The organism is Prevotella sp. tc2-28 (assembly GCF_900107705.1).
Taxonomy (GTDB): Bacteria; Bacteroidota; Bacteroidia; order Bacteroidales; family Bacteroidaceae; genus Prevotella.
Genome location: NZ_FNRE01000004.1, coordinates 57,672 through 265,415, shown reverse-complemented (window position 1 = coordinate 265,415; position 207,744 = coordinate 57,672). Strand labels below are relative to the sequence as shown.

Annotated in this window: 187 protein-coding genes, 4 tRNA genes, 4 pseudogenes and 1 riboswitch (1 of these 196 cut by a window edge); of the genes and pseudogenes, 69 read left to right on the top strand and 126 right to left on the bottom strand. The window is 48.9% G+C overall.

All coding sequences use genetic code 11. The annotated features are described in order from the left end of the window. From BLU47_RS15140 to BLU47_RS05505, 29 genes are all read right to left on the bottom strand, one after another. Positions 1-580 (bottom strand): TlpA family protein disulfide reductase (locus BLU47_RS15140; protein WP_369796967.1); only part of this gene is annotated, 580 nt, incomplete at its 3' end. 67 nt (positions 581-647) lie between these two features. Continuing rightward, positions 648-1,535 (bottom strand): aspartyl protease family protein, encoded by an 888-nt coding sequence (locus BLU47_RS05640; RefSeq protein WP_091959614.1) that lies wholly within the window; start codon positions 1,533-1,535, stop codon positions 648-650. A 274-nt stretch (positions 1,536-1,809) separates the two neighbouring features. Then, a complete protein-coding gene (locus BLU47_RS14730; protein ID WP_176780472.1) occupies positions 1,810-1,977 on the bottom strand; it encodes a hypothetical protein in 168 nt (55 codons plus the stop codon). A 181-nt stretch (positions 1,978-2,158) separates the two neighbouring features. Next, positions 2,159-3,736 (bottom strand): alpha-amylase family glycosyl hydrolase, encoded by a 1,578-nt coding sequence (locus BLU47_RS05635; protein ID WP_091959612.1) that lies wholly within the window; start codon positions 3,734-3,736, stop codon positions 2,159-2,161. Between the two features lie 92 nt (positions 3,737-3,828). Next, the gene (locus BLU47_RS05630) at positions 3,829-5,430 is read right to left on the bottom strand and encodes a SusE domain-containing protein (RefSeq protein WP_091959610.1); all 1,602 of its coding nucleotides are present in this window, start codon (positions 5,428-5,430) and stop codon (positions 3,829-3,831) included. A 27-nt stretch (positions 5,431-5,457) separates the two neighbouring features. After that, a complete protein-coding gene (locus BLU47_RS05625) occupies positions 5,458-7,077 on the bottom strand; it encodes a RagB/SusD family nutrient uptake outer membrane protein (RefSeq protein WP_091959607.1) in 1,620 nt (539 codons plus the stop codon). 13 nt (positions 7,078-7,090) lie between these two features. Next, positions 7,091-10,087 carry a SusC/RagA family TonB-linked outer membrane protein gene (locus tag BLU47_RS05620; protein WP_091959654.1) on the bottom strand — a complete coding sequence of 999 codons (2,997 nt, stop codon included), beginning with the start codon at positions 10,085-10,087 and terminating at the stop codon, positions 7,091-7,093. 356 nt (positions 10,088-10,443) lie between these two features. Further along, positions 10,444-13,035, bottom strand: coding sequence for an outer membrane beta-barrel family protein (locus BLU47_RS05610; protein WP_176780471.1), 2,592 nt, complete (start codon positions 13,033-13,035; stop codon positions 10,444-10,446). 2 nt (positions 13,036-13,037) lie between these two features. After that, positions 13,038-13,682, bottom strand: a complete 645-nt coding sequence (locus tag BLU47_RS05605) for a DUF4974 domain-containing protein (RefSeq protein WP_091959597.1) — start codon at positions 13,680-13,682, stop codon at positions 13,038-13,040. A gap of 5 nt (positions 13,683-13,687) precedes the next feature. Continuing rightward, positions 13,688-14,191: a sigma-70 family RNA polymerase sigma factor gene (locus tag BLU47_RS05600; protein ID WP_091959594.1), complete on the bottom strand. Its 504-nt coding sequence runs from the start codon at positions 14,189-14,191 to the stop codon at positions 13,688-13,690. Positions 14,192-14,308: 117 nt separating this feature from the next. Next, positions 14,309-14,587, bottom strand: a complete 279-nt coding sequence (locus tag BLU47_RS05595; protein ID WP_176780470.1) for a hypothetical protein — start codon at positions 14,585-14,587, stop codon at positions 14,309-14,311. 18 nt (positions 14,588-14,605) lie between these two features. Next, complete coding sequence (locus tag BLU47_RS15135) at positions 14,606-14,731, bottom strand: hypothetical protein (protein WP_255402101.1); 126 nt, start codon at positions 14,729-14,731, stop codon at positions 14,606-14,608. Positions 14,732-14,744: 13 nt separating this feature from the next. Next, the gene (locus BLU47_RS05590) at positions 14,745-18,503 is read right to left on the bottom strand and encodes a M26 family metallopeptidase (protein WP_143025482.1); all 3,759 of its coding nucleotides are present in this window, start codon (positions 18,501-18,503) and stop codon (positions 14,745-14,747) included. Positions 18,504-19,256: 753 nt separating this feature from the next. Continuing rightward, on the bottom strand, positions 19,257-19,682 hold the full coding sequence (locus BLU47_RS05580) for a GxxExxY protein (RefSeq protein WP_091959586.1): 426 nt from the start codon (positions 19,680-19,682) through the stop codon (positions 19,257-19,259). Positions 19,683-19,845: 163 nt separating this feature from the next. Beyond that, a complete protein-coding gene (locus BLU47_RS05575) occupies positions 19,846-20,616 on the bottom strand; it encodes a DUF6261 family protein (RefSeq protein ID WP_091959583.1) in 771 nt (256 codons plus the stop codon). A 62-nt stretch (positions 20,617-20,678) separates the two neighbouring features. Next, the gene (locus tag BLU47_RS05570; RefSeq protein ID WP_091959581.1) at positions 20,679-21,701 is read right to left on the bottom strand and encodes a TlpA disulfide reductase family protein; all 1,023 of its coding nucleotides are present in this window, start codon (positions 21,699-21,701) and stop codon (positions 20,679-20,681) included. A 6-nt stretch (positions 21,702-21,707) separates the two neighbouring features. Further along, on the bottom strand, positions 21,708-22,394 hold the full coding sequence (locus BLU47_RS05565) for a DUF5041 domain-containing protein (protein ID WP_091959578.1): 687 nt from the start codon (positions 22,392-22,394) through the stop codon (positions 21,708-21,710). Positions 22,395-22,406: 12 nt separating this feature from the next. Further along, the gene (locus BLU47_RS05560) at positions 22,407-23,585 is read right to left on the bottom strand and encodes a TlpA family protein disulfide reductase (RefSeq protein ID WP_091959575.1); all 1,179 of its coding nucleotides are present in this window, start codon (positions 23,583-23,585) and stop codon (positions 22,407-22,409) included. A gap of 7 nt (positions 23,586-23,592) precedes the next feature. Beyond that, a complete protein-coding gene (locus BLU47_RS05555) occupies positions 23,593-25,656 on the bottom strand; it encodes a TlpA family protein disulfide reductase (protein ID WP_176780469.1) in 2,064 nt (687 codons plus the stop codon). A 30-nt stretch (positions 25,657-25,686) separates the two neighbouring features. Beyond that, entirely contained in the window at positions 25,687-27,147 is a 1,461-nt protein-coding gene (locus BLU47_RS05550) for a TlpA family protein disulfide reductase (protein ID WP_176780468.1), read from the bottom strand. A gap of 60 nt (positions 27,148-27,207) precedes the next feature. Next, a complete protein-coding gene (locus BLU47_RS05545; protein WP_255402100.1) occupies positions 27,208-28,227 on the bottom strand; it encodes a clostripain-related cysteine peptidase in 1,020 nt (339 codons plus the stop codon). 270 nt (positions 28,228-28,497) lie between these two features. Further along, positions 28,498-29,094 (bottom strand): Crp/Fnr family transcriptional regulator, encoded by a 597-nt coding sequence (locus BLU47_RS05540; protein WP_091959563.1) that lies wholly within the window; start codon positions 29,092-29,094, stop codon positions 28,498-28,500. Positions 29,095-29,241: 147 nt separating this feature from the next. Then, positions 29,242-30,144: an Abi family protein gene (locus BLU47_RS05535; RefSeq protein ID WP_091959560.1), complete on the bottom strand. Its 903-nt coding sequence runs from the start codon at positions 30,142-30,144 to the stop codon at positions 29,242-29,244. Positions 30,145-30,610: 466 nt separating this feature from the next. Then, positions 30,611-31,213 (bottom strand): hypothetical protein, encoded by a 603-nt coding sequence (locus BLU47_RS05530; protein WP_091959557.1) that lies wholly within the window; start codon positions 31,211-31,213, stop codon positions 30,611-30,613. A gap of 3 nt (positions 31,214-31,216) precedes the next feature. Then, a complete protein-coding gene (locus BLU47_RS05525) occupies positions 31,217-33,274 on the bottom strand; it encodes a TonB-dependent receptor (protein ID WP_091959651.1) in 2,058 nt (685 codons plus the stop codon). A 148-nt stretch (positions 33,275-33,422) separates the two neighbouring features. After that, positions 33,423-34,361 carry a hypothetical protein gene (locus tag BLU47_RS05520; protein ID WP_091959554.1) on the bottom strand — a complete coding sequence of 313 codons (939 nt, stop codon included), beginning with the start codon at positions 34,359-34,361 and terminating at the stop codon, positions 33,423-33,425. Between the two features lie 5 nt (positions 34,362-34,366). Continuing rightward, complete coding sequence (locus tag BLU47_RS05515) at positions 34,367-35,317, bottom strand: peptidase associated/transthyretin-like domain-containing protein (protein ID WP_091959551.1); 951 nt, start codon at positions 35,315-35,317, stop codon at positions 34,367-34,369. A gap of 15 nt (positions 35,318-35,332) precedes the next feature. After that, positions 35,333-36,424 (bottom strand): TlpA family protein disulfide reductase, encoded by a 1,092-nt coding sequence (locus tag BLU47_RS05510; protein ID WP_218131534.1) that lies wholly within the window; start codon positions 36,422-36,424, stop codon positions 35,333-35,335. A gap of 22 nt (positions 36,425-36,446) precedes the next feature. Further along, positions 36,447-36,635, bottom strand: coding sequence for a hypothetical protein (locus BLU47_RS05505; protein ID WP_143025481.1), 189 nt, complete (start codon positions 36,633-36,635; stop codon positions 36,447-36,449). 184 nt (positions 36,636-36,819) lie between these two features. On the opposite strand from BLU47_RS05505, the gene BLU47_RS05500 reads away from it, so the two are divergent. Next, the gene (locus BLU47_RS05500) at positions 36,820-38,607 is read left to right on the top strand and encodes a tetratricopeptide repeat protein (protein ID WP_143025480.1); all 1,788 of its coding nucleotides are present in this window, start codon (positions 36,820-36,822) and stop codon (positions 38,605-38,607) included. Here the strand turns inward: BLU47_RS05500 and BLU47_RS05495 are convergent. Further along, positions 38,560-39,222: a Crp/Fnr family transcriptional regulator gene (locus BLU47_RS05495; protein WP_143025479.1), complete on the bottom strand. Its 663-nt coding sequence runs from the start codon at positions 39,220-39,222 to the stop codon at positions 38,560-38,562. The two genes, BLU47_RS05500 and BLU47_RS05495, sit on opposite strands and share 48 nt — an antisense overlap. Positions 39,223-39,292: 70 nt before the next feature. On the opposite strand from BLU47_RS05495, the gene BLU47_RS05490 reads away from it, so the two are divergent. The 6 genes from BLU47_RS05490 to BLU47_RS05460 all read left to right on the top strand — a co-directional run bounded on the left by BLU47_RS05490 (position 39,293) and on the right by BLU47_RS05460 (position 44,751). Further along, complete coding sequence (locus BLU47_RS05490) at positions 39,293-39,919, top strand: TetR/AcrR family transcriptional regulator (RefSeq protein ID WP_091959537.1); 627 nt, start codon at positions 39,293-39,295, stop codon at positions 39,917-39,919. Between the two features lie 127 nt (positions 39,920-40,046). Continuing rightward, a complete protein-coding gene (locus tag BLU47_RS05485; RefSeq protein ID WP_091959534.1) occupies positions 40,047-41,354 on the top strand; it encodes a fimbrillin family protein in 1,308 nt (435 codons plus the stop codon). 6 nt (positions 41,355-41,360) lie between these two features. After that, positions 41,361-42,245, top strand: a complete 885-nt coding sequence (locus tag BLU47_RS05480) for a FimB/Mfa2 family fimbrial subunit (protein ID WP_143025478.1) — start codon at positions 41,361-41,363, stop codon at positions 42,243-42,245. 441 nt (positions 42,246-42,686) lie between these two features. After that, complete coding sequence (locus tag BLU47_RS05475; RefSeq protein ID WP_091959528.1) at positions 42,687-43,172, top strand: hypothetical protein; 486 nt, start codon at positions 42,687-42,689, stop codon at positions 43,170-43,172. 5 nt (positions 43,173-43,177) lie between these two features. Continuing rightward, positions 43,178-43,534 (top strand): DUF2958 domain-containing protein, encoded by a 357-nt coding sequence (locus BLU47_RS05470; RefSeq protein WP_091959525.1) that lies wholly within the window; start codon positions 43,178-43,180, stop codon positions 43,532-43,534. A gap of 824 nt (positions 43,535-44,358) precedes the next feature. Next, positions 44,359-44,751 (top strand): single-stranded DNA-binding protein, encoded by a 393-nt coding sequence (locus BLU47_RS05460; RefSeq protein ID WP_091959519.1) that lies wholly within the window; start codon positions 44,359-44,361, stop codon positions 44,749-44,751. A 425-nt stretch (positions 44,752-45,176) separates the two neighbouring features. On the opposite strand, the gene BLU47_RS14725 is transcribed toward BLU47_RS05460, so the two are convergent. After that, positions 45,177-45,332 carry a hypothetical protein gene (locus tag BLU47_RS14725; protein ID WP_176780466.1) on the bottom strand — a complete coding sequence of 52 codons (156 nt, stop codon included), beginning with the start codon at positions 45,330-45,332 and terminating at the stop codon, positions 45,177-45,179. Positions 45,333-46,180: 848 nt separating this feature from the next. Here BLU47_RS14725 and BLU47_RS05455 point away from each other — a divergent pair. From BLU47_RS05455 to BLU47_RS05390, 14 genes are all read left to right on the top strand, one after another. Continuing rightward, entirely contained in the window at positions 46,181-46,417 is a 237-nt protein-coding gene (locus tag BLU47_RS05455; protein WP_091959516.1) for a hypothetical protein, read from the top strand. 88 nt (positions 46,418-46,505) lie between these two features. Beyond that, entirely contained in the window at positions 46,506-47,546 is a 1,041-nt protein-coding gene (locus BLU47_RS05450; RefSeq protein ID WP_143025477.1) for a hypothetical protein, read from the top strand. After that, a complete protein-coding gene (locus BLU47_RS05445; RefSeq protein WP_091959511.1) occupies positions 47,546-48,049 on the top strand; it encodes a hypothetical protein in 504 nt (167 codons plus the stop codon). The genes BLU47_RS05450 and BLU47_RS05445 overlap by 1 nt, the downstream gene beginning before the upstream one ends. Before the next feature lie 11 nt (positions 48,050-48,060). Beyond that, positions 48,061-48,633 (top strand): hypothetical protein, encoded by a 573-nt coding sequence (locus BLU47_RS05440; RefSeq protein ID WP_091959508.1) that lies wholly within the window; start codon positions 48,061-48,063, stop codon positions 48,631-48,633. Between the two features lie 161 nt (positions 48,634-48,794). Further along, on the top strand, positions 48,795-49,034 hold the full coding sequence (locus BLU47_RS05435; RefSeq protein ID WP_176780465.1) for a helix-turn-helix domain-containing protein: 240 nt from the start codon (positions 48,795-48,797) through the stop codon (positions 49,032-49,034). Positions 49,035-49,080: 46 nt separating this feature from the next. Next, the gene (locus BLU47_RS05430; protein WP_176780464.1) at positions 49,081-49,323 is read left to right on the top strand and encodes a hypothetical protein; all 243 of its coding nucleotides are present in this window, start codon (positions 49,081-49,083) and stop codon (positions 49,321-49,323) included. Further along, on the top strand, positions 49,304-50,770 hold the full coding sequence (gene mobV, locus BLU47_RS05425; RefSeq protein ID WP_091959499.1) for a MobV family relaxase: 1,467 nt from the start codon (positions 49,304-49,306) through the stop codon (positions 50,768-50,770). Before BLU47_RS05430 ends, mobV begins: the two co-directional genes overlap by 20 nt. A 100-nt stretch (positions 50,771-50,870) precedes the next feature. Further along, on the top strand, positions 50,871-52,208 hold the full coding sequence (locus BLU47_RS05420) for an OmpA family protein (protein ID WP_091959497.1): 1,338 nt from the start codon (positions 50,871-50,873) through the stop codon (positions 52,206-52,208). 71 nt (positions 52,209-52,279) lie between these two features. Next, on the top strand, positions 52,280-53,851 hold the full coding sequence (locus BLU47_RS05415; RefSeq protein ID WP_143025474.1) for a hypothetical protein: 1,572 nt from the start codon (positions 52,280-52,282) through the stop codon (positions 53,849-53,851). 3 nt (positions 53,852-53,854) lie between these two features. After that, a complete protein-coding gene (locus tag BLU47_RS05410; RefSeq protein ID WP_091959491.1) occupies positions 53,855-54,355 on the top strand; it encodes a PH domain-containing protein in 501 nt (166 codons plus the stop codon). Beyond that, positions 54,333-55,052 carry a hypothetical protein gene (locus tag BLU47_RS05405; protein WP_255402098.1) on the top strand — a complete coding sequence of 240 codons (720 nt, stop codon included), beginning with the start codon at positions 54,333-54,335 and terminating at the stop codon, positions 55,050-55,052. The genes BLU47_RS05410 and BLU47_RS05405 overlap by 23 nt, the downstream gene beginning before the upstream one ends. Positions 55,053-55,056: 4 nt before the next feature. Beyond that, positions 55,057-55,758, top strand: a complete 702-nt coding sequence (locus tag BLU47_RS05400; RefSeq protein WP_091959485.1) for a hypothetical protein — start codon at positions 55,057-55,059, stop codon at positions 55,756-55,758. Positions 55,759-55,765: 7 nt separating this feature from the next. After that, on the top strand, positions 55,766-57,952 hold the full coding sequence (locus BLU47_RS05395; protein ID WP_091959482.1) for a type IV secretory system conjugative DNA transfer family protein: 2,187 nt from the start codon (positions 55,766-55,768) through the stop codon (positions 57,950-57,952). Positions 57,953-58,059: 107 nt separating this feature from the next. Further along, the gene (locus tag BLU47_RS05390) at positions 58,060-58,728 is read left to right on the top strand and encodes a hypothetical protein (RefSeq protein WP_143025473.1); all 669 of its coding nucleotides are present in this window, start codon (positions 58,060-58,062) and stop codon (positions 58,726-58,728) included. Between the two features lie 65 nt (positions 58,729-58,793). On the opposite strand, the gene BLU47_RS05385 is transcribed toward BLU47_RS05390, so the two are convergent. Continuing rightward, positions 58,794-59,198 carry a hypothetical protein gene (locus BLU47_RS05385; protein WP_091959476.1) on the bottom strand — a complete coding sequence of 135 codons (405 nt, stop codon included), beginning with the start codon at positions 59,196-59,198 and terminating at the stop codon, positions 58,794-58,796. 27 nt (positions 59,199-59,225) lie between these two features. Next, on the bottom strand, positions 59,226-60,221 hold the full coding sequence (locus BLU47_RS05380; protein ID WP_091959473.1) for a glucosaminidase domain-containing protein: 996 nt from the start codon (positions 60,219-60,221) through the stop codon (positions 59,226-59,228). Positions 60,222-60,436: 215 nt separating this feature from the next. Between BLU47_RS05380 and BLU47_RS05375 the strand changes: the two genes are divergently transcribed. From BLU47_RS05375 to BLU47_RS05365, 3 genes are read left to right on the top strand one after another with little or no spacing between them, the layout of a single operon-like run. Next, on the top strand, positions 60,437-61,231 hold the full coding sequence (locus BLU47_RS05375) for a DUF4099 domain-containing protein (RefSeq protein ID WP_091959470.1): 795 nt from the start codon (positions 60,437-60,439) through the stop codon (positions 61,229-61,231). 54 nt (positions 61,232-61,285) lie between these two features. Further along, positions 61,286-61,510 (top strand): hypothetical protein, encoded by a 225-nt coding sequence (locus tag BLU47_RS05370; protein ID WP_091959467.1) that lies wholly within the window; start codon positions 61,286-61,288, stop codon positions 61,508-61,510. A 19-nt stretch (positions 61,511-61,529) separates the two neighbouring features. Further along, a complete protein-coding gene (locus BLU47_RS05365) occupies positions 61,530-62,165 on the top strand; it encodes a hypothetical protein (protein ID WP_091959464.1) in 636 nt (211 codons plus the stop codon). Between the two features lie 160 nt (positions 62,166-62,325). Here the strand turns inward: BLU47_RS05365 and BLU47_RS05360 are convergent, their stop codons facing one another. The 25 genes and pseudogenes from BLU47_RS05360 to BLU47_RS05245 form a co-directional block, all read right to left on the bottom strand. Beyond that, complete coding sequence (locus BLU47_RS05360) at positions 62,326-62,505, bottom strand: hypothetical protein (RefSeq protein WP_143025472.1); 180 nt, start codon at positions 62,503-62,505, stop codon at positions 62,326-62,328. 79 nt (positions 62,506-62,584) lie between these two features. Further along, a complete protein-coding gene (locus tag BLU47_RS05355; protein ID WP_091959459.1) occupies positions 62,585-63,850 on the bottom strand; it encodes a zincin-like metallopeptidase domain-containing protein in 1,266 nt (421 codons plus the stop codon). 2 nt (positions 63,851-63,852) lie between these two features. Further along, positions 63,853-64,476: a hypothetical protein gene (locus BLU47_RS05350; RefSeq protein ID WP_091959456.1), complete on the bottom strand. Its 624-nt coding sequence runs from the start codon at positions 64,474-64,476 to the stop codon at positions 63,853-63,855. A 24-nt stretch (positions 64,477-64,500) separates the two neighbouring features. Next, complete coding sequence (locus BLU47_RS05345) at positions 64,501-65,946, bottom strand: glucosaminidase domain-containing protein (protein WP_091959453.1); 1,446 nt, start codon at positions 65,944-65,946, stop codon at positions 64,501-64,503. Positions 65,947-66,018: 72 nt separating this feature from the next. Next, positions 66,019-69,591 (bottom strand): MutS N-terminal domain-containing protein, encoded by a 3,573-nt coding sequence (locus tag BLU47_RS05340; protein ID WP_176780463.1) that lies wholly within the window; start codon positions 69,589-69,591, stop codon positions 66,019-66,021. Positions 69,592-69,595: 4 nt separating this feature from the next. After that, positions 69,596-71,341, bottom strand: a complete 1,746-nt coding sequence (locus BLU47_RS05335; RefSeq protein ID WP_091959447.1) for a hypothetical protein — start codon at positions 71,339-71,341, stop codon at positions 69,596-69,598. A gap of 2 nt (positions 71,342-71,343) precedes the next feature. Continuing rightward, entirely contained in the window at positions 71,344-71,625 is a 282-nt protein-coding gene (locus BLU47_RS15130; protein ID WP_369796969.1) for a hypothetical protein, read from the bottom strand. Between the two features lie 450 nt (positions 71,626-72,075). Further along, positions 72,076-72,405: pseudogene (locus BLU47_RS15265) on the bottom strand (M23 family metallopeptidase); the annotation flags it as partial. Positions 72,406-72,452: 47 nt separating this feature from the next. Continuing rightward, on the bottom strand, positions 72,453-73,199 hold the full coding sequence (locus BLU47_RS05325; protein WP_091959441.1) for a hypothetical protein: 747 nt from the start codon (positions 73,197-73,199) through the stop codon (positions 72,453-72,455). A gap of 14 nt (positions 73,200-73,213) precedes the next feature. Then, positions 73,214-73,891: an Lcl C-terminal domain-containing protein gene (locus tag BLU47_RS05320; RefSeq protein ID WP_369796966.1), complete on the bottom strand. Its 678-nt coding sequence runs from the start codon at positions 73,889-73,891 to the stop codon at positions 73,214-73,216. A 38-nt stretch (positions 73,892-73,929) separates the two neighbouring features. Next, positions 73,930-74,439, bottom strand: coding sequence for a hypothetical protein (locus tag BLU47_RS05315; RefSeq protein WP_176780462.1), 510 nt, complete (start codon positions 74,437-74,439; stop codon positions 73,930-73,932). 12 nt (positions 74,440-74,451) lie between these two features. Beyond that, positions 74,452-75,291 carry a conjugative transposon protein TraN gene (gene traN / locus BLU47_RS05310; protein WP_091959439.1) on the bottom strand — a complete coding sequence of 280 codons (840 nt, stop codon included), beginning with the start codon at positions 75,289-75,291 and terminating at the stop codon, positions 74,452-74,454. Between the two features lie 14 nt (positions 75,292-75,305). Next, positions 75,306-76,514 carry a conjugative transposon protein TraM gene (traM, locus tag BLU47_RS05305; RefSeq protein ID WP_369796965.1) on the bottom strand — a complete coding sequence of 403 codons (1,209 nt, stop codon included), beginning with the start codon at positions 76,512-76,514 and terminating at the stop codon, positions 75,306-75,308. Continuing rightward, positions 76,498-76,872 (bottom strand): hypothetical protein, encoded by a 375-nt coding sequence (locus BLU47_RS05300; RefSeq protein WP_091959435.1) that lies wholly within the window; start codon positions 76,870-76,872, stop codon positions 76,498-76,500. Before BLU47_RS05300 ends, traM begins: the two co-directional genes overlap by 17 nt. 29 nt (positions 76,873-76,901) lie before the next feature. Further along, a complete protein-coding gene (gene traK / locus BLU47_RS05295) occupies positions 76,902-77,516 on the bottom strand; it encodes a conjugative transposon protein TraK (protein ID WP_091959432.1) in 615 nt (204 codons plus the stop codon). Between the two features lie 12 nt (positions 77,517-77,528). Continuing rightward, entirely contained in the window at positions 77,529-78,653 is a 1,125-nt protein-coding gene (locus tag BLU47_RS05290) for a hypothetical protein (RefSeq protein WP_091959429.1), read from the bottom strand. 56 nt (positions 78,654-78,709) lie between these two features. Next, positions 78,710-79,423, bottom strand: coding sequence for a DUF5045 domain-containing protein (locus tag BLU47_RS05285; RefSeq protein ID WP_176780461.1), 714 nt, complete (start codon positions 79,421-79,423; stop codon positions 78,710-78,712). Between the two features lie 38 nt (positions 79,424-79,461). Continuing rightward, entirely contained in the window at positions 79,462-80,220 is a 759-nt protein-coding gene (locus BLU47_RS05280; RefSeq protein WP_091959424.1) for a hypothetical protein, read from the bottom strand. Further along, complete coding sequence (locus BLU47_RS05275; protein ID WP_091959421.1) at positions 80,217-80,399, bottom strand: hypothetical protein; 183 nt, start codon at positions 80,397-80,399, stop codon at positions 80,217-80,219. The genes BLU47_RS05280 and BLU47_RS05275 overlap by 4 nt, the downstream gene beginning before the upstream one ends. Then, positions 80,386-82,941 (bottom strand): coiled-coil domain-containing protein, encoded by a 2,556-nt coding sequence (locus BLU47_RS05270; protein WP_091959418.1) that lies wholly within the window; start codon positions 82,939-82,941, stop codon positions 80,386-80,388. Before BLU47_RS05270 ends, BLU47_RS05275 begins: the two co-directional genes overlap by 14 nt. A gap of 12 nt (positions 82,942-82,953) precedes the next feature. Continuing rightward, the gene (locus BLU47_RS05265; protein WP_255402096.1) at positions 82,954-85,893 is read right to left on the bottom strand and encodes a TraG/VirB4 family ATPase; all 2,940 of its coding nucleotides are present in this window, start codon (positions 85,891-85,893) and stop codon (positions 82,954-82,956) included. Positions 85,894-85,962: 69 nt separating this feature from the next. Beyond that, positions 85,963-86,262, bottom strand: a complete 300-nt coding sequence (locus BLU47_RS05260) for a DUF4133 domain-containing protein (protein ID WP_091959412.1) — start codon at positions 86,260-86,262, stop codon at positions 85,963-85,965. Further along, positions 86,262-86,615, bottom strand: a complete 354-nt coding sequence (locus BLU47_RS05255) for a DUF4134 domain-containing protein (protein WP_091959644.1) — start codon at positions 86,613-86,615, stop codon at positions 86,262-86,264. The genes BLU47_RS05260 and BLU47_RS05255 overlap by 1 nt, the downstream gene beginning before the upstream one ends. A gap of 167 nt (positions 86,616-86,782) precedes the next feature. Further along, positions 86,783-87,154 (bottom strand): DUF4134 family protein, encoded by a 372-nt coding sequence (locus tag BLU47_RS05250; protein ID WP_091959410.1) that lies wholly within the window; start codon positions 87,152-87,154, stop codon positions 86,783-86,785. Between the two features lie 13 nt (positions 87,155-87,167). Then, a complete protein-coding gene (locus BLU47_RS05245) occupies positions 87,168-87,668 on the bottom strand; it encodes a hypothetical protein (RefSeq protein ID WP_143025471.1) in 501 nt (166 codons plus the stop codon). A gap of 568 nt (positions 87,669-88,236) precedes the next feature. On the opposite strand from BLU47_RS05245, the gene BLU47_RS05240 reads away from it, so the two are divergent. Next, positions 88,237-88,638: a hypothetical protein gene (locus tag BLU47_RS05240; RefSeq protein WP_091959404.1), complete on the top strand. Its 402-nt coding sequence runs from the start codon at positions 88,237-88,239 to the stop codon at positions 88,636-88,638. A 181-nt stretch (positions 88,639-88,819) separates the two neighbouring features. On the opposite strand, the gene BLU47_RS05235 is transcribed toward BLU47_RS05240, so the two are convergent. The 5 genes from BLU47_RS05235 to BLU47_RS05215 all read right to left on the bottom strand — a co-directional run bounded on the left by BLU47_RS05235 (position 88,820) and on the right by BLU47_RS05215 (position 92,643). Continuing rightward, positions 88,820-90,241 (bottom strand): AAA family ATPase, encoded by a 1,422-nt coding sequence (locus BLU47_RS05235; RefSeq protein WP_091959401.1) that lies wholly within the window; start codon positions 90,239-90,241, stop codon positions 88,820-88,822. A 142-nt stretch (positions 90,242-90,383) separates the two neighbouring features. Continuing rightward, on the bottom strand, positions 90,384-91,013 hold the full coding sequence (locus tag BLU47_RS05230) for a hypothetical protein (RefSeq protein ID WP_091959398.1): 630 nt from the start codon (positions 91,011-91,013) through the stop codon (positions 90,384-90,386). Continuing rightward, positions 91,010-92,080: a toprim domain-containing protein gene (locus tag BLU47_RS05225; protein ID WP_091959396.1), complete on the bottom strand. Its 1,071-nt coding sequence runs from the start codon at positions 92,078-92,080 to the stop codon at positions 91,010-91,012. Before BLU47_RS05225 ends, BLU47_RS05230 begins: the two co-directional genes overlap by 4 nt. A gap of 12 nt (positions 92,081-92,092) precedes the next feature. After that, a complete protein-coding gene (locus BLU47_RS05220) occupies positions 92,093-92,383 on the bottom strand; it encodes a hypothetical protein (protein WP_091959393.1) in 291 nt (96 codons plus the stop codon). 5 nt (positions 92,384-92,388) lie between these two features. Beyond that, positions 92,389-92,643: a hypothetical protein gene (locus BLU47_RS05215; protein WP_091959390.1), complete on the bottom strand. Its 255-nt coding sequence runs from the start codon at positions 92,641-92,643 to the stop codon at positions 92,389-92,391. A gap of 191 nt (positions 92,644-92,834) precedes the next feature. On the opposite strand from BLU47_RS05215, the gene BLU47_RS05210 reads away from it, so the two are divergent. The 3 genes from BLU47_RS05210 (at position 92,835) to BLU47_RS14720 (ending at position 95,163) form a co-directional block, all read left to right on the top strand. Beyond that, positions 92,835-93,389, top strand: coding sequence for a hypothetical protein (locus BLU47_RS05210; RefSeq protein WP_091959387.1), 555 nt, complete (start codon positions 92,835-92,837; stop codon positions 93,387-93,389). A gap of 1,057 nt (positions 93,390-94,446) precedes the next feature. Then, positions 94,447-94,998, top strand: a complete 552-nt coding sequence (locus BLU47_RS05200; protein ID WP_091959381.1) for an HU family DNA-binding protein — start codon at positions 94,447-94,449, stop codon at positions 94,996-94,998. A gap of 54 nt (positions 94,999-95,052) precedes the next feature. Beyond that, complete coding sequence (locus BLU47_RS14720) at positions 95,053-95,163, top strand: smalltalk protein (RefSeq protein WP_176780460.1); 111 nt, start codon at positions 95,053-95,055, stop codon at positions 95,161-95,163. A gap of 137 nt (positions 95,164-95,300) precedes the next feature. On the opposite strand, the gene BLU47_RS05195 is transcribed toward BLU47_RS14720, so the two are convergent. Further along, positions 95,301-97,982, bottom strand: coding sequence for a mechanosensitive ion channel family protein (locus tag BLU47_RS05195; protein WP_091959378.1), 2,682 nt, complete (start codon positions 97,980-97,982; stop codon positions 95,301-95,303). A 228-nt stretch (positions 97,983-98,210) separates the two neighbouring features. On the opposite strand from BLU47_RS05195, the gene BLU47_RS05190 reads away from it, so the two are divergent. Beyond that, positions 98,211-99,560 (top strand): S28 family serine protease, encoded by a 1,350-nt coding sequence (locus BLU47_RS05190; RefSeq protein WP_091959374.1) that lies wholly within the window; start codon positions 98,211-98,213, stop codon positions 99,558-99,560. After that, positions 99,503-99,853, top strand: coding sequence for a hypothetical protein (locus BLU47_RS14520; protein WP_143025470.1), 351 nt, complete (start codon positions 99,503-99,505; stop codon positions 99,851-99,853). Before BLU47_RS05190 ends, BLU47_RS14520 begins: the two co-directional genes overlap by 58 nt. An 84-nt stretch (positions 99,854-99,937) precedes the next feature. Here BLU47_RS14520 and rplI read toward each other — a convergent pair whose 3' ends face one another. Genes rplI through rpsF form a run of 3 tightly spaced genes read right to left on the bottom strand, consistent with a single transcriptional unit; the run spans position 99,938 to position 101,098 of the window. Beyond that, complete coding sequence (gene rplI, locus BLU47_RS05180) at positions 99,938-100,465, bottom strand: 50S ribosomal protein L9 (RefSeq protein WP_091959368.1); 528 nt, start codon at positions 100,463-100,465, stop codon at positions 99,938-99,940. A gap of 18 nt (positions 100,466-100,483) precedes the next feature. Then, positions 100,484-100,750, bottom strand: a complete 267-nt coding sequence (gene rpsR, locus BLU47_RS05175) for a 30S ribosomal protein S18 (protein WP_072289855.1) — start codon at positions 100,748-100,750, stop codon at positions 100,484-100,486. A 3-nt stretch (positions 100,751-100,753) separates the two neighbouring features. Then, positions 100,754-101,098 carry a 30S ribosomal protein S6 gene (gene rpsF, locus BLU47_RS05170; protein ID WP_091959365.1) on the bottom strand — a complete coding sequence of 115 codons (345 nt, stop codon included), beginning with the start codon at positions 101,096-101,098 and terminating at the stop codon, positions 100,754-100,756. Positions 101,099-101,410: 312 nt separating this feature from the next. On the opposite strand from rpsF, the gene BLU47_RS05160 reads away from it, so the two are divergent. Together BLU47_RS05160 and BLU47_RS05155 are read left to right on the top strand one after the other, a co-directional pair. Then, a complete protein-coding gene (locus tag BLU47_RS05160; protein ID WP_091959359.1) occupies positions 101,411-101,872 on the top strand; it encodes a GAF domain-containing protein in 462 nt (153 codons plus the stop codon). A gap of 20 nt (positions 101,873-101,892) precedes the next feature. Beyond that, positions 101,893-104,022, top strand: coding sequence for a Tex family protein (locus BLU47_RS05155; protein WP_091959641.1), 2,130 nt, complete (start codon positions 101,893-101,895; stop codon positions 104,020-104,022). Positions 104,023-104,072: 50 nt separating this feature from the next. Here the strand turns inward: BLU47_RS05155 and BLU47_RS05150 are convergent, their stop codons facing one another. The 4 genes from BLU47_RS05150 to BLU47_RS05135 form a co-directional block, all read right to left on the bottom strand. Beyond that, positions 104,073-106,214 carry a peptidylprolyl isomerase gene (locus tag BLU47_RS05150; protein ID WP_091959357.1) on the bottom strand — a complete coding sequence of 714 codons (2,142 nt, stop codon included), beginning with the start codon at positions 106,212-106,214 and terminating at the stop codon, positions 104,073-104,075. Between the two features lie 109 nt (positions 106,215-106,323). Further along, positions 106,324-107,595 (bottom strand): hemolysin family protein, encoded by a 1,272-nt coding sequence (locus tag BLU47_RS05145; protein WP_091959354.1) that lies wholly within the window; start codon positions 107,593-107,595, stop codon positions 106,324-106,326. Then, positions 107,592-108,287 (bottom strand): LPS export ABC transporter periplasmic protein LptC, encoded by a 696-nt coding sequence (lptC, locus tag BLU47_RS05140; RefSeq protein ID WP_091959351.1) that lies wholly within the window; start codon positions 108,285-108,287, stop codon positions 107,592-107,594. Before lptC ends, BLU47_RS05145 begins: the two co-directional genes overlap by 4 nt. Then, entirely contained in the window at positions 108,272-109,591 is a 1,320-nt protein-coding gene (locus BLU47_RS05135) for a hypothetical protein (RefSeq protein ID WP_091959349.1), read from the bottom strand. The genes lptC and BLU47_RS05135 overlap by 16 nt, the downstream gene beginning before the upstream one ends. 191 nt (positions 109,592-109,782) lie before the next feature. Between BLU47_RS05135 and BLU47_RS05130 the strand changes: the two genes are divergently transcribed. The 3 genes from BLU47_RS05130 (at position 109,783) to BLU47_RS05120 (ending at position 115,041) form a co-directional block, all read left to right on the top strand. Further along, positions 109,783-110,880: a lipoprotein N-acyltransferase Lnb domain-containing protein gene (locus BLU47_RS05130; protein WP_255402095.1), complete on the top strand. Its 1,098-nt coding sequence runs from the start codon at positions 109,783-109,785 to the stop codon at positions 110,878-110,880. A gap of 97 nt (positions 110,881-110,977) precedes the next feature. Then, positions 110,978-114,343 carry a preprotein translocase subunit SecA gene (gene secA / locus BLU47_RS05125; protein ID WP_091959343.1) on the top strand — a complete coding sequence of 1,122 codons (3,366 nt, stop codon included), beginning with the start codon at positions 110,978-110,980 and terminating at the stop codon, positions 114,341-114,343. After that, positions 114,340-115,041, top strand: a complete 702-nt coding sequence (locus BLU47_RS05120) for an ATP-binding cassette domain-containing protein (protein WP_091959341.1) — start codon at positions 114,340-114,342, stop codon at positions 115,039-115,041. The genes secA and BLU47_RS05120 overlap by 4 nt, the downstream gene beginning before the upstream one ends. 45 nt (positions 115,042-115,086) lie before the next feature. On the opposite strand, the gene BLU47_RS05115 is transcribed toward BLU47_RS05120, so the two are convergent. The 12 genes and pseudogenes from BLU47_RS05115 to BLU47_RS05065 all read right to left on the bottom strand — a co-directional run bounded on the left by BLU47_RS05115 (position 115,087) and on the right by BLU47_RS05065 (position 126,839). After that, positions 115,087-115,788 (bottom strand): DUF5715 family protein, encoded by a 702-nt coding sequence (locus BLU47_RS05115; RefSeq protein WP_091959338.1) that lies wholly within the window; start codon positions 115,786-115,788, stop codon positions 115,087-115,089. Beyond that, entirely contained in the window at positions 115,785-116,492 is a 708-nt protein-coding gene (locus BLU47_RS05110) for a tetratricopeptide repeat protein (protein ID WP_143025469.1), read from the bottom strand. Before BLU47_RS05110 ends, BLU47_RS05115 begins: the two co-directional genes overlap by 4 nt. Next, positions 116,462-117,523 carry a 3-isopropylmalate dehydrogenase gene (gene leuB, locus BLU47_RS05105; RefSeq protein ID WP_091959332.1) on the bottom strand — a complete coding sequence of 354 codons (1,062 nt, stop codon included), beginning with the start codon at positions 117,521-117,523 and terminating at the stop codon, positions 116,462-116,464. Before leuB ends, BLU47_RS05110 begins: the two co-directional genes overlap by 31 nt. A 24-nt stretch (positions 117,524-117,547) precedes the next feature. Then, positions 117,548-119,068: an alpha-isopropylmalate synthase regulatory domain-containing protein gene (locus tag BLU47_RS05100; RefSeq protein WP_176780474.1), complete on the bottom strand. Its 1,521-nt coding sequence runs from the start codon at positions 119,066-119,068 to the stop codon at positions 117,548-117,550. Positions 119,069-119,103: 35 nt separating this feature from the next. Next, positions 119,104-119,700: a 3-isopropylmalate dehydratase small subunit gene (gene leuD / locus BLU47_RS05095; RefSeq protein WP_091959327.1), complete on the bottom strand. Its 597-nt coding sequence runs from the start codon at positions 119,698-119,700 to the stop codon at positions 119,104-119,106. After that, on the bottom strand, positions 119,697-121,091 hold the full coding sequence (gene leuC, locus BLU47_RS05090) for a 3-isopropylmalate dehydratase large subunit (RefSeq protein ID WP_091959325.1): 1,395 nt from the start codon (positions 121,089-121,091) through the stop codon (positions 119,697-119,699). The genes leuD and leuC overlap by 4 nt, the downstream gene beginning before the upstream one ends. Positions 121,092-121,103: 12 nt before the next feature. Next, on the bottom strand, positions 121,104-122,600 hold the full coding sequence (locus tag BLU47_RS05085) for a 2-isopropylmalate synthase (RefSeq protein ID WP_091959323.1): 1,497 nt from the start codon (positions 122,598-122,600) through the stop codon (positions 121,104-121,106). Between the two features lie 441 nt (positions 122,601-123,041). After that, positions 123,042-123,935, bottom strand: a complete 894-nt coding sequence (locus tag BLU47_RS05080; RefSeq protein ID WP_091959322.1) for a helix-turn-helix transcriptional regulator — start codon at positions 123,933-123,935, stop codon at positions 123,042-123,044. A gap of 15 nt (positions 123,936-123,950) precedes the next feature. After that, entirely contained in the window at positions 123,951-124,568 is a 618-nt protein-coding gene (locus BLU47_RS05075) for a CatA-like O-acetyltransferase, family 2 (RefSeq protein ID WP_091959319.1), read from the bottom strand. 177 nt (positions 124,569-124,745) lie between these two features. Beyond that, positions 124,746-125,183, bottom strand: a complete 438-nt coding sequence (locus BLU47_RS15125; protein ID WP_369796968.1) for a pyridoxamine 5'-phosphate oxidase family protein — start codon at positions 125,181-125,183, stop codon at positions 124,746-124,748. 42 nt (positions 125,184-125,225) lie between these two features. Continuing rightward, a pseudogene (locus BLU47_RS15120) lies at positions 125,226-125,477 on the bottom strand (zinc ribbon domain-containing protein); the annotation flags it as partial. A gap of 138 nt (positions 125,478-125,615) precedes the next feature. Then, positions 125,616-126,839 carry a transglutaminase-like domain-containing protein gene (locus BLU47_RS05065; protein ID WP_091959314.1) on the bottom strand — a complete coding sequence of 408 codons (1,224 nt, stop codon included), beginning with the start codon at positions 126,837-126,839 and terminating at the stop codon, positions 125,616-125,618. 128 nt (positions 126,840-126,967) lie between these two features. Between BLU47_RS05065 and BLU47_RS05060 the strand changes: the two genes are divergently transcribed. From BLU47_RS05060 to BLU47_RS05050, 3 genes are all read left to right on the top strand, one after another. Continuing rightward, positions 126,968-127,825 (top strand): LytR/AlgR family response regulator transcription factor, encoded by an 858-nt coding sequence (locus BLU47_RS05060; RefSeq protein WP_091959311.1) that lies wholly within the window; start codon positions 126,968-126,970, stop codon positions 127,823-127,825. 134 nt (positions 127,826-127,959) lie between these two features. Continuing rightward, complete coding sequence (locus BLU47_RS05055) at positions 127,960-129,126, top strand: iron-containing alcohol dehydrogenase (protein ID WP_091959308.1); 1,167 nt, start codon at positions 127,960-127,962, stop codon at positions 129,124-129,126. A gap of 32 nt (positions 129,127-129,158) precedes the next feature. Then, positions 129,159-130,481, top strand: a complete 1,323-nt coding sequence (locus tag BLU47_RS05050; protein WP_255402094.1) for an amidohydrolase family protein — start codon at positions 129,159-129,161, stop codon at positions 130,479-130,481. Between the two features lie 65 nt (positions 130,482-130,546). Here the strand turns inward: BLU47_RS05050 and BLU47_RS05045 are convergent, their stop codons facing one another. The 6 genes and pseudogenes from BLU47_RS05045 to BLU47_RS05020 all read right to left on the bottom strand — a co-directional run bounded on the left by BLU47_RS05045 (position 130,547) and on the right by BLU47_RS05020 (position 136,789). Beyond that, positions 130,547-131,647 carry an ABC transporter permease gene (locus BLU47_RS05045; protein ID WP_091959305.1) on the bottom strand — a complete coding sequence of 367 codons (1,101 nt, stop codon included), beginning with the start codon at positions 131,645-131,647 and terminating at the stop codon, positions 130,547-130,549. 29 nt (positions 131,648-131,676) lie between these two features. Then, positions 131,677-132,777, bottom strand: a complete 1,101-nt coding sequence (locus tag BLU47_RS05040) for an ABC transporter permease (RefSeq protein WP_091959638.1) — start codon at positions 132,775-132,777, stop codon at positions 131,677-131,679. Positions 132,778-132,809: 32 nt separating this feature from the next. Further along, a complete protein-coding gene (locus BLU47_RS05035) occupies positions 132,810-134,309 on the bottom strand; it encodes an ATP-binding cassette domain-containing protein (RefSeq protein WP_091959302.1) in 1,500 nt (499 codons plus the stop codon). A 99-nt stretch (positions 134,310-134,408) separates the two neighbouring features. Beyond that, positions 134,409-134,616, bottom strand: a pseudogene (locus BLU47_RS05030) (ATP-binding cassette domain-containing protein); the annotation flags it as partial. A gap of 9 nt (positions 134,617-134,625) precedes the next feature. After that, positions 134,626-135,516, bottom strand: a complete 891-nt coding sequence (locus BLU47_RS05025) for an HlyD family secretion protein (protein WP_091959296.1) — start codon at positions 135,514-135,516, stop codon at positions 134,626-134,628. Positions 135,517-135,520: 4 nt separating this feature from the next. Continuing rightward, positions 135,521-136,789, bottom strand: coding sequence for a TolC family protein (locus BLU47_RS05020; RefSeq protein WP_176780459.1), 1,269 nt, complete (start codon positions 136,787-136,789; stop codon positions 135,521-135,523). Positions 136,790-136,949: 160 nt separating this feature from the next. On the opposite strand from BLU47_RS05020, the gene BLU47_RS05015 reads away from it, so the two are divergent. The 4 genes from BLU47_RS05015 to BLU47_RS05000 all read left to right on the top strand — a co-directional run bounded on the left by BLU47_RS05015 (position 136,950) and on the right by BLU47_RS05000 (position 141,225). After that, the gene (locus BLU47_RS05015; RefSeq protein WP_176780458.1) at positions 136,950-137,852 is read left to right on the top strand and encodes a helix-turn-helix domain-containing protein; all 903 of its coding nucleotides are present in this window, start codon (positions 136,950-136,952) and stop codon (positions 137,850-137,852) included. A 142-nt stretch (positions 137,853-137,994) separates the two neighbouring features. Beyond that, positions 137,995-139,068 (top strand): cyclophilin-like fold protein, encoded by a 1,074-nt coding sequence (locus BLU47_RS05010; RefSeq protein ID WP_091959632.1) that lies wholly within the window; start codon positions 137,995-137,997, stop codon positions 139,066-139,068. Further along, positions 139,065-140,186, top strand: coding sequence for an alpha/beta hydrolase (locus BLU47_RS05005; RefSeq protein ID WP_369796964.1), 1,122 nt, complete (start codon positions 139,065-139,067; stop codon positions 140,184-140,186). Before BLU47_RS05010 ends, BLU47_RS05005 begins: the two co-directional genes overlap by 4 nt. Position 140,187: 1 nt before the next feature. Further along, positions 140,188-141,225, top strand: a complete 1,038-nt coding sequence (locus BLU47_RS05000; protein WP_091959291.1) for a carboxymuconolactone decarboxylase family protein — start codon at positions 140,188-140,190, stop codon at positions 141,223-141,225. A 4-nt stretch (positions 141,226-141,229) separates the two neighbouring features. Here the strand turns inward: BLU47_RS05000 and BLU47_RS04995 are convergent, their stop codons facing one another. Then, positions 141,230-142,045, bottom strand: coding sequence for a helix-turn-helix domain-containing protein (locus BLU47_RS04995; protein ID WP_255402093.1), 816 nt, complete (start codon positions 142,043-142,045; stop codon positions 141,230-141,232). Positions 142,046-142,068: 23 nt separating this feature from the next. Further along, positions 142,069-143,211, bottom strand: coding sequence for a PDDEXK family nuclease (locus BLU47_RS04990; RefSeq protein WP_091959288.1), 1,143 nt, complete (start codon positions 143,209-143,211; stop codon positions 142,069-142,071). Between the two features lie 169 nt (positions 143,212-143,380). On the opposite strand from BLU47_RS04990, the gene BLU47_RS04985 reads away from it, so the two are divergent. The 6 genes from BLU47_RS04985 to BLU47_RS04960 all read left to right on the top strand — a co-directional run bounded on the left by BLU47_RS04985 (position 143,381) and on the right by BLU47_RS04960 (position 147,433). Further along, a complete protein-coding gene (locus BLU47_RS04985; protein WP_091959285.1) occupies positions 143,381-143,815 on the top strand; it encodes a nuclear transport factor 2 family protein in 435 nt (144 codons plus the stop codon). 24 nt (positions 143,816-143,839) lie between these two features. Further along, positions 143,840-144,403 (top strand): DapH/DapD/GlmU-related protein, encoded by a 564-nt coding sequence (locus BLU47_RS04980; protein WP_091959282.1) that lies wholly within the window; start codon positions 143,840-143,842, stop codon positions 144,401-144,403. Between the two features lie 85 nt (positions 144,404-144,488). After that, a complete protein-coding gene (locus BLU47_RS04975; RefSeq protein ID WP_255402092.1) occupies positions 144,489-145,040 on the top strand; it encodes a flavodoxin in 552 nt (183 codons plus the stop codon). Between the two features lie 54 nt (positions 145,041-145,094). Beyond that, entirely contained in the window at positions 145,095-145,940 is an 846-nt protein-coding gene (locus BLU47_RS04970; RefSeq protein WP_091959278.1) for an aldo/keto reductase, read from the top strand. 120 nt (positions 145,941-146,060) lie between these two features. Then, positions 146,061-147,053 (top strand): DUF362 domain-containing protein, encoded by a 993-nt coding sequence (locus tag BLU47_RS04965; protein WP_091959275.1) that lies wholly within the window; start codon positions 146,061-146,063, stop codon positions 147,051-147,053. A 128-nt stretch (positions 147,054-147,181) separates the two neighbouring features. Beyond that, positions 147,182-147,433 (top strand): hypothetical protein, encoded by a 252-nt coding sequence (locus BLU47_RS04960; protein WP_091959272.1) that lies wholly within the window; start codon positions 147,182-147,184, stop codon positions 147,431-147,433. A gap of 59 nt (positions 147,434-147,492) precedes the next feature. On the opposite strand, the gene BLU47_RS04955 is transcribed toward BLU47_RS04960, so the two are convergent. The 4 genes from BLU47_RS04955 to BLU47_RS04940 all read right to left on the bottom strand — a co-directional run bounded on the left by BLU47_RS04955 (position 147,493) and on the right by BLU47_RS04940 (position 148,045). Then, positions 147,493-147,564: transfer RNA gene (locus BLU47_RS04955), tRNA-Glu, on the bottom strand. A 38-nt stretch (positions 147,565-147,602) separates the two neighbouring features. After that, positions 147,603-147,689: transfer RNA gene (locus BLU47_RS04950), tRNA-Ser, on the bottom strand. Between the two features lie 131 nt (positions 147,690-147,820). Next, positions 147,821-147,893, bottom strand: a tRNA-Gly gene (locus tag BLU47_RS04945). 79 nt (positions 147,894-147,972) lie between these two features. Further along, positions 147,973-148,045 (bottom strand) — tRNA-Thr (locus BLU47_RS04940). Between the two features lie 434 nt (positions 148,046-148,479). Here BLU47_RS04940 and rplU point away from each other — a divergent pair. Both rplU and rpmA read left to right on the top strand, forming a co-directional pair. Continuing rightward, positions 148,480-148,797 carry a 50S ribosomal protein L21 gene (rplU, locus tag BLU47_RS04935; protein ID WP_091959270.1) on the top strand — a complete coding sequence of 106 codons (318 nt, stop codon included), beginning with the start codon at positions 148,480-148,482 and terminating at the stop codon, positions 148,795-148,797. Positions 148,798-148,815: 18 nt separating this feature from the next. Beyond that, entirely contained in the window at positions 148,816-149,079 is a 264-nt protein-coding gene (rpmA, locus tag BLU47_RS04930; protein WP_091959267.1) for a 50S ribosomal protein L27, read from the top strand. A 220-nt stretch (positions 149,080-149,299) separates the two neighbouring features. Here the strand turns inward: rpmA and BLU47_RS04925 are convergent, their stop codons facing one another. The 11 genes from BLU47_RS04925 to BLU47_RS04875 all read right to left on the bottom strand — a co-directional run bounded on the left by BLU47_RS04925 (position 149,300) and on the right by BLU47_RS04875 (position 162,137). Further along, positions 149,300-149,857 (bottom strand): DUF3256 family protein, encoded by a 558-nt coding sequence (locus tag BLU47_RS04925; RefSeq protein ID WP_091959264.1) that lies wholly within the window; start codon positions 149,855-149,857, stop codon positions 149,300-149,302. 16 nt (positions 149,858-149,873) lie between these two features. Beyond that, a complete protein-coding gene (locus tag BLU47_RS04920; protein WP_091959623.1) occupies positions 149,874-151,196 on the bottom strand; it encodes a phenylacetate--CoA ligase family protein in 1,323 nt (440 codons plus the stop codon). Between the two features lie 38 nt (positions 151,197-151,234). Continuing rightward, positions 151,235-151,954 (bottom strand): 16S rRNA (uracil(1498)-N(3))-methyltransferase, encoded by a 720-nt coding sequence (locus BLU47_RS04915; RefSeq protein WP_091959261.1) that lies wholly within the window; start codon positions 151,952-151,954, stop codon positions 151,235-151,237. An 8-nt stretch (positions 151,955-151,962) separates the two neighbouring features. Further along, positions 151,963-153,291, bottom strand: coding sequence for an MFS transporter (locus BLU47_RS04910; RefSeq protein WP_091959257.1), 1,329 nt, complete (start codon positions 153,289-153,291; stop codon positions 151,963-151,965). A 56-nt stretch (positions 153,292-153,347) separates the two neighbouring features. Next, complete coding sequence (locus tag BLU47_RS04905; RefSeq protein ID WP_091959254.1) at positions 153,348-154,316, bottom strand: DUF4296 domain-containing protein; 969 nt, start codon at positions 154,314-154,316, stop codon at positions 153,348-153,350. Beyond that, positions 154,306-154,956 (bottom strand): lipoprotein signal peptidase, encoded by a 651-nt coding sequence (locus BLU47_RS04900; protein WP_091959252.1) that lies wholly within the window; start codon positions 154,954-154,956, stop codon positions 154,306-154,308. Before BLU47_RS04900 ends, BLU47_RS04905 begins: the two co-directional genes overlap by 11 nt. Continuing rightward, positions 154,957-155,337, bottom strand: coding sequence for a TraR/DksA family transcriptional regulator (locus BLU47_RS04895; protein ID WP_091959249.1), 381 nt, complete (start codon positions 155,335-155,337; stop codon positions 154,957-154,959). It abuts the gene before it with no gap. Between the two features lie 6 nt (positions 155,338-155,343). Further along, complete coding sequence (gene ileS / locus BLU47_RS04890; protein WP_091959245.1) at positions 155,344-158,754, bottom strand: isoleucine--tRNA ligase; 3,411 nt, start codon at positions 158,752-158,754, stop codon at positions 155,344-155,346. A 273-nt stretch (positions 158,755-159,027) separates the two neighbouring features. Then, positions 159,028-160,350 carry a tRNA lysidine(34) synthetase TilS gene (tilS, locus tag BLU47_RS04885; protein ID WP_091959242.1) on the bottom strand — a complete coding sequence of 441 codons (1,323 nt, stop codon included), beginning with the start codon at positions 160,348-160,350 and terminating at the stop codon, positions 159,028-159,030. Beyond that, complete coding sequence (locus BLU47_RS04880) at positions 160,340-161,518, bottom strand: class I SAM-dependent rRNA methyltransferase (protein WP_091959239.1); 1,179 nt, start codon at positions 161,516-161,518, stop codon at positions 160,340-160,342. Before BLU47_RS04880 ends, tilS begins: the two co-directional genes overlap by 11 nt. Beyond that, positions 161,481-162,137, bottom strand: a complete 657-nt coding sequence (locus BLU47_RS04875; protein ID WP_091959236.1) for a 3'-5' exonuclease — start codon at positions 162,135-162,137, stop codon at positions 161,481-161,483. The genes BLU47_RS04880 and BLU47_RS04875 overlap by 38 nt, the downstream gene beginning before the upstream one ends. Before the next feature lie 99 nt (positions 162,138-162,236). On the opposite strand from BLU47_RS04875, the gene BLU47_RS04870 reads away from it, so the two are divergent. The 5 genes from BLU47_RS04870 to rlmH are packed head-to-tail and all read left to right on the top strand — an operon-like array spanning position 162,237 to position 167,632. Next, positions 162,237-164,696 carry an FtsK/SpoIIIE family DNA translocase gene (locus tag BLU47_RS04870; protein ID WP_091959233.1) on the top strand — a complete coding sequence of 820 codons (2,460 nt, stop codon included), beginning with the start codon at positions 162,237-162,239 and terminating at the stop codon, positions 164,694-164,696. Further along, positions 164,684-165,280 carry an outer membrane lipoprotein periplasmic chaperone LolA1 gene (locus tag BLU47_RS04865; RefSeq protein WP_091959230.1) on the top strand — a complete coding sequence of 199 codons (597 nt, stop codon included), beginning with the start codon at positions 164,684-164,686 and terminating at the stop codon, positions 165,278-165,280. The genes BLU47_RS04870 and BLU47_RS04865 overlap by 13 nt, the downstream gene beginning before the upstream one ends. Positions 165,281-165,283: 3 nt before the next feature. After that, the gene (locus BLU47_RS04860; RefSeq protein WP_091959227.1) at positions 165,284-166,777 is read left to right on the top strand and encodes a DUF5687 family protein; all 1,494 of its coding nucleotides are present in this window, start codon (positions 165,284-165,286) and stop codon (positions 166,775-166,777) included. Between the two features lie 26 nt (positions 166,778-166,803). Then, positions 166,804-167,190, top strand: coding sequence for a DUF4491 family protein (locus BLU47_RS04855; RefSeq protein ID WP_176780457.1), 387 nt, complete (start codon positions 166,804-166,806; stop codon positions 167,188-167,190). Beyond that, the gene (rlmH, locus tag BLU47_RS04850; RefSeq protein ID WP_091959224.1) at positions 167,162-167,632 is read left to right on the top strand and encodes a 23S rRNA (pseudouridine(1915)-N(3))-methyltransferase RlmH; all 471 of its coding nucleotides are present in this window, start codon (positions 167,162-167,164) and stop codon (positions 167,630-167,632) included. Before BLU47_RS04855 ends, rlmH begins: the two co-directional genes overlap by 29 nt. A gap of 72 nt (positions 167,633-167,704) precedes the next feature. Here the strand turns inward: rlmH and BLU47_RS04845 are convergent, their stop codons facing one another. The 7 genes and pseudogenes from BLU47_RS04845 to BLU47_RS15115 form a co-directional block, all read right to left on the bottom strand. Then, positions 167,705-168,286, bottom strand: coding sequence for a murein L,D-transpeptidase catalytic domain-containing protein (locus tag BLU47_RS04845; protein ID WP_176780456.1), 582 nt, complete (start codon positions 168,284-168,286; stop codon positions 167,705-167,707). A 105-nt stretch (positions 168,287-168,391) separates the two neighbouring features. Continuing rightward, positions 168,392-169,204 carry a hypothetical protein gene (locus BLU47_RS04840; protein ID WP_091959218.1) on the bottom strand — a complete coding sequence of 271 codons (813 nt, stop codon included), beginning with the start codon at positions 169,202-169,204 and terminating at the stop codon, positions 168,392-168,394. 4 nt (positions 169,205-169,208) lie between these two features. Next, positions 169,209-170,486, bottom strand: coding sequence for a penicillin-binding transpeptidase domain-containing protein (locus BLU47_RS04835; protein ID WP_091959215.1), 1,278 nt, complete (start codon positions 170,484-170,486; stop codon positions 169,209-169,211). After that, on the bottom strand, positions 170,483-170,866 hold the full coding sequence (locus tag BLU47_RS04830) for a LytTR family DNA-binding domain-containing protein (RefSeq protein ID WP_091959213.1): 384 nt from the start codon (positions 170,864-170,866) through the stop codon (positions 170,483-170,485). Before BLU47_RS04830 ends, BLU47_RS04835 begins: the two co-directional genes overlap by 4 nt. A gap of 322 nt (positions 170,867-171,188) precedes the next feature. Continuing rightward, positions 171,189-171,743: a DUF4230 domain-containing protein gene (locus tag BLU47_RS14515; RefSeq protein WP_143025468.1), complete on the bottom strand. Its 555-nt coding sequence runs from the start codon at positions 171,741-171,743 to the stop codon at positions 171,189-171,191. A 23-nt stretch (positions 171,744-171,766) separates the two neighbouring features. Beyond that, complete coding sequence (locus BLU47_RS14510) at positions 171,767-172,231, bottom strand: hypothetical protein (protein ID WP_143025467.1); 465 nt, start codon at positions 172,229-172,231, stop codon at positions 171,767-171,769. Between the two features lie 428 nt (positions 172,232-172,659). Next, positions 172,660-172,752: pseudogene (locus BLU47_RS15115) on the bottom strand (DNA resolvase); the annotation flags it as partial. A gap of 78 nt (positions 172,753-172,830) precedes the next feature. Between BLU47_RS15115 and BLU47_RS04810 the strand changes: the two are divergent. Then, positions 172,831-173,037, top strand: a complete 207-nt coding sequence (locus BLU47_RS04810) for a winged helix-turn-helix transcriptional regulator (protein ID WP_091959201.1) — start codon at positions 172,831-172,833, stop codon at positions 173,035-173,037. A 97-nt stretch (positions 173,038-173,134) separates the two neighbouring features. Here BLU47_RS04810 and feoB read toward each other — a convergent pair whose 3' ends face one another. From feoB to BLU47_RS04785, 5 genes are all read right to left on the bottom strand, one after another. Beyond that, complete coding sequence (gene feoB / locus BLU47_RS04805; RefSeq protein WP_091959198.1) at positions 173,135-175,432, bottom strand: ferrous iron transport protein B; 2,298 nt, start codon at positions 175,430-175,432, stop codon at positions 173,135-173,137. A gap of 87 nt (positions 175,433-175,519) precedes the next feature. Continuing rightward, positions 175,520-176,035, bottom strand: coding sequence for a hypothetical protein (locus BLU47_RS04800; RefSeq protein WP_091959195.1), 516 nt, complete (start codon positions 176,033-176,035; stop codon positions 175,520-175,522). A gap of 4 nt (positions 176,036-176,039) precedes the next feature. Further along, complete coding sequence (locus tag BLU47_RS04795) at positions 176,040-178,043, bottom strand: SpoIIE family protein phosphatase (protein WP_091959192.1); 2,004 nt, start codon at positions 178,041-178,043, stop codon at positions 176,040-176,042. 10 nt (positions 178,044-178,053) lie between these two features. Continuing rightward, on the bottom strand, positions 178,054-178,743 hold the full coding sequence (mtgA, locus tag BLU47_RS04790) for a monofunctional biosynthetic peptidoglycan transglycosylase (RefSeq protein ID WP_091959189.1): 690 nt from the start codon (positions 178,741-178,743) through the stop codon (positions 178,054-178,056). Next, entirely contained in the window at positions 178,743-179,411 is a 669-nt protein-coding gene (locus BLU47_RS04785) for a YiaD family glycine zipper/OmpA-like lipoprotein (protein WP_091959186.1), read from the bottom strand. Before BLU47_RS04785 ends, mtgA begins: the two co-directional genes overlap by 1 nt. Before the next feature lie 130 nt (positions 179,412-179,541). On the opposite strand from BLU47_RS04785, the gene proS reads away from it, so the two are divergent. Then, positions 179,542-181,023, top strand: a complete 1,482-nt coding sequence (gene proS / locus BLU47_RS04780) for a proline--tRNA ligase (RefSeq protein ID WP_091959184.1) — start codon at positions 179,542-179,544, stop codon at positions 181,021-181,023. A 165-nt stretch (positions 181,024-181,188) separates the two neighbouring features. Here proS and BLU47_RS04775 read toward each other — a convergent pair whose 3' ends face one another. Both BLU47_RS04775 and BLU47_RS04770 read right to left on the bottom strand, forming a co-directional pair. Beyond that, entirely contained in the window at positions 181,189-182,847 is a 1,659-nt protein-coding gene (locus tag BLU47_RS04775; RefSeq protein ID WP_091959182.1) for an OmpP1/FadL family transporter, read from the bottom strand. Positions 182,848-182,886: 39 nt separating this feature from the next. Further along, positions 182,887-183,735 (bottom strand): hypothetical protein, encoded by an 849-nt coding sequence (locus BLU47_RS04770; RefSeq protein WP_091959179.1) that lies wholly within the window; start codon positions 183,733-183,735, stop codon positions 182,887-182,889. Positions 183,736-183,872: 137 nt separating this feature from the next. On the opposite strand from BLU47_RS04770, the gene prmA reads away from it, so the two are divergent. After that, on the top strand, positions 183,873-184,748 hold the full coding sequence (gene prmA, locus BLU47_RS04765; RefSeq protein WP_091959175.1) for a 50S ribosomal protein L11 methyltransferase: 876 nt from the start codon (positions 183,873-183,875) through the stop codon (positions 184,746-184,748). Here the strand turns inward: prmA and BLU47_RS04760 are convergent. Then, positions 184,738-186,123, bottom strand: coding sequence for an alanine/glycine:cation symporter family protein (locus tag BLU47_RS04760; RefSeq protein ID WP_091959172.1), 1,386 nt, complete (start codon positions 186,121-186,123; stop codon positions 184,738-184,740). The two genes, prmA and BLU47_RS04760, sit on opposite strands and share 11 nt — an antisense overlap. A gap of 694 nt (positions 186,124-186,817) precedes the next feature. Then, positions 186,818-187,010, top strand: a riboswitch (cobalamin riboswitch). A gap of 42 nt (positions 187,011-187,052) precedes the next feature. Between BLU47_RS04760 and BLU47_RS04755 the strand changes: the two genes are divergently transcribed. The 8 genes from BLU47_RS04755 (at position 187,053) to BLU47_RS04720 (ending at position 197,412) form a co-directional block, all read left to right on the top strand. Next, positions 187,053-189,209: a TonB-dependent receptor domain-containing protein gene (locus BLU47_RS04755; protein WP_091959167.1), complete on the top strand. Its 2,157-nt coding sequence runs from the start codon at positions 187,053-187,055 to the stop codon at positions 189,207-189,209. 56 nt (positions 189,210-189,265) lie between these two features. Next, a complete protein-coding gene (locus BLU47_RS04750) occupies positions 189,266-190,540 on the top strand; it encodes a hypothetical protein (protein ID WP_091959164.1) in 1,275 nt (424 codons plus the stop codon). Positions 190,541-190,559: 19 nt separating this feature from the next. Continuing rightward, entirely contained in the window at positions 190,560-191,819 is a 1,260-nt protein-coding gene (locus BLU47_RS04745) for a cobyrinate a,c-diamide synthase (protein ID WP_091959161.1), read from the top strand. Next, positions 191,816-193,255, top strand: coding sequence for a cobyric acid synthase (locus tag BLU47_RS04740; RefSeq protein ID WP_091959158.1), 1,440 nt, complete (start codon positions 191,816-191,818; stop codon positions 193,253-193,255). The genes BLU47_RS04745 and BLU47_RS04740 overlap by 4 nt, the downstream gene beginning before the upstream one ends. After that, a complete protein-coding gene (locus BLU47_RS04735; protein ID WP_176780454.1) occupies positions 193,248-194,213 on the top strand; it encodes an aminotransferase class I/II-fold pyridoxal phosphate-dependent enzyme in 966 nt (321 codons plus the stop codon). Before BLU47_RS04740 ends, BLU47_RS04735 begins: the two co-directional genes overlap by 8 nt. Further along, on the top strand, positions 194,206-195,186 hold the full coding sequence (cbiB, locus tag BLU47_RS04730; RefSeq protein ID WP_091959153.1) for an adenosylcobinamide-phosphate synthase CbiB: 981 nt from the start codon (positions 194,206-194,208) through the stop codon (positions 195,184-195,186). Before BLU47_RS04735 ends, cbiB begins: the two co-directional genes overlap by 8 nt. A gap of 88 nt (positions 195,187-195,274) precedes the next feature. Next, positions 195,275-196,390: an ABC transporter substrate-binding protein gene (locus BLU47_RS04725; RefSeq protein WP_091959151.1), complete on the top strand. Its 1,116-nt coding sequence runs from the start codon at positions 195,275-195,277 to the stop codon at positions 196,388-196,390. Further along, positions 196,387-197,412 carry an iron ABC transporter permease gene (locus BLU47_RS04720; protein ID WP_091959149.1) on the top strand — a complete coding sequence of 342 codons (1,026 nt, stop codon included), beginning with the start codon at positions 196,387-196,389 and terminating at the stop codon, positions 197,410-197,412. The genes BLU47_RS04725 and BLU47_RS04720 overlap by 4 nt, the downstream gene beginning before the upstream one ends. 25 nt (positions 197,413-197,437) lie before the next feature. Here the strand turns inward: BLU47_RS04720 and cbiD are convergent, their stop codons facing one another. The 4 genes from cbiD to cobJ are packed head-to-tail and all read right to left on the bottom strand — an operon-like array spanning position 197,438 to position 203,598. Continuing rightward, entirely contained in the window at positions 197,438-199,141 is a 1,704-nt protein-coding gene (cbiD, locus tag BLU47_RS04715; RefSeq protein ID WP_091959145.1) for a cobalt-precorrin-5B (C(1))-methyltransferase CbiD, read from the bottom strand. Continuing rightward, positions 199,138-200,991 carry a precorrin-4 C(11)-methyltransferase gene (gene cobM / locus BLU47_RS04710; protein ID WP_091959143.1) on the bottom strand — a complete coding sequence of 618 codons (1,854 nt, stop codon included), beginning with the start codon at positions 200,989-200,991 and terminating at the stop codon, positions 199,138-199,140. The genes cbiD and cobM overlap by 4 nt, the downstream gene beginning before the upstream one ends. Then, on the bottom strand, positions 200,946-202,184 hold the full coding sequence (gene cbiE, locus BLU47_RS04705) for a precorrin-6y C5,15-methyltransferase (decarboxylating) subunit CbiE (protein WP_091959140.1): 1,239 nt from the start codon (positions 202,182-202,184) through the stop codon (positions 200,946-200,948). Before cbiE ends, cobM begins: the two co-directional genes overlap by 46 nt. A gap of 13 nt (positions 202,185-202,197) precedes the next feature. Next, positions 202,198-203,598, bottom strand: coding sequence for a precorrin-3B C(17)-methyltransferase (cobJ, locus tag BLU47_RS04700; RefSeq protein WP_091959137.1), 1,401 nt, complete (start codon positions 203,596-203,598; stop codon positions 202,198-202,200). Between the two features lie 250 nt (positions 203,599-203,848). On the opposite strand from cobJ, the gene BLU47_RS04695 reads away from it, so the two are divergent. From BLU47_RS04695 to BLU47_RS04685, 3 genes are all read left to right on the top strand, one after another. Next, positions 203,849-204,235, top strand: coding sequence for a hypothetical protein (locus BLU47_RS04695; RefSeq protein WP_143025466.1), 387 nt, complete (start codon positions 203,849-203,851; stop codon positions 204,233-204,235). Then, the gene (locus BLU47_RS04690; protein WP_091959132.1) at positions 204,232-206,229 is read left to right on the top strand and encodes a carbohydrate-binding domain-containing protein; all 1,998 of its coding nucleotides are present in this window, start codon (positions 204,232-204,234) and stop codon (positions 206,227-206,229) included. The genes BLU47_RS04695 and BLU47_RS04690 overlap by 4 nt, the downstream gene beginning before the upstream one ends. A gap of 164 nt (positions 206,230-206,393) precedes the next feature. Then, the gene (locus tag BLU47_RS04685) at positions 206,394-206,852 is read left to right on the top strand and encodes a cupin domain-containing protein (RefSeq protein WP_091959129.1); all 459 of its coding nucleotides are present in this window, start codon (positions 206,394-206,396) and stop codon (positions 206,850-206,852) included. Between the two features lie 80 nt (positions 206,853-206,932). Here the strand turns inward: BLU47_RS04685 and glgP are convergent, their stop codons facing one another. After that, positions 206,933-207,744: the final stretch of an alpha-glucan family phosphorylase gene (gene glgP / locus BLU47_RS04680; RefSeq protein ID WP_091959126.1), read on the bottom strand. The gene runs 1,765 nt beyond the window's last position; 812 of the gene's 2,577 nt are visible here — the last part of the coding sequence; the start codon falls outside the window, past its right edge — the gene reads right to left on this strand; the stop codon is at positions 206,933-206,935.

The window sequence follows — 207,744 nt, the reverse complement described above, 5'->3', positions numbered from 1 at the left end:
CGCACCATGAAGCCCAGAAGTCGACGAGCACGTACTTGCCACGGCCCACGTAGTCGCTGAGGCGGGTGGTTTTGCCATTGTATTCGACGGCGAAGTCCACGAACTTCTCGCCCTCGGCAGGGCTGAAGGATTTCTTTTCCGACTTCATGTCAACGCCCATTGCCTTGAGTCCCATCGTCATTCCGTACCACGCTTCTCCTGCTTTCACGCGCAGACTCATCAGTTCGAGCCATGAGGCCACGGTCGTAGGCTTGACATGGGTGTAGACCATTGCCAGGGCTTGCATTCCCAATATATCGTCATTGTGTCGGGAGAGTTCGCTCCGCATCAGACTGTCGAGCCGTTGCTGCCTGATGGAATCGCCATGCAGCAAGGGATAGAAGGCACCCACGAACTCAGTGAAAGCCCTGTTGAGCGGAGAGTCAGGTGCCTTGTACTCTTCCGCCTTCTGATTAAAGTGTATGCGCATCGTCCCGTCCTCTATGATAAACACAGGTGATTGGATGTCTGGCTTTTCATCCCCCTCCGTGACTGACTTCAAGTCGAAGGATGCTGGCTCTTCGAGCGTCCCTTCTGTCACATGACAGCAGTGCAAACAGAATGGATATTACCTTTTTCATAACAGGGCTTGTCGTCTAAATTGAAATTCACTGGATTTTCTTTAGATATAGGCTCTTGTTCTTCAAGTCCAAAACCACGAAAAACTGCGACCATAACTTGTTGCCGATAATGGCTGCATACGCATCGCTTGCCATGGCTCCAGTTTTATCGGAACTATACCTCACGGTTCCTGGTACAATTTCCACATCGCCTAACTTCAAACTTGTGGTAACGGTAAATTCATAGCCAGACGATTCGCCGCCGATACCGCCGTGTGCATAGTGAAAGGGTATCTTGTCCTCAATTTGTTCCAGATGGTACTTGGCGGCTGTTTTGCTTGTAAATTCCAGACCTTGTCCTGAACCCATATCCATCAAGGCCTTACCCGAGATAGTTTGTCCTTCACCGACCATGACCGTAAAGGGAATCAGCACCCGACCTGAAGCATACTCAATCGGAATCCTTGTGAAGCCGTCCGTCATGTCCGCAGTCACCCTGTCGGCAAATGACATCTTCCCGTCTTGGACATCAATACAGATAACCTTGTCTCCAATCTCTTTTAATCCGAATAACCCGTCGGCATCAGCACCAAGGATGGGTCTTAAATTTATCAGTGGAACATACTGTGGGGTATAGGTCTTGCCTCCCACAGCGACAGCGACTTCGCCGAAGATGATTTTTGTCTTCTTGACTTTAAGTCCGGCTCCGCCTATATTCGCTTGACCAACCTGCTTGAAAGTCAGTCCGCTGGAGACAATAAAGGTGCTGTCAAGATAGATGAGTTCCGCTCCCGTATCGAAGACGAGGTTTGCATCTTTACCATTAACCTGACAAGGAAGATAAATGTGGTTGTCCTGATATGTAATATCGATGGTTTGTGCTTCAGCGATACCTTGTAGTAGCAAAAGCAATCCTACTAATATTGATTTCTTCATATATTCCGATTTGATGGGTTTATTTCTCTTTTGTAAAACGAGCTATTTCTTCGCTGGTGCCGGGCTTGTTCCAAATCATCTGCGTGCTGGTGAGGCGGCGGATGTCGCAATCCACGGTGAGAGCAACTGAGGTATCATCGGGCTTGGGCGAAATTTGTAGATGCCCAGCATCCGTTACGGTGTAGATGCGATAAACGGTGGTGTCGCCTGCTGCCCAGTCGGAGGTGAATATATCAACGGTGCCGTTATTGGCAGACTGCGGACGGAATGTGTACTACACCGTGCCAGCGTCAGCCACGCCTTCGTCATACACCTTTTGCCATGTGCCACCAAGCTCTGTTGCTTCGTAGACATCGTTGTCATCATCGCTGCTGCAAGAGGCGAGGGAGAGCATGGCAGCGGTCATCACGAGGATGTTTCTCCAGAATTTCATTGTTTTCATATTCATTTCGTTTTATTTGTTATTTCGTGCTGCGAAGTTACGGAAAAGGGAGGAAAAAAGCCCTCGGCACAGGCAGAAAAGTGGATGCCGAGGGTGAAAGTCTGAACAAATGTTCAGAGTTTTGGGCGATTTTGATAATAGAACGTAGCGGACTGGCAGATTCTGTTTCATCTTCTTGTCTCTATTGGATGGTCCAAATTGAGTAGCCGCGATTGGGGGCTGACAGCGTAGCTTGGCCGTCATTGCCGACTGTGATGGTCTCTTTGGGATTAAGAAGATTAACCAGTGTTTGGCCTGACCAGTCGGTGAAGCCGTCAGGATTAACGTTGAGGGTGATGCTGAGGGTGTCGGTGTCGTGGTTGTTGAGCACGATGATGGCTCCGTCCTTTACTCCATTACCCTGACGGCGTGCGACGTATAAATGTTTGTCTGATTCTGTTAAGACTGCTAATGTGCCACCGAGATACTGGCGGCGAATGTCAATCAAATGACGGAGATCCAACTGCAAGTCTGTAGGTGCCGTGACTTCGAGCGACGGATTATCCACGTCGTGCTGGGTGACAGCATAGAAGTGGGGATAGAACACGCATGGCGTACCCTCGTGGGTGAGGATATAGGCGTAGGCCATCGCATAATCCTTGACGATCCATTTGTCATGTTCCTTCCCTGTGTCGTGGTTATCTACGAAGGTCACGACGTTGTCAACAGGCAAACCGAAACCACGAATCATTCCCGCATGAGCCAAGCGTGACATATCGAATTCGTCGCCCGACTTGTTGCACATCTCAGTAAGTGTGAACTTCAAAGGAAAGTCGAAGGCATGAACATCGGCACCGCCTTGGGCGACGCTGTCCACCCATTCCTTGATATACCGGCCGTCCTCGGCCCAATACTCACCAACGATAAACGGTTGATGACCATCCTGTAGTGGCAAACTTTTCACCCAACGGCTGACAAACTCCGGCTGCAGGCCACGCACAAAGTCCAGACGGAACCCGTCGAAGCCTATCTTGCCCTTCAGCCATTTGCCCCAATCGCAAAGCCGCTGCTGCACTTCCTCGTTATAAGTGTCGAGATCGTTGCCGAAGAACTTGGTACATGGACGCAGCACATCGTCGGTAAAGTCTGTCAATGAGTCGGATGCCGATGATGGATGGAAATGCTGGTAGTGCCATTCATAGTTTGGTTCGCCATCGCCCGTATGCTTCGGGAAGAAAAGATGTGTCCGTGTATAAGCCGTATCGTTCTTCCATTGGATGTCGCTCTCAGGGTACGGCTCGCCACGGCCCGCCTTAACGTATGCCGTCACGACGGGGTTAGCCTCGAAGTTCTCATCGCCACCATAGAGATGATTCAGCACCACGTCGGAATAGACATTGATGCCCGCTTTGTGCATCGTGGCAATCATCTGCTCCAGTTCTGCACGACTGCCGTAGCGCGTCTCAATGGTTCCTTTCTGCTCATAGTTGCCGAGGTCATAATGGTCGTAGATGCCGTAGCCGCTGTCATAGATGCCCCAGTTACCCTTTGCGGGAATGGGCGTCCACAGGCTGCTGACGCCAGCAGTCCTAAGTTCCGGCGCCAACGAAGAAAGGTGATCCCACCATGTGCCATCCTTTGCCTGGTCATCCACAGGCACATCCCAATAGAACGCCTGCATCATCACGTCGTCCAACGGCTGCAACGGCTCCTCCCTTTGCGTATAGCAAGCCGTCAGGCCTAATAAAAGGAAAAGGGAAAAGGATTTATTCACTTTCATAAGCGTATGATTTTGGAGTTTGAAAAGGACTGCCGGCCCTGTACGTCCAGCAGTCCTCTACTAAACTAATTTCTAACTAACCTAAGTATGAATCAAACTGCCGTAATGGTTGCTGTGTTGTTATTCGCATCGAGCACAATCTTATAGGTTCCGGCATTGATGTGGATATTCGGGCCGTCCTGCGTCAAGGCATTCAGGTCGCCACCGAGGTTAATCGTCCACGAGGCATCCCAGCGGAACTTGATGTCGCCGTCGCTGACGGTAATCGTGGTTGACCAAGTTTCGCTTTCAGGATCATAATCCATCACTTGGCCCTTGTCCCAGCCGCCAGCCGTAGCGTCGCCGATCACCTCCCAGCCAGTCTTTGCCAGCGAGGCCACCATCTTCTTCGTGTCAGCCGTAATCTTGTAGTAGGCCCCCTCGGTAATGACGATGTTCGCACCGTCGCCAATCACGAAGTCGCCCTTTGTGCGGGTCTCGTTCCAACTGATGTCGCCCACGATGCCAATCCACGAGCCACTGTCATAGAACTTGAATTCCGTACCCGCAGCGAAGTAGTAAGCCCCCGAATACTTGAAGTCGCGGGCCTCAGACACCACCTTGTATGCACTCTCAGCCTCAGGACTCCAACCCTGATAACTGCCCGGCAGGGTCATGAAGGCACTACTCATTTCGATGGTCGTCTCTTCCATCGCGTAGGTATAGCGTCCAGCATTGGTCAGGTCAAGCGTGATGATGTAGGCGCTCTCCTTCGGCACCTTGATGTTATCGCCACTCGGAGCCAGTCCGTTCTCCGTCACACCGTCACCACCGTAGTTAATCGTCCAGTCGCTGTTGGCGCGGAACTTAAACTCCTTGTCGGTCATTGAGGTAATCACCGTCCAGAGACGCGTGCTCTTGTCGTATTCCATCTTCGTATCGTCGCTCCAGCCGCCAGAGGTGGCATCGCCGATGACGCCCCATGTGTTGCAAGCCCACGACTGGCTCAGTGTTCCGTCGGCCTCCATCTTCACCTCCACGAAGCCCTTGCTCTCATCGTCCACTTCGCCCTGTGCCAGCACCTTCGTCACGTCATTACCGTCGAGGATGGCGTAGGTCGTGGCATCGTCAAACTGTACCCAGCCCTGATAGACACCATCGCCGTCGGGGTCACCAATCAGATAGGCCGTCGTATAGTCCCAATTTGGATAGCCAACGGCCACGTAGGCGTATGGCCAGTCAATATCATCCACGTTCGGGTCGTAGGGCGTAGCCTTGAACGTCACGGTGTTCGTAGCCTCGTTCTGATACACGTCGAAAGCCGTTGACTTCAGCGATACGGTGAAGTCGTAAGCCTGTCCGGGATAGGCACCGATGCTGGCCAGAATCTTGTTCATCTCAGCATTGGTAAACGAGAGTTTCGTGTCGCCCGTCTCACCGATGACAACGCTCTTCTGGTTACTGTTGTTAGTCAGCGTCACTTCATAGTTGACCACTGCCCCATTGCCATAGTTGGCTTTCTCCCAAGTAATCTCAGGGAACTGTGCCGTGCTGTTGTCCTTAGTGATGGTGATGTCGGCAGGGCTGACAGCATTCAGCGTAGCCGCCTGTCGCAACTGTAGCACGGGTTCGGTGGTGTCCTCTGCGCACGAGGTTAAAAGACCACAGACTGCACAGAACACACCTATTTTCTTATATATGCTTTTGGTAATCATAATTTCTAATTCCTAATTTCTAATTTATCAATACCCTTCATTCTGTTTCAGATTCTCATTAGAGCCAATATCGTCGGAGGGAATGGGATAGACGGCATAGAAATTGCTGACAGCCTTTCCTCCAGCCACGCCACCCTTCCACGGCCAGACGTATTCATCACCCGTGTACTTGCCGAAACGCACAAGGTCTGTACGGCGCTGGGCTTCATAGAACATCTCACGTCCACGCTCATCAAGCATAAAGTCAAGCGTAAACTCACTGTCAGAGATCGGTGCTGCCAACTTATCCGTATAGGCACGTTTGCGCAGGTCGTTCAGATAGCCAAGAGCCTCGGCCTTCGTAGCACCCTGACCACCACGCAGCACAGCCTCGGCTAAGTTCAGGTATATCTCACCCAAACGGAACAGCGGGAAGTCCGTCCATGCCTCCGAGGAAGCGGGCTTTGAGCCATCCTTATAGACATTGTAGAACTTAGTCACGGGGATGCCGTTGTTCACGAAATTGGCCTCGTTGGTAATCTCGAAACTCGTCGTGGCATCAGTACGGAGCATCTGCCTACGGCTGTCCTTGTCCATCTCGTTCTCACGGGTGAAGATGTTGTAGAGCGATGACTTGGCACGAACGCCCTGCCAGGCACCTTTGGCGTTGGTTTCTTCCTGGAACTCTGAAGACCCCCAGCACAGCAGGGCTGTCATGCCTCCCCATGTCATCGTTTCCTCACCCTCATAGCGGCAGGGCATAATCATCTCCTTCGAGTGGTCGTTGTCAGCCTTGAACATATCGCCGTAGTTCTCTTCCAACTGATAGCCTGCGCCAATCACTTTCTTCGAGTAGGTGATGCAGTCGGTGTAACGGTTTTCGCCCACGTAGGTCTCGGCATTCAGATACAGGCGGCTGAGTGCGGCCCACATACAGGCTTTGTTGGCGTGGCCATAACTGTCGCTCCATCCTATTACCGGGTCGGCAAGTTCACTTTCGCAGGCCAGCATCTCACTCTCGATATACTTGAAGAGGTCTGCCGCCAGAATCTGCTTCGGACGGTCACTACCCACGGTGCTGTTCTCATCGACAAACGGCACGTTGCGGTAGAGGTCGAGCGCATATTGGTACATCAGGGCTCTCATGAAACGGGCCTCAGCGCGATACTGAGCCACCTTTGCCTTCACCTGCTCAGAGCAACCACGTTCTGATAACTTGCCTTCGGTGGTCTCACGCAGATAGGCATTGGAGAGGTTGATCTGATAGAACAGACGATAGTAACTACCTTTCACCCAAGGAGAGGAGGCGGCCCATGAAATATGATTGAAATCAGGGATACCGGGATCGTTCCAGCAGCAGTGCGCCATATCGGATGCCAGTTCCTGCATGTTCCATAATACACGGATGAACGAAGCCTGTGAACCGCCATCAATACCTACCACATCCTGTTCGTCGTCACCGCCTTTGTTTCCGCCTATCACCAGTCCGGCATAAATCTTGGCCAGACTTTCCTCATAGGCACCTATCTCATTTCCGAACACGACGCTTGAAACCAAGTCGTCCTTGTCGATGGGCACGGTGTCGAGGTCACCCGTGCATGATGTCGTGCCCAGCATTGTACCAACGAGGGCAACTGACAGGATATTTTTGAATTTAATTGTCTTCATTTTCTTGCTTGATTTAGAAATTAAGATTTACGCCTAACATAAACGAGCGAGGACGCGGATAGAGTTCCTTGTCGATACCCTCACCGCTGATTTCGGGGTCAAGACCCTTGTACTTCGTGATTACAAACGGATTCTGTACGGTGAAATACACGCGGGCGGTCTGCTTGTCATTGAAGAGTTTCTGGAAGGTGTAGCCCAGCGTGATGTTATCCATACGGAAGAACGAAGCGTTCTGGATATAGTAACTGCTACGGTATTGACCTGCCTTGAAGTCATGATCCCATGCAGATTCCAGACGGTTCTTCAGGAAGCCGCTCTGGTCGTACATCTGTGAGCCGTCCCAAGCCTCGCGGTTCGACTGCACATTATTATATACATAGTTGCCGAAACTGGCACGGACGGCAAACGACAAATCCCAGTTCTTATAGGAAATCTGGTTGCTCAGACCCATATACACGTCGGGAGCCGACTTCTTATAGGCTATCAGGTCTTCCTCGTCTATCTTGTTGTCACCGTTCTGGTCCACGTATGCACCCTCGATGGGCTTTCCGTCAGTGTCGTACATCTGTTCGAACACATAGAAAGAGTTATAGGGATTGTTCACAGCATTGATCTGAATCTTATAGCCAGTGGCACCGTCGATGTCACCATGTATCACACCCTTGTACGACGGATCATCGTTGAAGGTCAATTTAGTAATCTCGTTCTTGTTGTAGGATACATTGTAGTTGATGGTCCAGTGCCAGTCTTTCGTATCTACCGGATGGGCGGTCAGTGACAGTTCAACACCCTTGTTCTCCAGCGTACCCACATTCGTCAACAGTTCGTTGCTGAAGTTCGTACCTGCAGGAGCAGTCACAGTATTCAACAGATTGTCAGTCTTGCGGTAGTAATAATCCAACGTTCCTGTAATCTTGTTGTTCAGGAAGCCAAAGTCCAGACCTACATTATAGGTGGTTGTTTCCTCCCATTTCAGATTCTCGTCGTAGGCTTGTGGGGCTATCAGGCGATACTTTGTGTTGCCGAAATAGTAGTTGGCACCAGCCTTGGAATAAGAATAACGGGCCATATAGGGATAGTCGCCATTGTTCAGGTTCTGCTGACCAGTGACACCATAGCCCAAACGGAGTTTCAAGTCAGAGATGGCCTTCACGTTCCTAAGGAACGGCTCATCGTTGATGCGCCATGCAAAAGCAGCAGACGGGAAGAGACCCCAACGGTTTTCCTTGCTGAAACGTGAAGAGCCGTCATCACGCAGTGTAAAGGTGAAGAGATAGCGGTCGAGCAGCGTATAGTTCAGACGACCGAAGAAAGAGACGAGGTAGTTCTCTGTCTTGTTCTCCTCCATATCCTTATAGAACTCGGTGCCCTTCTCCTTGGCGAATTTCTCTGAATACGGGAACTTTGTCCAGTCCGACTTGTAGAAGTGCTGCCAGGAGTAACCTCCCATCACGTCAATGCTGTGTGCGCCGAAGGTGTTGGCATAGTCCAGATAGAACTCCAACAGGGTGTTACGCTTCAACTGCCAATACTTACTGTTCTCACCGAATCCGGCCTTGTAGTTGCCAGCGCACCAAGTCATCGGCGAGTTGTCGGTAATAATCACATCGCCCTCGCCCTTCGACACGTCGTAACCCAAATTCAGGTTGGCACGCAGTTCGGGCAGGAAGTGGAACTTATAGTCGAACTGGGCATTGCCGATGCTACGATAGACCGTTGACTTGTCGCTCTTCGAATCGAGCATCGAAACGGGATTCGTCAGACCGATGTCGATAGGCAGGCCATTGACGGGATTCAGATACATGAAGTAGCCGTTGCCGTACTCCGAGCCGCTCATCATAACGGGCTGTGTCGGGTCAAACTGTGTCGCCAGGTTTACGGCTCCCATGTCGGGGAAACGGTTCGTGGTATAGATGCCCTTCACGTTCAACTGGATATTCAGATGCTTGTCGAAGAGTTGTGGATTGAGGTTGACGGCACCCGTCAGACGATCCATGTTCGAGGTCTTGATGATACCGTTCTCGTTGGTATAGCCTACGGACACGCGGTAAGGCATGTTGGGCAGCGAGCCGGAGAGGCTGACGTTATTGTCGGTGCTTACGGCTGTGCGGTAGATTTCCTTCTGCCAGTCGGTGTCATAACTGCCGATGGCGCCTGCCTGCGGACTGCCGGCACCGAATTTCTTATTGACAAACTGCTTGAAACTCTCTGCCGACATCACATCCACATCCTTGGTGCGGGTGCTGATCTTCACGTTTCCGGCGTATGACACCTTCACGCGTCCTGCCTGTCCCTTCTTGGTGGTGATGATGATCACACCGTTCGAGGCACGGCTACCATAGATGGCCGTGGCCGAGGCATCCTTCAGAATGGTAAACGTCTCGATGTCGTTCGGATGGACGGTAGCCAGCGGGTTACGCATACCGCTGATGTCGCCATCGTCAACGGGAACACCGTCAATCACGACCAGCGGATTGTTAGAGGCCGACATCGACGAGCCGCCACGGATACGGATGGTCGCGCCACCGCCAGGCGCACCGCCGTCGGTAATCACACTGACACCAGCCGCCTGACCTACGAGCATATCCGTTGCCGAGGTGACGGCACCCCTCACCAGTTTGTCGGCACCGAGGGCAGTCACGCTACCCGTCAGGTCGTTCTTCTTCACACGACCATAGCCGATAACCACCACTTCCTCCAGCGCTTCCGTGTCATCCTCCATGCGGATGGTGACCGTGGGAGCAGCGAGAGCCGTAGCATCCTTGTAGCCCACATACGAGACGGTCAGCTTGTCGCCCTGATTCGCCTGTAACGTAAAGTTTCCGTCGAAGTCGGTCACAGTCCCGCCTGTTCCATTGACTCGGACGGTAGCACCGATAACTCCTTCTCCGGTAGCATCCACCACATGCCCCTTGACCGTAATCTGCTGGCCCAGGGCACTCGCTGAAAGAATCAAGCCGAACAGTGCGGCCAACATCCTCAGAGGCATTTTCAAATGTACCTGTTTCATCATACTTCGTTTTAAATTGTTAATTATATAATAAATAAAAAAAGGTGTCACTTGAAAATGGCGTTTCCGCAGGTCAATGTCTATCTTTGTTTTGATGAAGCAGGTAAACATTTCTATTCCTTTGGCCAACGCCATGTGTAGGCTTGCTGACTCGCGTCTGTAGTGTGTGCCTGATGTCGCCCTTGCCTGACATCACGTCGGTACGCTGACTTAACTCTATAATAATAGACAGGAAGGGATTAAAAAAGCTAACCATTTTGAGAAAGAAAATGAAATAGCACATATAAAAAAACAGGATTTGCCTTAAATGCAAGTCCTGTTTTGTGTAGTTGATGGTCTGTGTCTGTTACGATAATCTATCGTGTTGAAGCACGGCCAGCCTCGGTGTTCTTTGACTGACGATAGGAGCGACGCACCTTGTTGCCGCCAAACGACCAGGTGGCCGAGAGGTTGACGCTGTGTGGATGGACATAGTTGGTGGTGTAGATGGTGTAGCCGTCATATTGGCTGGTGGAGCGCGTGATGTTCTGACGGAAAGGATCACTGACGCTAAGGTTCAGGCGCAGGCGGTTGTCGAGCAGCGAATAGCGCAACTGGGCATATAGCAGGGCCATGCTTTCGTACTTGGCCGTCATGCTGACGTATGGGAAATAGTGGGTGTAACTGGCACTGAGTACCAACGTATGCTGACGGTTCAGAAACCAGTCGGAACTCACCTCGCCCTTGCCGCTCCACGAATAGAGGTTGCGCAGTCCTGATGCCTCGCTCTTGGCGATGCTCTGTGAATAGAATACCTCGCCGCCAAGGTTGACGTTCCACCACGGGAAGAAGTTGCGCTGCCACGAGACGTAAAGACCCGTCTTGTCCGACGAGAAGCAGTTTTCCATGGTCGTGCTCTGTATGCCGTCGGGCGTGAAGGTGGTCGGGGAGCCGAGGGCATCCTTCTGGTGGCTCTCGTAGAGCACGGCATAGAGTCCGCGCCCGTTGCTGAAGTTCACCTCCACGTTGTCTGTAAGGCCAGGTGTCAGATAGGGATTGCCAGCGAAATAGTTGGTGGGAGTCATGTAGTAGCGGAAAGGATTGAGGCTCTGGAAGTCGGGACGGGCTATGCCTTTTGAATAGGCTGCACCAAAGTGGGCCTTGTCCGACGGGTTCCAACTGAAGTGGACGGTTGGGAACACATAGAGGTAATGGTCGCGGTTGGTGGCGTTGGTCGTAATCTGGCGACCCTCAATCCACGTCTTTTCCAATCGAAGGCCAACCTTTGCCGAGAACTTCTTGCTGAACTGACGCCAGGCAGAGACGTATGCAGCGGCAGTCTGCTCGGTATAGTCGAATTCGTTGGACTGGCCCAAATCCTTTTGCCATGAGCCAGTGGCATCACTATAGATATTCACGTCGGAACTGTTGCCTATGTGTGTATAGTGCAGGCCCGTCTCTACATTGGCAATGGGCAGTGGCAGCGTGAAGTCCATCTTGTAGGCATCGATGCGATAACGGCTGGAGCCTGTGGTCTGCATGTTCTGTAAAGTGGAAGTGAGCCTTTCGTCCTGCTTGGCGTAGTTGTTCAGGTAGTCGTAGGTCAGCGTCATCATCTTGCCCTTCGTGTCTAACATCCAGTCGAGGAACAACTCGGCTGAAAGGTTGAAGTTCTTGGGCTTGGGTGAGGTCATATCGGTCACGGTTTCGGTGTTCCACTCACGGGTGACGTCGTGCTGGTTGATGTCCATCTGATTTGTGGATATACTACTGAGCACACCGAGGTCGATTTTCTGTGATAGTTGATACTTCGCCAGCAGATTGGCGTTGTAGGTTTTCCAGTCGAAACTGCGCACATATTCCGACTGCTTTTCATGGTCACTGAAGGTTGTTGTCTGCGTATGGTCGTTGCTGCCCTTGACATCGCTGACGCCTGCCGAGAAGGATACGTCGAGTTTCTTCGTGGCGTAGTTGACGGATGGCATCACGTCCCAGTTGGTGTGCTCCTTGAAGTGCAGCCCGCCCATCAGGTCGCCGCGCAAGCCTAACGTCTGGTCGCGACGCAGCACGATGTTCACATAGCCCGCATTCGGCTCGGCCTTGTATTTTGACGGTGGAATGGTGATGACCTCGACGCGCTCTATATCGTCCGACTTGAGTGAGCGGAGTTTGGCGTTCACCATGTCATCGGGCAGTTCACGGCCGTTCAGCAGGAAATGGGTGGAGCCTTTGCCCACGATGCTGACACCATCCTCAGATGCTTGCAGCAGAGGTACACGACTCATCAGTTCCAAAGCCGTTAACCCTTTGGCGAACTCGTCAGCAGACACAAGATATTGCAAACGGTCTGTGGCGTTCTTGATGATGCGGCGACTGCCTTTCACCACCACACCGTTGATGGTCATCGTTTCGGGCTTCATCTGAATGGTTCCCACCTGCTCGTTGCTGCATAGTTTGTATATAGTCTTGTAGCCCACGTATGAGATACGGGCAAGGACGGTAGGCTGCTCGTAGGGGATGACGAAGACGCCAGCCTCGTTGCTCACGCCTCCACCGATGACGGTTGAGTCTGATGGATGAAGCAGGTAAACATTGGCATAGGGCACGGGCTGGCGGTTTTCGTCGATGATGGTACCCGTCAGATGACGCTCAGTTTTATGGGTACACTCCACATAGATTTCGCTCTCGCCACGCTTCACGACCCGGACGGGATAGAAGCCGACAATCTGCATGATAGCCTCTGTGACGGTCTTGTGCTTGATGCTGGTAGTCACGCGGAAGTCTTCCAGTTCGTCGTAAATGAAGTTGATGGTGTACGTCTGTTGCAGGTCGTTGAGTTCCATCAAAGCCTTCGACAGCGACACATTATCATATTGTCGGGTGATGCTCTGTGCATTGCCAAGCATGGTAACGAGGCTGAAGACAATGGTGAGTACCAATCTTCCAGAAAAAATAATCAGTCTTTTCATGGTCATTCGGCAATAATCGTACTGTCGTTCAACACCAAGTGAATGCGTTCAAACGTATTCAGCTGTTCCAACACTTTAGACGCTTCCTGTCGCTGATTCCACTGGAAGAACAGGCGCAGTGTCTTTGCATCCTCGTTTCTCAACTCCACGCGCAAGCGGTAGTATTCGCCCATGTCGGTGAGAATCTTCTGGAGCGTGGCTTCGTCGTAACGGATAATCTTTGGTGCAATGGTGTCGGTTTTGACGGTATCGGCAGGTATCGTCGTAGATGCCTTGGCCGTCATGGGCTGTTCGGTCTGAACGGTCTGAGACTTTTGGCTATTGACCATCCGAACTATGTGGATAGCCGCAAAGGTGATACCCGACACAAACAAAGCACCGAGGAATACGGCGGCAACCTTCATCCATCCGCGACGGGGCTTGCTGTCAGCGATATGCTGTCCGGCAAACCGTTGCCACTCAGCATCCACATTCACAGCGTTCTTTCTCGAATTCTCCCAGATCATAGCTTGCTTCAACAGTGCCGTTGCCTCCATGAGTTCACGCACTTCGGGGTCTTTCAGCATCGTCTTCAATTCCTGCTCCGAGTAGTTCTCGGGATGTTCCTGCATGTCAAGCAGCATCTGAATCTTTTCGTTCTTTTCCATAGTCCTTATATTATTTTCTGTTGATACTCTCTGATTATTGTCATCGCTTTCGTCAGATGTTTGTAAACCATCACCTTGCTGATGCCCAGCTGGTCAGCTATCTCCTGATACTTCATGCCTTGCAGGTGGCGCATCTCGAATACCATCAACGTCTGTCCCGTCAGCTGTTTCTTTGCATAGGTAATGACCTGTTCATATTTACGCTCAACAGCCATTGGTGACAAATCATCTTCTTCCTCTACACTCCCTTGCTTCATCTCTGTCACATAAAGCTGTTCAAACTTTGCTCTCACATCCTTATGCTCCAGCAGATTCCTACATCTGTTTCTGACACTTGTCATCAAGTAGTTTTCAACGTTCCTCGGCATGATGTCCGTCTTTACCAGCGTGGCAAACACCTCGCTCACCACGTCGCGCGATTCCTCGTCGTCGTAGAGCATCATTCTTGCCAACTGTATCATCTGATTATAGTGCTGGCGGAAAAGTATTTCTATCTCGTTTGTTTTCATCTACTATAATAGACAGGAAAAGGGGCGCAAAAGCTAACCCCTTTTAACAACTTTTTTTCAAATAATCCGCATAATCATCTATTTTAGATTATAATCTCAGTGCTGTACCATTTCGTTTTATTTTTTGTTCCGTGCTGTCTCTTGATATAGCAGTTCATTCACCCCTTTGATGCTTTCTGCTTCGCTGGCCCACTGCATGGCAATCTCTACAGGCGGCTTGCTGCCCTCTGGCAACAGGCACACGCCTTGATAGCAGACAGCGACGAGCGACTGACGTACTGCCGTCTGATACAATCCCCGCCATCCGTCGGCATCCACGTCAACAGGAAACTCCTGCGTCAGCCCTAATGACAGGCGCAGGAGTTTGTAGAATTGTTGCTCTTCTTGATGATTCATGAATAATCCTTGCAGTATTCAATCGCCCTCGCCATCCCACCAGGGGACATTGCGCAGTGGCTCGGGGTCGCTGGTTTGTAGCAGATGGGTGTGGTGTTGCAGTTCCACTACTCTGAATGATGGCTTCATATATTTCTTTTTCATTGCTGTGATCTCCTTACCTGATTACAATCTTACGTCCATTGTTAATATAGATGCCCTTGGTGCTGGGCTTGCCGCTCAGGCGCACACCGTCGAGCGTGTACCATGCCTCGCTGTCGAAGGAAACTTCGCCCGTCTTGGTGTCAATCTCGCCGATGGCGGTAGTCTCGCCGTTGCGGCTGACGAGACGCACGGTGATGCTCTGGGGCAGGTCGTCGGTGGCGGCTGCGCGGTTCAAGCCGCGTGCCGGCGCTGGGGCCTCCGTGCCGACATACGACAGATAGCAGCGCATGGGCTTGATGAAGGCACCTGTGGTGAAGCGGACGAACTGCCCGGCCACCACTTCCTCACCGTGAACAGCGGTGCCGCCATGGGCTGCAAAGCCGTAGTCTTTATCAGAATCGCTTGATGTCCACGTCTTCCCTTTGTACGAGCCGTGGAAATTCCAGGCTGCATCCGTCGTATCGCCGCCATAGAGACCATCGTTGGCCGTCGTGGTCTGCAGCGTCACGACTCCGCCCGTCATGCTCGAGATGTTCGGGAACGTCATCGTCGTGGCATTCGGCATGAACAGATACGGTGTGTTGGCCGTCAGCGATGTCGCAGCCGTATTGCCCGGCTCCTGCATCGTGCATACCCATATATGCTGGTTATAGTCGTACGCCACTTCCTTGAAGCCGTAGAACTTGCCGCCCTCGCTGCCCTCGTTGCCGTCGCAGATATAGCTGAACGGCAGTATCACCGTCGCGGCCTGTGCTGTGTTGAACGGGCGGTTGTAGGTCACGCTCTTGATATTGCCTACCTCCTCCGTGATGTTCACACCCACGAGGTTGTTGCCCGTGCCGTTGATGGTCACGTCGGCCCTTTCATTCCAGTCATTGAAGCGATATTCAACCGCTGCGTCGCCGTACTTCGGCGTGTAGTAGTTGCCGTCGTAGAGGAAGCCGTTCTCGTAGCCATCCACCATTCCGTGGTCGGTCATCGCATTACCGAGGTTGCCGGGCGCAGTGGTCGCCGTGGCTGCGGGGCGGCCCTGCCTGTTGCCGAGGATGCTGGTGTAGTAGCAGTTCTTCATGTTGTAGTCCAAGGTCGGCTCACTGTTTGGATAGACGAACGTGAAGCAGTTGCCGCCCAGCGCGTATTTGCCCGTGCCGTATGCAGCGGGAGCGGACAGGCAGTCGGTGAACGTGATGGTCCCGTTATTTCCATAGTCCCATCCTATGAATCCGCGGCAGGAGGTGGTCACGCCAGCCTCGTCTGGGTTGTAAATCAGTCCGTCATAGACGCAGCCCGTGACGGTGCAGGTGGCATAAGAGCCATTCCACGTGCCAATGACACCGCCGTGAAGGGCGCTGCCGCTGACTGTGGTGCTGATTTCGGTGCTCACGTGGCAGTTATTGATGGTGATATTGCCCTCGGCATGGCCCACCAGACCGCCCAAGCTCTCGTATGTGCCGCCCGTAATGGTGCCCTCTACGTGGAGGTTGCTGATGGTGGCGCCATTGATGTAGTGGAATGGAGCGCTGAGGTGCTCGGCGGCAGTGCGGTTGAAGGTCAGCGTGTAGTTCTGCCCGTCAAACGTACCCTTGAACGGGTGACCGCTCTTGCCTGCCATCTCCGATGAACTGACATTTCCAGCGAGTTTCACAACCTTGCCGCTGAAGCCGTCGGGAGCCAAGTCGTAGTTTGTGGCAAAGCAGAACCAGCCCCAGCCGTTGGCGGTCTTGATGGTGTAGGTGTCGCCGTTCTGCTCGAAGTGGCTGGCATCGGGTGCTGAGAACGTTGCACCGATGTTGACTCCCTCAGCGGGCATAGTGAACGTGTAGATGTTGGAACCTGTCGGGGTCAACGTGATGTCACTGCCAGAGGTTGCGCCCGTCGCGGTCACTCCTGTCAATGTCTCGCCAAACTTCGACGTGAAGGTGAGGGTGACCGTCTCGCCGTCAATGGCATAGTTTCCTTCCTTGTCAGTAGTGAACTGCGGATAGTTGAGGTTAATGCCGCTGAAAGTTCCAACGCGGAAACTTGTCGTTAGTGTGTAGGGATAATTGTCGGCATTGATGGTGACACTGGCAGTGTAGGCTCCTACGTCATGGGGCATTGAGGTGCCAAGGCTTGCGCCAGTCGTATTGTTTACATAGGTGATGTCGCCAGCCTTGGCTTTTGTCGCATTCGAGAAACTTGCAATATTCGACAGTGTGGCAGGGTGATACTTTTCTTGCGAATAGGTAGCGTGAGTCGGCGGAGTCAGCGTCGTAGTTATCTGATAGTTAGAACTTGCAAGTTCGCAGTTCTTGTTGTCGTCGTGGGCGCAGGTGGCGGTCAGCGTGTTGCCCTCTGCATTCTTGCTGAATGTAAAGTTGTGCCTGTGCGTTTCCGTGGCCTCTGTCGGCTCGTAAGTAATGGTAAGTGTGCCTTGTATGAAGAAAGAGGCGTTTCTGGTGATATCGGTGTTCTTCATCCTTATTTCGAGATAGTCGTCCTCGTTTGCAAGTTGCATTCCGTTCTCGCTGGAGAAGAGCATGCTGGTGTAACTGCTCATAGTCTCTGAATAGGAATTTGTCCAGGCACCGTTCTTTCCGATTTTCAAGTAACTTCCCTCACCAACAGTAGATGAATAATTAACTTGTGCTCTGCTGAACAATACGGACTTTACATTGCCGCTGATGCGAGGATATAGATTTACTATGCCCTCCTCGCCGACGCTACTTCTCAAAGTGAGTACGCTTCCCTCTTTCCTGTTTGTCTGCATACCACTATCACTCGTGGGAACGAGAAAAGCATTCTCGCCGTATAGGATAGTGGTTACGCTTACGCCGTCGTACTGATTGCTCGCATTGGCTATGGTAAAGGATTTAGAAGACAGAAGGAGCTTAGGGACAGCCCTGCCGCTGCTGACCCTCCAAGCGCTGCCGAGAGCGGCGACAAGTTGTGCAGCCGTCTTTGAGCCGACAGCCGTACCCTGAGCGGTACCCAACGTTTGCGTATAATAGCTATTGGTAGGTGTTACGTCGTTGCGCGAGAAAGTTGCACCAACGTTAACGGCAGTCTTACCGCTGGGGATGGTGGTGTTCGGTGCATAGAGGCTGTTGGAAATGCTGAGCGTACTATTACCGTCTCTCCATCCAACAAAGCCGCCGCAATTGATAGTGGGATTATCGCTTGTAGTGGTCAGCTGTCCGTTAAACAGGCAGTTGTTGATGATGACCGTGCCGCTTGCCTTGCCAATGAAACCGCCATGTGTGCCGTCGTTGTCGCCCCACTTGTTGTTGATGGTGCTGTAGATTTCAACACTGGATATACAGTTCAGAATCGTGTTTGTGCCACCCTTTGTCATTCCAATAAGACCAGCGGCATACTTTCGCGTAGAGGTGGTAACGATGCCCGTAACGACCAGGAACTGGAAGGTGGCCCCGTTGGTAAAACGGAAGGGAGCCACGCCATAATAAGCATCCTCATCTCCATATTGGCTGTCATTGTTCAGCGTGACGCTCAGCGTGTGGCCGCCACCGTCGAACGTGCCATTGAATGGATTGTCCCAGCTGCCCACCATCGTCGTAACGCTGATGTCGGCATTCAGTTTCACTGTCTGTCCGCTGTACGACGTGCCGTTGTTCACGTTGTTGGCGAATGTGTTCCAGTCCTCCGTCGAACTGATAAGATAAGGGTCGTCGGCAGTTCCGCTACCCGTTATTGCTGCCATCGCCGTTTGCGCCATCGTTAGCATCGCGGTGAGGGTGAGGATGAGATTGAATGTTCGTTTAATCCTGATCATAACTCTCATTTTTAATTGTCTTTTTGTTATGGTTACTTATTTTGTTATTACTTTCGTCTCTCAAATCTGTGGGGAAAGCACTAACTCAAAGGCATAAAGAAAGCGCAGGCCCCCACATACATCGTCCAAGGCCTACCACAGCCCTATATCTCTATGCGAAGTCTGCGCTTGTGCGCACACTCCATCGAGATATAATATCGCTCTTTCTTCTTTCGAGGTGGTAGTTCGGACGATGAATGAGCAACAAAAAGATCTGCATCCCTTTCGAAATGCGTGTGACAAGGACGGTGCAAACCGAGTGCAGAGAGCTCGCTCTTTGCCGAGGTGCAGCCCGTTCTCGCACAAATTTTGTGCAAAGGTACGAACTTTCCATGAAAATTGGTCACGGAGGATGCTTTTTTTAGTCATTTTTACCGATTTAATCATATAATTCTGCATGAGAGGCGCCGGATTCCAGAAAAACGGGCTGCGACGGGGGCGGTGAAAGTGCAGATTGCTGCAATCCGTCCTCGCCGCGCCCGCTTCCTGTCTGGATTCCTGAAATCCGAGGTCGTATTGGTCGCAAGACTCAAAATTTTCCTGAAATCCGAGATAGAATCTTCCAGTTTCATTGCCGATTCCTGAAATCCGAGCATACTTGGGTCGCTTTCGCTCAAAATTATAAGAAAATTGTTTTGAAAATTATAAAAACACATCGCTCTGATAATTTTTTGTTTCAATTTTTCTATAATTTTGAGCGTAGCGACCATTTGCCTATAAGAGTTTGATTTTCTCGATTTCACCAGTGATGGGGTCGCGGCGGTACCACTCTGAAAACAGGCTGTCACCACCGAAGTTGATGACCATGCCATACTCGGTGTGGGTCAGATGCATGTAGTTGAAGAGTTGGCGGCGGTGTTCCTTGTCAACGAAGTTCACGGCCTTCAGTTCGAGGATGATATTGCCATTGACGACCAAGTCCATACGGTAGTCCTGGTCGAGGCGCACGTCATCCCAATAGATGGGCAGGAACTTCTGACGCTCCACGGTGTAGCCCTTCTGCTCCAAGAGGTATTTCAGCGCGGCTTCGTAAGCAGACTCCAGCAGGCCCGAATGCCACTTACGGTGGATGCGCATAGCCTCACCAGTGATGTCCTTGAAGAACTCGTACTTCTTGTTATATTCCGTTATTGCATCCATATTCTTTCTTTTTGGGGGTCGCTTTCGCTCAAAATTATAAGAAAATTGTTTTGAAAATTATAAAAAGGCATTGTTCTGATAATTTTTTGATTCAATTTTTCTATAATTTTGAGCGTAGCGACCATAAAACTACGGGGATTTTGAGCTTTGCGACCACTGCGGACTATGCCTCCGGCTCCACGGGCGTCACGTCGGGTTCGGGCTGCGGCTCGGGTTCGGGGTCGTCCTCGCCCTTGCCCTTGGGCAGGTAGTACTCGCGGGCGTAGCGCTCGAAGCCCTTCAGCTGGGTGTAGAGAGCGGTGAGGGCGTCGCTGGGCATGAGGTCCATCATGGCGATGATGGTGCGGTAGAGGTCGGCGATGGCCAGGTCGGTCTGGCGGCGGGCGGCCTTCAGCTCACCCTTCACGAACTCGCCCTTCGTCTTGGCACGCTCGCCCAGCAGATAGCGCACCTGCTGTGCGGCCTGCGCGGCCTTGACGTACCACTGCCAAGCGCCAATCTGGGTCAGGAACTCCTGCTTCGTCTGCAGGTTCTGGCCCATCTGCAGAATCTTGTCCGCCTCGGCGCCGTAGCCGTCGTTGACGCGGAACTTGAAGTCCTTGAACGTGCGCTGCACCACCAGCGCGTCCGCCTTTTGTGCCTCGCCGTCGGGCAGCGCGGCATAGCCGTCGTTGATGTAGCGGAAGGCGGTCATGTAGGCATCCTGCTGCTTGTCGGCGGCCTCCAGCTGCTTCACCACGGGGTCCACCTGCGACTTCTGCCACACGTCGTCCTCCTGCACGCGGGCCTGGTGTACGGCCTGTGCCTTCTGCAGGAACACCTGGTTCTCGGTCTCAAAGTTTCCGACGGCATCGTCAATCTGCTGTGTCGTGCCGTCGTGGTTGGCGTTGCTCAGCGCAGCCAGCCAGTTGGTAGGTAATGTCGGGTTCTCCATAATCCTTACTGTTTTTTTGAAAGTTTGACATAAAGTGAATGGGTCACGAGAGTTTTTTGAGTTTATTTGTTATCGTTGAATATCTCTTCGAGTTTCTTGTCGATGAATTCCCCTCGTAACCCTCGTGCGATGATGGTGCCATCGGGGGCGAAGAGAATCTTGTGGGGAATCCCGGTCACTCCATAGATGCTCATGGGCTTGGATTCGTAAATCTGGGGAAACGGGATGCCCAATTTCTGCACGACGCTGTCGGATTTCTCTAGGGTGTCGCTGACGGTGATTCCGATTACCTTCAGCCCTTTGTCCTTGTATTTCTCGTACAAGGCAATGACATGGGGCATGTCAGCCGTGCAAGGCCCGCACCACGAGGCCCAGAAGTCGGCAAGCACATAGTTGCCCCGCCCCACAAAGTCGGAAATGGCGGTCGGCTTGCCATCAGGAGAAACGCCCGTGAGTTCCTTGAACATCTTGCCCTCCTCGGTTTCCTGCACCAGCAAAAGACTTTCCTTCAGCCTGTCCATCTTAGGACTTGCCTGTAAGTCGGGGGACAGCTTCTCTATAAGTCCAATTGATTCGGTTGACGTGAATAATGACTTGGATTGCCCGATAAGAAATGGAGACAGTGGATGGCCTGGATGGTTGCTGACGATACGGCTGACCACTTCACACATCTTCTTGACGTATGTGTCCATATCCATGTCCGTGTTCTGTACCGCAAGCACGCCCATCAGTTCGTCGTTCATCGGCGTACCTCCAATGCGTATGAGGTAAACCAAGTCCAAGTCAACCGTGAGATTTACGGTTCCGCTTTCCAGAACAAACATTCTTATCCATCCGCGCCTGCCCTGCTTGGCGATGCAGCAGACGGCAGGTTCGTCAAGCGTTCCGCTTGCAGGGACGATGTTCCCGTCTTTGACTTGCAGCGTTGTTATCATCCTTTGCTTCTCGGCATCGATGACAGTCAGCGTATCTGTCGGTGCAGCGTTTGCCACCGTCCCTTCTATTCTCCAAGTGAATGTCTGCGCATGTGCCGCCATTGCGACAAGGGCGAGCAGGATGGTGGTGATGGTTTGCTTCATATTCATTTCGTTTTATTTGTGGAATACTACGCCAATAATATAATAGTATGGGCAAAATTTGAAGTATTCGCTGGTCTTTGCTTTCTCTTCTGTCAGTTCAGTGTCTCCACAGAAACGGATTCCTTTTGCTTGCTCGTCCCACCAGAAAGAGCCGTAGAAGACAAGGGGAATGAAGGTGTCAAGGGAGAACGAAGTGGGCTGGTATGGCACTCTCTGATAACGGTAAACGGTTGGAGACGCTTCGGTGATAGGCTTCAGCGTCAGTTTCCAAGGCGCTGCATCATTGCGAGAAGATTGCAGGGTGATGGTCTCGATAGAGTCCGACTGAACGGGAGAGAACCCGACGGCGAGGGTCTTGGCCAGGCGATAGATGCCGCGCTCCATGTCATCGGCATCGTTCTCCGCATAAATATTTTGCTGGTCTTTCTCGTTGAAGTCAGAAATCATGGTCTTTGTCCTGAAGCCGTACAGTTTCTTCTCGTCAATCATTCCCTGCTGGTTATACTCGCGGATGACGATGGTGAAGCCCGACACGGAGTCGCGCAGAGAGGAAATGTCATAGGTGTAAACCTCGTAGCCACACAAGGCCATGTGCTCCATGAAGTCTTCGGGTGTGGCTTCTACTCTTTTGATTTCTTGCGCCTGCCCCGCCATTGCGGCGAGGGCTAGCAGGATGGTGATGATGGTTTGCTTATTCATGTTTATTTCAATTTATTTGTTGTCCGGGAAAATCTCTTCGAGTTTCGCTTTCAGTTTATCAGTGCTGTTGCTGCCAGAACCACGATAGACTATCCTTCCGGCGGGGTCGATGATGATGGTTGTCGGAAAAGCAGAGATGTTGAAACTGCTAGATATGCTGGCGGTGTCGCTGCCCAGTTGGTAAACATGCGTCCAGTCCATATTGAGTTCCTTGGTTAGCTTCTTCAGCTTTGGCAGTTCTTTCATGCTTCCCTCAACGGCTATGCTGACGAGATTCAGTGCGGGATAATGCTTGTGAATATCCACGAGTTCGGGAATGATGGCGATGCAAGGCTTGCACCACGTTCCCCAGAAATCGAGCAGTGTATAACCATTTCCGAGAGAAAGCGCCTTGCCCTTGATGTCCTTAGCGGAAATGGCTGGGGCACGGAATCCTTCGTATGGAATGGTCGGCAAGGTCGCATCGGTGAGTGGAGTGACGCTGATACGGCATTGCTGGCGGCTAAAATCCATGTCGAGTAATCTGATTATTAGACTGTCATGTATGATGGGGAATTGTACTTCCCGCAACAGATTATTTTGCAGCAGTTTTCGTGCGAAATCATCGTTATTTGTGGGGATGGAGTCCGTGACGGCGTACTCATTTTTGTCATACGCTGAGCAGACATAATAGTTTTTACCTTGATAGTCGAAATTGCCGACGAAGAAATCATGGACGTGCAGCATGGGGACGAACTCATCGAAAGCCAATCGGCTGGTTACCATTCCACCATGGCCTGCGACTCCATTCAGATGGATTTCGGGGGCAATCCAGATGTCTGCATATCGTTGCGGAGTAAACGTTCGGGCGTCATCTATCTGCTTGCGGGTGAGGTAATAATGATAGTCGTTCGAAAAGTCGCGGTCTTTGTTCATGTCAAACGCGCAGTAATAGACATCCTTTTGATTACCGTCACGAGCTAATATACACACGATGTCTTTTTGCTCGTAGAGACGAAACGAAGCAGTGTCCGCTGGCAGCCCTTTGAATTCTTCAGTCGGGGTCTCGCATTCATACATAAACTTATTAGTACCTATAACATCCTGCACTCTCAGTTCCATTCCTACGGTAAGGGTGTCTGTGACTTGCCCCTGCCCTGTCATTGCAACGACGGCGAGCAGGATGGTAATGATGGTTTGCTTCATATTCATTTCGGTTTTATTTCAGCCTTTCCTTCAGTCTCGTCAATTCGTAGTCGAAGTTGTAGAAGCCTTGCAATTGCAGATCGTCGCGGACACGGCGGCAGTCGGGGGTGATGGTTTCGTAGTGGGGGATGCCGTTGAAGTGGAAAAGTTCCTGCATACGGGCAAAGCCGTCGTAGGTGAGGCAGATGTTCACCTCGTCGGCCAGCCACTCATCGATATATTTGTGGTAAGCTTCGCTACCCTCGGCGGTGCGCTCCTCGGCAATGAAGATGAGCTTTACATCATCGCGCTTGGCAATCTCAGCCCGCTTGTCCTTGCTGCTCTGTATGGCCGAACGGCAAGGACCGCAGCCCATCCCCCAAAAGTCGATAAGGAGATACTTGCCGGGATACTTTTCGCAGAGATGTCGGATAAGGTCGGCCATCAGGCCATCGGGCAGAGGCGATGAGAGCTCGGTCTGCGCCATCTTGTGGGCATAGAACTGCTCAGCCTTCTGGTGGACGTAGGGGTGGGCAAATGTGGAAAGATAGAGAGGCATCATATTGCTGGGTGTCCTCATGCTGGCTACGCTTTCCTCTCGTTCTGCAACCGTTTTTGTCGTGTCGGCGAGGATGCGGGGAATGACATCCTCGTTGTTGCGCCAGTAATTGAAACCGCTTAGCATATCTTTGTATGCGCAAAGTTGTGCCATCAGATTGTCGTGTTCGCTACCCATGAGTTCTTTCAATGCAGTGTAACCTCCAGCAAGCTCTTTCTTCTCGTTTTCGACATTAGCCACAACACCGCCATTTTCGTCCTCAATGTCTTTGTATTTGCCGATGCGAACGGGCTGTGCGAACTGCATGCGGTTGAGCAGATGGGAATAGTCGCTGCTGACAAAGAGCAGGGGATTGTCAAAGTCGATGCGCCGCAGCTGGTAGTAGTTCTTGTAGTCGAAAAGCTTCTGCCACTCCACGCTATCGAGAATTTCAGTATGGTACGCGCCATCGCGCACCTCCTGTTTCATCAGGGCAAACTCGCGGTTCGTAGCGTAGGACATGTAGCTCTCTGCAAAACTTGTCTGTACGTCGGCCAAAGCCAACTGTATCTCCATCGGCGTGTAGTGCTCACGTCGGCTCACGGTTTGCAGACAGTACATCGCGTTCTGCCAAACTTTGTCGGACAGAGTGTTTGCCTCGTCGAACTTGCCTTTGCAACGGCTCAAGGGGATAAGGACATCGGTAATCGAACCGCTGGTGCGGAGCCACCTTTCAACGTCGCGACTGCTACCGTTGTTATAGACACAGACGTACCTGCCATTATCATCCTTGCGCACGGTGATGTCGATGGTCTCGCCGGGACGTGCATAAAATGGCATTTCACTGAAACCAACCTTCGACTCCATCGTATAGAACGTTTGGCAAACGGGGTAGCTGGCCTGGAACTTCTTGCAGAACGTACCGTCGTCAGCGATGTCGAGCACCAGCGTCGCATCGTCCTTCTCGAAAACATCCTCGAAGTAACATTCCATCGACGTGAATCCGAACTGCTCGGCATTGTAGCCTTCAATGCGGCCTTTCACCGTGATGGTGTCGGTCTTGAACCAGTCATCGGGCACTGTCCACGGATTAGCATCGGCGAATTCCTGCACCGTAGGTACTTTCAGTTTTGTCTTCTTATCGTGGATGCCTAACAGCTTGAATGCTCTGTTTCCGTCTCCCTCGATGAAGTCGAATATCTGCATCTTCTTCGGCAAAGGCGCGAAATGCATGGTAAACTCGGTGATTCCACTCTCTGGTGACTGCACCCATGTGTTGAGTTTCAGTCCCTCGGCAGAGCGCAACGGGTAGCGGTTGCCGTCCTCGTCCATGAGATAGGATGATGAGACAAATTGGAAACTCTGTCCCTTGGAGTACTCCATTGTGAAATGTACGGTTGTCGCCGTATCCCTGAATATAACCTCACGGGCTTTCAGTTCGCCGCTCGACACATTTACGCAGGCCATTGCCACGGGGTTCTTGATGGTCTTGAATGTCTTTGCCTGCCCCGCCATTGCGACGAGGGCGAACAGAATGGTGATGATGGTTATCTTGTTCATGTTCATTTCGGTTTGTCCGCATTATTGTTTTTATTGCAACACTTGATTGATTTCCTTCATCATGTCGTCAACATTCCTCCAGCCTGTGAAAGTGTGGTGGATGGTGCCATCGGCATTGATGAGCACCCAAATGGGTACGCCGCTTGTATTACATGGAAGTTGGCTGTGCAGAGACTGAAGTTGCTGCTTGGTCAGGCGGTAGTGGTCGCCGATGTAGTTGGGAATAAGACGCTGCCAGGTGGAGAGGTCTGAGTTTTCGCTGGCGATGTTGACGAAGTGGATGCGGTCGGCAAGTTCTTTCTTTTTATCGTGCATATCCTTGAAGGCTAATCGGCACGGGCCACAGGTGGTTTCCCAGAGGTCCAACAATACGGGCTTCCCATTATAAGGTTTCAGAATAGTGGCAAGAATATCATCTGCATTGTCAGACAAGGTACAAACGCGGGACATCCCCTGCTCGCTGACGAACGAGAGTTCCCGCTCCATCCGCTCGTTATAGTCCAACACATCCTGAGCCAGTTCTGGCAAGAATGTCAGCACGCTGTCTTTCTGTGCCTCAGTAAGCAGAAATCTCTGCGCTCCCATTTGTTCCAGGAACTTTGAGGCCAGACGACACTGCTGGTACTCTGCCGGTAGCTTTACGGGCTGACTGACATACGAATCAACGAAAGTGTCGGGCATACTCCACATAACATAGCAGAGCACGGGATTGGCCCAAGGGTCATCCTTCATATAAACCTCCAAACGCTGTTTCAGTCGTGCTTCGAAAGCATCATACGCCTCGTCCGTATCAATGCCCGCATATTGGATGGACTGGCCACAGAAGGGCATCATCGCTCCACATTCATAGCGGTTGACGGCCTTTGCAAACTCACGATACGCTTGACCTATTTCCCTGTCGTTGTCTATCAGTTCATTAACACGTTGGTAAGTAGAGTCCAGATAATGGAAGTACCCCTGCTCGCTCTTCTCGGGCAATTCGTTTGCCAGTTGCCCCATGTTGCGTTTCGCTTCTATGTCGCGATAGATGGTCTCTGGATCGATGCCCTGTTCTGTGGCATAGACCAAATCGTGATTGAAGTCGGCCAACTGCCCGCCGAACATCAGCGCATTGGCCAGCCCCTGCGTTTTCAACTTATTAAGGTCGAGCGTAAACGTAACCGTCTGCCCAGGCACTACGTAGCAGATGAAGCGACATTCCCCCACCGCCACATGGCAGTCCACCGTTGTACCCGTAGGCAGGTTCAGACTGAATCTTCCGTCGGCATCCACGGCAGCACTTGCTTGTCTGAGGGCATCTCCAGTTCCCGATGTGTACTTCAAGACATAGCGGACATGTACACTTTCCGTTATCTGCTGGTTGTTTCCTATAATCTGTCCGCTTAACACCGCAGGTTCCTTCGAATACAGAAACGCAGGCAGATGCTTTTGCGCCAGTCCCGTCATTGCGACGAGGGCGAGCAGGATGGTGATGATGGTTTTCTTGTTCATATTCATTTCGTTTTATTTTATCTTCTTAAATCGTGCAAATTCTTCTAAGCAGCAGACCTATTAGTGCGTCGCCTGATACCATTTCGTTTTCTTCAGCCCGACGGAGCGCGTATTGTGACTTGGAGCGGAAGTTGTTATGCCAGAATAGGCACGGATGTCATTGAAGCCGTTGCTGGCGGAATAGTATTGGGCGGTGTGCGCCTTATAGGGAACGGTCACGTCCAGTTGGCGGTTGAAGTCATCGAGCAGGTTCTGGTCGGTGCAGAGGTGGGCGATGTAGTCACCGAGGTCGTAGAACAACGGGGGGTTATAGCCGTCCATCCTTTGCACGTCGGACAACAGAGCGTAGTCAAATTCCTGCGTCTGGTGGATGCCCCTCACGATCGCGGCCAGCGCGTCGAGTTCGCGGCAGTCGGTCACGGCGATGGTACCACAGGGCGTAGTGTAATGGCTGTAGAAATCGAGGAAGGTCTGGCAGAGGGCGGCGTAATCGACGGTGCCGACGAGGTGGCGGGTGCAGAGGTGATAGGGGAAGCCGTAAATCATGATTTCCGTCGGACAGCCGATGAGGTAGTCGGTCACATCTTTGAGGTCGTAGGCGGCTTCGACGGATGACATGAAGCAGTCATCGAACATGATGTACTCCATCCGCATCCCCGCGTCGCCGATGGCGTCGGCCAGTGTCGTGGTTTCAATCTGATATTCGCTCGTCCAGCCGCCGAACCACCGCGTCTGAGGCACATCATCGCGCTCGAAGTGGTATTGGCTCCGTGCCCGACTTGTGCTGACGGGGAGCCAGCCCATACCATGACAGCCTACGATGAGTGAGTAACGGCGGGCTGGGGCAATGGCCCGCACATCATTGAGCATCCTCGAGATGTTCTCACGCTGCTTGAAGTCGGGCTGGTTGTAAAACATCAGCGTGTCACGGATGCACTGACCTTTTTCTTGTTTGAGTTCTATCACGTTGGCTCGGCTCGTTGTCGAAGAAATACAGACGATGACACGCTCGTTCTTCAGTAATCCACCCTTGATGGCGGTCTCGAAGTCTGCAATGTTCTGTTCGAAATACGGTGTCATGTTCGTTGACCACGGCATGAAGAAAATGACTGTCTGCTCCGTTGGTTGTTCCCGAATCGGTTCTTCATCGTCGCTGCACGAGACAAGAATGAAAAGGGTAATCAATGCGGTGATGATGGTTTTCTTGTTCATAATCTTTTCGTTTTATTGATATTCCGAGCCACAAAGTTACAAAAAGGCATAAAAATAGGCCCTTGGCTAAATCTGAAAAAGAAATGCCAAGGGCTAATGTCTCAACTTAGGTTGAGAGTTTCTACCTGTTATAGGCTATTATTTGCCGCCAAACGTAATGTCACGCCGTATTTTGCTGACAGTATTTGGATGGACGTTCAAGAACGAGGCGATGTCTTGTAAGTCAAGAAACTCCACAATGCCGGGACAGCGTTGCAGCAGCAACTCGTAGCGTTCGCGGGCTGTGGCGCGGTGGAGGTCGAGGTAGCAGGCGCGGGCCTGACAGAGTAAGTGCTCAGCTATGACACTGCGCAACTCCATCTTTTCAGCGTCTTGACGGAAAAAGTCCATCAGCTGCTCGCCGCTCACACGGAGCATGCGGCTGGGCATCATCGCCTTGATCGTAGTCTGCGATGGACGACCGTCGAGGCAATTGGGATAGTCGCCAGCAAACTCACCCTCGAACGAGAACCATGTGATATGCTCCCTATCGTCGCTGATGCCATACGTTACATACTTGAAGCACCCTTCGGTGACGAAGCCGAACCAACGTGCGGGGTCGCCCTCGCGCTCCAACTGGTCGCCCTCGCGCTCCAACTGGTCGCCCTTGCGGTAAGTCACCTCCTTGCCCTCGCGCTCGCAAAATTCGCGCAGCGCCTCAATATCAATACTGTTTTTCCCGAATTTCTGTTCCATCGTCAGTGGTTGTTTGGCTGCAAAATTACTAAATTTCCCACGAAAGCGTTCATAGCGAGACCTAAAAAGTGTCTGCCGAGGTGAAAGTCTGAACAAATGTTCAGGGGTTTAGTGAATATTTGGAAGAGAAGGGTTACGAAACGGCGGTTATTGCCACAAAGGTTCGCTCTCCCATCCGCGAGGGAAGCCCATGGCGGTGATGTCGATGGACGGGTAAGCGGAGAGCAGGGCATCGACCTTCGCCTTCATGTCGTTGTTGGGCGAAATGATGTTGAGGAAATACTTGATGATGCAAAGGTCAAAGTAAATGCGAAGCGTGTCCGTCGGCAAGGTGATCCAACTGCCCGTCATGCGGTTGGGGAGCATCGGACGGATGGTGTTCTGCTTGTTCCATACACGGGCATGGTGGCAGCAGGAGTTGCGCGTTAGGGTGACGATGGTGAGCCACGACTCGAAGGGGGCTACTTGCAGGCCGAACTTGCGGGCAATGCTCTTCTTGATGCGCGGGGTCTTGATGTTGCTGAAGATGTTGGTGATGACACCGAAGGGTAGCACTTCGGCCAATATCCAAGCGGGCGGATAGGCATTGGAATAGGTCTGCTTGAAGTGGACGATGAAGTCTTCGCGTGAACGGTGAAGCTCTGCGTCTATCAAGTCCATCGTGTGACGGAACTTTGCGGCATCGATGAAATTGCTGCCGTCGGTCATCCAGAAGGGATTGCCTGTCATGTCGCTGCCGATGTTGACGATGGCGCTGCGCACGGCCACCTCAATTTTCTCAATCTCGTTGAAGATGAGCAAGCGTAGTTTCTTGTCGAAGCGGTAGAGCATCATCACTTGGTCGAACGTAGTGTTCGGCTTGTAGCGGTGCTGCTCCTTGGGCATTTGCAGGAGGGGATACATATAGGCCGACAAACGGTAGTAGCCTATGAACTCGAGGTATCGCTCAGCCTTGGCAGTGTCGGCTATCGTCAGGCCGCGCGACTGTAGCAGGCTGACCAGGTCGTGCGCACTGGCGTATGGTTTCTGGAATGGGATTCTGTTGCTCATCGTATAAAAATAAAACGACCCGCACATTTGAGCATCGTTGAGAGGCTTGGCGGGTTCTGGTGGGTGCAAAGGTAGTGCTTTTTATTGAATCGACCAAACTTTTTGATGGGAAATTGATATTTGAGCGTCGATTTTGTTGCTTTTGAAATAAAACGACCTGCCGATTTAAGCATTGTGAAGAGGCTTGGCGGGTTCTCGTGGGTGCAAAGGTAGTGCTTTTTATTGAATCGACCAAACTTTTTGATGGGAAATTGTTTTTTGAGCGGCGATTTTGTTGCATTTTTGAAAGTTAGACATAAAGTGATTGGGTCACGAATTGTTATTTGAGTCACAAAGTTACGGCATTCTCTGCGAATACACCCCCGACAAGACCGAAAAAATGCTGTCGGGGGTGAAAGTCTGAACAAATGTTCAGGGGTTTAGTGAATATTTGGAATTCTGGCTATACTTTTTCGTTATAATTCTGTTATTCCGATACCGCCTTTGGCGTTTGTGACTCGCCTTGCTTTAGTTGTAGATGCGGGCGTTCCCAGATTTGCCAGTCGTCTATCTCTTTGAAGAGACGAGTAAGGACGTCTTTATAATTGTCGGGATAGATCATCGTATAGACAAACCAGAGTTTGTGATTGGCCATGACCTTCGAGTAATAACTGTAGCCGTCGATAAGACTACCGTTTTCGTACTGCGGGCCAGAGAGGATGAAATAATCGCTGCCGAGTCTGCGGTCTGTCGCTTGAAGCACCTGTGCCAATGAGTCCATACCGTCCTTTAGCGACTGGCCGTTATTGTGCATCACATGGCTCTCGATGACTACGGTGATCCACTGGTCGCCATACTCGAAGCGCATGCGGCCTTTTTCCTCTTGAAGGGAATCTGCTTGGGCGGTGAAGAACGAGGGGACGCGGACAACGTAATCATAATCGGTATCCTTGTACTCGAACATATCTGCATAAGTGATTTCCCGCCCGAAGACCTCCTTGTGCGACTTCAAACCGCTACACGAACGGATCCAGTCGATGCTCGCAGCCACGAGGATGATTGCAATGAATATGAAGATAGCCTTTCTCATTGCTTAGTATGTTTTCATAATGGCACTGTTGATGTGCTTGTCGATGTCGGTATCGCCACGCTCAGACTTCTTGCCGTATCCGAGGCTGTAGGTCACAGTCAGGTTGATGTTCCTGCCGTCGGCCTCGCCGTAGTTCCAGATGTCGCGGCGGTAGCATCCGTAGTCCATCGTTATGTGCTGCTTCGTATAGCGGCTGAAAGGATTGCGCACCAGTGCTTTGACAGCCCAGTTCTTGTGATTCCAACTGACGAGCCACTCATAGACGGGACGGCGGCTGATGAGGTACGGCTCGCGGATGTCGAGTGCTGTGTAAGGTGTGTGGTAGTTGAAGCGCAGCATCCAGTCGCCCGTGAGGTAGGTGACGGAGGCTTTCATGCGGAAGATATTGCGTGACAGGTCGTAGGTGTCGCCACGCAGCATGTTGTATTCCTCGATGGCGGTCACACTGAGGCGCAGCTTATCAGCAAAGACGCTGTAGGCATAAGTGGCCGTGAGCATGTTGCCGTAGTAGTTGCCGTCGTTCGTGCGACTGTCGTAGATGGTCTGAAGGTCTGCATCGTAGCGGTGCAGGATGTTGTCGAAGTAGATGCTGTTGTCGTAGGATATGGAAATCTTCGACTTGCCAATCTGTCCGTTGTACGACAGCGTATTGTCCAGCACTTTCAGCGGGGCGAGGTCGGGATTGCCCTTGACAGCCTCGAAGAACGAGGTGGGTACGGTCATGTCGTTCTTGTTCGACGGGTCGAAGAGCGTGTGGGTGAAAAGGCCGTTGAGCGCGAGAGAATGCTTTTGGTTCAGGGCGTAGTTGCCGCCGTAGAAGGCCACAGGACTGCAATAATTGTAGTGACTGTCGTTGAGTTTGACGGCAGAGTTCGACACGCCAGCCGACACGTAGTAGTAATACTTCTGCGCTGAGCCGCTGAGTTGAACCAGTCCCATCGTCACGTCGGTGGTCAGCCGCTGATTGCCCGCCGAGGTTCCTGTGTAGGTGTCCTTGTAGTGGTTGTGGTCGTGTGTCAGTGAGCCGGAGAGTGTGAGGCCATTCTTCCATGACTTGTAGTAGCGGGCGTTGCCACGAATGGTGTTGTTGTCCTCGGTTACATCGGAGGTCATCGCGCTCTGAGCGGTCTCCGTGTAGCGGCTGTTGTATCGGTTGTGGCCGAACGAGGCCGACGCGGTGAAGTCGAGCGTCTGATCTTTGGGCAGCCAGAGCGTATAATTGGCATAGACGGCAGGGGCGAGTCCGCGACTGTCCGACGAGGTGAGCCGTTGGGTTGTGCCGTCATAGCGTCCCGTGTAGAGAGCCTTCATCGCCGCCTCCACACTGGGCACGGCCTGACGGGTCAGACTGATGTAGGCGTTCAGTCGGTGGCTGTTGCCCGTCGATGTCAGTTTCAGGCGTACGGCCTGGTTGTTCGTCTTGCGGAGGGATGTCTCGCTTGTAAAGTCCCGTGTCAGCGTCGAACGGTCGGAAAAGGTAAAGTCCTCGTGCCCTTCCGAATAACTATGGTCGTGAGCCCAATCACCCGATGCCGTCAGTGACAGCGTAAGTCCCTTCCTGGTGAAGTCGGTAAAGGCCAGATAGTCACCCGACTTGTAGGCCAGTCCTTCAGTAGCCGACAGATAGACGTTGCCACCATATTCCAGTTTGTAAGTGATGAAATTCACCAGTCCCGCCTTACCCGCATACTTGCCGCTCGGTGTGCGGATGTACTCGATGCTGCGGATGTTCTTGGCTCGTAGTGTCGCTACGTCCTCAGCCAGTGCCTCCATGCCATTAATACAAATCACCACTTCACCACCGCTGTGCGTCGTGATGTTCCTTGTATGTGGCGACACGTCCAGTTCCGCAGTCTGCATCACGCTCAGCAGGTCGAAGCCGTTGGCTGAGTGTTTCTTCTCCAGCGTCGTCGGTAGCAGTACAGTTTTGTCGGCCATCTCTATCTGTCCGTCGGCGTTCACCACCACCTCCGGCAGTGTCTCGTTTTTAATGCTGTCGTTCTGAGCCTGCGTTGCTGTGGCCATCAGGCAAACCATTGAAAATAGAATCAGTCTTTTCATCGTTCTTTTGTTTGGGTTATCATCATTGTATACACACAACGAAGCAAACCGTTCAACTTTTAACATTCGCGAGTGCAAAGATACTGTCATTTATGCCTAACAAACGATTTTTCTTCCTGACATTTGTCTGACATTTGCCTGACAGTGCCTATTTTTCATCTTCTTTTATACAATATACCAATATGGTGTCGGCCTGCAAGTCAAGGCCATATTCGCTTAATTCCTCTTTAGTATCATATCTTCCGTATGCCTCTGTAACAGGGTGGATATTATTTAAGATGATTGGAGGCCACCATCCATTTTTAGTGTAATACTTACCTGTATCTTTCCTATAAAAAACAGCATGAATAAATTTCTTATAGGCGTTTTGGAATACAAGCACACAATTATCTGGCAGATCGGCTTTCTTCAGAACACTATATTTGCAGGGATAGTTGCCTTTTTGTGTGAGAATATGGTCGAAGAATGCATTGAGTTGATCCTCATCGGTAAATGTAGTATTACGTGTGATAATCGGTGCAGGGTTGATGCCATGAAAGTCCAACAGAAGATTCAAGGCATAGAAGATACAGGTCTGCCCGTTATTCATCAATATATCTGCTGTTTTCATCTGTCGCATAGAATCAATCAATGCTATTATCTCCGATTCTTTCAGCCCGCTAATCTCGACTTCAAACCTCTGATAAGGAGCCTTCTGACTCTCCACTTCAAGCATCCTTTTCCCCATAACAGAATCAATCACGACCTCTTTCCTTTCTTCGTAGCAAAGTGTATCTTTACCAAATATGGCCCTATAGTAGCGAAAGCGAATAGAGTTTCCCGTCTGACGATTGTACTCTTCAATCTTATCAAAATATCTTGTGAGAGAATCACGATAAACTCCACCAAACATCGATTGCACTCCCATCTGTTTTCCTCCCTTCAATGAAGCAACTTTTGGCGAAGTTTTCTTGGGAACAAAAGAATGAGTTATTCCTTCTACGATTTTCAGTTGTTGCGCATGATTATCTTGTGCCGATGCAAATATCACTGCCGAAAGCATGGCCAGCAAGATTAGAAGTCGTCTGTAATGTTTCAGTTGTCTCATGTTTCTTATTTTGATATTTTCAAACCGAGTTTGGCAGATGGTGTCCGTCTTTTGTAATATTCTTGCGTCGCCACGTCTTTGTATATGGGTTCGTCTTCTTCTCGCATCCAGTCCATACCGCGAAAGGTTTTCTTATTCCATGTGCAGTTTTCCTCCTCATTCAAGGTCATGTTGAGCGAAGGAATGAGATTACTGGATTCTGATACCTGTGCAGTGGTTATCCATTCTATCACGACGAAAACGCCTGACCGTGGAAAAGGTATAGGACGGGAAAGGCTGATGCCATTCTTGCTGAGTCTCTGACCGGAAGGGAGTATGATGCCGCCATTAATGAGGGACTTGTCTTTGGGAGCACCAATCTTGGCATCTGGCAGTCGTAGGTCAAAGCGGAGAGTGGCATAGATGGGTGTCTTGATTTCCGTGAACACCAGCCAGTGGGTGGAGTAATCGAGACTTGCCAATATGGAGTGGATGTATGGCGTCTCAGCCCAAGTGTTGTCGTAAGGAATAAACAAGGCCATCTCAAATCCATTGGCTCCTTTGTGTTTGGTCTGCGTCTTCGCTTTCATCGATCCCACTTCTGTGGTCTTTATTCGTTTGGGAATCCTTGCGCTAATGGCGACTTCATCAAGATTGATGCTCTTCGGAACAAGAATGATCGTTTGTGAGTCGGCTGTTATCTTAGAGATGCTCTTTGTCTCGTAGCAGATATGAGACAACCATATCTGTTCTGCTTCGTTTGGAATGGCAATCGCCCCTTTTTCGTCTGTGTAGCCACCAGTGTCATTCCCGAAATAGACACTCACAAACGGTATTGGCTCATTGGTGATGCTGTCCTTGACAGTCATTGTCTGTTGTGCCTGCCCCGCCATTACGACGAGAGCAAGAAGGATGGTGATGATGGATTGCTTGTTCTTGTATCCTTTCAGTAGCAAGCGACTTTTTATCGAGCGCATATTCTTTTCTACTAGTTAGAGTGTAGTGTCTAAGTATTTATAAAAATCATCTGTCTCTCCAAGAAATGCATTGAGCACTATGCCATCAGGTGATATCAGCACTTTATATGGATAGCCTGTCACTCTGAATTTCTGCTCTATTATGCCATCCTCACTTCTGACGTGCAACCAGGGTACTTTGTGTTTCTTGACGGCAGCGGCCCATTTCTCGGCTGTATCGTTACAATCGATTCCCACAATCTCAAGACGGTCCTTGTATTTCGCATAGTATTCTTTCAATTTGGGAAATCCCTTGATGCACCAAGTACACCACGAGCCCCAGAAGTCGAGCACCACATATTTACCACGCAGAGACTTCAACTCCAGCACATTGCCATCAAGGTCCTTCAGTCCAAGTTCAGGCACTTGACCGCCTATGGTCACAGTGTCGTTCTTAACTGCATTGCGTGCAGCCACCTCTTTCATAACGAGAGTAAACATCCTTTCATTCTGATCCAGTTCGCTTTTCATCCTACCGTTCCTCACCTCAGGAGTCAGTTTCCCAATAGCTGTAAGTGCTTGGTCGTAACGCACATTTATCACCAATGTCGCCGTTGCGTCCTCGTCAGGATGCTCCTCGATATATTTCATGTTAACGGAATGTGAACGATTATTGATATCGATATTCTTTAGTTCTCGAATGCTGTCTGGCTCGTTTCTGGCAGCAGCAAATTCAATGTTAAAAGGACGCTGTAAATTTGTGACTCGTTCATACTGCTGATAAAAAGTGCTGCCACTCCAATGCTCTTCTACAGAATTCAGACGGCCACTGAAAATCGCCTCCTCATCGGGCACGAAATAGGTATAAAGCGTCTCTTGGGGTTTTGATTTGAGATGCATCAATCCCATATAGGCATCGTGTAGTTTTGCAGAGAATGAAAATTCTCCATTCTTTACAACTATTTTGCGTTTGACAATCTGTTTTTGTGGCTGTAGTATGACATACTCAATGCAGAGAGTATCGTTCCCTACACCATCAATCTTACCCGTCATCTTAAAATTGTCTTTGGCAAATGTCCCAACAGGCAGCATGGCCAGCAGGAGCAGGAATCGTCTGTAGTGTTTCATTTTGTTCATATTCATTTTCGTTTTATTTGTCATTCCGAGCCACAAAGTTACAGAAAGTCCTCGTAGCCGTGGGGACAGTACCTACGACATTGGCAAACGGCAATGGATGGGATTGTTCGTCAATCACTCGCCCCGTGATGTTACCCTGTGCTTCTGCCGCTATTGATACGATGGCAGCGAGAAGAACTGACGCAAATCTTAATTGTTTCACACTCATTTCTGTTGTTACTTATTTTATTTCTGGGTGCAAAGGTAGGCATAAGTCGGGAGAGAATCAAGAAATGGCTGTTTCATTGTGTTTCCGAGAAACACAGTGAAACACAAAGATTGTCTGAAAATCTTTGTAATACCGTGATTTTTGCGTATCTTTGCACCCGAATTGAAACAATAAGGCGATGAACAGATACGTTAGACTATGCACTCGGTTTCTGCTTGTTTTGTTCCTTGTTTCCTGCAAGGAGGGTGGAGTGATGGACAGGCTCGACCAGATAAAGCATGTGGGCGACAGTGACCCTGCGACGGCTCTTGCAATGCTCGACTCTCTGGAAATAGAGATGCGGGCAGAGTCGGAATACACAAGGAACAAGTACGACCTGCTGAGAATCCGACTGAACGACAAGGCCGACAAGACGGCGACATCGGATATCGTCATCAAGAGTTTGTTGGGCTACTTTGAACGGGAGGGTACGGTGCAGGACAAGCAGGAGGTGTGCTACTATGCCGGCAGCGTCTATCGTGACTTGCAAGATACGCCCCGCGCCCTGGAATATTTCTTCCGCTCGATAGAATATGCTGAAGATGCGGAGGATTGCGACTCGGTGATGCTACAAAACACCTATTCTAATCTGAACTACCTCTATTATGGAGTACAGAACTATCAGGAGGCTGTTGCGACGGGACGAAAAGAACTGGAGGTATGCCGGGCGTTAGGACGCGACAAGGTGGTGCCGCTGCTCCACTTAGGCGGGGCACTGATGGCAACGGACAGCACACGGCAGGCCAAGGCTTATCTTGACGAAGCCCTCCAAGCGATTGAAAGTTCAAATAAGATAGCCCATCAGCAGGGCAACCTCTATAACCTGCTGTGCCACTATGTTGTGTTGGGTGAGCGACAGAATGCCGAACGATGCCGAATACTGATAGACGGCGACCCTATAAATAACTTCGCGGCATTTCCGTGTATAGTCTTGGCCATGTACTACCAGATGACGGGACAGACTGATTCCGCAAGCGTCTGTCTGAACCGGGTGATTGACGACGGTACGGACATCAATAATATGTACGATGCGGCCAAGATGCTCTATCAGATGTACGACGCACAGGGTAATCAGCCGAAAGCCCTCCACTATGCACGGATATATATGCAACTGAGCGACTCGCTGGATTTCGGAAAGCGTCAGCAGTTGGCCGCTACGGTGGGCAACGAGTATCAGTATCACCTGGATCAGAAGAAGGAGCAGCAACTGCGCGATGCAAAGGAGCATTACAAACTGGCGGTGGCTGTCGTCTGCGCCGTCGCCCTGCTTCTGCTGTGTCTTGGCTATGCAGTGTATGTCCGTCGCAGGAACAGGCATCTTGAACAGATAACGGCACTGTCTCAGGAACTGCAAGGCAAGGCCGACGACGAGCAGCGGCTGCGGCAGGAGATAGACCTGCGGGAAAGAAAACTGTCCGAAGCAAAGTATCAACTGGAGAAACAGGATGATGAACTGGGCAAGGTGAAGGCACAACTGGACAAGGTGAGCACCGAACTTACAGGCTACGACATAGAACTGCGCGAGAAGGAGCAACGGCTGACGGAAAAGATGCAGCAGAACCAGACCTTCCTCAATCTGCTGCATCAGTCGGAGTTGGAGGGCAAGGCTGAGGATGTCATCGAGGCCATCCGCCAGTCATCGGAGGGAAAGAAGAACATGAAAGCGGCGGATTGGAAACAACTCTATCAGGCTGTTGACGAACTTTACCCAACATTCAAGGACAAACTTTTGAAAGAGTTAGGCACATTTACAGAACAACAGATGCAAGTCTGCTACCTTATACGTATTGGCCTTTCAAAGCCCCAAATTCAGAACATGACGAATCTTTCCCGCGTCACAGTTTGGAGGTGGGTGAAGAAATATGATTGGGTGGTAGATTCAGAGTCTGTTGATACTTCCAAACGTGACGGCCTTGCGAATGCGTGACAACTGTTGGGGAGTGACGCAGAGGAACGAGGCGATGGCGTTCAGGGGGAGATGGCGGGCGATGCCCGGGCAGCGGCGGAGCAGCAACTCGTAGCGTTCGAGGGGCGTGGCGCGGTGGAGGTCGGTGTAGCGGGCGCGGGCCTGACTGAGCAGGTGCTCGGCAACGAGGCAGCGCAGATCCATCGACTTCTTGTCCAGACTGAACCGCTTCACCAGCTGTTCGCCGCTGACACGGATGATGCGGGTGGGCACCATCGCCTCGATCGTGGTCAGTGCCGGGCCACCGTCGAGGCAGGCGGGATAGTCGCCAGCAAACTCGCCCTCGAACGAGAACCATGTGATGTGTTCCTTGTCGTCGCTGATGCCGTATGTCACGTACTTGAAGCACCCCTCGGTGACGAAGCCGAACCACCGTGCGGGGTCGCCCTCGCGCTCCAGCTGTTCGCCCTTGCGGTACTCCACCATCTTGCCCTCGCGCTCGCAAAACTCGCGCAGCGCCTTGATGTCAATGCTATTTTTCCCGAATTTCTGTTCCATCGTCTGAGAATTTGCTGGCAAAGGTAGTGAATTTGATTGAATATCCGTACAAACAGGTACGGTTTTAACTCTTTTCAAGGAGAATTAGCAGAGGAATGACAGGATTACGGGGAAAAATGTGTAACTTTGCACGCAAAAATATGGGCTTATGCAAGACATGTCAAGAAAGAGCCATAAACGCGAACTGTTCCGCGTGGCATTTAAGATGTTCATCCTGAAATCGTTCGACGGGGTGAGCATCCCCGATATTGAAAAGGCGACGGGTTTTACGCGCGGCACCATCTTCCACTATGCCGACACGAAGCTGGACCTGTTCCGTCAGGTGGTGGAATACTATGTGCTGGAGCGACAGGACATTGAGAGGAAGATTCAGGTCGCTGATGACTGCACGCTACGGCAGTTTATCGACACATACGCAAAGGGCGTTGAGCGGACGATGGAGGCACTGCACGAAATTGTGGGCATGGACGTGCCGATGAGGGACTGCAGCCGTGCGTATCTGAACATGATGTCGCAAATGTCAGTATTGCTTCCCGAAATACACAAGACATTTCTGAACGCGATGGCGAAGGAGGAAAGGCTGTGGATAGAGGTAATAGGCCGGGGCGTGGAGAGCGGCGAACTGCAAAATGACGTGCAGCCCACCATTCTGGCCAAGATCATGATGAGCCTCTTCTACGGTCGCGCCTTCCAGGACTCACTTATTGACGGCATGGACCCGAAACTGCTGAAAGAGGAAATGCTCGCGGTGTATGAGAGGGTGAAGAAACGCTAAGAGACTATTTCAGATACCTTACATATTCTTATTCTTAGTTAAAGTTTATACATACAGCATACAACTTTGTACGGTTTTGTAGTTTTGTTGTTTGGGAATATTCCCAAAACCTACAAAATTGTATGAAATGAAAACAAAAACATTGTTTGCGTCAGCCCTGGCAGTGCTGGGGCTGACGGCGTGTGAGAGAACGCTTGACGTTGGGGAGGATAAGACCTCGACGGGGCAGATGAAAAACTCGGTGTTGCAGGTACGGACACGTGGAGCAACGGGCGACGGGGCAACGGTGGCGTACCCTGTTGCGGTGTATGTGTTCCAAGGTGACGAGTGCAAGACATCACAGGCCATCGGCGACGAGGGGCAGACACTGAACATCGCACTGACGGAAGGGACGTATTCGGTGTATGCCGTGGGCGGTGTGTCGGCATCGGACTATGTTCTGCCTACGGTGTCGAATGCTTTGACGACATCGGCGATAGCACTACAAGAGGGAAAGAAACTGACTGATCTGATGGCGGCTTCGGCTACGGTGACGCTGGTGGACGGTGGGACGAATACCGTCACGCTGGGCATGGCGAGGAAGACGATGCTGATTCATGATGTGACCATCAAGAAGGTGCCCTCGGCGGCTACGGCTGTCACGGTGACGATTGCCCCGCTATGGCATAGCCTGACCATTGGCGGGACGTACAGCTCGACGAACGGCAGTAGCACCATTACGTTGACGAAGCAGGAGGACGGGAGGACGTGGAAGAACAACGGCAGTGCCTATCTGCTGCCACCAAGCAGTCAGCCCGCCAGCGTGAGCGTGAACATCACCGTGGGCGGCACAACGAAAACCTATACATACAACACCAGCGACGAACTGGAGGCGGGATATAAAATCAATATTGACGGAACCTATACCGAGGCCGTGGGCGTGAACCTGACTGGAACTATCACGGGCGCGACGTGGCTTGGGGAAAGGACGATTAGCTTTACGTTCGACGAGGATGGCAGTAGTACGTCGGGGAATGACAATAACGGTGGGGATAATGGTGGTGATACACAGGACTTCCCATCGGTTGGCGACACGTACCAAGGATGCTGCGTGCTTGCCGTGACGGTGGAAGATGATGGGCAGTCGGCTGAGGTGGTGCTGCTTTCGCCCAACGAACGGGCGGTGACGAGTGCCAGTGATGCAGAGTCAGCTCTTGCCAGTCTGGGTGTGGACGGCATCAGCGATTGGACGGTGCCGACCAAAGCGCAGGTGGATGCCTTTGCAGCTGCACGGAACGACGTGACTCCAGCACCTGCAGCCGGAATCTACCTCTATAAGAATAACAACGGTGTATATTATCAGTACAATCTGGCCACTGGCGCTACCGGCTCTGCCAATTATATCACAGGCATCAACCTCCGTCCTGTCGCCATCGTTTCTATCACTAAAGAATAAACCGCTATGAAGAAGTATATGTTTATTGCTCTCGCCCTGCTGGTAGCAGCGTGCGAGAAGCCCATCCTCGACGAGGATGTCGTATCAATGAACGAGGCCAACGTCATCCTCCACATGACGCAGTATGAGCAAGAGGCGTTTGGCAATAATGGAAACCGTGTGGCTACCCGTGCCGCCACCGACATCACGGAGTTATGCAGTCGCCTGAACATCGCCATTTTCGACGCTGAAGGCACGAAGGTCAAGACCGTAACGCAGAAAGAGGGCGATGCCTCGTTTGGCACTGTCGCCCTGACGCTTGCTGCCGGAACGTACCAGCTTGTGGTCATTGCCCACAACGGCGAAGGCTCGGCCACGATTACCTCGACTGAGAAGGTGACGTTCCCGAACAATAAAGTGACCGACACCTTCTATTACTATGGTGACCTGGTTGTGACCTCCGAGGTGCAGTCCTACGACCTCACGCTGACCCGTGCCGTCGCCATGTTCCGCTTGGTGCTGACCGACGATGAAATCCCGTCCACGGTGACAAAGTTCAAGTTCTACTACACGGGCGGTTCTTCGACATTCTCGCCATCGGCAGGCTATGGCTGCGTCAATTCAAAACAGACGGAAATCCGCACAGTTGCCGACGGTGTAACCACTTTCGACATCTTCACCCTGCCTCATACCGAGGAAGATGTATTGACGAAGCTCACCGTCACTGCCCTTGATGCCAACGACAACACCGTGAAGGAGCGCATCTTTGAGAACGTTCCTGTCACCCGCAACCAGATTACCCGCTACACAGGCAGTTTTTTCGGTAGCGGCGGCAGCGGCCAGACCTCCGACGGCACCTTCCGCCTCACCGCCGATCCCGATTGGGACAGCGTGAACGGATATACGTTCTGATGCATCCTAATCCTCTATCTACTTTGAGAGCCGAGGCAAAGCGCCCCGGCTCTCAATGTGCTTAATCTGCTATAGGATTTTCATATATCTTTTTCTATATCCATCTCCATCCCGCTATGTCGCCTTTCATACGTTGGCTTCACTATCGTGTTCTTTACGATTTTCTCTGTGCAAAGGTAGCAAGCCCTTATGACATGGAAAGTACCGCTTTGCTATTTCAGGAGAAAGTTCTAACGGATGCCCCGCGAATTTTCTGCTGAAATTCCTTGCCGTAGTCATTGCTTGGGCTTGCTTTTTTACGCACAAAGAAAAGTCTAAACCCGATAGGGAATGCCGATGATAAAAAAAAGCTCCTTCGCAGGAGATGGACTTAAAAAGAAAAGTCTCCCCCTCCTGGGAGTCCGATAAAAAGACAAGTTTCACAATAAAACAACAAGCATTATGCACGCAAAGGTTTATCAAATCACAAAGCACAGAGTGGACAAAGAGAACTACCTCAACGAGAACACTCTGACACAGGGAGATAGCAGCGATTATGACTATTGTTCCGAAATCTCCGAAGAAGAGAGGGCGGAATCGATTGACACCTTAGTCAACCAAATTCTCCCAAAAGGTATGTTCACCCTCATTGGCAGCGATGAACTCGTTTTTAGGGGCGGTACACCTGAATGGATTCACCAATGGGTACAAACCATCCACAAGAAATCAGAGGATGTCAACGTCATGAACGTGACGCATTGGATAGGTGCAGCCTACCAACTGCAGAAGGTTATCAACAACCCTCTTGGGACTGACTCGCATTTCTATTTGTCTGAGGACACTACCCAGACGTATGGCGAGGAGTCGGCAGAGCTGATGCGGATGGTCTGCAAGCTCAGAATAGGCGAACGCCTCTATGTCGGTGGAATTATTGATTATCATTTTTAATAGCTATGATGAGACTTATGAGCAAGGAGTTGGCGGAATCTCTTGAAAAATATCCGCTTTACAGTCAGGACGGCAAGAAAGCTGATGCCGTAGTGGTGGCCAAGTATTTCTTCCCGTTAACCGCCCTCACATGGTACGTCACCGAAGGACGCAGGGAGGATGATGACTATCTTTTCTTCGGATTGGTAGTCGGTACGGACACCAGCGCAGAAATGGGGTACTTCTCTCTCTCCCAGTTGTCTGAACTGAACGTCTGTGGGCTGAAAGTGGAGCGCGACATGTACTTCAAGCCTAAGAAACTTGGTGAGATCTGCAACAAGTCAGTAAGGGAGTACGTCAACCACTATTTCAAGGAAGATTAATCTGTTTTGTTCACGCACCCCGAACGTCGGGCAACCGGCCAAGGGGTGTTTTTTTTGTTGTAATTCTCTTCTCTATTCCTTCGACCCACCCGCCAACCCAAGGCAGCGGCTCTTTTCTTTTATACCTTGCTGGTTGTATATGGTCTATGGCCTATGGCTTCGCTTGTTTTCTCACTTTATAGATGCCCCTGTCCGAACAGGGTATCTGGCAAAGGAGAGGCCTATTTCTTATTCGTTTTCTCTTTATCTCTATTCTTGGTATTCGGGTCTTGTTACCCTTATCTTCTGGACATTTCTGATGCTTAGTGGCTACAAGTTTCGTGTTGTGGACGGTCTTTATTGGTACACTCTGCGGGCGTAACCCTTCGACCATCACGACACCCTTTGTCAATAGTTCTGGCATGTAGCCTTGATACTTTTCCTTTGCCTCAGAGGATTGCACGGCTCTCCTTGCTGTGCCTTCTCCATGCGTCTTTGATGCGCTTATCTGGGCAGATACGGTCACGGGCTGGTTGACTCTCGTTATTCATTTCGGTATAACCTGGCATCGGTCGTTCTACGTCTTCACATCATTTTTTCGGGCGATGTCATATACAATTTTCCGTTGCAAAGTTAGCGACAGCGGCGCTCGTCAAGGGCGCACATCCTGTTTTGCTCGAAAAAAATCAAAATAAATTTGGGGAAGGCTTTCCTTAATCCAAATTTGTTCAGAGCCGCAAGGGTTTATTTTTTGTCGGCATTCCCTTGTCTTATGGCACCTTCTCCTGTCTTGCTATTCTAAGCAGCGTAAAATTTAAATATTAACATCTAAAAAAATTAAAGTTATGAAGACAATGAACAACTTTCAGATTTCAGGTTTTGTAGTAAACAACGCTACCATCAACCAGTTCGCAACCGCATCAATCGCCCGCTTCGGCCTCTCAGTTCGCCGCACGGAGAAGATCGATGGCACAGAGAAAAAGGTTTCCGCAATCCTCAACATCGAGGCATGGAAGAGCAACGAGGCTTCTGACAGCTTCAACATCCTGACCAAGGGTACTCGCGTGACGGTCGAGGGTTACTTCAAGCCCGAAGAGTGGACGGATAAAGATAACGTTAACCACAACACTATAAAACTCGTGGCCACCAAGTTCTTCGAGATGAAGGACGAAGATAAGAGCGACGAGACCCCGGCTGAACAGCCAAAGGAGGAGAAGAAAATGAAGGCTAAGAAATAACGGCCTTCTCCCTTTTCTGCCAGGTGCCTCTGTTTTCGGACAGGGGCATCAATCTGTTTTATTATCTGAGGATTGTATTCTTTTCTATGTGCTTTCACCCTGGGCTATCTACACATTTCTTATTTATATATAGGCATTTCTTGGGTCTATGTTTTTCAATTTTTCGTGCTCATAGTAAGCTCTTGTATCTCTCGTAACAGGTACGTTATGAGAAGAACAACAGCCTGCTATGAGCACTGGGCAGACGCGGACATATCCTTTGAAGGGTCAAAGGAAAAGACCGCCTGATGTCTGCCTGCACTTATCTCTATGGCTCCGCTACACTTTGCTTTTCTCTGTGCTATCATTTCCCGGCCACCCAGCCCATGTTTCCGCTTGAAAACGCTATCCATTTCACGGCAGCCTACGTTTCTGATGGCTTGCTGCTATCGTCGAACCTTTCCTCCTGTATTTCTCAAATGACAGTCTTCAACGCCATTTGAAAGATACTTCCAGAAAGGCTTGATGATGGCAGCGGCTTGAACTGTCATGGCTGCTGCGAGGTGGATGGCTAATATCGACGCTGCTGGTTTTGTGCTCATAAAAAGCTCTTGCATTTCATGGAGCAGGACACCTGCCTCACGAAGTGCAACAGCCTATTCTGAGCACGGGGCAGACGCGCACATATCCTTTATGCCAAAGGAAAAGTGCACCGGATGTCTGCCTAAACTCTTTATTATATCAACTCCCGACCACCCGCCCCGTACTGTTTTCTTATACCCTTTGGGACTTCTCCGTCGCCTTTCAGACGGCAAAACTGCTATCAGTTATTGACGACTTTCCCCTGTGCAAAGGTAGAGAGGCTTGATGAATATGCAAGTACCGCAGGCTATTTCGGGAGCAAGTTAATGAATGAACTTCCTGCCGAAATTCCTTGCCCTTTCATCAACTAACCTCTCTTGTTCTTGGCACAAAGAAAAGTCTATAACTGATAGGATATGCCGATGAAAAAAAAGCTTCTCCGAAGTGGGGTTCTCAAAAAAGAGAAAGTCTAACTTCCAGGAGATCCGATAAATATTGCATTCCGACAAGTGAGTGTGAGGCAAGTGTGTAATAACGGCGGCTGATGGGCGACCAGGGCTGCCAATAAACGATATAATTGAAGATGACTATGCAACTGATAGTGCTCTATATACTGTGGCGTTTCACCAAGGCAATCCTCGTGGGATGGTCTAAGGATAGCCATTACAGAGACCGCTGAACAGAGCCTGTTCTGGTGTCTTTTCTGGTTGTCACCCTTCTAATTCTTGGGCGACAGCTATTGTCGTGTCCTGATGCTAATGGGCAAATGTTAAATTTGAAAAGGTTTTCTGCAAAATCCTGAATGAGTCGTTTTTTAGCTGTTCCTTTGCACCATTTATTTCAGGATTTCACTTAAAATTTTAGAAAAATGAAAGCAGTATTTAATTTCCAGATCAAGCTCGACGACAAGCAGACTTCGGTTCTTTTCGGTATGGAGGAGTGCAAGGGTGTGGACATCGAGCTCTTTAACGAACTATCGAAATTGTTAAAGGAAACGAAGTTGAAAATCATCAAGACATTGGAGAAAGGAGGAATAGTTGAGAAGCCCGTAACAGAGAAACCGGCAGCGTCGGAGGCTCATGGCGGGTCAAAGGATAGTGAGTAATAGTTTTATAAATCTGTGTCATTAGTTGCGGGTGTGTATGGTGTGATTGGCACTTGCACATCCGCTTTTTAATTCAAAAAACTCAGTTATGATCAAGAAATTTTGTTTGAAAACGTACATGGGTCTGATGGCTCTGGCTGTCATCACCATGTTATCGGGATGCCAGAAGAAGGGTGTCCGTGTGAAGGATGTGAATGGTGCTCTGGCGGTATGCAAGTCGGAGCTGACTGTACTCCAGTCGAAGAGTTCTGCATCGATAGACGAGCTGGTGGAGTATATCAACCTGACAGAGCAGATGGAGGATTCCATCATCTCTTTCTCTATGCGTGATACGGCTTATGCAGCCAACCAGAAGATGCAGGACGAGGTTTTAAACGTCAGCGATTCTCTCAGAACGGAGATTCTCAGACTGGCTTTCTCGAAGCCGCGTTCACTGGCTGATGTGGTGTTCATCAAGACGAACACGACTAACGGAGCGAAGAAGTTCATCGATGAGAAATCACAGAAACAGGCTGACAGGTTCTTTGCGAAGCTGGATAACAACGCGACATACAAGGATCTCGACAAGACTCTTCAGGAGTATGACCGTATCTTGTCTGACCCTAACTATATGCATATTGAAAGCCGTGAAATATTCAGGGATTTCCTGAAGAAGGAGGATATATGCTTCCGTTCCATGCTCCAGTTCCTGCCTATGGTTCCCCAGCAAAAGCTTCAGGAACTGACCGACCAGACAGCAAGGATCTGCAATACATTCTATGGTACCGGCAAGGATTCCTTTGCCTCCATCGATGAGATAGCAACGTATATGACCATGCGCTATAACCGACGTATCTTACAGAATGCAGAGGTGTGCAGAGACCAGATCATGAACGGTTTGAAGATAAATCCGGTCATCGCAAGGAACTACCGATGGATGCTCATGCAGCCGTATTTTACCATTGATGAAATATCTATGGCTGCGCTCTCTTCCGGTCAGCAGCAGCTCATGCTGGACATTGCCCAGGACATGCCGGAACTCTACATAAAACTGGATAAGTGTCCGTCCAAGGTCAATAACGATGAACTGCAGTTCCTCGATAAGATATCGGTATATCTTCTGAAAACTCATATCAAAAACATCATATAATGGAAAATATCAAGATTAATCCAAGCCTCTCTACAGAGGCAAAGTATGCCCAGTCTGGGCTATCCGTCATGGACTTTAACATCAATGAGATTTGTAAGAGACTGACCATTTTCATGAATGCCTGTCAGGAGTCTAAAGCTGTTGAGAAGGCAGTTGAATGCTCAGTCATCAGCTATTCCCTGGACCGGCAGATGATGATTGATGATGTCATCCAGCAGATTCAGGAACTGCTGTCTTTGACTGTCCTGCTTGCTGTCAAGTCGAAGGATAACAGCAGCATGGAGTGTGTCGCATATACGAAGCCGACACTGGGAAACATGGCTGTCGTGCATCTCTATTCTTCTATGCATGGCTGTCTGGAATCGTTCTTCATCAACGTATATGACTCGGCTGAGATCATGTACGAGGCGCTTCATAAGCGGCTTGAACGGCTCCAGAACGAGCAGGATGTGGTCATCCTGGAGTCGGTTAATCCTATTCAACTTATCAAGGACTTTCACTAATATTCTTTCATATGGAGAAATTCTTAGTATCAATAAGACTGCTATTCTTCCTGGCAGTAGCCATCATCACATTCTTGGCTACAAGGCCTCATGGCTATGGCTATATCGGCAGGAAGATAAGGGCTGCAAAGCAGCGTTTCCACAATTTCCACGAGCGCATGAAGACTTCTATCAATGCACGGAAATACTTCATGTTTATCATTGAGGTGTGCCTCATTTCCATCCAGTTCATAGACTATACCCTGCTGACGGACTACCACTATTATTTCGACTTCTACATGTTCCCGACGGCTCAGTTCTTCCTCTGCTGGATATTGACACTTATGTTGTTCCCGTTTGGCAGAGGTTATAAGTTCGCTGACCGGTTGTATTCTACCTACAACAGAAGCCGGAACGCTTTCGGTGGCTTCGCTACCTGCGAAATCATTCTGGTTTTCTCGCCGTTCATGCTGTTGGCTGATGTCGGTTTCATCATCCTCATCGCCATGATCATGTACCCGGATATGATGGCGGAACCCAACCCGAAAGGACGCAAACCGATACCTCTTCAGACGGAAGAGAAGCAGCTGAAGAAGGCCGCATAGTCAACTGATTCTTGGATTTAACTGCAATCTGCGTTATGGATTCAAATGGTTTTTATATAGCAATCAGTGACTGTCTTATCCGCTTTCTGGGTAAGTCTCTACCTAATAGGACATCACGTTTCGAGGCGTTTCAATACCTCGTCGCCAAACAGAAAGTGAAAGTGGATCAGGACTTTGACGGTGGTGTCCGCATACCGTTTCTTGCTAAGGTCAGTGACCTTTCCAAACGCTGGAACTGGAGCAGAAACACCGTCTTTTCGTTCCTCAGAACGCTCGAAAATGATGGCGCTATTGAGGTAAAGCAATGCCAGAACGGCACTCTTATCCGCGTGCTTAACATCTTTCGTAAGGACGCAAAAACAAGTGAAAACAATGGCGATTCCTGTTCAGCTGAACGTTGATTCAGACCTCATGAAGCACCGCTGCCTGAGCTGCCAAAGGTGGCTCATGGCAGCGGCAGAGAGGTCAACTGCAAAAAATCGGCAGGCTGTCGTGACTGGCCAAAGTGGGCTTGCCCTGCCTGCTCAATTTTTTTTGTTGGGAAGCCTAATTCCCCTAAAAGTTCATTTTAGGGAGGTGGCGGCCTTGGAAAGAGCAAGCTCTGGCCTTTGTTTTTCAAGGTTTCCGGACATGGATGACAGAATCAAAAAAAATGTAAAAGAAGACAATTATGGCTTATCAGGTTCTTGACATCAAGACACAGAAAGGCATGACCGAAGCGGAGAGTGCCGAGCATCTGAGGAGAAACACCAAAGGGGCCCTGAAGTTTGCTAAGCGGAAAGGCAACTATGATTTTACGCGTGAGCATCTGAACTTCGAGGTGACGAAAGGCGGGGTAATCTCCGAGGTGGACAAAAAGCACAGCATCCCAAAGCGGATGGTGGCTAATCTTGGCCGTCGTGGTATACGGGACAAGAACGAGGGGCTGGAAGAACCTCAGTTCCGCACCATCGTCAACCTGATTCTTGGCGGTTCACGTACCCAGATGAGACGGCTGGCTTTCGGTGACCAGGAACTTAACGATAACTTGGGGGCTGACAACTCGCATCTGACACGTAAGGAGGACATCGAGAACTGGGCAAAGGATATGTATCAATTCTTGGCCAAGAAATATGGGGAGGACAACATCCTTGCCTTCGTCGTTCATCTGGACGAGAAAAACCCTCACGCTCACTGTACGCTCATGCCTATCAACGAGAAGGGGGAATTTAAGTTCAAGGAGATATTCGGTGGTGAGAAGAAGCTAAAACTCAGCAAGAAGTTCATGGAGCTACATGATGAGTTGGCGGTCATCACACAGAAGTACAACCTGCAACGCGGCACTCATATCGCTGACACTGGCGCACGGCACAGGACAACGGAAGAATACTATCGTTGGCTGGATCAGCAGCGTGAACAGCTGGAGCAGAAATGCAGCTCCCTACAGGCTGAGATTATCATCTATCAGAATACGAAGCGTAGCCTCGAAGATGAAATCAAGAAGGCAGAGAAGCGTGTGAAGGGTCTTACAACCATGATCTCCAACCTTGAAAATGACAAGACGAGTATCGAGCGGCAGATTGCCGACCTCAAAGCATCAGGTGAAGAGACAACACGCGAGAAGGAAGCACGGCTGTTTATTCTCCAGCAACAGCTCCAGAACATCGAAAAGAAGATTGAGGACAAGCAGGAGAAGCTGAATACTGCTAACGGCCAGCTCCGCGAGCTTGGCAACCAGCACCGTGAACTGTACGAGGAGTATGAGCATCTTCAGGGAGAGATTAACAAGGTCGTTCCTCTTGCACAGGAGCGGGCTATGCGTGACGTACAGGCGCAGCTGTCTCAGATGATGATTGACGACACGAAGGTGCAGTTCTCCAGACTGTCACAGTTGGATGCCACCACGCTTGACTACTTCGAGGGTACGCTATTGATGGATATGGCTGAGCATGGTCAGGCTATCATGACAGTTGCTGCAGCTCTCTTCCTCGGCTATGTGGATCAGGCAACGGAGTTCGCACAGACGCATGGCGGTGGCGGCAGTCCTGACAGCGACTGGGGTAAGAAAGACGGTGAGGATGACCGCAAATGGGCAAGGCGTTGTCTGGCAGAGGCGGCACGGCTCATGTCGGGCAAGAGTCGTGGCAGGTCGAGATAAGTGTTAAAAACAAAAAGGTTTTCTGCAAAATCCTGCATGAGTCGTTTTTTAGCTGTTCCTTTGCAGCACTTTCCAGGATAATCAAAAATTAAAGTTAGAAATGAAAAGTATAAGATTGTATTTTGCAGCCTCTCTGCTTCTCGCAGGAAGCATGTACGCAGAGGCAAAAGTGTTTCAGGATGACAGCATCAGCATCTCATCCTGTCGGTTTCATTCGTCAGAGCCGCTGACTCCCACCTATCTGGATGATGCAGTCGGTGGACTGTCTTTCTGGTCGAACTGGTTCCTGTCCGTTCAAGGTGGTGAAGCGGCATTCATGGGAAAGCCTCTCGGATGCAGTGACTTCTTCGGAAGGACGAAGCCATTGCTGACCATCGCACTTGGTAAGTGGTTCACGCCTCATTTCGGGGCAAGGCTGGCATTCGACGGCTTCAAGTTCAAGGATTATAGCCTTACGTCAAGGTCGTACCAGAATCTTCACGTTGACCTGATGTATAACGTGCTCAACGGCTATAAGCATGACAAGGACGGGCTGGGAAGATGGGGACTGATACCTTTTGCGGGTGTCGGTATCATCAACAACTCTTATGCCCGGAAGAATCCCTGTACGCTCTCTTACGGCTTCATCTGCCAGTATCGTATGACACACCGACTGTTATTGTCCGGTGAGATTGGGGCCACGACGACATTTCAGGATTTCGACGGTGTAGGTGACAGCCGCAGACTCGGCGACCATCTGCTTCGTGGCTCTCTCGGCCTGACAGTCATCATCGGCAAACCCGGATGGAAACGTATCATCGATCCGATGCCGTATGTCTATCAGAACGACTGGCTTCAGGGATATGTGTATCAGTTAAAGGATCAGAACGAGGTATTGGAGCATAAGCTGGCCAAGGATAAAGCAGCCATGAACGAGATGAAGAAAATCCTGAAGATCAAAGGACTGTTGGAAGCTGACATTGATTCTCTGGAAAATCGAAGCTCCTATCCGAAGAACAACTACAGCGGACTGAACGCACTAAGGGCGAGGATGAAAGGAAGCACCCTGGCATTGACTGACAGTCAGCCAGCACAGCCGAATCCGACGGACTCCACACAGAATGAATATATCGGTGTGCCAGTGAACTTCTTCTTCAAACTGAATACCGCTGAGCTGACAAGTAAGGCGCAGCATCTGAACATCGCAGAGATAGCGAAGGTGGCCAAGAAGCACAATCTCTATGTCCGTATTGTCGGAGCGGCAGACAAGGCTACGGGAACGGAAGAGAGAAACAAGAAACTCTCGGAGGCAAGAGCGGCTTACATAGCGGCACAGCTGGAGAAGAGAGGCGTACCGAAAGAACAGATGGTTCTGGAAGGCCTCGGTGGCATCAGCAGGTTCAAGCCGGAGGAGATCAACCGATACACAAGGGTCATGCTATACCACAATTTGCCATAATTTTAACTGGAACTTGTATTGCCTCGCGCATGCAAGTTCCTTCATCGTTTAACACCAAAGAAGTTTTCATTATGTCTACAATCAGAAAAGAGTATAATCCCACAGGGGATATTGCAAGGAATCTGGACGAGACTCTGAAAAAGAACGGCATGGAGGCTCATCTTAGGGAAGTCGGTGACAGTTATCAACTGCTGGTGATGAGCCACGACTCACCGCAGATGACCTACACCGTCAGTAAGGCCGACGCACTGAAGATGATGAACGGTGGTTCCCATGCGTCAGACAAGAAAGCATATAATACGTTCGTATCAATCGTCAGGAATGATTTCTATGTTCCTAACAACTACGTCCATGCCAAGAACGTGGGCAGTCATGTGAACATGGGACTGAACGGCTATCGGGCGGATTTCCAACCAACGGGAAGGCCGTCACTGGCTACACCGCCACTGGTCAGAGGTGCAAGGCCTGCACCGATGGGCTATCCGCTCAGAAGGATTGACGGAAAAGTTTATCCCGCCGCACCGCTCATGGTGCCTGAGCGTCCGGGAGGTGTCATGAAACCAGGTGAGCTACAGTCTGGTGGCTATGGCTTCTACTTCAAAGGACAGCAAAGCAAGATGCAGGCTGATGTGCTGGCCAACCTCGGAAACCTTGATGTGAAACCCGTCGAGCGTGTCAACGGTCAGGCGATACCCTACAAGGAGAGTATCACCTCACCTGTCTATTTCAACAACAAGGCTCTTCAGGAGGTGCTTCGCTCTCATGGCATCGTCATCGATGAGAAGGAAAAGACGCTGACCATCCAATCCTCAGAGGTCCCCAAGGACATCCGCTATCATCTGACGGATGAGGAATATGCCAAGCTGACAAATAACAAGGTCAATAGTAAGGATGGTGTGTCGATGGATGCGCGTCTGGACATCATCAACAAGGTCATTGCGGCTGACTTCGCAGGAAAGGTAACGATGGATATGCTCAACAGCAGGAATCTGGTGGACATCAGACTGAAGCCGGAGGCAGAAGCGGAGATCCTACATATCCAGAGGCCAAAAGAGGTATTCCCTGAACAGCAGCGGATGCAGAGACGTAATGATGACCTGTCGGGTACACTGGACGCAGAGCATAAGGTTGGTGTCGTGGACGGCAGGGAGCTGAACCGCCTGAAGGACACAAAGGGCTGGTATCGTGAAGAGACACATGGACGTGAGGTGTCCGTCGGTGCCATCACCGTAGAGCCTGACCTCCAGAGCACAGGTAAGTACCGCATGACTGCCATCATCGACGGACAGCGCGTGAGCCATGAGATTACCCAGAAACAGTATGATAAGTTCATGGCCGTTGATGACTACCATCGCATGAAGCTGTTCTCAAAGGTGTTCCCGGAGGTCGAGATGAAGGGTAACGGCAATGGCGTGAATGTCGGTGCTGCCATACTTGCGGCCTTGACAGTCGGCACTGGTGTTGCTACGGCCATCGCCAGGCCTCGCCCGGCACCAGAGGTTTACGTTGACAGGTATGAGGCAAATGCCGTCTTTCATAAACCAGGAGTGATTGATGCTGCCACCATCGCCGCCGCACAGTTCGAGAGTGAGTCGGCAGGCAGACAGCCAGCACCGCAGGAGTCATTAGGCATGGGGAGATAGCGTATGGATAAAATAGAATCACAGACTTCCTTCACGACTTTCAGACTGAAACCGCACTGGATCCAATATGTCATAGACCAATTGCCTTGGCTGGTCATCTGTTGTGGCGGTTTCCTGTTTGCCGGGGATGAGACGCTGCCGTATAGGGAGTTTCTTCTTTATGCCGCCACTGCTTTGCTGGCCTATCTGACATATCAGGCCCTTGATTTCTGGCGTATCGAGTATATCGTTACAGGGGAACAGCTGGTGTTTAAGCATGGCGTTCTGTTCCATTCCTCAGACTATATGGAACTATACAGGGTTGTGGACTATCAGGAGAACCGTAGCCCGATGCAGCAGATAACAGGACTGAAGAATGTCACATTGCTCTCTGGTGACCGCTCCCTGCCGAAGCTGACACTCAGAGGCATCAGAGGGAGTTCGAGAATCATTGAGCATATTAGGATCAGAGTCGAATACAACAAGAAAAGAAGAGGAATTTATGAGATTACAAATCGTTTCTAACAGAGTCAGACGGATGATGGCATGTGCGGTTCTTTCCGCATGTGCCGCTTCTGCCTTTGCGGGTATAGTGGAAACTAACCCTCTATGTATCGCTGCCATCGCTGAAGGATATGCCGTCATCCAGAAGGGTGAAAAGGGACAGACACGCAATCAGGCTGAGATGGCAGTACTCCAGAACGCCATCGGTGCAGAATACACGATGATGAAGAACTGGGAGAGCAAATATAACTCGTACCTGAAGACAGCACAGGGCTATGGCACTTCACTGAAGGCTTCTATGGCCATCTACTCTGAGGGTGTCAGGACACTGAGGTATCTTTGGGAAATCAGGAAAGCTATCGGACGTAACCCTGAAGGGGCTTTTGCCACATTCTCGATGAACAACCTGTATCTGGAAACGGCATCTGAGTTCCTGAAGGTGTATAACCTTCTCAACAAGACCATCGCACAGGGTGGCACGAAGAACATGCTCAACGGTGCAGAGCGCACACAGATGCTCTGGACTGCCAACGATGAGCTGGCTTACCTGAACCGAAAGCTCAGGTCTCTCATCATCAGCATCTCCTACTATAACCTTACGGATGTATGGAACAACGCTACGGCTGGGCTGACCAGGCGGGGGTTGGGAGAAGTGGCAGGACAGGCTCTTGACAGATGGAGAAGGGCTGCCAAGGTATCAATGGAAATCAGAAGATAGGCTTATGAGAAAGATAGCAATCCTCATTCTATTCTTGGCATCAGTATTCCGTCCTACGGAAGTCCTGGCACTCATCGATCCTGCCAGAGCTGCTGCCATCGATGTGGCATCGGAACTGGAGAAGAAAGCACTGAACGCCCAATATAAGGTGCAGATGCTACAGTCAACTGGCCATCTGTGGGTACGTCAGGAAGTGGATGCCGTGACGGACTTTCAGAAGGAGTTCAATGATTATGTCAGCACATTCAATAACCTGCTGACCTATGCTGCTGAGATTTACGGCATCTACTATGATGTCAATAGTCTGGCCAACACGCTCCAGTGGCTGGGCAGGGAGATCGACAACCATCCTGAGAATGCCTTTGCCGTCGCCCTTTCCACAAGGAAGAACAACATCTATATGAAGGTGATGAAGTCTGGTGTGGACGTGGCAATGGATATCCGTCAGTTCCTGATGAGTACCAAGGGAAAGGCTACCGAGGCACAACGGATGAAGATACTGGGTGCCATCAGGCCCAAACTGAGACAACTGGATAAAGAGATCAAGATTCTCTGTAAGTACATCCGCTATACCTCCATCAACGACCTGTGGCGTGAGATAACAGGTCGGCACTACACACCAACATCCAAGAAGGACGTGGCCATCCGATGCCATCAGGACTGGATGAGCAGTGCCAAGAACGCTAAGAATACAAAACACAAATAACGACAAAATGGAAGAAACCAAAGAATTACAGAATGTGTACAAGATATTCCGTACACTGATTTATGTTACGCTGCTGATAGAGTTCTTCGTCTATGCCATGCCTTACCAGACGCTGGCATCACTGGGAACACTCTGCCTTGATTTCCACGACAGGCTTTCTCAGTTCGCTATCTACAAGCACGGGAACCTGATATACAGTAAGCTGGTCACGCTGGTAATGGTTATAATCACTTGCATCGGCACTCGTAATAAGAAGAAGATTGAGTTCGACGCGCAGAAGATGATATTCATCCCCTTGGTGACTGGACTGGTACTGCTGATTTTCTCTGTCCTGATATACGGCTGGGATATGTCGATCCGTCTGTATGCTGTCCGTGCAAACATCTGGGTATATATGCTGGCATCCGTATTCGGAACGCTGTTTATACATACGGCTCTCGACAACGCATCGAAGCATCTGAAGACAGGGCTTCTCGATGACCGTTTCAATCTGGAGAACGAATCGTTTGAGCAGAACGAGGAGCTTCAGCAGAACAAGTATTCGGTGAATATCCCCATGAGATATTACTATAAGGGGAAGTTCCGCAAGGGCTGGGTGAACATCATCAATCCCTTCCGTGGCACATGGGTTGTCGGTACGCCTGGATCTGGTAAGACATTCTCCATCATCGAGCCGTTCATCAAACAGCATTCTGCAAAGGGCTTTGCTATGGTGGTCTATGACTATAAGTTTCCGGCACTGGCCACCAAGCTCTACTACCACTACAAGAAGAACAAGGCACTGAACAGGATTCCTGAGAACTGTTCGTTCAACATCATCAACTTCGTGAACGTGGAGTATTCGCGTCGCGTGAATCCTATCCAGCAGAAGTATATCAACAATCTGGCAGCAGCACAGGAAACGGCTGAGACCCTGATTGAGTCCCTGCAGAAGGGCAAAAAGGAAGGTGGTGGCGGTTCTGACCAGTTCTTCCAGACTTCTGCCGTGAACTTCCTCGCTGCCTGTATCTACTTCTTCGTGAACTATGAGAAGCAGCCGTATGATGAGAACGGCAAGCAGCTCTATGCAGAAAGGATTCAAGACCCTGAGACCACACAGATGAAACCTACAGGCCGTGTGTTTACCGATGCTACCAAGGCGCACCGTGTAGAACCTGCCTACTGGCTGGGCAAATACTCGGATATGCCGCATATCCTCTCATTCCTGAACCTGGACTATAAACTGATCTTTCAGGTGCTGGAAACAGACCGTGAGGTGGCTCCTCTGCTTGGCCCGTTCGCCACAGCTCTGAAGAACCGCGCTATGGAACAGCTGGAAGGTATGATTGGTACACTGCGTGTAAACACGTCTCGTCTGGCCACCAAGGAATCCTACTGGATATTCCATCGTGACGGTGATGACTTCGATCTTAAAGTGTCAGACCCAGCCCATCCGAGTTATCTGCTTATTGCCAATGACCCGGAAATGGAGAGTATCATCGGTGCTCTGAACGCCCTTATCCTGAATCGTCTCGTCACCCGTGTCAACAGCGGACATGGCCATAACGTGCCTGTATCAATCATCGTCGATGAGCTGCCCACACTATACTTCCATAAGATAGACCGTCTGATAGGTACGGCTCGTTCAAACAAGGTGGCCGTGACACTGGGTTTTCAGGAGCTGCCACAGCTGGAAGCTGACTACGGCAAGGTGGGTATGCAGAAGATTATCACGACGGTTGGTAACGTCGTCAGTGGCTCTGCACGTTCCAAGGAAACGCTGGAATGGCTGTCAAACGACATCTTCGGAAAGGTGGTACAGATGAAGAAGGGTGTCACCATTGACCGTGACCGTACTTCCATCAACCTGAATGAGAACATGGATAACCTCGTGCCTGCCTCTAAGATATCAGACCTGCCTACTGGCTGGATATGCGGACAGTCGGCAAGGGACTTCGTGGAAACGGCTGTAGGACGTGGTGACTCGATGAACATTCAGAAAGCAGAGGAGTTCAAGACCTCTAAGTTCTTCTGCAAGACGGACTTTGACATGGATAAGATCAAGCAGGAGGAATCGGAGTACCAGGAGCTGCCGAAGTTCTACAACTTTAAGTCCAGAGACGAACGGGAGCGCATCCTTTATGCCAACTTTAACCAGGTGACAGAGGATGTCAATCAGATGGTGAAAGACCTCCAGCAGTTCTTTAAACGGTAAGTGTGATAGAAATTATTGAATATTTGGAATTATTTTTGAGAATCATTTCCATATTTGGGAAATAATGTGTACTTTTGCAATGGATTTAAAAACACAATAGTATGAAAATGAAGAAAATTCTTATAGCACTTACCATCCTATGGTCATCATCCGTTTCTGCAAGGCAGAACGGATTCTACATGTCGGCACTCAGTTCAAGGGCTGACAGCACTTTCTCCTGTAGTGTGTCGGCGAAGTTTGAGAATGGCCGCTTTGTCCGTTATACGGGCTGTACCATCTTCCCATATACAAAGACTCCTAACGCCAAGGTCAGGCTGTCATTCGATGCAGACGAGACTCCAAGGTTCCTGGAGTTCCTGAAGAAGGTAAGGGACAAATACGCTGAATGGGACAGTATCGCCAAGGCTAACCATGTCACTGGCTATTCCAAGAAGATGCCAGTAGAGCTGAAATCCAAAGGCGGTATCTGGTGCATCTTCTATGTAGGGAACAGACCGCCAAGAAGCACGTTTGACATGAACAAACAGTGGGAGTTCCTGATTCCATACTTCTCTGTTGATGTCAATGGCAAGAGCCGTGTCACTTGGAGTACCAGTAAGCTGGAGTACACCGTCAAAGGTGGTAGCATGGCCATTGGAACCAGCGTAGAGGTTGAACGATGCAGCGGAGGAGAGTTCGCCTTCTCCTCCGTCAGCGAGATTCAGAGCCTGATAGACTGCTTTGATGTCGAAAGGCTACGAGAGCGGGACAGAAGTATCGGGAACTTATTCCAATAAAGTGAAAGATGGAGCCTCATTACGAAGCCCCATCTTTCTTCTAAAAATTTAAAATGAAAAAATAATCAATCTTCTTCTGTAATGACGGGGTTCCCCAAAACATCCGTAACCGGAATACTATGATTGGGGCGAATGAACTTACCCGTAAAACTTCCTTCCAGTAGATATATAACGGAATCATCATTCAGATTAAAATAATCAGTCATCATCTTGGATATCTGTTCATATTTCATTTCGTCGGGATCTTGTTTGTTGACAAGTTTCCCTTTCACGTAGAGAACCTGATTTTCTTCTTTGTCTAATCCTGCCATTCCTTCTATAACTTTGTCATCTGTAGAAGCCGCGAAATAGATGGGATAGACAGGAAGGAAACCTGCAGATGGCAGATAATCGATACAGGAAACTAAGTCTATCAACTCTTTCTTATTGATAGTAATGGCAGTCTTGCCGGGATTCCAAATTGGTTTCATTTGATATTCGTTTTTATGTTGTTATTATTAATCAGTCATGGCTACTGCATCAAATCGATGCAATTGATGTGAGACGATGATCTTTGAGCATTCCCGCACATAGGCATTACTGGTCGCATAGCCTGCTTCCTTGATGCCTACAAGCCAGTTCTGCCAGTCATCTGGTGCAAAGGCACGGCAACGTCTGTAACGCTCGCCCATAAGGACTGCCGAATGGTATTCCATACTCTCCAGAGCATCGGAGAACACGCAGAACTTCTCATCCTTTTTGTCATCATCATAGGTGTTGTATGGTCTGCCATCAGAGAGCCAACGAGTGCTGGCCTTGATGCCGAAGTAGTTGTTGTCGAGCATGGCAAGCCTGCTAGTTCCCCAACGACTTTCCAGTGCCATCTGTGCTAACGTTACACTGGCAGGAATACCGTACTTGCGCTGCTGCTCAATGGCTGCAGGTGCATAGGTCTCAATGAATGCCACCTGTGAGGAGTCTGTCAGTCCGTCCTGTCTGAGTGCATCGGCACATTCTTTCCTGACTTTTTGGATTCGTGTCAGGAGAAGATAGGGATTCTGACGTTCACCTTTATACCTTAAAGTAATATGCAAATGCTCACCTGTCGATCTGCCAGTATTCCCTGTAATGCCGACGGCATCACCGGCAAGAATCTCCTCACCTTCATAGGCCGTCACTTTGGAGAGGTGGCAATAGCTGACCTGATAATCCCCATGCCTTAGAACAACATAACGCCCGGAACGTCCATCCTCACCAATCTGCTCGACATAACCGTCAAACATAGAGAGGACTTCTTCATTCCTGGCTTTCAGGTCAAGACCGCTGTGAAAGGCCGTCTTACCCGTGAAAGGATCTTTCCTGTTTCCGTAATGGGATGTTACTTTAATATGTTGCAAGGGGTAGGAAACACTGAGATAGCGCTCTATCCAGTAATCCCTATCTTTTTGCCCTTGACAACATAGTGTCTGAACAATCAATGAAATGACTAGGAACAGACGGTTACACTGAAACATGAATCTTTTTACCTTAACTTTATTATCCTATTTTCGGGGTGCAAAAGTACTCTTATTTTTTGAAACAGACAACACAAAATTCAAATAATTCTATATTTTAACATATCAATTTTGTCGATTTGTTAAATACTTCATTTTTTACTGCAAAAAGTGATTGAAGATTTTGAAATAGAGTAATTTTGCGCCCACAAAGAAACATTTTAAAATTAATAATTATGTATAGAGAGAATTTAACTGAAAGGGATATTCCCTACGAGATTTTGGAAAAGCATGGCCTCACTCATGAAATGATTGACGACCTTCCGCAGAGTGTAATGAACAAACTCCTTCATGGCGAGTACACACCTCTTCTTCCTATTACGATGAAGACGGATATGGGAGAATGGCAGTACCTTTCGCGTATTTCACTGACAACTACCAATAATGGTGTCAAAGTGGTTATGAAGCCGAAGATCGAGTCTTCAAGCATCGGCCTCTATTCTCCTGAACAGCAAGAGTTGCTGAAGCAGGGAAAGACGATTATCGGCCAGCGTCCAAAAGACCTGAGAAACAATGAGAACACTGGCAAGTATTTCATCCAGTACGACGAGGACACCAATCAGGTTCTGAGTGTACCAACCTCTGCTGTCGGTGAGAATATCAGAGTCCTGTCAGATATGCTTGGTCTTGACTATGAATCAATCAAGAACATTCAGCAGGGAGAACCGCAGACCGTTGAATGGATGGATGAAGAGGCAAATGATGATGTGCAGATGCTTACCTTCGGCATTGACCTTCGCAGAGACTTGGGCATCAGATTCGCAGTAGGAGACTTGAATGAATGGCTTGGTCAGGCGAAGGATTTCAAGGAGAAGTATAACTTCGGACTCTATGGTGTTTGGATTGCCAGCGAGGATGGCAAGTCTGGCCGCTATGTCCCTGAATCGGAATATACAGATGAGATACGGGAGCAGATGGAACAGGCCAGAAAGCGCAATAGAGAGTCAGCGCAGGAATCACTAAAGATGTAAATACGTATTGACGTATTGAAGGTAATACATATTAAGGAGAATACATATTGAGCTATGGAAATTTCAGGATATAAGAGTGAAGAGGAACTGATTGAACTTCTTGATGCAGGAAAGATTACTGTTCTGACCTTTGTCACGCATCAGTCTAAGGAACTGACAAAGGAGTTTGAGGACTATTGTTCAGACAGGGATTTATGCCCGAATGAGGAAAGTGCAGAACAGTTTGTCGATATGCGTCAGCAGATGTTCAATGAAGCCTTTGAGAACGGTAATGTGTAGGTCTTAACGGAAAACAGAAATGAAAGATTCAAAAGAAATGTGGGCAGTTTCCAGTGATCTGACCTACGGTAAGGTTAATGCGCTTTATGATATAGAAGATAACAAAGCCACTCACTATGCGTTTGATGGAAGTACTGCATATAGCGAGGTCGATGAAAGATCGGTCAAGCTGTTCAATACAGAAGCTGAAGCGAAAAACTATATCGAAGAACATATAGAATATCTGAAGTCCAAAGACCAGGAGATTTACAACCTGCTTCGGGAAATGGAATATATTAAAAACAACAACTGCGAGCGGGAAATCCAATTCAGTATTTTCAGTCGCCTGGAACTGTTTTACAGGAACGCCCAAAAAGACAAATGGGAAGAAAAGTACTATCATCTGGATGGCAAGTACGTGCGTCTTCTGCAAATACTCATAACAGGTTACTTAAATATTGGGGGACAGACATTCAAGAAAGAGGATGTTCGTCGGATTGAATGGTGTATGTATGGAGAGAACCGAAAACGGTATATGAACTTGATCCTCAAAGATGACAAGGTCATAAAAGTTGAGGAAGAAGAGGATATTGACTTGTTGAGGGTTGTCTTCGGTGAAAATAAAAGTGGGAAAGTTTATGTCAATAACGACAATAACTACAGTGGGTACTGTTAGGAACCAGTAAGATTTAATTATTCATTTTAAAATTATCTTTATAAACCTTGGTTGCCACCGTCGCGAGACGCTGGCAATTTTTGATATATGACATATAAGCCAACAAAAACTGCACACAACCGATTCAGCTATGTGCAGCAGGGGAAATGACATAGAGGGGTTATACATACCATTCTCCGTAGCATTCGCCATCCCAGTCCATCAGCCTGATAGCAAAGACTCCACTCACGTCATCATAGGCGAATTGCATGTAGAAGTCCTGGTCCACCGCATAAAAAACACGATGGACCTTGGCACTTGCCGACTGAGGAGCTGCACTTAAAGCAAAGACAGCTACCATTGCTAAAACAAATTTCTTAATTCTTTTCATAATCGTTGTTTTTAATTGTAGTATCTGATAGTGCAAAAACGAGTCTTCATTATGACCTGCCACGATGCATGGGTATATCCTTTGCGGCCAGTTCCTGAATGGGCTCTTTCTCATCCTCGCCCTGCTTCTTGTCTGGGATGGCATCGGAGATAGAGAGGTCAGCAATACCGTCATCATTGACATCGACGGAAACAGTCTGGATTTCCCTGACATCAAGGCGTACCTCCTCAATCTTGCCAGCAATGAAGCCGGAGGCTCGTTTGACATCATCAAGAGTTGTCTTCAGGAAGGAAGGGTCTTGTTTCAGACTGCCCAGCCATGATTTTAGATATGCGGCACTGTCATCCTTGATATGCTTGTCAAAGCCATACTGATGGGCTACTACGGCAGCACTCATCTCGGCAACAAGTTCCTCCCTGGCATAATCGAACTTCCTGTCATCGGTCTTGTTCTCCAGACGGCCAAAGAGTTCCTTGCTGCCCGTTGAGTGGGTCATCTCATGAAGAAGGTTTCCATAGAAGGACTCACCATCGATGAAGTTCTTCTTTGGCGGGAAGACAATCTCATTCTTGGCAGGACTATAGTAGGCTCCTTTGTTCTCCTCGAAACGGACAGGACAAATCCACTTGTTTTCTGCTACCATCCTATCGAGGGGATCGAACTTGAACATCTGGCCTTCCTCCATAGGGACAATGCCGCTCTTGTCGAGTTCCTTGAACTTCGCCTCAATCTTGGCATAGAGTTCCGGACGGGCTTCCTTCAGATTAGTCTGCTGGAGATTGTACACATTATAGACATGGGTATAGGAACGGACATAGTATTTATCCTGCTCTTCCTTCGTCATATCGTTGTACTCGCTAAGCGTGATGGGCTTGTTGGTTTCCTTATCCTTGATCATGGGGATGGTAAGGAACACGGGAAAGGCCTTCTCACCCTTCAGAACGTGAACAAAACCGGGATTCTCACCCTCTGCAGGGTTCAAGTCAACGGCTGGTTTCTCAGTCTTATCCTCCTTCAGCTTACTCTTGTTGTTCAGGTCGTAGGCTATCTGGTTGTGTGTGACAAATACCGGCATGTCGAACTTTCGCTTGGCACTGAACAAAAGAAGCAGGAAGGTGTTGATACCGTTATATGCCCTGCCGCTCAGGTTACGGGGCATCACAAAGTTCCCTTTCTCTATCCAAGGCTTCTGCCAGTCCTTGTCAATCGCCTTGATACGCTCCATCATCAGCTCTGCGAAGGTGTCAAGAGCACGGTCTTCCGCACTCTTTCCATCCTCGCCAGTCCAATGGTATTGTTTCCTGTTATATCCCATAGCTACTGCTGTGTCACCTCCTCAGACTTCTTATCCTCGAACTTCCATTCTGAGATTTCCTTCACCTGACAGCCGAGATCGAGGTTGTTATTATAGAGCTTCAGGTCAAGGGTGCCGCGAACAGAGATACTGGTGGCAGGTTTCAGCCACGCAGCCTTGTCGGGACTGAAATTCAGGAAATGAACCCAGATGAAGGTCGCATTCTCAACGGATGCCTCCTTTGAATAAGCAGAGAAAGCCTGGAACTGCTTCTTTCTCTTATCTGAAAGGAGGTAGATTTCCTTGTTACCTGTACGACCTTTGAATTCCATTTCTCCCTCCAGTCTGTCAACCTCGCTGACATCTATTGTTACGCTGTCAGCATACATGTTCATGTAGATGACATCATCGCGTTTGCGGAAATACAAGGTTCCCACAACCTGAACTCTCTTGCCGATGCTGACAAGTCCTGCAGTAATCAGCGAAGGATCGGCAGATACCCCGACCTCAAACTCACGGACATTGCCGTTCTTGTCACCAAGGGGGAGGGTGACACCAAACGAAACGAAAGGCTTGTTATCCTTTCCTGCATGTGTAGTGGCAGCTTTATTTACAACGCCTGCCAGCGTTACCTTACATTTAATCATAATGAAATCTTAATTTAATGAATATTACTTGATTGCTACATTATTGTCAGTTGACTGTTCCTGCTGCATACCAGCCTCGTAATAGGCAGCGGATGACTGGAGAATCCGACTGTAATCATGGCTTTCTCCAGTCCTTTCACGAGTGATAACCTGAGCGACATCCGACTGTTCCCTGGTACTAAGAGCTACATTGTCATCTTTGACAAGGCTTTCACTATCCATATCCAACTGGGCTGCCAGCATAAACAGGCCGCTGAACACAGAACCGATCAATGCTGCCATAGGGTCTGCCGATTGGCTGATGGCCGACTCATTGCCGTTCATCAGAAACGAAAGCCAGTCCTTTGGATCATCGGATTGTGTCAGCTGTGATAAGTACATATCCTGACCCTGGACTGGCTGCTCTTCTCTGACTGCTGACTTATAGGAAGCCAAGAGGTCATTACCCTGATACTCAACCCGTGTGTTGATATGGCCACGCACGGCAATGTCGGCCAGATAGACGGAAGGATCTATCATGGTACTGTTGCCGTCGCCATCTATCTTCTTGACGGAGAAATGAAGGTGTGGGCCTGTGCTGTTTCCTGTGTTGCCAGACACGCCGACTTGCTGACCGGCCATCACAACGTCACCTTCCCTGACATTGAACTGGCTCAGATGCATATAGGCGACCTGGTATTTCTCGCCGTCAGCCCTCGAATACTCTACCCTAACGACATTGCCGCCCTTTCCTTCATTCTTGGCAGACAGGACATGGCCATAGTCCTCGGTAGCCAGCACCTTCTCGTAATTGGCCCGCATATCCAATCCCATGTGATTGGTGGAAGCACCAGCCTTTGGTGCAGTACGGGAACCGAACGGTGATGTGATGGTAATCACTCCGGCATTGGCATCCCGCTCCAGAGGAAAGGCGTAATGACCATTCTGAACAGGACTGGCAATAGTTGTACTCTGGGCAGGCGTTTTCTGACCTCTCATATAGCCAATGGTAATGCCTTGTGCCTGTGCTTCGCTGATTGCCTGCCTGTCATACTTATCAAGGCCGTATTTCTTGATGACACCCTCGATGGTTCCAACATATCTCGGATCGGTGGCATAGCCTCCTTTCTTGATACCCTCAATCCAGTGGGTATGGTCATCAGAAGCATATTGGCGACAGGCCTTGTAACGGTCTGCCATCAACACCTTGGAGTGGTATTCGAGGCTGTCAAGAGGACTGGCAAAGGTACAGAACTTGTCATTAAAGTGGTCATCGTGGTGATAACTCCACGGCTTTCCTGCCTTGATCCACTTGTCACTGGCCTTGATGCCGAAGTAGTTGTTGTCCTGTCTGGCAAGATTACTCTCGCCGTAACCGCTCTCCACGGCCATCTGCGCCAGCGTGACACTGGCTGGTATGCCGTAGCGCTTCTGCTCTTCAATGGCTGCCGCAGCATATTTCTCGAAAAACTCAGCCTTATATTCGCTCATCTTATGTCTATTTAATTGTTTCCGATATTCTCATTGAACCTTGGAGCAAGGTAGTTTCCGTTCATGTCCGTATTACATGCGAAACACGTTTGCCTGTCGGACCTCCGGCTCGGCTTCTTCTTTTCGTGTCTCATGCAGGACGTTATCGTAGATTTTTGTGGCAAGCTGTGTCTTGAACTGATTCTGGTCTTCCACAAGCCAGAAACGGTTCCAGTCTGCCTTTGACACTTCCCTTGACTCCTGTTTCTTACCGTCAATCGTTGCGGTCATGAAGATACCAGCTTTCGTATCGGACTTGTAGAGATTCACATTGGAGATTCTGGATAAGTCCACATCGCCCGTATCAATGGTAAGAAGGTCTTTCTTCAACTCTGGGTGTTCGTGGGACAGCTGATAGTATTTCTGTCCCAAGTCACCACGTATCGCATCGCCTTTCGGCTCTTTGAGTGACTTGAAGAACGTCGTAACATCCTCCTTGGCGGGATACATGGTGATAGCCTGCTCTCCCTTGGGCTTGATGAAGATGGCATAGTTGTTATCTTTATCAGGGAAGAGGTTAACCTTCTCAATCTCTGCTTTCTGGGCAACGAGGGTTGACACATCCAGACGGGTGACAGGTATCAGGTTGTACTGCTTCAGGCGGTCAACCATGATGTCCTTACCCTCGAAGTGGCCATTGGGCTGATGAAGGCCCAAGGCACCACCCGCATTATAGAAGGTGATACTGTCACCATCGACACCTTCCTTCTTCAAGGCTGTTGCAATACGGCTCTTGTTCATGCCTGGTATCTCATTGTTGACCTTCATCGACGCACCCGCAGGAAGGATAACCTCTGCTGACTTGGCTGACTTGTCAGTGATGACAACAAACTCTTTTCTCTCAGCACTTGGCAGTTTTGCCAGTTCTCTCGATATGCTGTAGTTCATCGGCATCTCTATCTCCATCGGCTTCTCACCTCGTAACGGAGCGAAGTCAACTGTCTCTCCCTTGGTCAGCTTGTCGATACTCTCCAGAACACTATTCACGTCACGTTCCAGTTTGCCCATGAGCTTTGTGTCTTCTTTCAGTTCACGGGACCAGTAATCGACGTGGTTCATGTTCTCAGGTGACAGTCTGGCCTGCAATCCAAGGCCTGACACGATGGCTCCAGCTGACAGCTCCTGAACAAGTCGTTCATATTTCTCCGCATTCTCTGGCTGAATGGCCGAACGTACCTGACGGTTAAGACGGCTTTCGCTGCCAGTAGCCGCTACCAGTGCAACAGCCATATCATGTGCATAATCGGTGTAGTTGTCATAGCTCTCCTGGGGTGCAACAAGCACAGCGTCTCTGGTGGCATCATAATGTGTCCGCTCCAACGAGGATGCTGCCTTGACGGGAACAAGCCGCTTGTTCAACTGCTCGACGAGAACCTTCATCCTGTCCGCTGCCTCTTTCTCCTGTTTGGACTCCTGCATCTTCGAGGTCTTGATATCGTTCTTCATCGGCTCGTCAACGATGGCCACACGAAGACCGGCACGGACGAGTTTCGGCAGATACACGTCCAGCTGATGATGGGGAAAGGATGCCAGATGGTCAATCCCCTTCATGTCCTTTGGAGAAGTCAGGGTGATATCCAACTTTGAAGAGGATGTTTCTGCATCCTGATTGTAAGTGTTATAGGAATCGTTATTCCTGAAAAGCAGAATGGCATCGGGATGCTTTGCCTTCAGCGAGTTATAGGTGGAAGCAATGCTGCTATCCTCCTTCTGGTTCATGTCTATCACCTTTGCACCATCCTGAGAGCCGTAGCTGTCAACAAGCTTCTCGAAGTCCTTTGCAGACTTGGAAGGGAACACGGTCTGCTCAACATTGAACATATAGCGGTACTCCTTCTTGGGTACAGCCTGATAGTTGGGACGCTCCTCAGCAGGAACTTGTAGGTAGGCCTCATGGTTCTTTACGTCGGTCTTGTCGTACTTGTTGACATACAAATCCCATTTCGTCCAGCTCAGAGGCACACCTTCCTGACCTTGCATGACTGGCAGGCCCTGAGTCCTGGCCTTGTCAAAGGACAGATACTGGCTGGTCTTGAATCCGTTGACATCGGAATGTGCGCTGAGAAGCATCACATTATAGGGCGAGAGCTGGGTGGTTTCCTTGAAGATGCCTGGGGCTTTCTTCTGGGAGGCATTGAGCCACACACCGCCATTAGCCTTCGCCGTTTCCAACACAGCAGACAACAACAGTGCCTGAGCCACCGCACCCGGAACTTTCAGATGCGGTTCTTTCTTGGCGACCAGCTTTTGCTCTTCCTGCTTTCTCTTCTCCTGCAGTTTCCTGTCTTTTTCCTTCTGAGCTTCCTGCCGACGGATTTCATCCTTTTTCTTCTGCTCCTCTCTGGCAGCCTGCTCCTGTGAATTCTTCTCTTTAATCATTTCTTTGTTTTTTTGAACTGATTCTTGTTGTACTTTATCTGTTTTTAATGCTTTCTCCAATGCTTCTTTTATAGGCTCCCTGATGTCCTGTCCGTAACGCTGCATCATGGCATCATGCAGTCTCTGGCTGTGTGGCTGGACGTAGATAACGGTTGACAGATGGGAACTGGCCATTAACACCTTGGTCTTTCCCATGTCATCAGCCACCTTGACACCTTCGCCGCCAAAGGGCTTCATCAGTGACATGAAGGTTCCTGTTTCCAGGACCTTATAGTTGGCACCTTTCATCTGGAAGGATTCGCCTTCCTTGAAAGTATGTCGGCCAAAGGTGGAGAGTATATTACCGTATTCATTGTAATACGTATTCCTCAATTCATGAAGAACGGCATCAAGATCCTGGCGGTTGGTCATCTGCTCGACAAGGATGCCTCCATCCTGTGTATATAGGATGGGCATATCTTTCTTGGAGAATCCCTGTCTGGTAAGTCCTATCCTCACAACAGACTGGCCATCGCTGATGGGTACAGGTGTTTTCAGTTTCCCAGACAGGGTTTTGTCATGGGCATACTGAACGGCCTTGATGTCACCAGCATCATACAATCCGCTGCCTTTTACAAAAAGGGCATCGCAGATAGCCTTCTTGACTTCATCTTTCAGTTCTTCCAGCGTTCTGGGATCGGGTTTCTCCGCTTCCTTCATGTTCACTGTGATGGGATAATTGAACTGTCTGTAATTGACTGTACTCCCAAGCACGACAAGGCTTGCACGGCCATCCAAAGCACGAAAGGCTGACATGGCCGTAGTGCCCGTGTCCAACACATTGTCAATAAGGATAGGCTTCTCCGGTATCTGACCATTGACGATGAACTTGAAGGGTTTCAGGCCGTCGATGCCTTTCTTTGCCTTCCTGTCATAAAGTGGCTTGTGAGGCTTAACGGTGAGCATATCACTCACCTCCAGTCCCAACAGTCCTGCAATCTCATCAGCCAGGGCCTTGGTATATCCCGCTGAGCCTTTTCTTCCTGGCATCGGGACAAGGACGCTATGCTGATAATCCGGCACTTCCTTCACCAAGTCTGCCATGATTGCTGCAGCCTTGGTAATGCCGTCCTTGTCACCATCCTTCAGGCGGTGAGCCAAGGCGCGTATAGGAAGGTAGTCGGATGAAGAATAGACCTCCATCCTGCCAGTCCAGTCAACTTTTACTATAGGTGATTTCGCTTTCATCAGGCTATTTGATGACAAGTTGCTGGTTCTGGTCTTCCGTCTGTGCCTGCTGGCGGTCATAGAGCTGTTCCACCTGTTGACGCTGCTCGTCGTATCTAGCAAGAACGGCATTGGCCAGTGTGTTCATGGGTAAGGCTCCTTTCTGATAGGCATCAACGACATGATTCTGGAGTGTCACGGTACTGGGTACGCCGTCGATGGTCACGACAAGCAGATTGCCGTTCAGCTGTGGATGCGAGAGACGGGGATTCAATGCCTCGTCAGCATAACGTCTGTATTGGGGCTGCTTGCTGCTGACAGGTTCACCTAACACCTCATGGGTAGCCTTATTCAAGAGATTGGCTCCTCCAAGACCGATCAACAGCATCTTCAGCAAGGGATTCCTGACAAACATACCCATAACGATGGCTGCTATCGGCATGAGGTTGTTCTGAATAGACAATGACTTGCTCTTTCCTGTGAACATACCGATAATCATATCGGGCAGCATGGCCAGCACATAGCCGAGGTTCTTGAATACATCGCTGAATCCAGTAAGACCGAATTGATCCAGAAAACCGCCCCAACCACTATTGACAGCCATATTATTACGATACGGTTGCTCATACGCTCCATTCATCTGCTGGCTATATGCCGCTGATGAAGATTGGTAGGATGCCGTCTCTGATGGTTGTGGCTGAACTGGCTGCTCGTGACTTTCTCTTGTCTTTGCTGCGGGTTTCTTTTTCAGGTTTTCCTGCTCTTTCTTATATGCCTCTTCCTTTCCTGGTGCTACGACAGAAGGAATGTCATCATCCCTGTCAACAAACCGTGATACTAATGACTCATTCCAATGGTATTCATTCCCCTTCAAAGCCTCCTTGATCAGAGGTGACGGGCTTACCATCTTGACCTTTTTCCTCATACCATTGTTAAGACCAGCAAGGAAAGGACTTTCGTTTGCGTCCACAATCGTCTTCCGGGTTTCTGAAAGCATATAGCCGTTGCCGAAAAGGGACTTGCTGGCCATCGTGTCAACAGACTCCTGACTTCCGTTATTCGAGAACACAACATCCACCCCTGCGCTGGCAGCGGTTGCGACAACAGCGGTCTTCATGCCGCCGACGGGCATAATGGCAAAGTCCATCAGGCCTGCCACACCGTAGGCAGCCGCCTTTTCCGTCTTTGACGGCTGATATTGTTTTTCCTGCAACATCCGCATACCTTCCCAGTCTGAGGGCTGGCCAAGTCCTAAAAGGGAAAGCTGAGTACCTTTCTGAAAGAGGTATTCCACAGCATCCTTTGGCGCACCATGGGAGGCCATGCGGTTCAGGGATTTCTCCAGCAGCTTGTTATTGACATACCACGTAGCAAAATCCTGACCGTATTTCTTGCTTTCTGCCTGATACTTCTCCTTTCCCATACAGGAAATCATGGTCTTCTGATAAGCATTTATCAGATTGCCGAGATCATTCCTGAACTCAGGTGAGGCATCGAAGCGTTTCTGAAAGCTCTTCTGTATGTTGCTCCAATAATTCTGGTAGGAGTCCAGCGTATGCATCTTTCCAATGGTTGTTGATGACATGGTGCCTCCGAGGTTAAGACCTCCAAGGACACCGCTATCCTTCACCATCTTATCATACTCCTTCAGGAAGGTCGCATCCGCATCCTTGACAGCCTTATCTGCTACAGGGGCTATATGGGCATCAAAGTATTTCCCGAAGAAATACTCCAGTTGTGCAATTTCCTGACGTTCTTTCTTATTTGTCATTTCTACAGTCCTAATAATTGTTTTCTCGTCATTTCTATGGCATTGTGATAGATGCTCATCTGCTTGGGGTAATAGCGTTCCAGCCAGGCATCCTTGCTGATTTCGCCCTGAATGAACTTGATGGCCATCTCACGCGAGATCTCTATCACATCCTCGCCTTTCTCCCGATTGTTGAACCAAGCCTTCGTCCACCAGCGGATTCCTGCGTTGTCAGGATAGACACTGGCTACTCTTGGTACATCGAAACTCCTGACATAGATTCTCAAATCCTGAAGAGGGTCTATGAATCCGCTGCTGTCATCGGCTGTCTGGAGCACCTTTTTTTTTTGACTTTCATCCCACGAGGAGAGAAAGACGGTATGACGGATAGCAAGGTAATTGAGGAAATCTCCTATCAGCAGGTTCTGGACGATACCCACCAGCAGACTGCTCCTGTCACTCAGCCCTAACGGATTGGTCACAGACGGCAGACACTCGAAATAGTAATTCTTCCTGGCACCCTGCACAATGGCATTCCTTAATGCCTCCTCTGTCTGGGCAGAGGGCTTATAGGTTCCCGTGCGGAGCTCGTCCATATACATGGGCAGATAACGGGTCATCAGCTTTCCAATCTCTTCAAGATCCTTATCGTATTCCGTCTGTACTTTCATCCCTGCAGGGGCATCGTCACCGACCATCGAGGATGACATCGCATTACTGTATATCATGTTCAGAAACTCAACAGGGTTCAATTCCTCCCCATTGAAACGTACACCGATATGGAGCATCTGACTGCTTAACGCTATCGGCTGTCCTGCCGTCACTGGCGTACCGAAGCTGACATAGACCTCTTCAACATGGCCATACTCCACTTCATAGTTGCCATAGCGCACCTTTAAATAACCCTGATGGACGGGATCATTACCCAGCCCGGACACTTTTCCCGTAGCCATCGCTAACAGCTTGGTTCCATTGGCTGTCAGGTCCAGGCCATGATGGAAGAACTTCTTACCCGTCTGCGGATCCGACTGCTCTCCATAGCCCAGCAATGGCTGGGGGTCACACTCTTCTGAAGAATACGGCATGCAATAGCCGCTATCTGACAGAAGGAACATTTCCTTAGAATATCTTTTCATCTTCCGATTCCTCTGTTTCGTTCAACAACTTCTGTTTCCATTTGCGGGATGGCAGCAACAGGCGATACCTGACGAGGGGCATAGACTGTCTGGGGACGCTGGGCATACACTGGCTGACTGTTACGGCCAATCGTGTGGATTCCCAACAAAGCACCAAGTGCCTTGGTCAACAGGCCGAAACGCCCGAATACAAGGAAACTGCTGGCAATCATGGCAGCCATTGACATGGTGCTGACATTGCCGCTCATCAGATTATTCAGGAAGTTTCCGCCCATATCAAAGGGGCTGGTCGTTGCCTGACTCATGAAACTTCCGAAGCCGTCCTGCTGTACGGGCATCTGCTGCATATCAGCATATGCAGGGGCAGACGGTGCATAGGATGATTGGCTGAGATTCGAGACCTGTTGAGAGACGGCATCGGTAGCCTCACTGACAGCCTGTTTGCCCTTCTCACCAATGGCGAGGTTCAGGGCTTCACCTGCCACACCGTGTTCCTGAACCTTCTCAGAACCTCCCTGACCGAACATGACATCACTGGCAACACCTGTCAGGCCATGATCGGAATTGACAGCGGTGACAACAGCACCAGTTCCGACGACTCCTTTCCAGCCACCCAGACCCTTGGCCGTTGCGCCCATACCTTCACCAATACCCTTGGCAGCCGTTCCGACTTCCTTTCCAGTACCTTCAAGAAGCCTTGTGGCTCCTTTTCCTGCTGTTTTGATAAAATTAGTCCATCCCATAATTCTTGTTTTTATTATTTGCGTAATGTGATGATAATCCTCGCCGGGTGTGCCTCTGTCTTCGGTGTCTCTTGGATGGCTCCAGTACCGAGGGAATACAGCCACGCCTTGGCACCGGCCTGACCGCTGACTTCCGTACTGGTCCAATACCAGCAACCGCCAGCATCTTCTGAAATGGCATCGCCACCACATCGGCGCAGTACCGAATTGACAGCGGGAAGAGAGGCATTGAGCAGACGCATTTCTGCAACACTTGGGATATAGGCGCTCTGACCATAGCGCCAGACAGAGAAGACGGCATCTGCCAAAGGAGAACCTGCCTTGTTGTTGGAGTACAGTGAGTAGGTATTGGCATTGCCGTCCTTCTCATCCGTACTGGCAGATGTTCCCTGGGCTACGCCGAGGGTGTCCGAGAACTCGACAGGTGCCAGCTCCTGCAGACCGATGGCCAGTCCGTCACCATCCTTACCGTCGGCAGAGACGTAGAACACAACAGCGACAGGCTCTTTCTGCATCTTCTCACACTCTTCAACGGACATGGTTCGTCCATCGGAACATACCACATGACCGATATGGATAGCCGTGTCCAGATGCTCATGGTCATCACAAGAGGCAATGACCATCGGCATAGTCAGAAGCAACAGGCGTAATCCTGTCCTTATGCCCGTATTGATATATTTATGTATTGTCATATTCATTTGCATTTGTATTTACGAATAGCGGTATTTACTTACAATGGAACCTTGATACCAACGGTAACACCCGTGCGGAAAAGGTCCTCACCGCGAAGGACAACATCTTCCTTGACCTGCCAGAACAGGCTCCAGCCACGACGGAAATCATAGCTGTGCTCAAAGCCGATGTGTCCTGCTCCGATGACTTTCCTTGTGTCACTGCCAAGGCTGGCTCCAATACGCAGATTGCCATGATGGTTACGGCCTCTGAGGACACATGGCTTATAGGCTATACCGAGGTTATAGGTGAAATAGTTGTTCCAGAAGCTTTCCTTGGTGATATGGCCTGCCTCAGAATCGGTGTCATACTGGATATAGGCATTGGCAAAATACTCCCAAGAATGATGATACTTAGTCTCATGCTCATAAGAGAGCGTTGCATCGAAGCCCCGTTCATACAAGGCTCCGACACACAGGTTCAGATGATTGACATTACTGCTTCCCTGGGCAAAGAGACCATGCAGCGGCAACAGGCAGACTGCTAACGATAAGATAATCTTCTTCATATCCTTACCTCCTTATTCTTCCTGAAGCAACACGGCATCGAAAGCATCCGCACTCAGCACATCCTCATAGTCAACGGAGATACTGATGGTACGCCCGCTGATCTGCTTCTCTGACAGTTCGATAGTAACAACCTTATCATTGGGGAAGGTCATCTTCTTGATGACTATGACATTCCTGTAACCATGCAGGAAACTCTTCCCGTGATCGAGAACCAAGGCAAGGGGCAGCTCAATGCTTTGATTGTTGGTTGCTTTCTGGACCTTCTTATCCGTCAGCTTCACACGCAGCTCATCGATGTCGAAGCGGATATTGGTCTTGTTATCTACAGAGAAGTCCAGGAAGAAATACTCACCGATGGCATAGATGTTGTTCAGACGCATCTCCATGCGGTTGCTTCTGGCCTTGACATTATGTATCTTGGCAGGGCTGCTCCAGACACGACGGGCAAAATGGGTCATGTCTGCCGTCGAGAGTGAGACAGCGGGATTGTGATAAGGTGTCCGCTCCTGTGGGGCGATTTCCTTATCCGTCACGGCTTCCTCCATCTTCGTGGTATAGACCAGAGCATACTGCGTTCGGTAGCGTTCGGTAACGACGGTAGCAATGGCAAGCACCTCCCCGTCGGCATGTTCACCATCCTTTGGCTTGAAGCGGACGGTATTCTCGATGGGCTTGTCACCAGCCACCTTGTCTGTTGAAACATCTACAAAGAGGATTGGTTCTGATGCTGTCACAAGCGTTGTGACCTGCTCATTAACGGTAATCTGCTCCAGCTCCTGATAGGTCTGCTGGGCATGGACTGATGCGGCAAATAACAGTGATGCCGCTAAAAAAACGATGTTCTTTTTCATTTTGATTGTATTTCTTATTTTCTCTTGTCTGATTTGAGTTGCTGACCATTGATCAGGTACACACGAGTACCATATTTCAGCTTCACCTTATTCTTGCGGATGGCCTTGCTGATAGCTTGTGAGGTACGCTGGTAGGCCTGCTGTACGGTCTGCTGCGCCCACTGTGACACGCTGTTATTCGAACTGGAGCCGTCAATGGACATGCTCTGCTGCATGGCTGAGCTACCAATATCCTTGGCTGTCTCGCGGAAAGTGCTGGAAGGAACATAAAGGCCTTCCATACCATCGGTATCATAGATGGAGAGGTTGATGGTCTTAATCTCATCGCCGACAAAGACACTGGCAACCTTTCCCTTGACGCGCTGCTTTCCGAAGCCGGACATGGTGGCATACAGATAGGTTCCCTTCGGAACGAACAGACCGCCAATCTCCACATCATCCAACAGGCGCAGGCGGACACGGGAGCCGTCAACAGCCTTGATGTTCTCGTCAATGATGGCGGTGATGAGACTGGAGCCAGGGGCATTCTGGGAAACGGTATTGAAATACTCCGATTCGGTCTTCATAACCTTCACGACAGTCTCTGCCTTTTCCTCGCCATCGGCTACAGTACCAGCATCTTCCTTGCTACGGCCTTTCTTGCGGGGACTCTCTTCATCGTCATCATCGAATGAAGCAGATGCAGAACCCATAACACCACGCCCTTGGGCACGAGCCTGAGCTAACAGGTCTTCTGTCTCTTCACGGCCTTCACGACCACGTAGGCGACGGGCATTCCTGCGATCTTCATCACTGAGAGGAACAACAAAGTCATCCTTTCCCATACCACGAGCCGCATTCTCCTGCTTGCGTCTTTGTAGCTGCCGCAGATTATCCAGTTCCTCATCATGACGGACGATGGCAGCGGCCTCGCCGTGGTTATATCTTGACTGGTATTCTTCCTTACCCTTGACGGAATCCCTCTCGGCATTCTCCACAGCCGTATAGTCCTTGGCATCGCCAAAGGCATTGACCATATTCTCGCGCTTGCTGCCAAGCTCTTCATCAATCTTGGCTTCAGGCAGTTCGGAATTAAGATAGTTCGTGGCCATGAGGTTCTTGTCAACGGACTTCACCTCGGTCGTGAACATGCCGATAATGAAATAGCCTGTTCCAAGAATTAGGGGGTACAAAATAAGCGGAAGCACGTACTTCGACTGCTTGAAATTAATCTTCTTCATCATGTCTATCCTGTTTTTCCAGATAATACAAACGCTCCTTCATCTCATGAATCTTCTTCTTTTCAAGGGCAGAGTCTACACGCTGTACGGCAACGGCCTTCTTACCTTCTGCCGCACGGTAACTGATGACCAGACGGCTGAGATTGGTCAGGAAACAGAGAATGACAATGCCAAAGACAATGATCAGGAAAGCCGCGCGATGGTTGTTGGCGAACACCTGAAGCTTCCGGGCTGCCCAGCTGATGCCTGACACATCGGCGAACTTACGACCGTATGCCACTTCACGCTCATAACGCTCCTTATATTCCGGGGCGTTCTTGTCGGGCATCGGCTTGGACTTTAATAACTTTAATACGCTCATTTTTCTATAGTTTAAAAATCGACAATCATTTAGTAGTCACTCTTCTTGCGCTCTTCGAGATCCTTGTTAAGAAGGGTTCTCCAGTTGATGATCAAGAGTCCGTATGGGTTGTTCTCCGTCCTCGGCACACGTTTCAGCTGTCCGGCTGTTATTAGCTGTCGCCAGAGGATGGTGGAGCGTCGCTCGATACGCTGACGGCCATAATAGGTGAAGGTGAGTGAGTCACGGTTGAACTTGATACTGTCGCAGAAGATGCTGAACAGCATGTTCGTTCCCATGATGTGACTGTAGAAGCCTTTCTCCTTCAGGGCATTGTACTGGGCAAGTCCCGTCTCATCGACAAGATACATGGCCTTGTCAATGGTATAGCGGATATACTTGTCATCAGGGGCAAGGGTGAAAAACAGGTGATGGAACATGTCAATGTCTGCCTTGGCCTCTATATCCAGCGTCATTTCCTGCGGGGTCTGCTTGACGAGGATAGGCACATTGCTGTCCAACACGTAAATCTGCTTGTGGGCATCATTGACCATCTGCCTGGCCGTAAAGACGGCTCCAAGGCTGATAACGATACATCCTGCAAGGAAAATGGAGCAGACAATCGTCACAAGCTTAATCTTGTTCTCTACATTCTTTAATACCATATCTTTATTTTTTTATCTTGTTATTGATCCGATTACACCAGTGGCACTAGCCTTGGCCTGTGCTGCAACACCCTCACCGAAGTTTCGTGTGGAGAAGGCTGTGTCACCCTCTGGAATCATCCATGCGGCAAGGTCTGGAACGAGGTTCAGACATTTCAGGGCAACGATACTGGCCACGAGCATATAACCCGCTGAGAAGAAAGCATCACCCATATACTCCGTAACGGACGTGCCTACATCCGTAGCGGCTTTCAAGTCCTCGAACTGTACGCTGAGCACAATGTCAAAGAGCAGCAGGACATAGAAGCCGACGAAATAGAGCATGGCTCCGTAGAAATGGACTGTCAGGTATCGTGTAGTCCACTTCGCCCAGGAGCTTTCCCACTTGGGAAGGAGGGAGAACGCCCATTGTATCGGGCCGAAGATAGTCAGCATACCCAACAGGATCTGCTGGACGTACATCGTCGCCCACCAGCCGATACGGTAGATAATCAGGGCGAGGAACATCAGGAGTTTGTCGAGGAACACGATGGTTCCAGCCGTCACAACCTTGGCATACTGTGCCGTAATCTCCTTTTCCTGCTGTCTCATATCATCGGCAGTTCCCATGTCAAGGGCAGAGTCATCGGTATTCTTCAGCTTATCGAGCAGGAAGGTGTATTCCTCTCTCTTGGCTGTCACACTGTCATTGAGCTGCTTGATATATGGCACTACCTCATCATACTTCTGCTGTACCTGTGCTGCCTCGGTCTCGTAGAGAGCATTCGTGTAGCTACCGATACAGTTGGGAATATATGAGAGCAGACTCAAAAAGCTGCCGTCCACGTTCTGGGGACCGATGCCGGTTGTCGTTGGCGGGTACCAGAACATCATAATGAAAGACACACCCAGCACCTTCAGGATCTTCAGGACATCAAGAGGCTCATGCCTGACCTGCATCTTATAGGTTATTCCTGCAGCCATGATGATTGAGAACAGGGCTGCTAGGCACATACTCATCTGGAGAATCCACCAAAAAGGCCCGTTTGAGCCAATAAAATCCGAATTCAGCAGGAACTGGTTTGTCTGGAAAATAACATCGTCTATCTCATCTTCTAAGAGGCCGACACCCATGAACTCAAAGGCTTGGTCAACCATCGGCTCCACATCTCCAATATCTGGCATATCTTGTTTCTTTTATTGATTAGACAATGTTACTTTCTCTGCATGGCCTGAACAGCGGCATCCTTCCATCGGGTCAGGCTGTTCAGTCCGCTGTTGCGCACCACATTCTCCTTGCGTTGCAGCGTATGGGAACTCCAGTAGTGATGGTGGCTGGACTTCAATAAGGAAAGCAGCTTGACCAACTTCACATCCTTGGCACGGACATCCTTATAGGCCTGCATATACTGTTGCTCCCTTTCTGAGTTTGGCATATAGCCGTCCTGAATACACTGGATGCCGAAAACAACCATGTCATAGGTCTCTTTCCAGTCTTCATAGGTCTTGTAGTTGCCACCATTGAGGGTGATGCTCTCAACATGCTCCCTGAAGGTGGAAAGGGCACTGTTGACCTTACCTTTCTCTACCAGCCATGCAGCGTCCACCTCTCGGTCAAGGAGGTTTTCCGCTTCAACCCTCATTCGCTTGGTCAGATTGGAGTCAATCTTCTCTGCATAGGGTTCCTGCAGTTTCATCGCGGCCACAGTCAGTGTGCGGAAGGACAGTTTGTTCTGCTCTGGTGCCCAGTTGCGGTAGCTCTTGTGAAACGCATCATAATAGAGATCCGGCGTGAAACTACCTGCGCCTGTTTCCTGAATAGTCACCTGATTCTGAACACTCTCATCATGGTTGTAGGTGACACTCTGCGCCTTGATTCCTGCCGATACAGCGAATAGCAAGGCCATCATCAATGTTTGTCTTTTCATATTCATATATTACCGTATTGATATATTTCCGTATTGCTTTATCTCCTTCTTCTCAGGGCATCTTTGGAGGATGCCTTCCATCGCTCCAAGGCTTCCGTACTGACCTCGCGGACACTTCTCTTGTTATAGACCTCTGCCTTGTAATAGGCCAGACGAAGCTGAATGTATCTCCATGTGATCATATAGGCCGTGTTCAGGGTCTTACGGATGTCATCAAAGGACTCGTCAATCTGCTGGACGATACTCAGAAGCGTGGCAGTATTACAGGGAACCTTTCCTGTGCCGTAGGCGACAATGGCGGTCATCGAGGTATAGATATTCTTGCCATCCTCATAGATCCGCTCGACGGCCTTTGTCCCTGTGCTGATAATCATCGTGTCGCCAGGCATGATATTCCCCCGAAGCAACATTTTCTCGTTATATTCGTTGAGCAGCGTCTTGTAGTCGTTGATACGTTTTTTCACATCGGAATAGGTATCAACGGCATTGATGACCGTCGTAGCACTGCTGGCCATCAGATCAAGGACATCGAAGAGCCGTGTGAACTCATCGAGATCAACATTGACCTCATAGTGATTCTCCACGGACTTCTTACTATACTGGTGAAGCACCTCATTGGCATGCTCGATACCGTCCCTGACCATCAGCACCGAACGGATGCGCTTGTGGTCACGGATAAGTGCCTCGACAGTCTCAAAGTCAAAGTTATACTGAGCCATCAGGTTCTGCGGCATGGCAACCGCCAGGACAAGAATGGTAAGCCACTTTCCTAAAATGTTTGTCTTTCTCCTTTTCATTTGCTATAATCCTCCATAATGTCTATCAGAATCATAAACAGAAGCGAACCGAGAAGCATCAGCAGGGCACTATAGCAGACATAGAAGAAACACCAGACAAGACGCTGGTTGTCTTCGTCAAACCAACGGCCAGTCCACTTTCTAATGGCTGCTGAAACGGCATTACTAATCTTCCGCATATTCTCCTTCCTCTCTTCTGTTTCTGGGCAGCATAGCCTGTCCGGCACTTTCCTTCCATCTGTTCAGGGCTTCAATGCCGATTGAACGGCGCTTGCTGTGGTCGATGCCGTTGAGAATGGTATTCATGACCATACTCTTCAGGCTTCTGCTAGTCATGATATATCTCTCCAGCATGGCGAGCTTGGCATAGATGCTGACAAGACGCGATTCGATGTCACGGGCAATGGCCAGACGGTCACTGGCCCAAAGCAAATGGGGCATCCCATCCTCTTCCTCGGCATCTATCTGTTTGCCTTTCCTGTAGTCTGCTTCAACAGTACAAGACGGATAATCCTGTGCCAGCTCTGACAGTCGCTGATTGACAATCTGCGCACGTTCCTCATCGGTAATATCCATATCCAGCTCCATCATATCCACAACATCCGAATAGCTGTATTCGGTAGTCAGCTCCCAGTCAATCTGGAGGATGGCACGGTGATAGCGGATGCCAAGGAAATAGCTGGGCTTACGTGCGAGACTGAGCTTGGCACGGAAGGTAACGATACTCTCCATACCGCTCATCTTTCCCTTCCTGATATATTCATAGCCGCTCCAGTAGCCTTCACCATCCCAAGTGATATGGTAGGCTGCCTGGACATCATGCATGATGGCGGGAATGCGGGTCTTCTCATCTTCCACGTCGGCATAGTCATTCAGGGCTTCGTCGCGTATCTCTTCGATCTGCTTATATTCATCCTTTGCAGTCTTCAGCTGCTTTTCAAGGGTATCAATCTGACTCTCCAACTCACGGAACTTGGCCATCAAATCTGCATCATAGCCGAGGTCACGGAGTTGGGTGGATATATTGTTCTTTTCCGTTTCCAGAACGGATATCTGACTTTCGAGGTCATCAATAACCTTCTGCTTGTCTCTAAGCTTTTCATCCAGTTCCCCAACAGGATCATCGTCATCCGAGAGACTGGTTTCCATCGCGAAGCGCTTACTGGCCTCACTCAGGGACTTTCCCTGATTGCCGTTTTCCTTCCAAGAGGTGCTTCCTTCGCCAAGTTTCTGGCCATCGGTACAATGAACGGTATAGATGACCGATGACACGCCTTTGATGTGGGCAGCATCGGTAGCCTGGTAGTATTTCTTGCTATCCATACCCAGATAATAGCGGATGCCTGAACCGTCATCCTCATGCAGCTTGTTATAGTAGTCCAGTTTGGCATTCATCGTAGAAAGAAAGGCATTCAGATCCATACTATAGCTGTCATAGACATCCTCATAGACCTCTTCCTTATGGTTCCAGCTCTTCGTCACCATGATAGAGTAAGCGTATGACTTCTGCCTCTGATTGCCATTCCTGCTGATGATATAGGCATGCTGGTAATAGCTGATGTTATACTGATTTCCGTCATTTGACTGGTTCATCTGGTTCACACGGCTGCGTGACCAACCGGCATAGTTCTCTGAGTTGGAAAGGGCCAGTTCACGCTGTGAGGCATTCGGATAGAAGTTTGGATCGGTGGTGTCAAAGCGCGTCCACTCTGAGCCGTGAATCACACTGTTGTCGTCCGTCGGCGGTTCATAGCGGCACAGGGTCTCGCTTCCTGAGTCCTGACTGTAGATATAGTATCTCTGCGTATAATAGCTGTTGTTGGCGTTTGCCTCGTAGTCTGAGATAAACTGGTCAATATCGTATTCGCCGACATTAAACAGATGAATCAAGGCAATAGAGTCGTTAGTTCCGAGCAGCCCCAGAATATCACCTTCTGCCGTAGCCCTTGATATGTTATCCATAAACTGGCCAGCCGTCGTATAAAGTGAATAGATGGTCTGGGGAGCACCATTGAAGAGACGACCGACACGGCTGTTCTGGAAGAACCGCTCATTAACGCCACCGGCACTGGCCAAGGCAGCACCCATAGCCGCAATATCCTCCATATCCATCTTCAAGTCATCCACAGTGATACTGTCTGCCATCGTGGAAAGGTTGTCAAAGGTGGTCTCCCAGTCCATACCGCCGAGCTTGGACATATCGAATATTTCCTTTACATCCTGATTGACGGTGAGGAACGGAATACTGCCGAATGAGAGCTTGTTATTGGTGACAACACTCTCGAACTGCATACAGAGGCTCTTGGTGTCCTCGCAGGTCTTGATCAGGAAGGGAACCCAGTAAGGCGCACTGTCAGGGTACTTTATCATCAGCTTGGCCACATCCCAGGTCTTCGGGATGATATTCTGGCTGACAAGACGGTAGATACGCTTGTAATAAGCATTCTCCTGTGCATCGCTGAACTTGCCAGCGTCACGAAGATGCTTATAATCCATATACTTGGTCAGGAAGATGCCTGCCGTAGCAATCTCTGCATTCTTGTAATGCTTCAGCATCTCCCTGACACTCTCGTCACCCATCAGCTCAACAGCAGCTTCCGCATTATAGGCAGCCATCATGGCAGCGGCTGTCTTGTAGTCGATGTTGATGCTGTAATAAACAGCCATCACACGATGGGAGAGGAGGACGCAAGCTAACAGGATATATAAACGAATCTTCATGACTGACAAATATTAAGCTGCAAATTTCTTCGGGGGAAGGTTCAGAACTCTTCCCTCCGCCTTTACCTTCTGGGCAAACTCGATAGGTTTCTGGATGCCACTGCGCTCCCAATCCTGACAATAGGCACGGATGGCCTCTCCGAAGTCACAATGAAGCTGGTCATGATAGAGCATCAGGCCTTCCTTCTCGATCTTCTCCGTCGTATAGGCCATATAGCACTCGCGAGGCTCTTCCACGCCGATGACAAAGCTGACATTACCACGCTTGATGAAGACCTCCTTGAACTGTCCGCGACCTTCCTTGTTCTCCAGACGGTTGATGGTGAAGATCTTTTTCTTGTCGGTCTCTGTCAGGGCCAAGGTATCGGCAATAGGCGCGAACTTCTCCTTGAACTTGCTCTGGTCGAGCAGGACAAACACGCCTGAGTTGCTGATGATGGCATCCTTGACAATCTTATTGCCCGTGATGTCCTGAATATCCTGAGTGACCACACCGACGGAAGCCCAGTGCTTACGGGCAGTCTTGTAGAGGTACTGGATATATTCGGCCATCGACGGGGTGGCAATGGCTTTCCATGCCTCTTCAATCACCAGCGTCTTACGGCATTTCTTGATACGCATCTTCTGGGTGAAAACGTCCATGATGATAAGCAGCACGATAGGAGCCAGTACGGGATTATCCTTAATCTGGTCTAACTCGAAGACGATGAAGCGCTCATCGAAGAGGGAGGTTTCCATATCGCTATTGAGGGTTTCCTCATACTCGCCGCCCTTGTAGAAGGTGGAGAGCACGGCTGCATAGTCATGGATGTCGAACTTGGAGGCATCCAGATTCATCTCCTCCAGAAGCTGGGGGATGCGCTGAAGGGAGAACTCATAGAAGGTGTTGAAACTAAGGTTTTCAACACGCAGTTCCTTCCGGCGTTCCTCCATCTCGTCGATGCGATGGTCAAGCTCCATCAGATAACGATCCTTCATGGTCTCTGGCATGAGACGCTGAATCTGGCGGTTGGCAGCAATGACCTCACCCTCGGCAGCGGCAGGGTCGTTGGCCAGGTTGCGCAGCTTCTCAATTTTCTCCATCGTGCGGTCTCTCATTGAATCGTCCTCGGCATCAGTCTTGGTGTCGGTCTCGGCAGCCTTGGCCTCCTGCTCCTGGCGGAACTTCTCGTTTTGTTCCTTGACGAACTTCTCATAGGCTCCGCTGGTCTTGTCGGCCAGACGCAGACGTTCGCGCAGCTCCTCGCGCTCTTCCTTGCTATAGCCATCGAAGGGATGGAAGTATTCCTCGTAGTATTCGAAGACGACCTTGTTCAAGACCGTTTCCTGTACCTTGGTGTATTCCTCCTGACCTTTGTAAATGAGGAAAATCAGGCTCTTGATGAAGTTCTTCTTCTCATCGAAGTTCTTGTCATATTCCTCTTTCGTGACCTTGAAGGGATTCATGGAGATAGGATGTTCCTTGGTATAGGAGATATAGATGCCTCCTGCAACCTGACAGAGCACCTGATAACTGTTACCGACATCAACAATGACTACATCCGTCAGCTGCTCGAAGAACTGGCGCATGACAGTATTCATGAAGAAGCTCTTACCGCTTCCACTGGGGCCAAGGACGAAGTAGTTACAGTTGTCGGTCATCTTCTCAGCACCTTCCTTGCCCGTGAAGTCCATACATATGGGAACACCCTGACGGTCTGTGTACCAGAACTTCAGGGGAGTCATCTCACTTTTCTGCTGACACTCCTTATACATCATGCAGAGGGCTGCATCGCTGAGCGTCAGGAAACGGTCATAATCGGGACTGAGCTGGCTACAGTTGCCGGGGAAACTGGAAACGAACAGTTCAAGCTGGTTGTAAGCACGCTTGGAAATCTGGATATTCATCTTACTGAAGAAGTTCTCCAGATAGTTCGTGACCCTGGCCATGCTGGAATCCCTTGAAACGGTAACGACAAGGTTGAAGTGGGCATAGACCAACTGCTTGTTCTCGCGGGCAATGATGTTCTGCACATTCTTGATATCCTCAACGGCAAGCTGGTTGCTGGGAGAGGGAATAGAGCTGTGACGGTTCTTTTTCTTGTCGAGCATTCCCAGTTCCCGCTTCTGGTTAGGCATGAAGATAACCTGGTTATAGACGGCTGACTCAATGCCGGGGATATTGTCGATACCTGCCAACAGGTCAACAGGCATCTCACTGTTATTGACCGTCATCAGCGAATAAGGACGAATGACTGTGGGCAGGTTGATGTTGTCAACGTCCACCAGACTGAACACACGGCATTGCCTGTCACCCATCCAGATGTCTTCGCCATCAACCTTGAAGTTACTCATCGAGTAATCAGGATCGCGGAAGTTCATGGCGAAATAGCGGTCAACATAGTCACGGCATTTCTCCACATTGAGGAACTGAGCCTTCATACCGGCATCATGGAACTGGTCATGAACCTTGCTTAGTTTGTCAAGGAACTCATTCCATTTCTTGCTGTCATAGGTGAAGAGACGGCTTTTCTTGTTTTCCTGCGTGATGCAGAGGACTGTCTTGACATCCGTGTATTTCCTGCCATTGAAATAGCGGAAATAAGCCTGTGACAAGAAGGATGCACTGCCTTTCATAAAGCCTTTCGCATCGAAACTCTTGCGGATGAAGATATCCTGTTTCTGGATGATATAGCCCTCGCCGAGTGACTGGCAGATCTTCGTGAAGAGCTGGGAGTACTCATAATAACTGTCTGTATCGGCAGAGTATTTCTGCACGGGATTGCGTATCTCCATCAGTGCGGAGTAGTCGCCAGTCTTGGTGTAGATGATGCCGACACCATCAACATTCTCGACGGAGAAGTAGATATCCTCGAAGACCTTAGAGCGTTTGCCTCCCGTGCCGAAAACCTTGACAGACACGGCCATTCCGCAAAGGACGGAGAGGAAAACCAAAACGACATAAACGGTCATAGCGTATTCTTATATTGAAATATTACTGTATTACCTTATTGATATATTTCCGTATTGCTACGAATATTCCTATATTTCCGAATCCCGCTTATAGACGAGGATTCCGTGATACACCTTCTTCGTGTGAAGCCCCTTCATCTGCTTGAAGATAATCATCGAGATACCAATGGCACAGATGACCGTCAGCACAATAAGGCCGATGACGAAGCCCATGAGCGAATAGATGATGATGAACGACAAGATGGCCGCTCCTGCTGTGCTGGCTGCCCAGTAGATGTAGCGACCTCGGAGCCCCATGAATTCAAGGGGCCTTTGCAGCCCCTTGAATACTGGGTATTCCGGATAATCGTTGTTTGCGAATTGATTCATTAGAAGCCTGTGATTACACCATCTTCAATACCGAAGAACAGAGGCAGAGCCTGAGCTGCTGCAATCAGGAACACACAAGCACCGATGATCATCATAATCGACTTCTTGACATCCTGCTCCTCGTTGTTCATCTTCACGTAAACAGAGATGGCACCGACGATGGCCACGACACCAGCAATGGCATAGCAGAGCTTGGTGGCGATGGGGACGTACTGGGCAATCTGCTCAGATGCCTGGCTGATGGCGTTCTTACCAGCCTCGTAGCCTGCGCCACTGTCTGCCAATGCCTTGCACGTACTGGCGAACAAGCCAAGAGCGACACCTACACAGCAACGTACAGGACGGCTGTCCATCACCTTGTTAAATCCTGATTTAACACCTCTTTTTACACAATTCACGAAATTTTTAATAACCATTTGTTTTTTGTAATTTAATGAAGTTTATAAAAAACCGATAGATTAAAAAACGAAAAAACTTATAGATTAAAAAACGAATATAGGGACTCCCGAAGGAGTGGTTCTTACCAACTGAACATCACATTGTCTGACCGTACTATGCCGAAGAATCCAGGCAGGACGTAGGTGGCTATCAGCAGGAACACGCAGGCCCCAAAGAGTTTCAAAATGCTCTTGGATACGTCACCTTCCTGATTGTTCATCTTGACATAGATCTGAAAGGCATCAACGAGGGCAGTAAGAGCACCTATGCAAAAGACCACAAGGGTTACGTAATGCATCATTACCAATAGGAACTCCGTCATGTTATATAGTCCCTCGGCTCCCATGTTATAGTCCACTGCACCACCGTCAACAAGGGACTGTGCCGATACTGGTGCCGTCACACATATTATATATAATAAGGTGATGATGATTCTTACTCCTCTTGATGCCATAGCCGTACAATAGTTAATAGGTCATCTGTTTTGCATCAATCTGCTGTCCGGCAGGTGTAACACCACCGCTGGCCAGGATGCCAAGCATCTCATCCGTGAAGAACTCTGCTTCTGACTCCACAGGAACGGGATGCATCTCATTCTCCAGCTTCTGAATCACTTTATCGGCAGTATTGCCTGATGTGGCCGGTGCTGCTGGCTTGTCAGCAGAAGTAGAACCAGTTGAAGTCGGCTGCTGATCGGGCTGCTTCTGGCTAGTTTTCGTTTTGGATTCTCCGGCATTATCGGCATTAGCTCCCTCACCAGACTTGGGAATGGCATAACGGCCATCCTCAGTCTCGACAACTTCTGTAGGAGGCTCGTCAGGAACCTTTGATGCCATGCCAGGAATGTCAATGTCTTCCATTTCACTTTTCTGACCTTCGTTGCGGGTCATGTCCATGAAAATCACCACCGCATAATATATCGCGTAGGCGAAAGTCAGTACAACTGCAAAAATTGCGAATGCGCTCATTTTTCTGTTATCCTTTAAATAATTAATCTTTTCGGCTGCAAAGGAACTACAATTTTAGAAATCAAGCAGGAATTATTAGAAAAAATTGAAATTTTAACATTTTGGAGGGTGAATACAGACATTTTGGAGATTGATGTTAGAAATACGTTCCTGATTTAGCATAAAATTATTTTGAATACAATGAATATTAAGAGGTGATTGCATAATATAAGTTAAAAGGTTTAAACTTATCCAAATTATTACTATATATTCAATGAAAATCATTACTTTTGCACCCGCAATACAGTTCTGTACGGAATTTCCGTGAAGACAAGTAAAAAAGTTTATATGGTAAGGATAACAAAGTATTCCGGGTTTACAAATCAGAAGGGATGGAAGCCACAGTTCTTGGCTCATGTGAGATGGCTTCCATACATGAGGTATGCATAGTTCTGACATACCTTTGAGGGTAGTTCGTATTACATATTTGGTATTATTTGATTGTTCCTGTACCCATAGGTATACGGAAATGTAGGTTAATACCTGCAGAAATCAATTCTGATTACAAAAATAACACAAAATATATAAGATGGTAAATAGTAAAGAACTGACAATAGGGGCATGGGTAAGAAGCAGTAAGGACATAGCGCAAGTGACGGCCCTTTACAAAGAAGAGGATGGCATACACGTTGAAGGGAATTTGTTTTGTGCTGATGACCCGTCGCCAGAGGATGTGGTGACGCTGATTCCTGACGGGCTGGATCCTGTGCCTCTGACTGCAGAATTGCTGGAGAAGAACGGATGGGTAAAAACCTTAACCAATCCCATCACGTACATTCATCCTTTGCTTGGCGACAGCAATAAGGTCGTTTTTGACGGAGAACCTCATTTCCGTGAAGTCGAGGTGCTATATGTGCACCATCTGCAGAACCTTTTGGCAATTGCTAACAAGCAAAATGTCGATATTGACTTACAGACACTCTGCAAGTAGAACAAACAAACTTCTCAATTTCTGATGATGGCAATAGGTGTGATACATAAGATGTATCAGCCTTATGCCTCATAAGAAAGTGTTTTGTGGACTCAATCTCTTCACATACTCGAAAAAACACGCCTATACTCTGCGGAATCTATCAAATTTTGGCACTTTCCGCAGAGTATAGGCTATTTTTTTATGCATCAAACAATGATTCAGCAGTGATTACTGACTGGAATTCGTCAGAATAGCTGTTGCGCTTTACTCCTGCAGCTGATACCAGAACAAGATGGATGGCTTTGTCCGTTCCAGATTCTTCTATGAATCGAGAACGACGGTTTTGTATCTTGGCATCCTCAGTAGCATCCATCTCATACGGCTCTTTTGTAAACTTCATCTCGCAGATGTCAATCACATTGTCGCTACGGTCTATCAACAAGTCTATCTGCGCTCCCTTCTGACCTGCGGCACTATTGCATGAACGCCAAGAGCAGACGGTGCTGATGGTTCCATATATGCCAAGGGCTTTCTTGATCTGAGAGACATGGAGCAGGCAGATGCGCTCAAAGGCCAAACCGCACCAGTTGTAATAGATGGGGGTGCCCGCCTGGGATGACCAGAAGTGTTCATCGTCCTGTCTGTTCTGCTTGATGAACCTATAATAAAATAATGTATATGAGTCGATAAGCTGGAACATCGCGCCTTTCAATCTCTGACCAAAGGCTTTGTATCTGCGGATAAAGCCACAGGCTTCGAGGTCTTCAAGTATCTCGGACAACTTTCCGTTATCCGACAGACGGCCTTCGGTGATAAGTTCCTCGCGCGTCATTCCTATGCGCTTGGTTCCAAGGGTATTGACGACTTTGATGTATGGCGCAGGATTCTTGAATAGTGAGGCATAAAGCTCGTTAAACTCGTTGACAAGTTCGCCGTCTGGGTTGAAAAAAAGGTTGTCGATGTTCTGGGCAAGGCTTAAGCCTCGTTCAAGTTTCGACCAATAGAATGGAATGCCTCCCATCACCATATAGCACTCCATCAATTGGCGGCGATTCATGCCCAGTTTCCTGTGAATGGCGTATTTCTCGCATTCATTCATGGTGAAGGGTTGCAAGTGAATCTTCGTGTTTACCCGATTGTGTAGCCCGCCATGATCTTTGATTACTTTGTTGATAATCCAAGAGGTTGCCGAACCACAGATGATGAGGATAATGTCTTTTCTGGCCGAGGCCCACCCGTTCCAGAAATTCTCCAATGCAGGAATGAACCCTGAGCGTTGGGTATCCATCCAAGGCATTTCATCAATGAAAATGATTTTCTTGGGTTCTTCGGATTGCCGGATAATGTCTTTCAACATATCAAAAGCTTCAAGCCAGGTCTTTGGCATTGCGGGTTTCTTCATGCCGTACTCACGAAGTGACAATTTCCAGGCAGCCAGTTGCTTTTTCATCGGCGATTTTGCCAATCCCGTATGATAGAAAGTAAAATTGTTGGCGAATGTTTCTCTGACAAGATATGTCTTGCCAACACGTCTGCGACCATACACAGCCACAAACATCGAATCTTCCTCACGCATTGCGCTGAGAAGCTGCTCTTGTTCCTTTTTTCTACCTATCAGCATGTTCAGATACGTTTTGTGACTGCAAAGATACAAAAAATATGCTTATACTCTGCGGAAAGTGGCAAAAATTTAAAGATTCCGCAGAGTATAGACCATAATTTAACTTTTATTATAACTGCTTTGGATAGCCAAGAATGTCTATTTATATGCGTCCTTTTTGTAACTGGAGATAGTCTGTAAGTGATTTGCAGCCGGGGTAGAGGGTCGAGTAATCTACTGTCTTTCCCTCATGAAGCGAATCGATGGTCTTGGTTAGCGTGCCTCCGAAATCCGTATTGGGAAAGAAACAATATATTGTGTCGTATTCACCAATTCTTGCAAACAGGTACTGCCAGTTCTCAATCTCGTTTAGAACGATATAGTCAGACTTCTTGGGTACTCTGGTCATCGCTACCGCTGGATAGTGCTTCCTCAGCGTAAGATAGGCCAGCAAATCCTTGAAGTCCATGAACATCAGGCATGAACGTTTCGGCTGAGACATGGTGTTTACTATAACAATAAGACCTGAAACGCCAATGGTCTTAGGCGTGACAAACTCATCATCGTTGAAAAACTCCAGACCATTGTGCAGATTCCTGATGCCAATGCCGTGAAAGCAGCGGTTCATACACTCGAAATCAACGCTTGAACAGTATTTTGACACCTCTTTCTCGTCAAGATTGTAATCTTTCAGCAAAGCACGATCACTTTTGCTGAATCTATCATTCTTACGTACCTTGACAGCATGTTTTAGTCCAAGCCGCCTTCTTAACTCGCCGTTTTCAGTACTCATCGCATTCTATGGTAGCTTTGACATTGTTTTGTAATGGCCTCTTCCGTTAAGTCTTTCAATTCATCGACAGTATGCCCAAGGCGGAAGAAATCCGAGATGTCCTTCTCCTGTTTGCTGCCGCAGAGAGGCAACTCGATATTAAGGACACTCGGACAGTCATGTTCTTTCAGCTCATTCATACGGTTTGCCGACTCCTTGCGCCCAGTATCGTCCATGTCGTAGAGAATGGCGATGTGGCTGAACCGCTCGCGAAGAGACGGCAAAAGATTCTCAGGAACCTTCGCCGTCTCGCTATTTAAACAAATCGTATGAAAACCATGTGAAGAGAGACTGAGAACATCCTTCTCGCCGCCAGTGATGTAAAGCACATCGCCCGTTGGAGGCAGCTGGTTCAGTCCGAAGACGTAGGGATGGGGGAGGTGACCGGCATAGACAAAGCGCATCTGCTGTCCTGGCCTGTATATCTTCACACCCTTTCCCTCGTTAAAGAAGTAGCCAAAGAACGGATGACCATCATCGCAAATACTATATGGGGTTCCGTCCGACCGACGGGAATGGAATGCTTTCACACTAACGACCGAGAATTTAGCTAACGTTGCGCTGTCGATGCCATACTGCCCCCAGTACTGTAAATCAAGTTGTGACAGTGACGCATTTGTCACAATCTCAAAAGGCAGTTCCTTACTGGGAACGTTCTGATGGTCATTGGCAAGCACAACCACAGGCTTACTGTTATTTGACGCAAGGATCGGTTTTCTATCGTCGAAAATGTTCAGGCATAGCTTCCTGTCAATCAAACGAAGTATTTCATCAAAATCATTCTTGGCATCCAGATTCTCCCATCTGGCGACAAACCAGAAACAGTCACCTCGAAGAGTACTGTCGCCGAAATCTACGAGGAAATACCTGCCGCATTTCTTGCCATAATACAAGTTGCAGCTGGCTCTGGTATCATCGTAGAACGGATTCTTAAACTTCACTCCAGGAGCAACGGTTTTACCGAGATATTCCTGGAAGACTTTTAATCCTCCGTTGGTCTTGTCTAAGATGAGATCAATCTGGTCCATGATAATTCGGAGCTATCGTATCAACTGAAATGTCTGCAAACTGAATATCACCTGCTTAATCTCAGCAAGAGAGTACATGACAGGCGAATTTTGGGCATCCCCTGTCTTGACGGGGGTAAGTAGCTTTTGGTCTGCCCACTTGTGAAGCATGACCGGCTGGATTCCGAGTTTCGAGAGATAGCGTTTGGCATCAGCCTGCTTCATCATATCTGACTCTGGATCTCTAACTTTCATATAGTTTTCCACGCCAATTTCAGCAGCAGTGGTGATGATACGTTTCAAATCTGAGAGTGAAATTTCCATATTTTCTATAAATTTTTGATGTACTTATCCATCGCCTCCTGACAGACGGGATTCTGTTTGCCACAATAAAACTTCTTATTTCTCAAAGCAGTAAAGACGGTATTTGGCGCAACTTCATACTTTTCTGCAATTTGGCAGACAACTTTCCATGCAGAAACCTGCTTTGCCTTTATTTCAGGAGCAAACGTGATATAATCACGGCAGAAATCTTCTATCCTTTTTTGCCTCATTTGCTGAAATTTTGTACCTAAGTTCAACATTTTTTCGTCTTTTTGTTTTGAAATTTAAAAATTTTGTTTATCTTTGCAGCAGAATTTGCGTTATCCTGTTCGGAGAATTTTGAAATCGGCCGCAAAGGTACGTTAAAACTTCTAATTCTTCAAAGTAAAACGCTAAATATTCTATGTTTATAAAGACAGATTAACAGAAATTTAAATATTTTCACTGAAATATGAGAATTATCGACAGATTCGACGAGTACATGACGTTCAAGCATCTGAACGACAATCGTGCAACTAAAGACCTTGGATTTTCAATAGGGATGATTGGAAAATCAAGAAGTGAAGGACGTGACCTTTCCAAAAAGGCCGTCCAGAGAATCCTTGCCATCTACAACGACATCGATGAAACGTGGTTCAAAACAGGTGATGGTGAGATGATCTGCGAGCCTCGCAATACAAGGCAGGGATTGTTTGGCAAGGAAAGTGTTCAAACAGAAGACGAGGACGCACCATCATCTTTTTCCGCTAGTCCATCGTCACTTGATAAACTCATCGACCAGATGTTTACTAACGGTAAGACCATGGCCGAGCTTGCAAAACAAATTGGATTCGCTCATCAGTTGATAGCTAATGAGCAACAACATTTGTCCAATGCACAGCAACATTTGACCAAAGCACAGGAAGAAACCGACAGGATTCTTTCCTTACTGGAGCTGGAGAAAGGTAGCAAAAATGAGCTTGAAAAAGCATTGAGAAAGCATCTTGATGACCTTACTTCGAAGTAGTAATGAAATTTAACAATTTAAGTTAAAGAAACAAAAGTGCCAAATTGCAAATTTCAATCCCGAAATAACGATAGCCGCAAAATAGCCGCAAACGCTGTTTTGAGACTATCGTGTTTTTGCACTGTACAAAGGGAGTCCGAGAGAATCGGCATCAGTGCTTGTGGTTCTGAATGTCGACGGTTCGAGTCCGTCCGGGCACCCTCACAAAACCTTGTAGGTCAACAACTTACAAGGTTTTCCTTTTTATCCTTAAATTAAGATGTTAACTTAATTTTAACTTAAATTCCAACGATTATGTGTTAAAACAGGAAATATTGGCGCAAAATTGGCGCAAAATCAAATTAAGAATCTTTAGATGGAAACCAGTTGCAAGCATCTGATTCTTAAGTAATTACATCATTACAAAATACCAAGAAATCGACTTGTATATTTTATCTAAAACATTTTGCGCCAATTTTATTTCCAAAAATGGTAATCATATCCAAAAGTGGAACTACTAAAATAAGACTTACGCATTATCAAAAAGATATATAAACTGCTGATTTTCAAGACTTATCAATAACCAAGCGTGACAATCAGACGTGTATTCTGAATGCTTAGACATACTAATTTACAAACGGTTCAGATCTTTAGTTACCATATCAAATACAATTTTTATACGGCAAAGATAGCATTTTTCAAGCAAAATTCAATGAATAAATTGAAAAATAACGTTCTTTTCCTCAAAAAAAAAATTACTAAGTCAATTTTGCCACTCTTTTTTTGTATTTTTGCAAAGTAAGTTGAATAATAGTCATCAAAGTGATAAATTCTCATTCTGAAATGAAACGAAAAAGAGCATTATTAATACTTCTATCTCTCTGTTTTGTAACTAGATTATTTGCTATATCGCCCTTATGTGATTCTTTACTGATACCGATTGATTCAACAGTTAAAGTCGGAGTCCTGCCTAAGCAATTGTTTTCCTTAACAGCGCCTTCTGGAAGCGAAACAAGGCGATAACGAGAGTATTAACAAAATTATTTACAAATGTCTAACTAACTTATTATTAAAAATTATGGCTATTAAAGTAATTGCACAACGACGTGAAGTGAAATTGGGTAAGAATCCTGGCAAGAAGTTCGTGATGCGTCCCGACCTCTACATCCCCATCCAGGAGAAGAAGGTGTTCGCGGAGGCCAGCACCCACAGCGGAATCTCTGCAGGTGTGATCAAGGCGGCTTGGGATGCTGCAGGTGAAGTAATCCGTACGTGGGCGACCGAAGGTCACTCCATCCCTCTGCCCGGACTGGGAACCATGCGCTTCGGCGTCCGCTCGAAGGCCGTTGCCGACCTCGAGGACGTAAAGACCAGCCTCATCAGCGTGCGCCGCATCATCTTCACGCCTAACGTGGAGCTGAAGGACGAGCTGAAGAACACTTCCATCCAGATTACCTGCCTGGACGAGGACGGCAACGTGCTGAAGCGCGTGACCTCCGACGACAGCGGCGACGTGGAGGATCCGGAGAACGGGAACGATAACGGGAACGGGAACGATAACGATAACGGGAACGGGAACCAGGGTGGTGGTGACAGCGGTAGCATCGTAGACGGCGTGGACGAAGGGTAAGTGAAGAATTGAAAAATTGAAGAATTGAAGAATTGAAGAATTAATATTTAATCTATGAAGAAAGAGACTTGGAAGACGATTTTGCAGTTCATTGTCAGTATTCTGACGGCTGCGCTGACGGCATTTGGGACAGTATCGTGTATAGGCTATAACCCCGCATTATAGCCGCCCCTTACCAAGGGGCTCTAAACGTGCATGGGTCACGGACCACTGGCACTGCTCTAAGCGGACGGTGGTGACAAAAAAGAGAAATGGGGCTGCCCTTGTGTGGACAGCCCCATTTTCCGTATATTCAGGTCTTGTTATTCCTTTGCGTCAGAGACTAGATGTACTTCACACTGCGGGAAGGGGATGGAGATGCCTGCGTCAGTGAGGGTTTCGTAAATCACTTCCTTGGCACGGTCCGCATAGCCGATACGCTCTGCCACCAGCACATATTGCTTCACATTGATATCCACAGCGCTATCGCTCATCTGGCCGACGACTACATTGATGCCGTACTTGGGATCGACTATCTCACGGCCGTAATGATCCTTGGTACGCATTTTCTGCATACCGTCTATCAACACTTGGCGCACATGTTTGATATCGGTACCATAGGCCACGCCTACGGTGATGGTGGTAAGTTCATACGAATTGTTGCGAGTGAGATTATTGAAGTTCTTGCCGAAGAGCGACGAGTTGAGGAATGACATTTCCGTGCCTTCGATGGTCTCAGCCTGTACGCACTGATAGTTGATGGCTGTCACCTTGCCACGAATGCCGTCGCACTCAATCCAGTCGCCTACTCGCAGGCGTCCACCCATCAGCTGGATGCCGTAGATGAAGTTGTTGATAACGTCTTTCAGTGCAAGACCGATACCTGCCGACAAACCTCCCGCAATCAAGCCGAGTGAGCCAGTAGGAATCTGCCATACGGAAATGACAACCATCGCAAATAGCATCCAGATGAGTACGCTGATAATACTGTTGCCCAACGACAGGTTGATCTCATTGGGACGTATGGAGGTGCGGTTATGCTTGTGCATGAAGGTAAAGTAGCGGGCATATTGCCATGTGGCGTGAACAGCGCGACTGACATAACGCAGGACAAAGAAGAATGCCAACAGATAGACAATGCTCCGCGCAGAGACTCTTAATGTCTCAATCCCATTGGCGTCGGAGAGATGGACAAAGGGATTCTCGTAAAACTTGACGAACAGGTCGTCAAAGTCGAAGATGCTTAACGACAGGCGCACGCACAACGGCAGGGAGAACAGCACGAGGGCTGGGATGACCACCTGACGGATGAGGTCGTAGAACCAGGTGGCGCCAAAGAGCAACGACTCGCGGTCTTCGCCCGACACGTAGGTGATGCGTTTGCGCATGCTGTCAACCCGCTTGTCCAGCCAGCGTTCTTTGTATCGGTTTAACAGGTCCTGGATGCAGACGACTGTCAGCCAGGCAGCCAACAGGAAATACCACCACACCAGAATGAGCAATGACACAAAGGTATAGCCCAGGAAGGCAAATACGAAAGCGACCAGATAGACGGCTAATGCACCCCACCCCAACGTGCGGTCGATGGATGTAGCTTTCCCGCTGACCCAAATACAGCAGCATAACTGCCAAATGACGACGAGCGCCAGGATAGGTGGAAACAGGATGACCATTAGCTTGTCAGGCACGAAGGTGATGCGACAGGAAATGATGATCAGAACCACCAGGAATGTGGCAGAATAGAGCAGGAAACCTTGTCGGAACTGGTCGGGCTTGACGCGTAGCAGCAGTGATGCTGAGATGGCTATGAGTAGCCACAGGAAGGTATTGACGTGCTCTACGCCCAGATTAATGTATTCGTCGCCATACAAGGAGAAGCCAAACACCAGGAAGTAGATGATGGTACCCGTCAGTATCGAAATGATGGACAACTTCTTCTTGGGGACATAGCGTTTCAGCCGGGTATAGCGGTATAGCAGCCAGAGCACCAGCAGCATCAGCAGCCAGAAGAAAGCCAAAACGACAACCTGAAAGACACAGATAATCAACAACAACGTATTCTCAGCCTTGCTGGATAGATGCTGGAAGAAAGTGGCATCATCATCATCTTTCTCAGCAGCAGATTTATCACGGTCGCTTTCATCGAGACACCTGTCTAATTCCTTGAGGCTATACTGTCCACGCAAGTCGACCTTGGCTTTCTCCCAATAGTAACCGGGATTAGCCATAATTTCCAAGAATGGTGTCTGCCCATCCACAAAGATATAACGTTCTAGTTCCCGATAGCGTGTAACGGCATAGTCGTAGGTTTCCTTCAAACGCAGATATGCCTCTTGATAGTGTGTGCTGTCGGCTATTACGGTAGCGCGGTTTTTGGCATTCATCTTCAGGATTTCAGAAACGAAGAAGATGCAGGAGTCACGCAGTGTCTCACCAATTGAGTCGAGAACAAAGGGAGCCGATAGCGAATCCTTAAAGGCAATCCTGATAACCTCCTTTTCCAATGATGAGAGCGAGTCTGTCAGGTGGACGTCCAATGAGTCGTTGCGATACAACAGGCTGTCGGGCACGATTTCCACCTCTATCTCCTTCTTCATCGGTGGCAGTCGGCGCAGAGCCTCGATGAGTCGGGCATTGCGGTCTATCTCATAGTTCAGATTGCTGACAATGTGATCATAGGGTCTGCGGTTCGCGTTGAAGTCTTTGTAGTCGGCAGTCACCTTCTTCAAAGCGTAGGCAAGGTCGAACGTCATCTCCTGTTCCTGCGTGTAGAGCAGGATCGACAGTTCGTTTGACTCGGTAATGACGTCAATCATCTTCTTGTGCTGGCCTTCAAAATCCTCATTGAAACGCTGCTGTGCAGCTGAGCGCTGTTGGTAGGCAGCTTGCAGTTCCGCGCAAAGGTCTTTTAGCGTATTCGTCAACGAACGGCCACTCACGACAGCCATGAGCGGGAGGGAGCACACACATATTGCAAGGGTTATCGCGAGCAGAGACTTTTTCATATTGTCTATCTAAATACTAGCAAAATTTGATTGTCAGGTGCAAAGATACACAATTATTCTGAACATCCAAACCATTTTTTATGAAATTAAAACTAATATCACTGTCCATTTGTACGGTTACCGGCTTTGTCACCACCATTTATTCTGACAAAGATTTTCAAAAAAACGGCTATCACCTTGTCTGTTCTAAAAAAATATGTATCTTTGCAGTAAACTATAGTTTAGGCAATGAAGAATACTTTAAAACTTTGGATGCTTCTGGTGATAGCCCTGAGCATCGCGTCGTGTACTGACAATAGCGACAACCCTGTTGTTAACACAACCCTCGAGGAGGCGCTGGCCAACACTCACCTCTTCTCGGACATCAAGGAGAATCCAGACAAGGAGGCGATGGAGAGGAAGAAGAAGGGTGAACTGGATTACCTCTCGCAATACAGTATGTTTATTGAACAGCCTGTAAACCACAACCAGCCCGACGCTGACAAATTCAAGCAGAAGGTGAGCATCCTGTTCCGAGGGTTCGACCGCCCCACCATCCTGGTGACGGAGGGTTATATTTGGAAACAATTCCATGATGCTGAAGATATTGGAATCAACCTGAAAGCAAACATGGTGCACGTGGAGCATCGCAACTTCGGCGAATCCTTCAATCAGGACAGAGGGAAGTGGGAGTTTGAAACGAGCGCCCAGGCCTCAGCCGACCTCCACGCCGTCTATCTGGCCCTGAAGCCTATCTTCAAGGGGAAGTGGATGAGCTTTGGCACCAGCAAGAGTGGCGAGTCCTCAATAGATTATGCCTATTATTATCCAGGCGATATGGATTTGGCCGCAGCCTTCTGTTCACCTTTCAACTTAAGTCTTGACGACAAACGCTACGGAGAATATCTCTTTAACGAGGTAAGCACCAAAGAACTGCGCGACATCATGAAAGAGAGTATTCGCATCGCTCTTAAGGATGGTGAAGAGGGATTCTATAAGAAAGCCTGCGAGGAGTTTAAGAAAAAGGAACTACCCGTTCCGTCGTTTGCCGAATATGTTTATAATACCTTCGACACCTTCTTCACATTGTTTCAGTACACGCTCCCCAGCAAGCAGAAAAAGGGTATAGAGTCTATCATCGAGACAGAGAGCTCATTAGTAGCGGCGATTTGCAATAATATTGCTGGTTTCAGAAACAAAGACCTCTATACCTACTTCGTGGATTGTGCAAAGGAACAAGGTTTCCCCAACGTAGGCTACGACTACTTCGCCGATCTGTTGGAGGGCACCAGTTTCAAGCCAGAGAATGTGCTGCCGTCCGAGTTGCACAGTGAAGACCGCTGGCTGGTGAAGTACTACGACAACAGCGTCCGTACCGATATGTCCAAGAACTTCTTTGTCAACTCCACCGTACCCCTTCTTTTCTACTATTCACAAGACGACCCATGGTCGGCTGGTAAGCCTGAAAAGATAGGCCCCAACGCCAAGATGATCATCAACCCTATAGGTGTCCATAGCCCCAAGATCAATGACCCAGCCTATTGTCCGGCCGATGTGAAGCAAGAGGTGATGGATTACATCAGAACCTATATATATTAGGCCATGACGCCAAGGGGGGAGACAGTCCCTCTGGCAATTTCGGCTTCAAGAATCTGAAGGAGGGCATCATGTACAAGCTCAGTGTGGGTGTACTGGATGATGATATTGTCATGGTGACCTATAACGATCCGACAATCTATATGTATAATGGTACAACGGCGGTAAGCTCCGTGAAGGTTGCCGAAGGTACTGACAGCAACATATACTACGACCTCAGCGGTCGTCGCATCGTGGGCAAGCCGACACAGAAAGGCCTATACATCCATAACGGCAACAAACTGATCGTTAAGTAAGAAGGAAAGGAACAAAGAAAGAGGCTTCTCATTGCGAGAAGCCTCTTTCTTTTGTATAATAACTATGATTTGCTTTACAGCGGATTATTCCTCTACGGGAGCAGCCTCCTCAACAACGGGAGCCTCTGCTTCAGCAACGGGAGCCTCTGCCTTCTTCTCCTCAACGGGAGCACCCTCGGCAACAACCTTAACGGGGATTTCAACAGTAACCTCCTTGTGGAAGTGTACAAGTGCTACGAAATCACCAACGGTCTTAGCATCCTTCATGGTGATGATCTTACGATCAACCTCCTTGCCAAGCTTCTTCAGTTCCTCAGCAACCTGATTGGCACCTACAGAACCATAGAGCTGACCGGTAGCGCTAACCTTGGCGGCAATGCACAGAGCAACACCACTGAGTGACTCTGCCTTCTTCTCTGCATCAGCCTTCAGGGCAGCCAGCTTGTGAGCCTGCTGCTTCAGGTTCTCAGCGAGAATCTTCTTAGCCATAGGAGAAGCAATAACACCCTTACCCTGAGGAATCAGGTAGTTACGACCATAGCCGGACTTAACGTTTACGATATCGTTCTTATATCCCAGTCCGATAATATCTTCTTTCAGTATAATTTCCATATTCGTCCTCCTCCTTAATTATTTCATCATGTCAGTTACATAAGGCAGCAGAGCGATCTGGCGTGCACGCTTAACAGCCTGAGCCACGCGGCGCTGATACTTCAAAGAGGTACCGGTGATACGACGGGGCAGAATCTTACCCTGCTCGTTCAGGAACTTCTTCAGGAACTCGGGATCCTTGTAGTCAATGTACTTGATACCACTCTTCTTGAAGCGGCAGTACTTCTTCTTCTTCGTGTCGATAGAAGGAGCGTTCAGATAACGGATTTCTGATTCTTGTGCCATAATTTAAGCCTCCTCTTTTTTACCAAGTTTGTTACGACGCTTCTCAGCATACTCGATGGCATACTTGTCAAGCTTAACTGTTTGGAAACGGATAATCTTCTCGTCACGACGGAAGGCAGTCTCCAAAACTTTAATCACTTCTGGCTCAGCCTTGAATTCCATCAGGCAGTAGAAGCCAGTGGATTTCTTCTGGATAGCATAAGCCATCTTCTTCAGTCCCCAGGCCTCTTCGTTCAGAATCTCTGCACCCTTATCGGTCAGAACCTTCTTGAATTTAGCGACCGTTTCCTTCATCTGTTCATCAGACAAAACGGGAGTCAAAATGAAAACGGTTTCGTATTGATTCATACTACTTTAATTAAATAAAAAAATGTTATTTTTGCAATTTGCGGCTGCAAAGGTACGAAATAATTTGCAATTCTTAATGTATAATTCATAATAATTTCGTACTTTTGCCTAAAATTTAACGTTTTCATGAAGAAAATCGGCAAAAACATCGGTCTGATTCTGATTGTCTTAGGTACTTTGGTACTTGCGGCAACTCGTTTCGGGCATCTTTCCCATCACAACGGAATGTTGCTCACAGGACTGGTTTGTATCCTACTGGGTATCGTGCTACACATTCACAGTATCAAGCGGGACAGTTTATATTAAAGCAAGATGGACAAGAAAGAACAATACCGTGAGTTACTGCTCCAACTGAGCGGACTCATACAGGGAGAAACGGACGAGACTAGCGTGATGGCCAACACAGCTGCACTGATTCACCAGACCTTCCACTTCTGGTGGACTGGTTTCTACCGCGTGGTGAATGGTGAACTGCTGTTAGGAGCATTCCAGGGACCTGTAGCCTGTTATCATATTGCCCACGGAAGGGGTGTCTGCGGAACAGCATGGGCTGAGCGCCGAACCCAGGTTGTGACTGATGTGGAGCAGTTTCCAGGACACATCGCCTGCAGCTCCGAATCGAAGAGCGAGATTGTCGTCCCTATATATAATAAGGAACACGAGGTCGTTGCCGTCTTGGATATTGACAGCGAGAAGCTCGGCACCTTCGACGCCACTGACCAGGAAGGACTGGAAGCCGTCTGCCAACTGCTGACCGAAACCATTTACCAATAACAAGCAACAGGATGGAAAACATCAAGATATTCACACGACTGATAGCCGGCGAACTGCATCTGTCGGAGCATGCGGTGGAGAACACGCTGAAACTGCTGGACGAAGGCTGTACGATACCATTTATATCACGCTACCGCAAAGAGCGCACCGGCGGACTGGACGAGGTACAGATAACAGCCATCAGTGACCGTAAGGAACGACTGCAAGAGATTGCCAAGCGCAAGGAGACCATTATCAAGACCATTTCCGAACAGCAGAAGATGACGCCTGAGTTGCAGAAACGCATTGACGACTGCTGGGAGATGACCACCCTCGAAGATATCTACCTGCCCTACAAGCCCAAACGACGCACAAGGGCACAGGTAGCCAGAGAACAAGGACTGGAACCGCTAGCCACCCTCCTGATGATGCAGCGTGAAGCCAACCCGGAACAGGTTGCCAAACGCTTCGTCAAGGGCGACATCGCCACTGCAACAGATGCTATCAAAGGTGCTCAGGACATCATTGCCGAACAGGTCAGCGAAGATGAGCGGTCCCGCAACCAGGTACGTTCTGCTTTCCGACGCGAGGCATTCATCGAGTCGAAGGTGGTCAAGGCGAAGAAAGACACTGACGAGGCACAGAAATATAGCGACTACTTTGAATGGGAAGAACCGCTGAAGCGCTGTTCCAGTCATCGCATGCTGGCGATGTTGCGTGGTCAGAGCGAGGGAATCCTGCGTATCAGTCTGACCATTGACGACGAAGAGGCCATTCAACGTTTACAACACAACTTTGTGCGAGGAAACGGATCCTGCCAACGACTGGTTGGCGAGGCGGTAGAGGACGGATACAAGCGGTTGTTGCTGCCTTCGATAGAGACGGAGTTCACCAATATGAGCAAGGAGAAGGCCGACGAGGAAGCCATCCGTGTGTTTGCTGAGAACCTGCGCCAGCTACTGCTCTCTGCCCCACTCGGCCAGAAACGTGTCATGGGTGTGGACCCTGGCTTCCGAACGGGTTGCAAGGTGGTGTGTCTGGATGCACAAGGCAACTTGCTGCACCATGAGGCTATCTTCCCCCACCCGCCTGTGAACCACCGCATGCAGGCTTCTGTCCACATGCAGGAGATGATTAAGAAATACCAGATTGAGGCCATTGCCATCGGCAACGGAACAGCCAGCAGGGAGACCAAGGAGTTTGTCAGTGATGTCACGAAAGACATTGCTGTCTACGTCGTCAGCGAAGACGGAGCATCGGTATACTCCGCCTCGAAAGTGGCACGCGACGAGTTTCCGGACGAGGATGTCACCGTACGTGGTGCCGTGAGCATCGGGCGCCGACTGATGGACCCGCTTGCCGAACTGGTGAAGATAGACCCCAAGAGCATCGGTGTAGGACAGTACCAGCACGATGTGGACCAGACGAAGCTCAAACACTCGCTCGACCATACCGTAGAGAGCTGTGTCAACTTGGTAGGTGTCAACCTGAACACGGCCTCGCAACAACTGCTGACCTATGTCAGCGGACTGGGACCTGTACTGGCACAGAACATCGTTGACTACCGTCGTGAGAATGGTGCATTCACCTCGCGCGCACAACTGAAGAAGGTTCCGCGACTGGGACCTGCAGCCTACCAGCAATGTGCCGGTTTCCTACGCATTCCCAATGCCAAGAACCCGTTAGACAACTCAGCCGTACACCCGGAGAGCTACAGCGTCGTCGAAAAGATGGCTCAAGACTGCCACTGCACCGTCAGCGACCTTATCAGCCATCCCGAAAAACGGGCACAAATAGACATCAAACATTATGTGACGGACGATATCGGACTGCCTACCCTCACCGACATCATGAAAGAGCTGGAAAAGCCCGGACGTGACCCCCGCGAGCAAATAGAGGAGTTTGAGTTCGACGCCAGCGTGCAGACCATCGACGACCTGCGCGAAGGCATGGAATTGCCAGGCATCGTGACCAACATCACCAACTTCGGTGCCTTCGTAGACATCGGCGTCCATCAGGACGGACTGGTACATGTATCGCAACTGGCTGACCGCTTCGTCAGCGACCCCACCCAGGTAGTACGGCTACACCAACATGTCAGGGTCCGCGTGATAGGCATAGACCTGCGCAGACAACGAATATCACTCAGCATGAAGGGGATGAAGAAATAAAAAAAGAGAGGCGCGAACCTCTCTTTTTTATTTGGATTATTCTTTCTCTATTAGAAGAACAGATAGCGGTTGTCTACCACGTTAGCCTTCAGGTAAAGCTCGTTCATGAAACGGCTGGCGGCCTGCATAGCCATCTGGCGTTGCTGCTGTGACTGCTGTTTCTCGTCGAACTTAGCACCCTGACGCTGCTTCTGGGCGATAACCTGGAACAGGTATGCTGCACCGTTACCCTTGACGGGAGCTGCGCTGAACTGACCCTGCTTCAAAGCGGAAACAGCACCACTCAGAGCGGGCTCGCTGGCACCGGCAGATTGAACGAAGACAGGAGCAGAGAATGTGATCTGACGAACGGTATCGACAACGGCACCCTTAGCCTTGGCACCTGCAATATCCTTCACACCAGCCAGCTTCTCAGCAGCCTTGTCAAACTTCTTGTCGCGGATAACTTCCTGCTTCAACTGCTCCTTCACACTCTCCATGTCGCGATAGCCAACAGGATGAATGTTGGTAAGACCGATAACCAACAGGTGGTCGTTGTTGCCACACTCGTAGAGCGGTGATACCTGACCGGCCTTAGCCTCAAAAATCCACTTCATAGCCTCGCGGGTAGAACGGACACCTACTACATTATGCTCTGAGTTGTAGAGGTCCTGACGCTCCTGAACACGGAAACCGAATTTCTGGGCGTTCTTCTCCAGACCTTCAATGGTGTTGTTCTCGCTGACAAACTGGCTGAACTTGTTGTAAGCTTCAGAGTATGTAGACTTTGAGAAGTCAATGGTGTGCTTGACAACTGCTACGTCGTACTTGGCAACGAAGGCCTTGCGAGCAGTAACCTGCATGACGATATTGCCCTGTGAGAACTCGAGGTTCTTCAGCTGACCAGCCTCCAGGTTGTTCAATGTCTGGATATAATTCTTCGTATCGGCATCAATGGTCTGAGCACGCTCATACATGGCTGATGTCATCCACTGCTTGGCACCTGTCTGACCATATTTCTTAGCAATAGCCTCGAAGTCAGCACCACCCTGCAAAGCGGTGTAGATACTGTCGGCAGTCTTGCGAGCTGCCTCAGCGGTCTCACCACCAACCTGAATCTGACGGTATTCAACAGAGTCGGGAAGCATGGTCTTGTTGACGAGCTTCACTACGTTATAGGTGTTGTCATATGCAGTCTCGAAAGGAGAGGTAACCTGACCGACAGCCATTGAATCAATCTTAGCTGCGATGTCTGAGGGGAAAGCATTGCGGGTAGCGAAGATGCCAGTGTAGGCAACCTGAGACTGAGCCTTGCGAACGGCCTCTGCAGGAGCAACACCGGCAGAGAGCTGCTGCTGAGCCTCCTTCATCGTCTTCATCAGTGCGTCGCGGTCGCCCTTAGAGGCAACAACCTGGAAGTCAACATACTTGATGTCACGTGACTCAACATACTGCTTGAACATCTCCTTCTGGGCATTGTACTTATCCTTGATATCAGCATCGCTGACCTGAACCTCAGTATCCTTGATGCTGCTGTAGGGAAGAGCTGCCAGCATCACATCGCTCTCGGTGTTCTGAGCGTCGAAAGCCATCTTGGCTGATACGGGGTTGGAGAGCAAGCACTGAGCCAACAGCTGCTGATACTTGCCTGCCAGCACCTGCTGACGGATGGTCTTCTCCATAAACTTCCAGTACTGATAGATGCGCTCGTACTGCTCCATCATCTGTGCGTTGTCCTGTGACTTCATCTTCTTGTAGTCGTCAAGGAACTTGGTGAGCTGGCTGACCTCAAAACGACCAGTCTGCTGGTTAACGAACGGAGTCTGCATCAACATCGGATTGGTACCAGCCTTCAAGAGGTTCTGCATCTCCTGATCGGTGACGGTAAGACCTACCTTCTCAGCCTCAGCCTCGAGGATGGTATTGTTGACAAACTGCTGCCAAACCTGATCCTTTACCTGATTGAGCTCATCCTCAGACAGATTGTCGCGACCTTGAGTCATCTTGATGACCTCCTGGTACTCGTCAACCATTGACTGGAACTCCTGTACTGAAATTTTCTTTCCTAACACTTCGCCTACTTGCTGACGGCGCTCATTGCTCGTAGCCTCACAAGAACGGAACATCTCTTCAGCGATGAATGCAAAGAGGGCCAGACCAATCACCGTAGCGAGTACTGGTCCCCAGCTTCTGATTTTTCCAATTGCTGCCATTTTTAGCTATTAATTTTTATTTTGTTATTATTTTCAATTTCAGCCTGCAAAATTACAAAATTCCGCTCAAAACACACCATGTTTTTGCGAAAATTAATGTTTTAACGAATTATCTTTCGTGATTATCCGCTATTTTCAGCCTTACAAGTTCTATTTTCGTCTGTGTATTCTTGACTATCTTAAACTCAAAACACCCTATTTTCACCACCTCGTTCAGCTTCGGGAACGACTGGTACTCATGGAGGATGAGGCCTCCGACTGTCATATAGTCGTCACTCTCTGGCAAGTCGAGGTCAAAAAGCTCGTTAACCTTCTCTATCTCCAAACGGGCTGACAGCATATATTCATGCTCATCCAACTGCTTGGCAACATATTTCGTATTATCGTGCTCATCCTCGATATCACCGAATATCTCCTCGACAATATCCTCCAAAGACACCAGTCCGCTGGTACCGCCAAATTCATCAACGACAACACCCAACGACTTCTTCTGCTGCATGAATGTCTGCATCATCTTCTGAGCCGCCATCGTCTCAGGGACATAAGGCATCGTCTGGATATGCTTGGAAATGTCGGTAAACGGCTTGAAAAGCTCAGAGGAGTGCACATAACCGATGATATGGTCGATATCCTCGCGATAGACCACCACCTTGGAGTGTCCGCTCTCAATAAACTTACGTTTCAGTTCGTCGATGGTGCATTCGTCTATGTCGACAGCCACTATTTCCGTACGGGGAACCATACAGTCGCGTACCTTCGTGTCGGAAAAGTCCAGGGCATTATGGAAGATTTTTACCTCTTCCTCTATCTCGGCATCGTCCTTGGCATTGTCAATGCTCGACTGCACCAGATAGTCGAGGTCGACTTTCGTAAACTCCTTGTCCTCGGTCTCCTTGGGCATCTTCACACCAATCAGTCGGAGCAAGCCGCGCGACAACAACGTGGCGAAACGGGAGACAGGCCACAGCACCACATAACAGATATATGCCGGTACAGCAAAGATGGTCAGCATGGTGTTCGGACTAGACTTAAACACCGTCTTTGGCAGAAACTCACCAGTGAACAGCACCACAGCGGTAGACAGTAACGTATCTGCCGTCACACGGGCCCCGTCGCTGAGTGAATAGAACAAGGTGGCATCGAAGATACGCGCAAAAAGTATACCGTAGATAACCAGTGCTATATTATTGCCCACCAGCATCGTCGAGACGAAGTTATTAGGATGGCGGTAGAACACGTCTATTGCCTGCTGGGCCAGTCCGTTTTTCTCACGATCCATCTCTGCCCTAAGCCGGTTACTTGACACAAAGGCTATCTCCATCCCGGAAAAGAAGGCGGAGAATATCATGGTGATGATGAGTCCTATAATCAGATTCGTCATGGCTTGAAGTTGTTGGTGTGTTGAGTGGCACGATGGCGCGTAGCGGCCTGACGAACGGGAACTTCCACCTTGGCGGTGTCGGCAGTAGCAGGTTTCTGACCGTTGGTTGCCGGCTGTTGTTGGCCGTTATCTTGCTCTCCTTCCATGTCACTTGTCAGGAACGAACCTACAGAATTGGTTACCTCGTAATGTGTCATGTGTTCGTCACTACGGAAAAATGTACCTTCCATTGTTCGCTCAGGGGTAACGACACGCGAGAACTTATATGAATAGAACTCGTGTTTGATACCGTCCCAAAACAGTTCCTCGCTACGGAACACCAGTCCGTTGACATTGCGGATATGAACGCGCCCGCGCAGTTCCCATAGTTTCTGCTGGTCGTAATACCAGGCACTGTCGGCCTGTATGTAGCCTTCGATATGGAACTTCTCGTCAAACTGTTCCATGAAGATTCCCTTCTCAAAAGTCCACCTCGGTGGGTTCTTTACGGTGTTGACATCCCAACGCTCTGTCACGATTCGGTATTTGATGACTCCCGAGTCGCTAATAAGCGTATTCACTCCATAGCTGGTCATCATCGAGGCAGAGTCACGATCATGAACAGCCGGTGCCGTATGTGACTGCTGCTCCGTACAGGAGCCGAGCCAGCATACTACGGATACGAGGAATATAGGAATTAGTCGACCTTCCATTTAGCAAACCAACGCTCGTTGAACGTCAGACCGATATTCAGGCGGAATGAATTCTCGCGAATCAGGTTGTCAGCTGACCTGTTGACCCACTGTGCACTGATGTTCAGCGTAGAGCGGTTGTTCCATGTATTGACGAGGGGAATACCGAAACCGGCACTGATACTCAGTTCACGAGGTCCTTTCACATCACCTACATTATAATAAGGTGTAGCATAGGAGGCACCAAAACGGTAATGGACATGTCCAAGGAATTTTCGACCTGTAGGGTTGGGAATCCAGTCGGCACCTACCGTCACCTTATGACGGTCACGCAACTGATTACCGACCAGCTGGTAGCCCAGTTTATGATCAGCAGTGACATTACTTGTCTGCATCGGATAGTCTATCGAACCCCATTTCTGGAACGTATAGTCGGCACCTACCGTCAGACGGTTGTTGTGTCGTACCGATGCACCAATGCCCAGCGTGAGAGGCAGCTTAAAGGCATCAGGTATGCTGTCGCGTGTAGTCTGCGACACGGAAGTCTGGTTGTTGGTACTGACCATCGACATGCTGGCCTGTCCACCAAGGTTATGTCCCAAACCGACTGTTGCGCCTACCGTCAACAAGTTCTTCTTATCCAATGCCTGCTGATACTGTAAGCCGAAGTCCAGCTTATAGCTGCTGATAGAAGTAGAATACGTCTTGGTCTGCGTATTGACGTAGGTATCGCTGCTGTATATCATGATATCCTTGGTGTACTTGCCCCAGAAATAGGACACATTTGCACCAACGGAGAGTCCTTTCAAAACTTCCCAACCCATACCGACGAAGACCTGACTGAAACCACCGTCACCATTGTAACGCACATTATAGTAGCTCTCTGAAGCATACTGACGGTCCCAATTGGTGTATTTGGCAGAATAGAAGTCATATCCCACATTGGAATAAGGCATAACGCCAAAGCTAAAACCAACCTTAGGCAACAGGCGAAAGGCTGCAACGGCATAGTCGAAGTTGGCTGTCTTGGAGTTCAAACGACGTCCGTTCTCCTTGAAATTGGTAATCTGACCTGACACACCCACATCGAATATCATGGTCAGTGAATCAACGGCTGAATAGGAAGCAGGATTCTGCACATTAACAATTTTACCACTGCGCATACCCAAAGCCAAGCCATTCATACCGCGGTTAAATCCTTGCGACTGGTCAGCCAACACACCCAGTCCGAACTGACTGTACGGTGAGAGTGTCGTACTTACCTGTGCCACAGAAGAGAGAGACACAACTGCCAGCAGCAAGCCTGAAAATATTCGTTTTTTCATTGATTCTTTTTTATACTATTCGATTTCGGGTTGCAAAATTATTGAAAAAAAACGAAATAAACGCACGTTAAGTGGAAAATATAGGTTAATTTTGCATCGTGAAACATTTAAAAATCATTTTTAGAACATTTTTACTGCTTTCAGCAGTCGTTTTAACAACTCAAAAGGCGTTTGCAAACAAGGACTACCGGGTGGAGTATTTTGACTCGGTAGAGGTTTCTTTGCTCACTTGTCAGCCTCATGATGAAGTGTACAGTCTCTATGGGCACACCGCACTCAGGTGGCACGACGTGCATCAGGAGACAGAATCAGACATCGCCTTTAACTGGGGAATTTTCAATTTCAAGGCTCCTTTCTTTGTCATCCGTTTCGTCTTCGGACTGACGGACTATGAACTGGGGGGCATACCTTATCGTTATTTCCAGGAAGAGTACCGACGTTTTGGCAGTATGGTGACGGAACAGGTGTTGGACCTTACCTCACAGGAAAAGGCAAAATTGAAGGAATTACTCGATGAAAATTTACGACCGGAGAACCGCATCTATCGCTATAACTATTTTTATAATAACTGTACGACAAAGGCTCGAGACATTATTGAGAAAAGCATTAGCGGAAAATTGGAATACACTGAGCGTGAAGAATATGCACCATCTTACCGCGAAATGATTCACAGCATGACTCAGAATAATCCGTGGTCACGTTTCGGTAACGACATCCTGCTTGGTATTAAAGCAGATTTTCGGACAACCAGAATGCAGCAAGAATTTCTTCCTGATAACCTGCTCTACGACTTCGACCACGCTCAAATCTATACTAACGGCAACTATCGTCCGTTGGTTAAAGAGCGCCGCATTGCCGTTCCTGCCGGGGTGCAGATGATACAGGAGGATTTTCCGATCACTCCCCTCGCCTGCAGTCTTATACTCTTGGCCGTCAGTGTGGTTATCTTCTTAATAGAATACCGTCAGAAACGGGTTTTCGTATGGTGGGACGTGATGCTGATGCTTCTGACGAGCATCATCGGCATCGTACTGACACTGATGTTATTCTCACAACACCCTACGGTCAGCCTGAACCTGCAAATTATTCTGTTTAATCCCCTACCCCTGTTCTATCTTTGGCCTGTTATCAGGCATCGGAATACCCGCTATTGGCAGATAACTGCCATTTTGGCTGTTTTATTCCTCGTTGGCATGTTTTTTCAGCATTATGCAGAGGGGATTTATTTCTTGGCACTATGTTTGTTACTGCAATCATATGCCAACTGGAAGTTAAAAGTGCAGAAATAAGAAAGAAGATGCGTGTTTTTATTGCGGATTTGCGATTTTTTTAGTACTTTTGCACCCCGTATGTAATAATATAGGAATAAACGATAATAAAATAGATATGAATTTCAACAAGATTTTACGCTCATTGTTCGGCGACAAGTCTTCGCGTGACATGAAGCTCATCCAGCCTCTGGTGGAGAAGGTGAAAACCGTCTACCCCGAAATACAGAAACTGAACAACGACCAACTGCGTCAACGCACCAAGGACATTCAACGCCAAGTCCAGGACTCCGCCGCCAAGCAGAAAGAAGAGATTGAGAAACTAAAGGCAACCATTGAGGACACGCCCATTGACGAACGTGCCGACATTTTCGCTCAGATCGACAAACTGGAGAAGGAAGTTCTAGATATTTATGAGAAGGCTCTCGATGAGGTGATGCCCGAGGTGTTCTCTATCGTCAAGGAGACAGCCCGTCGCTTTGCCGAGAATGAGGAGACCGTCGTAACAGCTACCGACTTCGACCGAGAACTGGCAGCCGACCCCAATAAAGACTTCATTACTATCGACGGTAATCTGGCTATCTACCATAACCACTGGACTGCCGGTGGCAACGATCTAAAATGGGAAATGGTACACTACGACGTACAGCTATTCGGTGGTGTCGTACTGCACCAAGGTAAGATTGCCGAGATGGCAACTGGTGAAGGAAAGACGCTGGTAGCCACGCTGCCAGTCTTCCTCAATGCCCTTACGGGAAATGGTGTCCACGTAGTTACCGTGAACGATTATCTGGCCAAGCGTGACTCTGAGTGGATGGGACCATTATACATGTTCCACGGACTCAGCGTCGACTGCATCGACAAGCACCGTCCCAACTCCGAGGAACGTCGCCGTGCCTACCAAGCTGATATCACCTTCGGTACAAACAATGAGTTCGGCTTCGACTATCTGCGCGACAATATGGCCATCTCACCTGCCGACCTCGTACAACGCGCCCATAACTATGCTATCGTCGACGAGGTTGACTCCGTGCTGATTGACGATGCCCGCACGCCGCTTATCATCTCTGGTCCCGTACCTAAGGGCGATGACCAGATGTTTGAGGAATACCAGCCACTGGTAGAGAAACTTGTTGGTGTACAGCGTCAGCTGGCTACCCAGTATCTGGCCGAGGCCAAGCAAAAAATTTCCGAAGGTCGTGAGAAAAACGACCAGAAGCTACAGGACGAAGGCTTCCTGGCGCTATATCGTTCACACAAATCGATGCCTAAGAACAAACCCCTTATCAAATACCTCTCTGAGGACGGTATCAAGAGCGGAATGCTCAAGACCGAGGGCATCTACATGGAGAACAACAACCGTCGTATGCCAGAGGTCACCGAACCGTTGTATTTCGTCGTTGACGAGAAACTGAACTCCTGCGACCTGACGGATAAGGGTACTGCCTGGCTGGCTAACCAGGTAAACGATGCCGAACTGTTCGTACTGCCTGACATCACCGCCCAGCTGTCTGCATTGGAAGGCGATGCCTCGCTGACTGACGAAGAACGTGTCAACAAGAAGGACGAACTCTTGCAGCACTATGCCGTACAGTCTGAGCGTGTTCACACCTTACAGCAGTTGCTGAAGGCTTACTGCATGTTCAACAAGGACGACGAATATGTGGTTATTGACGGCGAAGTCAAGATTGTTGACGAACAGACAGGCCGTATCATGGAGGGCCGACGCTGGTCAGACGGACTGCATCAGGCCGTAGAGGCCAAGGAGCACGTAAAGGTTGAGGCTGCCACGCAGACCTTTGCAACTATCACACTGCAGAACTACTTCCGTATGTATCATAAGTTGGCAGGTATGACGGGTACCGCTTCTACCGAGGCCGGTGAGTTCTGGGATATCTACAAGTTGGACGTTGTCGAGATTCCCACCAACAAACCCGTTATCCGAGATGATATGGACGACCGTATCTACAAGACGGCACGCGAGAAGTATAAGGCTGTTATCGACGAGGTTGTAAGAATGCGTAATGCTGGCCGTCCGACACTGATTGGTACCACATCGGTAGAGATATCAGAGTTGCTAAGCCGCATGCTCGATATGTATGTTAATTCCGAGACTGGCAAGCGCGAGGGTATCCCTCATCAGGTACTGAACGCAAAACTGCACCAGAAAGAGGCTGACATCGTGGCACTGGCCGGACAGAGCACCAATGGTAAGGGTGCCGTAACTATCGCCACCAACATGGCAGGTCGTGGTACTGATATCAAGCTGTCGCCTGAGGTTAAGGCTGCCGGTGGTTTGGCCATCATTGGTACAGAGCGCCATGAGTCACGTCGTGTAGACCGACAGTTGCGCGGTCGTGCCGGTCGTCAAGGTGACCCGGGGTCTTCGCTGTTCTTCATCTCACTGGAAGACAAGCTGATGCGTCTGTTCGGTTCGGAGCGTATTGCCTCTGTAATGGACCGTCTGGGCTTCAAAGAGGGCGAGGTTCTCGAAAGTTCAATGATTACCAAACAGGTGGAACGTGCCCAAAAGAAAGTTGAGGAGAACAACTTCGGTATCCGTAAGCGTTTGCTGGAGTACGACGATGTGATGAACAAGCAGCGTACCGTTGTGTATTCGAAGCGTCGCCACGCCTTGATGGGCGAGCGCATCGGTATGGACATCTCAAATACCATCTGGGACCGTGTCGCCAGCATCATCGAGAACAATGACTACGAAGGCTGCAAAGAACAGTTCATCAAGATATTCGCTATGGAGTGTCCATTCTCCAGCGATGAGTTCATCAACAAGAACCATGAAGACCTGGCAGAAGAGACTTTCCAGGTGGCTATGGGTAATTTCAAGCGTAAGATGGAACATGTTCAGGAGGTTGCCATGCCTGTCATCAAGCAGGTCTACGAGACACAGGGTCAGATGTACGAACGCATCGTAGTTCCCCTAACTGATGGACGCCGCATGTACAATATTCCGTGTAACCTCAAAGAGGCTTACGATACTGAGTGTAAGTCGGTTGTCAAGGAGTTTGAGAAGCAAATCCTGCTCCACATCATTGACGACGCATGGAAGGAGAACCTCCGTGAACTGGATGAGTTGAAACATTCCGTTCAGAACGCCTCCTACGAACAAAAAGACCCGTTGCTCATCTTCAAACTCGAGTCTGTCAAACTGTTCGACAACATGGTGAACACCATGAACAACCGATCTGTCAGCATTCTGATGCGTGCTCAGATTCCTGAGATGCAACAGGTGCAGGAAGCCGCTCCTGAGGAGCACACCCAGCGCCAGCAGTATACCGAGTCAAAGCAGAACCTGACACAGGAACAGATGACGGATCCTAATCAGGCTGCCGCTGCTGCTCAAGACACACGTGCTCAGCAGCCTCGCACACCTATCATCAAGGATAAAATGCCTGGACGCAACGATCCATGTCCTTGTGGATCGGGTAAGAAATTCAAGAATTGTCACGGAAGGGGACTCGTATGATTAAGATAGAAGGACTGAAGAAGCACTTTGGCGACACCTGTGCCTGTGATATACCGTCGTTTACCATCAACAACGGCAACATCCTAGGACTGGTAGGAAACAACGGAGCGGGCAAGACAACACTCTTCCGCCTATTGCTCGACCTACTCAAGGCCGACGAGGGAAGTGTCACCATTGATGACATTAATCCTGCAGAAAGCGAGGAATGGAAAAATAACGTCGGGGCTCATATCGACGAAGGCTTCCTCATCGACTTCCTTACCCCCGAAGAGTATTTTTCTTTCCTGGGTAAGATATCGGGCATGACACAGACCGACGTCAACCATCGTCTTGAAGACTTCGAACGCTTTGCTGGTGGCGAGATTTTCGGACAGAAGAAGCTCATCCGTAACCTCTCGGCAGGTAACAAGCAAAAGGTCGGTATTATCTCCGCCTTGTTGCGCAAGCCACAGACGGTGATTCTCGACGAGCCTTTCAACTTCCTCGACCCAACGAGTCAATTGGTGCTAAAACACCTCATCAGCGACTATGCCCGTGAGACGCATGCCACCGTGATCATTTCCAGTCATAACCTTCAACACACGGTGGATATCTCAACGCGTATTGCCCTGCTGGAACACGGACAGATTATCCGCGACTTGTCCAATGTTGAAGGCTCCGCTACGGCCGAACTCCAAGAATATTTCGGAGCAGAATAAAGAACAAAATAAAAAGAGGTAAGAATGAAATCTTACCTCTTTTTATTATCTTACCGTGATATGGAAGCAACCTTGCTTCACTTCGTATTTCACATAGCATCGTCCTTCTTCACGTTTGTCACGCAACACTTCACTGAGCACCCACTTCAGTGTATCATCCCGCACGGGTTTGACAATTGGATGATAGCGGTTGTAACAAATATCGAAAGTGGTGCCAAAAAGATGACAAGAACGTTCCGTAGCATTCTGGTTGTGGCGTTGCAAACGTTGTACGTCTTCCATCGAACGTAAAACACTGGTCACTATTAACTGGTTCAAGGGAACGCCCTTCATATAAAGGCTGTCGTAGAACGACTGTCCAATGTCCTGTAGCAAAACAGCAGCACGGGGCACCAGGTAAGGAATTGAACTCTTCAGCTTATCCACATGGAAATACGGGTTGGCAGCCACATAGACCAGCTCCTTCATGCGTTTCTCTGCATTCTCTCTATTCTGTACCGGGCGTACTCCGTTTTTCTCAGCAGCCAGAATTTGTACATCCTGTCCATCGGGAAATGCGTTTTTGTAACTAGGCACACTCCAGATACGATGCGGTTTGAAACTCGCCTGCTGTTCAACTGCCTGAGGTACCTCTGATGCATCTCCGTCTGACAGCAGGTGTTTGCCCACAGCCAACAGGGCGACAACAACAAAGAAGCCAACGACATACTGGTGCTTAGATGGTATCTTGAATGTATTCTTCTTCATTTCCTTTTACACTTTTCGTACCATTCCAACAACATCCCGCGCGGAATGCCGCGCTTCACAGCATCATCCAACACCTTACGCACTTCCGTTCTACGTTCCAATACCAGCAGCAAGTCTACATGAGACACAACATATAGCGGGTTGCGTTCATCCAGTTGCTCAGCCTTCTGCCAATCGTAGAGCGCTGCCTCATCCTGCTTCATGTCACGTTCTACATTGGCTCGTGCGGCATAAGCCACAGCCGAGTCGGGATATAGTTGAATAGTCTGATTCAACTGATCCAGTGCATCCTGACGTTTCCCTGTATGCTGCAGGATGACAGCCAACGAGAGTCGACCTTCGAAATGACGAGGATAATACACCAGCAAGTCGTTGAGGTCATTACGTGCCAAGTCGAAACGACGCAGATGAGTGTTGGCATAGGCGCGATAGAACATGGCTGCTGCATTGCGAGGCTCTTTCTGCAGGACAAGATTATACTCGTCAATGGAATACTGCCACTGCTTCAGTTCCAGGTTGGCAGCCGCCTTACGCAAGTGCAAATCTGTCGACCATGGCTGGGTTGCAATGGCTTGGTTGAGCACCGTCAACGAATCGCGCCAACGCTGGCTGTCCTGTTGCTGGGACTGCACTTGTACAGAATGCAGTGACAAAATCGCAACAAGCAGCGCTATCAGGCCTTTACGATATAGTCTACTATCCATGCACCGACCTCCTTGGTACCATATTTTTCACCACCTTCAACCTGGATTTCCGGTGTGCGAACGTTGGCATCCAGTGATGCGTTGACAGCCTCACGAATCAGTTTGCCCTCGGTGGTCAGTCCGAAGTGCTCCAACAACATGGCAGCAGAGAGAATCTGTGCCAACGGGTTGGCGAGGTTCTGTCCCTTAGCCTGAGGCCATGAACCGTGAACAGGTTCGAACAACGGTGTGTGTTCACCCAGCGAAGAAGAAGGCTGCAGACCCATAGAACCGGTGATGCAAGAAGTCTCGTCAGTAAGAATGTCGCCAAAGGTATTCTCGGTCACTACCACATCGAAGAAGGTGGGCTCCGTCAGCACACGCATTGAGGCATTATCAATGAACATATAGTCGGTATTCACCTCGGGATACTGGGGCTCCATCTCCTTGGCAATCTGGCGCCACAAACGGCTTGAAGCCAGCACATTTGCCTTATCGACAACCGTCAGGTGCTTATTACGGGTCATCGCCATCTCAAAAGCTACCTTCAGAATGCGCTCTATCTCCGGACGCGTATAGATATCGGTGTCGTAAGCCTTGTCGTTGTCTTGGTATTTCTCTCCGAAATACATACCACCGGTCAACTCACGGATAACGACGAAGTCTGCGCCACGCAACAATTCGTCTTTCAGCGGCGACTTGTGTAACAGGCAGTCGAACGTAGCTACTGGACGCACGTTGGCAAAGAGACCTAACTTCTTGCGCATGGCTAACAGTCCCTGTTCTGGGCGCACCTTGGCCGTGGGGTTGTTGTCGTATTTCAAGTCTCCGACAGCAGCAAACAGTACGGCATCAGCATTCATGCACACCTGGTGGGTTGCCTCAGGATAAGGATCGCCTACCGCATCGATAGCAGTAGCGCCAACAAGGGCTTCCTCATATTCAAACTCGTGTCCAAACTTCTGGGCGATAGCGTCCATGACGGCTACGCCTTGTTTCATAATCTCCGGTCCGATACCATCGCCCGGCAGAACGGCAATTTTCAGTTTCATATTCCTTTTATTATTTATTATTCGTTATTTCGTTAATTCATTCTCCACGATGTTCAGCATCTTAAACGTCGCTTTAATAGCTGCTTCCGTCTGGTCAGCGTCCAATCCGCGGGTACGCAGGAAACCATCCTTGTAATGCCATGTAATGACAGTCTGCACCAAAGCGTCGGTACGTCCGCCCGGCGGGATGCTCACCTGATAATTGGCAAGGATGGGGAACGTACGGTCCAAGTATTTCTTGTAGATGTAGCGCAGCGCTTTCACGAAGGCGTCATATTGTCCGTCACCGGTCGATCCGGCCTCATACTGTTTGCCGTTAATCTCCACACGGATATTGGCACCAGGTTTCAGTCCATACGATGTGTTCACCACATAACTGATCAGTTTCACCTTATCGTCCGACCCATCATGCTTCAGCACATCGCTGACAATATACGGCAGGTCTTCCTGTGTCACAATCTCCTTCTTGTCACCGAGTTCGGTAATGCGCTGCGTCACACGGCGTGTCTGTTCTGGAGTCAGTTCAAGTCCCAGTTTCTCCAGATTCTTGGCAATGTTGGCTTTGCCTGAGTTCTTACCCAAAGCATATTCACGCTTGCGTCCGAAACGCTCAGGAATCAGTTCGTTATAATAGAGTTTGTCTTTCGAGTCTCCATCAGCATGCACACCAGCCACCTGCGTAAACACATTCTCACCAACGATAGGCTGGTTGGGAGCGACAGCAATGCCGCTGAAACTCTCCACCATGCGCGAGATGTCGTTCAACTGACTTTCCACAATGTTCGTCTTTGCGTGGAACTGGTCCTTCAAGATGGCTTGTACGGAGGCCAGTGGTGCATTGCCACAACGCTCCCCTAACCCATTCACGGTAACGTGTAGTCCTTTGGCACCGCTCAACACAGCAGCCAGTGAATTGCTGACAGCCAGATCGTAGTCGTTATGGGCATGGAAGTCAAAGTGTACTTCCGGATACCGTTTCATCATCTTGCGGAAATACTCAATGACCTGCAACGGATTCATAACACCCAGCGTGTCGGGCAACATGAAACGGGCTATTGGCTCTTGTGTATCAGCCGACAGTGCGTCCATTATCTGATACACATAGTCGGGCGAGTCCTTCATGCCGTTCGACCAGTCCTCCAGATACAGGTTAACCTTCATCCCCTTCTCATGAGCATAGGCTACCTCTTGACGGATGTCGGCAATATGCTCCTCGGGCGACTTATGCAACTGATGCGTACAGTGCTTTAGCGAGCCCTTTGCCAAGAGGTTGATGACTCGTCCACCGCACTCGCTGATCCAGTCAACAGACTTGCCGCCATCGACGAATCCCAATACCTCAACGCGTTCCAGACGCCCCACCTGTTCAGCAGCGCGGCAGATTTTCGTCACTGCCTCCTTCTCGCCTTCCGACACACGTGCCGAGGCGACTTCGATACGGTCTACATTGACGTCGTGCAACAGCTTGCGCGCCATCACGAGTTTCTCGTGGGGCAGGAAACTGACGCCGTTGGTCTGTTCACCGTCACGAAGCGTCGAGTCCATAATCTCGACGAAAGGAGCTATACGCTGATAGGCGTTTACTTGTTGTGCTGTTCCCACGCTTCTATTTTGTCTTTGTTCTCCACGAGGAAGTCGATATCGTCGAGTCCGTTCATCAGACAATGTTTCTTATATCCGTTGATTTCAAACTTCTCCTGTCTGCCCGTGGCTTTGTTGGTTACGATCTGGTTGGGCAGATCCACTTCCACTTCCATCTTTGGGTTCTGCTTGATACTGTCGAACAGCTCTGCCAGGAATTCCTCCGAAACCACTACAGGCAGCACGAAGTTGTTCAGTTCGTTGTTCTTGTGGATATCTGCGAAGAACGACGAGATGACCACGCGGAATCCATAGCCGGCAATAGCCCATGCGGCATGCTCACGACTAGAGCCATTGCCGAAGTTCTTGCCTGCAACGAGGATACATCCGCCGTAGGTCGGGTCGTTGAGCACAAAGTTCTTGTTCAGTGTGCCGTCGGCATTATATCGCCAGTCGCGAAACAGGTTGTCGCCAAAGAATTTCTCCTCGCGGGTAGTAGCTTTGAGAAAACGGGCAGGTATAATCTGGTCGGTGTCTACGTTCTCCAACTGGAGGGGTACACACGTTGATGTGATAACATTGAATTTCTGTTTCATAATAATGTTCTTGGGTCGGTTATTACTCCAGTGACAGCTGCAGCGGCAGCTACTAAGGGCGAACAGAGGATGGTTCGTGAACCGGGTCCCTGACGGCCTTCAAAGTTACGGTTCGAAGTGGATACGGCATACTTGCCGGCAGGTACCTTATCGTCGTTCATGGCCAAACAGGCCGAACAGCCTGGCTGACGAATCTCGAACCCGACAGCCTCCAGTACCTTATCCAATCCTTCCTCACGAATCTGACGGTCGACAGCCCACGAACCTGGCACGAGCCATGCCACCACGCTATCAGACTTCTTGCGACCTTTGACGATGCTGGCAAAAGCGCGGAAGTCCTCGATGCGCCCGTTGGTGCAGGCACCCAGGAATACGTAATCAATCTTCTTACCCAGCAGTTTCTCACCAGCCTTGAAGCCCATATAGTTCAGCGCCTTCTGGAATCCCTGCTCGGGCGACTTAGCCTCCTGGGCGGTCTGAGGAATTGCCTCGGTAATACCTATGCCCATGCCGGGGTTGGTGCCGTAGGTGATGCGGGGCTCTATATCTTTGGCATCGAAAGTCAGCTCCTTATCGAACACAGCATCATCGCCGCTCTTCAGTGTCTTCCAGTAAGCCACAGCCTTGTCCCACTCGTCACCCTTGGGTGCGAATTCCTTATCTTTCAGGTATTCGAAGGTCACCTCGTCGGGAGCCACGAAACCTCCGCGCGCACCCATTTCGATAGAGAGGTTGCAGAGCGTCAGTCGACCTTCCATCGTCAGGTTCTTCACCACGTCACCGCTGTACTCAACGAAATAGCCTGTAGCACCTGATGTCGTCAATTGAGCCATCAAATAGAGGGCAACGTCCTTGGCAGTAACGCCTGCCTGCAGCTTTCCGTTGATGTTGATGCGCATCGACTTTGGTTTCTGCTGCAGGATACATTGTGAAGCCATAACCATCTCTACTTCAGAGGTGCCGATACCGAAGGCTACGGCTCCCATTGCACCATGTGTCGATGTGTGCGAGTCACCGCAGACGATGGTCATACCGGGCAGTGACAGCCCCTTCTCCGGACCTACTACGTGGATAATACCGTTCGACTTGTCCATCATGCCGTAGTGTGTCAGTCCGAAATCCTTGGCGTTCTGTGCCAGCGTCGAAACTTGCTTGGCACTTACGGGGTCTTCAATCGGTTTATCCTGGTCGTGTGTCGGTGTGTTATGATCCGGCATGCAGTAGATATGGTCGGGACGGAAGCATTTCAGTCCGCGGGCACGCATGCCGTCGAAAGCCTGGGGTGAGGTGACCTCATGACAGTACAGTCTGTCGATATACAACTGGGTGGGACCGTCTTCTACGACTTGCACCACGTGCTTGTCCCATATTTTGTCAAATAACGTATTCATCGGGAGGGTCTTTTATCTCTTAAACTTGTTAATACAGTCGATATATGCCTCAACGGAAGCGGTCACAATGTCAGTGTTGGCACCGAAACCGTAGTAGATGCTGCCGTCGTACTCCACCTGCATGTGTACCTTACCCACATCGTCCGAGCCTTTCGAGATGGCTTGGATGGTGAATTCCTTCAGCGTCATCTGCTTCATGATAATCTTCTTCAGGGCCTTGATGGCGGCGTCAACAGGACCGTTACCCGAAGCTGCAGCCTCGAACTTCTGTCCTGAGATGTCCAGACCGATGGAAGCGACACTCTTCACGCCCTTGCCGGTGGTCACCTGCAGGAAGTCGAGCTTCACAGCATGTGCCTCGGCTGTGTCGGCACCAGCCAACATCAGCACGTCGGCGTCGTTCACTTCCTTCTTCTGGTCAGCCAACTGCAGGAACTTCTCGTATATCTTGTCCAGCTTCTGCTCGTCCACTTCCACACCGTTCACACTCAGGCGATGCTTCAGTGCGGCACGTCCGCTACGGGCAGTCAGTACGATACTGTTGTCGTCGATGCCCACATCCTTTGGATTCATAATCTCGTAGGTCTGCACGTTCTTCAGCACACCGTCCTGGTGGATGCCGCTGGAGTGTGCAAAGGCATTACGACCCACAATAGCCTTGTTAGGCTGAACGGGCATGTTCATCAGACTCGACACCATACGACTCGTCGGATAAATCTTCGTCGTGTTGATATTCGTGTCGATGCCTAGTCCCTTATGACATTTCAGTATCATGGCTATCTCCTCTAACGAGGTGTTGCCGGCACGCTCACCAATACCATTGATGGTCACCTCCACCTGTCGGGCACCGCCCATCACACCGTTAAACGTGTTAGCTGTTGCCATGCCCAGGTCGTTGTGGCAGTGGGTGGATATGATGGCCTTGTCGATGTTCGACACGTGCTCCTTCAGATACTTGATTTTCTCGAAGTACTCCTGAGGCAGACAGTAGCCCGTCGTATCGGGAATGTTCACCACCGTAGCTCCGGCAGCAATCACAGCTTCTACCACGCGGGCCAGGTACTCGTTCTCCGTGCGGCCGGCGTCCTCGCAGTAGAACTCCACGTCCTCCACGAATTTCTTGGCATACTTCACGGCAGCCACGCCGCGCTCGATAATCTCCTCGCGGTTTGAGTTGAATTTATACTTGATGTGCGAGTCGCTCGTACCAATACCCGTGTGGATGCGCTTTCGCTTGGCATATTGCAGCGCATCGGCAGCCACGTCGATATCCTTCTGCACGGCTCGTGTCAGCGCACAAATGGTAGGCCATGTCACAGCCTTAGATATTTCTATCACCGAGTTGAAATCACCTGGCGACGAGATGGGGAATCCTGCCTCAATCACGTCAACGCCCAACTGTTCCAGCGCCTTGGCAACCTGGATTTTCTCTACCGTGTTCAACTGGCATCCTGGTACCTGTTCGCCGTCGCGAAGCGTCGTGTCGAAAATAAACAATCTGTCACTCATAATAATCTCTATTTTTGTGTTACTTGATTCTTAATATTGCAAACGAGCCTTTCACACCCGGAAGTGAGAAAGGCTCATATCATTTATAGCTCTACCTATATTATTATATGCATACCTTATCACTTCCGGCCACGCCACGCAGTCGAATAATAATCAGGTTGCTAATCAGGTTAAGCTGTTTCATTTTCTTCTCCATTTTCTTAATTCGACTGCAAAATTACATATTTTTGCCGAAACACACAAACAATTCGCCACTTTTTTACGCAAAACAGTATCAATTTATTAATTTCTACCCACCTCCCACTTAATCTTGTGAAAGTTGTTTTTTCACTTTATATCACAGTATGGTTTCTTACTTCAACTCGTGCCAGGCCAGTGTTGCTACTTTCGGAGTAATCGGATTTTCTTTCGGAGTAATCAGATTTTCTTTCGGAGTAATCTCTATTTCCTTACAAACTCGCTGGGAGTAATTCCCGTGATGCGCTTAAAAAGGCGGGTGAAATGATGGGGAAAGTCAAAACCCAACAGGCGGGAGGTCTCGCTGATATTGTGTCCCTGCATCAGCAGACTCTTTGCCTGGTTGATGACATAGTTGTGGATGTAGCCAATAGCTGTGCCGCCCGTGGCTTTGTGGACTATGTCACCAAAATAACGGGGCGAATAAGCTAATTGGGAAGCGCACCAGGTGACGGTTGGCAAGCCTTGCGACAGTTGGTGGTTCTCGCGGAAATAGGTTTGCAGCAGGTTGTGAAAGCGCTTCAGCAGGTCGGTTTCTCCCCTATCCTCTTCCGACAATTGACGCTGGTAGATGCGGTTGCAGTATTCCAGTATCAGTCGCAGATAAGCCAGCAGCACTTTTCTTAAGGACGGCGAATCCTCGTGTGTCTGCAATTCTTGTCGCATCTGAGTCACCAACTGCGTGATGCAGAGCCATTCGTCGGGCTCCATGCGCAGCGAACCATCGAAGAAATACGAAAAGAACTGATAGTGGCCAATCTGGCGTTCCAGCTCGGAGCCGTGCAACAGTTCGGGCGACCACAATAGCACCCAGCCACACAACGAGATGCGCTCGCCGTTATCTTCCAAACCTCCTATCTGTCCGGGTTCCACAGCAATGATGGAGCCATCACTCACCTGCAATTTCCTCATGCCATAAGAAAGGTTGAAGGGGAACTGTCGCTGAATGAACAACCCATACACGCCATAGTTGTTCAGACTATGACGGAAGGGCGCCAACTCGTCATAATGGATAATACTGATCAATGGGTGCAATACGGGTGCATCCACAAAACGGGCGTAGTCGTTAGGAGTTTCAACCTTTAAAATATTCCGCATATCGGTGGCAAAGATTCATATTAAATTGATTGTCTTTTGCAATTCTTCCAAGAATCGGGCGGCGTGTGAGCCGTCCATCTGGGCGTGATGGAACTGGAAAGAGATGGGAAGCGTCGTCTTCAGCCATCCCCTGTGGTATCGACCCCATGCCAGGAAGGGATTCGTGTAGATGCCGCTGTACTGGTTGACAATGCTGTCAAGTTCCGTGACAATCACTGCCGACGTACCGACTGACACGGCTTCATCGCCTAATATGTCCTGACAGGTCTGCCTGACGGTCTCTGTCAGATGCAGGTAATTGGCATTAAACGCTTCCAGATCAGCGCAGACAGCAACGTCGCAGAAACTGAGTCCACCCTTTATATTATCCACTATCACATTGATGGCCATACAGTCATATTTGTACACCTTCCCATACTGGGGCAACATGTAAAACTCTTCTATCCCTGATGCAGCCTTGCCGATGCACCAGCAGAGCAGCATGTTGAATTTCAGCCCGCGTCGCCGACTAACCTTACAAAGTCGCGTCACGTCGAAAGTCTTGGTAACCGTCACCATCGGCATAGGCGATTTCATCCACAGCTCGAAGGCGATAGCCCGATTTGTCTCTTTGGGATTGATTTCTTGTTTCATTATTTATCTGTTTTCGACTGCAAAGTTACGAATTGTTGCGGAATACTCCAAATTTCTGGAACATTCCGTATGTTTTTGCGACAAACGGCACGCAATCTCACAGATAATTACCATCTGCGCCTGTGGAAAATACCGCTTCCCTCCCTGTTACTACGTGTCTCTTTCCCTGTTAGAACATTACTCAATCACGAAACTACGTGGATAGAAATCACTGTAGAAACGGCCGTCAGTTGCGGTGAACTTCAAGACGCAGTAGTTTGGGTCGGTTACACCACCGGGATAGTACTGCTCGTCCCCATTGTGCCAGATCATCTCTTTCGAGGCGGCATCCGTCAGTACCTCCATCGTGCCCCGCAGCATCATGCCCTTGAAGCCTTTGGCATCGCAGAAATAGATGCTTGCCTTGGGATTAGCCTTGTAATGAGCCACACGTATTGAGAATGTGTTGGTTGTAAAGTAGAAGGTTTTGATACCCTCACACTTGCGTGGTTTCAACATGGCTTTGGTCCATGGAAAACCTTCTTGGTCTACTGATGAGATGTAAGCGATGGGCAGTTTGTCTGCCATCTGTGCAATGAGTTCTTTAACACCTGCCAAAGCGGGGTTGACATTCATGACTTCATCGTTACTAACATCCAACGTTTGGCGCCAACGCTTCAATTGGGGGAAATACGTTTTCATCATGCCAATATATTCCTCTTTGGTGATGGTTTTTTCCAACCCTTCATTAACGGCATTCACAAATTGAGCACAATGCTCAATCATCTCTTCCATCGTACATTCCTGCAAGAATTTTCCATCCTTATAGCAGTACATGCAGTAATCTTCATTCTTACTGCCGTCGGCATTCGTGCCGAGAACATCTTCGGTTAGCGGCATGCCGCAACTCTGACATAATTTCTTATCCATCATATCTTTATTTGTTAAGTTCTAATCTTAATACTCTAATTGGTCTGTTCTCACCTTGGTACTGATGAGCGATTTGATGTCAGTCGTTTGTCAGATATGGTCTAACATCAACTGTAGCGCCTCCGTACAAACGGATATTCATTGTTCTTTCTTTGGTTTTGCCCAGAACACCTCTGAGTCAGTAGTGGTGTCGCACTTCCAGTTGTTGTTGACGAAACCAACGGGTATGAGCCTGACGTCATCTGCAGGGTCGTTGTTGCGATAGAGGCTCTCAGGATTAAAGCGGTTCAGCTTCTTGCAAACGAAGTAGTACAGGTTCTTTGCCATGTAGGTCTCCAAATAGTATTCCTTTGTCTGTTGCGACTCGTGGTTCCAGTTAGCAGTCTCGCAGAGCACCAAGGGTTGGTCGTTGATGAGCCGCTCTCGCACCTCGGCGATGCTGAGCATCGTGCCGTTCTCGTCTGTCACCCAGGCATCCATCGTGGGGTCGATGTAAAGCCATTTCTGCAACTGCTCCGACCACACGGTGTTAATCACATGGCACTCATAGTCGAGCGAATCGGCTGGCATGCAGGTCACATAGCGGGCCGGGATGCCCATCGACAGGTACATCTCGCAGAGCGATATGGCCAGCTGGCGACAGTTCACGCCCTTACCGGTAGTCTTGTAATAGTTATAAAGGTCGATGGCATCCAACTCTGCAAACGCCTGGTTACCTCCGTCGTGGCGGATGTTGTCGTGGGCAAAGTGCAGCAGATTGATAATCTTCGAGAGTTCGTCGCCCTGCCCGACTACAGAGTCAAGCTTGAAATAGTCGCGAACCATGCGTAGGTTCTTCGACTCTTTAGGTTGATAACGGAACAGAATGTCTTGCTGGGCCTTAGCGTATGGAGCCGATTTTTTCAGCACACTGAGGGGATGACGGTCGTTCACCTGAGCCAGCAGCGCCTGATATTTCTTGTCCTTGCGCAGCGAGCGGAGGTCATTGTCGTTCACTATATTATTGTAATCCTTGTAGCCCAGCAGGACTGACTTCTCCAGTGCCGCAAGCGCCTTCGTCTTCTGCCCCACCAGTGCATAGCAGCACGCATAGTCGTAGTACAGCAGTCCCTTCTGCTCCTTGATGGCAGCCTCGGGGATGGGCGATATCTTGAAAATCGTGGTGGTGTCGAGCATTGCGATACAACTTGCCAGCGGAGCCATCGCCTCCTTGTGCTTTCCACTATGCATCAGCTCACGATATTGTGTCTGATACTTGCTAAACTCATTCTGGAACTCCATCATTCGCTGACTCTGAGCCTTCATGCTCGTTACACTCATAAAAGCAATGGCCAATACTGCCAATAATCTCATTGTTTTCATATCTTCCGAATATTTTTATTATTTCGACGTTGCAAAGGTATGAATAGTTGCAGTGTATTCCAAATTTGTGGGATAAACGGCATGGAAATGTGACGAATGTCAGTTTTATTTCGTAACTTTGCCGCCGTATGAACAAAAGTCACAAAGAAACCATCAGCATCCGATTCATCAGTACCGCTTTCATCATACTGGCGATTGCGATCTTCAAGCCCTTCGGACTTGATGCAGAACGATGGCAGACCTTTCTGCATCTGCTGGGCCTTTTTGTGTTAGGCTTGTTCAGCTGTTTTATCACAGAGGTCATTCTGCGACACATTGTACGTATGCCTCGCTCCTACGATCGCGGCATCAACTATATCATTAGTCGCAATTTGCGCTTTCAGTTCATCAACACACTTTTGGTGGCACTATTAATCTGTCTGTATCGCCACTTTGTAATGAGCAGTCTGGTTGAGAGCAATCGGCTCTCGCTGAGCAACTATATAGAGACGCTGGCAATCATTGCTTTTCTATCCTTTGCCATCGGCCTATACTGGCGTTTTAAGTTCCGAAACAAGTATCTGGCGATGGAACTGGAAGAGCTGAGACAGCTGAACAAAGAGTTGAAGGAAATGCAGGAACCCCGCCTCCAGGAGCTTACCCTCACTGGCTCGACCAACGAATCGGTGACGCTCCAGATTTCCCACCTACTATATATTGAGGCCGTGGGCAACTATGTCAAGGTTAATCATCTGCACGACGGGCAAGTGCGTTCTGATATGCTTCGCACCACGATGAAACAGATGGAGGAAACGCTACAGGACTATCCGATGATTGTTCGCTGCCATCGCGCCTTCCTGGTCAACCTTGGTCAGGTCGAGCAAATCGTCTCACATTCCGGCTCCACCCAGTTGCTTATCAGACAATGCCACGAATCCCTCCCTGTCTCGCGTAGTAACATGGCTCAAGTCAAGGCTGCTATTGCTTCTACAAGATGCGGAAAATAGTCTAATAATGGTATATTTTTTTTCTTTTTAAAGCACTCTCTGCGAAATTGGTATATTGTCAGCCAATTTGTGTAATACCTATATAAAATAATGTGCGTACCTTTGCACCCAGAAACTTTAAAACGATAAAAAACATGTTAGGCAATTTTACATTCCACAATCCTACGAAGTTGCACTTCGGTGAGGATTCTTTAAGCAAACTGAGTGAAGAACTGAAGAACTATGGCAAGAAAATTATGCTCTGCTATGGCGGCGGCAGCATCAAGCGCAACGGCATCTACGACCAGGTGATGGCTGAGTTGCAGAAAGCCGGATGCGACGTCATTGAGATTGCAGGTGTGATGCCTAATCCTACTATAGAAAAGGTGTTGGAGGGTGCTCACATGGCGCGCAAGGAGAATGTGGATTTCATCCTTGGTGTAGGTGGTGGCTCTACCGTTGACTATTGTAAGGCCGTAGCCGGAAGTGCTTGGTACGATGGTGATCCTTGGGAGTACTACTTCAAAAACTGGCAGCCTATGACTTGCCGTTGGATTCCTGTGGGTTGTGTGCTGACAATGGCTGGCACTGGCTCTGAGATGGACAGTTGTTCGGTGATCTCCAGCCATACGGAGAACCGCAAACTTTTCTATAACTTCCGCAACCCCGACTTCTCCATCCTCAATCCTCGTTTCACCTTTACTGTTCCCAAGTATCAGATGGTGGCAGGCATCTATGATATTATGAGTCACATCCTGGAGCAATATCTCTCTGGTACTGACGACAACACCAGCGACTACATTGCCGAAGGTCTGATGCGCTCACTCATCGTCAGTTCACGCAAGGCGATTGTCAACCCCGAGGACTACGAGGCTCGTTCAAACATCATGTGGACTGCCACTTGGGCACTCAACACCCTCATCGACCGTGCCAAGGCTACCGACTGGATGGTGCACATGCTGGGACAGGCAGTGGCTGCATTTACTGATGCCACTCATGGTCATACACTCGCAGCCGTCAGCGGAGCCTATTACCGTCTGCTCATCAGCAAGTCGCCCGATGCCGTGCAGAAGTTCAAGCGTCTGGCAATGAATGTATGGAACGTTTCTGCTGATGGTAAAACTGACGAACAGGTTGCGATGGAAGGTCTGGAGACAATGGAACAGTGGATGCGCGAACTGGGTCTTGCAATGAATATCACCGACTGTGGTGCCAAGCCAGAACTGATTGAAGGAATGGCCGATGCTTGTCCTATCTGCCAGGGTGGTTACTACATCCTAAATCGTGACGAAGTAGTCAAGGTACTCAAAGACAGTCTTTAAAATTGAAAACCAAAGCATTATTGCTGGGTCTTATGATAGCAGCAAACGGATTCGCTCAGGGCGTGATTGATGTGCACAGCCACATCATCACTCCTGAGTTTGTGTCGGCTCTGGAAACAGAGGGACGTGTGATGGACGAGGGATTCCCCTTGCCAAAGTACAATGTGGAGAATCATCTGAAATGGATGGACGAGGCTGGTGTCGAGACATCGGTGTTGACATTGGCGGCTCCACAACCTTCGTCTGCAGAGGTGGTGAGACAGACCAATGAGGCTGCCGCTCGCATCAAGAAGGAGCACCCAGGACGATTCCTGTTCTGTGCTGCCCTACCGCTGCCCGATGTCTCGAAAGCCATTGAGGAGGTGAAGTATGCGCTCGACGTACTGAAGGCTGACGGCATTAAGTTGGCAACGAATGTTGGCGGACAGTATCTTGGTGCACCCGAACTTGACACGCTTTTCTCTGTGTTGAATGAGCGTAAGGCCGTGGTGATTCTGCATCCCCATTGCCCAGAACCCGTAAATAAGCAGGTGATGCAACAGACACCACTCGCTATGCAGGAATATCTCTCGGAAACCACCCGTGCCGTGTCGAACATGATTTCACGCAATGTGTTGGCTCGCTATAATCATATAAAGGTGGTGGTGCCCCATTGCGGTGCCTATCTGCCGTTGGCTATCCCACGCATGAAGTCGTTGACGCCTGTGATGCAGACAAACAAGATGGTGGGCGAGATTGACTATGAAGCCAACCTCCGCACCCTCTATTACGACCTTGCTGGTGCACACTCACCTGAGGTAATCCGCATGTTGCTCACCATCACCACGCCCGACCACCTGCTCTACGGTTCCGACTATCCATACGTCGCTCCGCAGGTGTTCACGCAGAGTCTGGCGAGGATGAAGGACTATCTATCGAAAGAGCCAGACCTCGCACCGTTCAAGGAGATGATTCTATGGAAGAATGCCCAAAGCCTCACCCAATCACTATCTACTCCCCTCCATCACAGGGAGGGGCAAGGGGGAGGGTCTCCTCTTGTCCGCATTGCTGAGATTGAGGTCTATCCACAGTATTTGCAGGAATACTTAGCTTTTGCCAACGAGGTAGATCGCCTGAGTATAGAGCGCGAGCCTGGTGTCGTCTGCCTGTTCCCCATGCAGAGTGCCGAAGACTCTACAAAGATTCGCATTCTTGAAATCTACGCCTCTGATGAAACTTATCAGCAACATCTGAAGACAGAGCACTTCCAGAAGTACAAGCAGGGCACGCTTCACATGGTGAAAGACCTGAAACTGCCCACCATGAAGCCACTCGACCCCGAGACCATGAAACTGATATTCAAAAAACAGAGATAGTATGATGTCACTGCTGAGCTGGACACCCTCGGACGATATGTCAGGCTGCCAGCTCCGGCCTTAGATTAACTATTCTTTTTGTAGCTCTGTACGGCCCAACAGCCCATCAGCGTACCGATGCCCGCAAGGGCTAAGACCTGGTGGGCTGTTTCGTGCAGTCCGCCACCACGGATAAAGACGGTGCGGATGGCTTCGATAAAGTAGTGCATGGGGTTGATATAGGTGGTCAGATACGCCCACTGGGGCATAGAGCGCGTGGGGGTGAACAGTCCCGAGAGCAGCATGATGTTCACCACAAAGAACCACATCACGAACATCGCCTGCTGCATGGTGTCGGAATAGTTGGACACGATGAGTCCGAATGACGAGAAGAACAGCGCCAGCAGCATGGCAAGCACATAGATGAGCCACACTGGGCCAGCAGGTGTAATGCCATAGACAATCCACGCTAACAGCAGGCACACGGTAATGATAAATAGCGCGATAAGCCAGTAAGGGATGAGTTTCGCGAGGATGAACGACCACTTAGAGACAGGTGTAACGTTGATCTGTTCGATGGTACCAGCCTCCTTCTCACCAACGATATTGAGTGTGGGCAGGAAGCCCGTCATCAGCATCATCACAATGGCAAACAGAGCGGGAATCATGAAGAGTTTGTAGTCCTGACCTTTGTTATAGAGAAGAAGAGACCCACCCCCAACCCTCCCTGTGAGGGAGGGAGCAGATATCTTTTGCCCTTGAGAATTGCTACTCCCCTCCATTACAGGGAGGGGCTGGGGGGTGGGTCTTATTATCTGACTCAGATAGGCACTACCCATCGCTCCCTTGGTACCATTGACGGCATTGGCAGCAATGAGATACTTGCCGTCGCGTATCTCAAGAATAACGTCTGCCTTACCCTTCTCTATGTCTTTCATCGCCTCGGCATAGGTGGCTTTTTGTCCACCAAAGATGAAATAGTTGGAAGCAGCAACCTGCTGTACCAAGCGCTGCGACTCCATGGTATGGTCTATGTCAACCACATCTACCACGACATTCTTAACTTCCATCTGCATTACCCATGGCATCACACACATGATGACGATGGGGAATATGACGATGAGCCTTGGCAGAAACGCATTACGGCGTATCTGCAGGAACTCTTTTTGTATGAGATATTTTATCATAGTTAAGAATTAAGAGTTAAGAGTTAATATCACTCCAGGCGCTGCTTGAACTTCTTCAGGGCGATGGCGAGCAGCACTACCGTCATAATTGCCAGCACAATCACCTCGCGAGCCACTTCACCTATACCCACGCCCATAATCATCAGCTTGCGCATAGCCTCGATATAATAGCGAGGCGGCACGATGGCCGATATCCATTGCAGGATAGTTGGCATCGACTCTACAGGGAACAACATACCCGACAGCATCACCACAGGCATGAGCAGTACCATAGCCGAGAGCAGCAGGGCTACAAGTTGCGTTTGTGCTATGTTAGAGATGAGTAGCCCTAACGAAAGTGCCAACAGAATATAGAGAGTACTCACGGCTAATATCCAGAACAGCGAACCTGCTAAGGGCACTCCCAGCACGAAACGCGCCATCAGCAAGATGGTGATGAGGATGCCAAAGGCCAGCACCAGATAGGGCACTGCCTTAGCCATGATAACCATCAAGGGTTTAACGGGCGATACTAACAGCACCTCCATTGTACCTTTCTCCTTTTCGCGGACAATCGATATTGAGGTCATCATAGCACAAATGAGCATCAATAGCATACCCATGATAGCTGGCACGAAGTTGTAGGCGGAGCGCATCTGGGGATTGTAGAGGAGCCTCACCCCCAGCCCCTCTCCAAAGGGCGAGGGGAGTGAATAGTGTTTGCCGTCAACTGGCTGAGACAGTATGCTTTGGGCGTATGTGGTCCATTGCTGAGCCATATTGGGGTCGCTACCGTCAACCATGATTTGCCACTGAAGGTTACTACTCCCCTCGCCAATCGGAGAGGGGCTGGGGGTGAGGCTCATATCGGCCTTCTGACTACGGATGAGCAGTTCGGCTTCCTGTGGTGTGTTCACCGTCTGCGTGATAATAAAATATTCCGATTGTGCCAATCGTTCTACAGCCTGCTGCGTGCGAGGCGACATTTCAGAGGTGACCACCACCGTGCGCACATTCTTCACATCAGTGCTGATGGCAAAGCCGAAGAGCAGCATCATCACCACAGGCATGCCGAAGAGTATCAGCATCGTACGCTTGTCGCGCAGGATGTGCTTGGTTTCCTTGATTACAAATGCTATAAACTGTTTCATTTCATTGAACATTGACCATTGAACATTGACCATTAGTCTGACGACCTCGTGGCCTGGCGGGCCAGATAGGTAAATACGTGGTCCATATCAGGCTGGTGGAGACGCTGTTTCAGTTCATCGGGTGTGCCGAGAGCGCTGATTTTGCCGTCCACCATGATAGAGATACGGTCACAATATTCCGCCTCGTCCATATAGTGTGTGGTTACAAAAACGGTGATGCCACGACGGGCAGCGTCATAGATAAGTTCCCAGAACTGACGACGTGTGGCAGGATCGACACCACCCGTGGGTTCGTCGAGGAACACCACACCTGGGTCGTGGAATATCGAGACAGAGAAGGCCAGCTTCTGCTTCCAACCTAATGGTAAAGAACCCACCAAATCGTTTGCATGGTCAGTAAAGTTAAGACGGCGCAGCAATTCTTCACTCTTCACTCTTATCTCTTCACTTTTCATGCCATAGATACCTGCAAAGAGACGGATATTCTCGGCAACAGTCAGGTCTTCATAAAGCGAGAAGCGCTGCGACATATAGCCTATGTGCTTCTTGATTTGTTCATATTCCGTACGAATGTCGAAACCTACCACCCTACCCGTTCCACTGGTGGGTTGATTCAGACCTGTCAGCATGTGCATCGCTGTCGTCTTGCCAGCACCATTAGCACCCAAGAATCCGAATATCTCGCCTTTCTTAACGCTGAACGAGATGTCGTCAACGGCATGGAACGAGCCAAAGGCTTTTACCAAGTGTTCCACCTCGATGACATTTTCCAACTCTTCACTCTTCACTCTTCGCTCGGCTTCGCCGCTTTGCTCTGCAAAGAACTCTTCACTTTTATCGATGCCTGGGGGATTGAAGATACTGGCAAACTGGGTGAGGATATCATCAGGAGTGCCTATGCCGCGCACCTTTCCCTGGTCCAGAAAAGCTACGCGTTCGCAGCAGCGTACTTCATCGAGATACGGCGTTGAGGCAACAATGGTGATACCACTTTCCTTCAGCGACAGCAACATCTCCCACAACTCCTTACGACTCACGGGATCAACACCTGTAGTAGGCTCGTCGAGGAAGAGGACACTGGGCTGATGAACCAGGGCACATGAGAGCGCCAGTTTCTGTTTCATACCTCCTGAGAGAGCACCAGCCTTACGGTCTTTGAAACGCTCTATTTGCGAATAGATAGCCTTGATGCAGTCGTAGCCTTCATCAACGGTGGTGCCAAAAAGGGTGGCAAAGAATTTCAGGTTTTCCTCGATGGTGAGGTCCTGATAGAGCGAGAATTTGCCAGGCATATAGCCCACCCTGCTACGCACATCGTGCATCTGCTTCACCACATCAAAGCCATCTACCGTTGCACTACCCTTATCAGGCAGCAACAGCGAACAGAGGATGCGAAACATCGACGTCTTACCTGCACCATCAGGGCCAATAAGTCCGAAGACCTCGCCCTTGCCGACAGAGAACGACACATCGCTGAGTGCCTGCACCTGTCCGTATGACTTCGACACATTATTAACTACTATTGCATCCATTATTATCAACTAAAGTTTCACTTCGCCATACATACCAATCTTTACGAAGCCATCATTCTTGATAGCCACCTTAACGGCATATACCAGGTCGGCACATCTGCTTCACCACATCAAAGCCATCTACCGTTGCACTACCCTTATCAGGCAGCAACAGCGAACAGAGGATGCGAAACATCGACGTCTTACCTGCACCATCAGGGCCAATAAGTCCGAAGACCTCGCCCTTGCCGACAGAGAACGACACATCGCTGAGTGCCTGCACCTGTCCGTATGACTTCGACACATTATTAACTACTATTGCATCCATTATTATCAACTAAAGTTTCACTTCGCCATACATACCAATCTTTACGAAGCCATCATTCTTGATAGCCACCTTAACGGCATATACCAGGTCGGCACGCTCGTCATCGGTAAGGATGGTCTTAGGCGTAAACTCAGAACGAGAAGATATCCAACTGATGGTGCCTGCATACTCTTTGCGCTGACTATCACCATAGTCGGCAAACACCTTTACCTTCTGCCCTATCTTGATGTTCTGCAACTGGACTGAGGTGACATAAGCACGCAGTTTCATCTGCTCAGTATTGGCAATCTTAAACAGAGGTTTGCCAACACTCACAAACTCACCCTGCTCCACATACTTATCAAGTATGGTTCCCTTGGTAGGTGTCATGATGTGACACTTGCGCAACATATCCAGCAACTGTGCTTTCTGCACATCAGCAGCTGCTGTCTGCTTGTTGAGAGACTGGATGCTGGTGCTCAATGATGATACCTGAGCATCCAACTGCTTCTGAAGCACCTTCACCTTACTCGTGGCATCATCAAACATCTTTGATGGAGCAGCTCCATCAGCAACGAGTTCTCTGTAGCGCTCCTCATCTTGCTGAGCCTTAGCCAACTGCTGGCGAGTGGCTGCAATCTGGCGCTCCATATCAGGTTTCTGGCTCTGGTACACAGCCTTGGTAGCATCAGTCTGCTTAATCTTGAGCCAAATCTGTGTGGTATCAATAAGTCCCACCTGGCGATTAGCCTCCATCTTGTCGCCCTCTTCCAAATCGAATGACAGCAATGCCCCACTCTGTTCAGCAAACACGGTTGTTTCGGTAGCCTCAAACGTACCTGTTGCATCGTAGTCTTTCTCATTACCTCCGCAGGATGCCATCATCAGCGCCAAACCTGCCAATACATATATCTTTTGCATAGTCTTAATTATTAGTCGTGTATTTATTATCATATATCTCTTTCAGCATTTCAATCTCATGTACAGACTGTTGCACGCAAGCAGCATGCTCCTGATTGATTTCGCGCACCAGGTCGTTCACGTCGATGATGCCGTGTGCCAGCTTCGACTCTGCCGCTTTTCTCACAGACTGTCGCAGCGAGATAATATCTCCGTCTTGAGCCATCAGCTTCTGATAGCGTGCAATGTTCTCGTGCTGCTGAATCTGTTCCAGGTTGTTATTGAAGAGGAATACCTCCCGGTTGTTTTCTGTCATATCACGCTGCAACTGCAGTTTTGCCTTGTCGTTCTTGCGAGTATAGAGGGCACCGATGTTCCACGTTACCCGTGCACCGACGATGCCGTTCAAGCTCCATTTGTGGCGCATCATATCCTCAAACATATTCAGGCCCGGATAACCGTAGAAGCCCTGAGCAAACACGCCTACCTTCGGCATCAGCGCTGCGTTGAGTGCTTTCTCCTGAGCATTCAGCACGCTGATCTGTGCATCCAGCGCCTTCAGTTCCGGACGACGGTTCTCGTTCCCGTTAGCGTTCCCGTTAATGTTTGGTTTCTGAACGCCCTTGACCTCTATGCCGCAGAATGTACTCAGCATGCGCTGTAACATCTGCTTCTGCGATGCCAGTTCGGTGGCTTTCTGTATCGCGTTAAGACGCTCTGCCTTCACATTCTGCAGGTCGCTCTCGGCTGCTGTGCCCCGTTTGGTCATCGACTCCAGTTTGCGTTCGTTGCCTGCCAACAATGTCTGTAGGTCATTGTTCAACTTTATCTGTTCTTCAAGCAACAGCAATCCGAAATACATCTCGTTGACACGCCTGCGAACATTATAAATATTCACTTCGTTCTGTGCTGTCTGCACCTTGCCCTGTTCACGAGCAATGCGCTTCTGACTGCCTATAACACCACCATCATAGATGGTCTGCTGTAAATCGATACCCACACGGTACTGGTCTTTCTTCAGTCCCTTAACATCGACGCCCATACCACTTAACATCGATTTCATACCATCAGGCCATGCCATCACATCGCTCTGATACGTTGCCTGTGCTGATGCCGATACTTGCGGTAGCCATCCCTTTTGGATGTTGGATACCGTCAACTGAGTGGTCTTCTCGATGAGTCCGTACTGTTGTATCAGCGGATAATTGCTCTCTGCTGCCTGCTGACATTCTTCCAGCGTCTGTCCCGACGCCAGCATCGGCAGCATCATCAAAACTAACATTAACTTTTTCATAGCAATTTTGTCATTGAATTCCGTATGCAAAACTACATCGTTATTTTCATATATGCGTTATCCACAGGGATGAAAAAATGTCCTTTTTGTTCGATTTATACATAAACAGAGCATTGTTTCGCGGAAAATGATTATCTTTGCCAACAAAAAAGGACGTATTATGAACAGACAACCGCAACTGATGGATGCCACACGAATGCGCGACATCCTCACACCACACCTCTCGCAGATCCGAGAGCATGTATTCATGAATAGCGAACTGGCAATGGTTCGCGGCGACAGCACGGTGTTCAGTCTGCTGATACGCCAAAAGCCACCTTTTACCATCAATGATCACCGTTTGGGCATCATCATGAACGGCGAGGCTGACATCAACATTAACCTACAAGACCGCCACCTTACGAGCGGCACACTCGTCTATATCGGTCCTGGCACCATCATCCATCCCAAGCGTCTGTCGCCCGACTTCCGCATCTTCGGAATGGGACTTTTTTCTAACTTCCCCATGCCCTTTGCGCAGGGACAGATGCCGTCGGCCTTCAATGGTCAGGTGCGTGATTTCCAAATACCCGCCAGTGAAGAAGATATTGCTACAGCCATACATATTATGGACACCATCTGGCAGGTGGTTCATGCCACCGCAGACTATCACCGTCCCACCGTCACAGCCCTCGTGGCAGCCCAGATGCACCACTACAACCAGCTGTTCCAGCAGCAGGTCGACCAACAGGCCAGCAGTCGTTCGACCGAGCAGACCATCTTCGATCGCTTCCTTCAACTGGTCACCCAGCATTGCACCGAGCATCATCAGATAGGCTATTACGCCGAGCGCATGTGTCTCACCGAGCGCTACCTGACTACCGTCATCCGCCAAACCAGCGGCACCACAGCCAAAGACTGGATAGACCGTGCCCTCATCACGCGTATAAAAATAGAACTGCGCCACACGGATAAACCTGCAGCACAGATTGCCGATGAGATGCATTTTGCCAATCCCTCATTCTTCTCAAAATACTTCCGTCGCCTCACCGGCATGACGCCAGGCAATTATAAAAGAGTATAAAGTACACCAACATCGGCAATCAAGATTTTTTAAGCACTATCTGCAAAATTGGTATATCATCAGCTAATTTGTGTAACACCAATATTAAATTATATGCGTACCTTTGCACCCAGAAACTTAAAACAAAAAAATAATGATAACGATGAAAAGATTGATTTTATTCCTTAGCGCCATGCTTTCATTGCTGAGCACAGACGCAACAGCCAAGACGCTTGTGGTATATTACAGCTATACAGGTAACTGCCGTGAGATAGTAAATACGCTGACCAGTCAGATAGAGGCTGACGTGCTGGAGATTCAGCCTGCTGAAAAGGGACTAAGGTACGAGGCAAACAATTATGCCCTTGGTACTCAGTTGCTGAATGCCATCAAGGCTAATCCCAACAATGCCAGCAGTTACCCAGCTATCGACCCTGTAACGACATCGCTCAGCGACTACCAGAACGTCATCATTGTCACCCCGTTGTGGTGGAGTCAGATGGCTGCCATCATGCAGTCTTACCTGTTTCAGAGAGCCTCTCAGATGGCAGGGAAACACGTCGGCATGATTGTGTCGAGTGCCAGCAGCGGCATCAGCGATGTGGTAAGTGATGCCGAGAGGTTATTGCCTCATGTCACGTGGATGGGTGAAGCTTTGTGGATTAACGCCAGCAACCACGGGAATCGTGCCTCGCTGATTGAAGACTGGCTCAAGACGCTTAATTTCGATAAAGCACAAACTACTATGGATAAGATGTATATCACTATCGGCGGACAGACGCAAAGCGTGACACTGGTCGATAATGACGCAACGCGCGAGTTGGTTGCTGCACTACAGAGCGCGCCCATCACGGTAACGCTCAACGACAACAATTTCGAGATTTGGGGGGCTTTGGGCAGATCGCTGACAACGAAAAATGAGCAGATGACAGCCCTACCCGGAGACATCGTGCTTTATAACGGCAGCAACATCTGTATCTTCTATGATTCAAACTCTTGGAGCTATACTCGTTTAGGACATATCGACGGACTGTCAGAGAGTGAACTACGCACTTTTCTCAAAGCAGGCCAAAACAACATCAGTGTGACACTTTCGCTTACTTCAGGTACGACCGCCATCAAGAGCGTCAATGGTAATCGTTTGGAAAATGGAGAATATTATTCTCTGAATGGCGTGAAAGTGGAGAACCCTTCAAAAGGGATATATGTCAAGAATGGTAAAAAAGTTATATTATGAGAAAAATATTCATCGCAATGCTGCTGGGCGGGATGCTCGTGGCGTGCAACAACAAACAAACTACTAATAACAATATGAAACATGAACTGGAATTGACTCAGGAGTGGGACAAGGTGTTCCCGCTGAGCGAAAAGGTGAACCACCAAAAGGTGACGTTTAAGACACAGTATGGGCTGACTTTAGCTGCCGACCTTTATATTCCGAAGGATAGCAAAGGTAAGATGGCAGCCATCGCCGTCTCTGGTCCTTTCGGAGCCGTCAAGGAGCAGTGCAGTGGACTCTATGCCATGAAGATGGCAGAGCGTGGTTTCGTGGCACTGGCTTTCGACCCTTCTTATACGGGTGAAAGTAGCGGTGAACCGCGTCGCACGGCTTCACCCGACATCAATACCGAGGACTTTATGGCTGCTGTCGATTTCCTGTCGAAGCAAGACAATGTGGATGCCGAGAAGATTGGCATCATCGGTATCTGCGGATGGGGTGGCATAGCACTTAATGCTGCCGCTACCGATACTCGCATCAAGGCAACCGTAGCCTCAACGATGTATGATATGACGCGTGTCAGCGGCAACGACTACAACGATGCTTTCGATAACGAACAGTGGCGCCACAGAAACCGTGAGAACCTTTCAAAACAACGCCTCACCGACCCTAACGCGATGGCAGGCGGTGTGCTGGACACCGTGCCACCACAGGCACCCCGTTTCGTGCACGACTACTACGACTACTATAAGACCCCACGTGGCTATCACAAGCGCTCGGGCAACTCTAACGACGGCTGGCGTGTCATCGGTACGCAGGCCTATGCCAACAGCCGATTCCTCTACTACATCAACGAGATCCGATCGGCCGTTCTCGTGATGCACGGTGCTGACGCCCACTCACGCTACTTTGGCGAGGCTGCCTATCACTATATGGTGGATGGCAAAGCTGAGGGTTACAAGTTTGTTGGTGAGCCAAATCCCAATCCCGAGAACAAGCAGCTGCTCATCATACCAGATGCCTCTCACTGCGACCTCTACGATGGCGGCTACGAAGAAAAGGCAGGACAAGGGCAGTCCAAGAACATGATTCCTTGGGACACATTGGCAGAGTTCTTTACGAAGAATTTGAAGTAATATGAGAAGATTATTTTTTGCTATATTAATCATGATGACTATGGTAACAGCAAACGGTCAGACGCTGACCGAGCGTCAGCGGGGATTGGCAGCATGTGCCTGCCTGATGGCACAGGGTGATATGAACCGTTTGGAGACTGCCGTACGCATGGCACTCGACAATGGTGTAACCGTCAACGAGCTGAAGGAGGCTTTCTCACAACTCTATGCCTACACGGGTTTTCCGCGTTCGCTGAATGCACTTGGAGTGCTGAGTAAGGTATTGGAAGCCTCCCCTCGGGGAGGTTTGGAGGGGGTCTGGCAGGAGGGCAAGCCTTGGACACGCCCCGCAGAATGGGACGATGCCAAGAAGGCCTACGAACTGGGTACCAAGAACCAGACGCAGCTCTCAGGAAAGCCCTTCAACTACGAGTTCTGTCCGCAGGATGACTACTACCTGAAGTCCCACCTCTTTGGTGACATCTTCGCTGGCGACCAGCTCTCTGCTGCCGATCGCGAGATAGTTACCGTTGCTGCTCTGAGCGGTTTGGAAGGCGTTGCCCCACAACTCGCCGCCCACAAGCAGGGTGCCGTAAATATGGGTAACTCGCAGCAACTAGTGGATGAACTCTGCGCATGGCTCTGCAAAGAGGGCTACACCCTAAGCACAAAATGGCCCAAAGGCGATCCTAATCCTTACGGCAAGTACTTCATAGGCCAGAGCTATCTGGCTGATGTTGGTGGTGGCGTGATGAACGTTACTTTCGAACCGGGTTGCCGTAACAACTGGCACATCCATCACAAGCAAGTGCAGGTGTTGATTTGCGTTGCAGGTCGCGGCTGGTATCAGGAATGGGGCAAGGAAGCCGTCGAAATGACTCCCGGCACCGTCATCGCCATCCCTGCCGAGGTGAAGCACTGGCACGGAGCACAGAAAGACTCATGGTTCCAGCACCTTACCTATCATAAGGATGTTCAAGAAGGTGCTTCAAACGAGTGGTGTGAGCCAGTAGATGATGCTACATATGATGCACTGAATAATAATTGCTGTAACAAATGATGTTTTACTTCGGCTGCAGACTCAGGCGGTATTCGCTGGGGGATTGACCGAGGTGCTTGGTGCAATAGCGGCTGAAGTAAGAGAGCGACGTGAAGTTCATCAGGTCGGCTATTTGGGTGAGGGACAGGCGTTCATCATTCAGATAGTCTTTCAATATAGGTACGGTGTGTCGGTCGATGTATGAGGTGACACTGTGTCCTGTCACACGTTTGATGGTGGCAGAAAGATATTTGGGCGTTACGTTCAGCCGTTCGGCATAGTAGCTCACATCACGCTCCGTTCGGCTGATGCCCGTAGCCAGCAGAGCCATCAGTTGTTTCACGATGTAGGCTGTGCGGTCGGTATGGGTGTCTGTTGCATCACGTTGGGCATGGGCCTCGAAGATGTCGTACATCATCGTCAGACAGAGACTGCCCATCAGTTCGCGATAGAACTGCAAATGGCTGTCGTCCATGCGGTCACGAAGACGATGGAAGTCATCAAGCAGATGTCGTGCTTGTTCATTTGTCAGTTTGATAACGGGGTCTTGATTCAGGGAGATACTGCCACCGATGCTGTAGTTGTTCGATGGCAGCAGGTTCTGTAGGAACTTGTAATCGGCAGCAAACCACTCCACCTGCAAGTCATCATGTGCCGCCAGATTGCTGATACGATCAGGCATCGGTATCACCACCATGTCGTTTTTGATAATGTGGTAGCAATGCTCGTTGAACACAAAACTTGCCTCACCTGCCAAGCAAAGCAGGTGCATGCAGGTGTGGCTCAACTCACGGGCATTCATCCCGTAGAAGTCTGTGGAATATTGAAAATCTGCTTTCATGGCTGATAAAGATACACAATCATTTATACATAAGCGACAGGCAAGACGCTTCCACTTGGCTTTATGTCGTCTCTACAGAAAAACCATGCTTTCTTGCATGTGCCGCAAAGTCGGGGGGTGTTATGGTAACTCCATTGCGTGCAGACGGCAAACTCAACACCGTCGCCAGAACGAAGAATGGAAGAAGTATCATCAAAGAATCGCTGTCCTTTATAATTCTTCTGTCTCAAATAATCTAAAGACCGTATCACACCGCATGAACCTTGCAGTAATGGATCGAAGACGCGTTCCAATTCGGAGAATGTCATCTCAGGATGCTGACTAACATACGCCTTGACTACCTCAAACACAAACCTGTTTGCAGCAAGAAAAGGACTGCCGTTTAATGAATATTTTGCTGGCTTACCAGCAGGCTTCTTGCTTACATTTATTGATATAGTCGAAAGACTCATGTCACGAATTGACGAAACTGAGGGAAGAGGAGCACCTTTCAAGACCGTCTTTGGCAAGACGGAAATAGTAAGACCTGACATAATCTCCTCAATTTCTTCTTCTGAAAAAGAGTCCTTGCAGTCATTCTTCAGATATTGTTTCAGCTTGTCAGCCACAATTGCCTCTCCATTGGCAACAAGATACTTCTGAGCCTCAATTTTCTTCAACTCCTGCTGCTTTTCTGATATCCGCTTCTCACAGAACTCGGTAAGTGAATTAGATGAAAAGCTGTCCTTTCCAAACAACTCTACAAACAGTTCGCCAAACTTGTTGTTTAGTTCTAGCGGAATTATTAGAACAGAAACAGCCTCAGTACTCTCTGGCTTGTCATAGAACAGCTCAATGTGCTCACCGATATATACGCCAAACTTTATTTTTCGCTGACGCATATATGATTCCAATTGTTGTATCTCTCTTTGGCTGATAGAATGAATTGGCCGCTTCACTTCGATAACAAACAGCTCCTCTCCATCCCTTTTCATCAATATATCTGGCTGGATGAAATTGTTGTTCCCTATTGGTATATTCGGTTTGTGGCATATCTCCCCTCTATATTTTGCCCATCCAAGCAGTTGGAATTGAGTTTCAATCAAACGATGATATTCATTCTCGTCCACATCTCGCTGTTGAGCATCACACAAATCATACACAAACTGGTTCCACTTCTCTGTCATAATCTTTGCCTTTAAGATTGTAAGTTAATCGTCTGCAAAATTACACAATAATTCATAAACAAACGAACGATTTAGGCAAAAAGTGAAAATCGTGAAGTGATTTGTGAAACCAAAGTACTGGAAAATCGTCGTACCTTTGCAGTCGAAAATTATAATCAACAATAACGATATGGATTTCAGAATGCAAGACCGCATGGAGTTGAAGGCTTTAGTAGATTTCTATGCAACAGAGAGTGACAAGAACAATCAGGACTGCTATGTAGAGATTTTCCGTCCTGACATCAAGTTGAACGTGTATTTCGGTGGCAAACTTGGTATGAGCGCTAATGATGTACATGACATGATTCGTCAGTACAAGGCTTTCGGTGCCGCCAAGGTGTCTTTTCACATGAACGGACAACAAAGCGTGGACTTCATTGACGATACACATGCCACAGGTACTTGCTACGCGCTGGCAACACTGGTGACAGAGCAGGACGGCAAAGATGTATTGACAACTCATGCAGTACGTTATTACGATAAATATGAGAAGATTGACGGCCGCTGGTGGATTAGTGAGCGTGAGCAGCATTTTGAGTGGTCAACAAATCAGGCTTTGGGATAGTTGATAGTTGAAAATTGAAAAGTTATGGAATATCCAAAAGGTTATGTTTTTGAATTGATGGCGAAAGGCGGCCCTACTGATGTCAGGGAGCCATATTTCATGGAGGCCATAGACGAGATGATGCGTGCACGTGTGCTGTGTGCAAAAGCTAATGCCAAGATGCCCGATGACCCCACTTACGTAGAAGACTTGGAAGAGCTGTTTGGACGCAAGCTGGACGATGTGAGAATCCTCACACCTTTCATCTGTGACTTCGGCAATAGGGTGAAGATGGGTAAAGGTGTGTTTATCAACCACTCGGCAATTCTCAGTGCATCAGGCGGCATAGAGTTCGAGGATGGTGTACAGGTTGCTCCGGGAGTCAGAATAGCAACTATCAACCACGACTTCAATGAGCGTCACACTAAGTACACCTACGGCAAGGTGACCATCAAAAAGAATGCCTGGATAGGCATGAATGTTACGATATGTCCGGGTGTGACCATCGGCGAAAATGCCATAGTGGCTGCTGGCGCAGTAGTTACAAAAGATGTAGCTCCCAACACCATTGTTGGCGGCAATCCTGCAAAGTTTATAAAGAGTATATAAAATGAATATTAAGAGTATTTTTATAGCCGCAATAGCATTGCTTGTATCCACGGCTTGCAGCGGCGGCGCAAAACAGGAGAAAGTTATGAATAAGGACGGAAAAGCATTGGTAGTGTTCTTCTCGCATGCGGGAGACAACTACGCAGTAGGAAACATTGAGGTGGGCAACACAAAGATTGTGGCAGACTACATCACAGAGTTGACGGGTGCAGAGCAGTTTGAAATCGTGACCCACAAGTATGACGGAATGGCTTATAACCCACTCATTCAGCTGGCAAAGGAAGAGGCCAGGAAGGGTGAACTGCCTGAGTATGAGGGCGACGTGGATATGAACAAGTATGACGTTGTTTTCATCGGTGGCCCCGTCTGGTGGGGCACCTATCCACAAGTAATGTTCACGTTCTTCAAGAAGCATGCTAACGACCTGAAGGGTAAGACCGTTATTCCTTTCACCACTCACGAGGGCAGCGGACTGGCCAACTGTGTAGAGGATGTGAAGGATGCATTCCCTGGTGCAAATGTCACAAAGGGCTTCAGCATCTACGGTCACGAAGTGCGCACGGAGAAGAAAAAGGTTGAGAAATGGCTGAGAAGCCTCACCCTCATCCCCCTTCCGAATGGCGAGGGGAGTAAATAGCCAAATCATTAAATCAATTGTAAATGGTAAATCGTCAAATTGTAAATCAATAATATGGAATACATTACATTATCAAACGGTGTCAAGATGCCGAGATTGGGCTACGGTGTATTTTTGGTAAGTCCTGAAGAGTGTGAGCGTTGTGTGAGCGATGCTTTGAGTGTGGGTTATCGCCTGATTGATACGGCACAGGCCTACCAGAATGAGGAAGGTGTTGGCAATGCCTGGCGCAAGAGTGGACTGAAGCGCGAAGACTTGTTCCTTGTAACAAAGGTATGGATATCCAATGCTGGCGAGGAAAAAGCTGCTAAGAGCATCGACGAGAGTCTGCGCAAGTTGCAGACGGAGTATATCGACCTGCTGCTCATCCATCAAGCCTACGGCGATGTGTTCGGTACTTGGAGGGCTATGGAGAAGGCTTATCGTGCTGGCAAGGTGCGTGCCATCGGTGTCAGCAACTTCCAGGCTGGCCGTTTCTTCGACTTTGCCCACTATGTAGATGTGAAACCGATGGTGAACCAATTGGAATGCAACACCCTCTCTCAGCAGACGGGCATTGAGCCGATTCATGGCGAGTTTGGCACCAAGATGATGGCTTGGTATCCACTCGGCGGACAAGGCACTGACGGCATCGTAAAGAGCGAATTACTGGCTTCTATTGGTGCCAAGTACAACAAGACCGCTGCTCAGGTAGCCCTCCGCTGGCTCACCCAGCGCGGCATCGTGGCTATTCCTAAGTCGAGCCATAAAGAGCGCATGGCGCAGAATATCGACATCTTCAACTTCTCGCTGAGCGATGACGATATGGCTCAGATTGCCAAGATGAACCTGCACGATGCAGGAACCAGAAATTTCGGTGACCCGCAGTTTGTGAAGTACTTGATTAAGAATTACGGATAGAAAGGAGGATATCGTTTCCTAAGGCGAAGGCATTTTTCCTAAACTATTATAATATTTACAGCAAAAATAGTTGTTTTGCGGCAAAAATAAGTAACTTTGCGGACATATTTTATTGTATCTATGAGAAAAGTAAGCTTTATTTTGGCAGCAGCCATGTTGATGGCGTCAGCTGGGGCGCTGGCTCAGCAGGCATCAAAGGTGTATCTCACAAGGGAGATTTCACCAGAGTCGTTGGTAAAAATCTACAAGGCACTTGGCGTTGAAGCCAAGGGTCGTGTGGCAGTGAAAATGTCAACAGGCGAAGGCAGCAATCCCAACTACCTGAAACCTGAACTGGTGAAAAACCTGATATGGGAGGTGGACGGCACCATCGTAGAATGTAACACCGCCTACAGCAGTGGTGCAGGAAACGAGCAGGATGACCGCAACTCTTCAGCCAACCATTGGAAGGTGATCAAGCGTCACGGCTTCACAAAGTATTTCCCTGTAGATATCATGGACGAATACGACGAGATACGCATTCCCGTGAAAGACCAGTCACACATCAAGTACGACATCGTAGGCGGACACATGGCCAACTACGACTTCATGATTGCCCTCAATCACTTCAAGGGGCATCCTATGGGTGGCTATGGTGGTGCGTTAAAAAATCTCTCCATCGGCTGTGCCAGTCAGAACGGCAAGGCTTACATCCACTCTGCCGGCAAGATGGAGAAACTGGATATGGGCAAGTTGTGGACACCAGAGTTCATCGGTAATCAGGACGGATTCCTCGAAAGTATGGCAGCTGCCGCGCAAGCTGTGGTGAACTACTTCAACAAGAAGCAGGGCATCATCTACATCAGTGTCATGAACAACATGTCAATAGACTGCGACTGCGTGGATCATCCCGAACCCGTAAAACTGGAGGACTATGGCATCCTCGCCTCTACTGACCCTGTAGCGCTCGACCAGGCCTGCATCGACATCATCAACCAACAGAAGGTGACAACCAAGAACGACCCTACCGATTTGCTGAAGCGCATCGACAAGCAGCATGGCACACACACTATCGACCATGCAGCCCAGATTGGCCTTGGATCCAAGAAGTATGAGTTGGTGAATTTGGAGTAGCACCGCTCTCGGCTGAGAGGTTTGAACTATCAAGTAACAAACAAACTGCTGATAACGATATGGACGAGAAGTTGCTTCAAATGAGTGGTGTGAGCCTGTAACGGATGAAATATATGACATCATAAACAATGAACGCAATGAATACTAATAAGAAAAATAGTTGGACAAAGGGGCTATTGACGGCGGTATTCGTAATAGGTGGTACCCTCAACTTTACATCGTGTGCCGTAAACGACAATCAGGGTGAGAACAAAGGCCGTCAGTACACGAATGAAGTATACGCCTTCCTAAAAGCCAACGAGCGCGAAACGATTGACGCAACAGCTGCCAAGCGTTACCAGACCTCATGGAGTGACTGGAAAAAGACCATTAAGAGATAAAGAACAACGGAACAATCGGATATAAAAAGAAGACGCTGAAATTCAACGTCTTCTTTTTGTAGTCGATAGGGGAATCGAACCCCTATGCCAAGATTGAGAATCTTGTATCCTAACCATTAGATGAATCGACCAACGTTAGGTGCACTCTCAGAGAAAATCCCACCGGCTGCGGAAGGAGGGGGATTCGAACCCCCGGTACGGGAACCCGTACGGCAGTTTAGCAAACTGCTGGTTTCAGCCACTCACCCATCCTTCCAAAGGACTTAGGAGTCAGAAACCGTGGGGTTATCTCCTTGATTGCGGGTGCAAAGGTACGACTATTTTTTCAACCTTGCAAATTTTTTCGCTACTTTTTTTTCGTGTTCCCTCATTTTTCTCTTTTTCCTGAGCGGAATACGGGACTCGAACCCGCGACCCTCGGCTTGGGAAGCCAATGCTCTACCAACTGAGCTAATTCCGCATAACCCCCATAAAGGGCGTCAGGAGAAGAAAAAAAGTCAGAACTGGAAGGTCCTGACTCTATTCTTGGAGATTGAGAGAGCCGATAGCCGGACTCGAACCGGCGACCCACGCATTACGAATGCGTTGCTCTACCAACTGAGCCATATCGGCAACTTTTCAATGATCTCTTGCTCAAAAGCGGTGCAAAGGTAATACTTTTTTCTGTAACTGCAAAATATTTGCTTAAAAAGTTTCGTAGATTATAAAAATGAAATATTCGTGAGCAATCGTTTACGACTGTGCGCCCACACAGCGTTTTTTTAATAAAATTCCTTTATAAAAGTTTTGGCGGAACGAAAAAAAATAGTACTTTTGCATCCGTTATCCTGAAAACAATCTTTTTACCTTAAGAAAAAGGACTAATACCTATTGAAGATAATGGAGCGATTGCCTGTGAGGGTCATCGCTTTATTTTTTTGATGATTTTCTTGGTAGTTTCGTGGATTTTTAGTAATTTTGCAGCCGATTTGGTCTGTTGTGGCTCAAAGAAGTTGTTGCACGACGCGACACGCCACGCAGAAAACCCGTTAAACAATTAATAAATAATGTACGCAATTGTAGAAATCAACGGTCAGCAGTTTAAGGTTGAGGAGGGCAAGAAACTCTTCGTAAACCACATGAAGGACGTGGAAGCCGGTAAAACTGTTGAATTCGACAAGGTACTGCTTGTCGACAAAGAAGGCTCAGTACAGGTAGGCGCACCCACCGTAAGCGGTGCTAAGGTAGTATGCGAAGTGGTTAATCCACTCGTAAAGGGTGAGAAGGTTATCGTTTTCAAGATGAAGCGTCGTAAGGACTCTCGCAAGCGCAACGGTCACCGTCAGCAATACACCCAGGTAGAAGTTAAATCAGTAATCGCTTAAAATTAGGAGGAACAAGAAATGGCACATAAGAAAGGTGTAGGTAGTTCTAAGAACGGCCGTGAGTCAGCAGCTCAGCGACTGGGCGTGAAGATTTTTGGCGGTCAGAAGGTCATCGCAGGCAACATCATCGTTCGCCAGCGTGGTTCTAAGCACAATGCCGGCGAGAACGTAGCTATGGGTAAAGATGATACCCTGTATGCTCTCGTTGACGGAACAGTACAGTTCCACAAAGGCAAGCGTGACAAGAGCTATGTTTCAGTAATACCTGAAGCACAGGCCTAAGAGAACAAAAACATAATTTATTCCAAACAAAGAAGGGAGCTCGATGAGAGTTCCCTTTCTTCTTGCCCTCAAATCGAGAACAAAAAAAATTGATTGTCTCACGACAACCAATCTTTAAAATTAACCTTAATAATCTAATACCATGAAAAACACATTGCAAATATAGCAATAGTTTTTAATTTTTGCACCAATTTATTTCTAAAAAAGAGAAATATTAACATTACTTAAACCTATAATTCTCCCATTTAAGCATCATTAACTTTTTATCCACCTCTTTTTGTTCTTCTGAGGCAGGTTTGTCAAGTAGCGACGAACTGGTCAGTGTCAATGTGGGTTCATGCTCGTCCAAGGAAGCCGTGAACATCCAGTCGGGCAAAGTAACATACTGTTTTGTATTCAACTTACGCCACTTCAAGGAATAGAATTCCACCTGACTGTCTTTGAACACAGCACCATAGGTTCTAACCACGCAGAGGATTTTCTTCATACTATCCACAGGCTGGCTGACATCGAGCAGGCGCATTTCCATCAGCGAACCTTCACTGAGTGCCAGACGGGCATAGTCGTCGGACATTCTCAACATCTCACTCTTTCCCTCGTACAAGTTGCGTACCTCTGCCTTCATCTTCGAATCGATGAAATCAATCATATCGAGGCGATTGTTCTCGGAAAGATACGGTACGATATTGACAGGCATCTGCTTAAACACCTGACTCATGGTTTGTGCCGATGAGCCAAGTGTCAGTAGAAGGGATAGGGCAATAAACAGTCTTCTCATATGCCGCAACCGATAATTATCCTCTGCCTGGACGGAGGTCTTTAACACGCACGGCCTTACCTTCGGAGACAGGCAGTGAGCCTTTCTTCACCAATTTAACTCGCGGTGTCAGCAGAATCTCATCCTTCAATGCACGCTGGATGTCGCGCGTCATCTTCTGGAGTTCTGGATAGACATCGGTATTCAGTCCGTCTAGTTCTACCTCTACAGTCATGATATCGTTATCATCCTCAGTATCGAGGGTAATCAAGTAGTTGCTACCCAATCCCGGATACTGAACAAGGATCTTCTCAACCTGCATGGGGAACACGTTGACACCTTTGATGATAAACATATCATCGGTGCGTCCCTTGATTCGGTCTATACGACGATGGGTACGTCCACACTTACACTCACCGGGGATAATGCGCGTCAAGTCGCGGGTACGGTAACGCAGGATAGGCATCATGGTGCGGTCGAGCGTGGTGAGTACCATCTCGCCAATCTCTCCGTCGGGCACCGGTTCGAAGGTGTCAGGATCGACAATCTCAATGATATAGTTATCTTCCCACAAGTGCATTCCACACTGTTCCTTACATTCAAAGGCAACACCGGGACCATTCATCTCAGTCATACCAAACGAGTTATACGCCTTGACACCCAGCATACGCTCGATACGACGACGCTGCTCTTCAGTATGAGGTTCTGCACCTATACATAAGGTACGTAGCTTAGTGCTACGAGGATCTATGCCTTCTTCCTGGAAAACTTCTGCCAGGCGGATGGCATAGGAAGGAATGGCATGCAGACAAGTAGTTCCGAAATCTTTGATAAACTTAATCTGGCGCTTCGAATTACCAGCAGCAGCAGGCACCGTCATTGCTCCAAGCCACTCGGCACCATACTGGAAACCAAGGCCACCAGTGAACATACCGTAACCACTGGAGTTCTGGAATACATCGCTCTTACGGCATCCAACCATATACAAGTTGCGTGCAACCATGTTAGCCCACGAACAGATATCGTGTTCAGAATAGACGACGACACAGGGATTACCCGTTGTTCCACTGGTAGAATGTATACGAACGGCTTCGTCCATATTTGCACCAACGAGTCCGAAAGGATAGTTGTCGCGCAGATCTTGCTTCGTGGTGAAAGGAATCTTACGTAGGTCTTCAAGACTGTTGATAGAATCAGCCGTGATGCCTAACTCTCCCAGACGCTTTTTGTAGAAAGGCGACTGGAGACAGACATTGATGGTATCCTTGAGTTTCTTAACTTGCAGCTGCTGAAGCTGTTCACGAGGCATTTTCTCAATTTCCGGCTGCCAGTACTCGCCATCGGGCTTAATGGTAGCCATGATTTTTTCATCGGTCATATCTTATCAGTTTATATTGATTATTCATTTGCTAGTTGCATCATCATCACTGCCGAGAGTCCTGCCGTCTCAGTGCGCAGACGACTCGTGCCCAGATGGACGGACTTGAATCCTTTGTCCATCGCACGTCGCACCTCGTCGATAGAAAAGTCTCCTTCAGGACCTATCATCACCACAGCATCACAAGTGTCAGAAGACAGACGTAACTCATCAAACAGATAGGTACGTGGTATTTCGTCGTAACAATGGGCAATATACTTGTGCTCCGTCGAAATCGTATTGATGAAGTCGTCGAAGGACTTGATTTCATTCACTTGGGGCATCCATGCCTTTCTGCTCTGTTTAACGGCAGAAATAACGATTTTCTCGATACGCGGAAGTTTGACAATACGACGCTCAGAGAACTGACAATCGAGGAAAGACAATTCGTCGACACCGATTTCTACGGCTTTCTCCACCATCCACTCGATGCGATCCATCATCTTCGTGGGTGCTATAGCTAGATGTACACTACCCTTCCACTGACGCTCCTGAGGCAACACATCCTTGATGGCATAACAGCAATGATGAGTGTGCGCCAAGGTCACTTCTGCACGGTAGTAGTTACCCTTTCCGTCCATCAGCATCATCTCGTCGCCAGCCTTCAACCGAAGCACGCGCAGGGCATGTGTCGCCTCTTCTTCTGGCAACTCGGTGCAGTTGGCAGCATCCGGCACGTAGAAAAACCTGACCTCTTTCATCTATTCATTTAATGCTTGATTTCCTTAATCGGTTTTTGCTCTGGTTTAAAGACCAAAGCGAAACAAATGCCTACAACCAATGCGAAACTGGCAAAAACAAACCAACAGGTCTGCCAGTCACCGTTCAAGAAACCATTCTCCCACTGACAATAGGTATTGACAATCTCACCAGCTGCCAATGTACCGATGGTAGCTCCAAGTCCGTTAGTCATCATCATAAACAATCCCTGAGCAGAAGCCTTGATGTTAGGCTCGCACTCCTGATCAACGAAGATACCTCCCGAAACGTTGAAGAAGTCGAAAGCTACACCATAGACGATACAAGAAAGAATAAAGAAGATGACACCTGGCATAGCTGGATTGCCAATGCCAAAGAAGCCAAAGCGGAACACCCATGCAAACATCGACATCAGCATAACAACCTTAATACCGAACCGCTTCTGGAAGAAGGGGATCATCAGGATGCACAAGGCCTCACTAATTTGTGATATGGAGGTAAGCAGCGTGGCATTATTGGCTGCAAATGTATCAGCGAACTCAGGAACTCCCTTAAAACTGGTAATAAAAGGACCTGCAAAGCCATTAGTAACTTGCAGGCACATGCCTAACAAGGCAGAGAAGATAAAAAACAGGGCCATCTGACGACGTTTGAACAACCTGAAGGCATTAAGTCCTAGACTCTCGGAGAGAGACACATTACCCTCCTTCTTGACTAACGGACAATCCGGCAACGAGAAACAATAGACGAACAACAAGATGCTCAGTAAACCTGACACGAAGAACTGCATATAGGTATACTGGAACTTATAGTCGTTTTCGGCCAATGTGAAACCGAAACCCGTCTCGTCAAGATAGGCACAGTTCACCACCCACATGGTAGCGATGAATCCTACTGTACCAAGCACGCGGATTGGCGGGAAGTCTTTCACCGTGTCAAATCCATTCTTCTTGAGGATGGTGAATGCCACCGTGTTGGACAAGGCGATGGTCGGCATGAAGAATGCAACACTCAACGTATAGAGTGCGATGAAAAGAGATTTGTTGGTCAACTCTTCACCATATCCTGCATCCTGTCCCAACCACCAGCAACCCAGCATGAAGCCGCCTGCCAATAAATGGCATAGGCCTAGCAGTCGCTGAGGTTGGATATATTTATCAGCAACAATACCCATCAGTGTGGGCATGAAGATACTCACAATGCCTTGAATAGCATAAAACCAAGAAATCTCTTCACCTAATCCGGCAACGCCGAGATAGTTTCCCATGCACGTGAGGTAGGCACCCCACACGGCGAACTCGATGAAGTTCATTACCGCTAATCGTACTTTCAGATCCATAGTCGTCTTTATTTTATGTTATTGGTTTATCTTTATCAAACAAACGAACCACCCCGTCATTGCACTTTCTTAAGTTCAACCGGCCTTGGTGCCACTCGGTGCGGGCCAACTCCTGGGTCAGGGCGTAGTGGCGTTCCACCTGGCCGTCTTCCGACAATTCGACGACGTAGCGTATCAGGCACTGCCCTTCCGGGGTTATCAATTCGTTGCAGGCTATCCGTCTGTACGGAGTCTTTCTTGTTTGTTCCATCGGTTTTATTGATTGACTTATCATGGAATCGTATCAGTTGCATCTGACTGACATACATCAGTTTACGCGTATCAGAGAGATCGCCTCCATCACTCAGATAGATATAACCCGACATCTCCTTAAGTTTCTTATCTTTATTGGCAGGCACACGAATTTGCGAAAGACCAGCTATCGAAACGTGGTTAGCTGTTTGGATGATGCTATCACCTTCATATTTTGTCAGCACGCAGACGACGGCATCTTTGGAACCTGTCTGGTAGAGAAACTCTGACATAAACTGAAACATAAACGAGTCGCCTAGATGGAATGTCGTATCCACCTTGACCGTAAAATCAAAACGGTTCTGGGTAGGACGTGGAATGAGAAGCACCTCAGAGGTATTGGTCCAGATATTGGCAGTGTCGCCAGTCGTGCTATACTGAGAATATCGATTAAGTTCCCCCACTCCGGCACCCAATGCCTTTGCCTCGTCGTTCAGTCGTTCGCTGACATGTGAATAAATTTCCTTAAAGCGATCTGCACGGGAATAGTAATAGACCAAGGATGAGTCAAAGTCAGCCTCGCTGATACCATATTTTTTCAGCACAGCATCAAGATACACCTGCTTGTTCAAATCAGCCTCACTTCCTACCGAAGTCCTTGACATTGCCTGAGCGATATGGTAATCATAGAGGATTTCCTCCATTTCATCAGGCTGAATATATTCCGAAGGTACCGTTGGCTTACATGCCAACACCAACATCAGGACAAACAGGTATGTGACGCTATGCTTCATCTGTTTCTTCTGCTTTTTTCTTTAAAGACAACTCTCCTATCTCCTTGCGATAGAACAGCAACAGCAGTACAACGCCTACCGAGATGGCGGAGTCGGCAAAGTTAAAAATCGGACTGAAGAAAACATAGGGCTCACCACCCACTACAGGAACCCAGTCTGGCCAAGTGGTCACAATCAGCGGGAAATAGAACATGTCGACCACCTTTCCCATCAGGAAAGGGGCATAGCCAGTGCCGAAGGGCACCAGATAACTGGTGTAGAACTCAGAACTGGCGTTGAAGATGAGTCCGTAGAACATAGAGTCAAAGATATTTCCCGCAGCACCTGCCATCACCATAGAAATGCAAATAATGTAACCCCACCGGGCATGTTTCCGGACTTGCTGTGCGATGTAATATCCTAAAACTCCAACGGCAACAATACGGAAGATGCTAAGCACCAGTTTGGAACCTATCTCCATTCCGTATGCCATCCCGTTGTTTTCTATGAACACAATCTTGAACCATGAGAAGATTTCTATCTGCTCATGAAGCGTCATATGCGTCTTCACCCAAATCTTGATGACTTGGTCGATAAGAAGGACGGCCAGCACAATAAGTGCAGCCAGCCATCCTCGTTTTACTGTTTCCCTGTTAGCCATTTACTTTTTGCCTGCCAACTTTGACTCCACGCTCAGTGTTGCGTGAGGAACAGCACGCAGGCGCTCCTTAGGAATAAGTTTTCCCGTAATACGGTCAATGCCGTATGTCTTATTCTCAATACGTGTCAGTGCAGCCTTCAATCCCTGAATGAACTTCTGCTGACGGGAAGCCAGCGAGATAAGTTCTTCCTTAGACTGGGTAGCACTACCCTCCTCCAATGCTTTATACGTAGGTGATGTATCATCGACGTCATTAGAGTCTTGATTCATCAGCACGCGCATCATCTGGTCGTAGTCACGTTTGGCCAGCGCCAGCTTCTCATTGATAATCGCACGGAACTCTTCCAGTTCTTCGTCCGTGTAACGTGTTTTCTCAGCCATAATACATTAAGATTTAGTTATTTTAATATTCAGTTTAAAGTCGTCAAATTCAACGTTCTGACCGTCGTTGGCCTCGAGTTTCAAGTCATCAGCCAACACCTGACGGGCAATATAGTTTCCAAAAGCCTCAACAGCCTTAGTGGAAGCCTCGTTAGGCTCAATGCTGACACGGATGTGGTCTGTAATCTCCAGACCACTCTTCTTACGGATATTCTGGATGCGGTTTACTAACTCACGGGCCATACCCTCGGCACGCAACTCATCAGTCTGGGTGATATCAAGGGCTACTGTCAGGTTGCCTTCGTTGCCTACCAGCCATCCAGGGATATCCTCACTGATAATCTCTACGTCCTCAGCAAGAATCTCATAGTTGCCCAACATCAGGCGTCCGTTGGTCTCAAGCTCGGCAATCTGTTCCTGTGACATCTCAGCAACTGCAGCAGCTACGGCTTTCATGTCCTTACCGAACTTCTTACCCATTGTACGGAAGTTACATTTCACTTTCTTCACCAGGATGCCAGCACCCTCAACGAACTTCACTTCCTTCACGTTCACCTCTTGCAGGAAGATCTGCTTCACACTCTCGATAGCCTCACGCTGAGCCTGGTCAACGGGAGGAATCATCAGCGTCTGCAGAGGCTGCTTCACTTTGATACTCTCCTTACGACGCAGGGCGAGTACGATAGTGGTTATACGCTGGGCAATAGCCATGCGTTCCTCCAAGTCCTTGTCGACAAGTGTTGCGTTGAATTCGGGGAATTTATCCAAGTGGACACTATCCAGCTGACCTCCGAGGTCTTTATACAACTGATCGGCAAAGAACGGAGCAAAAGGTGCCAGCAGTTTCGAAACGGTCATCAAGCACTCATACAGTGTCTGATAGGCTGCCAGTTTGTCGTTGTCCATCTCCTTGCCCCAGAAACGTTTCTTGTTCAGGCGGACATACCAGTTGGAGAGGTCTTCATCCACAAACTGGTCGATGAGTCGTCCGGCACGTGTGGGATCGTATCCGTCCATCTCCTGCTCAACACCCTGAACCAATGAATTCAGGCATGAGAGTATCCAACGGTCAAACTCTGGACGCTCGCTGACAGGAATCTGAGGTGTCTGCGGGTCGAAGTTATCCACGTTGGCATACATCGCAAAGAGTGAGTACGTATTATATAAGGTGCCAAAGAACTTACGGCTGATCTCAGCAACACCCTCTGGGTCAAACTTCAGGTTGTCCCAAGGCTCTGAGTTGGTCATCATGTAAAGGCGCACGGCATCAGAGCCATACTTGCCAATCATATCGAACGGATTCACCACATTGCCGACATGCTTGGACATTTTGTTGCCCTTGGCATCAAGCACAAGACCACTGGAAATAACGTTCTTGAAAGCAACGCTGTCGAAGATCATCGTAGCAATAGCATGCAGGGTAAAGAACCAGCCACGCGTCTGGTCGACACCCTCGTTGATGAAATCGGCGGGGAAAGCCTGTTTCTTATCGATTAGTTCAGCATTCTCAAACGGATAGTGAATCTGTGCGTAAGGCATAGAACCTGAGTCGAACCACACGTCAATCAGGTCACTCTCACGCTTCATCTTCTTGCCTGTGGCACTGACTAGGAAGATATAGTCGACATAAGGACGGTGCAAGTCTATCTTGTCATAGTTCTCTTTAGACATATTGCCAGGAACGAAGCCCTGGTCCTTCAGCGGGTTGCTCTTCATGAAGCCCGCTTTGACGGCCTTCTCTATCTCGTTATAGAGTTCCTCAACGCTGCCGATACAGATTTCCTCACCATCCTCTGAACGCCAGATAGGCAGTGGTGTACCCCAGAAGCGCGAACGTGAGAGGTTCCAGTCATTCAGGTTGTCGAGCCAGTTGCCAAAACGACCCGTACCCGTTGACTCGGGTTGCCAATTGATGGTCTTGTTCAGCTCTGACATGCGTTCCTTCTTGGCTGTGCTCTTGATAAACCAGCTATCCAGCGGATAATAGAGCACGGGCTTGTCGGTACGCCAGCAGTGAGGATAGTTATGGACGTGCTTTTCTATCTTGAAAACTTTGTTCTGGGCCTTCAGGTCCATACAAATGGAGATATCCAGCGTCTCGTCCTTATCTGTCAGCGTGTCGTCGTAGGCGTTCTTCACATAACGTCCCGCAAATTTATTCCACTCGGCTGTGTTGACGTAGTTCTTCACAAAGTCTTCGTCAAGATCCTCTATCACAAAGTACTTTCCCTGAAGGTCAACAACAGGACGCTCAGCACCTTTCTTGTCAATCAGCACGATAGGACAGATACCTGCTTTCTTGGCCACAAAGGCATCGTCGGCACCGAAGTTCGGGGCAATATGTACGATACCAGCACCATCGTCGGTGGTTACATAGTCACCAGGAATCACCTTGAAGGCATCACCCATCGGCTTAATGGCAGGCATCAGCTGCTCGTACTCCATTCCAACGAGGTCTGTACCCTTATAGCGTGCTACGATTCGGTATGGAATCAACTTGGCGCCCTTTTCATAGGCGGGCATCTCCTCACCATCGGTAATGGCACCCTCGGCAGGCAAATAGGCGTTCAGACGGGCTTCTGCCAGAACAACGGTAATCTTCTCTGCTGTATAGGGGTTATAGGTCTGCACGGCCACATAGTCAATCTTCGGACCTACGCAGAGGGCTGAGTTGGCAGCCAGCGTCCACGGTGTGGTGGTCCAAGCCAAGAAGTACGGTGTGCCCCACTTTGTCATCTCAGGTTTCGGATTCTTCATCTTGAACTGAGCCGTACAGGTGGTATCCTTCACGTCACGGTAGCATCCAGGCTGGTTCAGTTCGTGCGAGGAAAGTCCTGTTCCTGCAGCGGGCGAATAAGGCTGGATGGTGTATCCTTTGTAGAGCAGGCCTTTGTTGTAGAACTGCTTCAGCAGCCACCAAAGGGTCTCGATATACTTGTTGTCGTAGGTGATGTAGGGATTGTCCAGGTCCACAAAATAGCCCATCTTCTCCGTCAGTTCACGCCACTCCTGGGTATACATCATCACGTTCTCGCGACACTTCTTGTTGTAGTCCTCGGTAGAGATGTACTTGTCGCTCTCCTTGTTGTCGATGTCGGCCTTGGTGATGCCCAGTTCCTTCTCAACGCCCAACTCTACGGGCAGTCCGTGGGTGTCCCAACCTGCCTTACGCTTCACCTGATAACCCTGCATGGTCTTGTAGCGGTTGAAGGTGTCCTTGATGCTGCGCGCCAGCACGTGATGGATTCCAGGGTGACCATTGGCCGATGGAGGACCCTCGAAGAATACGAATTGTGGACAACCTTCCCTCTCCGTCACGGAGCGCCAGAAGACGTTTTTCTCCTTCCACGTCTGCAGCACGTCATCGTTCGTCTGCACCAAATTCAAGCCTTTGTGTTCGGCAAATCTCTTACTCATAAATATCGATATTTTCTTACATATTTCCTAATGACGTGCAAAAGTAAGCATTTTTTTTCGAACCACCAAATTTTTTACCTCGCAATTAGGCATCTCTTTACAAAATATAACCAAACGGCAATATGTAACTTTGTAACAATGTAACTTTGTAACATTAAGCTCATTCCGAAGTGCGTAATTTATCAGTTAAAAAATATAATAATATATTATTATATATTTTAAAGTAATAAACTGGCATAAATAGAAAATCCTTATTGTTACATTGTTACAAAGTTACAATGTGACGAAACTGATCTCCAAAACGGTCTTAGTCTGGTCACCGACGGCCACACGATGGTCTGTACGTAGACCAACAACCCACACGATAACTCCCTGAGCATCAACAACTACAAGCTGGCGACGCTTCTCGAAAACATTCATCTTCAGGCCGGTCATCAGGTCGCTCAACAGCTTGCGGCCTTTCATTCCGTAGGGCACCATCCAGTCGCCCTCCTCCACCCTGCGGATGGTCAGCGGAAACACCACTTTGTCGGCATCAAGCGTAGCAATTTTGGGATTTTTCGATACGTAAACAGCACATTTTCGCACCTTAACCTTACTGTTTTCGTCCAAAATATACGTTCCTTCCTCAGGCACGACAATACGTTTCGAAGTCATCGATATTACGTTTCGATGGGCTTGATACGTAACATCCGTTTTTTCAACGATAAGACGGGTACGATCTTTCAAGACATCATACCCTGATGCGGAACTAACGATTCCACCGCTATCGGCATCTAAAATCTGGTGTACTTGACTGCCATTAAAACCATAGTTTTTGAGCCATTCGAATACCACATATTCACTTGAACCGTATTTCTCTAATTCACTTAGTTCAAGGATGTTACTGTCTTTATAATTATCCGATATCGCATCCAGTATTTTTTGTGCTTCCACCAAATTTTCAGCCGTCCGCTGGATATTCTCAGACACGGCAGGATTGAGTTCACAAAGCAAGGGCAGCACCTGCAAACGCACCTTGTTTCGCAGCGCGTCAGCCTCCAAATTGGTGCTATCTGTCACGTATTTTTGCCCTCTTCCCGACAAAAACGCCTCGATTTCTGCCCTCGAAACGCACAAAAACGGGCGCAAAATAAAGCCATTTCGTGGTTGAATACCCGTCAAGCCACGCAACCCCGTACCTCTAACAAGGTTCAAAAGTACCGTCTCCACCGAGTCATCACGGTGGTGGGCCACGCAGATACCAGCAGCACCCATATCCTGACGCAGCTGATCAAACCACTTATAGCGCAGCTCACGGGCTGCCATCTCTATACTCACCTTATGCAATTCGGCATATTCACGCGTATCAAAATGAGCACGATGGAGCTCTACTCCGAGCTGTTGACAATGCTCCACACAAAACGCCTCGTCCCTATCCGACTCAGCACCACGCAGATGGAAATTACAATGCGCCGCATGCACGTTATAGCCGGCCTCTTTCAACAGCAAGAGCAAAGCCACGCTATCTGCACCACCGCTTAAAGCAACTAGATATAAATCATTGACATTAAGCAGCTTATGTTTCTTGATATAATCTCCTACTTTACTCCACATAGAGCACCAAGCCCTTCAGGTATTCACCCTCTGGATGATAGATATTGATGGGATGATCAGCAGGCTGATGCAACTGATGCAGGATGCGAACCTTACGCTTGGCAAGTGCTGCTGCTGTAAAAACGGCATTACGGAAATGGTCTTTCGTAACCACTTGCGAACAAGAAAATGTAAAGAGGATACCACCCTTCTCTATCTTCTCGAATGCCTTTTGGTTCAAGCGCGTATAGCCCTTCAGCGCATTATGCAGGGCACCACGATGCTTGGCAAAGGCGGGAGGGTCAAGAATGATGAGGTTGTAATTCGAGCCAGCCTGCTCCAGATACTTAAAAGCATCTTCACAGTATGCTTCATGACGGGCATCACCCGGGAAATTCAGTTCTACGTTCTGCTTGGTGAGTTCGATGGCTTTTGCCGAACTGTCCACACTATGTACGAGCATTGCTCCACCACGCATCGCATAAAACGAGAAACCACCCGTATAGCAGAACATGTTCAGCACTCGCTTTCCTTTGGCATAATGCTCCAACAAAGAGCGGTTCTCACGCTGATCTACGAAGAAGCCCGTTTTCTGTCCTTTCAGCCAGTCTACGCGGAACTTCAAACCGTTTTCCGTGGCAATATTATCGTCGCTGTTGCCATACAGGAAACCATTCATGTCGTCGGCAGTCATGAAGGGAAGCGTCGTCTCGCTCTTATAATAAATATGTGAAATGCGCGAATCCATCACATCAACCAACGCACGAGCTATCTGCTTACGACATAAGTGCATGCCGATGGAATGGGCTTGCATGACAGCCGTCTGTCCATACACGTCGATAATCAGACCGGGAAGATTGTCACCCTCGCCATGAACCAGTCGGTAGGTGTTATTATCTGCATTATCGGCTATACCAATAGCCTGACGCATGGTCAAAGCCGACAAAAGACGGGAATGCCAGAATTCATCGTCAATCTGCACATCAGAAAACGAAAGGACACGAACGGCAATAGACCCCTGTTGGTAATGGCCGACAGCGATGAAATCACCCGTATTGGTTACCACACGAACGATTTCACCTTCCTCAATATCCTCGTCCATCCGTAGGATGGCACCAGAGAACACCCAGGGATGAAAGCGTCGTAGGCTCTCATCCTTCCCTTTCCGTAACTGAATCTGCTTGTACATCGTCTGCTATTTTGATAAGTTCATAATCACCAGTCTTCTCCAGTCGCATCAGCTCTTCATAGAGCATAATGCAGGCCCACGCATCCGTTGCCGCATACTGTTTCTGTCTTTCATTCAGTATGTCAGCCTCCCAATTCGTGAGCCGTTCACGTTTGGAAATCTTCTGACCAAAAAAGTTGGCATATAGTTTCTGAAGACTCAGGTCTTCCACACCAATCTCACGGACACGGGTTTGCAAGTCGATGAAAAGGCCTGCCTTAAAGTCACCCGACTTATGCAACATAGTCAGGTCATCATGCCACGAGAGTCCAATCTTAGGTACCGTAGTGTCCTCCAGAAGACGCTTGACAGAGGGCGATTTACCCAAAAGGTTGAGTCTGAACAGGAAACAAATCTCATGACTGGCCACCTGCAACAAGGCTACCTTATTCATGTGTCCTTTCTTAAAGGACGGACGCGTCTCGGTATCAACGCCTAAAACAGGCTGTGACAACAGATAGTCAACGGCTCTCTGCGCCTCTGATTCATTCAGTATCACCACGATACGGCCTTCGAAAAGGACCCTTGGCAATTCTGAAATTTTTTTCTTGTCGTACTTATTTAAGATTGTTTTCTTCATTTGGCGTACAAAGGTAATGCAAAAAAAACAAAAAACGGAAGATTTATGATGAAATCTAAGTTTTTATTATTAATTTTGCACCTTAAATTATAATAAGGTATGGCTAAGAAGAAAACAACTAAGTCCTCCGTGAAGTCTACTTCGTTCGCAGAAGCAGTCGGTATGGGTAATCCTTTCAGCAACGAGCGCATCCTTTTCGTCATTGGTTTCTTCCTGCTTTTCTTTGCAGGTTATATGGCGTGGGCTTTCGTATCGTTCCTTTTTACAGGATCTGCTGACCAGAGCATGATAGAAGCGCCAAAGCCCGGTGAACTGCTGAACCAAGAGCAGGAATTCCAAAATGCGTGTGGCTCCATCGGAGCATATCTCTCCTGGTTCTTCATCAAACGCTGTTTCGGTCTGTCGGCATTCATCATTCCCATCTTCACGCTGATGATTTCGGTCACGTTGATGCGCGCCTATAAGGTCAAGCTTCTGAAATGGTTCATGTGTCTGACCATCGTGATGATATGGACCTCCGTTGCAATAGCCAAATTCCTTTCACCATTGTTCGAGGATGCCTGCTACAATCCTGGTGGTGACCATGGTCTGGCCGTCTGTCAGCAAATAGAAGGTCTGATAGGCACCCCAGGCCTGATAGCTGTTCTTGCCTTGACGGCAGTAGCCTTCTTAACCTACCTGAGTATGGAGACTGTTATCTTTATCCGTAAGGTTTTCAATCCGTTACGTTATCTCAAGAAGATACCTATGACCATTCATGTGGGAGGCAGTGAGCCTGAAACTAATCAGGCTATGATTAACACACTGGAAGACCCAGAGGTCTTTGACGACCCACAAGCAGAGGAGATATCCTTCTCGATGGATGATGAAGTAGAGCCCGTCATTGTTGACACACCGGTGGACAATGAACCGATAATTCCTATTTCACCCAAAGACCCCGCTGATCCTACTAACGATGTAGAGATGACGGTGGACACGGGAGAGGAAGAAGAGGCAGCCAAAGGTAAAGAGCTGGCAGGCAACTATGGTGACATCAGCACTCCCTACGATCCCAAACGTGACCTGGAAAACTATCACTATCCGACGCTCGACCTGCTGAAGAAATACGAAGACGACGGCAAGCCTTATATCGATATGGCTGAGCAGACAGCTAACAAGAACCGTATCGTCGACGTATTGCGCAACTTCGGTGTGGAGATTTCAAGTATCAAGGCTACCGTCGGTCCTACCATCACCCTTTACGAGATAACTCCCGCACCAGGTGTCCGCATCTCGAAGATTCGTAACCTGGAAGACGATATTGCCCTGAGCCTTTCAGCACTTGGCATTCGTATCATCGCACCTATTCCCGGAAAGGGCACCATCGGTATTGAAGTTCCTAATGCCAAACCCAGCACGGTATCTATGGAGAGTATCCTGAACTCAAAGAAGTTCCAGGAATCCACGATGGAGCTGCCTTGTGCCGTCGGTAAGACGATTACCAACGAGGTCTTTATGTTTGACTTGGCAAAAGCTCCGCATCTGCTGGTTGCCGGTGCTACAGGACAAGGTAAGTCAGTAGGACTGAACGCCATCATCACCTCCTTATTATATAAGAAACACCCTGCCGAACTGAAAATCGTGCTCGTTGACCCGAAGAAGGTGGAGTTCAGTGTTTACTCCAGCATTGAGAAGCATTTCCTGGCAAAGGTACCCGATGATGGTGAAGAGCCTATCATCACCGATGTCACAAAGGTTATCCGCACGCTGAACTCCCTTTGTAAGGAGATGGATACCCGCTACGACCTGCTGAAGGTGGCACAGGCACGTAACATCAAGGAATACAACAAGAAATTCATTGACCGCCAGTTGAATCCGGAGCACGGTCACCGCTATATGCCCTATATCGTCGTAGTTATCGATGAATTCGGTGATTTGATAATGACAGCCGGCAAGGAAGTGGAATTGCCTATTGCACGTATTGCGCAGTTGGCACGTGCCGTCGGTATCCACATGATCATCGCCACCCAGCGTCCTACGACAAACATCATCACTGGTACCATCAAGGCTAACTTCCCAAGTCGTATTGCATTCCGTGTAGGTGCGATGATTGACTCACGCACCATCTTGGACCGTCCGGGAGCTCAGCAGCTGATTGGACGTGGTGATATGCTTTACCTCAACGGAGGTGAACCTGTACGTGTACAGTGTGCCTTCGTTGACACACCCGAAGTAGAGCGCATCAACCAATTCATTGCCCAGCAACAAGGTTATATCTCAGCATTCGAATTGCCCGAGCCTGATACCGACGAGGGTGAAGGTGGCGAGAGTCGCGATGTGGACATGCAGCATCTTGACCCGATGTTCGAGGATGCAGCCCGTCTGATTGTTCGCGAACAGAGTGGTTCTACATCACTTATTCAGCGTAAGTTTGCTATTGGCTACAACCGTGCCGGTCGTCTGATGGACCAGCTGGAAAAGGCAGGCATCGTAGGTGCTGCTCACGGTTCCAAGCCTCGTGAAGTATTAATCATGGACGAGATGAGTCTCGAAAATCTATTAGCACAATGGAGAAGTTAAGAATAATCATCATGATGCTGCTCTTTTCTGTAGTAGCACAAGGACAGACAGCCAAGCAGGTATTAGACAAGACTGCGGCTGTCGTTTCCGACAAAAACGGCGTACAGGCTAACTTTAGTATAAAAGGTGCGCAGATGCAGACCAGTGGTACCTTTGCCGTCAAAGGCCGTAAGTTTCATGCCACCACCCCACAAGCCACCATGTGGTTTGACGGAAAGACGATGTGGACCTATATGAAGAAAAACGACGAGGTGAACGTATCGAACCCTACCGAGTCGCAGTTGGCTGCCATCAATCCCTATAACTTCATCTACCTGTACAAAAACGGATACACGTATAAGATGGAGAAGGGACGTAACAACTACATCGTACATCTGACGGCTACAGACAAGAAGAAAAACATTCAGGAAATGTACATTACCGTACTCCAGAAAGGCTATATTCCCACACAGATTCGCATGAAGCAGTCCAAGGGATGGACGACGATAGACATTAGCCAGTTCAAGGCAACGGCGCAGTCTGACAACCTGTTCCGCTTCAACTCAAAAGACTATCCTCAGGCTGAAGTCATAGACCTTAGATAAACGATGAACAAAATACAACTATTCTTTCTGCTCCGTAAAAACACCAAACTGAGCGAGAAACGCCACCCGATGTTCGAGGCCAACCAGTATGGCAAGTTCTTCGGCTATCTCTTCGTGGGCATCATGGCCATCGAGTTCATTGCCCTCGGTACCTTCTTCGGTTGGCTTGCTGCCAAAGAAGACACCGCGGAGATGATTTTCTATGTGATGCCTTTTCTGCTCATCATGGACTTCGGTGGACGCTTTGCTACCCAGCAGACCCCGCTGATGCTGGTGAAACCGTATCTTTTGACTCCTATCAGTAAGTATTCTGCCATTGAGTGCTTCCTCATTTCACAAATCTTCGACGGAGGCAACTTTATATGGATGACCGTCTTCCTACCCTACGTCTTTGTGGTTTGGTGTGGTGGCATTACGGGTTGGGCTGCATTGGGAATGCTTTTCATGCTCCACCTGATGATTGTCGTCAATAGCCAGTGGTACCTGTTAGTACGCACGTTGACCAATCATCACTTCTTGTGGTGGACACTGCCTATCGTTTTCTATGGTTTGCTGATAGGTCCGTTCTTCTTCCTGCCTGATGACATCATCGACCAATATACCGGTTTCATCGCTGATTTCGTGGAACATCACGGCTCGCTATGGTTGCTCTTTGCCTTGTTTGCCGGTTTGTTCTGCATTCTTTTCTGCATCAACCGTCGTCTGCAGATGACACTGGTCTACGACGAAGTGTCGAAGAAGGAGAACACCAAGATGAAGCACGTCTCGGAGTTCAATGATCTGAACCGCTTCGGACAGATAGGAGAATACCTAAAACTGGAGATTAAGAGTACGATGCGTAACAAAGCTATTCGTGCCCGTTTCATCTCAGGACTCTGCTTCATCACCTTCTTCTCGGTTGCCATTGCTTTCCTGGATATCTACCAAAGCAATTTTGCACGTAACTTCCTTTGTCTCTATGCCTTCATCTACTTTGGAGCCACCAACCTGACGAAAGTGATGTGTCCGGAAGGTAATTATATTGATCTGCTGATGGTTCACAAGGAGAACATTCTGACACTACTCCGTGCCAAGTACTATTACTATAGCGCCATCCTACTATTACCGCTGCTCATCCAGTTGGTACCCGTTTTCATGGGTCAGTTCTCCATCCTGATGATACTGGCTTACCTCTTGACGGCTACTGGTCCCGTCTACTGCATGTTGTTCCAGTTGGCAGTCATCAACAAAGACTCCCTTCCACTCAATGAGAAGATTACCGGCAAGAACCAGATGGAGAACAAATGGCAAGGCATCTTATCGATGACTGCTATGTTCCTGCCTGTTGTTGTCGTTATGGTTATCGAGTCTTTCTTCGATAGTACGACAGCTTTCTGGATAATGATCATAGTAGGTTTAGCATTCACCGTCACCGAACCCCTATGGATGCGAAATATCTATCAGCGGATGATGCGACGCCGTTATCAGAACCTGGAAGGATTCCACGCAACCCGTTAGCAACTTTTTTTATTCGTCATTCAATCATGTATTTCACAGGAGTCATCATTGCCGTTTGCACTTTTCTAACTATAGGCATCTGGCATCCCATCGTTATCAAGACCGAATATCACTGGGGAACCCGTCCTTGGTGGGTATATCTCATTATCGGTGTAGCTTGTATCGGGGCCGCCTTCTTCATTGAGAATGCCATTCTTTCATCTGTCGTCGGCGTCTTCGGAGCCTCAGCACTCTGGGGAATCGGAGAGTTATTTGCCCAGAAAAAGCGTGTACAGAAAGGATGGTTTCCCATGAATCCCAAAAGACGCAGCGAATATCCGCCTATTGACAAGAACGAGACGCTATGCCCCGTCCATCACGGCAAGAGCATTTACGCTATAGAAGATGAAGACCATTCTGATTCAAGTCGGTAAGACAACCAACAAGCATTTCATTGCAGGCATCAACGACTACGTAGAGCGCATCAACCATTACATGCCATTCGAAGTCATCACGATTCCTGAGTTGAAGAATACGAAAAACCTAACGGAGGAACAGCAGAAACAAGCCGAAGGCGAACTGATTCTGAAACAGTTGCAGTCTTCCGATACCGTTGTCCTGCTTGACGAGCACGGCAGTGAATATCGTAGCATAGAGTTTGCCCGCTGGTTAGAGCAGAAACGTAACACCGCCCGTCGACTTCTGTTCGTTATCGGAGGGCCTTATGGCTTTTCAAAAGACGTCTATGCACGGGCCAACGAACAAGTATCACTTTCCAAGATGACTTTTTCCCACCAGATGATACGCCTCACCTTTACCGAGCAGATTTACCGAGCCTGCACCATTATCAAAGGCGAGCCCTATCATCATGAATAAGTAATTTTACTCTCGGAGTATTTATATTTCTATTCGGAGAATTTATATTTTCTTACAGAGAAGCTCATCTTTTTATTCCTCGTAATACGACCACAACAACAGTGGCTTCTCTTCATCGTTCACCAACTCCCATATATAATCCATGCCTCTTGTAGTGACGGTAACACACCCCTGACAACTTGCACGATGAAGGGGAATATATCGCATCCAGACATGACCATCCAAAAAAGTAGATCCGTGAATCATAAGTACTCTCGAATAGGCCGTCTTATTGTCACCATCCATCCCCTTTAATCGAAAACTTCGCCTAAGAGTGACACCATGCTCTTTGGTAACAAGAAAACGCCCCAAAGCAGAACACTCACTTCCAGGCTCATTGCTGAACACAGGGCGCTTATCGGTACTACCCTTTCCTGGTCCATGCATCACGTAGGTACTCGCCACTATCTTTTTTTCCTGAAAGTCCCAGACAAACAAACGAGGTGTTCCTGATGGCATGCTATAGTTCACGAACAATGCATAGTGCTCGTTCATATTGTGTTGCTTTGCAAAAGCCTGTGCCACGTCTGCTCGCTGCTCTACTATTTCAAATGCCCTATCATCTGGCCATTCAGGCAGTCCATAGTATTTCCATCCCCAGTACAAACCAAACATAAGGGCTGATACAATGAGTATTAGAATTAAGGCAAGAGTCCATTTTGTTTTATGCTTCATAATAGACCTATCTTTTTAGTTTCTTTCGTTCTATTATATGAATGTTTAGTGATGCTTCAAATACCATTCAATCACAGCGCACGCATAAAGGTATGCGAGGTCGCATTTGATATGCTTATCTGCCTTTGCTAGTTCCTCTACTTGCAATTTTGCATCTTTCAAAGGCAGGTCTGGATTCTTTGTAACAATAGACTTCACTTTATCATATAGCTTCATCTTGTCTGCAACAAACATCCATGTATCTTCATCGTAAATGCCAACACGCACTAGCATCGCTTCAATGTCAAACTCATCGTATTCTCTTTGAGATTCAAAGTCTTGTAGACTCATGTTATCGGCATAACCCAGTGCAGTAATATGGTATTTACTAAAGATTCCATCCTTATAGAAGTCGCTGTCACGTAGCTCTTCCAGTCGTTCCAATCTAATCTGAGAAATCTCCCAAACAAAGATTCCCATATAAGCCCTAAACAGCCATTCTGTATCGTATGACTCTTTGATAGTTCCTGCTAATTTAAAATTTTTGATTTTCTCATTAAATATCAAACGTGCCTCATCAACAGCTTCATTCATTGGCCTGCCAAGACGAAATATCTTAGTGGTGAAGGCTTCTGATAACTCACTATTCAAAGAGTTCTCTTCTAATGTGTTATCACTATAAAATGCAGTGATAGCATGCAGACAAGGGTCATAGCTTTGTTCTCTCCATTCTGAGTCGTACTTTTCACCAAAACGGCTGGCAAACTCAGAAACAGATTCATTACCATTCTGTCCTAATGCCCAGTTCCACATTTCCAAGTTATAGATGTCCTCCTCTGAGAGTGAGACACCATCTATTGTACGTCTGTAAACTTCCATAATCCTACTTGTTTATTGATTCCATAATTGAATCCACATTATTAGAGGTGACTCTAACCGTATCGTTTGTTTCCTCATCTAAAAAGAGTACAGGAGGCATGCCGTGAGCAATCATCCATTCCACGATATTATGGAACACAACACCAGCCATTCCACCGCCACTTGCTGGAAGTCCCAACTTGTTCATGCTAACAATAATGCTGTATTTGGGCGCGTCAGCAGGGAAATAGCCACAGAAAGCAACCTGATAATTAGCTAATGGCGTGCCAACTTCATTGTAATAATCATATTCTTCTACTTGTGACGTACCAGTCTTTCCTGCAACACGAACAATCGGAGTTCCTGCTTTTCTTCCTAATCCTTGACTAACCACATGCTCCAATACCATTTGCATGCTATCTATGTTTGCTTTGCTGGCAATTTGAGGATTAATAATCTCTATTTCTCCTGTTTTTAGCGTAGGCTTCACCATCTTACCATTATTTGCAATAGCATTGTAGAAGGTCAGCATTTGAATGGGTGCAATTTTCCGTTCATAGCCTATTGCACTCCACCAGAGTTTCCATTTAGCCCAATCTCCATCTTTTGGAGAGCTATAGCTCGTACGATTCAAACCATCTATTCCTTCTATATTGTATGGCTGACCAAAACTCATTTTATCCAAGAGGTCAAAAAATGCCTGATTATTATTGCCAAAAGTTTTGTTTACAGCTAAGCTAATTCCAACATTTGAACTAACTTCCAATGCTCTATCTAGTGTAATGCTACCATATCCTCCACGTTGCCAGTTGTGATCCTTCATTTCGTAGCCATCTTCTACAGGCCAAACACCACAACCTGTATGAACAACATCGCTCAACCTTGCCTTACCGGTCTCCAGTACAGCTAAAAGGGAAACTGTATGCATCAGCGCTCCAAGTTCCTGCTGATAGGCAAAGTTCTTACAGGATTGGAATTTGCCTTCATAATTACGCTCTAGTCCTACCATTGCCAGTATCTCACCTGTCTGAACTTCCATTACAATAGCTTGACCTTGTAACATATCAAGCATTTCCATTTCTGCAAGCAAAATAGTATCTACAGCGGTTTGCAGTTCTGGTACGATAGTGGGTTCCCCCATCTTCTTACCAGTCTTTATTTTTTCAGGCTGATGAGACGAATTGATTATATATAGCCCTGCACCTATCATAATCGCAACGACTACAATCACTGCGATAACCAACAAGGTTAACTTGCTTTTCTTTTCTGGAGTACCCAGTACCTGTAGTTCATCGTTATTCATAGCTTACCCTCCTTTCCTGTTTCTGATTCAATGAGAGCTTTCAACTGTTTCAGTGCCTCTTTGGAAGCCTGTAGTTCAAAAGCAATGTTCACCTCTGAATTAGACATGTATAACTGCTGTTTGTTTGGATTAATCTTAAAGATGTATGCCCTGTTTACTATCAACTGCTTCCCCAGACGAATGAAGGTCATAGCTTCCTTACCCAACTGTTCCTCCATCAGTTGCTGACATTGAGCAAGGTTCATGGTAAACACCTGTTCCGTTTTGTCATGCAGCACCATTGTGGAGTAGTTGCCATCTGACTTCACATAAACGACTCGTTCAGGTTTTACCCTGACGAGTTCGTTTGCATTCGATATGATTAGTACCTTGTTGCTCACTGCTTAATGTTTTATGGTGCAAATGTAGAAAATAATAATGAATTGAGAAACGTGAATCTTGTGCCCTTGTACGAAATATAGATATTAATGTACGAAATCAGAATTAATGTTTTCCAACTTCTTATTTACTCACATCACTTAACAAGTAACCTACAATAAAGATTATGATTACTATGAACAATTGCAATCCATCACTCATAAATGCTTTGTCATTATGTAATTTCTATAGCCCTAAAAAAGCCCAACCACTCACGATGTTTTTTGTACGAAATGGGTGGTTGGGTATAGGAAATAATAGCGTTTCAACGAAAAATGAGGTTTTTTACTCTCGAAAGTATATTGTTCCTAGGTCTATTCCTACACCAACTTCTTCAAACCATATATTATAAATCTTTGGATGGTCTTTGTATGGTGCGATTTTTATTGTTGCATTTGCTGACCGTTTTCTTGCATTTTTTATAGATGGTTTTAGAGCAGGGAAGTGAACAAATCCACTGTTCTTAAGAATATCCCTAATGGTTGGTCGATCGTCATCAACATAGTATTCTACCGTACCATTATATTCATACCATATATTATTTTTGAGATGAGCCTTTTTAGTTTTTTTGTCTGGAGTAACATAATTATTTGCTTGAAATTTGAAAGTATAATCAGAGGGATGAGAATCACTATAATATATGCAAAATCCAGAATAATTTCCATAAATTTTAAAATATGGCAAATTCCCGTATGTATCAGGCATTCCAAAAAGGAATCCTCCGACAGCACCATCTTCCCATTCTCCCCAATATCCATCATAATATGCACAGACCCTTATCTGGGCTGATATGCTTAATGATGCTAAAAATAAAAGTAGTGTTAATATCTTCTTTCCCATTGTTTTCTATAATTTAAGAATTGCTAGAAAAATATTCTTCCATAGACATAATCACCGATGTAATAATCGAAAACATCTTTGATTTCTTTTTGTAAGAAATCTGTTGTGGATGCTTTCGTTGACTGTTGAGACCATCCTGTTGAACTTCTCTTAATTCCAACAACATAAACATTATTACCAACAACCTTCACTCTCAACAAGACAGTGTTCCACTGATTATCTTTAACGTAGTAGCCACGTGTTGATAGCACTTGGGGTTCTTCTTGTTGGGTACTTCTTGGTGCACTATTATAGTATGAATTACCATAACTGTTACCATAACTGTTACCGTAGCTATTTCCGTAACCATTTCCATAATTATATGATGGTTGTGAATTACTTCCCCCACCAGTAGAAGGCTGTAGTGGTCTGTAATAGGTAAACGGAGCCTGTGCATCAGCCGAAATAGCGATAAGCATTACTGCTAAAAGTGATAATAATTTTTTCATAATCGTACGTTTTTAGTTAGACATTCATTTTTATAAAAGCCAACCAATCCCATGAAGTCAGCGGATTATTGTTAAAGAAGCGTGGGACTATTGCCATTATCGTCATAAGGTTCTGGACTACCTGCTACAAACAATGAACAATAGCCCACACCTTAGAATATATCATGCCAGTAAAGGTACAATAATCCTAACGATGTGAGCATATTGCCATTACCCTTGTAGCTAAGAATTGTCCAGATTCTATGACAGGATAAAAGTCAATCGCTCTTTTTTACTAAGTTTGAGCCATTAAAACGCACCCCTTCACGAAAGAGTACTTGAAACTCATCTGCAAATATAGCGATTAGTTCTGATAAAAGCAAGAAATCAAGCAGATATTTTTGCAAATTTGTATAAAATATCTAGCTGACTGTATGAAATGTACTGCCTTATAGAGCAAACTCTGTTTTAATCCGTTGAACAGTGCTTATCCCTTTACAGGTTAGCTTTGCTGTGTTACGAACTGAATAGCCTCTCTTTAGATAAGATACTAAAGTTTCGCAAGTGATGGCGCACCTGCAAATGCACCTGTAAATGCACCTGTAAATGCACCTGTAAAACTGAATAAAACGCAATCAGCTATAATAAAAGTTTTGCTGAAGGATAATAGAGCAACCTATGAGGATTTGGCTCGAACCATTGGAGTGGATAGAACTACTATTAGACGCAATATTGCTGTTTTAAAGGAAATAGGCGCTATTAGACGTGTGGGTGAGGATAAAAATGGATATTGGGAAGTGCTATTAGACATTAAAATTGTTGATTAGTGGGCTTTATTTGGTGGTGCAAATGTGGTGCATTGTGTAAATAGAAAAATCCGCAAGAAACTGAAATTCAGAATCTTGCGGATTTTAATTTAACCATCTACGCCACAAGGAGACCTACCTGATAGACGACGGCACTCACCACCCAAGCCAGAAGCGTCGTGTAGCAGGCTGCAAAGATGGCCCATCGCCACGATCCGCTCTCATTCTTGATGGCTGCAATCGTGGCTATACAGGGGAAGTAGATGAGCACGAAAAGCAGAAAGGCATAAGCCGTCAAAGGTGAGAAGTTATACCCGGCGTCACCATACAGCACGCCAATGGTAGAGGCGACAATCTCTTTAGCACCCACGCCAGCCAACAAACTGACATCCAGGCGCCAGTCGAAACCTTGTGCCAGGAAAAGCGGTTCAATAGCCTTACCCATCAAACCGATAAAGCTCTCTTCCAACGACGGGGCAACACCCATTGTACCAAAATAGCCCAAGGCCCATACGATGATGCTAGCCACCAGGATGACACCTCCCATCTTCTTCAGGTATTGCTTGCCTTTTTCCCAGGTATGGCGGAAAATAGCCTTTGCCGTGGGGAAGCGGTAAGGGGGCAACTCCATCACAAACGGAGTGTCCTCACCCTTGATAACCCACGTACTGAGCACGCGGGCTATGATGACTGAAAGCACAATGCCTATGACATAGAGTGACATCATCACCAGACTCTGATAGCGTACGGAAAAGAAAGCACCTGTTATCATGATATAGATCGGTAGACGAGCTGAACAGGACATCATAGGCAGCACCAGCATCGTAATTAGTCGCGAACGACGACTCTCTATCGTACGTGTTGCCATCACTGCAGGCACGTTGCATCCGAAACCCATAATCAACGGAATAAACGACTTCCCATGAAGTCCCATCCCATGCATCAACTTATCCATGATGAAAGCTGCACGCGACATATAGCCAGAGTCCTCCATAAACGATATGAAGGTATAGAGAATCAATATCTGTGGCAGGAACACAATGACAGCTCCCACACCCCCGATGATACCGTCAACCAGCATAGCCTTAAGTGGTCCTTCCGACATATTCTGACTAACGAAATCGCCCAGCCACTCAACGCCTGCTTCTATCCAGTCCATCGGATACTGACCTAAGGTGAAGGTTGCCTCAAACATCAGGTAGAGCAGGAAGAAGAAGATGGGGAAACCTAACCATCGGTTAGTGATCAGTGCATCCAACTTATGCGTCACCTTATAAGTGTTTTCCTTCGTGCCCATCTCGTAACCAGCTTCCTGTAAGGCACCTCTGATGAAGCCGTATTTTGCATCCATGATGGCGGTTTCCGAGTCCGTTCCCGTCTCCTCTTTCACACGGTGAATCGCTACGTCACGCACCTCGATAATCTGTTCTGCCTCGGGCAACTCACGGATAACACGTTCTGCCTCACTGTCTTTCTCCAACAGTTTCAGCGCCAGCCATCTTGTACTATAGCGCAGACGAAGTAAGTCATTACCCTTCAAGAACTTCTGAATATTCGCAATACCATTTTCTATCTCGTGTCCATGATTGATATGGATATGTCGGTAGTAGTTATCATGGCCTTCCTGACTCTCGAAGATATGAATAACCTCACGCATCAGTTCGGGCAGTCCCCTACCCGTCCTGAACGATGTCGGAACCATCGGAATACCCATCAGTCCACTCAACGTGTCGATGTTCAACTGGTCACCGCGTCGCTCTGTCTCATCAAACATATTCAACGCACAGACCACCCTCAGGTGCATATCCATCAGCTGCGTTGTCAGATACAGGTTACGCTCGATATTGGATGCGTCAAGGACGTTGATGATGACATCCGGCGTATCCTCCACCAGTTGCTTACGGACATATAGTTCCTCAGGCGAATAGGCTGACAGCGAATACGTTCCAGGCAAGTCGACCAGTTTCATCCGGTATCCTTCAAACTCGGCGAAGCCTTCCTTGGCATCCACGGTGACACCGCTGTAGTTACCTACCCGTTCGTGAGCCCCCGAGGCGAAATTAAAAAGTGAGGTCTTACCGCAGTTGGGATTACCCACCAGTGCGACATTGATGTTGCGACGTGCCGAATGACTGGCATAATGTGCCGTTACCGCCACATTCTGAGGTTCACTGACGGTTTCTGCATCCAGTTCGTCTGTGCTCACCTCTATCATCTCCGCTTCTTGTCTGCGCAGACTGACCTCATACCCCATCACCTTGTATTTTACGGGGTCTTGCAAGGGAGCATTGAGCATTACCTCCACTTGTTGGCCTTTGATAAAGCCCATCTCCACGATGCGCTTGCGAAAGCCTCCGTGACCTTTTACCTTGACAATATAGGCTTTCTCGCCTGTTCTCAGTTCTGATAGAATCATATTTTATAATATTTGCTCGCAAAATTAGCAAATAATTTCTACTTATTCAACGATATCCCACAAAAATACCTACAAATGATGATGGTATTACTTGTTGAGATAGTGGTTCACCTTTTCCCAGTCTACTTGTACAACTTCCATCGGCTTGTCCATATCCGTTGCCGTCACCTTCTTACGCTTTACATCGAATTTTACGACGATTCTGTCCTCTACACCCACACTTACAGGACTGAGGCGAATGAAATCATAATAGATGCGTTTTCTAACATTTACATTATTGTTGCCTACCAGACACACCTCATCGGGTGTCAGCGACCATACCAGCGTATCGTTACGGTGTCTGGCAACATCAGTACCTCGCACGGTAACCATCGCTCCGTCCAGTTCTTTTTTGACGGTATAGTGAACATACAGCATACTGCCGAATCCTATGACGACCCCCCCAAAAATGAAAACGGCAAATTGTACCAGAATACCGATAAAGAATCCCTTCCATCGTTTACGTCGGTAGCCATAAGAAGGTATCGCGAAGGAAACCAGGAAGACGATGACTATTGCCGTCACCATGAACAAATCACTATAGATAAGTAAGTCATTTTGCATCTTGCTAATCGTTTAATTGTTGGGAGATTGATGACTTAACGTACTGAATAGCAAACATCGTGAGGTCGTCGCTTTGGTCGGCACCGCCAACAAACTGTTCCACAGCCTGTTTCATGGTGTTAACCAGTTCTTCCGGACGGCTCGAAGCCCCGTTGGCGACGTCCAGCATACGCTTCATTCCAAATTGGTTGTGTCGGACATCCTCAGCCTCATTCAGTCCGTCGGTATAGAGGAACAGCGTTGCGCCCTCCTTGAGGTCGAGCTGCTGACAGGTAAATGTCCAGTCATCACACACGCCGACGGGCACATTCGGGTCGCACGACAGGATGGTCACTCCCTGGTCGTCGAGCAATAGCGGCATGTCGTGTCCTGCATTCGAATAACTGAGATGTCCTGTTTTCAGGTCCAGCACACCGGCAAAGACGGTAACAAACATATTTGTCTCGTTGTTCGTACACAACGCTTCGTTCAGTCCTGTCACAATGATTTCCGGTTTGGTGGTGTGGGCTGCAATATTACGGAACAGCGAACAAGTCACCGCCATTACCAATGAGGCGGGAATACCCTTTCCTGACACGTCACCGATGCAGAAAAACAGTTTCTCGTCGTGAATGAAGAAGTCGTACAAGTCGCCACCAACGGCCTTTGCCGGTGTAACCTGTCCGTAGACATCTACATCCGTCCTGTCTGGGAATGCCGGATATTTCTTAGGCAGCATACTCATCTGTATACCGTGTGCTATCTCCAGTTCGTTTTCTATCGAGGCTTTTGCCGCTGTAGTGGTTTTCAAGTCTTCCACATATCTTGCCAGTGAGTGCTGCATGTTTTCAAACGAGTCTCGCAACTGGTGTATCTCATCTTGGTGCTTGATGGTAGGCAGTGCCGTATCGAATTGTCCCTGAGCCACTTTATCAGCAGTTTCAGCCAAGTTCATCAACGGTTTTGTCGTACGCCTAATACCCAATCGGCAAACGAAGTTGGTAACCATCAGGATGATGACGATGATAAACAACAACACGACACCCATTGTCAACCCAAGCAGGTCGAGTGCTATACGAGGCACCACCACAGCCAAGTTCCAATTGGTGCCTTCCACTGGAGAATAGAAAAGGAAACTATGTGTGGCATTAATCTTCAAGTCTTCGTATATCTCATTCGAGCTGTGCTTGCCCTCCTTCATATTCTTGATGCTCTGCTCGGCAAGTTTCTTCTCGTCGCAGTCCTTCAGATGGCGATAGAAGTTACCTTTCATAATACGCCACGACTCAGGGTGAGTCAGGAATATTCCGTCGCGTGAGAGGATATAACTCTCTGAGGCTTTCCTTGAGAGACTGGCATCATGATCTCCTTCCCACACCCACAGCTCTTCTTGGAAGACACTGTCCTGTTTGTCCAGAATAGTCGCCATGAAGTCCAGTGAGATGTCAGCTCCCAAAATGGCTGCCAGTCTTCCTTGTTTGTCGTGTAAGGGGTGCAGATAGGCAATCAATGGTGTCTTGCTGTCGTGTCCGTCTACAAAAGGGTCTCCCCAGTAGGCAGAATCTTCCTTGATAGCCTTTGTGAACCATTCGCTATGCAGATAGTCGAAGTTGAGGTCGGTCAGTTGGTGGGTCTTGACCTGCATACTGTCCGTACGCCATGCATAGGGACAGTATCCAGGTCCTTTCTGTGGATAGTAGTTCTTCACGAAACTGATGCCGCAACTGCGTATGAAGTCATTCTCTCTCACGATGCGTTCTACGGTGGCTTGCATCTCATCGGGGTCGCTTAGGTTTTGCTCAATGTAGAAGATATTGTTTTTCACTGCCACACTGGTTTCCGACAGGACACCCTTGATTTGCTCTTCGGTGGCGTGCATGCTGCCTTCTACGGTGTTGGCACCGATTTCCACAACGAGAACCTTGGTAATCGAATACATAAAGAATGCCAATGCACACATCATGATAAACAGAACCAACAGCACCCATCGTGACAGTCTTGAGGCAAACGAACGACTCTTTATCTTCATAGAGAAAGTATTACAGGGGTTTTACAAAGCGCATCTCACGGAGTATGCGGGTTTGTCGTTTTAGCATATAGGCACTCGGACTGGCAGAGTTGAAACGTCGTGGGTTAGGCAACGAGACAGCTATCAGGGCGCACTGAGCCTTGGTCAACTTGTCGGCAGTGGTGTTGAAATGATACTCTGCTACCGCGTCGGCACCATAGATGCCATTGCCCATCTCAATAGAGTTCAGATAGACTTCCATGATACGTTCCTTCGACCACATCAACTCTATTAGGGTGGTAAAATAGACTTCAAAGCCTTTGCGAACCCATGAGCGACCAGGCCACAGAAACACGTTCTTGGCGGTCTGTTGCGAGATGGTAGAAGCCCCATGGCGACGTTTCTCTGGATGTTTCAGGTTACGCATAGCAGCCTTCTCGATGGCTTCGTAGTCGAATCCGTGATGTTCGAGGAACCTAGCGTCTTCCGAAGCCATTACTGCTGTGGATAGCGAGGGAGATATCTTGTCCAGCGATACCCAGTGGTGGTGTAGCGTCAAGTGTTCTCCAGCCTTCGCTTGTTGTCCTAACCGGATGAACATCAGCGGTGTAAAATAGACGGGCAGCCAGCGCAGGGCTACAACAGAAAGGATAGTGGAGGCAAAGAAAGCCACCACTATCCATTTAATTGTCTGCTTGATTTTCTGAATCAGCTTCTTCATTACTGCAGCTTACCAGCCTCAGCCTTCTGAATCATCTCCTGTGAAGCATACATGTACACCTCCACGCGACGGTTCTGCTTACGGCCTGCTTCTGTTGAGTTGTCGGCAACGGGGTTGGTAGAACCCTGACCTTCTACGCTCTTAATCTGAGTAGCGCTGACGCCACATGACTTCAGGTAGCTGTTCACGCTATTAGCACGGCTAACAGACAAGGGCTGGTTGACAGCATCAGAGCCTGTAGAGTCAGTGTGTCCGATGATGGCAATATCGCAATCCTTGTTGTTGTTCAGCACCTTGGCAAACTGAACCAGTGAGTTCTTGGCACTCTGTGAAAGATCAGCCTTGCCGGTAGCGAAGAGGATACCAGAATCGAAGGTAACCTTGACAGCCTGCAGGCCGTTGGCGTCCTTCACGGTTTCTACCTGTGCGTTCTGCACCTTCTGGGCCTCAGCCTTAGCCTTGTCCATCTTCTTACCGATGATGGCACCAGCGCCAGCACCTACGGCACCGCCAACTGCAGCACCTACTGCTGTGTTACCGGCAATAGCACCAATGATACCACCCAGCAGTGCACCACCGCCGGCACCGATACCTGCACCCTTCTGGGTATTGTTACAAGCAACGATCAAGCCCATACAGAGCAGCAAAGAAATAATTTTTGTCTTCATACTTTTTTCGTTTTTAAGTGAAACATATCATTTCTGACTGCAAAGATATAAAATAATTGATAATTGACAACTGATAATTGATAAATATTTTGTAATTTTGTGCCCAAATTGAAATTTATTAAAAAAAATTATGGCAAAAGAACTGAAGGATTTAACAAAACGGGCTGATAATTACAGCCAGTGGTATAACGACCTCGTCGTAAAAGCCGACCTTGCTGAACAGTCGGCTGTACGTGGTTGTATGGTTATCAAGCCCTATGGCTATGCCATCTGGGAGAAGATGCAGCAGCAACTGGACAAAATGTTCAAGGAAACAGGTGCTCAGAACGCCTATTTCCCCCTGCTCATTCCCAAGTCGTTCCTCTCTCGCGAGGCAGAGCACGTCGAGGGTTTCGCCAAGGAGTGCGCCGTGGTTACCCACTACCGTCTGAAGGCTACCGAAGACAAGAGCGGTGTCGTTGTAGACCCCGCTGCCAAGCTGGAAGAAGAGTTGATTGTACGCCCCACGTCTGAGACGATTATTTGGAACACGTATAAGAACTGGATTCACTCTTGGCGCGACCTGCCCCTGATGTGCAACCAATGGTGTAACGTGATGCGCTGGGAGATGCGCACGCGTCCGTTCCTCCGCACTTCCGAGTTCCTGTGGCAGGAAGGTCACACGGCTCACGCTACCCGTGAGGAGGCTGAAGCTGAGGCACAGAAGATGCTGAAAGTTTATGCCCAGTTTGCTGAGGAGTGGATGGCAGTTCCTGTACTGCAGGGTGTGAAGAGCGAAACTGAGCGCTTCGCTGGTGCGTTGGACACCTACACCATCGAGGCTATGATGCAGGACGGAAAGGCGCTGCAGAGCGGTACCTCACACTTCCTGGGACAGAACTTCGCCAAGGCCTTCGAAGTAACCTACCTTAATAAGGAGAACAAGCCCGAGTATGTATGGGCTACTTCTTGGGGTGTCAGCACGCGTCTGATTGGTGCCCTGATTATGACACACTCCGACGACAACGGTCTGGTACTGCCTCCGCGCCTGGCTCCTATCCAGGTGGTCATCATCCCCATCGCAACAAAACCTGAGCAGATGGAACTGGTCAACAAGGAAGTACAGCCTATCATCGACGAGTTGCGCTCCAAGGGCATCAGCGTGAAGTTCGACGACGCTGACAACAAGCGTCCTGGTTTCAAGTTTGCTGACTATGAGTTGAAGGGTGTTCCCGTTCGCCTTGTACTGGGTGCCCGCGACTTAGAGAACGGCACCATTGAGGTGATGCGCCGTGACACGCTGGAAAAAGAGACTCGCTCTATCGAGGGTATTGCCCAGTATGTGGAACAGCTGTTGGAGGACATCCAGAAGAACATCTTCGAGAAGGCTCGCAAATATCGTGACGAACACGTCTACGAGTGCGAGAACTACGAGGAGTTCAAGGAGCGTGTGAAGGACGGCGGTTTCTTCCTCTGCCACTGGGACGGTACTGCAGAGACAGAGGCTCGCATCAAGGAGGAGACACAGGCTACTATTCGTTGCGTACCTTTCGCCTACGAACAGACTCCCGGTGTCGATATGGTTACCGGCAAGCCTGCTAAATACCGTGTCATCATCGCACGAAGCTACTAAATGGAGCAAGCTCCAAATGATAAATGAGAAATGTGAAATGAGAAATGACGGGCTTAGGCCCTAAATGATAAATGAAGAAATGAGGGTGGCGCAATGTCATTTCCTCATTTCTTCATTTTAATTCCTCATTTCACATTTCTCATTCCTCATTTGGCGCAACGCGCCTTAGAACGTATATCCCAACGTCAGTAGCAGTTGGTGTCGGTTGTTGTCCACCTTAACGCCTTCAACGATATTATCGTCAGCAGCCACGTTATTGTCGCTGTAGCTCATAAAGGGATAGAAGGTACCCTTCGTCGTGCTATACTGATAGGCCAGTGACACGTTGAAGCCCTCGTAGGTATAGCCAGCACCCAGGGTGAAGCGGTGAGTGTCCTCCCAGTTGGTGAAGTCGGTAGCCGAAGCAGTGTAGGTACCTGGTGAGTCCAGTGAACCATCCTTGAAGGCATCCTTCTTGAACATCGGACTGACATAGTTATAACCAATGCGCAGGGCGACATCCTTTACGGGTTTGTATTCTGCTCCCACCTTCATTGTGTGAACACCTTTCAGTGTGCGCTGTGTGTGGTTGTTCATCTCCGTGTCGCTTCTTGACTCGGTGCTATAACGTCCAGACCATGTGTCGTAGTATTCACCAGTGATGGTACGGGTGTCCATGGAACCATAATCAGCATATTCGTAGCTGGCACCCAATGCCACCTGTGTTCCAAGGGTATGTCCAAGACTCAGTCCGAACTTCCACGGAGTGTACATCTTGAACTTGTAGCTGGTGCGTCCGTTGTTGGCGTCGTTGATGCCACGCGAATTCATCACATTTCCGTCTGAGTCGAAGATGGTGGTGCTGTTCTTGGAGCGCAGCTCATAGAATGTCGGTGTGGCTACCGACAGACCGATACGGAAAGGGGATGTCTCGACGGGACGGAAGATGATACCAGCCTTCACGTCAAATCCCGTACCGGTAATCTCACGAGAGTCAGCAACGGTCAGCGTGTAAGGGCGTTCAGTAACCATGAAGTCGGTATACTCGCTGTTATGCTTGTAGTGCACATCGTGGATGCCCACCGTCAAGCCAAGGTACACACGGTTGTTGATGTTTCCCGAGATGTTGAAGTCGTACTCACCGATATAACCCGTGTGCGAGCGGTCGAACTGGTAGCGGCTGGCATTGTCGTAGCACCATTCCTCGTCAATCACCTTGCCTTCATCATCATGGGCGTACAGCATGTTATAGCCTTGTGCCAACATGTCGTCCAATTGGTTGCAGGTGCTATAGGGATACTTGTTGAAATCGGGTTTGTGGTTGTATCCGATAATCTTGCCTGCGTCATCCCTTCTATACAGGTCCACACCTGCCTTTTGCGGGAATACCAACAGGTTGACACCCTTATTATACGTCAACTTGTTGAGCGACGCATTCTGCAATGAGGCAGCCGCTGACAGAATTTGGTCGAAGTTACGGCTTTTGTGGAAGTTGAAGGCAAGGTTCAGAAACGAACTCTTGGCAGTACGGTTGGAGTAGACGAAGCCCACCTGGTCGAACGACGCATTGGTCTTGTTGCCACCCATCACACTATTCACACCGGCCTGCGATACCAAACCGAACGACACGCTGACGTTCGACCTGCGGAAGAGTCCGATACCGGCGGGGTTGGTTCCGATGGTCGAGATGTCAGCCCCCAGTGCTTCCATCGCGCCACCCATTCCCACATAGCGCGCTGTACCGTTCAGGTCTTCCTGCGCAATCTTTGCATTCTCGTAAGTTTCCTGCGCTGACATGGGCATTGATACAGCCATCATGGCAGCATATACTAATATCTTTTTCATACTTAGTTGGTTTCAAGTTTCAAGATTCAAGTATCAAATTTATCTTCCGCGACTGAACGTGCCGCCACTTGAGCGACCGCCACCACCGAAGGAACCGCCTCCACCACCGAAGGAGCCACCTCCGCGAGTGCCGCCGAAGGAACCGCCACCACCGAAGCCTGACGAGCGGGTTGATGAACCACGGCTCATATACGAACCGTTGCCGAACGTGCCGTTGCTATAGCGACTGCTGTTGTTGAAACGACCGTAGCTGCGAGCTCCTGCTGATGCCGGACGACTGGTGTGGAAACGGCCAGAACCACTCGGACGATAGTATGTACGGGCGTAGTATCTCGGACCATACCAACCCCAATAGCGGTAGGGACGATAGTAGCCGCCGTAATACCAGGGAGAATACCAGCCATAATAGCCGTAATAGCCGTAGCGTCCGTAGTACCAGGGATCATACCAGGGATCGTACCAAGGGTCGTACCAGCTGTAATAGCTGGAGTAATACCAGGGCGATGACCAGCGTCCGTCACGATAGCCGTCCCAGTAGGCCTCTGATGAGGAGGTATATCCGTCGAAACGACTCATCCGGCGCGTGTACTTATAATCATCTGCCGTCACCTTGCTGTGGGCAGAGTCAGGATAGACACCACGCACAGCAGAGAAGTCGATGATGTCGTTGCCGGCAGAGTCTATCGGTGTCACGCTCGACCACGCCCTACGGTTATATTCGTCAACGCTACGCTGACTGCCTGCATAGTAGGTGTCGCGAGGCATGCCATAGGTCTTGGCTTCCTTCGCCACGTTCTCCTTTGTCGGAACAAAGTACATATCGTCGTCCTGTGCCATCAGCCCGATTGGCAAGGCCGCAACAACTGTCATGAGGATTAACTTTTTCATTTGCTTTTTCCGTTTTTATATTTGTTCACGTTGCAAAATTACAACTAATTTTAATGCAAAATTAGGGAAAAACCCTAAGACAGCGTAGGTTTTTCCCTATTTTTTGTAATTTTGCGCTCAAATTTAACACAATAGTCATGAAATACTACGAAGTAGAACTTACCATCACGCCCTGTACGCAGGATGCACAGGACTTGCTCTCGGCGCTCTCTGCCGAAGCAGGCTTCGAATCGTTCGAGGAAACCGCCACCGGTCTCCTCGCCTATGCCCAGCAATCACTCTTCGACCAGGAGGTGCTCGACGCTGCCATCAGCACCTTCCCCATCGAGGGCACTAAAATAATATATAATGTACGCGAAGCGGAAGATCGTGACTGGAACGAGCAATGGGAACAGGAGGGCTTCGAACCGATAGAGGTAAGAAGTCAGAAGGAAGATGGAAGAGGTATCATCATCCACGACGGACGACACCTAGGTAATTTACAATTTGACCATTTACTATTTACAATTGAAATCGATGCTCATCAGGCCTTCGGAACGGGTACGCACGAGACCACCCGCATGATCTGCGCCAACCTCATGGCAATGGACCTTCGCGACAAGCACGTCCTTGACTGCGGCTCCGGCACCGGCATCCTGGGCATCTGTGCTTTGAAACTGGGAGCAGGCTCGGTGGTTGCCTACGACATTGACGAGTGGAGCACCGACAACACGCGCCATAATGCCGTCATCAACGGTGTGGACGACCGACTGGCATCACTCTGTGGCGACGCTACCCTACTCGACTCCCTCGACCAGCGTTTCGACCTTGTCCTCGCCAACATCAACCGCAACATTCTCTTGCAGGATATGCCGCGTTTCGTCAGCGTGATGGCTCCCGGTGCCACCCTAATGCTCAGCGGGTTCTATGAAAGCGACTGTGCCCTGCTCGAAAGCAAGGCACAGCAGTTAGGTCTGTCGCTCCAGTCTACCAAGACCGATGGTGACTGGGCATGTATGGTGTTTACCCTGTAATGGGGGGTTCACTTTCCTCCTCTTCGCTTTCCCACTCGTCCAGTTGCTTGTTCCACAAGTATCTCTCCGTGTCCCTTACAACCACCTTACTGAGCAGCAGTAAGGCTACAAGGTTCGGTATAGCCATCAAGGCATTCATGCTGTCGGCAAAGTTCCAGATGACGTCAAGGCTGACAACACTGCCCACGAATACCGACCCGACATACAGGAACTGGTACAGCCGTTTGGCCTTTCCGCCACTCAGGTATTTGATGCAACTCTCGCCATAGTAGGCCCATCCCAGAATGGTGGTGAAGGCAAAGGTGAGGATACCGAAGCTGAGCAGGGGAGCTCCGATATAAGGTATCTTTGAAAAAGCTTCTCTCGTCAACGTTCCACCGTTTTCGTAGCCAATGTCAGGATGTGCCAGAATACTCGAGACGAGCACGATACCTGTTGTGGCACAAATCACCACGGTATCCCAGAACGTACCCGTACTCGACACCAATGCCTGTCGCACGGGGTTGCGCGTCTGTGCTGCAGCAGCCACGATAGGTGCCGAACCCATACCGCTCTCGTTCGAAAAAAGTCCTCGGGCAATACCATAGCGGGCTGCCATCATCACAGTAGCTCCTGCAAGACCGCCTCCTGCAGCAGCAGGATGGAATGCCGACTCGACTATCAGCTTGATGGCTGGCCATACGTATTCGTGGTTGATTACCAGGATGGCAAAACACCCCAGCATATATAACACCGCCATGATAGGCACCAGAAATGAACAAACACGGGCGATGGTCTTGATACCGCCAATGATGACCAGTCCGGCCATGATACATGCGACCACACCCACACACCAGCCTGGAATCTCCCAGGTGGCACTGGCAAGCAGCGCCATCGAGTTAGCCTGCACCGCACCACCGATGCCAAACGAAGCGAGCACGGTAAAGACGGCAAAGAGAACGGCGAGCCATTTCATGTCCAGACCTCGCTCCAGGGCATACATCGGACCACCATAGTGTAGTCCGTCAGGTGAGGTCACGCGGTATTTCACAGCCAGCAGTCCCTCGGCATATTTCGTGGCAATGCCGAAGAAACCAGACATCCAGCACCACAGCACGGCACCCGGTCCGCCCAGTGCGACAGCCGTTGCCACACCAACGATGTTACCCGTACCTATCGTTCCTGCCAACGCCGTTGTCAATGCGCCAAACTGGCTGACATCGCCTTTGGCTCCAGGCTCCTTGGTTACCGATAAGCGGATACCAGTGAATATCTTCCGCTGAGGAATACGCAACCTGAACGTTAGGAACAGGTGGGTACCGAACAAGAGGATAATCATCGGCCATCCCCACAGCAATGCACTAAGTTCGGCAAAAAAAGCGTCTAGTTGTTCCATTGATAAGCAATTGATGTTATTCGAATGATTGCGGCTACAAAGATACACATTATTTCCAACATAGCCTGCGATTTCCATAAAAATTTCCACGATAACGTTCTCTCGCGCGCACGTTTAAAATAATTAAATTAAAAAATAAATTATTGCCCCCTATATAGGGGCAATGAATTTTAAAAAAGATACAGGACTCCGTTGGCCGTCCGTTTCCATAAAGACACTTGTTGTAAAAATATTCCATTTTATTGACAAAATTTAAATTTCTGATTCTGCCTGCAAAGATACAAAATCAAATGAAACCCTCCGTGACCAAAACGGTCACGTAATTTGTCAAGAAACACGAAAACCCTGTATTCTGATAATGAAATTTAACATTTACCCCTGGTCCTTTTGAGTTAACTCAAATCATCCAACGAGTTAACTCACTCGATTCATTGAGTTAACTCACCATTTTTTAGTCGTTTTCAGAATAGAAAACTTTCCCTCTTGAAAAGTGTTAAAATGTAAATAGATTTCATAAGAAACTATCCAAGACCGAGTGTCTATACATCGCCACGAAATTCAACGACGATGTATATGCCAAGCTGGTGCTGAGATGGGAGGAGCTAGAAAGTTAAAAAGGTGGTCACAAACAGATGAAAACGAAATAACAGATAGAATTTATTCGCTTTCCTTTCGCTAAATCGAAAATTTGTATTAACTTTGCACCCGATTTGGTGATGTACTTGGTGTTCCACCATGTGCATAAAAGGGAATCAGGTGTAAATCCTGAGCAGTACCCGCTACTGTCATCTCCTTTATGGAAAGTTCATATCAAGCCACTGAGCATACTTGGGAAGGCGGACTTTTCGGAGAGAGCCAGGAAACCTGCCATATCAAACGAAATGAAGCGAAAGTCCCGGGAGTAGGACTAAGCAGATGAAAATCAATTAATGAAGAATAAACAGATGAGCAGGCTTCTGTGGTTGCCTCTGTGTCTTATGGCACTATGTTCTTATGCCCAGAACAATAAACTGCAGCATAGTCATATGGAAGATTCAGTAGCACTTCGTAATGTTACTGTTTTTGGCAAATCAAAGACACAACGATTGCGTGAGGGTGCTTTGTCAGTCAATGCTATTGACATCAACTCCTTCATTGGCTCCATTCACTCATTGAATGACGTAGTCGACCATACGGCAGGCGTTAAGATTCGTGAAGAAGGTGGTGTGGGTTCAGATTTCGATTTGAGTATTAGTGGAATGTCAGGTAATTCGGTTCGTTACTTCATAGATGGTGTACCGATGGATGCGAAAGGTACTGGACTCACTTTGTCAAATCTGCCGGTTAGTTTGATAGACCATGTGGAAATATATAAAGGTGTAGTGCCTACATGGTTGAATAGTGACGTTCTGGGAGGAGCGGTGAATATAGTGACCAATCGTAAACGTAAGAACTTTCTGGATATGTCGTATGGACTAGGTTCGTACCACACTCATAAAGCTGACCTTAACGCACAGTATGTCTTAAAGAATGGGGTGACACTACGTCCAACCTTGGGTGTTAACTATTCAAAGAATGACTATATGATGAAAGATGTTGAGGTGTGGGATGAGAGTATCCGCAAATATGTGCCTCAGAATCGGCGCCGTTTCCACGACGCTTACCTGTCATTCTTCGGGCAATTGGAGGTAGGCGTGAGAGAGAAGTCGTGGACCGACGAATTCTTTGTGTTCCTCTCCTATAATTTGGTTAATAAAGAACTGCAGACGGGTCAGGTTCAGACACGCGTCATTGGTAAGGCAGACCGTTCGAGTAATGCCTGGAGCATTGGTGCCCGCTATATGAAACGGGAATTCTTGATAAAACAGTTGAGTGCCAACATTTCGTTTTCGCATACTTGGGATCACTCTATTACGACAGATACGGCTCATAGGCAGTACGACTGGAACGGCGACTACATTAGGAGTTCACGCAATGAGATTAATGGCCGTGCCTTCTCACGGCGTCATTTTAAGCGACCATTGACCATTGTCAGGGCCGATTTGAAATATGCCTTCAACGATTGTCATCTGCTCAATCTAAGCTATGCGCTGAATCGTACGGGAAACAATCGTTGGGACGATGTAGAGGCAGACTTTATGCCTGCCAATGATGTATTGGCAAAGCACATCATTGGGCTTTCATATAATCAGGTGTTGATGAATAATAGAATGAGCAATACCTTTTTTTTGAAAGACTACATCAATTATCTGAGTGTAGAACAAACGGACCTTTCGTTTGTGACGTTCTCCGATGAGGTGGCTTCCAAGAATACAAAGAACAGTATGGGAGGGGGATTCGGTACGAAATTGGAGATAGTTCCACAGTTATCTGTAAAGGCCAGCTACGAACATACGGTGCGTCTGCCGTTGGCTCGCGAGATGTTGGGCAATGGCAGTTCCATCTATGCCAATCTGGCTTTAAAACCCGAGAAGAGCGATAATGTCAACTTGGGATTCTTTGGTACTTTTCGTTTTGACCAACATACGTTCTATTATGAGGCCAATGGGTTCTTAAGATTTGTTGATAACTATATTCAGCCTCAGATTACTGAGAAGGAAGGAACCATGCAATATAGCAATGAGCCTGCAGTGCATATCAAAGGCCTTGAGGGTGAGGTGCGTTACGACTGGAACCATCGGCTTCAGGTGCTGGGTAACATCAGTTGGCAAGATGCCCGCAACCGCAACCGCTATATGGATGACGGTAAAGAATCGGTGACGTATAACAACCGTATGCCCAACCGCCCGTGGCTGTTTGCTTCGGCAGAAGCCCACTATGCGTTTCATGACCTGATGCAGAAAAACGATCGTTTGACTTTGGGCGCAGACTATCAGTGGGTGCACTGGTTCTACCTTTCGTGGGAGGCCTACGGCGCTGAGGACACGAAGGCGCGCATCCCTGAGAAGAATATCTTTGGTGCCAATATTACCTATTCATGGCAAAAGGAGCGATACAGTGTGTCATTTGACTGCAAGAATCTGTTTGACGAGACAGTATACGACAATTACAAGCTCCAGAAGCCTGGTCGTTCAATATTCCTAAAGTTCCGACTGCTATTGCAATAATTCGTATTCATATCATCAGTTATTATAAAGTATTAATCATCAAAAAGAAAAAAGCAATGAAAAAATTAAGCATGTTCTATTCGCTGGTGGCAGCACTAATGCTCGGCACCACATTTACTTCGTGTTCGAAAGACGATGACAAGAACAATTCGAATCCTCCAGATCCTGTTGTTACCTATCACTACGACCTGACTGTGGTTGCAGGCAATCATGGTGGTATGAGCAAGGATAAGTCGCACATCACACTGAGTGTTGCCTCGTTGAGTGATGCTACCCAGCAGCCCATCAGTTTTGAAGGAAAAGGAGCTGAAATCACTAACTACACGATGGAGAGCATCACTGACGGAAAGTATTACTATCAGGTGCCTGTGTCAAGTGACCGCTTCTCTAAATTGCAGTTTAAGGGCAACAAGATGACTGTTGTTCAAGAACAGAAGTTCAAGGAGAACACCTACAAGGCTCGCAACTACACCCATGCTTGGATGGGCGACAATACGCTGGTAATCATGTCGACAGACGGTGAGCATAAGAATGTAATATGGACGAAGTTAAATACGACGGACATGACTATTACTGGCGAGGGCACATTGTCTATCAAGGTGGCCGATGACTATAATGTGCTCACCACCAGCGGTATTCTAGCCTACCGTAAGAGCGACAATAAGTTGTTCTACTTCTATTACAACAAAAAGGAGACCAGCGGAAGTAGCAAGACGACAAACGAGCCTTTCTTCCGTATTGCTGTTATCAATCCCCAAACGATGGTTGTCGAGCAGGAGATTGTTAACAAGGAAGCCGCCCAGATGACAGGTTCGGCCTATGGTGAACTATTGCAGCAGACTGTATTCTTCGACGAAGCAGACAATCTGTATCTTTCTGCTTTTAGTTCGGTCAGCAAGAAGAATATAGGCAAACTGTTGCGTATCAAGAATGGGGCTTTCGACTTCGAAGAAGGTTACAATGCCTTCCCTGAGGCCAAAGGTAAGCTGCTGACCATTCAGTATTTGGGCAATGGCAAGGTCTTGGCATATTCTGGTGACAACGCCGTTGGCACAAGCATTGGCGACGTGGCCTACTACTATTCAATTATTGATGTGAATAGCAAGACAAGCACCCGGCTGTCCTACAATGGCACTGAGATTCCTTATAGCAGCGGCAGCTTCTCGCAGCGTTCAGTATTCAACGCTAATGAGAAGAAGGCTTACTTTGGTGTGAATACCGCTGACGAACAGTGCATTTACATCTATGACCTGGCAGCAGGCACAGTGACGAAGGGTGTGTCGATTGCCGCTGGTTATTACTTTGACCAGATTCGACTCTTCGAAGACTAATTTTCACAACCTCACAGCTATGAACAACGCTTTCTTAATTGCAGCACCTACGAGTGGCTCAGGTAAGACGACCGTCTCGCGAGGGCTGATGGCGTTGTTCACAGCCAAGGGATATAAGGTGCAGCCCTTTAAGTGCGGTCCTGACTATATCGACACGAAATTCCATGAGGCGGTTTGTGGCAGGCCCAGCGTCAACCTCGATACCTTTATGGCTACGCCGGAACATGTGCGTGAATTGTTCGCACATTACGGCGCCGATGCCGATATCTGTATCGTTGAAGGTATGATGGGACTGTTCGACGGTTACGACCGCGACAAGGGTTCGTCTGCCGAGATAGCCAGCGTGTTAGGACTTCCTGTGGTATTGGTGGTCGATGCTAAGTCGGCAGCCTATTCGATGGCTCCGCTGTTGCAGGGCTTTGTCAATTTCCGCAAGGATGTGCATATCGCTGGTGTCATATTCAATAAGATAGGCAGCGAGCGCCACTATCAGATGCTTCTTCAGGTATGCGACGACCTGGGTATCACATGCTTTGGCTGTCTGCCCAAGCAAGCTGCACTGGAGCAGGGCTCGCGCTATCTTGGCCTTGACTATTCCAAAGAGGCTGAGAGCCGCGAGCTCGTTAATCTATTGCAGTCACATATCGACTGGCATGCCCTAACCCAATTAAGAGTTCGATTGCAATGGATTGACAAATCGATTGCAATGGATTTGCAAATCGATTGCAATGGATTGAATGCCGTGATAGCCCGTAACAGCGACTCCTTTGCCTTTCTCTATCAGGAAAGAATGGATGCTTTTGCATCGACCCGCTTTTTTGACCCAGAGAGTGAGGTGCCTTGTTTTGACGGTATTGATGTGCTCTATCTGCCTGGAGGCTATCCCGAGAAGCATTTGGAGGCACTGGTGGCCAATGAGGCTTGCCGCAAAGCCATCAAGGACTATGCCGAACGGGGAGGTCGAGTGGTTGCCGAGTGTGGCGGCATGATGTATCTCTGCGAGGCCATTGTGACAGATGAGGGCGAGTATCCGATGTGTGGCGTGCTGCCCTATCGTATCACAGCCCGTCAGGCAGACAGGAAACTCACATTAGGCTATCGCCGTTTCGAACTCGACGGCAGGGAATACCGCGGCCATGAGTTCCATTATACACAATTCCTAGGCGAGCAGCCACCGTCTGTCACCCAGGTATATCATGCCAAGGGAGAGCCTGCGGATACCCCCGTATTCAAGTATAAGAACGTGCTGGCGAGCTATACGCATCTCTATCAGCTATGAAACGACTTCATCCCATCATGTTGGCAGGCACAGGCAGCGACGTCGGTAAGAGCGTCATCGCTGCAGCCCTTTGTCGCATATTCCGTCAGGACGGCTACAGTCCGGCTCCCTTCAAGGCTCAGAACATGGCGCTCAACAGCTATGCCACTCCTGAGGGCTTGGAGATAGGCCGTGCACAAGCCGTGCAGGCTGAGGCCGCAGGTATTCCTTGCCACACCGACATGAACCCGTTGCTGTTAAAGCCCAGTTCCGACCACACCAGCCAAGTGGTGCTCAACGGCAAGCCCATCGGCAACAAGGATGCGTATGACTACTGGAGAGGCATGGGGCAAGAAACGGGAGGTAAGAGAATTGATTTCCAGCAGGAGGTATGTGCCGCCTTCGACCGTCTGGCCATCAAGTACAATCCCATCGTGATGGAGGGGGCTGGCAGCATAGCGGAAATCAACCTAAAAGACCGCGACCTTGTCAATATGTCGATGGCCAGGCACGCCAATGCCGACGTGATACTGGTTGGCGACATTGACCGAGGTGGTGTCTTCGCCTCCGTCTACGGCAGCATCATGTTGCAAACACCAGAGGAGAGAAAACTTATCAAGGGTATCATCATCAACAAGTTCCGTGGCGACATGCGTCTCTTTGACAAGGGACGCAAGATGCTGGAAGATATCTGCGGTATTCCCGTCCTCGGTGTCATTCCTTACTATAAAGACATCTATATTGACGAGGAAGATAGCGTCAGCCTTGAGCAGAAACGACGCAAATGGGCCGAGGGGAAGGTGAACGTGGCCGTGGTGCTGTTGCGACATATCTCGAACTTTACTGATTTCGACACGTTGGAACGAGCCCCCCGCGTCAACCTCTTCTATACCAATAATGTGTCAGACATTCAGCGGGCAGACATCATTATCCTGCCAGGTACGAAGGCCACATTGGACGACCTGTTGGAACTGCGACGAAACGGTTGTGCGCAGGCTATTCAGCGTGCCCATCGTGACGGCAAAACGGTAGTGGGCATCTGCGGCGGCTACCAGATGTTGGGGGTGTCCGTCGCAGACCCCGATCAAGTTGAGGGTGACATTGCCAGTCTCCCGGGCCTAGGTCTGCTGCCCATCCACACGACGATGTCTTCCACCAAGACAACGCAGCAAGTGACTTTCATGTTCGAGGGACAGGAATGTCATGGTTACGAGATTCACCAAGGTATCAGCGACACCAATGAACCCATTGTCCAGACCGATCGCTGCATAGGCACCTATATTCACGGCTTCCTCGACAATATCCCAGTTATCAACTTCCTACTCAAGGACAAGGGGGCGACCCCTGCGCAAAGCCTTGCCGACTTCAAGGAAGAGCAATACGACAAGTTGGCAGCCCATGTCCGCAGATATGTCGACATCGACCGCATCTACCAAATACTCTCAGACAATGATTAAAGGCCACGGCGACGATATCTACCAATACGAGGGCATCGTGAGCGACTTCTCATCGAACATTTGCGCCACGACCAGCCATCAGCCAGTAATGAGGCACCTGGCCTCATGTCAGCAATTGCTCAGCCATTATCCTGAGCCCGAGGCATGGTCGCTGGAAGCTATGCTTGCTGCATTGCACGATGTGAACGAAAATTGTATCATCGTCACCAATGGGGCCACTGATGCCATCTATCTCATTGCAGAGACGTTCCGTTATAAGTCCGTCATTCCAGCGCCCACCTTCAGCGAATACGAAGATGCCTATTCCTCGTTTGAGCAGAAAGAAGACAAGACAACACTTTGGCTATGCAATCCGAACAACCCCGACGGCAGGATTTACGATTTGGCGTTTATTAAGCGCATGGAGGCGGCATACGACTTGTTGGTTATCGACCAGTCCTACGAGCACTATACCAACGGCCAGATGATGTCCGTTCGGGAAGGATGCGAAAGCAAGCACATCATTCAAATTCACTCGTTTACGAAAGACTATGCCGTGCCTGGACTCCGGTTGGGCTATATCACTGCGAACGAAAGACTGACGGCAGCGATTCGCAGCCATCTCCGTCCTTGGAGTGTGTCATCGTTGGCCATTGAGGCTGGTAAGTTTTTGCTCCGTCATGACGAGTTCGTCTGTCGTCCTGACCTCGTTGAGGCACAGCGACTGCGACAGCAACTTTTGGCTATCGGTATTGATGTGATGCCCACACAGACCAATTTCATGCTCTGCCGCATGAAAGAGCACGACGCCGGTGCCTTGAAGAAATATCTGGTCCGTCATCACGGTATGCTCATCCGCGATGCCTCGAATTTCCATGGTCTCACGCCCCAACATTTCCGCGTGGCCGCCCAAACACCAGTAGAGAACGATGCCCTCGTGGCAGCCATAAGAAACTTTATAGAATCAAGAAATGGATAGTTCTTTCTTTGACAGCGGCCTTTGGTCAAGCAGATTCATTGTCCTATTGCCCTTGGCCTTAGGATGGATGCTCGACCAGTTGCTAGGCGACCCCGTCCGCCTGCCGCATCCCATCGTATGGTTTGGAAAGGTAATTTCCCATGGCGAACATCGGCTTAACAAGGGCAGCCATCGCATCATCAAAGGCGCTGTGATGGCTGTTACGCTCGTCGCCACCGTCTTTTGCTTCACATGGCTTCTGCGCCGTACGATCTGTCAGATCCCTTCGTATGGAACAGTGCTGGTGATGGGCTTGGATGTTATTATCATTTTTTTCTGCCTCGCCGGAACGACACTCATTCGCGAAGTACGACAAGTATTTCTCGCCCTCGACCGCTCGTTGGAAGAAGGCAGGACACAGGTGGCTCGCATCGTAGGCCGCGACACACATGAACTATCGGCTCAGGAGGTGCGCACCGCCGCATTGGAGACGCTGGCCGAGAACCTGAGCGACGGCGTCATCGCTCCCCTCTTCTGGTATATGCTTGGGGGCGTGCCTGGTATGCTGGCCTACAAGATGGTGAACACGCTTGACTCAATGATAGGCTACAAGACGGAACGTTATAAAGATTTTGGTTGCTGGGCGGCACATATCGACGACGTGGCCAACTACCTCCCCGCTCGTCTGACGGCTATGCTCATGGTGCTAGCAGCTGGAAGACCGTTGCTCATGCATTTCGTGTGGAAGAATGGTCGCAACCATGCCTCGCCCAACAGCGGCTACCCTGAAGCTGCACTCGCAGGCATCCTCAACTGCCGTTTCGGAGGCCCGCACTATTACTTTGGCCAACTCTTTGACAAGCCCTATATAGGAGAGTATGACAGGCTGCTGACTACCGACGACATGAAAAAAGCGGTACGAGTGAACCGGACGGCGGAGATATGGATGGTGCTGCTAGTGGCAGCCTTCCTTGTCATCAAAAGTATTTGGTGATGGTCTGCATAATTTTTCGTTTTTACATGAATAATCACATATTTATTTTGTACTTTTGCAAACATAATTTTAGATAAATAGCAAGAACATGAAAAAATCAGCTTTTCAACTGTTGATAGCAACCGTGCTGCTCTGCTCCTGTCTGGGACAGGGTGGAAAGGCGCAGGGCAATAGTGAGACAACGGGTGACGATAGCATCGTTCCCATCGAAGTAAAGTATGCCACAGGCTTCACCGTCAGCGACAGCGCTGGCTGTCGGCTGGTCAACATTGGCAAGACAGACCGCTTTGCACTCGTACACAGCCTTGATACGCAGGTGCCCGAAGGCTACACGAAGATACATGTGCCCATCAGCAGCACCATCTGCATGACGGCGCTACAACTGTCGAACTTCACCATCCTCAACGCCCACGACGTGGTGAAGGGCATCACGGGCACAAAGAACCTCTTCAACCGCGACATACTGCAACGGGTAGACGATGGAAAGATAGTGAAAATAGGCATGGAGGGCGAGTTCGATACTGAGCTGGTGCTTGCCGCTAAACCCGACGTTATCTTTATCTCACCCTCGAAGCGTGGTGGCTATGATGCCATCAAGCAGACGGGCATCACGCTTGTCCCACACCTCGGTTATCAGGAACTTGACCCGTTAGGACAAGCAGAGTGGATTAAGCTTGTGGGTATGTTCATCGGGAAGGAGAAAGTGGCCAATGAACTGTTCAATGGAATAGAACAGCGCTATAATGACCTGAAAGAAAAGGTGGCTGGATGTGAGTCTATGCCCACCGTCTTTTCCGGCGAGATGCACTACGGCAACTGGCACGCCGTGGGTGGCAAGAACTATCTGGCACAGATATTCCGCGATGCCGGAGCCGTCTATGTCATTGAAGATGAAGAGACAGCGGGTGAAGACCTGGAGTTTGAGAAGATGTACGACTTGGCTGCCAACGCTGACTACTGGCGCATCCTGAACAGTTTCCAGGGTGATTTTACCTACGATGCCCTTCGAGCCTCCGAGCCACGCAACACACTCTTCAAGGCCTTCAAGGACAAGAAGGTTATCTACAGTAACATGAAGAAGCAGCCCTACTATGAGATAATGCCTGTAGAGCCCGACATCCTGCTCAAGGACTTCGTTGCTATCTTCCACCCCGAACTGGTTGAAGCCGACTATCAACCGAAATATTACCGATTGTTGAAGTGAGAGTTTCTATATTCCTTGTGCTGTTAGTATGCATCTCCATACTGCTGGTGGTTAACCTGCTACTTGGTACGGTGGAGATTCCCATACTGGAAGTGTGCCGTATACTTTGTGGTACCGATGACAACGAGATTTTCACCAACATCATCTATCAAGCACGCTTGCCGCAAGCACTGACCGCCGTCTTTGCAGGCGCCGGACTCGCCGTCAGCGGTCTGCAAATGCAGACCGTGTTCCGCAACCCGCTGGCAGGTCCCTCGGTGCTGGGCATCAGTAATGGTGCCGCTCTAGGGGTGGCATTTGTCGTGTTGCTGTCAGGACGTCTCGGCGGTGTAGCACTAAGCCATCTCGGTTATCTTGGCGATGCCGCCGTCAGCGTAGCCGCCATTGTGGGTGCCTTAGCCGTGCTGTTGCTCATTCTATGGGTATCGCAGCGAGTAAAGGGCAACGTCACGCTACTCATAATCGGTGTGATGATTGGATACTTAGCAACAGCAATCATCGGTGTGCTGAAGTTCCTATCGCCTGAGGAAGATGTGAAGACGTTCGTGGTATGGGGCCTCGGCTCGTTTTCACGTGTCTCGGGCGACAACATGATGCTTTTCGTACAACTGATGTGCGTGCTGCTTCCCCTGGCCTGCCTCATGGTGAAACCCATGAACCTAATGCTACTCGGCGATCGCTATGCCGCCAACCTCGGACTGAATATCCGTCGCACCCGCATGATGGTTATCGTATCCAGCGGCATACTCGTCGCCATCGTCACGGCCTTCTGCGGACCCATCATGTTCATCGGCCTAGCTGTCCCCCATCTCGCTCGTTCTCTTTTCCGCAGTAGCGACCACCGCATCCTCATGCCAGCCACGGCCCTCTGCGGAGCAGCTCTTGCCCTGTTGTGCAACCTCATCGCTCGCATGCCGGGTTTCGAGGGTGCCCTGCCCATCAACAGCGTTACGGCTCTCGTCGGAGCTCCCATCATCATCACCGTTCTCTTCCGCAGGAGGAGGGATACAATTGGAGAATAAGGAACCAAAAACAACAAACAGGTTCTTATCCTTCATATATCTTTCCTTTATCGTCAATCAATAGAATCAATAGTTCTCCATTAGGCAGCAGCGGGGCACAATGTTCATAGCAATGCCTAATGACGGTACGGGCAAAAACTGTTTTTCCTTCCTCGGCAATACGCTCCCATAGTTCTCGCGCCTGCGTCATGTCGCTGATGTTGATGCTGATGCCCGATTCGTTCAACATTTGTTGAACAAACGCCATGTCCATTACTGTCTTCCTGCTATGCGTGTCCAAATGGCCAGCCGCCAACTTCACCGCCTTACCGAGCATCACACCCAGCGTCACATGCTTGATACCGAGATGGTTGGCCATCGTTAGCGTCTCACCAATATAGTTGCCATACTGCACAAACGCCTGTTGGGGCAGTTTAGCATACATCGCCTTGACGAAGCGTTCGCTCTTGGCTCCGCTGTTGATGACGACGCGGTCAGTACCGCTGGCTTTAGCTACCTCCATGCACTTGCGGATACTCTCAATGAACGCTTCTTCACTGAAGGGCTTCACGACGCCAGAAACACCAATGATGCTGATGCCGCCACGGATGCCAAGACGCGGATTGAAAGTCTTACGGGCTATCGTCTCACCTTGGGGAACGCTGATAGTGACGCGCACATCTTCTGTAATGTTCTCCCTCATCATTTGTCGTGGAGCCTTGTTGATGGCAGGCTCGCCGACGGGGTAGTCAAAACCTGGAAGGGTGAAACGCCCCACTCCCACACCGCCACATATCTCAAATTGAGACGCTTTTTCCACCTTCGCCCTCACTTCAATGCCATCAGTCACATCGGGATCATCGCCGGCCTCCTTGATACAATAGGCGTAATCGTCGGCATAACCCACAGCCACACTGATTGTCTCCCCGTCGGGCAGGACCACGTGTACTTCGCTGGGCATTTCTCCTGTCGTCAGTCTTGTCGTTGCCGCAATGGCCGCCGCCGTGGCACAGGTGCCGGTGGTCAGTCCGCTGTGCAGGGGGAAGAACTCCGGCAGAAGTCTCTCTACGTCACGGCGCAGACCGTGAGGCCCGTTGACGCAATGCTTAAAATGTAGCAGCGGGCGCTTGATCACGATGATTTTCATGCCATGTTGGCGCGCTTCCTCCACTTTCTCTGCAAATCCGCCCGAAAGCCCGCTCTCTTTCATCAGCATGGCATCAGCTTCGGGTGTCTCTGGATAGTAGCATAGCTGTTCGTCGCTGATTCCTTGCTGATGTGCCAGCAAAATACTGCTCTCGCGGTTCAGAATGCGATAGATGACCTTCACTCCTTTCGCCTCCAGCCACTTCAGACGGCTGATGCTCTGCACACCCGTAGTGGCCAATAGCGTATGTATGTCCGTGGGAACCTGTCCGTATTCATCTATCCATGTGATGTCTGGGTCACGTGGAGGATAGATTCGCTCGTAGCGAATGACGGGAATCGTTAGTTTGGAGGCAACTGAGGCAATCGTCTGGTGTAGTTGGCTGGCAAAGGGGTGTGCGGCATCGACAATGAGGCGGATGCCGTGCTCGTTGACGAAGGCCGTCATCGTCTCCTCATCCATCGCCCCGTCAACATGCATGCCGTGATGAAGCGTCAGTTGCTGCTCCCCTCTTTTCGTGCTATAATAATAGACATTGCCTGCCTCTTCAAGCACCTGCGCCGCTTGTCGTCCTTCCGTCGTTCCTCCAAATACCAGTATCATGCGTCTCCTTGTCTGAAGAGGTGGGTAAAGTGCTTGTCGTAGAGGGCAGACAGGCCACGGCGGTTGTCGATGGCCTCACCGACGACGAGCATTGTAGTGAGGGTGAGATGGTTTTCATGGACTATCTTCGCCAGATCGCGTAGCACGCCGCGATAGATGCGCTGGTCGGGCCACGTCAGATGGTAGCAGGCAGCAACAGGGGTATCCTCAGGATATTCTTGCAAGAGTTCACGTTGCACATCGTCAACAATAGATGCCGAGAGAAAGATGCACATCGTCGACTGGCTACGGGCCAGTTTGTGCAGTTGTTCCTTTTCCGGCATAGGCGTGCGCCCTTCACCCCGAGTGAGGATAATGGTCTGGCATCGCTCAGGTATGGTAAATTGGCTGTGCAACTCAGCAGCAGCGGCGAGGAAGGAGGAGATGCCGGGCGTGATGTGATACGACATTCCCTCACGGTCAAAGAAGGCCATCTGCTCCTGAATGGCGCCGAAAATGCAGGGGTCGCCTGTGTGCAGACGGACAATATACTTACCTCGGTCATAGAACTGCTTCATCAGCGCGCATTGCTCTTCGAGATTCATATCGGCAGAACTTCGGACGACGGCGCCAGGCTTGTGGCATTCCGTCAATGCTTTGGGAACGAGTGAGCCAGCATAGAGAATCAGGTCTGCCCGCTCCAGCATCTTGCGGCCACGGACACTCACCAAGTCTGGATCGCCAGGACCAGCACCGACAATCTCGATATGGCCCTCACGCAGATACTTATGATCGATGGCTACGGCAATCGTAAAGTTCTTTCCCTTCACTTTCGGCAACAACAGTTTTCCATAATTGGAAGCCAACAGGGCTGCTGCCTCGCAGACACTGGGAGTCCCGACGTGCTTTTCTACCGTCTCGCTGGGAGTGGGAACATCTACCTTAGCCAGTTCATCGGCAGTATAAAGTTTGAGTTCAAGTCCATATCGTTCTGCTTGGAACTTTTGGATAACTGGTTCCTCTGCCTTGATATCTATAGTACAGATCTTGCGGATGCATTCAGACCACAGACAAATATGGTGTTCACCAAGCAACAGTTGGATATCCTCATAAGTATCTACAGGTGCCTGATGGGCCAGTCCGATACCCAAATCCAACACTTGTGGGGTATATTGAACAACTAATAAATCAGACGGTAAATTGGAATAGATGAAAGGAGACACTATAATGGCTAAAGTATAGTTTCCCTCCATAATTTCATCAACAGAATGAACTATGGTCACATGTTGGGGACAAGTGCGTTCAAGATAATCTGTGCCCTCATCACGAATATCAAGAAGAAGAGCCACAGGCTCCCTATTTACAAACTTCCCTACCGCGTTATTGAGGTTTCCCACATAACTCATGTGCCAATCATAGTTTTCATAGATCGTATCAAGTGCCCACAGTCCAGCATTGTCGCTCTGAGTAGTGATGACAGGATCAACGCCTAAAGCGCCGGCAATCTGTTTGGTTAACTCATTAGCCCCTCCTACGTGACCAGAGAGGACAGAAATAACATGGTTGCCAAAAGAATCTACACAGACAACGGCAGGGTCGGTGTGTTTGTCTTCAACATAGGGGGCAATAGTGCGCACACAGATACCCATAGCACCAATAAACACAAAGGCATCAAAGTCTTGCCAATGAGCTCCTACTGCTGTACGCTCGATGAGTTGGGCTCCCAATTCTTGCTGGATGAAATAGGCAACATGTCTGCCTTCCTTGCTAATTTGTATGATGGCTATCTTGACCTTTGGTCGAGATAGCTCACGCTCTGCAGAGTTCAAGTTATCATGACTCTGCTCTCGCTTAATCGCATTCTTCTGCATTTCAATATCGTTATTGGGTGATTATCATTTAATTGAATATGAATAGGAGCGTCCTGTTTCAGGCCAAGTTCCTCACAGGCTTCATCCCACAGTTTCTGGCTGTCTGTCTGTACTTTTGGCGCAACAACACTATTGAAGACAATAACTCCGCCATCAGCCATTACAGCCAACACTTTCTTCATGATTTCCTTCAGTTTTCCACCATGTCCACCGATAAAGACGGCATCAGGACGAGGTAATGAAGCGATGTCCGTTTTGAGGAAGTCACCCATGTGTACGGTGATGCCTGGTGCACCAAAGCGCCGGGCATTCTCGTTAATAATAGCCTCACATTCAGGACGGATCTCGAAAGCATCGATATGAAGATGCGGGAACTGTAAGCGCGCCTCTATCGAAATGCTGCCCGTACAGGAACCGATGTCCCAAAAAACTTTCTTTTCAGGTAGGACAAGTGCCTGTAATGTCAACAGGCGAATCGGCATCTTGGTGATCATCTTCTCACGACCGTCTAAATGGGTGAACTCGGAGTCGGGAATTCCGAAAGGCTTTGTAGCGATGGCTAGTGTCTGATGTCTGACAAAGTCAAGAATGACACAATTCGGCATCGTGTAGTCACGTTGGGATGCCTTTTCAAGCGACAGTGTGGTGACCTTTTCGAGTTCAGGGTTTCCCAGATGCTCACCCACATGCATCTGATAGTTGGTGTAGCCATAATCTATCATCCTTTGGGCAATGGAAGCAGGGGTGTGTTCCTTGTCTGTTAGTACGCCTATCTTCCCTACTCGCTCAATGAGTGCCCTGTCAAACTCAGGCCAAGGTCGGCCTGTTAGAGAAACGACTCGCATATCGTGATAGGGCATCACCAACCGGTTGGCCAGCAACTGCAAAGAATTGAACGTCGGATAAATCACGATTTCTGCATCAGGCATCTTCCGCCGTATGGTATTGGCAAAGCCGAAGAACAGCGGGTCGCCGCTGGCAAAGACCACTACCTCGTTGTGGTACTGCTCAAAGACAGCATCGAGAGGCACAGTGATGTCAATCCACTCTGCATCCTTAGGAAGCAAAGACTTCACTATCTCGTGGTGGCGCTTGCCTCCAGAGAACACATTCCCGTTCCTTATCACCTCCAAGACTTCGGGAGGGAAAAAAGGCAGAGGGTTATCACTAATGCCAATAACGTAGAATTTCACTGCTTTAACTCCTTTACAAATCCCTACCTGGTTTCAATTGCGCCGCATCATCGAAAGTGAGGATGGCGTTGCATAGTGTCGCAGCTAGGTTGGAGCCCCCCTTGCGTCCCTCGACAATAATTTTGGGGATGTCCTTGAAAGGTTTCACCATGTGCTTCGACTCTTTCACATGCACGAATCCCACAGGGGCAGCAATGATGCCTGCTGGGTGTGCCTTGCCTTTGCGTATTAGGTCACAGAGTTCCATCAGAGCGGTGGGTGCATTGCCGAAGGCGAAGAGAGCATCGGGATGTTCCTCAACGGCGAGGCGAATGCCGGCCTGAGTCCGTGTGATGCCCTTCTCGCTTGCCATCGTTGCTACACGTGGATCGCTTAGATAGCATTTGACCTCAACCCCCAGACGCTGCAATGCACCTTTGCGGATGCCGCTGGTCACCATGGTGACGTCGGTAATGATGTAGGGCAGCTCACCATTCTTCACCTTATTAAATAATGTGACAACAGCCCCGTCGTCAGTATGAAGAAGGTCCTCCATATCAAAGTCGGCAGTGGTGTGAATTGCATGGAGCAAGGCCCATTTGTGGTCAAGGGGATAGTCCTTGTGCTTCAATTCGCCTTCAATGGTGCGGAACGACTCCATCATTATCAGCTGACCCTTCTTCTCATCGCCTTCATGTGCCTCGCGGTAGTAGCCTCGTGGTGTGATCATCTTGTCGTTCCATAGATAGGACTGCGAGTTGCCGATGAGTACCACCGTGAACATGTCGACGGCTTCTGGATCAAATTCGCCGAGTGTGGTCAACGTCACCTCCTGTTCAGCACGCCCTGCTTGCCGCACATAGCCTACGGGAGTGTTGGCGGCACGTTCTTGCAAGAAGATTTCATGCAGACGATAAAGTTGCCAATATCTTCCATCCGACTTAGGATTATAGACTGCTGTGACGAAGTCACCCACCGCAGCCGCCTTGATGCGCAGCTCTATCATCTCCCATGGCGTCATCAAGTCGCTCAAGGAGATAACACAGAAGTCATGGCCCACTGGAGCCCCAAGCAGGGATGCTGCTTTTTGGAATGCCGAGATGCCTGGCAGGGATTCCACGACGACATTGCTATTCCTCTCACGTTGCATCTCATAAATGAGTGGTGTCATGCCATAGATGCCAGCATCGCCAGAGGAGATAACCACCACGGTCTTGCCTTGCTCTGCCAGTTGGAAGGCTTGTTCAGCACGCTCGCGCTCATGCTTCATACCCGTGTCGATGCACTCACACCTGTCTTTGACGAATGGTTCAACAAACTGGAAATAATACTTATATCCAACAACAACATCCGCCTCTCCCACTGCCTTCAGCACAGCTGGCGTGATATCATCCTTACTGCCAGGACCTATGCCCGCTACGATAATCTTTCCCATATCTGTGTGCAAAGTTACGAAAAGTCAAGAGCAAAACAAAAGAAACTTGTTTCTTTTTTGCCCAGATGTAGGAGTTCCCTTGGACAAAGCAAAGGAATTCACCAACTTGTTGACAAAGAGAATTACTCAACGACGTAAGATTTCGCTGAAGAAATGAGGCTGTTCGCTGAATAGTTTTTGCAAACTACTCCTTTCCATATATCTTTGCACCAACAAAAAGTTTATTACGATATATAAAACAAACAGAAACATGAAAAGAATAATGGTCCTTACCATGCTATGTACCCTTTTTATGGGAGCAAGGGCAGCCGATTTCAACTATCTAGTGTTTACATTGAACGATGGTAGCGAACAAGCCATCGTCGCAACAGGCCTCAACATCACGTTCACTGACGGCAACCTCGTAGCCACAACAGCCAACGAGACGCTGGCTACAATCCCTCTTATTACGCTACAGAAGATGCGTTTCTCGGAAAGCAGCACGACCGGTATCAGCACCTTGTCGACATTTAGTGAGGACGACATTAAAGCCATCTACGACTTGCAAGGCCGCATGATGCCACTCGACTCACAACTGCCTAAAGGCACGTACATTATCAAAACCAGCGGTAGAACCATTAAAGTGTTTGTAAAATGAAAAAGAATCTCTATATTATCGTCTTCATGTTAATCGGGATGATGGCAAAGGCACAGACCATGAACGTCAGCGTTGGCAGCGTGACCGACCAATACCCTGCCTCTCAGACAGGTGAGATGACTTTTATAGGTGGTAGTGTGATGTCCATCTTAGGTAAGAACTACAATGTAAGTGACATTACGAAGATGTGGACTGACGAGACTCAGGTCGAGGATAACGAGGTAAACGTGGTGTATGACGGCAACGCCGCACTTGTCTACGTGGCTGGTAACATTGCCCAATACGTGACGGTATCGGTCAGTGGTGCCCACGTCAGTATTACTCAGAGTGCTGATATTACCAACGACCTCATTAACGACGGCACGTTTTCAGAGATAACATACAACCTCAGCGGAGCTAGCACAGACGGTTCGTTGACGCTGGACGGCAGTGCAAAGTGTACGGTTGCCGTCAACGGGCTGGAGTTGACCAATCCCAATGGTGCACCCATCAACATCACCAACGGCAAACGTGTTGACTTCAGCGTGAAGAAGGGCAGCACTAATACGCTGAAAGACGGTACGGAAAGTTCCGCCAAAGCCTGTCTCTACTGCAAAGGCCATCTGGAACTGAAGGGCAAGGGCGTGCTGAATATCTATGCCTACGGCAGTGCGGCACATGGCATCAAGAGCGGTGACTATACGGAACTGAAAAACTGTACGGTAAACATCCTGGCAGCTACCAAGGACGGAGTGTCGTGCAACGAGTATTTCCTGATGGAGAGTGGTGAACTGAACATCAGTGGTACGGGAGACGACGGTATTCAGTGCGATTTGGACGGTGACTCCTCTACGGGCGAGTTGGACGGTCATGAAGATGAAGACACAGGCAATATCTATCTGGAGGGTGGTACCATCAACATTGCCGTCACTGCCGATGCTGCCAAAGGCATCAAGTCAGAGGGTGACATGAGAATCAGCGACGGAGCCATCACGATCACCACCAGCGGAGGCGGCACATGGGACAGCGACAAAAGCAAGACCAAAGCTGCAGCCTGCTTAGGTGCCGACGGCAATGTGACCATCAGTGGGGGCACACTTACACTAACCAGCACAGGTGCTGGCGGCAAGGGCATTAATGCCGACGGCAACTTCACAGTAAATGGTGGTACAACAACCATCAAGACCTCTGGCAATGCCGTAGGTGCATCATCTAATGGTACGCTGACGATCATCACCAATTCACAACAGTTAGACCGCTACGATAGCGACTACAAGTCTTCGCCTAAGGGTATCAAAGTTGACGGCGCCATTCAAATCAACGACGGCATCATCAACGTCACCACTTCGGGTGCTGGCGGCGAAGGTATCGAATCGAAGACCAGCATCACTTTCAACGGCGGACAGACCTACGTCAGCTCATCTGACGACGGCATCAATGCCTCGTACAATACCACGACCAACGGTTCAGGCGACCTAACGGTCAGTGGGGGATACCTATACGTTATTTCATCGGGCAACGACGCAATGGATGCTAACGGCAATTTCTATGTCAAGGGAGGCTTCGTCTATGCCGTAGGAACAGGAAATCCAGAGAAGTCGCTAGATGCTAATACCGAACAAGGCAAGAAGCTTTACGTCAGCGGCGGCACACTGATAGCCATTGGTGATCTGGAGGGAGGTGCACAAATATCAAACGGCACCTGTAAGTACACATCTTCATGGACCAGAGACAGCTGGTATGCCTTGTATAACGATAACAACCTGGCTGGTGTCTTCAAGACGCCTGCAGTATCGAGTACGAGTGGAGGTGGCGGCGGTCCGTGGGGTGGCGGCAGCAGTTCACTGAAGCTCATCGTCTTCACCTCGTCAACACCTACGCTGAAGTCGGGTATCACCGTCAGCAATGGATCGTCCATACTCAACGGCATGGTGAACATCAACGGCACCGTCACCAGCGGCACCAATGTATCGCTGAGCAACTATACATCATCAAGTGGTGGCGGACGCCCTTAAAAATACGGATAATTCAAAATTCTTTTGGCTTTCTTCTCAGTAATTCGTACTCTGCCACTTCGTGTCGAAGGTACTTCCGTTCGAGAAAACTCAAAATCTTTTTGGTTTTCTGCTCACTTAATCGTACCTTTGCCGCATCGTATAAAAACTAAAAAGAAACGAATATGAAAGAAATGAAAGTATGGGTGATTGCCGCCACTCTTGTTTGCGGCTTAGTAGCTTGCAACAATGCAAATGCACAGAACGATAACCCGGCAGACCAGGTGGTGTCGACGGAGCTGATTCGTACCAATCAGAGCTGGGACGGTGTAGAACTGCCTGACTACCTGCAGGGACGTCCGGAACTGGTGGCAGTAAAGTATGTGTTCCCTGCAGGAAAGAAACTGGGATGGCACCACCATCCTGTGATGAACTACGGTATCTTGGTACAGGGTGAGCTGACCATCATCGGACAAGACGGAAAGGAGAAGACCGTGCATGAAGGCGAGGCTGTTGTAGAAATGGTAAATACCATCCACCACGGCGAGAACAGAGGCACGAAACCCGTCATCCTCTATATGTTCTATCTATCGCAGAAAGACCTCCCGCTGGCCGTCCAACATCCAGAGATTCCTCTGGAATAAGCAGACACGGTAATAAAAAAGGGCTCTCAGTCAAATTGGAGACTGGGAGCCCTTTCTATCATTTGTTGTTTACACAATGCTTAGAGCTGAGGCAGTTCGAGCCACTTCACGTAGCAGAAATCCTGACGATGAGGCAGGTTCTTATTCTTAGGATACATACGAATGGCAGACTTGTAGCTACCAGCCTGCTGAGGAGCCAATGTAGCCTCAAAGGTGTAGTTGTTGCCTTCGTGACCAACCATTTTCAGCGGTTCAACAGAGAAAATGCGCTCCTCGCCGTCCTTGTTGATGAAGACGTTGACCTTCTCAAGTGCTACTGCATCGTCGAGACCTTGCTCGTTGATAACATACTTCAGCGTATACTTCTCAGATGTGCTGATGCCAGTTGAAGGATAGTCCCACTCGCAAGAAACAACGTTGATGGCATCCCAACGCTCAGCAACGGTTTCCTTCCACTGGGCGATATCCTTGGCCAGACGGAAATTGTCCTTAGAAATCTCCTTGAAGCGCTTAGCCTGCTTCTCGTAGAACTTACTATAGTAATCGTCAAGCTGACGCTTCATGGTGTAGTGAGGTGCAATCTGGGCGATAGAGTTCTTAACGACCTTGATCCATCCCTTAGAGATGCCCGTCTTCTTGTCCTTGGCATAGTAGAGGGGTACTATCTCGTTCTCAAGCAGGCTATAGATGGTAGCTGCGTCGAGCTGGTCCTGATAGCCCTGGTTCTGATAGGTGCGTTTCTCGGTAAGTGCCCATCCCGCACCCTCGCGATAGCCCTCAAGCCACCAACCGTCCTTGACGGAGAGGTTGACAACACCGTTCATCTCAGCCTTCTCGCCTGATGTTCCGGAAGCCTCGAGCGGACGTGTCGGCGTGTTCATCCAGATATCAA

Excerpts from the sequence above, each read along its gene's own strand:
- BLU47_RS04740 (WP_091959158.1), top strand. The coding sequence starts at position 191,816 with ATGAAACGACTTCATCCCATCATGTTGGCAGGCACAGGCAGCGACGTC.
- BLU47_RS05565 (WP_091959578.1), bottom strand. The coding sequence starts at position 22,394 with ATGAATAAGCAAACCATCATCACCATCCTGCTAGCCCTCGCCGCAATG.
- BLU47_RS04975 (WP_255402092.1), top strand. The coding sequence starts at position 144,489 with ATGAATAAGGACGGAAAAGCATTGGTAGTGTTCTTCTCGCATGCGGGA.
- BLU47_RS04900 (WP_091959252.1), bottom strand. The coding sequence starts at position 154,956 with ATGGCTAACAGGGAAACAGTAAAACGAGGATGGCTGGCTGCACTTATT.
- BLU47_RS05335 (WP_091959447.1), bottom strand. The coding sequence starts at position 71,341 with ATGACAAATAAGAAAGAACGTCAGGAAATTGCACAACTGGAGTATTTC.
- BLU47_RS04915 (WP_091959261.1), bottom strand. The coding sequence starts at position 151,954 with ATGAAAGAGGTCAGGTTTTTCTACGTGCCGGATGCTGCCAACTGCACC.
- BLU47_RS05490 (WP_091959537.1), top strand. The coding sequence starts at position 39,293 with ATGCAAGACATGTCAAGAAAGAGCCATAAACGCGAACTGTTCCGCGTG.
- BLU47_RS14510 (WP_143025467.1), bottom strand. The coding sequence starts at position 172,231 with ATGAAAAAATTATTATCACTTTTAGCAGTAATGCTTATCGCTATTTCG.
- rpsR (WP_072289855.1), bottom strand. The coding sequence starts at position 100,750 with ATGGCACAAGAATCAGAAATCCGTTATCTGAACGCTCCTTCTATCGAC.
- BLU47_RS05210 (WP_091959387.1), top strand. The coding sequence starts at position 92,835 with ATGAGAATTATCGACAGATTCGACGAGTACATGACGTTCAAGCATCTG.
- BLU47_RS05320 (WP_369796966.1), bottom strand. The coding sequence starts at position 73,891 with ATGACAATACATAAATATATCAATACGGGCATAAGGACAGGATTACGC.
- BLU47_RS05530 (WP_091959557.1), bottom strand. The coding sequence starts at position 31,213 with ATGAGAAAGGCTATCTTCATATTCATTGCAATCATCCTCGTGGCTGCG.
- BLU47_RS05270 (WP_091959418.1), bottom strand. The coding sequence starts at position 82,941 with ATGAAGATTCGTTTATATATCCTGTTAGCTTGCGTCCTCCTCTCCCAT.
- traN (WP_091959439.1), bottom strand. The coding sequence starts at position 75,291 with ATGAAAAAGAACATCGTTTTTTTAGCGGCATCACTGTTATTTGCCGCA.
- BLU47_RS04795 (WP_091959192.1), bottom strand. The coding sequence starts at position 178,043 with ATGAAGATAAAGAGTCGTTCGTTTGCCTCAAGACTGTCACGATGGGTG.
- BLU47_RS14720 (WP_176780460.1), top strand. The coding sequence starts at position 95,053 with ATGAAGAAAGAGACTTGGAAGACGATTTTGCAGTTCATTGTCAGTATT.
- BLU47_RS05110 (WP_143025469.1), bottom strand. The coding sequence starts at position 116,492 with ATGGATAGTAGACTATATCGTAAAGGCCTGATAGCGCTGCTTGTTGCG.
- BLU47_RS04990 (WP_091959288.1), bottom strand. The coding sequence starts at position 143,211 with ATGACAGAGAAGTGGAACCAGTTTGTGTATGATTTGTGTGATGCTCAA.
- BLU47_RS04960 (WP_091959272.1), top strand. The coding sequence starts at position 147,182 with ATGAACGCAATGAATACTAATAAGAAAAATAGTTGGACAAAGGGGCTA.
- BLU47_RS05005 (WP_369796964.1), top strand. The coding sequence starts at position 139,065 with ATGAGAAAAATATTCATCGCAATGCTGCTGGGCGGGATGCTCGTGGCG.
- BLU47_RS05285 (WP_176780461.1), bottom strand. The coding sequence starts at position 79,423 with ATGAAAAGACAAACATTGATGATGGCCTTGCTATTCGCTGTATCGGCA.
- BLU47_RS05035 (WP_091959302.1), bottom strand. The coding sequence starts at position 134,309 with ATGGATGCAATAGTAGTTAATAATGTGTCGAAGTCATACGGACAGGTG.
- BLU47_RS05160 (WP_091959359.1), top strand. The coding sequence starts at position 101,411 with ATGGACAAGAAAGAACAATACCGTGAGTTACTGCTCCAACTGAGCGGA.
- BLU47_RS05025 (WP_091959296.1), bottom strand. The coding sequence starts at position 135,516 with ATGCAAAAGATATATGTATTGGCAGGTTTGGCGCTGATGATGGCATCC.
- feoB (WP_091959198.1), bottom strand. The coding sequence starts at position 175,432 with ATGATTCTATCAGAACTGAGAACAGGCGAGAAAGCCTATATTGTCAAG.
- mtgA (WP_091959189.1), bottom strand. The coding sequence starts at position 178,743 with ATGAAGAAGCTGATTCAGAAAATCAAGCAGACAATTAAATGGATAGTG.
- BLU47_RS05340 (WP_176780463.1), bottom strand. The coding sequence starts at position 69,591 with ATGAAAGCGAAATCACCTATAGTAAAAGTTGACTGGACTGGCAGGATG.
- traK (WP_091959432.1), bottom strand. The coding sequence starts at position 77,516 with ATGGTATTAAAGAATGTAGAGAACAAGATTAAGCTTGTGACGATTGTC.
- BLU47_RS05605 (WP_091959597.1), bottom strand. The coding sequence starts at position 13,682 with ATGGAAAAGAACGAAAAGATTCAGATGCTGCTTGACATGCAGGAACAT.
- proS (WP_091959184.1), top strand. The coding sequence starts at position 179,542 with ATGGCAAAAGAACTGAAGGATTTAACAAAACGGGCTGATAATTACAGC.
- BLU47_RS05040 (WP_091959638.1), bottom strand. The coding sequence starts at position 132,777 with ATGAAACAGTTTATAGCATTTGTAATCAAGGAAACCAAGCACATCCTG.
- BLU47_RS05235 (WP_091959401.1), bottom strand. The coding sequence starts at position 90,241 with ATGCTGATAGGTAGAAAAAAGGAACAAGAGCAGCTTCTCAGCGCAATG.
- mobV (WP_091959499.1), top strand. The coding sequence starts at position 49,304 with ATGGCTTATCAGGTTCTTGACATCAAGACACAGAAAGGCATGACCGAA.
- BLU47_RS05365 (WP_091959464.1), top strand. The coding sequence starts at position 61,530 with ATGAAAGATTCAAAAGAAATGTGGGCAGTTTCCAGTGATCTGACCTAC.
- ileS (WP_091959245.1), bottom strand. The coding sequence starts at position 158,754 with ATGAGTAAGAGATTTGCCGAACACAAAGGCTTGAATTTGGTGCAGACG.
- BLU47_RS04770 (WP_091959179.1), bottom strand. The coding sequence starts at position 183,735 with ATGAAAAAGTTAATCCTCATGACAGTTGTTGCGGCCTTGCCAATCGGG.
- BLU47_RS05290 (WP_091959429.1), bottom strand. The coding sequence starts at position 78,653 with ATGGTTGACCAAGCCTTTGAGTTCATGGGTGTCGGCCTCTTAGAAGAT.
- BLU47_RS04970 (WP_091959278.1), top strand. The coding sequence starts at position 145,095 with ATGGAATACATTACATTATCAAACGGTGTCAAGATGCCGAGATTGGGC.
- BLU47_RS05195 (WP_091959378.1), bottom strand. The coding sequence starts at position 97,982 with ATGAAAAAGTCTCTGCTCGCGATAACCCTTGCAATATGTGTGTGCTCC.
- BLU47_RS05540 (WP_091959563.1), bottom strand. The coding sequence starts at position 29,094 with ATGGAACAGAAATTCGGGAAAAACAGTATTGATATTGAGGCGCTGCGC.
- BLU47_RS05315 (WP_176780462.1), bottom strand. The coding sequence starts at position 74,439 with ATGAAGAAGATTATCTTATCGTTAGCAGTCTGCCTGTTGCCGCTGCAT.
- BLU47_RS05075 (WP_091959319.1), bottom strand. The coding sequence starts at position 124,568 with ATGAAACAAGAAATCAATCCCAAAGAGACAAATCGGGCTATCGCCTTC.
- BLU47_RS15125 (WP_369796968.1), bottom strand. The coding sequence starts at position 125,183 with ATGAATGTCAACCCCGCTTTGGCAGGTGTTAAAGAACTCATTGCACAG.
- lptC (WP_091959351.1), bottom strand. The coding sequence starts at position 108,287 with ATGGAAGGTCGACTAATTCCTATATTCCTCGTATCCGTAGTATGCTGG.
- BLU47_RS05380 (WP_091959473.1), bottom strand. The coding sequence starts at position 60,221 with ATGTTTCAGTGTAACCGTCTGTTCCTAGTCATTTCATTGATTGTTCAG.
- BLU47_RS05385 (WP_091959476.1), bottom strand. The coding sequence starts at position 59,198 with ATGAAACCAATTTGGAATCCCGGCAAGACTGCCATTACTATCAATAAG.
- rpsF (WP_091959365.1), bottom strand. The coding sequence starts at position 101,098 with ATGAATCAATACGAAACCGTTTTCATTTTGACTCCCGTTTTGTCTGAT.
- BLU47_RS05200 (WP_091959381.1), top strand. The coding sequence starts at position 94,447 with ATGGCTATTAAAGTAATTGCACAACGACGTGAAGTGAAATTGGGTAAG.
- BLU47_RS04745 (WP_091959161.1), top strand. The coding sequence starts at position 190,560 with ATGAACAACGCTTTCTTAATTGCAGCACCTACGAGTGGCTCAGGTAAG.
- BLU47_RS04750 (WP_091959164.1), top strand. The coding sequence starts at position 189,266 with ATGAAAAAATTAAGCATGTTCTATTCGCTGGTGGCAGCACTAATGCTC.
- BLU47_RS05545 (WP_255402100.1), bottom strand. The coding sequence starts at position 28,227 with ATGACACCGTATTTCGAACAGAACATTGCAGACTTCGAGACCGCCATC.
- BLU47_RS04875 (WP_091959236.1), bottom strand. The coding sequence starts at position 162,137 with ATGAAGAAAACAATCTTAAATAAGTACGACAAGAAAAAAATTTCAGAA.
- BLU47_RS04870 (WP_091959233.1), top strand. The coding sequence starts at position 162,237 with ATGGCTAAGAAGAAAACAACTAAGTCCTCCGTGAAGTCTACTTCGTTC.
- cobM (WP_091959143.1), bottom strand. The coding sequence starts at position 200,991 with ATGCAGAAGAATGCGATTAAGCGAGAGCAGAGTCATGATAACTTGAAC.
- BLU47_RS04690 (WP_091959132.1), top strand. The coding sequence starts at position 204,232 with ATGAAAAAGAATCTCTATATTATCGTCTTCATGTTAATCGGGATGATG.
- BLU47_RS05535 (WP_091959560.1), bottom strand. The coding sequence starts at position 30,144 with ATGAGCAACAGAATCCCATTCCAGAAACCATACGCCAGTGCGCACGAC.
- BLU47_RS05525 (WP_091959651.1), bottom strand. The coding sequence starts at position 33,274 with ATGAAAAGACTGATTCTATTTTCAATGGTTTGCCTGATGGCCACAGCA.
- BLU47_RS05145 (WP_091959354.1), bottom strand. The coding sequence starts at position 107,595 with ATGACGAATCTGATTATAGGACTCATCATCACCATGATATTCTCCGCC.
- BLU47_RS05150 (WP_091959357.1), bottom strand. The coding sequence starts at position 106,214 with ATGGCAGCAATTGGAAAAATCAGAAGCTGGGGACCAGTACTCGCTACG.
- leuB (WP_091959332.1), bottom strand. The coding sequence starts at position 117,523 with ATGAAACTGAAAATTGCCGTTCTGCCGGGCGATGGTATCGGACCGGAG.
- BLU47_RS05280 (WP_091959424.1), bottom strand. The coding sequence starts at position 80,220 with ATGAAAAGGAGAAAGACAAACATTTTAGGAAAGTGGCTTACCATTCTT.
- BLU47_RS05485 (WP_091959534.1), top strand. The coding sequence starts at position 40,047 with ATGAAAACAAAAACATTGTTTGCGTCAGCCCTGGCAGTGCTGGGGCTG.
- BLU47_RS05620 (WP_091959654.1), bottom strand. The coding sequence starts at position 10,087 with ATGAAACAGGTACATTTGAAAATGCCTCTGAGGATGTTGGCCGCACTG.
- BLU47_RS05460 (WP_091959519.1), top strand. The coding sequence starts at position 44,359 with ATGAAGACAATGAACAACTTTCAGATTTCAGGTTTTGTAGTAAACAAC.
- BLU47_RS05600 (WP_091959594.1), bottom strand. The coding sequence starts at position 14,191 with ATGAAAACAAACGAGATAGAAATACTTTTCCGCCAGCACTATAATCAG.
- BLU47_RS04855 (WP_176780457.1), top strand. The coding sequence starts at position 166,804 with ATGTATTTCACAGGAGTCATCATTGCCGTTTGCACTTTTCTAACTATA.
- BLU47_RS04880 (WP_091959239.1), bottom strand. The coding sequence starts at position 161,518 with ATGTACAAGCAGATTCAGTTACGGAAAGGGAAGGATGAGAGCCTACGA.
- BLU47_RS05240 (WP_091959404.1), top strand. The coding sequence starts at position 88,237 with ATGGTAAATAGTAAAGAACTGACAATAGGGGCATGGGTAAGAAGCAGT.
- BLU47_RS05640 (WP_091959614.1), bottom strand. The coding sequence starts at position 1,535 with ATGAAGAAATCAATATTAGTAGGATTGCTTTTGCTACTACAAGGTATC.
- BLU47_RS05430 (WP_176780464.1), top strand. The coding sequence starts at position 49,081 with ATGGCAGCGGCAGAGAGGTCAACTGCAAAAAATCGGCAGGCTGTCGTG.
- BLU47_RS04775 (WP_091959182.1), bottom strand. The coding sequence starts at position 182,847 with ATGAAAAAGATATTAGTATATGCTGCCATGATGGCTGTATCAATGCCC.
- BLU47_RS05370 (WP_091959467.1), top strand. The coding sequence starts at position 61,286 with ATGGAAATTTCAGGATATAAGAGTGAAGAGGAACTGATTGAACTTCTT.
- BLU47_RS05595 (WP_176780470.1), bottom strand. The coding sequence starts at position 14,587 with ATGAATCATCAAGAAGAGCAACAATTCTACAAACTCCTGCGCCTGTCA.
- BLU47_RS04980 (WP_091959282.1), top strand. The coding sequence starts at position 143,840 with ATGGAATATCCAAAAGGTTATGTTTTTGAATTGATGGCGAAAGGCGGC.
- BLU47_RS05300 (WP_091959435.1), bottom strand. The coding sequence starts at position 76,872 with ATGAGCGTATTAAAGTTATTAAAGTCCAAGCCGATGCCCGACAAGAAC.
- BLU47_RS04760 (WP_091959172.1), bottom strand. The coding sequence starts at position 186,123 with ATGGAACAACTAGACGCTTTTTTTGCCGAACTTAGTGCATTGCTGTGG.
- BLU47_RS05555 (WP_176780469.1), bottom strand. The coding sequence starts at position 25,656 with ATGAACAAGATAACCATCATCACCATTCTGTTCGCCCTCGTCGCAATG.
- BLU47_RS04920 (WP_091959623.1), bottom strand. The coding sequence starts at position 151,196 with ATGGCTACCATTAAGCCCGATGGCGAGTACTGGCAGCCGGAAATTGAG.
- cbiB (WP_091959153.1), top strand. The coding sequence starts at position 194,206 with ATGGATAGTTCTTTCTTTGACAGCGGCCTTTGGTCAAGCAGATTCATT.
- BLU47_RS05060 (WP_091959311.1), top strand. The coding sequence starts at position 126,968 with ATGAACAAAAGTCACAAAGAAACCATCAGCATCCGATTCATCAGTACC.
- rpmA (WP_091959267.1), top strand. The coding sequence starts at position 148,816 with ATGGCACATAAGAAAGGTGTAGGTAGTTCTAAGAACGGCCGTGAGTCA.
- BLU47_RS05375 (WP_091959470.1), top strand. The coding sequence starts at position 60,437 with ATGTATAGAGAGAATTTAACTGAAAGGGATATTCCCTACGAGATTTTG.
- BLU47_RS05625 (WP_091959607.1), bottom strand. The coding sequence starts at position 7,077 with ATGAAGACAATTAAATTCAAAAATATCCTGTCAGTTGCCCTCGTTGGT.
- BLU47_RS05630 (WP_091959610.1), bottom strand. The coding sequence starts at position 5,430 with ATGATTACCAAAAGCATATATAAGAAAATAGGTGTGTTCTGTGCAGTC.
- BLU47_RS05470 (WP_091959525.1), top strand. The coding sequence starts at position 43,178 with ATGATGAGACTTATGAGCAAGGAGTTGGCGGAATCTCTTGAAAAATAT.
- BLU47_RS04995 (WP_255402093.1), bottom strand. The coding sequence starts at position 142,045 with ATGAAAGCAGATTTTCAATATTCCACAGACTTCTACGGGATGAATGCC.
- BLU47_RS04800 (WP_091959195.1), bottom strand. The coding sequence starts at position 176,035 with ATGCAAAATGACTTACTTATCTATAGTGATTTGTTCATGGTGACGGCA.
- BLU47_RS05115 (WP_091959338.1), bottom strand. The coding sequence starts at position 115,788 with ATGAAGAAGAATACATTCAAGATACCATCTAAGCACCAGTATGTCGTT.
- BLU47_RS05560 (WP_091959575.1), bottom strand. The coding sequence starts at position 23,585 with ATGAATATGAAGCAAACCATCATTACCATCCTGCTCGCCGTCGTTGCA.
- BLU47_RS05360 (WP_143025472.1), bottom strand. The coding sequence starts at position 62,505 with ATGGTAGCTGTCTTTGCTTTAAGTGCAGCTCCTCAGTCGGCAAGTGCC.
- BLU47_RS05475 (WP_091959528.1), top strand. The coding sequence starts at position 42,687 with ATGCACGCAAAGGTTTATCAAATCACAAAGCACAGAGTGGACAAAGAG.
- BLU47_RS04725 (WP_091959151.1), top strand. The coding sequence starts at position 195,275 with ATGAAAAAATCAGCTTTTCAACTGTTGATAGCAACCGTGCTGCTCTGC.
- BLU47_RS05215 (WP_091959390.1), bottom strand. The coding sequence starts at position 92,643 with ATGTTGAACTTAGGTACAAAATTTCAGCAAATGAGGCAAAAAAGGATA.
- BLU47_RS05220 (WP_091959393.1), bottom strand. The coding sequence starts at position 92,383 with ATGGAAATTTCACTCTCAGATTTGAAACGTATCATCACCACTGCTGCT.
- BLU47_RS05050 (WP_255402094.1), top strand. The coding sequence starts at position 129,159 with ATGATAGCAGCAAACGGATTCGCTCAGGGCGTGATTGATGTGCACAGC.
- BLU47_RS05420 (WP_091959497.1), top strand. The coding sequence starts at position 50,871 with ATGAAAAGTATAAGATTGTATTTTGCAGCCTCTCTGCTTCTCGCAGGA.
- BLU47_RS05455 (WP_091959516.1), top strand. The coding sequence starts at position 46,181 with ATGAAAGCAGTATTTAATTTCCAGATCAAGCTCGACGACAAGCAGACT.
- BLU47_RS05045 (WP_091959305.1), bottom strand. The coding sequence starts at position 131,647 with ATGATAAAATATCTCATACAAAAAGAGTTCCTGCAGATACGCCGTAAT.
- BLU47_RS04860 (WP_091959227.1), top strand. The coding sequence starts at position 165,284 with ATGAACAAAATACAACTATTCTTTCTGCTCCGTAAAAACACCAAACTG.
- BLU47_RS04925 (WP_091959264.1), bottom strand. The coding sequence starts at position 149,857 with ATGAGAAGACTGTTTATTGCCCTATCCCTTCTACTGACACTTGGCTCA.
- leuD (WP_091959327.1), bottom strand. The coding sequence starts at position 119,700 with ATGAAACAGAAATTCAATGTTATCACATCAACGTGTGTACCCCTCCAG.
- rlmH (WP_091959224.1), top strand. The coding sequence starts at position 167,162 with ATGAAGACCATTCTGATTCAAGTCGGTAAGACAACCAACAAGCATTTC.
- BLU47_RS05350 (WP_091959456.1), bottom strand. The coding sequence starts at position 64,476 with ATGATTAAATGTAAGGTAACGCTGGCAGGCGTTGTAAATAAAGCTGCC.
- BLU47_RS04895 (WP_091959249.1), bottom strand. The coding sequence starts at position 155,337 with ATGGCTGAGAAAACACGTTACACGGACGAAGAACTGGAAGAGTTCCGT.
- cobJ (WP_091959137.1), bottom strand. The coding sequence starts at position 203,598 with ATGGGAAAGATTATCGTAGCGGGCATAGGTCCTGGCAGTAAGGATGAT.
- BLU47_RS05500 (WP_143025480.1), top strand. The coding sequence starts at position 36,820 with ATGAACAGATACGTTAGACTATGCACTCGGTTTCTGCTTGTTTTGTTC.
- BLU47_RS05100 (WP_176780474.1), bottom strand. The coding sequence starts at position 119,068 with ATGGACTCGACGCTTCGTGACGGTGAACAGACCAACGGCGTCAGTTTC.
- BLU47_RS04905 (WP_091959254.1), bottom strand. The coding sequence starts at position 154,316 with ATGAAGCATAGCGTCACATACCTGTTTGTCCTGATGTTGGTGTTGGCA.
- BLU47_RS04985 (WP_091959285.1), top strand. The coding sequence starts at position 143,381 with ATGGATTTCAGAATGCAAGACCGCATGGAGTTGAAGGCTTTAGTAGAT.
- BLU47_RS04835 (WP_091959215.1), bottom strand. The coding sequence starts at position 170,486 with ATGAATAACGATGAACTACAGGTACTGGGTACTCCAGAAAAGAAAAGC.
- BLU47_RS05580 (WP_091959586.1), bottom strand. The coding sequence starts at position 19,682 with ATGGATGCAATAACGGAATATAACAAGAAGTACGAGTTCTTCAAGGAC.
- BLU47_RS05055 (WP_091959308.1), top strand. The coding sequence starts at position 127,960 with ATGTTAGGCAATTTTACATTCCACAATCCTACGAAGTTGCACTTCGGT.
- BLU47_RS05445 (WP_091959511.1), top strand. The coding sequence starts at position 47,546 with ATGGAAAATATCAAGATTAATCCAAGCCTCTCTACAGAGGCAAAGTAT.
- BLU47_RS05510 (WP_218131534.1), bottom strand. The coding sequence starts at position 36,424 with ATGAAACACTACAGACGATTCCTGCTCCTGCTGGCCATGCTGCCTGTT.
- BLU47_RS05085 (WP_091959323.1), bottom strand. The coding sequence starts at position 122,600 with ATGAGTGACAGATTGTTTATTTTCGACACGACGCTTCGCGACGGCGAA.
- BLU47_RS04755 (WP_091959167.1), top strand. The coding sequence starts at position 187,053 with ATGAAGAATAAACAGATGAGCAGGCTTCTGTGGTTGCCTCTGTGTCTT.
- BLU47_RS05020 (WP_176780459.1), bottom strand. The coding sequence starts at position 136,789 with ATGAAAAAGTTAATGTTAGTTTTGATGATGCTGCCGATGCTGGCGTCG.
- BLU47_RS05440 (WP_091959508.1), top strand. The coding sequence starts at position 48,061 with ATGGAGAAATTCTTAGTATCAATAAGACTGCTATTCTTCCTGGCAGTA.
- BLU47_RS04685 (WP_091959129.1), top strand. The coding sequence starts at position 206,394 with ATGAAAGAAATGAAAGTATGGGTGATTGCCGCCACTCTTGTTTGCGGC.
- BLU47_RS05355 (WP_091959459.1), bottom strand. The coding sequence starts at position 63,850 with ATGGGATATAACAGGAAACAATACCATTGGACTGGCGAGGATGGAAAG.
- BLU47_RS05390 (WP_143025473.1), top strand. The coding sequence starts at position 58,060 with ATGAAGAAAATTCTTATAGCACTTACCATCCTATGGTCATCATCCGTT.
- BLU47_RS05345 (WP_091959453.1), bottom strand. The coding sequence starts at position 65,946 with ATGAGCGAATATAAGGCTGAGTTTTTCGAGAAATATGCTGCGGCAGCC.
- BLU47_RS05230 (WP_091959398.1), bottom strand. The coding sequence starts at position 91,013 with ATGAGTACTGAAAACGGCGAGTTAAGAAGGCGGCTTGGACTAAAACAT.
- BLU47_RS05610 (WP_176780471.1), bottom strand. The coding sequence starts at position 13,035 with ATGAAAAGACTGATTATTTTTTCTGGAAGATTGGTACTCACCATTGTC.
- BLU47_RS05250 (WP_091959410.1), bottom strand. The coding sequence starts at position 87,154 with ATGGCATCAAGAGGAGTAAGAATCATCATCACCTTATTATATATAATA.
- cbiD (WP_091959145.1), bottom strand. The coding sequence starts at position 199,141 with ATGATACTGGTATTTGGAGGAACGACGGAAGGACGACAAGCGGCGCAG.
- BLU47_RS05255 (WP_091959644.1), bottom strand. The coding sequence starts at position 86,615 with ATGGACAGCCGTCCTGTACGTTGCTGTGTAGGTGTCGCTCTTGGCTTG.
- BLU47_RS04785 (WP_091959186.1), bottom strand. The coding sequence starts at position 179,411 with ATGAAGACAAAAATTATTTCTTTGCTGCTCTGTATGGGCTTGATCGTT.
- rplU (WP_091959270.1), top strand. The coding sequence starts at position 148,480 with ATGTACGCAATTGTAGAAATCAACGGTCAGCAGTTTAAGGTTGAGGAG.
- BLU47_RS04865 (WP_091959230.1), top strand. The coding sequence starts at position 164,684 with ATGGAGAAGTTAAGAATAATCATCATGATGCTGCTCTTTTCTGTAGTA.
- BLU47_RS14730 (WP_176780472.1), bottom strand. The coding sequence starts at position 1,977 with ATGAAAACAATGAAATTCTGGAGAAACATCCTCGTGATGACCGCTGCC.
- prmA (WP_091959175.1), top strand. The coding sequence starts at position 183,873 with ATGAAATACTACGAAGTAGAACTTACCATCACGCCCTGTACGCAGGAT.
- secA (WP_091959343.1), top strand. The coding sequence starts at position 110,978 with ATGAATTTCAACAAGATTTTACGCTCATTGTTCGGCGACAAGTCTTCG.
- BLU47_RS05260 (WP_091959412.1), bottom strand. The coding sequence starts at position 86,262 with ATGAATCAATTCGCAAACAACGATTATCCGGAATACCCAGTATTCAAG.
- BLU47_RS04845 (WP_176780456.1), bottom strand. The coding sequence starts at position 168,286 with ATGTTTGGTTTGTACTGGGGATGGAAATACTATGGACTGCCTGAATGG.
- BLU47_RS05395 (WP_091959482.1), top strand. The coding sequence starts at position 55,766 with ATGGAAGAAACCAAAGAATTACAGAATGTGTACAAGATATTCCGTACA.
- BLU47_RS05405 (WP_255402098.1), top strand. The coding sequence starts at position 54,333 with ATGAGATTACAAATCGTTTCTAACAGAGTCAGACGGATGATGGCATGT.
- BLU47_RS05265 (WP_255402096.1), bottom strand. The coding sequence starts at position 85,893 with ATGACCGTTTATGTCGTTTTGGTTTTCCTCTCCGTCCTTTGCGGAATG.
- BLU47_RS14725 (WP_176780466.1), bottom strand. The coding sequence starts at position 45,332 with ATGAGCACAAAACCAGCAGCGTCGATATTAGCCATCCACCTCGCAGCA.
- BLU47_RS05190 (WP_091959374.1), top strand. The coding sequence starts at position 98,211 with ATGAAGAATACTTTAAAACTTTGGATGCTTCTGGTGATAGCCCTGAGC.
- BLU47_RS15135 (WP_255402101.1), bottom strand. The coding sequence starts at position 14,731 with ATGAAAAAGAAATATATGAAGCCATCATTCAGAGTAGTGGAACTGCAA.
- BLU47_RS04695 (WP_143025466.1), top strand. The coding sequence starts at position 203,849 with ATGAAAAGAATAATGGTCCTTACCATGCTATGTACCCTTTTTATGGGA.
- BLU47_RS05415 (WP_143025474.1), top strand. The coding sequence starts at position 52,280 with ATGTCTACAATCAGAAAAGAGTATAATCCCACAGGGGATATTGCAAGG.
- tilS (WP_091959242.1), bottom strand. The coding sequence starts at position 160,350 with ATGTGGAGTAAAGTAGGAGATTATATCAAGAAACATAAGCTGCTTAAT.
- BLU47_RS05225 (WP_091959396.1), bottom strand. The coding sequence starts at position 92,080 with ATGGACCAGATTGATCTCATCTTAGACAAGACCAACGGAGGATTAAAA.
- BLU47_RS05480 (WP_143025478.1), top strand. The coding sequence starts at position 41,361 with ATGAAGAAGTATATGTTTATTGCTCTCGCCCTGCTGGTAGCAGCGTGC.
- BLU47_RS05590 (WP_143025482.1), bottom strand. The coding sequence starts at position 18,503 with ATGATCAGGATTAAACGAACATTCAATCTCATCCTCACCCTCACCGCG.
- BLU47_RS05515 (WP_091959551.1), bottom strand. The coding sequence starts at position 35,317 with ATGCGCTCGATAAAAAGTCGCTTGCTACTGAAAGGATACAAGAACAAG.
- BLU47_RS04735 (WP_176780454.1), top strand. The coding sequence starts at position 193,248 with ATGATTAAAGGCCACGGCGACGATATCTACCAATACGAGGGCATCGTG.
- BLU47_RS05065 (WP_091959314.1), bottom strand. The coding sequence starts at position 126,839 with ATGAAAACAATGAGATTATTGGCAGTATTGGCCATTGCTTTTATGAGT.
- BLU47_RS05450 (WP_143025477.1), top strand. The coding sequence starts at position 46,506 with ATGATCAAGAAATTTTGTTTGAAAACGTACATGGGTCTGATGGCTCTG.
- BLU47_RS05245 (WP_143025471.1), bottom strand. The coding sequence starts at position 87,668 with ATGAGCGCATTCGCAATTTTTGCAGTTGTACTGACTTTCGCCTACGCG.
- BLU47_RS04965 (WP_091959275.1), top strand. The coding sequence starts at position 146,061 with ATGAGAAAAGTAAGCTTTATTTTGGCAGCAGCCATGTTGATGGCGTCA.
- BLU47_RS05635 (WP_091959612.1), bottom strand. The coding sequence starts at position 3,736 with ATGAAAGTGAATAAATCCTTTTCCCTTTTCCTTTTATTAGGCCTGACG.
- BLU47_RS05520 (WP_091959554.1), bottom strand. The coding sequence starts at position 34,361 with ATGAGACAACTGAAACATTACAGACGACTTCTAATCTTGCTGGCCATG.
- rplI (WP_091959368.1), bottom strand. The coding sequence starts at position 100,465 with ATGGAAATTATACTGAAAGAAGATATTATCGGACTGGGATATAAGAAC.
- BLU47_RS05570 (WP_091959581.1), bottom strand. The coding sequence starts at position 21,701 with ATGAATATGAAGCAAACCATCACCACCATCCTGCTCGCCCTTGTCGCA.
- BLU47_RS05010 (WP_091959632.1), top strand. The coding sequence starts at position 137,995 with ATGAAAAGATTGATTTTATTCCTTAGCGCCATGCTTTCATTGCTGAGC.
- BLU47_RS05080 (WP_091959322.1), bottom strand. The coding sequence starts at position 123,935 with ATGCGGAATATTTTAAAGGTTGAAACTCCTAACGACTACGCCCGTTTT.
- BLU47_RS04910 (WP_091959257.1), bottom strand. The coding sequence starts at position 153,291 with ATGGATCTGAAAGTACGATTAGCGGTAATGAACTTCATCGAGTTCGCC.
- BLU47_RS05135 (WP_091959349.1), bottom strand. The coding sequence starts at position 109,591 with ATGAAAAAACGAATATTTTCAGGCTTGCTGCTGGCAGTTGTGTCTCTC.
- traM (WP_369796965.1), bottom strand. The coding sequence starts at position 76,514 with ATGATGAAGAAGATTAATTTCAAGCAGTCGAAGTACGTGCTTCCGCTT.
- BLU47_RS05000 (WP_091959291.1), top strand. The coding sequence starts at position 140,188 with ATGAGAAGATTATTTTTTGCTATATTAATCATGATGACTATGGTAACA.
- BLU47_RS05400 (WP_091959485.1), top strand. The coding sequence starts at position 55,057 with ATGAGAAAGATAGCAATCCTCATTCTATTCTTGGCATCAGTATTCCGT.
- BLU47_RS05325 (WP_091959441.1), bottom strand. The coding sequence starts at position 73,199 with ATGGGATGGACTAATTTTATCAAAACAGCAGGAAAAGGAGCCACAAGG.
- BLU47_RS05550 (WP_176780468.1), bottom strand. The coding sequence starts at position 27,147 with ATGAACAAGAAAACCATCATCACCATCCTGCTCGCCCTCGTCGCAATG.
- leuC (WP_091959325.1), bottom strand. The coding sequence starts at position 121,091 with ATGAATACGTTATTTGACAAAATATGGGACAAGCACGTGGTGCAAGTC.
- BLU47_RS05275 (WP_091959421.1), bottom strand. The coding sequence starts at position 80,399 with ATGCGGAAGATTAGTAATGCCGTTTCAGCAGCCATTAGAAAGTGGACT.
- BLU47_RS05015 (WP_176780458.1), top strand. The coding sequence starts at position 136,950 with ATGAACAGACAACCGCAACTGATGGATGCCACACGAATGCGCGACATC.
- BLU47_RS05120 (WP_091959341.1), top strand. The coding sequence starts at position 114,340 with ATGATTAAGATAGAAGGACTGAAGAAGCACTTTGGCGACACCTGTGCC.
- BLU47_RS05575 (WP_091959583.1), bottom strand. The coding sequence starts at position 20,616 with ATGGAGAACCCGACATTACCTACCAACTGGCTGGCTGCGCTGAGCAAC.
- BLU47_RS14515 (WP_143025468.1), bottom strand. The coding sequence starts at position 171,743 with ATGGGAAAGAAGATATTAACACTACTTTTATTTTTAGCATCATTAAGC.
- BLU47_RS05410 (WP_091959491.1), top strand. The coding sequence starts at position 53,855 with ATGGATAAAATAGAATCACAGACTTCCTTCACGACTTTCAGACTGAAA.
- BLU47_RS04840 (WP_091959218.1), bottom strand. The coding sequence starts at position 169,204 with ATGGAAGTTTACAGACGTACAATAGATGGTGTCTCACTCTCAGAGGAG.